The following is a 230,686-nucleotide window of genomic DNA, read 5'->3' as shown; positions in this document are numbered from 1 at the left end:
CTGGTTCTACGAGATCTACGCCGGGTGGGTGCACCTGTCCACGGCCACCCCGTGGGTCCGCCTGCCCGCCCTGGCGCTGGCCGTCGGCAGCTGGCTGCTCATCAGCCGGGGAGTGCTGCCCCGCCTGGGCCCGCAGCTGCGGCGCAGCGCGGCCGCGGGCTGGGCCGCCGCCGCGGTGTTCCTGGCGTTCTGGCTGCCGTACAACAACGGCCTGCGCCCCGAACCGGTCGTGGTGTTCTTCGCCCTCGCCTCCTGGTGCGCGGTGGAACGCGCCGTCGCCTCCCAGCGGATCGCCCCGGCCGCCTGGGGACTGCTGGCTGCGGCGCTGTCCACGACCGCGAACCCGCACGGGCTCGTCGCGGTGCTGCCGTTCCTCGCCGCGGTGCGCCCGCTGACACGCCTGGTGCGCCGCTTCGCAGCAGCGCACGGGTGGTGGTCCGGGATCGCTCCGGTGGCCTGCTCCGGATTCCTCGTGCTCGTGCTGGTGTACCTGGACCAGAGCTGGCGCTCGGTGCTCGACGCGATGGCGCTGAAGACGCGGATCGGGCCGAACAGCCACTGGTACGAGGAGCTGGACCGCTACGCGCTGCTGTTCAGCCCCATCCCGGACGGGTCGCTCACCCGCCGGTTCCCCGTGCTGCTCGTGCTGCTGTGCCTCGTCACCTGCGCGCTCGTGATCGCGCGGCGCACCCGGATCAACGGTGCGGCGGCCGGACCGAGCCGCCGGCTCGTCGCCGTGACCGCGCTGTGCTTCGTGGTGCTGGCGCTGACCCCCACCAAGCACACGCACCACTTCGGCATCCTCGCCGCTTTCGGCGGAGGGTTGGCGGCCCTGACCGCGCTGGCCACGAGCAGCACCGTGCTGCGCTCGCGACGCAACCGGGCGGCGTTCCTCTCCGGGCTGATGCTCGTCGTCGCGCTGGCCTCCACCGGGCCGAACGCCTGGTGGTACGTCTCCAACTGGGGCGTGCCCTGGTTCGACAAGGCGCCCTCGCTGGGCGGCCACGAGGCCAGCACGCTGTTCCTGCTGCTGGCCGGGGTCGCCGCGCTCGTCGCCGTGGTCGAACACGTGCGCATCGACCCGCGCGCCGCGCACGGGGGCGCGCGGCAGGACCACCCGGAGCAGCGCAGCCGCGCCCTGCGGCTGGGCACCGCCCCGCTGTCGCTGGTGTGCGCGCTGCTCGTGCTCGGCGAACTGGCCGCCTTCGGCAAGGCCATCGCCGAGCAGGGCCAGCAGTACAGCCTCGGCGCGGACAACGTGCAGCAGCTCGTCGGCGCCAGCTGCGGGCTGTCCGATTCGGTCATGGTGGAACCGCACCCCCGCGAAGGGGTGCTCACGCCGATCGGGCAGCAGCCCGCGGCGGCAGCGCCGGGGACTCCGGCGGCGGAGCGCGGCCCCGGGTACCTGCGCCCCGCGGAACGCGGCTTCGACCGCTCCCGCCTGCCCCGCGGTGACGAGGCCGCACCGGGCGAACCGAACTGGCGTCCCCCGCACGGGTTCGGCGACGACCGGGCCCCGGTGTGGGGCAGCTACGACCCCGACGGGACCAACACCGGGCAGCTGCGCACCCCCTGGTACGGCCTGCCGGAGCAGGCGAGGCGCGGTGACCGTCCGGTGGCGCTGAGCCTGGCCGGGATGGAAACCGGCGCCAACCGGGTGGTGCTCGAGTACGGGCGGCCCACGCCGGAGGGGTTCGAGGTCCTCGGGCGCAGCCCGGTGCTCGAGGGGCCCCCACCGGGGTGGCGGGACTACCGCGGGGACGTCCCGGAGCGGGCCCGGCAGGCGACGATGGTGCGCGTGGTCGCCACCGACGCGGCGCTCGGCCCGGAGGGCTGGGTGGCCGTCAGCGCCCCGCGCGTGCCGCGCGTGGCCACGCTCACCGAGGTCGTCGGCCGGGACCCGGCCTTCGTGGAGTGGCCCGCCGCGCTGGTGCACCCCTGCCTGCGGCAGCCGCGCCTCGGGCACGGGGTGGCGGAGCTGCCGCGTTACCGCGTCTCGGCCGGCAGGGAGTTCCGCGAGACCGGACAGGGGTGGTCGGCGCCGGACGCCGGCGGCCCGTTCGGCTGGCTCAACGTGGCCACCACCGCGCGGGAACTGCCCACGTACCTGCGGGGCGACTACGAACGCGACTGGGGGACGCTGTACCGCGTGCAGCCGTACGTCCGCGCCGCACCGGCCGAGACCGCGCTGCGCACCCGCTCGGAGACGCACTGGGGGACGTGGTCGCCGGGACCGCTGCCGGAGCCGGTGGAGCTGCCCGGGGACATGCCCTCCTCCGACGCCCGCGGCGACGTGCGCGGGTTCTCCGACGAGGACTGATCACCCGGGGCTCAACGAGCACCCCGGGGGGCGCTGCAGCAGCGGTCGGCGCCGACCGGAGCGGACGCGCGGACCGGCGGCCGTGTGCTCGGCTGCACCGGCCAATCCGCGGAGTCCCCCGGTCGGCGCCGACCTGGGTCAGCTCTCCTGCGGCGGTCCGGACTGGCGCGAGGCCGTGCGGCGGCGCCGCCGCACCGGCTGCACCTCGGGCTCCGGTTCCGCGGCCGGGACGGTGCTCCCGGTGTCGGCCGGTTCGGCCGGCTTGGCCACGACCACGGGTTGCCCGCTGGTGCTGGCGCTGGTGCTGCCGCTCGGCCGGGTGGCCTTCCGGCGTCCCCGCCCGCCGGTCGGAACACCGCTCTCGTCCGCCGACCCGTTCTCGCTCGCCGGCCCGTTCGCGCCTGCCGACGTGGTGGCGGCCTCCGCGGAGGCCTCCTGCGCGCCCGCCGCTGTTCCGGCTGCGGTGCTCGGCACGGCCGGGGCCGCGGAGGTCTCCGCGGCAGCAGCGGAGGTGCGCTCGCCCCGTCCCGCCGGGGCCGCGGAACCGTCCGCCGCGGTTCCGGCGCCCGAGACCGGTGCCGCGGCCGCCTCCGCGGAGGCCGGAGCCGACCGCCCGGCGGGAGCGGGTTCCGCGGCGGACTCGGCCGGGGCTTCCTTCGCCACTTCCCGCGCCTGCGCACCGCGCTTGTCGCGGCGGTTGCGCCGGCGACCCGCGGAGCGGGTGGACTGCTCGGACGCCTCCTGCGCGGCCTCCGCGGGCTTGTCCTCGGTCTTGGCCTCACCGCGCTGCGGCTCGGCCTTGCCCGGCTGCTCCTTGCCGCCGCGGGAGTCAGCTCCCTTGTCGCCCTTGTCGGAGGACCCCTTCTCGGATCCCTTGTCGCCCTTGTCGGTTCCCTTGGGCTCGGCGTGCCGGCCGTCGTCCTGGCCCTTGCCGCGGCGGCGTCCCCGCCCGCCGTTCTCGTTGCCGTGGTGCTGGTGGTTCGCCGAATCCGCGGACACGAGCAGGCCGCGGCCCCGGCAGTGCTCGCAGGTCGAGCTGTAGGCCTCGAGCAGGCCGGTGCCGACGCGCTTGCGGGTCATCTGCACCAGGCCCAGCGACGTGACCTCGGCGACCTGGTGGCGCGTGCGGTCGCGGCCCAGGCACTCGGTCAGGCGACGCAGCACGAGATCGCGGTTGGCCTCCAGCACCATGTCGATGAAGTCGATGACGATGATGCCGCCGACGTCGCGCAGCCGCAGCTGCCGCACGATCTCCTCGGCCGCCTCGAGGTTGTTGCGCGTGACCGTCTCCTCCAGGTTGCCCCCGGACCCGGTGAACTTCCCGGTGTTGACGTCGATGACCGTCATCGCCTCGGTGCGGTCGATGACCAGGTAGCCCCCGGACGGCAGCCACACCTTGCGGTCCAGCGCCTTGGAGATCTGCTCGTTGATGCGCCGCTCTGTGAACACGTCGTTCTTGCCGACGTGCTTGGACAACCGCGAGACCAGGTCCGGCGCCACGTGCTGCACGTAGGCCTCGATCGTCTCCCAGGCCTGGTCGCCCTGCACCGTCAGCGCCGAGAAGTCCTCGGTGAACAGGTCGCGGATGACCTTGATCAGCAGGTCCGGCTCCTCGTAGAGCAGCTGCGGCGCGTGCGTGTTCTTGGCCTCGGACTTCTCCTTGATGACCTCCCACTGCGCCTGCAGCCGCCGCACGTCGCGGTCCAGCGCGTCCTCGCTGGTGCCCTCCGAGGCGGTGCGGATGATCACTCCCGAGTCCTCGGGCACGATCCGCTTGAGGATGTCCTTGAGCCGCTTGCGCTCGTTGTCCGGCAGCTTGCGGCTGATGCCGGTGGCGCTGCCGCCGGGCACGTAGACGAGGAACCGCCCGGGCAGGCTGATCTGCGTGGTCAGCCGCGCGCCCTTGTGCCCCATCGGGTCCTTGGTGACCTGCACCAGGACGTTGTCACCGGTCTGCAGTGCCTGCTCGATGCGGCGCGCCTTGCCCGCCAGGCCGGCGGCGTCCCAGTCCACCTCGCCCGCGTAGAGCACCGCGTTGCGCCCGCGGCCGATGTCGACGAACGCCGCTTCCATGCTGGGCAGGACGTTCTGCACGCGGCCGAGGTAGACGTTGCCGACCAGCGAGCCGCTGCCGGAGGAGGTCACGAAGTTCTCGACGAGGACGTCGTCCTCGAGCACGGCGATCTGGGTCTGCTCGCCCTGCTGGCGCACCACCATCTGGCGGTCCACGGACTCGCGGCGGGCGAGGAACTCGGACTCGGACAGCACGGGTGCGCGGCGGCGTCCCGCATCGCGCCCGTCGCGGCGGCGCTGCCGCTTGGCCTCCAGCCGCGTCGACCCCTTGACCGAGCGGACTTCGTCCTCACTGCTGTCCTGCCGGCCCTCCGGGGCGGATTCGCGCACGTGGACCACCGTGTTCGGCGGGTCGTCCTCGCGCGTGGAACCGCTGCCGCCGGAGCCGCTGTCCTCCTCGCCGGAGCCCTTGCGGCGGCGCCGGCGCCGCCTGCGCCGGTTCCCGGCACCGGACTCGCCGTCCTGCTCGGACTCGGCCTGCTCCTCGGCTGCGGCGCCCTGCTCCGAGGAGGACTCCTCGGTGGTGTCACCGCCGGTGCTCCCGCCCTCGGCGGTCTGCTCCTGCTGAGCCTGGTCGCTCTCCCCGCCGCGTCCGCGACCGCGGCCGCGGCGGCCGCGGCGGCGCCGCCTGCGGGCACCGCTCTGGTCCGAGTCGTCACCGGTCTGGTCGGTGGCCTCGTCCTCGGCCTCGCCCTCTTCCTCGGCGGTCTGCGCCCCCGCACCGCTCACCGCGGTAGCGGCGGAGCCGTCCTCGGCCGTCCGCTGCTCGGACGGCGACTCCGCCTCGGTCGAGTCCTTCTCAGCCGTGCGGTTCTGCTGCGGTTCCGGCGCCAGGAACGTGGCGTCCGGCGCGGCGAAGAGCGGGGTCAGCGGCGCCGCTTCCCTGCCGCCCGAGCCGGCGGCCTCCCCGGCGGTCTCCGAAGTGGTCTTCCCGGCGGTCTCAGCGGTGGTCTTCCCGGGGGTGGCTGCGGCACCCTCCGCGGTGCTTCCGCCCTCCGCAGCGGTCCCCTCGGCGGCCTCGGCCGCGGGCTGCTCCGCGGACTTCGGTGCGGCGGCCGGCGCGGCCCCGTTCGTGGACGCGGCGCCGTGCGCAGCGGTGGACACCTCGGCGGAGCCCGCAGCGCCGTCCGCTCCGCCCGTGTCGGCTGGCATCCGCTCCGGGAACAGCGCGCCGATCACGCGCAGCGCGACCTCCCGGGTGATGTTCGACTGCGCGCTGCGCACCGACTCGTCGAGCTCCTGCAGGGTCCGGATGACTTCCCTGCTGCTCGTGCCGAGCTTCTTCGCCAGCGCGTGCACCCGCATCTTGGCCGGCAGTTCGAACGTGTCCTGCCCGGCCTCCTCGCTGACCGCACCGGCTGCGGCGCTCGCGGCGCCCCCCTGCGAATCCTGTTCCCCTCGTGCGGGTGTGGGCGATGACCCGCTGGGTGTCCCAGCGGGTGTGTCCGTGTTCAACATCCAGCTCCTCCGCCCCCGGGCGCGTCCGGAACGACGCGGGCCGCACAGGGGCATGCGTTCTTGTTCGTTTTCCGCCGTCCGAGGACGGCGGCAATCCTTCTCGGTCTGTTCCGCCCCGGCGAGAAGCCGCGCGGCGGAGTCGACGACGACCGCCCGGCGCTCCTCAGCCGCAGCGCCCCGGGTGCAGTTCCTGCTCGCACCCGGGCACGGCTCCCCGTTACCCGTCCGGGCCAACGAGTCCCCGCAAGCCTCCCGTCGGCGAGCCGGCCGGCGCAGCGGCGAGCGGATCTCCTCCGCCCCCGGTCCCGACTGGCGACGACGCGCAGGGCTGTGGCCTCGTCGTCGAACCGTTCGGCGGTGTGCTCTACCGGACGGCCACCACGAGTATCCCATACCGTCTCGGTTCGGTCCGCCGATCGTCCAACCGGACGGGACGGATCGGTTCCGCTCACGGAGCGCGGCAGGCCCCCACCGTCCACGGACCGGACCGACGCGCACGCCGCGGCGCCGCCGATGCGCACGCACCTGCGACGCCGCGCGAACTCGCTCTCGCGTATCGACTCAGGACGACCTCCCGCTCACGTTCGTCGGCGGCGGTCGCACCGCGCGACCGCTTCGCCGACGATGCTTGCTCGCCGAACCGCGCGCTGACAACACCCGCGCGACCGGAGCGCGGAAGCTGCGGCCGTCCGAGCGATCCCGCGAGCCGCACCCGGCGGTCCGGAACCCGTGGTGGCCCGGACCGGCCGGACGGTTCACACCTCCGGGCGGCTCACACCTCGCGGGTCAACCAGATCCCGTCGCGCTCGTCCTCCGGGGAGGCCCTGAACGCACCGGGCCAGCGCCCGCGCTCGACCCAGCCGTGACCGGTGAAGAAGCGCTCCAACTCGTGACCCGAGCGGACGAACACCTGCAGCCTCGCCAGGCCGCTGGCCTGCGCCTGCACGAGGACCGCGTCGAGCAGCTGCCGGCCCCAGCCCTTGCCCTGGAGCAACGGGTCCACCATCAGCCAGGTCAGCTGCCCGGTGTGCGCGTCCACCGGCAGCCGCCCCGGCACGAGCGCGGCCGCGCCGACGAGCACGTGCGACTGGCCGATCGTGATCAGGCTCGCGCGGCGCTGCTGCGCCTCCTCGACCACCGATTCGGCGACCGCGCGGAGCTCGTCGACCTCGCTGGTCGAGCTGAACCCGACGGCGCCGCCGGCGACCGTGACGCGTCCCCACAGGTCGGTCAGCGCGTCCGCGAGACCGGGGTGCGGGGTGTCCACGCGGTGCGGTCCGGTGACGAACCCCTCCGGATCGATAGCGGTTTCAGTCAACTCGCGTCAGAGCTCCGGGAACCACAGCTTGATCTCGCGCTCGGCCGACTCCGGCGAGTCCGAGCCGTGCACCAGGTTGTACTGCACCTCGAGGCCGTAGTCGCCGCGGATGCTGCCGGCGTCGGCCTTCTCCACCGGGTCGGTGCCGCCGGCGATCTGGCGGAACGCGCCGACCGCCTTCGGGCCCTCCACGACGGCCGCCACGACCGGGGCCGAGGTGATGAACTCGACCAGCGACTCGTAGAACGGCTTGCCGTCGTGCTCGGCGTAGTGCTGCCGGGCGAGCTGCTCGTCCACCTGCCGCTGCTCCAGCGCGACCAGCTTCAGCCCCTTGCGCTCGATGCGTCCGATCACCTCACCGATCAGACCGCGCTGAACCCCGTCCGGCTTGACGAGAACCAGTGTGCGCTCGCTCACGAAAGTACTCCTTCGTCGTCCCTCGGGGCCGCTACCCTGGCGGCCCGGTGCAGCGCGCCCGCGCAGCGCGAAGCGCGCGCACCCCGTCCGGCCGCCAGGGTAGCGGCCCGATGGCGCTGGTCACCGGCGAGGGCCGCGCACCGGCGCGTCCGGCGGGGAGATCACCTCCTCCCGCCGGAGCCGCGGTGCGCTCCGGGACCGGCCCCACCCCGGTAACGCCGGCACCGCTCCCCGAGCTGGGGTACTTCCTCGAGGACGTCCCCACCGCCGACCGGCGCGGAACCGGGCGGTGCGGGTGATCGCCACCGCGCACCTCCGGCCCCTGGTGCCGTCGCGATCCACCCACTAGTGTTCAGCACCGCCTCGAACGACGGCGTCGACGGGAGTTGGGATGCGTGCGGCAGTACACACCGCGGTGCACGAACCGATGCGGATCGAGCAGCTGCAGTTCCCGGAACCGCGCACCGGGGAAGTCGCCATCGACGTGCGCTCCTGCGGCGCCTGCCACTCCGACCTGCACGTGCTCAAGGGGGAACTGCCGTTCCCCGCGCCCGGCGTGCTCGGCCACGAGGTCGCCGGCACGGTCTCCGCGCTCGGCCCGGGCGTGAACGGCCTGTCCGTCGGCGACCCGGTGGTCACGAGCTTCATCATGCCCTGCGGCGACTGCGGCCAGTGCTCCCGCGGCAACGAGGAGATCTGCGAGCGCTTCTTCAGCTGCAACCGGGCCCGGGGCCTGCTCTACGACGACGACACCCGCCTGTTCCGCCCGGACGGCGAGCCGGTGGCCATGTACTCGATGGGCGGGCTCGCGGAACGCTGCGTCACCCCCGCCACCTCGGTCTACCGGGTGCCGGACGGGGTGGAGCTGGGTGACGTCGCCTCGGTGGGCTGTTCCACCATGACCGCCTACGGCGCGCTGCGGCACGCCGCCGACGTGCGGGTCGGGGACGCGATCGCCGTCGTCGGCGCGGGCGGTGTGGGGTCGGCGCTGATCCAGCTGGCCTCCGTGTTCGGCGCCTCCGCGATCGTCGCCGTGGACATCGCCGACGACAAGCTCGACGCCGCGCGGCAGCTCGGCGCGACCCACGCGGTCAACGCCACCACCACCGACGCGCCCGCCGCGATCCGGGAGATCACCGGCGGCCGCGGGGTCGACGTGGCCTTCGAGGCGCTCGGTTCGGTGGCCACGTTCGGCACCGCCCGCGACGCGGTCGTCGAAGGCGGGCACGTCGTGGTCGTCGGCATCGCCCCGCGCGGCACCACCGGCGAGTTCGACCTGGCCACCATCGCGCGCCGCAAGCTGCGCATCAGCGGTTCCTACGGGGCCAAGCCCCGGCGCGACATGCCCGTGCTGCTCGACCTGGTCGCGCGGGGGCTGCTGCGCCCGCAGGACGCCATCACCCGGCGCTACGAGTTCGACCAGGTGCAGCAGGCCTACGACGCGCTCGACAAGCGGGAGATCCTCGGCCGCGCGATCATCGACATCCGGTGAGTCCCCGGCACCGCGGGCGGCACGGACGGCACCGGCACCACCGGCCCACCCGCGAGCGGGAAGCCGCGGGACGCCCCGCGGACCGGGAGCCCGCGCCGCTCGTGGCGCTGAGCGCCTCCGCCTTCACTCGGCCTGCTCGGGGTAGCCGGGCGGGTGCCCGAGCTGGTCGTACAGCCGGCCTTCGCGCATCCGGCGGGCGACGTCGCGGCGCAGGTGCAGCATGTAGCCCCACGCCGCGGCGAACAGCACGCCCATGATCCCGATGGCCGGGTGCACGAACGCGCACAGCACGGCGCAGGCCTGCAGCACCAGCGCCAGGCCGAGCCCCCACGGACGCCTCTGCACGAACCCGGCCAGCAGCATGAGCACGGCCAGCGCGGCGACGAGGCCGAAGCCGACGCTGGACACCCCGCCGCCGAACTGCCACACCACGGGCAGGGCCAGACCGAACACGATGAACTCCAGCACGAGCGTGCCGGCCATCACCCCGCGCAACCCCTTCCACGGGTCGCGCACGCCCTCCGGCGGGACCGGAAGGCCGCGTTCGGTGCCGCCCGCCTCGCTCACGCCGGCTCCTTGCCGAACAGGGCCCGTCCCTCACCGGCGGTGACGACCGAACCGGTGATGAGCACACCACCGCCGGAGACGCTCTCGCTCGGGTCGCTGACCTCCTCGGCGAGCTGGATCGCGTGCTCCACGGCGTTGTCCAGCCGCGGTTCGACCACGATCCGGTCCTGGCCGAAGACGTCCTTGGCCATCGCGGCGAGCTCGTCGGGGTCCAGCGCGCGCGGCGAGGAGTTGCGGGTGATCACCAGCTGCTCGGCGACCGGTTCGAGCTCGTTGAGGATGCCGTAGGCGTCCTTCTCCCCGAGCACGCCGACCACCGCGACGAGCGTGCGGAAGGAGAACTCCGCGCTCACCGCCTGCGCCAGCGCCCGCGTGCCGTGCGGGTTGTGCGCCGCGTCGACCAGCACCGCGGGGGCCGCGCGCACGCGTTCCAACCGCCCCGGGGTGAGCACGCTGGCGAAGCCCTCGCGCACCGCGTCGGCCTCCAGCTGCCGCTCGGCGCCGGCGCCGAAGAAGGCCTCCACCGTGGCCAGGGCCACCGCCGCGTTGCGCGCCTGGTGCTCGCCGTGCACCGGCAGGAACACCTCGTCGTACGCACCGCCGAGGCCCTGCAGCCGCACCATCTGCCCGCCGACGGCGACGGTGCGCTCCAGCACCCCGAACTCGTGCCCCTCGCGGGCGACGGTCGAGTCGACCGAGGCGGCGCGCTCCAGGATCACCCGTTCGGCCTCGGCCTGCTGCCCGGCGAGGATCGTGACGGAGCCGGGCTTGATGATGCCGGCCTTCTCCGCCGCGATCGCGGCGATGTCATCGCCGAGGTACTCCGCGTGGTCCTTGGCGACGGGGCAGATCACGTTGATGAGGCCGTCGGCGACGTTGGTGGCGTCCCAGCTGCCGCCGAGCCCCACCTCGAGCACCGCGGCTTCCACCGGGGCGTCGGCGAAGGCGGCGAAGGCCATGCCGGTGAGCACCTCGAACTTGCTCATCGGCACGGGGCTGCGGTTGTCCACCAACGTCACGTACGGCGCCACGTCGCGGTAGGCCTCGACGTAGCCCTCGGGGCTGATCGGCGCGCCGTCGACCGAGATCCGCTCCGTGGCCAGCTGCAGGTGCGGGCTGGTGTAGCGACCGGTGCGCAGGCCCAACCGGGTCAGCAGCGCGTCGACCATGCGGGAGGTCGACGACTTGCCGTTGGTCCCCGCGATGTGCACCACCGGGTAGGTGCGCTGCGGCTCGGCGAGCAGATCGGTCAGCGCCCGGATGCGCTCCAGGGACGGTTCGATCTTGGTCTCCGGCCAGCGCTCGTTGAGCTCGTCCTCGACCAGCCGCAGCTCGCGGAAGGACTGGGACTCGGTGCCGGGCACGTACTCACCTCTCTGCGAGCAACAACGGATCCGTACGCAGTCTACGTGGGCCGAACGGAGGAACCGGAGACGGCCGCTGCGGCGCGCGCTGATCGGTGCGGACCTCCTCGAGGGGGTCCGCACCGCCGCGCCCGGCGGGCAGGAGCGGTTCAGCCCTCCGGCAGCGCGGCCAGTCGGGCGTTGATCCGCTCGATCTCCGCTTCGGCCGCGGTGCGGCGCGTGCGGATCTTGTCCACCACGTCGGCCGGGGCCTTCTCCACGAACGAGGGGTTGTTCAGCTTCTTGTCGGTGCCGTCGAGCTCCTTGCGCGCGGCGTCGAGGTCCTTGTTCAGGCGCTTGCGCTCGGCGGCCACGTCGACGGCACCGGACAGGTCCAGCTCGACGGTGACGCCGCCACCCGGCAGGCCGACCTCCACCGAGGCCGAGGACGTGAACTGCTCACCCGGTTCAGTGACGCGCACCAGCGCGCGCACCCCGTCCGCGTGCTCGGCCAGACCGGCCCCGCCGATCCCGCCGAGCCGCGCGGCGACCTTCTGCCCCGGCTTGAGGCCCTGGTCCGAGCGGAACCGGCGGATCTCGGTGACGAGCTTCTGCACGGCGGCGATGCGCTCGGCCGCACCTTCGTCGGCGGCCGCGCCGGAGGCGGCCGGCCAGTCGGCGACGACCACCGAATCCCGCCCGGTCAGCGCCGTCCACAGCGCCTCGGTGAGGAACGGCATCGTCGGGTGCAGCAGCCGCAGCAGCACGTCGAGCACCTGGCCGAGCACCTCGCGGGTGCGCTCGGCGCACGCCTCGTCCGCGTCGAGCTGCACCTTGGACAGCTCCACGTACCAGTCGCAGAACTCGTCCCAGGTGAAGTGGTACAGCGCCTCGGTGGCCTTGGCGAACTGGTAGTCGTCCAGCAGGACGTCCACGTCGGACACGAGCTGGTCGAGCCGGTCGAGGATCCACCGGTCGGCATCGGTCAGCTCGGCCCGGTCCGCCGGGGCCTCCGGCACCCGCGCGCCCTTCATCAGGGCGAACTTGGTGGCGTTGAACAGCTTCGTGCCGAAGTTCCGCGCGCCCGAGACCCACTCCTCGCTGATGGGGGCGTCCGCCCCCGGGTTCGCCCCGCGGGCGAGGGTGAACCGCAGCGCGTCGGCGCCGTAGGTGTCCATCCACTCGAGCGGGTCGACCGTGTTGCCCGCGGACTTGGACATCTTCTTGCCGAAGCCGTCGCGGACCATGCCGTGCAGCGCGATGACCTTGAACGGCTCCACCCCGTCCATGGCGTAGAGCCCGAACATCATCATCCGGGCCACCCAGAAGAACAGGATGTCGTAGCCGGTGACGAGCACGCTGGTGGGGTAGAACGTGCGCAGGTCGGCGGTGTCCTCCGGCCAGCCCATCGTGGAGAACGGCCACAGGGCCGAGGAGAACCACGTGTCCAGCACGTCCTCGTCCTGGCGCCAGCCCGGTTCGGACGGGGGCCGCTCGTCCGGGCCGGGGCAGACCATCTCCCCGTTCGGCCCGTGCCACACCGGGATGCGGTGGCCCCACCACAGCTGGCGCGAGATGCACCAGTCGTGCATGTTGTCGACCCAGTCGAAGTAGCGCTTGGCCATCTCCGGCGGGTGCACCGCGACCCGGCCGTCGCGCACCGCGTCGCCGGCGGCCCTGGCCAGCGGGCCGACGCTGACGAACCACTGCTGCGACAGCCGCGGTTCGATCGGCTCCTTGGTGCGGGAGCTGTGCCCGACGCTGTGCACGTAGGGGCGCTTCTCGGCGACGATGCGCCCCTCGGCGCGCAGCGCCTCGCGCACCTGCGCGCGGGCCTCGAAGCGGTCCATGCCGTCGAACCGGGTGCCGGTGCCGTCGATCCGGCCGCTCTCGTCCATGATCGTCGGCATCGGCAGGTCGTGCCGCTGGCCGATCTCGAAGTCGTTCGGGTCGTGCGCCGGGGTGATCTTGACCGCGCCGGTGCCGAACTCGGGGTTGACGTGGTCGTCGGCCACCACCGGGATCTTCCTGCCGGTCAGCGGATGCTCGAGCTCGGTGCCGACCAGCGCCCGGTAGCGCTCGTCCTCCGGGTGCACCGCGACGGCGGTGTCCCCGAGCATCGTCTCCACGCGCGTGGTCGCCACGACCACGGACGCGTCGCCCTCGCCGTAGCGCATGGACACGAGCTCGCCCTCGACGTCCTCGTAGTCCACCTCGATGTCGGACAGCGAGGTCTTCAGCTCCGGCGACCAGTTGACCAGGCGCTCGGCGCGGTAGATGAGGCCGTCGTCGTAGAGCTTCTTGAAGATCGTCCGGACCGCGCGCGAGAGGCCGTCGTCCATGGTGAACCGCTCGCGGGTCCAGTCGACGCTGTCACCCAGGCGGCTCATCTGCGACAGGATGGCGCCGCCGTGCTCGCGCTTCCACTCCCAGGCGCGGTCGACGAAGGCCTCGCGGCCGAGCTCGCGGGCGTCCGTGCCCTCCTCGCGCAGCTGGCGCTCCACCAGCGTCTGCACGGCGATGCTCGCGTGGTCCATGCCCGGCAGCCACAGGGCTTCGTAGCCCTGCATCCGGCGGCGCCGCGTGAGCAGGTCCATCAGCGTGTGCTCGTAGGCGTGGCCGATGTGCAGGCTGCCGGTGACGTTCGGCGGCGGGATGACGATCGAGAACGGCGGACGCCCGCTGTGCGGGTCCGCCGTGAAGTAGCCGGCATCTACCCAGCGCTGGTACAGCTCGGCCTCGGCGTCGGCGGGGTTCCAGCTCGACGGGAGTTCACGGGGCTGCTGCGCGCTGTGGGTCTGAGTCACGCCCGGAATTCTACGAGCCCCGGTGAGCACGCCCGTCGGGGAGTGCTTCCTTCCGCGCGCGTGTCGGGGAGCACGCCCGCCGGGCAGGCGCGCCGCCAGGGAGCGCCGCCTTGAAAACTCCGCGGTTCGGCTGGCGCAGCGGGTCCGGCGTCCCGCGCGGGAGGCACCGGAACGCGGGTGCGCAGGCGAGCCCGCCCCGCGCTCCGCTCAGCCCTCCGCCGGCGAGCTCGGCTCCTCGGCGAAGCCGGGCGCGCCGCAGCACTTCTTGTACTTGCGCTGCGAACCGCACCAGCAGGCCGCGTTGCGCTCGGGCGGCCAGGCGAGCCCGCGCCCGGCCTCGTCCCACACCAGCATGTAGCGCTCCAGCAGCAACAGCACGTCACCCGTGCCCGCGCCGCTGCCGAACGCGCCGAACTCCTCGGTGCTCAGCGGCACCACCCGCGGCGTCTCCCCGCGGCGCTCGCCCGCAGCTCCCGCTCCACGGCGCGGCGGTGCTCGGTGTGCGTGCGGGGCGCGTCTTCGTCCTGCCCGTGCGGCGTCACCGGGCGCAGCGTCTCCGGCCAGCGGCGCAGGGCCTCGTCGAACTCGCCCTCGGGCCAGTACGGCACCAGCGGCGGCGTGTCCTGCTGCGGCCGCGGCGCGAGCGATTCGGCGACGTCGCCGCGGGACGCCTCGACGAGCTCGTCCAGTTCGTCGGCGGGCTGCTCGAGAGCACGGCGCTGCCGCCGACGCCCGTCCAGCAGGGTGAACAGCTCCACGTCCTCGCGGAGGTCGGCGAACCCGGGGTCGAACGGCTGCGGACAGCACCGCGCCACGCCCGCGTTGGACCAGGTCAACGCCTCCTGCAGAAAGCCGAGCTCCTCGTGGATCTCGGCCGCCCGCTGGTAGTCCTGCGGATCGGTGGTGCGCTCGTGCCAGAGCTGGCGCAGCATGCCCCACCCGCGGTCCGGGTCCAGCTCCGCCTCGATGAGGAACTCCGCGTACGGCACCCGCGGATCCGGCATGTGCGGATCGTCCTGCTCGGCCAGCAGGCGCTCGTAGCACTGCTCCGCCCGATCGAGGTCACCGGCGCGCTGCCAGGCGTGGGCGGCCTCGCCGAGGATCTCCGCGTGATCCTCCGGGTAGGCGTCGATCTCCGACTCGAGCTCGCGCGCCGTCTGGCGCCACTCCTCCGGGGTCTGCCTCGCCCGAGCGCTCATCTGCGGCATGCCGCTGCTGCGGTCGCGATCCGCGGCGCCCTCGGCCACGTCTGCATCCGCCATTCCTCCAGCCTAGTGGGGGAGCCACCGGGCGGACCGCGCCGGTCCGGCGCGCCACCGCGCACCCGTCCTCGCGGTCGTGCACGGGTGTCCCGGCGCGGCCGCGGTGCGCGCCCGGGTGCCGCGCGACAGGCGTCCCCAGGGCTTACGTCGCGGGGAGCACATGCGGCATGATTCTCGCTATGGCGCGCGAAGCTCCCCGTGAGGATGTGGACGAATCGGCCCTCGACGTTTCCGAGCCCGGCACGGCCGCCGCCGGTCTCACCGGCGTGTGGGTGTCGCTGCGGCGCGGCTGGGAGCAGATGGGGCTGTCGCGCACGGTCCGCACGCTGCCGCTGCTGAACCAGCGCTCCGGCTACGACTGCCCGGGCTGCGCGTGGCCGGACCCGCGCAAGGCCGACGGCGAGGACCGCTCGCTCGCCGAGTTCTGCGAGAACGGCGCGAAGGCGGTGGCCGAGGAGGCCACGACCCGCCGCGTCGACCGGGAGTTCTTCGCCGCCCACCCCGTCTCCGAGCTCGCGGGCAAGACCGACTACTGGCTCGGCCAGCAGGGCCGGCTCACCGAGCCGGTGGTGCTGCGCGAGGGCGACACGCACTACCGCCCGATCAGCTGGGACGAGGCCTTCGACCTCATCGCCGAGCGGCTGCGCGCGCTGGGCTCGCCGGACGAGGCCGCCTTCTACACCTCCGGCCGCACCAGCAACGAGGCCGCGTTCGCCTACCAGCTGCTGGCCCGCTCGTTCGGCACGAACAACCTGCCGGACTGCTCGAACATGTGCCACGAGTCCTCGGGCGCGGCGCTGACGGAGACGATCGGCATCGGCAAGGGGTCGGTCTCCCTGTCCGATGTGGAGAACGCCGACCTCGTGCTCGTCGTGGGGCAGAACCCGGGCACGAACCACCCCCGCATGCTCTCCTCGCTGGAGAAGGTCAAGAACAACGGCGGGCGCATCGTCGCGGTCAACCCGCTGCCGGAGACCGGACTGATGCGGTTCAAGAACCCGCAGACCCCGCGGGGGCTGTTCGGCAAGGGCACCGCGCTGGCCGACGAGTTCGCGCAGATCCGCATCGGCGGCGACCTGATGCTGTTCAAGGCGCTGAACGCGCTGCTGCTGCAGCGCGGCGCGGTCGACCGCGCCTTCGTCGACGAGCACACCGCCGGTTTCGTCGAGTTCGCCGCCGACGTCGAGCAGGTCGACTGGGACCGCGTGGTCGAGGCGACCGGCCTGGACCGGGCGCAGATCGAGCGCATCGCCGACATGCTCGCCGCTTCCGAGCGGACCGTCACCTGCTGGGCGATGGGGCTGACGCAGCACAAGCACGGCGTGGCCACGATCCGCGAGGTCGTCAACACCATGCTGCTGCGCGGCATGATCGGCAAGCCGGGCGCCGGCCTGTGCCCGGTCCGCGGGCACTCCAACGTGCAGGGGGACCGGACCATGGGCATCTGGGAGAAGATGCCCGAGGGGTTCCTGTCCGCTCTGGACGACGAGTTCGGCATCACCTCGCCGCGCGAGCACGGCCGGGACACCGTGGACACCATCCGCGCGATGCAGTCCGGCGACGTGCGGGTCTTCGTCGGCATGGGCGGCAACTTCGTCTCGGCCACACCGGACACCGAGGCGACCGCGCAGGGGCTGCGCGGCTGCGAGCTCACCGTCCAGGTCTCGACGAAGCTCAACCGCTCGCACGCCGTGCCGGGGCGGACGGCGCTGATCCTGCCCACGCTGGGCCGCACGGAACGCGACGTGCAGGAGACCGGCCAGCAGTTCGTCACCGTCGAGGACTCGATGTCGGTGGTGCACGCCTCGCGCGGCCGCCTGGAGCCGGCCGGGGAGCAGCTGCTGTCCGAGGTGGCGATCATCTCCCGCCTGGCGGGTCGGTTGCTGGGCGCGGACCACCCCGTGGCGTGGTCCGAGTTCGAGCGCGACTACGACGTCCTCCGCGAGCACATCAGCCGCGTAGTGCCCGGCTGCGCCGACTACAACCGGCAGGTGCGCCAGGAGGACGGGTTCGTGCTGCCGCACCCGCCGCGGGACGAGCGCGCGTTCCCCACGGCCACCGGCAAGGCGAACTTCACGGTCAACGCGGCCGACCCGATCCGCATCCCGCACGGGCGGCTGCTGCTGCAGACGCTGCGCAGCCACGACCAGTTCAACACCACGATCTACGGCCTGTCCGACCGCTACCGCGGCATCGAGGACGCCCGCCGGGTGGTGCTCGTCAACGCCGAGGACCTGCAGGGGCTCGACGTGGCCGACGGCGACGTGGTGGACCTCGTCTCCGAGTGGGAGGCCGCCGACGGCACGCTCGAGGAGCGCCGCGCCAAGCGGTTCCGCGTGGTCAGCTACCCCACGGCGCGCGGCTGCGCGGCCGCCTACTACCCGGAGACCAACCCGCTGGTCGCGCTCGACTCCGTCGCGGACGGGTCGAACACCCCCGTGTCGAAGGCGATCATCGTCCGCCTCGAAACGGCGTGATCCCGCTCCGGCGGGCACGACCCGGCCGGTCTCCGGGATGCTGGGGCGCGGCACCGGTCCGCGGGCGCGGGCAGCGCGATCCGCACGGGTCCCCGCGGAGGCCGCGGCCCGAGCGCAACGGCGGACCGGCCCGCCAGCCGGCCGCCGGCTCCGCGGCCGGCCCGACGACGCGACGCAGGGAGGCGTCATGGGACGAGTAACGGTGCGCCGCCCGATCCTGCGGGTCAGCCCCGAGCGCACCGACACGCGCCCGGACACGCTGGCCGCCGAGGAACCCCTGGAGCTGCGCCTGGCCGGTGATCCGCTCACGGTGACCATGCGCACCCCGGGCCACGACGTGGAGCTGGCGCACGGTTTCCTGCTCACCGAGGGCGTGGTCTGCGCGCCGGAGGACGTCAGCGGGGCGCGCTACTGCGACAGCCCCGGACCGGACGGGCGCAACACCTACAACGTGCTCGACGTCCTCCTCTCCCCCGGCGTGGCTCCACCGGACACCTCGGTGCAGCGGAACTTCTACACCACCTCCTCGTGCGGGGTGTGCGGCAAGGCGGCGCTCGACGCGGTCCGCGTGCGCACCCGCTTCTCCCCCGCGGCCGACCCGGTGTCCCTCTCCGCCGACACGCTGGCCACGTTCGGCGACACGCTGCGCGCCTCGCAGCGGGTGTTCGCCAGCACCGGCGGGCTGCACGCCGCCGGGCTGTTCACCCCCGACGGCACGCTGCTGGCCGTGCGGGAGGACGTGGGGCGGCACAACGCGGTGGACAAGGTGCTCGGCTGGGCGCTGCTGTCCCAGCGCGTCCCGCTGCGCAGCTGCGCGCTGATGGTCTCCGGGCGCGCGTCGTTCGAGCTGGTGCAGAAGGCGGCGATGGCCGGGATCCCGGTGCTCGCCGCGGTGTCGGCCCCGTCCTCGCTCGCGGTGGAACTGGCCGCGGAGCAGGGGATGACGCTGGTCGGGTTCCTGCGCGGCGAGACGATGAACGTCTACACCCAGGCCGCGCGCGTGCTCACCGGTTCGGGCACCGAGTGACGGGACGCACTGCGGCGGCCCCGCGGCGCTCGTCGACGGCCGCGCCGCTGCGCTGACACGATCGGAGGTGTGGACGGGGGACGCGTCCCCTCGTCGCGCGGGGCACCGCGGCGGACCGGTGCTTCCGCAGTTCCACCACTCGGTCGAGGGAGAGGTTCGCATGTCGCGAGAGGGCCGCACCGGACTGGTGCTGCCGGTTCCGGAAGCGGATCCGGTGCTGACGACCGTCCGCCAGGGATTTCCCGGTGCGCTGCTGCGGGAGAACCCGGCGCACATCTCGCTGCTCTACCCCTTCCTGGACGCCGCGGCGGTCGACGAGCGGACCGTCGACGCGCTGGACGGCATCGTCCGGGCGCAGGGCACCGCGTCCCTGACGCTGGCCGAGTGCCGCAGGGAGGAGGACGGCTTCGTCTACCTGCCCGCTGACAGCACCGAGGTCGCGGCGCTGGCCGACGCGGTGCGGACCCGGTGGCCCGACGTCGCCCCGTACGAGGGGCGCGGCGGCGTAACCGCGCCGCACGTGACGGTCGCCAGCGGCGTCGCCGAGGAGACCGCGACGCAGATCCAGACCACCGTGACGGGAGTGCTGCCGGTGCTCGCGGTGCTGGAGGAGGTCTGGCTGGTGGTGTTCACCGGCGGGCAATGGCAGGTGCGGGAACGCTTCCTCTTCGCCGACGACGAGGTGACGGGCGCGGCCACCTCCTGACGCGGCCACCGCGCACCGATGGCGCCGCACGCGGCACTCGCCGCGCGGCGGCCGGTGGCCGCCTGGCCGCGCACCCGACCGGTGCCGCCGCGCACCCGCGGTGCACCTCTCCGCCGCGCCGCCCGGTCGCCGTGTCAGACGAGCTCGCCGCGGGCGAGTTCCGCCTCGTAGCGGTCCACCAGCGGGGCGGTGCCGTGCAGCACCCAGCGCAGCATCGCTGGCCACGGGCCGTAGCCGGCCTCGGTGGTGAGGTGCTCCCCGCCGAGGATGACGTCGAGGTCCACGCCCAGGCGGTCGGCCAGCGTGTGCGCCCGCAGCATGGGCAGCTGCTCGTCCCCGGTGCCCACGACCAGGCGCGTCATCCCGGCGGCGCGCCGCGTGGCGCTCACGTCCACGTCGGGCGGGGGGCCTTCGGCGGGCGCGCACAGCAGCACGCGGTCGGCCCGCCGGAGCGCCGGGTCGAAGCGCGCCACGTGCTGCAGCCACAGCGCGGCGCCGCGGGAGTAGCCCACGACGACGAGCTCCTCCGTCTCGGGCACGGCGTCGAGCGCGCCCTGCAGCTCCGCGAGCAGCAGCGGGAGGGCGGGTCTGTCGGTGGCGGGCAGGCGCAGCGCGTTGAGCGCGACACCGTGCTCGGCCAGGCGGTTGGTGAGCCACTGCTGCCAGTGCCACGGTCCAGTGGCGGCGTCGCGGAGCAACAGCACCCGCAATTCGCTCATCGTCTCTCCCCCGAACGTCCGTCACGGTCCCCACACATGATCGACGATGTTCGAGCGTTCCGCAGCGGGAATCGCGATGCCGCGGCCGCGTGCAGATCCGCGCGGGGGTGTCTGTAGATCCGCGCCGGGGGTCGCAGCGCCCGAACACGCGCGCGGGCGCCCCCAGCTGGGGGCGCCCGCGCGATGCGGATGGGCCGAGATCAGGCGGACTTGTCGCGCCGCTCCCGGCGCGCCGCCTGTCGGGCCACGATCGTGGGGTTGACGTTCTCCCGCACCGTCTGCTCGGTGATGACGACCTTGGCGACGTCGGAGCGGCTCGGGATGTCGTACATGACCGGGAGCAGCACCTCTTCGAGGATCGCCCGCAGGCCGCGGGCACCGGTTCCGCGCAGGATCGACTGGTCGGCCACCGCCTCCAGTGCGGCCTTGGTGAACTCGAGCTCGACGTTGTCCAGCTCGAACAGGCGCTTGTACTGCTTGACCAGGGCGTTGCGCGGCTCCGTCAGGATCCGGATGAGCGCTTCCCGGTCCAGGTTCGAAACGCTGGCGACGGTGGGCAGCCGGCCGATGAACTCCGGGATGAGCCCGTACTTGATCAGGTCCTCGGGCATGACGTCGCCGAAGTGGTCGGTCGTGTCGATCTCCGACTTCGCCCGCAGGTCCGCCCCGAACCCGATGCTGTGCTTGCCGACGCGCTCCTCGACGATCTGATCCAGGCCGCCGAAGGCCCCGGCGACGATGAACAGCACGTTCGTCGTGTCGATCTGGATGAACTCCTGGTGCGGGTGCTTGCGCCCGCCCTGCGGCGGCACGCTCGCCTGCGTGCCCTCCAGGATCTTCAGCAGCGCCTGCTGCACGCCCTCACCGGAGACGTCCCGGGTGATCGACGGGTTCTCGCTCTTGCGGGCCACCTTGTCGATCTCGTCGATGTAGATGATGCCCGTCTCGGCGCGCTTGACGTCGTAGTCCGCGGCCTGGATCAGCTTGAGCAGGATGTTCTCGACGTCCTCGCCCACGTAGCCGGCCTCGGTCAACGCCGTGGCGTCGGCGATGGCGAACGGGACGTTGAGCATCTTCGCCAGGGTCTGGGCGAGGTAGGTCTTGCCGCAGCCGGTCGGGCCGAGCATGAGGATGTTCGACTTGGCGAGGTCGACCTGCTCCTCGCTGCGGCTCTCCCGCTTCTCCGCGGCCTGGATGCGCTTGTAGTGGTTGTAGACGGCGACCGAGAGGTTGCGCTTCGCGCCGTCCTGGCCGATGACGTACTGGTCGAGGAAGTCGTGGATCTCGCCCGGCTTGGGGAGCTCGTCGAGCTTCGCCTCGCCCGTCTCGGCGAGCTCTTCCTCGATGATCTCGTTGCAGAGATCGATGCACTCGTCGCAGATATACACGCCGGGGCCGGCGATGAGCTTCTTCACCTGCTTCTGGCTCTTCCCGCAGAAGGAGCACTTCAGCAGGTCGCCGCCGTCACCGATACGTGCCATGACCGCTGACCCCGTCCCCTCCGGCGCGTCCTCCGATGACGCACCTGACCGTGTTCGTGCCTTCGACAGTACCCGGCGTTCCCCGGTTTCGGGGAGACGCTGCGATGCCGCGATCCTGGCATGCGCTTCTGCGGCCGCGGCCACGCACGCGCCACGCGGCGGGACGGCCGGGCGTGTCGTGCCCCGGCCGTGTCGCCCGGCTCCGCTCAGTCACCGGGCGACACCCCAGGAAACCATCCGCGGACGGCGGAACGCCCGCGCATGTCCGGCTCGGTGCCGGTGGCATCACTCACGAACGCGACAACTTGCGGTAGGGCAGCACCTCGTCGACGAGTCCGTAGTCCACGGCGTCGTTCGCCGTGAGGATCTTGTCCCGATCGATGTCCTCGTGGATCTCCTCGGACGTCTTGCCGGTGTGCGTCGCGAGCGTGCCCTCCATGAGCTTCCGCATCCGCTCCACCTCGGCGGCCTGGATCTCCAGGTCGGAGACCTGGCCGTAGAGGCCCTCCACCGAGGGCTGGTGGATGAGCACGCGGGAGTTCGGCAGGGCGAGCCGCTTGCCCTTCGTGCCCGCGGAGAGGATCACCGCGGCCGCCGAGGCGGCCTGGCCCAGGCAGATCGTGCTCACGTCCGGCCGCACGTACTGGATCGTGTCGTAGATCGCCATCAGCGCCGTGAACGAACCGCCCGGCGAGTTGATGTAGATCTTGATCTCCCGGTCCGGGTCGTCGGACTCGAGGAAGAGCAGCTGGGCCATGACGTCGTTGGCCGAGGCGTCATCGATCTGCACCCCGAGGAACACGATGCGTTCCTCGAACAGCTTGTTGTACGGGTTGGATTCCTTGACCCCGTAAGGCGTGCGCTCGACGAAGGACGGCAGCACGTAACGGGACTGCGGTAGCTGGAACGAGCTCACGAGAGGTGACTCCTTGTCGCTGGAGTGGTTCACGAAGAGGCTGCACTGGTTGCACGCCGCCGCTGTCCGCAGCGGTTGCGCACCCGCGACCGCGACCGGACGCGGCACGTCGAGGAGGCTCAGCTCTGCGGCAGGTTCGCCGCCGACGCGATGTGGTCGACGAAGCCGTACTCCTGGGCCTCCCGCGCGGTGAACCAGCGGTCGCGGTCGGAGTCCTGGAGGATCTTCTCCGGCGTCTGGCCCGTCTGCTCCGCGATCAGCTCGGCCATCTCCCGCTTGTGCTTGGAGAACACGTCCGCCTGGATCGCGATGTCCGAGGCCGTGCCGCCCAGCCCGGCCGAGGGCTGGTGCATCATGATCCGCGCGTGCGGCAGCGAGAACCGCTTGCCCTGGGCGCCCGCCGACAGCAGGAACTGTCCCATCGACGCGGCGAAGCCCATCGCCACGGTGGCGACGTCCGGCTTGACCAGCTGCATCGTGTCGTAGATGGCCATGCCCGCGGTCACCGAGCCACCCGGCGAGTTGATGTACAGCGCGATGTCCCGCTCCGGATCCTCCGCGGCCAGCAGCAGCAGCTGCGAGCAGATCTGGTTGGCCATCGTGTCCTCGACCTGCGTGCCGAGGACGATGATGCGCTCCTGCAACAGCCGCTCGTACACCGAGTCGGTCAACGAGAGCCCGTTGGACGTGGTGGTTCGCATCTGCGGCGACCCGTCGGACGCCGGTTGAGTCAGGTGCTGCGTCACGATTCCCTGCCTTACTCCCACAACTGGGCTTTCCCGCCGAGGGCGAGGGTCTACAGTGGACCGCGCAAGACGCCGAGCGGCTTTCGCGGTTGCGGGCTCACCCCCGGTGTGATCCGCTGACGTCGACCCTAACGAACGTGGGCGGCACCAGCTTCCCAGTACCGCCCACGTTCGCTCAGAGCATGTTCCTGTGATGTGCCGGCGCGTCAGCCGTCCTTCTGCTCCGACTCCCGGTCCGCCGAGTCCCGGTCCTGCGACTCGGCGGAGGCCTCGGCGGAATCCTCCGCTGACGCGACCTCGCCCTCGACCTCCGTGATGGACGGCGCGGACTCCTCGTCCTGGTCACCGCCCTCGTTCTCGGTGCCGAACAGCTCGTCCATGTCCAGCTCGTTGCCGGAGGCGTCGGTGATCGTCGCCTGCCGCACGACGTTGAACAGCGCCTTGCTGCGGCGGACGTCGGCGTAGATCGCGCCCAGTTGACCGGACTGCTGCACCTGCTGCACGAACTGGTCGGGGCTCATGCCCGACTGCTGCGCCTGGTACATGATCCGCTCGGTGAGCTCGTTGTCCGAGACGGACACGTCCTCGGCGTCGGCGATGGTGTCCAGGATCAGCTGGGTCCGGACGGCCTTCTCCGCTTCCTGGCGGGTCTCGGCGTCCCAGTCCTCGCGGGTCCGGCCCTGCTGCCGCAGCGACTCGTTGAACTGCTCGTCGTCGTGGTCGAACGGGTGCACCGCGTCGTGGTGCCGCGTCTCGATCTCGGACTCGACCGCCTGCTCCGGCACCGGCACCTCGGTGCTGTCCAGCAGGGCCTGCAGGACCTGGTCCCGGGCCTCCATGCCCTGCTGCATCCGCTTGACGCGCCCCATGCGCTCGCGCAGGTCGGCCATGAGCTCGTCGATCGAGTCGAACTCGCTCGCCATCTGCGCGAACTCGTCGTCGGCCGCGGGCAGGTGCCGCTCCTTGACCGAGCCGACCGTGGCGGTCACCTCCGCCTCGCGCTCGGCGTGCTCGCCCGCGACCAGCGTCGTCGTGAACGTCGTGGTCTCACCCGCGCTCAAACCGGTGATCGCGTCGTCGAGGCCCTCGATCAGGTTGTTCGAGCCGACCTCGTGGGACAGGCCGCTGGTGCTGGCGTCCTCGACCTCCTCGCCGTCGACCGTGGCCGACAGGTCGAGGGTGACGAAATCGCCCTGCTGGGCGGCGCGGTCCACCCCGGTGAGGGTCCCGAAGCGGGCCCGCAGGGTGTCGAGCTGCTCGTTGATCTCCTCGTCCGTGAGCTCGACGTCGTCCACGGTCACCGACAGCTCGCCGAAGGCGGGCAGGGTGACCTCCGGGCGGACGTCGACGTCGGCGGTGAACTCGATCTGCTCGCCGTCGGCGATGTTGGTCACCTCGATGTCCGGGCGGCCGAGGGGGCTCACCTCGGTGCTGTTGACCGCCTCGAGGTACTTCGACGGGACTGCCTCATTGACGACCTCGTCGAGCACTGGGGCACGACCGATGCGGCTTTCCAACACCCGGGCCGGCACCTTCCCCGGCCGGAAACCGGGGATGCGGACCTGCTGGGCGAGTGCCTTGTACGCGCGGTCGAAGTTCGGCTTGAGCTCGTCGAACGGCACCTCGACATTGATCCGGACGCGCGTCGGGCTCAGGTGCTCGACGGTGCTCTTCACGTGGTCTCCTAGTCGAACGTGCTTGCTCCCGGCGCTTTGCCTGTCGGGGTGACCGGACGAACCGCCGTCGGCCGAATCGCCGCTGTCACGCCCGCCGATGCCGGGCTGACCACTGAGTCTATTGCTTCGCGCGGCGGGTGCGCGCTCCGGGGTCAGCTGCTGCGGAGCACATCGGCACCACCCGTGACGGGCGGGCACGAACGCCACAGCGCACACCACCGCCACCGGCGGCGCCCGCTCAGCGACGCGGAGGCGGCACGGCGGTGCCGACCTGCGACGGGCCGACCTGGGCGGGGATGTCCGGCTCGGGGCCGTCGACCCCGAGGGACACGCCGACGAGCACCGCGACCGCGAGCATCAACCCGGCGCACACGAGCACCGCGGACCAGCGGGGCGGCGAGGGGAATCTGTCCACGCCGTGGGGATCGCCCGATTCGCCGTGATCGTTACCCGTTCGGCGGGATCGCTCGCTGCGCTCCGTGACCGGCACCCGCGATGACCCCCGGTGACCGGCGCCCTCCGTTCTCGGCCGGGGCCGCCCGGAGGCGCCGACCCCGCGGGGCACCCGGACCCGCCCCCAAAAAAGCACTAAGCCCGAACCCACATCTGCGGGTTCGGGCTATGCCGATGTCCTGAGACATCACACGGTCGGGGTGGCGGGATTTGAACCCACGGCCCCTCGCACCCAAAGCGAGTGCGCTACCAAACTGCGCCACACCCCGGTCGCGTCCGCCCTGCGGACACCCTGCCGGGAGCCTATCGCGCACGGGCCGGTTCGAACACGCGTGGTCGACTCCGCACGGCCCGCGGACGCGGCGGGGGCGGGTGGGAACGGGACGGGTCGACCTGCAGGCCTGGGCGGGTGGAGTCCAGGACGGGGCGGATGACACCGCTGCCGCGGGCTGGGTTACGATCTCACCAGGCGGTCGCAACGGCCTCCAGTTGGTGGGTCCAGTTGGTGGGTCCAGTTGGTGGGTCCAGTTGGCGGATCCCGCCGGTGGCACCGGCGAACCGCGGAATCCGGTGCGGATTCCGACAACGGAACACGCGGGCGTAGCTCAATGGCAGAGCCCCAGCCTTCCAAGCTGGTTATGCGGGTTCGATTCCCGTCGCCCGCTCTGCACGGGGTGCGTCGGCGCGATGCCGGCGCACCCCTTCCTCGTCGCGGGGTCCTCGTCGCGAGCACGTTGCCCGCGTTCCTCCTCCGTTCCCGGCCGCCCGTCCGCCGGGCCCGCTTGCTGGACCCGCTTGCTGGGGGCGCTTGCTGGGGCCCGGCACCGCTCCCGCCGCGGACCGCCCCTCCACCATCGCGCGCCGCGACCCCTACGCTGGGCGCGCTCGGCGGTGCGCCCCGGGACGGCTTTGACACGACCGGCGTGAGATAGCTCAATCTGACGCCACAGGCGAAAGGAACCGTGCAGTATGTGTGGTGTGATCGACATGCCACACGCCGATCAGGTCCGGAACTACGCCCGCTGGCGCCCCGGGTGGCACGCCGGGCGCACGAGCTACGCCTGGCTGCTGTCACTGGGCGGCCAGCCTGGTCTGCGTGACCTCGTCAACCAGTACCAGTACGCACTGCGCGACCTCCCCGGTTTCGACCCCGTTCCCCTGGAGTGGATGCACATCCTGGTCCAGGAGATCGGCTTCTCCGACGAGGTGGACCGGTCGGAGCTGGACTCGCTCGTCCCGGCGGTGCGCGAACGCATCACCGGCACGGCCCCGCTGTCGCTGGTGTTCCAGCGCGCGGTCGTGCTGCCGGAGTCGCTGGCGCTTCCCGCGGAACCGCAGTCCACCGTGCGGGAGCTGCGCAGCTCGGTGCGCTCCGGGCTCGCCGACGTGCTCGGCGAGGACCGGCTCCCGGGCGAGCCGGAGGACATCGACCAGCACATCAGCCTGGCGCACTCGAGCCAGGACGGTCCCGCGATCTTCGCCGTGGCCACCCTCGGTGCCACCACCGTCGACCCGGCTTCGGTCCGCGTGCCCTCGCTGTCGCTGGTCGAGCTCAACCGCGACCACTCCTGCTCCGAGTGGGAGACGATCGCCGAGCTCCCCTTCGACGGTTCACCCGAGTGACGCGGGCTCCCGGCGGACGCGGCCCCGCGGGTGACGCGGGCACCGGGGGACCGCCCGGCGGGCGGAGCGGGGCGCGGTGCTGCCGCCCTCGCCGCCCGCGCCGCAGCACCGCGGCGTCCCGTCCCGGAGCCGCCCGCCGAAACCGGCCGCTCGGGTTCCGCGCAGGAGTAGGCTCGACGACGAACGGTCGTGTGCGGGAGGCAACGCGTGGAAGCGCTCATCATCATCGTGCTCGCAACGGCGGTCCTCCTGGCCGCCGTCTGGTGGTCGCGCCAGAAGGCCGAGGCCGCGCGCCAGCGGGAACTCGACGACGCCAAGGCGGAGGCGCGCCGCTGGGTCGAGCGGCTCGGCGGCCAGGTGCTGCACCTCGTGGGGACCAACGACGCCGCGAAGCAGGCCCTCGCCGATGCGTCGGAGCGGCACACCGCGGCCACCTCCCAGCTGGAGCAGGCGACGAGCACCCAACAGGCCCGGTTGACCACGGACACCGCTCTGGAAGGGCTGTACTACGCGCGCGCCGCGCGCACCGCCATGGACATGGACCCGGGACCGGAGCTGCCGGACACCTCGGGACGCGCCCGGGCCGGCCGGGTCACCGAGTACCGCGAGGTGGAGGTCGAGGGCCAGCAGCAGGTCGCCTCGCCCTCGCCGACCGAGCAGACCCCGCACTACTACCCCGGCGGCACCGTGGCCGGGCGCCCCGTGCCCGAGGGCTGGTACAGCCAGCCGTGGTGGAAGCCGGCGCTCGTGGCCGGCGCTTGGGGCGCGGGTTCGTTCCTGCTGATGAGCACGCTGTTCACCGGTATGGCCGGGGTACCCGCGGCCGCCATGGCCGCCGACGGCGCCGGCGACATGGGCGGCGACGGCGGTGACATGGGTGGCGACGGCGGTGACGCCGGTGACATGGGCGGTGACATGGGCGGCGACGGCGGCGGGCTCTTCGACGGCTTCGACTTCGACTTCTGACGAGCCGCGGATTCCCCCGAAGCCCTACCGCGGGTCCTTCTGGCAGGCGGGGCACCAGTAGAGGTGCCTGCCGGCCAGCTTCTCGGTGAGCACTTCGCTGCCGCAGACGAGGCAGGGCATGCCGGCGCGGCGGTAGACGTGCACCTCGCCGCCGTGCCGGTCGCGCCGGGGTTCGCGGCCCGTGGCGACGGGATCGTGCTCGGGGCGGACCGTGTCGATGCGCCCGGACCGCACGCCGTCGTGCATGAGGGCGACGAGGTCGGCCCAGACGCCCTCCCACTGCTGCGGCGTGAGGTCGCGCCCGGGGGTGTGCGGCGGGACGCCGCGGCGGAACAGCACTTCGGCGCGGTAGACGTTGCCGACCCCCGCGAGCACCGCCTGGTCCATGAGCAGCGCGGCGATCGTGGTGCGGCTGCGGGAGACGCGGCGCCAGGCGCGCTCCGGGTCGGCGTCCGAGCGCAGCGGGTCCGGGCCGAGCCGTTCGCGGACGGCGGCCGCTTCGCCGGGGGTGAGCAGTTCGCAGGCCGCGGGCCCGCGCAGGTCCGTGCCGTGCGTACCGCCGAGCAGGCGCATGCGCACCTGGCCGCGGGGTTCGGGCGCGGGCAGCTCGAACTCGGTGAACGTGCCGTACAGCCCGAGGTGGACGTGCACGGTCCGATCACCGTCGTAGGTGTGGAACAGGTGCTTGCCGTGGGCTTCCGCGGAGCGCAGCACGGCGCCGTCGATCCCGGCCGCGCCCGCGGCGAACCGCCCCTGCGGGCTGGACGCGCGCACGGGGCTTCCGGCGTAGCGCTGCTCGTGCAACCGCGCGAGCCGGTGCAGGGTGTGACCTTCGGGCATGGCTGATCGCAGACCGCGCAGATCGGTCCCGGCCCGCGGGGCGGGCCGGGACGCGGTGGTCAACGGTGGGGCCGCCGGGGCGGTCAGTTCGGCAGCGCGGGCGGCTGACCGGTCTTCTCGTAGTCGCCCAGCATGTCGATGCGCCGCTGGTGCCGGCCGCCCTCGAACTCGGTGGTCAGGAAGGCGCGGAGGATGCCCTCGATCTCCTCGGTGCTGTGCATCCGCGCACCGATGCCGGCGACGAGCGCGTTGTTGTGCTTGCGGGAGAGCTCGGCGGTCTCCGCGTTCCACGTCAGCGCGGCCCGCACCCCGGGGACCTTGTTCGCGGCGATCTGCTCGCCGTTGCCGGAGCCGCCGATGACGACCCCGAGGCTGCCCTCGTCCGCGGCGACCCGGCGGGCCGCTTCGACGCAGAACGGCGGGTAGTCGTCCTCGGCGTCGTAGACCTCCGGGCCCACGTCGACCGGTTCGTACCCGTTCTCGCGCAGCCACGCGAGCAGGTGCTTCTTCAGTTCGAAACCTGCGTGATCAGAGCCTAGGTAGACGCGCACGCCGCGCAGTCTGCCAAACGCGTCACGCCGCTCGGCAGCCCGGTAGGCTCTCCGCCGGGTGCCCGGTCGGATCCGCGCCGCGGCCGGTCCGCCCGCTCGTCCCGTTCCCCGCGCCCGACCGCACCGGAGGTGGCCGCCGTGCCGTGGCACACGCTCGCCGCCGGGGTGCGCATCCGCACCCACTCCGATCTGGACCTGACGGTCGGGCTCGTCACGGGAACGCGCGCGGCGCTGGTGGTCGACTCCCGGGGTGATGCGGAGCAGGGCGCGGAGCTGGCCCGCGAGGTGCGCGAGCTGACCGCGCTGCCGGTGCAGCTGGTGGTCACGCACGGCCACTTCGACCACTGCTTCGGCGGCGGGGCGCTGCGCGCCGAGAGCGTGTGGGCCCACCGCGACTACACCGCGTTCCTCGCCGCGACCGCCGAGCAGCAGCGGCAGCACTGGGCGGAGCACTTCGCCGAGGGCGGGGACGCGGCGCGGGCCGCCGCGCTGCGCCGCGCGGTTCCCGTGGCCGCGGACCGCACCGTGGCGGAGCGGGCGCACCTCGACCTCGGCGGGCGCACCGCGCGGTTCGTCCACTTCGGACGCGGGCACACCGACCACGACCTGCTCGTGCTCGTCGAGGACGCCGGTGTCGTGTTCACCGGCGACCTCGTCGAGCAGGCCGGACCGCCGGACTTCGAGCACGCCCACCCGGCGCAGTGGCCGTCCGCGCTGGACGCGCTGCTCGCCGACCGCAGCTGGAGCACGGCCGTCCCGGGCCACGGCGAACCCGTGGACCGCGCGTTCGTGCGGCGCCAGCGCGACGACCTCGCCGCGCTGGCCGGGCTGTGCCGCGCCGCCGCGGACGGGGAGATCGGCGAGGGCGAAGCGCTGTCCCGCTCCCCGTTCCCCGCCGAAACCACCGCCGCGGCCCTGCACCGCTGCGGCCTGCGCTGACCCCGGTTCCCACCCCGAAGCGTCGACCGGAGCCCGGGGAGTCCGCGGATGGGCTGTTGAGGGCGGGGGTGGGGGCAGCTGGGAGGAACCTCCGTCAAGACCTCGCTGCGGGATCCCCGACACCGGGTAGCCACCTGCTCCCAGCTGCCCCCGACCACAGCTCGATCACACCTGCGGGTCCTCGGTCCGCGTCCTCTTCAGCTCGAAGAAGTACGGGTACCGCGCCAGCGACACGGCACCGTCGAACATGGCCGCGGCCTCCTCCCCGGTGGGGACCCGCGTGATGACCGGACCGAAGAACGCCACGCCGTCCACGTGCAGCGTCGGCGTGCCGACGTCGTCGCCGACCGGGTCCATCCCGGCGTGGTGGCTGCTGCGCAGCGCCTCGTCGTACTCGGTGCTGTCCGCGGCCGCGGCGAGCTCGGCGGGCAGGCCGGCTTCCTGCAGGGACTCGGCGATGACCCCGTCGAAGTCCGAGCGGCCCTGCCCGTGCAGCCGGTCGCCCATGGCGGTGTACAGCGGTTCGAGGACCTCGTTGCCGTGCTGCTGCTCCGCGGCGATCGCCACGCGCACCGGGCCCCACGCCTTGCTCATGAGCTCTTGGTACTCCGCGGGCAGGTCGCGCCCCTCGTTGAGCACGGCCAGGCTCATCACGCGGAAGCTCAGGTCCACGTCGCGGACCCGGGCCACTTCGAGGATCCAGCGCGAGGAGATCCACGCGAACGGGCAGGCCGGGTCGAAGTAGAAGTCCACCTTCGGGCGGGACGTCGTCATCGCATCTCCTTGCATCCGTCGTGCGGTGCCCGGTCGGCGCACCGCCCCACCGGAACAACCCGCGCGGCCCGCCGCGTCATCCCGCACTCGCATGACACGCGCGTGCGCACCCGCCCGCGATGTCCGGACCCGCCGTCGTGATTGGATGCGGCTGTCGACGCATTCGCGCCGGTGAAAACCGATCCAACGAGCAACGAGGTGATCCGTGGCACCGCCGAACCTCACCCGCGAACAGGCCCAGGAGCGCGCGGCCCTGCTGCGCGTGCAGTCCTACGTCGTCGAACTGGATCTGTCCGACGGCGCGGGCGGCTCCGAGGTCGCGACGTTCTCCTCGACCACCACGGTGCGGTTCACCAGCGACCAGGTCGGCGCGGAGACCTGGATCGACCTGATCGCCACCCGCGTCCACCGCGCCGCGCTCAACGGTGTCGAGCTCGACCTGTCCGACTACGACGAGTCCACGGGGATCCGGCTGCCGGAGCTGGCCGCGGACAACGAGCTCGTCGTCCACGCGGACTGCTACTACACCAACACCGGCGAGGGGCTGCACCGCTTCGTCGACCCCGTGGACGGGGCCGTCTACCTGTACAGCCAGTTCGAGACCGCTGATGCGAAGCGCATGTTCGCCTGCTTCGACCAGCCGGACCTGAAGGCCGCGTACCAGCTGACGGTGCACGCCCCGGAGTCGTGGAAGGTCATCTCGAACGCCGCGGCCGAGGTGGTCGAGGCGAACCCGAACGGCTCGCTGCGGCACGTGTTCGCGACGACGCCGCCCATGTCGACCTACCTGGTCGCGCTCGTCGCCGGCCCCTACGCCGAGTGGCGCGACGTCTTCCGCGGCGAGGAGGGGGACATCCCGCTGGGGCTGTACTGCCGCGCCTCGCTGGCCGAGCACTTCGACCCGGAGCGCCTGTTCACCGAGACCAAGCAGGGTTTCGCGTTCTACCACCGGGCGTTCGGCGTGCCCTACCCGTTCGGCAAGTACGACCAGTGCTTCGTGCCCGAGTTCAACGCCGGGGCGATGGAGAACGCGGGCTGCGTCACCTTCCGCGAGGACTACGTGTTCCGGTCCAAGGTGACCGGTTACTTCTACGAGCGCCGCGCCGAGACCGTGCTGCACGAGATGGCGCACATGTGGTTCGGCGACCTGGTGACGATGCGCTGGTGGGACGACCTGTGGCTCAACGAGTCGTTCGCCACCTGGGCGAGCGTGCTGTGCCAGGTCGACGCCACGCAGTACGAGCACGCCTGGACCACGTTCGCGAATGTGGAGAAGTCCTGGGCCTACCGGCAGGACCAGCTGCCGTCCACGCACCCCATCGCCGCCGACATGACGGATCTGCAGGCGGTCGAGGTCAACTTCGACGGCATCACCTACGCCAAGGGCGCGTCGGTGCTCAAGCAGCTGGTCGCCTACGTCGGCCTGGAGAACTTCCTGGCCGGGCTGCGCGTCTACTTCGACCGGCACGCGTGGGGCAACGCCACGCTGGGCGACCTGCTGCAGGCCCTGGAGGAGTCCTCCGGCCGGGACCTGTCCTGGTGGAGCGCGCAGTGGTTGGAGACCACCGGGCTGAACACGCTGCGGCCCGAGTTCGAGACGGACGCCGCGGGGCGGTTCACCTCGTTCGCCGTGCTGCAGGAGGGGGCGCAGCCGGGCGAGGGCGAGCTGCGCACGCACCGGTTGGCCATCGGCGTCTACGACGACCAGGACGGCCGGCTCGTCCGGCGGCACCGCGCGGAGACCGACGTCTCCGGCGAGCGCACCGAGGTGTCGGACCTCGTCGGCGTGCACCGCGGTCAGCTCGTGCTCGTCAACGACGACGACCTGACCTACTGCTCGCTGCGACTGGATCCGGATTCGCTGCGCACCGTGGTGGAGCGGATCGGTGATCTGGAGGGGTCGCTGCCGCGCGCGCTGTGCTGGTCGACCGCGTGGGAGATGACGCGGAACGCGGAGATGCGCGCCCGCGACTTCGTCGACCTCGTCGTCGGCTCCTCGGCGGCGGCCGGCATCGGCGCGGAGACCGAAGTCGGCGTGGTGCAGCGGGTTCTCATGCAGGCCCAGACCGCGCTGGCGTCCTATGTGGATCCCTCCTGGCAGGACGCGGGCTGGCGGCGGTTCACCGGCAGGTTGTTCGAGCTCGCGCGCCGGGCCGAGCCGGGTTCGGACCACCAGCTGGCCTTCGTCACCGCGCTGGTCGGGTGCGTCCTGGACGACGAGCAGCTCGGGGTGCTGCGCGGCTGGCTGGACGGTTCCGCCCCGCTGGAGGGGCTGCACGTCGACACGGATCTGCGGTGGCAGCTGCTGCAGGCGCTCGTGGCGCACGGCGCCGCCGAGGAGTCCGAGATCGACGCGCAGCTCGAGCAGGACTCCACCGCCACGGGCCAGCGGCGCGCCGAGCGGGCGCGGGCGCTCATCCCCACCGCGGAGAACAAGCGGCGCGCCTGGCAGCGCGCGGTGCACGACGACGAGCTGCCGAACGCGATCAACGAGGCGATCATCGGCGGGTTCAGCCACCCGAACCAGAAGGAGCTGCTCGCCGACTACGTGCACACCTACTTCGCCGAGGTCGACGACGTCTGGCAGCGGCGGTCGAGCGAGCGGGCCCAGCCGACGGTGATCGGCCTGTTCCCCTCGTGGGCCGTTTCCGAGGACACGGTCGCCGCCGCGGACGCGTGGTTGGCCGACGAGCACCCGCCGGCGCTGCGGCGGCTCGTCTCGGAGGGCCGCGCCGGGGTGGTCCGCGCGCTGGCGGCGCGGGCGTTCGACCGCGGCGAGCAGCCCACCGGGTGACCCTGCGGTGGGATGACCACCGGGCGCGGCCGGGGCGGGCAGCGCGCCCGCCCCGGCCGGAGTCCGGGTGCTCCCGGCCGGAGTCCGGGTGCTCCCGGCCGGAGTCCGGGTGCGGTCGGCCGGAGTCCGGGTGCGGTCGCTGCACGCCGACCGCAGGCGCCGCTCGGGCCCTCGCGTTCCCCCGGCCTGCCCGGCGGGGCGTTCGCGGCTGCGTCGTCGACCCGCGGAGCGGTCACCCGCTTCGAGCGGTTCGGCCTGCTCCGGACGCGACCGGGCGGCGCCGCCCGGGTTCGCCCGACCGCAGGCGTCACTCGGGGTGGTCGGACCGCTGACCGGCCGCGTCGGCCAGCATGCGCAGCCCGCTCACCAGCCCTTCGGTGAGCTCGCCCTCCTGGAACGAGGCCATCATGCTCATGGCGGCCAGCTGGCAGCTGCGGTCGGTGATGCGCCGGTGCGCCTCCTCGCCGGTGACGATCTCGAACGTGCGCTGCCCGGGCGAGACGGCGATGAGCACGCCGGGCGAGGCGTACTCGCCGAGACCGGCGTGCAGCTCCTCGGCGCGCGCACGGCTGTCCTCGCCGAGGCCGCCGAGGTAGATGGCGAACTCGAGGCCGGTGCTGCGGCTGGACAGCACGAGGGCCTCGTCGATCCGCTCCAGCTGGGTGGGGCTGAACGGCAAGCGGTACGCGTCCGGCTCGACGCGGCGGGCGATGGACAGCCTGCCGGCGTCCATCACGGCCTCACCGGAGCCCGGTTCAGCATCGGACTGCGCGGGACCTCCCGCGACCTCACCAGTTGCCACGTGCGCCTCCCCGAGCCGTATCGGGACGTGTGCCCCCGGCCGCACCGGTGTCGGTGTCGACGGGCACCGCCCTGCTCACCTCGACCGGGTCCGCGACCCAGAGCACCGGAGAGAAGTTCCAATCCTGACCTGCGCGGTAGCGCGGGCGGGCGAGCCGCGGCCACATCACCATGAGCGTGATCAACGCGTAGATGGCCGCCGGGATCACCGCCAAGACGAGCACAGCCTCAACGACAGTCACGGGTCGTACGGTATCCGATGAGTCCCCTTCGACGCGCCACTGCCGCCTCCCCGATTCGACATCGCCGCGCTGCCGCCGCGGCCGCTCCGGGAGGGGCGCCGCACTGCCCAGCCGGAATCACCCGAAATCACCTGGACGCGCAGAAAACCGTAGCGGAGTGTGACGCAGTTCACCTACTATGGCTCAAACGGAGCACAGCCGGAACCCGTCCGAGCCCATCCAGCGGTATACGCAGCGGGGCAACTTGGAGGCTTGTACCGAGAACGAGGCGGTTCTAAATTTCACCTGTATGGATCTTGCGTGACCGTCCACGCACGTTCCAGGAGCCAGCGAACCGCGGAGGAAGCACCCATGGCAACCACCAGGACCCCGAGTGGATCGCAATCTGTCGCCCGCACGGGTGGGAGGCGAACACGCAACGCGCGCGGCGTGCGGATCAGCGGCCGGCACGCCGGCTCGCGCGGGGCCGCGCGGTGCGGCGTGCGGATCAGCGGCCACCGCGGCGTGCGCATCAGCTGACCGCGCGAGCCGGCGGATCCAGCCACGCTCCGACGCTCCGGGGACGACGGCGGGACGAGGACGCGGGAACGCCCGGGGGCAGGACCACCGGTAGCTCACCGACCGCTCACGCGGTCGGCTCACCGGCCGCTCACGCGGCGACCTCGCCGAGGTACGGCAGCCACGTCGGGTCGGTCTCCACGCCCATCAACCGCCAGTGCCGCCCGTGCGGCGCGCGCGGCGCCACCGACAGCCGCCAGCCCAGCTCGGCCAGCGTCCGGTCGGCCTTGCGGTGGTTGCACTTGCGGCAGGAGGCCACGCAGTTCTCCCAGGTGTGCTGCCCGCCGCGGCTGCGCGGGATCACGTGGTCGACCGTCTCGGCCTTCGCGCCGCAGTAGGCGCACCGGTGGTCGTCCCGCGCCAGCAGCGCCGCGCGGCTGAGCGGCACCCGACCGCGGTAGGGCACGCGCACGAACGTGCGCAGCCGGATGACCGAGGGCACGGCCACCGCGTGGTTGGCCGAGCGCAGCACCACGCCGGCCTCGTCGCCGTGCACGAGCTCGGCCTTGCCGCACACGAGCAGCACCACCGCGCGCCGCAGCGGCAGCGCCGTCAGCGGCTCGAACGTGGCGTTCAGCAGCAGCACCCGCCGCCGCGCGGCTCGCGCGGGATCCCCGCGCGCCGGTGCGCGGCTCCCCGCCACGCAGCGCGCGGAAACCGCCGCCGGCTCGACGGCGGCTCCGCGCGCGGAGCCGCCGTCCGGCGTGTTCGTCGGAGTCCGTTGCAGGTCGGGCACGCGACCACCTCCACGGGCTGTCCGGCAACAGTCGACCACACACGCCGACCCGAACGCACGTGTGATTCGTCACGCCAGCTTCCACCGGACCGCACGACCATTCTCCGCCACTTCCGGAGCTCTCCCCGGGCGCCTTCCCCGACAGCGTGATCACCTGGTCGAGCGAGAGCTCCGCGCTCCGAGGGGATTCCGTATCGTCAGTGCCGTGAGCGAGCCGCCATTCCAGTCCTCCCCGAACTCCCCGACTCCGCTGCCCGCCTACCCCGAGGCGGAGCGCGAAGACCGGGTCGACGTCCTGCACGGCCGCCCCGTCAGCGACCCGTACCGCTGGCTGGAGGACCCGCAGGACCCCCGCACGGTGAAGTGGAGCGAAGCTCAGGACGAGCTCGCCCGCGCGCACCTCGACGCGCTGCCCGACCGCGAGGCGATCACCGAGCGCATGTCCGAACTGCTCGCCGCGGGATCGGTGGGCACGCCGACCTGGCGCGCCGGTCGCGCCTTCTTCACGCGCCGGGCTCCCGGCGAGGAGTTCGCCGTGCTGCACGTGCGCGAACCGGACGGCACCGAGCGCGCGCTGCTGGACGTCATGCAGCTCGACCCGAGCGGCCTGACGACGCTCGACCGGTGGTCGCCGAGCCGCGAGGGCGACCGGCTCGCCTACCAGATCTCGGTCGGCGGCGACGAGGAGTCGCTGCTGCACGTGCTCGACGTGAGCACCGGCGAACTGCTCGAGGGACCCATCGACCGGTGCCGCTACTCCCCCGTGTCCTGGCTGCCCGGCGGCGAGGAGTTCTGCTACGTGCGGCGCCTGCCGCCGGAGGAGGTCCCGGAGGACGAGCGGCAGTTCCACCGCCGCGTGTGGCGGCACCGCGTCGGCAGTTCCCCGGAGGAGGACGTCCTGCTGCACGGGGACGGCCTCGACCCGACCTACTTCTTCGGCACGAGCGTCTCCCGCGACGGGCGCTGGCTGGTGATCAACGGCAGCCCCGGCACCGCGCGCAAGGACTCGGTGTGGCTGGTCGACCTCGACCCCGCGGCCGCGCGGCCGAAGCGGCAGATCGTCGACACCACCGAGGGGTTCCGCGCGCACGCCTGGGTCGAACCGGACGGGCGGCTGCACGTGCTGACCACGCGCGACGCGCCCCGCTGGGAGCTGTTCACGGCGGACCCGCACCGGCCCGAGCAGCAGCACTGGAGCAGGCTGCTCGGCGCGGACCCCGAGGCGGTGCTCGAGGCCGTGCGCTGGTTCGACCCGGGGGACGGGCGACCGCTGCTCGCGGCGCTGCGCACGCGGCACGCCGTCTCCGAGATCACCCTGCACGACCCGGGCAGCGGTGCGGCCGTGCGCGAGCTCCCGCTGCCGGGCACCGGCCAGGTCACCGGGCTCAGCACCGTCGACGAGCACACCGGGGGCGGCGCCGAGCACCTGTGGTTCGGCTGGACCGACTTCGCCACCCCGCCGTGCGTGCACCGCTACACGCACACCACCGGCGAGGTCGTGCTCGACCAGCGGGCCCCCGGGGCGAACCGGTTGCCCGAGGTGCGCACCCACCAGGTGACCTACCGCTCCGCCGACGGCACACCGGTGCGGATGTTCCTGCTCACCCCGACCGAGCGGCCCGACGGGCCGCGTCCGGCGCTGATGACCGGCTACGGCGGTTTCTCGCTGTCCCGCGAACCCGGCTACGCACCGACCGCCCTGGCCTGGGTGGCCGCCGGCGGCGTGTGGGCGCTGCCCTCGCTGCGCGGCGGCGGCGAGGAGGGCGAGCAGTGGCACCGCGCGGGCATGCGGGAGAACAAGCAGAACACCTTCGACGACTTCCACGCCGCGGCGGAGCACCTGATCGCCGAGGGGTGGACCGACGGCGAGCGGCTGGCGATCTCCGGCGGCTCCAACGGCGGGCTGCTCGTCGGCGCGGCGCTGACCCAGCGGCCCGAGCTCTACCGCGCGGTGGTGTGCTCGGCTCCGCTGCTGGACATGGTGCGGTTCGAGCACTTCCTGCTCGGACGCCTGTGGACCGAGGAGTACGGCTCCAGCGAGCACCCCGAGGAGCTGGAGTGGCTGCTGTCGTACTCCCCGTACCACCACGTGCACCCCGGCGCGGCGTACCCGTCGGTGCTGTTCAGCGTGTTCGAGTCGGACACGCGGGTGGATCCGCTGCACGCCCGGAAGATGTGCGCCGCGCTGCAGCGCGCGACCGAGCCCCCGCGCGCGACCGAGCCCCCGCGCGCGGCCCAGTCCCCGAGCGCGGCCCAGTCCCCGAGCGCGGGGGGCGCCGACCGGCCGCGGCCCGTGCTGCTGCGCCGGGAGACGGAGGTGGGGCACGCCGCCCGTTCGGTCTCGCGCACGGTGGGCCTCGTCGCCGACCAGCTCGCGTTCCTGTCCGCGGCCACCGGTCTGCACTGGGTGACGGAATCGCCCGAATCTCCTGATCACACGGCGTGAGACGCTGCACAAAAATCGGCGATCCAGGTAACGAACGAGCATCGTCGTTCGACTACCCGAGTGATGCGCGCCGTCCCGTCCACCCCGGACGGCGGCGACCCCCGACGCCGCGCACGGCGCGCATCCCCCCGTCATCCCCCGATGGAGACCGCCGAGCATGGAACTACCCGATCTCTCGCAGCCGAAGTGCGTGGAGGACGTGGGCAGCTGGTGCCACGGCGTGTTCCGCATGACCGGCAACGAGTGGCTCGCCGCGTCGGCCGACTTCTTCCTGGCCAAGCCGTTCAAGATCCTGCTCATCCTCGTGGTGGCCTACACGGTCCGCTGGGCCGTGCACCGGGTGATCACGCGGATGACCCAGCCGAACGGGCACACCCCGAAGCTGCTGCAGCCGCTCAAGGAGCGCTCGGACGTGCGCACCAGCGCCGCGCTGTCCGAGCGGCGCCTGCAGCGGGCCCGCACCATCGGCTCGGTGATGAAGTCCGTCGCCTCGCTGCTCATCCTCGGCCTGGCGGTGATGTACATCCTGCAGGTGCTGAGCGTGCCGATCGGGCCGCTGCTCACCTCCGCAGGAGTGCTCGGCATCGCCGTGTCCTTCGGCGCGCAGAACCTCGTCCGGGACTTCCTGTCCGGCATGTTCATGCTCGTCGAGGACCAGTACGGCGTGGGCGACTGGGTCGACGTCGGCGAGGCGACCGGCACGGTCGAGGCGGTGGGCCTGCGCGTGACCACGCTGCGCGACGTGGACGGCACGGTCTGGTACGTGCGCAACGGGGAGATCCTGCGCGTCGGCAACTCCAGCCAGGGATGGGCCGTCGCCGTGCTGGACCTGCCGATCTCGCACTCCAGCGACGTGCAGAAGGCCATCGAGGTGGCCGCCGGGGTCGCCGAGGAGGCCACCCAGAGCGATCCGCTCGCCACCGACTGCCTGGAACCGCCGCAGATGCTCGGCGTGAACCAGATCACCGCGGACACGATCACCCTGCGGTTGACGATTAAAGTGCGCCCCGGCAAGCAGTGGACGGTGCAGCGCCAGTTGCACCGCGAGATCAAGCGGGCCTACGACCACGAGGACATCAAGCCGCCGTACCCGAACGGGCTGCCGCTGGGGCCCGGCAACAGGGCGCACCGCGACTCGACGCAGCCGTGACGGTGCCATCGGGGTGCTGACAGGATGGGGACGTGACTTCGCAGACCTTCTACGACCAGGTGGGCGGCGAGGCGACCTTCGACAAGATCGTGGCGCGCTTCTACCAGGAAGTCGCCTCCGACGAGTTGCTGCGGCCGCTCTACCCGGAGGAGGACCTGGGGCCGGCGCAGGAGCGCCTCAAGCTGTTCCTCATGCAGTACTGGGGCGGCCCGCGCACCTACTCGGACCAGCGCGGACACCCGCGCCTGCGGATGCGGCACGCCCCGTTCAAGATCGGGCTCGCGGAGCGCGACGCGTGGCTGCGGTGCATGCGCATCGCCCTGGACGAGGCGGAGCTGAGCTCCGAGCACCGCCAGCAGCTCTGGGAGTACTTCGAGATGGCCGCGCACAGCATGGTGAATTCGTGGTTCTGACTCGGGTGGCGCGGTGATTGGCAACCAGGAGACGACCGGCCGGCCGTGGTGGCGCGACGCGCTGTTCTACCGCGTGGACGTGCGCACGTTCGCCGATGCCGACGGCGACGGCGCGGGGGATCTCGAGGGCCTGCGGGCCCGGCTCGGCTACACGGAGCTGTTCGGCGCGGACGCGCTCGTCCTCACCGGAGTGCCCTCCCCGGACGGTGATTCGTTCACGGCCCTGGTGGACGAGGTGCACCAGAGCGGCATGCGCGTGCTCATCGCGGCCGACTTCGACCCGCACGAGCAGGACGCGCGGGCGGTGCTGGAACCGTGGCTGCGGCACGGCGTCGACGGCGTGCACCTCGCGCCGCGCGACGACCCGGACGGGGTGGTGCGCGGCATCGTCGACGAGTTCCCCGACCGCATCGTGCTCGGCACCGGCACGGGGCCGTGGCACCTGGCGTTCAACCTGGAGCTCGCCGTCACCGGCTTCGACCCGGCGGGGCTGCCGGCGGTGATCGACCGCATCCTCGACGGCCCGAACGGCGCGCCCACGCGGCAGGCCTGGGCGATGGCCAGCCGGGACACCGAGAGCAGCCGCACCGAGGCGGCGCTGCGACCGGTGCGGGCGATGGCGCTGGTGCAGCTGGCGCTGCCGGGCGCGGTGTGCCTGCGGCACGGCGAGGAGCTCGGCCTCCCCGGCACCCGGCCGGTGCCGATGCCCTGGGAGGGCGACGCGGCCCCGTTCGGCTTCTCCCCGCTGCCCGGCGAGTGGGAGCAGATCCCGCAGGCGTGGTCCGAGTTCACCGTGGAACGCCAGCTGGAGGACGCCGAGTCCACGCTGTCGCTGTACCGCAAGGCGGTGCAGCTGCGCAACGAGCACTCGGCGTTCATCGGCGACGGCGTCGAGTGGTTCGGCGCCCCGGAGGGGTGCTTCGCGTTCCGGCGCACCGGTCACGGGATCACGTGCGCGCTGAACGTCTCGGCCGGGCCGGTGCCCGCCCCGCCGGGGGAGCTGCTGCTGTCCAGCAGCCCGCTGCGCGACGGCGAGCTGGAACCGGGCACCGCCGCCTGGATCGCGGGCTGAACGAGCCGCGGACTCCCCTACATGAGCAGCGGCAGCAGCGCGTGCCGCCGCCGCACCACGGCGCCGAACCGCGAGTCGATGCGCACCCAGGAATCGGTCGCGCTGACCCGGACGACCTCCTCCTCGGAGGGCTCGGAGACGAGGAAGCCCATGCCGGACAGGGCGAACAGGCACCGCAGCGGCACCTTCACCTCCATCCCCGCGCCGTGCACGGTGAAGACCTCCTGGTCCATCAGCGACGCGGGCGGGGTGCCCTTCGGACCGACGTTCTCGCGGGCGAGGTGAACCCCCTGGTCGGCGACCTCGCCGACGACCTTCGCGGGAAGGTCGTCGACGCGCCGCCAGCCCTCGGGCGGTGGCAGCTCGGAACGCCACATGAGGTCCCGCTCCGGGCCGGGGTCCATCCGCGGCCCGCTGGCCACGGTCAGCGCGGCGAGCAGCTCGCTGCCCTGCACGCTCACGTCGGCCGGTTCGGCCTCCCCCTGCACCACCCGGGTGCACAGCGCGTCGAAGGGGGTGGCGGTCCACACATCCAGCAGGCCGGTTCCGGTGCGGTTGCGCAGCCGCACGACGGCCTGCTGCTCCAGGCGCACGGCGCGCGCGACGAACGCGCCGAGGTCCTCGCGCTGCGTCGCCTCCGGCATCCGCAGTTCAGGCACTGGAGTGCTCCACCCCCTCCGGTCGCGCCGCCTCCGGGTGGTCCGGCCCCGGGGCCCGCCAGCGGCCGAGGAACGCGCGCTCCTCGGCCGTCAACCGCCGCGGCCGGCCGGACCCGAGGTCGTACGGGACCATGAGCGTTTCCGCGCTGGCCACCGTTTCCTCGGACAGCGCGGTGTAGTCCACGACGAACGAAGCGGCCTTGACCTCCCGCACGGACATGCGCACCCGCAGCACGCGGTCCGCGTAGAACAGCGGGCTGTGGTAGTCGATCACCACGCGTGCCACCACCATGCCCGCGGACATGCCGTGCAGCCCGTGGCGCTCCGCCTCGGCGAAGAGCATCTCGGCCCGCGCCTGCTCCAGCAGCGTGACCATCGTCGCGTGGTTCACGTGGCCGAACGCGTCCACGTCCGCCCAGCGCAGCGGGACTTCGGCCGCAAAGGCGCCCACCGAACGCTCCTTTCCGCAACAACCTCTAACGCACCATGCCGCGCAGTTCGCGGGCCGCCACGGACAGGGTAGCCAAGTCCAGTCTGCCCGAACCCATGATCTGGGTCAGCACCGAGCGGGCCCGCTGCAGCCGGAAGGAGTTGGCCGACTCCCACCGCGCGATCTTGTCCGCCGCGCTCTGCCCGGGCTCGCTCGTGCGCAGCACGTCCACCGCGATGTCCCGCAGCGTGGCGTAGAAGTCGTCGCGCAGCGCCAACCGCGCCAGCGCGTGCCACCGGTTGCCGCGCTCCAACTGGTTGACCGCCTGGAGCATGCGCTCCGCGTCCAGGTGCTCCCAGAGCGCGTAGTACAGCTCCGCGCTCTCGGCCGGACTGCGCTCGGGCGAGACCCCGGCGTCGCGTTCGGCCAGTTCCGCGACCTCGGTGATGTCCAGCAGCGCGAACGAGTCGACCAGAACGGCCACGCGCTCGGCCAGCTGCTCGGGCACGCCCTGCTCGACCCAGGCGCGGATCTTCTCCTCCGCGGCCTCCAGGGCCTGGCCGCTCAGCAAGCTGCGGACGGATCCGGTGAGTTCGCGCACGACCGACTGGAACCGGTTGATCTCGGCGTTGATCGCCAGCGGCTGCGGCCGGTTGGACAGCATCCAGCGCGAGGCGCGGTCGAGCAGCCGGCGGCTCTCCAGCACGAGGTGATCGGTCACCGAGCTGGGCACGCTGCCCGTCAGCCCGTCGATCTCGCGCCACACCTCGTGCAGGTCGTAGATGCCGGTGACCGCGGCGAACGCGCGCACCGCGTCGGTGGCCGTGGCGCTGATCTCCTCGGAGAGCCGGAAGGCGTAGGAGATCCCCGCGTTGTCCACCATCTCGTTGACCAGCAGCGTGGTGATGATCTGCCGCCGCAGCGGGTGGGCGTCGATCGCGTCGGCGTACTGCGAGCGCAGCGGCTCCGGGAAGTACTCGGGCAGGCGCCGGGTGAACGCCTCCTCGTCCGGCAGGTCGCTGGAGAGCACCTCCTCCTTGAGGGAGAGCTTCACGTGCGCCATCAGCGTGGCCAGTTCCGGCGAGGTCAGCCCGTCGCCGGCGCGCTCCCGCCCCTGCACCTCCTCCTGCGAGGGCAGGGCTTCCAGCTCCCGGTCGAGGGAACCGGTGCGCTCCAGCGCGGTGATCTGCCGGGCGTGCACGGAGAGCATCTCCGGCGCGTGCGAGCGCGCCACGCCGAGCAGGCGGTTCTGGCTGCGGTTGTCGGCCAGCACCAGCTCGGCGACCTCCTCGGTCATGTCGCCGAGCAGTTCGTTGCGCTGCTGCCGCGTGAGCTTGCCCGCCGAGACCAGCCGGTCCAGCGCGATCTTGATGTTGACCTCGTGGTCCGAGCAGTCCACGCCGGCCGAGTTGTCCAGCGCGTCGCTGTTGACCTTCCCGCCGGTGCGGGCGAACTCGATGCGGCCGAGCTCGGTCAGGCCGAGGTTGCCGCCTTCGCCGACCACTTTCGCGCGCAGCTGCTCGCCGTCGACGCGCACCGAGTCGTTGGCCTTGTCGCCGACCTCGGCGTGCGTCTCGGTCGACGCCTTGACGTAGGTGCCGATCCCGCCGTTCCACAGCAGGTCGACGGGGGCGTGCAGGATCTCCCTGATCAGCTCCGGCGGGGACAGCCGCTCCACCGACTCGTCGATGCCCAGCGCGGTGCGGATCTGCGGGTTCAACGGGATCGACTTGAGCGAACGCGACCACACACCGCCGCCCTGGCTGATCGCCGAGCGGTCGTAGTCGTCCCACGTGGACCGGGGCGTGGCGAACAGGCGCTGCCGCTCGGCGAACGACGCCGCCGGGTCGGGGTCCGGGTCGATGAAGACGTGCATGTGGTTGAACGCCGCGACGAGCTTGAGGTGCTCGGAGGAGAGCATCCCGTTGCCGAACACGTCGCCGCCCATGTCGCCGATGCCGACGACGGTGAACTCCTCGCGCTGCGTGTCCACGCCGAGCTCGCGGAAGTGCCGCTTGACGCTCTCCCACGCGCCGCGGGCGGTGATGCCCATCTCCTTGTGGTCGTAGCCGACCGATCCGCCGGAGGCGAAGGCGTCGCCGAGCCAGAACCCGTAGGAGCCGGCGACCTCGTTGGCGATGTCGGAGAAGCTCGCGGTGCCCTTGTCCGCTGCGACGACGAGGTAGTGGTCGTCGCCGTCGTGGCGCACCACCCCCCGCGGCGGGGCGATCCTGCCGTCGACGAGGTTGTCGGTGAGGTCGAGCATGCCGGAGATGAACATGCGGTAGCAGGCGATGCCCTCGGCCTGCTGCGCCTCGCGGTCGGCCGCCGCGTCGCCCGTCGCCGCCGGCGGGCGCTTGACCACGAACCCGCCCTTGGCGCCGAGCGGCACGATCACCGCGTTCTTGACCGCCTGGGCCTTGACCAGGCCGAGGACCTCGGTGCGGAAGTCCTGCCTGCGGTCGGACCAGCGCAGTCCGCCGCGCGCGACCGAACCGAACCGCAGGTGCACGCCCTCGGTCCGCGGCGAGTACACGAAGATCTCGTAGCGCGGCCGCGGCTCCGGCAGTCCGGCGATCGCCGTGGGCTCCAGCTTCAGCGCCAGGTAGGATCGCTGTCCGTCCTCATCGGACACGAAGTAGTTCGTGCGCAGCGTGGCGGTGACCAGGTTCAGGTAGCTGCGCAGGATCCGGTCGGTGTCCAGTCCGGACACCTCGTCGAGCAGCGCGCCGATCTCCTCCTGCAGCCGCTCCTGCTGCTCCGCACGCTCCGCTGTGGACAGTGCCGGGTCGAACCGCGCTTCGAAGAGCCGCACGAGCGCGAGCGCGACCTCCCGGTGGTCGAGGACGACGTTCTCGATGTAGTCCTGCGTGTAGGCGGTGCCTACCTGGCGCAGGTACTTGGCGTAGGCGCGCAGCACGACCACCTGCCGCCAGTCGAGCCCGGCGCGCAGCACCAGCGCGTTGAACCGGTCCACTTCGGCGTCGCCCAGCCACGCGGCCCGGAAGGTCTGCTCGAAGCGCTCCTGCAGCGTGTCCAGCGGCTGCGTGCCGTCGTCGACGAGCAGGTCCTTCTCCACGCGCAGGCCGAAGTCGCAGATCCAGTAGCGCTCGCCGTCGAACACGACCTCGTAGGGGCGCTCGTCGACGACCTCCACACCCATGGCCTGCAGCACCGGCAGCACGCGGGAGAGGCTGATCCGCCCGCCGCGCACGAAGATCTTGAACCGCCGCTCGTCCGGCGTCGAGCCCTGCGGGGCGTAGAAGTACATGTCGAGGTCCCGGTGGCCCGACAGCTCCCGCAGCCGGGTGAGGTCGCGCAGCCCTTCCTCCGCCGGGAAGTCCTCCTTGTACGCCTCCGGGAAACCGCTGGCCCACCGCTGGGCGAGCTGGTGGATGGCCTCCGAGCCGGCGGAGGGCCAGTCCGGGTGCGGACGGGTGCGCTGCTCGGCGCGCAGCGCGTCGATCATCGCGTCGTCCCAGCTCCGCACGGCCTCGTTGAGCCGCTGCTGGATGCGGTCGAGGTCCGGCTGCACCTGGCTCCGCGGGTCGGTGTGCACGGTGAAGTGCACCCGCGCCAGCGCCGACTCGCCGACCCGCGTGCTGTACTCCAGCCCGGTGCCGCCGAGCTCGTCGAGCAGCACCTCCTGCATCGCCAGCCGCGAACTCGTCGTGTACCGGTCGCGCGGCAGGTACACCAGGCAGGAGTAGAACCGCCCGTAGGGATCGCGCCGCAGGAACGGTTTGAGCTTGCGGCGGCCGGCCAGCGCGAGCACACCGGTGATGATCTCGCGCAGCGTCGCCTCGTCGGTGGCGAACAGCTCCGTGCGCGGGTAGTCCTGGATCTCCTCCAGCATCTGCTGGCCGGAGTACGACTCGAGCGGGAAGCCGGCGCGGTGGATGACCGTGCGCACGCGGCGTTCGATCACCGGGATGTCGAGCACGTTCTCGTGCAGCGCGGTCGTGGTGAACAGCCCGAGGAACCGGTGCTCACCCGTCACGCGGCCGCTCTCGTCGAAGGTCTTCACACCGACGTAGAACGGGTGCACCGGACGGTGCACAGTGGACGAAGCGCTGGCCTGGGTGAGCACCATCAGCTGCGGGGCCAGCGCTGTGGACAGCGCGTCCGGCCCCGCGGTGAGCCGGCGGGCCTCGACGCTGTCGTGGCGCAGCACGCCGAGCCCGGAGGCCAGCACCGCGCGCAGCGCCGGATTCGCCCCCGCCTCGCCGTCACCGCCGCTGACGGCGGTCCCCTCGCCGGAGTCGGCGTCCTCGAGCGCGTAGTGCCGGTAGCCGAGGAAGGTGAAGTGCCCGTCGGCCAGCCACCGCAGCAGCTGCGCACCGTCGTGCACGTCCTCGGCGGGCAGCGGCGGCGGGTTCTGCTCGAGCTCCTCGGCGAGCGTGCGCGCCGTGGTGTGCATCCGGTCCACGTCCTCGACGACCTCGCGGACGTCGTTGAGGACGTCGAGCAACCGGCCCTCGAGCTCCGCCAACCGCTCGGGGTCGACGATCTTGTCGACCTCCACGCACATCCAGGACTCGGTGATCGCGCTGGAAGGCGGGGCCGCGGGGTCGGCACTCGGCAGCACCTCGCGCAGCTGCCCGGTCACGTCCCTGTCGGCGGCGATGATCGGGTGGATGATGCGCCGCACTTCGGCACCGCTGCGGCCGAGCTCGGCGGTGACCGAGTCCACCAGGTACGGCATGTCGTCGGTGACGATCTGCACGATCGTCGCCGAGCTCTCCCAGCCGTCGGTGTCCGGGTCGGGGTTGAACACCCGCACCACGGCGCGCCCGGACACGCGCTCCGCGGCGAGAGCGCGGTGCGCGCGCACCGTCGCGGCGAGGTAGGCGGGCTCGTCCTGCGCGAACTCCTCGCCGGGCACGTGCCGGTAGTAGGTACCGAGCAGCTCGGCGAGATCAGGAGCCGACTCGGCGGCGCGGCTCAGCAACCGGTTCCTCATCCCGTCGGAGCTCTCGCCCCGTTCGTCCGTCACGTCTCCCCCAGCTCCGCGTGCTGTCGCGTCGACGTCCAGCTGTCCAGCTCTCGAAATCATGCTCAGCTCCTGCTCCAAGGCACCTCGTTGTGCCCGCACCGTCCACCCTAAGCCTGCCAGTCCGCACTGTTGAGAGGCGTCCCACAGCCGACATCCGGCGCGAAATCACACCCGGCGGGCGCGATCCGGTTGCACGGCGCACCGATCAGGGCGCTGCGCGGGCGGCATCGCACGCAGCGTGACGAAAGCGGCGAGAAGCCCCGGTTCGCGGGGGAGCAGCACATCACCCGCCCGCACGACGGCGCCGGGCCGGACCTCGTCCGGCCTCCCCGTCCAGCACGGCATAGCCCGCTTCCCCGCCGCGGCGCAGGTTCTCCGCCGCACGCAAGTCCGAAATGGACACCGGGGCGCCCTGCGCGGGCAGGCCGGCCGGATCGGTGTCGTCGAACCGGTCACCCCGCGTGTTCTCGAAGGCCGCGAGCGCCCCGGCGAGCAGGTCCGCGAGCCCCGCGCTGCTCGGGTCGACCTCCTCGGCTGGTCCGGGGCCGCCGGCCGGGGTCGCGCCCGGCTCGGACTCCTGCTCGGGGGTCTCCGGCGCCGGGGTCTCCTGCTCCGGGAACCCCGGCACCGCGGGGACCTGCGCGGCGGATTCCTGCGCGTGACGGGTTGGAGGAGCGTCCCTCCCGGGGGACGGCGCGACACCTGCCTGATCCGCGAGCGCTTCCGGCGGTGGCGGCTCGGCGGCGGAGCGCGGCTCCCCGCTCGGGCCCGTTCCGGCGGCGGGCGGGGCGGCTCCGGCCTGGTCGGCGAGCGCGGCGAGCTCCTCGGTGGCCGGCCACACGCGCTCCACCGGGGGCTCGGCGGGGGCCGTGCCCGGGTCCACGTCGGTGACGGGGATGACGGTGTCCAGGTCCACGGCCCGCGGCCACCGCGGCGCCTCCTCGGACGGCGAGGCCCGGCCCCGGGCACCGGGCCCCTCCGCCGGCTCGGGCGCCGGGGGTTCCGGTTCGGCGTGGCGGCCCCCGCGCGGCACGTCGGCGGCGCCGCTCTCCGCCGCCCGCGCGGAGAGGATGATGTCGAGCGCCGAGATCCCGGCGGCGGACTCCGCGTGCGCACCGCGCTCGCGGACGCCGGTTGCCGGGTGCTCCGGCACCTCCGCCCGATCAGCGGCCCGATCAGCGGTGGGCGCACCGGCTGCCGCGGTTTCCGCGGGCGCTTCCGGTGCAGCCGCCTTCCAGGCAGCCGCTTCCAGCGCGCTCATCTCCCGGGCAGCCGGCCCCCGCGCGGTGCGGCCCTCGGCCTCGCTGCCGAGCGTCCCGGGCCCGGCGGGGTGGTCGGCGGTCCCGGCGGGTTCCGCGGCCGCAGCAGGGGCGGGCTCGGCAGCGGGGCCGGCTTCGGCAGCGGGGCCGGATTCGGCAGCCGCGGCGGGCTCGGCCGCCCGGTGCCCACCGCCGGTTCCACCGTTCCGCCCCGCGGGGAGGTAGCGGGCCAGCACCTCCGCTGCGGGCGTGCTCGACCGGCGGGAGCCCCGCGCGCCCGCCGGTGCCGGGGCTCCGGCGGGCGCGGAGCGCGGGTGGTGCGCGTGCCCGTCCCGTTCGGCCGCGTGCGCGGCCGCGCGGCGCCCGCGCGGGCGCCGCCCGGTCTCCGGCAGGTCCCCAGCAGGAGGCAGGTCCCCCGCCGCCGGGGACTCCCCCGCAGCGGGGAAGCCCCCAGCCGCGGGGTGGTCACCGGCACCCGGGAGGTCACCGACCGGAGGGAGGTCTGCGGACGGTGCGTCCCCGGTCACCGCGTCGCCTCCGGGGGACTCGGCCCCCGGGGACCGGTGCTGGTCACTCCGGCCGGACCACCTCCCCGGCTCCGCGGCGGAGCGCTCCTGCCCGCGCTGCGCGGGCACCGCCTCCCACCGGGGATCCGCGGATGCGGCCGGAGCGGGCCCCGCCGAAACGGGCTCGTCCGGCACCGGCCCCGCCGGGGCGGCCACCTCCGGGGCAGGCACCTCCGGGGCAGGCACCTCCGGAGCGGGCGCCGCCGGACGCGCCGCGACCGACCCGGCGGCCGCGGTCCCGGTCCGCGCAGCTCGCACTGCCGACGCCGGTGTCGGCAGTGCCGCGGGGACCTCGGTGCACAGCCGCATCCGGGCGACGTGCACGGCGGAGCGCCACCGCCGGTCGACGGCGTAGGCGGTGCGCAGCGCGCGCAGGGCGGCGTGCGGGTGGTCGGCGCGCTCGTGCAGGTGCGACAGGGCCCGCTGCACGTGGACACCGATCGCGTCGAGCCCGTACCGCTCGGCCAGCGCCGCGGCGTCGTGCAGCACGCGGACGGCGGAGTCGAGGTCGCCGCGCGGGGCCTGCACGCGCGTGGCGAGCACGAGCCCGAGCCAGGCCAGGTGGGGGGCGGCCGCGGCGCGGGCGGGCTGGCGCACGGTGTGCGCGGCGATGGCTTCGGCCTGCTCCCGCGCGCCGAGCTCGAGCAGGGCCTGCACCCGTTCCAGGACGAGCAAGCCCCGGGCCGCACCGCTGTCGGCCGCGGGGTCGTCGAGCTGCTCCACCCGCGTCAGACCGCTCTCGGCGGCCTCGGCCGCGGCGCGGAAGTCCCCGCTGCGGCGCCAGTGCACCGCGCGCTCGGCGGCGACGCGCGCCAGTGCGGGCAGCGCGGCCCGCTCGGGCAGGGCGGAGCAGAGCCGCTCGGACTCGTCGAGCGCTGCGACGCGCTCGGCGGGCGGCTGCGGCAGGGCCGCTGCCGCCAGCAGGGCGTGCGCGCGCAGACCGTCGGTGACCTCGGAGTCGAGCACCGAGCGCAGCACGCGCCGGGCGGTGCCGGGCGCGCCGCACGCGCCCGAGCACCAGGCGAGCTCCACGTACAGCTCGCCGAGGATCCGGTCGGCGGCGGGACCGGCGGTGTGGCGGGCGGGCAGTTCCCGCACCACCGGCACCGCGCGTCCCGCCGCGGTGACGGGTCGACCGAGCCGATTGGCGGCGAAGGCGGCGAGCGTCTCGGTTTCGAGGCGGGCGACCCAGTCGCCGTCCTCCGGTGCGCCCGCGCGGGCGCACCACGCCCAGGCCAGTTCGGGGGCCCGCCACCGCACGTCGCGTGCGGCGGCGAGCGCTGCCCGAACCGGACCGCCGGCGTGGGGACCGGGTTCGTCCGCCACAGCGCCTCCCGTGTGCTCCGGACCTCCCGCGTGCTCCGGGCGGTTCAGTCCCGGGTGAGCTTGCGGTGCGTGACCCGGTGCGGCCGGGCCGCTTCCGCGCCCAACCGCTCGACCTTGTTCTTCTCGTAGCCCTCGAAGTTGCCCTCGAACCAGAACCACTTGGCGGGGTTCTCCTCGTCGCCCTCCCAGGCGAGGATGTGGGTGGCGACGCGGTCGAGGAACCAGCGGTCGTGCGAGGTGACCACCGCGCAACCGGGGAACTGCAGCAGGGCGTTCTCCAACGAGCTCAGCGTCTCCACGTCGAGGTCGTTGGTGGGCTCGTCCAGCAGCAGCAGGTTGCCGCCCTTCTTCAGGGTCAGCGCGAGGTTGAGCCGGTTGCGCTCACCGCCGGACAGCACGCCCGCGGGCTTCTGCTGGTCCGGTCCCTTGAACCCGAAGGCGCTCACGTAGGCCCGGGACGGCATCTCGACCTGGCCGACGTGGATGTAGTCCAGACCGTCGGAGACGACCTGCCACACGGTCTTGTCCGGGTCGATGTGCTCCCGGTTCTGGTCCACGTACGACAGCTTCACGGTGTCGCCGACGCGGACCGTGCCCTCGTCCGGCTCCTCCAACCCGACGATGGTCTTGAACAGCGTGGTCTTGCCGACGCCGTTCGGACCGATCACGCCGACGATGCCGTTGCGCGGCAGGTTGAACGAGAGGTCGTCGATGAGCAGGTTGCCGTCGAAGCCCTTCTTCAGGTTCTCCACTTCGACGACCTGGTTGCCCAGGCGCGGACCCGGCGGGATCTGGATCTCCTCGAAGTCCAGCTTGCGGGTCTTCTCCGCCTCGGCGGCCATCTCCTCGTAGCGCTGCAACCGGGCACGCGACTTGTTCTGCCGCGCCTTGGTGTTGGACCGGACCCATTCGAGCTCGTCCTTGAGGCGCTTCTGCAACTTCGCGTCCCGACGCCCCTGCACTTCCAGGCGTTCCTGCTTCTTCTGCAGGTACGTCGAGTAGTTGCCCTCGTAGGGGTAGGTGTTGCCCCGGTCCAGCTCCAGGATCCAACCGGCCACGTTGTCCAGGAAGTAGCGGTCGTGGGTGACGGCCAGCACGGCGCCGTGGTAGTCGGACAGGAACTGCTCGAGCCACAGCACGCTCTCGGCGTCGAGGTGGTTGGTGGGCTCGTCCAGCAACAGCAGGTCGGGCTTGCTCAGCAGCAGTTTGCACAGGGCGACCCGACGCCGCTCACCACCGGAGAGCTGCTGCACGGGAGCTTCCGGCGGCGGGCAGCGCAGCGCGTCCATCGCCTGCTCCAGCTGGGAGTCCAGCTCCCAGGCATCCGCGTGGTCGAGCTCCTCCTGGAGCTTGCCCATCTCGGCCATGAGGTCGTCGGAGTAGTCGGTGGCGAGCTTCTCGGCGATCTCGTTGAAGCGGTCGAGCTTGCCCTTGATCTCACCGACGCCCTCCTGGACGTTGCCCAGGACCGTCTTCTCCTCGTTCAGCGGGGGTTCCTGCTGGAGGATGCCCACGCTGTAGCCGGGCGAGAGGAACGCCTCCCCGTTGTTCGGCTGGTCGAGTCCCGCCATGATGCGCAGCACGGTCGACTTGCCAGCGCCGTTCGGCCCGACGACGCCGATCTTGGCGCCTGGATAGAACTGGATGGTCGCATTCTCGAGGATGACCTTGTCCCCGTGCGTCTTGCGCACGCTCTTCATGGTGTAGATGAACTCGGCCATACCGGGAATCGTAGTGGTGCTTCGCCACCCCGTCCGCATCCGGTGCGGCTATTCACGGCGCAGCGCCCGCACCTCCCGCCCGCGGGGCGGCGTCGCAGGTCACTCGGATCAGCGATGCGGGCGCTCCTGCTCGGCGAGCTGGCGCAGCATCTCGTTGTAGGCGGCGAGCTCGGCGTCGCCGTCGGCGTCAGCCTTGCGGTCGATGCGGCGCGCGCTGCGCAGGTCCGAACGCGACCACTGGATCAGCAGCGCCAGGGCGACCACGATCGTGGGAGCCTCGCCACCGGCCCAGGCGATGGCCCCGGCGACGTTCTGATCGGCCAGCAGGTCGCCCATCCACGGCAGGTCCAGGCTGCGGTAGAAGTTCCCGCCGATCACGTCGTGCGACATCATCAGGATGACGCCGAAGAACGCGTGGAAGGGCATCGACGCGAACACCAGCCCGAGCTTGCCGAGGTGGGGCAGCTCGCGCGGCGCCGGGTCCACCCCGATCGCGGGCCAGTAGTAGACGTAGCCGACGAGCAGGAAGTGCGCGTTCATCGCCAGGTGCGCCCAGTGCTCGGACACGGCCAGGTCGTACAGCGGGGTGAAGTACAGCACCCAGAACGAGCCGACGAACAGCGCCAGCGCCGGCAACGGGTGCGTGAGCGCCCGCGAGACCGGCGAGTGCACCGCGGCCAGCAGCCACTCCCGCGCGCCCGGCGGTTCGCCCTTGCGGGCTGGTTTCAGCGCGCGCAGCGCCAGCGACGCGGGTCCGCCGAGCACGAGGAACGCCGGCGCCAGCATGTTCAGCAGCATGTGCTGACCCATGTGCGCGCTGAACATCGCCATGGCGTACTTGCCGAGTCCGGTGGACGTGGCCAGCAGGATCGTGGCGCAACCCGCCAGCCACGCCACCGTGCGACCGACCGGCCAGTGGTCGCCGCGCCGCCGCAGCCGCCGCACGCCCGCCAGGTACAGCCCGGCCAGCACGAGCGACAGCGTGCCGAAGACGAGGTCGAAGCGGAAGTCCACCAGCAGCGTCCACACCGACGGCGGCTGCGGCAGCGGGAAGCCGATGAGCAGTTCGACCCGCCCGGGCGGCGGTCCCAGCTGCGCGGGCGGCGGGGTGCGTCCGAGCGCGACGGCCACGCCGACCGTGGCCAGCATCACCAGCACCTCCACCGCGCCGAGGCGCAGCAGCTCGCTCCCGCCCGCGCCCTCGTCGAGCCGCCGGACCGAGCGCCGGCGCTGCAGGTGGCCGAACACGCCGAGCACGACCAGCGCGGCGGTCTTGACCAGCAGCAGCGCGCCGTAACCGGTGGTGAGCACCTCGCCCGGCGACGCGCGCACGAGCGCGTTGACCGCTCCGGAGGCGGCCATCGCGACCCAGCACCACAGGGCGATCGCGGAGAACCGGCGCGTCACCAGCGGCAGGTGCGCCCCGCCGCGGGCGGCGTGCGCCAGCAGTGCGACGAGCCCGCCGACCCAGAGCACCGCGCCGAACAGGTGCAGCAGCAGGCTGTTCATGGCCAGGTCGTGCGCCCCGCCGCTGGCCGAGTGGCCGGTGGCGACGACCGGGAGGACGCCCAGCAGCGCCAGCCCGAACAGGCCCGCCGACCAGCCCCAGGACAGCACGAGGCGGCAGCCGACCGCGGTCAGCAGCGCCAGCGCCGCGGTCAGGGTCCAGGCCTTGGCCTCGGCCAGCGCGCCGAACAACCCGAACAGCACCTGCGGGTCCAGCATCCGCGACACGGGCACACCGCTGGCGTCGGCGGCGGTGAACGGCACCACCAGTGCCGCACCGAGGCACCACACCGCTGCTGACCAGCTCGCGGCGCGCACCGCGGCCCAGCCGTCGGCGGTGAGCTCGCCCGAGCGGCGGGCCGGGATGCCGAACACCGCCAGCAGCAGCGAACCGATGGTCACCAGCGCCCCGACCTCGGCGAGCACGCGCACCGCGGGCAGGCCGTAGCGCGTCGCGGCACCGGGGTCGGGCAGCCCGAGCAGCGCGTGGGAACCGCCGGCGAAAGCGGCGGTCAGCGCGGCGGCGACGAGCGCGGCGAGGGCGGTTCCGGTGACCACGAGGATGCCGAGGGTGCGGGACGCGGCGCGGACGTCCCGCCGCGCCCGGGACCGCTCGGTCGGGGGCGCGGCATCGCTTCCGGAGGACACGGGTCGAGCTTAACGAGCTCGTGATCCGCGCTCCCCCGCGGTGCGGTCGACGTTCGTGCGCGCGCGGCCCGGCCGCTACGGTGATCGCCGTGACTCCCGCCCGCCGTCGCCTCCGGTTCGCGCTGCCGTGCGGCGCGGCGGCGCTGCTGCTCGGGTGCGCGGCGCAGGTCCCCGGTGAGCCGATCCCGGCCGCCGGGTTCACCGACCCGCCGCCGCAGGACACGCCGGGTGCGGCGAGGCCGGTGCAGATCCCGCGCCCGCTGCGCACCGCGGGCGATCCGTGCGCGCTGCTGGGCCCGCGCGACCTCGAACCGGTGGGCGGGCTCCGCGGGCGTCCGCACCCGGGGAACCCGTTCCCGGAGACGTGCACGTTCCCGCTGGGCGCGCCGGGGAACGGCGGGGGGCGCGCCGACCGGGCGCGCAACACGGCCGCGGCCGGGTTCCACCGCTCGTACGAGAAGACCGCGCGGCAGCAGCCGGAGGGGGTCAGGACCGCGGTGCGGGGCTACTCCAGCTGGTTGTACTGCGAGGTGGTGCGGGGCTTCCAGACGTGCACGGCGACCACCGCGGTGACCGAGGAGCGCTCGCTGGTGACGATGCTCTCGCTGCGCGGCGCCGCGGCGGCCGACACGACCGCGCGCCTGCACGGGTTGACCGAGGCGGCGCTGAAGCGCCTGCGGCCGCGGTGAGGCGGCGGCAGCCGCGAGCCGGTCCGGTGGGGGGCGACCCGCCCGGGCCGCCCCGGTGCGGTCCGGCTGCGCGCGGAGCCGCTCACCGCACCGCCACGGCGTCCGCACCGAGCAGCAGCCGACCACCGATCACGGTGGCCGTGACGGCGGTGTCCCTGATCCGGGTCGGATCGATGGCGAGCACGTCCTCGGACAGGGCGACGAAGTCCGCGAGCTTGCCCGGCTCGAGGGTGCCGACCTCGTCCTCGCGCCCCGCCGCGTGCGCCGAGCCGTGCGTGTAGGCCCGGAGCGCCTCGGCGATGCCGACTCTCTCCGCCGGGGCGAAATCAGCCCCCGCGGAGGTCCGGCGGTTGACGAGGTCGTGGATCGACACGAGCGGGTTGGCGTCGGAGACCGGGGAGTCGGTCGACCCGGGCACCACCATCCCCGCGTCGAGGAGGGAGCGCATCCGGTAGGTCCCCCGCACCCGATCCGCTCCGATCGCGTCGATGATGCCGTCGCCGAACTCGGAGATGAAAGCGCCCTGGGGCACGGGGGTCACCCCCAGTTCGGCGCAGCGCCGCACCTGGGCGTCCGTGGCGATGGCGAAGTGCTCGATCCGGTGCCTGACCTGCTTCGGCGCGGCTTGCTGGGCTGCGGCGACGGCGTCGAGGGCGTGGTCGATCGCGCGATCGCCGATCGCGTGCGTCGCCACCGCCCACCCGGCCCGGTGGTACGCCGGAACGAGCTCGCGGAGTTCCGCCGGCTCGACGACCATCACCCCGCGGTTGTCCGGCTCACCGCAGAAGCAGTCGTGGACCGCGGCCGACCGCCCGATGAGGGATCCGTCGGAGATGACCTTCACGGGTCCGAACCGCAGGTGCTCGTCGCCGAAGCCCGTCCGCACGCCCAGGTCGAGCGTCCGCATCCCCTCCGCGTTGAGCTCGAGGTCGTGGAGGGTCCGGTGGAAGGGCATGACCGTCATCCGCGGGCGCAACACCCCGGTTTCGACCGCCGTCTGGTAGAGCCCCAGCACCGGGGCGTCGGCCCCGAGGACGCCGCCGAGGAGGACACCCGGTTCGGTGAGGCTGGTGAGCCCGTAGGACAGGGCCTGGTCCGAGGCCAACCGCAGGTACCCGAGCGACTCCTCCTCGGTGACCTTCGCCGCCTCGAGCGCGATGCGGTCTCCCGCGTTCTCCTGCAGCAGGCCTTCGGCGCGCCCCTGCTCGTCGCGGATCACCCGCCCGCCGGGAACGTCCGAGTACCCCGCACGACCGGGGGCACCGACGAGTTCGAAGGCCCGGGTGTTGGCGACGATCATGTGGTGGGACACGTGCTCGACGATCGCCGGGCGACCACCGGTGACCCGGTCGAGCGCCTCGGCGGTGGGGTGCCCGCCGAGGCGGTTCTGGTCGTAGCCGCTGCCGCGCACCCAGGAATCCGGGGGGAGTTGCGCGGCGCGTTCGGCGAGCGCGGCGCAGAGCTCGTCGAGATCGCGCACGGCCGGGTAGCGCAGGTCGACGGTCGCCAGCTGCTCACCCGTCCCCATCGTGTGGTGGTGGGCGTCGTGGAATCCGGGCACCGCGCGGGCGTCGCCGAGGTCGAACTCGCTGTCCGGCTCGAGCCCGGAGACCTCGTCGACGGCGAGGATCCGGCCGCGGTGGACGGCGAGGGTGCGCGCCTCGGGGTGGGAGGGGTTCCCGGTCCAGAACCGCCCGTGCCAGAACGAATCGATCTTCATGCCGTGTGCTCCTCCTCCGTCATCGCGTGTTCGACCTCGGAGGCGCTGCGTCGCGACAGCCCGATCACTCCGAGGACCGAGAGGGCGACGGTGACGACGTAGAACGACATCACCGCCCACGGGCTGCCACCGGTCGAGTTGAGCAGCCACTGGGCGACGATCGGGGTGGTTCCGCCGAAGACCGTCGCGCACAGCTGGTAGGCCAGCGTGACTCCCGTGTAGCGGATCCTGGCGGGGAACGCCTCCGACAGGGCGGTGGCGAGCATCGCGTAGTACGCGGTGGCCCCGATGGTGTTGACCACGAGCATCACGCCGAGGAACACCGCGTCCGCCGACTGGATCGCCAGGAAGAAGGGCGGGGTGGCCACGCCGGTGATGACCAGCCCCCAGATGAGGACGGCGCGCAGACCGATCTTCTCGGCGATCTTCGCGGCCACCGGTTGCCAGAAGAACTGGACGACCGCCGAGAGGAGGATGAGGTTGAGGATCACGGACCGATCCATGCCGAGCAGATCCGTGGTCCAGGAGAGCATGAAGGTGTTGTTGAAGTACGCCGAGGAGATGCCCACCACCGAGGCGAGCACGCCGAGGACGACGAGCAGCGGGACCGTGGTGACCGCTTCCGCGGCGGGGATCCGCGACACCTGGCTGCGCTCCTTGAGCTCGCTGAACTGGGAGGTCTCCTCGACCTTCAGCCGGATGAAGAAGGCGAGGAGGACGAGGACGGCGGAGAGCAGGAAGGGCACGCGCCATCCCCAGCTCATGAAGGCCTCGTCGGGCAGGAGGCCGACGAGCGTGAAGGCGACGATCGAGAGGATCGATCCTGCCGGCGAGCCCTGCTGCACCCACGCCCCGGCGAGCCCGTTCTTGCCGGGAGCGGCGTTCTCCGTGGCGAGCACGACGGCTCCGCCCCATTCGCCGCCGACGGCCAGCCCCTGGGTGGTGCGCAGGACGACGAGGAGGATCGGAGCGAGCACGCCGATCTGCTCGTAGCTCGGCAGCAGACCGATGCCGGTGGTCGACACCCCCATGAGGAGGAGGGTGACGATGACGGTGTTCTTCCTCCCGAACCGATCACCGAAGTGGCTGAAGACCACCCCTCCGATCGGGCACGCGAGGAACCCGACCCAGAAGGTCGCGAACGAGGCGAGCAACCCGGCCCCCGGAGCGAGGTCGGGGTAGAACGCGGTGCCGAAGACGAGCGCGGCGGCCGTGCCGAAGAGGAAGAAGTCGTACCACTCGATGGCGGTACCGACGAAGGCACCCATCATCGATCGGCGCTGCTTCTGCGCAGCTGCCTGAGACGTCGTTGCCATGGTGGGCTCCCGGAGGTCAGCGGGCGGGGGAGGTCCGGCCGGCGAGAAGCGCGAGCGGACCGCTCAGGACCGCCCGGAACGCCGCTGCCGAAACACCTGCGGACCGAGGTGGTTCGAAAAGCGCGCGCAAGCTCTCAGGCAATCTAAGGTCCGGGGAGGTATGCGCACCAATACTGATTCAGGAGGGTTGTGATAACTTCCGCGCATGGAACTCGCGGCCCTCGAGAGCTTCCTCGCCGTGCTCGAGACCGGCACGGTCACCGAGGCCGCGCGCCGTAGGTTCACCTCCCAGCCGGCGCTGTCCCGCCAGATCAGGACGCTCGAGGACACCTGCGGCACGCAGCTGTTCACCCGCGCGAAGACCGGGATGGTCCCGACCCGGGCCGGCCGTCAGCTCGAGCCGGTCGCCCGCGACCTGCTCGCGCGCAGTCGTTCCGCCGAACGCATGATGTCGACGCTCGCCCAGCAGGAAGTCCCGCTCACCGTGGCCTGCCCGACGATGGTCGCCGAACACCTCGTCCTGCCCTTCGTCGCCGAACGCTGCGCCGCGGTCGCCAACGTCCTGGAACGCCCCACCCTCGAGATCTTCGACCTCGTCACCGACCTCTCCGCGGACCTCGGGATCGCTCCGATCACCCCGCCGCCGGGGATCGAATCCCGGTTGATCTGCCACATCCCGTTCTCCGTGCAGGTCACGCCCGATTCACCGCTCGCCGGGCGGGCGGCGGTCGACATCACCGAACTGCCGGGGCTGCCGCTGCTCGTCCCGGACGCGCTCAGCGGGACCCGGCGCGCCTTCGACGCGCACCTCGCCCGCGCGGACGTCACGCTGCACCCGCGCACGGAAGTCACGCGCACGCACATCGCGCAGGCGATGGCGACGGCCGGGCAGGGGGTCGTCGTCGCGATCGATCCACCGCAGTACGACCTCGTCGCCGTCCCCCTGCTGTCCGGAGGGCGGCAGCTCTTCGTCGAGGAGTGGGCCGGGTGGCCGAGCGGCCACTACGCAGCGGGGACGATCCGCACCTTCCTCGACGCGTACGTCGCCTGGCTGAGGCGGTCGCCGCGGGCGGAGTCCCTCGTCCACGCCGAGGACGGAGCTGCCGCCGGAACACCCGGGCGCGGTGAGCGCGCGGGACCCGGGGCGGAGGCATAGGTGGCGCCCGCGGCGGGTACGCGCGTGGCACGCCCGGTGCCGGAGGTTCGGAGGGACCGGCCGCGCAGCACCGGTGCGCAGCAGGCGACGAGGAGGAACTGTGGCCGACGAGCAACTGCCGATCGCGGGATTCGACGAGCTCCCGCTGAACACGCTGCAGCACCGCATCCGCTCGCTGACCTCGGACCAGCTGGAGCTCCTGCTCGCGCACGAGCAGGAGCACGCCGACCGGGTCCAGGTCGTGGAGCTGCTGAACAACCGCCTGGAGGAGCTGGCAGCGGGAGCGGAGCCCACACCCGGCGAGGGGGAGCCGATCGACGTGCCCGGGCGGACGGCGCACGGCTCACCGGTCGGGCCGCAGGGACCGCGCGAGAAGGGGCGTCCGGGCGTGCACGGCACGCGCAGCTCCACCGGCAAGGGCGCCGAGCACAAGTCGAAGTGAGCCCGCACGTCGCACCGGGGTGCAGCACCTCGGCGAGGAGGAGCCGATGACCACCGCCCACCAGCAGCACACCGGGCACGAGCACGTGCACGGCGAGGGGTGCGGCCACGTCGCCGTGCCGCACCAGGACCACGTGGACTACGTGCACGACGGGCACCTGCACGCCGCCCACGACGACCACTACGACGAGTGCGAACCGGCCGAGCACCAGGCGCACGGCGACCACGGCGAGCACGTGCACGGGCCGGACTGCGGGCACGTCGCGGTGCCGCACGGCGACCACGTCGACTACGTGCACGACGGCCACCGGCACGCCGCCCACGGCGACCACTACGACGAGCACTGACGAACACCGGCGGGCGCTGAGGCGGCGCAGCTCCAGGTGCTGATTCGCCCGAACGACCCCTCTCCCCTGGCCGGCCGCTTACGATCTCGGTGTGTCCGAGCGATCACGGGTCGAGCAGGAGCTGGCGAATGCCGCAGCGAGCGGACAGGTGTGGACCTGTCCGAGCGGGAGGAGTGCGAGGTCCGCGCCGCGGCGATCCGGAACCTGCTGTGCGGCAAGGACTCCGCGGAGGTCGACCCGCGCGGCGTGCGGCTGCGCGGCGCGCGGGTGATTGGTGACCTTGACCTGACCGACGTGCGCGCCGAGGCGCCTCTGGTGCTGCACGAGTGCGAGCATGACGAGGAGATCACGCTCGACCGCGCGCACCTGCCGCACCTGGACCTCGGCGGCAGCCGGTTCCTGCGGCTGTCCGCCGACGGGCTGGTCTGCGAGCACGACCTGCTGATGCGCAGCATCCGTGCGGAGGGCCTCGTGCTCGAATCGGCGGACATCACCGGTGTGCTCAGCCTCGGCGGTTCCGAGCTGAGCGCCAGTGATGACCCAGCGCTCCACGCGGACAGGATCACCGTCCACGGCTCCGTCCACTGCCGCGACGGCTTCACCGCCAGCTCCGACAGTCCCGACGGCACGATCCGAGCTCACAACGCCACCATCACCGGAAAGCTCAATCTTGACAGCGCCCAGCTGACCGCCACCAACGGACCCGCACTGATGGCGGACGGAATCTCCCTTGGAGATAGTCTTTTCTGCGACGGTCTCACCGCGACCTCGGACGGCGAGCACGGAACCGTGTGCTTGCGCGATGCCGCCATCACCGGGCAGGTCAGCCTCAACGGTGCAGAACTCGCGGCTACCAACGGAGCTGCGCTCGATGCCGACAGGGCCACGATCGGCCACGGCTTCTTCTGCCGGAAAACGTTCACCGCCAGCTCCGACAGTGAAGACGGCATCATCCGTCTACCCGGGGGCTCCATCACCGGACAACTCGTCCTCAGCGACGCTCGGCTCACCGCCACCAAGGGACCCGCGCTGAACGTCGACGGAGCCACCATCACCGGTGATCTGCTCTGCAACGACGGAGTCACTGCCAGCTCCGGCAGGCCCGACGGCACGATCCGAGCCCACAACGCCACCATCACCGGAAGCCTCGATCTCAACACTGCCCAGCTCACCGCCACCAACGGACCCGCGTTGTCAGCGGATGGCCTCACTGTTCAGGGAAGTTTGAACTGTCGCGATGGTTTCACCGCCAGTTCAGCGGGTGACTGCAACACGCTCCGGCTGAACGGCGCGTTCGTCGGCAAGCGATTCAGCCTCGACGGCGCCCAACTCACCGCCACGGACGGCTCCGCGCTGTGCGCGGACGGCATCACCGTGCAGGGCGATCTGCACTGCACGGCGGGCTTCACCGCCAGCTCGGACAGCGATGACGAGACGATCCGCTTGCTCGGTGCCACCATCGCCGGGCAACTCGGGTTTCGGGACGCCTCGGTGCGCAACACCGGTGCGGGTTCGGCCCTGGACCTCAACGGTGCCCGCCTCGACAGCGACCTCCTCCCGCTGGACACCTTCGCGGACTCCGATTTCCGCGTCGAGGTTGCCGGTCTGCGGTATCCGTTCCTCCCGCGCGACGTGACGTGGCGGGAGTGGCTGGGGCTGCTGGCGCGGCACACACCCTCGTACGCGGCGCAGCCGTACCAGCAGTTGGCGGCGGTGCACCGCGAGGCGGGCCACGAGCGGGAGGCCCGGCAGATTCTCATCGCCCAGCAGCGCGACCTGCGCAGGCGCGGCAATCCGGGCCACCGGGGCCAGCGGTTGCTGCACGCGGCGAGCGGGCTGTTCATCGGCTACGGGCACCGGCCGTGGCGCGCTCTCGGGTTCCTCGCGGGCGTGTGCGCGCTCGCGGTGGGGATGCTGTGCACCGCGCACGTCCTCGGCCTCGCCGTGCGCCCCGGACCGGGGAACGTTCCGTGCGCGCCCGCGGAGACCCTCGGTGCGGCGATCGACACCGCGGTGCCGATCCTGAAGACGGGTGGCGGCGGCCGCTGCGAGATCGCCGCGAACACGGGCATCGTGCAGGTGCTCTACCTCGGCGGTTACGTGCTGCAGGCGATGGGCTGGGCCTTCGCGACCCTGTTCGTCGCCGGATACACCGGCCTCATCCGCCAGAGCACCTGAGCAGCGCGGGGAAGAGCACCGCGGCTCACCTGCCCCCACCGCTCGCGGCCGGGGCTGCACCGCCGTGCACCCGCTTGTCCGGGAGCACGAGCCGGCCGCGAGGCTGCGTGCGGTGCCAGCGCCGGCACCACTGCTCGAAATCGTCCAGCGTGGCGAAGCGACCCGCCGTCACCGTGCGGAACGGGAACGCCTCGCGCGAGACGCTCGGTGCCGTGGAAGAGCAGTGCTCGCGCCATCCCGCACGCGTCCAGCAGTTCACCACCTCTGCCACCGGCCCCGCGACCGTGTACACCACGTCTTCGACAGCTACCGCCCATGCACCGGGTGAGGACATGCTCTTCAGCATATGACGCGGTATAGAGCGGTAAAGAGCTCCACACCGCGATCCACACTTTTGGGGCGCTCACTACCTCCATACGGTGATGGTCATGAACGGCGTACCCGAATTCGATCCGGACGCAGGCGAACCCGACTACGTGTACGCGAAGGTCGCCGACCACATCGCAGCCCGCATCGAGGTCGGCGAACTCGTGTCCGGGCAACGGCTTCCCGGGGAGCGCGAGTTGGCGCAGGACTACCGCATCGCACTCGGAACCGCCCGGCGCGCGCTCGTGGAGCTGCGCGAACGCGGCCTCGTCGTGACGCTGCACGCGAAGGGAACCTTCGTCAGCAAGTCATCGACCGACAGCTGAGGCAGGGGCTCTTCCACGCGGACGCGGCACCCACATCGCCGAGACCACGCAGAACCGCTGATCGGAAGTCCGCTTTCCGTTTTCCGCGTTCTTCCGCGCATTCCCGCCCCGAATCGCAGCGCGCGATCGGGCGTGGATCTGCTGCGAAAACACCGCGCGGTTGCCGCTCCCCAGCGCACCGGGGCAGCGCTGCCGCCACAACAAGGCCGATGACCTGCGGATTCCTCGAGGGGCCGCACCTCCGGGCGCAACCCGACCCGGCGGCACCCGCGAAATGTGGTGCCCCCAGCTGGACTCGAACCAGCGACCTAAGGATTAGAAGTCCTTCGCTCTGTCCTGCTGAGCTATGGGGGCCGAACGGTTTCCCGTCAACCGCAGATAGCAGGGTAGCGCTCCGTGTTTGATCTCGTGACGACGATGCCGGGCTGTTGCCGACTCGGTATCGAACAGCAGCCCGTTCGGCGACAACGAACCCGGCACCCGACCGCGCGGAATCGGGTGGCACCGCCGTCCACTCCGCCGGAAACAGCCCAGCTGCGCTGGGGAGGAGAGGGATCGGCGCACATCCGGTGCACGCCGGGTCACGATACGCGCACCGGCGGCGCGCGGAACCGCCCGGCACTGAACGCCCCCCCGGAAGAGCCAGCGAGCGGGTGCTCAGCGCAGCCGGTCGATCACGTGCGGCGACTGGCGCAGCAGGCGGGTGACCCCGCCGACGGTGAACTCGGTCAGCAGCTCGAGCAGCGCCTCGCGGTCGGGACCGCCGTCGGTGCGGGACAGGCGCACCATGGACTCGGTCATCGCGAAGTACAGGGCCACGAGTGCGTCGTCGGCGCCGCCCGAGCTGACGCCCTCGGCCTCCCAGCGGCGCCGGCTCGCCGCGGCGTAGACGGGCGCGAGCCGGCTGCACAGCTCCGTCAGGCCGGGCCTGCCGGTCTGCTCCGCCACGTGCAGCACGTCGTAGACCTCGGGTTGCCGCTCGACGAACTCGAACATCCGCGCGTAGCTGCGCCGCGCCACGAGCTCGAGCTCCTCGTCCTCGGGTTCGAGCACCTCCGCGGACAGCGCCGCGACCGCGCGGTCCAACGCGCGCTGCGCCGCTGCGTCGAACAGCTCCGCGCGCCCGCCGAACAGCTCGTACACCGACTGCCGGGTGAGCCCCGCCGTGCGGGCGACCTCCTCGATGGTGGCCGACTCGCCGCTGCGCGCGAACGCGCGCACGGCGGCGTCGACGACGAGCTCCCGCTGGCGCTCGACCGGGATCTTGCGCGGACGGCCCCGACCGGACCCGGCCCTGCCCGTTGACACGTAACGCACCTCACAGCATCATTTTCGACAATCTTGTCGGATATTCCCCTCCGGCCCGGTCTCGACCTCGAAGGAGAGGCGATGTCACTGCTCCGCCGATTATCCCGACTCGCGACCCTCACCGCGGCCACGGCGCTCGGCCTCGCCCTCACCACGGCGAGCAGCACCGCCGCACCCTCCTTCTACGACCCGCCCCGACCGCTGCCCGCCGGCGAGAACGGCGACGTGATCAGGCACGAACCGAGCAGCTTCCACCTCGACCCGCTGCGCGGCGTCGAAGCCCCCGCCGACGTCGAGCGGATCATGTACCGCAGCACCGACGCCCGCGGCGAGCCCACCGCCGTCACCGGCACCGTGCTCACCCCGCAGCGCTCCTGGGACGGGCCCGGTCAGCGCCCGCTCATCGCCTTCGCCCCGGGCACCCAGGGCATCGGCGACCAGTGCGCCCCGTCGAAGCGCCTCGCCAGCGGCGAGGAGTACGAAGGCGTCATGCTCGAGGCCCTGCTGAACCAGGGCTACGGCGTCGTCGTCACCGACTACGAGGGGCTCGGCACCCCCGGCGTGCACACCTACGTCACCCGCGAATCCATGGGCCACGCGGTGCTCGACGCGGCGCGCGCCGCGCAGCGGCTGCCCGCGGCCGACCTGCCGGACTCCGGACCGGTGGCGACGTACGGCTACTCGCAGGGAGGCGGTGGATCGGCCGCGGCCGCCGAACTGCAACCGAACTACGCGCCCGAACTCGACCTCCGCGGCTCCTACGCCGGGGCGGTCCCGGCCGACCTGCGGCAGGTGGCCGCAGCGCTCGACGGCAACGTCTCGGCCGGACTGCTTGGGTTCGCCCTCGTCGGCGCCGACTCGGCCTACCCGGAGGCGGGGATCCCGGACATCCTCAACGAGCGCGGGAAGGAGATGGCGCAGCAGATCCGCGAGGACTGCGTCACCGACATCCCGCACTACGCGTTCACGCGCTCCGAGGACCTCACCGCGGACGGCCGCTCAGTACTCGACCACCTCGACGAGGAACCGTTCCGGTCCATCGTGGACGAGCAGACCATCGGCGACCGCGCACCGGAAGTTCCGGTGCTCAGCGTGCACAGCATCGCCGACGACATCGTGCCGTACCAGCAGGGGCGCGAGATGGCGCGGAAGTGGTGCCGGCAGGGCGCCCAGGTGCAGTTCTCCAGCTACGCCGCACCGACCCACGTCGCCCCCGCCGTGCTGGGAATCCCGGAAGCCCTGCACTTCCTCGAGCAGCGCTTCGCCGGGCGGGAAGCGCCGAGCAACTGCGCCGATCTCCTCGGCGAGTCCACGGCGGACGCGGTGGAGCGGCACGCGCAGGAGGAGTCGAACTAGCTGCTCGGACGTCGAGGCCGGGTGGACGGGGCAGCTGGCGGGGAACCCCCAGCTGCCCCGCAATCCCGAGGGACGAGGACGGTCCGGGGAGACTTGAACGCAGCCCCGGAGCCCCACGGCGCCGCGGGCCCCTCCGGGGCCGCTTCCGCCGCACCCGCGGAGCGGCGGCACCTGCTCGTCGCGCGTCCCGCGAGGCTCCCCCGGCTCCAGCGACCCGCCAACGGCCCAGGACGCGTGGCATCCCCGGCGTCGTCACGCGGACCCACCGCTCGTCGCCGGCGCGCTCCCCGTCGGTTCACGGGCATCCCTCCGCCAGCGCGGCGACCACCGACGCCGCCGGCCCGGTCGGCGCGTGCCGGTGGCCGGTGCCCGCCCACAGGTGCACGCGGTCCGCGTCGTGCGCCTTCGCCGCCGCGCCGCGCAGTTCACGGGTGAGGTGGTGGACCGCCGGGTAACCGACCGGCGCGGTGGCGCCGTGGCGGTCGACGAACCCGTTGCGCAGCGCCCGCGCGGGACGACCGGTGAAAGCCCTGGTCACCACCGTCCCGGTGAACGACGGGTCGACCAGCGCGTCGCGGTGCGCCCCGCCGGCCCCGCTCTCCTCCGTGCGCAGCAGCAACGTGCCCACCACGACCGCCTCCGCACCCGCGTCGAGCAGCCGCCGCACGTCCTCCGGCCCCGCGACACCTCCGGCGGCGAGCACGGGCAGGCCGGTGCCGGAACCGACGTCGGCGACGAGCCGCTCCAGCGGCACCTCGGAAGGTTCCCGCGCGGCGGAGTGCACCGCGGAGTGCCCGCCCGCCTGCGGTCCCTGCACGACGATGCCGTCGACGCCGAGTTCCCGCGCCGCCGCGGCCTCCTCGAGGTCGGTGACCGTGACCAGCACGTGCGAACCCGCGCGGCGCAGCGCCGCGACCACGTCCGCACCCGGCAGGCCGAAGGTGAACCCGACGGCGGAAACCGGTTCGCGCAGCAGCAGATCCACCTTCTCCTGCCACCGGTCGTCGTCGTGCACCACGGGCGCACCCGCGAGGTCGAGGCCGTAATCCCGCCCCTCCTCGGCGATCTCCCGCGCGTAACGGCGGAACTCCGCCTCGTCGACGGGTTCCCGCTCGGGCACGAACAAGTTCACGCCGAACGGGAACCCCGCTCGCCGCACACCGTCCATGTCGGACTTCAACGCCGCCGCCGTCTTGTAACCGCCGGCGAGGAAACCGAACCCGCCCGCCGCGGAGACGGCCGACACGAGCGCGGGAGTGCTCGCCCCGCCCGCCATCGGCGCCGCCACCAGGGGGAGACGGCTCGGCACCAGCTGCGAATCCGCGCTGCCCATCACTTCGCCCTTCCCTCGTCTCGTTCCGCAACCGCGTCGCCCCGCTCGCGCCGCCACGACGCGCCGAGCCGCCGAACGGCCTGTTCGCCCAGCGCGCGCACCACCTCGGCGGCCGGGCGCACGCGGTCGACCCGGCCGATCGCCTCGCCGGCGATGATCCCGACCTCGTCGGGATCGTCCCCGTCGACGGCCGCGCGGTACTGCTCCACCACGCGCGGCAGATCGGCCGCGAGCTCGTCCTCCCGGCCGTGCCACCGCTCGACGAAGCCGTTGCGCAGCACGCGGCTGGTGTACTCCCGCGGCCAGGACAGCCGCCGCACGACGTCGTACACACCGGTGCGCACGGTGTCATCACCGCTGCTGCCGAGCACGCGGCGCTGCGCTCCTGCCGGGAGGAGCGCTTCGTCGGTGGCGAGCAGGCGGGTGCCGACGAGGACGCCGTCGGCACCGAGCACCAGGGCGGCCGCCACCGCGCGGCCGTCGACCACGCCTCCGGCCGCGAGCAGCGGTGTGCCCGGAGCCTCCTCGGCGATCAGGTCGGCCACCTCCGGGACGAGGGTGAACGCGGTGCGCTCCGCCCTGCCGTGCCCGCCGGCCTCGGAACCCTGCGCCACGACGACGTCCGCGCCGGCTGCCAGCGCTTCCCGCGCCTGGGCGAGCGTGTGCACCTGGCACAGCACGCGGGCGCCCGCGTCGCGGATCCGGTCCACGAACGGGGCGGGGTCGCCGAAGGACAGCATGACGGCCACCGGTTCGTGCTCCAGGGCCACGTCGAGCAGGGCGGGCCGCTCGGCCAGGCTCCAGGTGATGAAACCGCAGCCCACGCGCGCCCCTTCCGCTCGGGCGAACTCGCGGCGCAACCACTGCTCCTCCCCGTAGCCACCGCCGATGAGGCCGAGGCCGCCGGCGCGGGAGACCTCACCGGCGAGATGCCCGCCCGCCACGACGTCCATCGGCGCCAGCGCGAGCGGGTGCTCCAGGCCGAACATCCCGGTGAAGCTGCTCGTGAGCGGCACGGGTTCCTCCGTTCGGGATCGCGGACGGGACGGCGCGCACCGCCGTGGACGGTAGCCGCGGTGCCTGCAGCACCACCAACGATTCCTCGGGATGGGAGCCATCTCCGCAGCAGAACGCTCACCGCCCGCGGCATGGCGAGCACCACGAGCGATCGCCCGCACCGATCGCGGCTGCGTAGTGTGGGGCGCGACCCGCAAGCCCTCCGCGCGTCCGCGCCGCGGACGCGCTGGCACCGGAGGTGCGCCGTGGAGCTGTACGACCTGCGGATCTTCCGGGCCGCCGCGCGCACCGGCGGCATCACCGCCGCCGCGCGCGAACTGCACACGGTCCAGTCGAACATCAGCAGCCGCATCGCCGCGCTGGAGAAGGAGCTCGGCGCCGACCTGTTCCACCGCCACGCGCGCGGTGTCGTGCTCACCGGTTCCGGGCAGCAGCTGCTCGGCTACGCCGAGCGCATCAGCGAGCTCGCCGAGGAGGCCCGCCGCACCTTGGCCGACCAGGACGACCCCAGCGGCCCGCTGCGGATCGGCGCCCTGGAGACCACCGCCGGACTGCGCCTGCCCGGCGTGATCAGCGCCTTCAGCGCGGACTGCCCGCGCGTCGAGCTGTCGCTGATCACCGGGGCCACCGACGGGCTGATCGCCGACGTGCTCGCGCACCGCCTCGACGGCGCGTTCGTCAGCGGACCGGTGCAGCACGCCGACCTGGAGGCGGCGGAGGTGTTCACCGAGCAGCTCGTGCTCGTCACCGCGCCGACCGTGCCCAGCATCGACGCCGCGCTGCGCGGGGCCGCTCCGAAACTGCTGGTCTTCCGGCGCGGCTGCTCCTACCGCCGCCGGCTGGAAGATCTGCCGCCCCGCCACGACGCACCCGCCCCGCAGGTGCTCGAGTTCGGCACGCTCGAGGGGATCCTGGGCTGCGTGCGCGCGGGCATGGGCTGCACGCTGCTGCCGGAAGCCGTCGTCGACGAGCACGTGCGCCGCGGGCGCGTGCGCACCCACGCCCTCCCTCCCGAGCACGCCCGCACCGACACCGCGTTCGTGCGCCGCCGGGACACCACCGCCGGCCCGGCGCTGCGCCGCTTCGCGGAACTCGCGCAGCAGCACGCCGCCCCCGCGGGCGGCGAACGCGCGCAGGCGTTCCCCGCGTGACGCGTTCGCCCCGCCCGCGCGGCTCACGCCCCGCCGCACTGCCAGCGGTGCCACTCGTGGTCCCAGAACCGGGCCGCGTGCCTGCGTCCCACCACCTGGCACATCCGCGCGGAGAACCAGCAGACCAGCACCGCGAGCACCCACAGCAGCACGCCGGTGAGCGCCGCGACGACCCCTCGCGTGGGGGGTGACATCGGCGGTGTCACCCGGTCACCGGAGCGGTCCACCCACACGCGCACGGTGTCGCCGCGGGAGAGGTCCAGCGGCACGTCCACGGTGCTCGTACTCGTGCTCGCCCCGGTGTGCCACCGCACCGTGGCTTTCGCCGACTGCTGGTAGTAGCCGTTGCCCGCGGGGGACTGCATCCGCGGTTGCGAGGTGAGCACGGCCTGCACCGGCTGCGCGGTGCGCACCGTCGCGGCCGCCTGCCGTTCCAGGTCCCGGTGCACCTCCGCAGCGGCCACCGCGACCGCGGGAGCGGCCAGCAGCGCCGCGGTCGCGAACAGCGCCGTGAGCCAGGCGACGACCCGGTCCACGCGCCGGCACAGGGGGTTGTCGGAACGCAGGGCGTTGCGCAGCCATGCCAGCTCCTCGCGCCACGCGGCAGCCATGCTCACCCCTTTCGCCGAACGCGCACCGAAGAGCGGGCGTGCGACCGGCGGCCACACCGCCCCGCGGCGCACCCGCCTGCGGCCCGTGCCACCAGCCTGCCAGCGGAAAGCCAACCGGGGTGGAAAGCCGACCGCTCGGGTCCGCGCCGTTCCCGCGTGCCGTTCCCACCGGGGCCGTTCCCACCAGCTCGCTCCCGCGGGGTCCGTGCCGAGCACGGCGGCCGAGTGCGACCGCACCGGAGTTCTTGGTAGCACGGAGTGCGCTGCGTCACAGCGAAGGCGGGTTCCTCCGACCCGCCGACCGGGAGCTCCCGCCGGCCCCGGCCTCCGGGGATCACCCGGCGACCGGGGATCAGCCGGCGACCGGGAGTCAGCGGCGGCTGAGGAGGCGGCGGAACCACTCGCGCGGTCGCGGTGCGCGCTGGCTGCGGGGCCTGCGCGACAGCTCGCGCAGCCAGTCCTGCCACGCCCCCGCGGCGTCGCTGTCCACACCGCGCAGCAGGCGGTGGATGCGGATGTAGTCGCCCTGCCGGTGCTCGCTCGCCCACTGCTCCAGGCGCGCGTCCACCGCGCGCCGCACGCCGTCGGGTGCGCTGTCGGACCAGGCCATCGCGAAGGCCAGCGCGATCGCCCGGTCCCGTCGCTGCTCGGGGACGCCGCTGTCCTGCCACACCCCGGGCAGGCGTTCGGCCAGCAGCTGCGCGAACGTCTCCCCGCTGCCGACGGCGATCTGCAGCGCCACCCGCAGCGACACGTCGAGCACGGAGGAGGCGAGCTCGTCGGCCCGGGCCGTCAGGACCGCTTCGGACACCGACTGCGGCGCGTCCGCCCCGGAGGCGGGCAGTTCGCCGGTGCGCTGCAGCGCACCGAGCCAGTGCCGCAGCCGTCCGTCCTCCTCCCACAACTGGCGCAGCTGTTCGTGGTCGGGGCCGGCGTGGTGCACCACCAGCCGCAGCACGTCCAGCAGCCCCGGCGACATGGTCGCCCCGTCGAGCACGCCGAACACGCGCTGCGCCAGCGACTCCTCCACCGCCGAGGACGGCACCACCGCCAGCAGCTCGGCCGTCTCCTCGACGCTCGGCCGCACCTCGTCGAACAGCGCCCGCCACGCCGCTTCCGCGTCGACGTCCGCCTCGGACTTCGCGAGCAGATCGCGGCAGCGGTCGATCGCCTCCCTGCGGGACTCCTCACCGCGGGCCACGGCCGTGCGCAGCACGAGGGCGTCGAGCTCGGAGGCGGGATCGCGCACCAGCGGCAGCAGCAGCGGCCACCAGTGGTTGCGCACCGCCTCGACCGCCCCGTCGCGCTCGGCGGCCCCGGCCGGCTCGGCCGAGTCGCGCCCCACCCGGCGGGCGAGCTCCTGCCGCAGCAGTTCCACCAGCTGCTCGCCGCAGCTCCAGCGCTGCGCGTCGAAGCCGAGCCGGGGCCGTTCGGCCCACCAGCGCGCGAACTGCTCCATGGCCTGCCCGGTGCGCTCCAGGCGCGGCGTCAGGCCGAACCGGGTGGCGGTGCGCAGCACCGCGTCCACGCGTTCCGGGGACGTGCTGTTGACGATCCGCTCGACCAGTTCGGTGGCCTGCTCGGCGTCCCGCTCGGACCAGCCCAGCTCCGCCGGCAGCGGCACCGCGTCCCCGACGCCCTCGGCCGAGTCGCGCGCCGCGGTCAGCTCGGCCCGCAGCACCGCCAGCCACAGCCGCCCGGTGCGGGCGCCCAGGTCCACGTCGACGAGCCGGTGCAGCACGCCGCGGTCGGGGTCCGCGGCCAGCAGGGCGTCGAGCACCGGGGTCCAGGTTTCCGCGTCGAGCACGTAGGCAGCGGTGCGCAGCCAGTCGGCGAGCGCCTCGGTCTCATCGGCCGTCACGGGTTCGTCGAAGGTGAGCACGGCTGCGGCGTACCGGTCGGCGGCCTCCGGGTGGCGCTGCCGCCGCTGCCGCCCGAACTCGTGCGCGCGTTCGACCGCGTCGACCACTCCGAACGGGTCGCCCCCGAGGAACCGCCGCACCCAGAACGCCGCGGCCGAGGTGGGGGTGACGCGGCTGCGGGTGCCCTCCGCCGCGTTGAACACCACCGCCTCGGACACCCCCGAGGGGTCGGCGAACTCGCCCGCGTTGTCCGGCGTCACGGCGACCACCGGGTAGCGGCGGTCGCGCGGGTCGGGGCCGAACACCCGGAAACCCACGCGCAGCGCGCGTTCGCGGGGCAGCAGCAGGGTGGCCGCGGCCAGCCAGCGGACCACGGCGGCGGTGTCCGAGGCGACGAACACCACTCGCGCGGGGCTCGCCCCGTCGAGCTCCTCCAGCGCGGACAGCAGGGCCAGCAGCCAGGACTCGCCCTCCGGTTGCGCGAGCACCCAGTCGCGCACGGTCTGCGCGTCCAGGGGGCCGGCCTCGGCGGCGCCGACCGCCGGGCACTCACCGCCGTCCGCGGGGGTGTCGGCCCAGCAACCCGCGTCCCACAGCTGCGCGGGGCGGGCGGTGCCGTAGGTGGCGGGATCGTCGGCCACGAGCGCGTGGGTGAACCGCCCGGGCTCCTCCCCGTCGCCGTCGCGGCTGACGCAGCGGGCGGTGACGTAGGCGGTGTCGCAGGCGTGCAGCAGCGAGGGCTGCTGCCGCGCCGGGCCGTCCGGATCGGGTTCGGCGGCGACGCACCGCTCGACGAGGGTGCGCGTGTGCGGGTCGGTGTTCGGGGAGGTCGCGTGGAACAGCAGACCGCCCCGGTTCTCGTCCCACACCGGGGTCTCGATGCAGTGCACTGCCTGGAACTCCCGCGCGCTCATGTCCCGTCTCGCTCCGTTCCGCCCGGCGCACCCCGCTGGTGACCGGTTCGCCCGTCGTGTCCACGTGGTCCGGCTGCTCCGGATCAAGTCCACATGATCCGGTTGCTCAGCACCGTAGGACACCGCGAAACAGCGGAACGTGACGTGCCTTCGATCATGCGCGTGTCGGGCACCGACCCTCGATCAGGCGAACTCCCCCGGGGCGACCCCGAGCAACCGACCGACCGGCGGCCCACCTCCCCGGGCCGGGACCACCCCGGCCGGCGACCCCGCCGGTCCGGCGACCCCGCCGGTCCGGCGACCCCACCGGTCCGGGGGATCAGGAGAGCGCGGGCAGGCCGATCGCGGAGTCCACCGCGATGCCCACGAACAGCAGCGCGAGGTACGAGTTCGACAGGTGGAACAGGCGCATCGGGTTGGCCGCGACCCCGCGGCGCACCGCGCCGTGCAGGTGCTGGGCCACGACGAGGAACACCACCCCGGAGGCCACGGCCAGGGCGAGGTAGATCCAGCTGGTCACCGGCACGAGCAGCAGCGTGCACGCCACGGTGGCGTAGCTGTAGGCGAGGATGCGGGCCGAGACCTGGCCGGGCGTCTTCACCACCGGCAGCATCGGCACGCCCGCCCGCGCGTAGTCCTCCCGGTACTTCATCGCCAGCGACCAGAAGTGCGGCGGGGTCCACAGGAACACCACGCCGAACATGACCAGCGCGGGCCACTCGACCCGGCCGGTCACCGCTGCCCAGCCGACCACGACGGGCATGCACCCGGCGGCCCCGCCCCAGACGATGTTCTGCGTGGTGCGCCGCTTGAGCACCAGCGTGTAGATGAAGACGTAGAACAGCAGCGCAGCCGTGGCCAGCACCGCGGCGAGCAGGTTCGCCCCGGCCCACAGCACGGCGAAGGAGGCGGCGCCGAGGACCAGGCCGAACACGAGCGCGTGCCGCCGCGGCACCGTGTAGGTGGCCAGCGGGCGCTTCTTCGTGCGGTCCATGACCTGGTCGATGTCCGAGTCGGCCACGCAGTTCAGCGCGTTCGCGCTGCCCGCGGACATGGCCCCGCCGAGGAAGGTGACCAGCACCAGCCAGAGGTTCGGGACGCCGCGCTCGGCGAGGAACATCGCCGGGATGGTGGTCACCAGCAGCAGTTCGATCACGCGCGGCTTGGTCAGGGCCAGGTAGGCACCGAGCACGCCGCGAACGCCGGGCCCGCGCTCGGGCGGTTCGCCCCCGGAGCGTGCGTTGCCGTCGTGTGCGTGCGCCGAGGTGGTCATGACGTCCGATCTTCCTCCGCGGCCCGTGACTGCTCCTGCGGGGTGATCGGTTCGCCGGCGGCACGCGCGCGGGACCAGTGCGTCACCCTGCGCTCCGCGAAGAACGCTCCGAACGGGATGGTGCCGGCCAGCAGGACCAGCAGCATCCGCCCGAGCGGGATGCGCAGCCGCGTGGTGAGCACGAAGGCCACGAGCAGGTAGACGAAGTACAGCCAGCCGTGCAGGAAACCGATCCGCCCGACCCAGGTGTCGCCGGCCACCTGGGTGGCCGTGCCCTGGTCCCAGCCGTACTTGAACACCATGGCCACGCACAGCGCGATCAGCAGCACTGCGGTGACGTAGGCCATGATCCGGTAGAAGGTCAACAGCCCGGGCTGCACGGCTATCGGCTTCACGACTACCCCTCACATCCCGCGTCGCGCGACACGGTGCCCCGCCGCCGGCCCCTCGCGGGGACGGAACTCGCCGCCGCCGCGGGTCCGCGGAGGGAACACCCGTGTCGACAGACCGTACGGCACGCGCCGATCGCCGGCGTGACCGACCTGACCGCGGAGTGGCCCCGCACACCCTCGGCGGGGTTGCTCACCGGCGGCGGTGCCGACCCGGCGCCTCCCCGCGGCGCGGGCGCTGCCCCGGGGGCCAGGCGGTCTCCGGGGGCCGGGCAGGCCCCGGGCGCTGCCCGGCGGGGACCGGGGCCACCGCGCGGAGGTCCCACCCGATCACGCCGCGCGCGGCGCGGGGGCGCGCGGCTGCGCCTCCTCGCCGGAGGTCTCGGCGCGCTCGTGGTCGGCGCGGCTCAGCGGGCACCCGCACGGGCACGGGCGCGCCCGGTCACCGCCCGGGAGGACAGCAGCGCGTCGCGGATCTCACCGGCGCGCACCGCCCCGTTGGACAGCAACGAGGAGGTGATGCCGTGCGCGTGCTCGGTGCCGCCCTGCAGGTAGATCCCGGCCTCGAGGTCGTCGGTGGTGCGCAGGCGGTAGTCCCGCCCCACAGACGGCCGCCCCAGCTCGTCGCGCAGGCAGTGCGGGCCGACCTCGCCGAGCAGGGCGAAGGGGTCCCGCGGGCTGCAGCCGGTCGCGCAGACGAGGACGTCGCTGTCCAGCACCTGCCGCTCTCCGGTCGGCAGGAACTCGACCTCCGCGCGCACGCCACCGGCGTGCTCCTCCACTCCGCGGAGCTCGCTGGCGTGGTGGACGCGCAGCCGGTGCTCGCCGGTGACCTTCTCCTGGTAGTGGCGGCGGTAGAGCTCCTCGATCAGCCCCAGGTCGACCACGGAGTAGTTCGTGTTGGCGTGGTAGCCGGCCAGCATGCCCTTGACCCCCTCCGGTGCCGCGTAGAAGTCCTGCACGGCCTGCGGGTCGAAGATGCGGTTGGCGAAGGGGCTGTCGTCGGAGGGGCTGTAGCCGTAGCGGCGGAACACCGCGCAGACCTCGGCGCCGGGGAACGCGCGGTGCAGGTACTCCACCGCTTCGGCGGCGCTCTGCCCCGCACCGACGACGGTGAACCGGCGCGGCGAGGGCTCGCCCAGCTGCTCCACCCGCTGCAGCAGGTCGAGGTTGTGCCAGACGCGCCCGCTCTCGACCACTCCCCGCGGCATCGCCGCCTCCAGGCCGAGACCGAGGACGAGGTTGCGGGCCCGGTAGGTGCGGTAGCCGTCGGCGCTGCGGGTGGTGACCGCGAACCGGGTGATGCGCTGCCCGTCGCGGACGGGCGCGACCGAGACGACCTCGCTGCCGTAGCGCACCCGGTGGGCCATCCTGCTCGCCGCCCACTCGAGGTAGTCGTGGTACTCGACTCGGGTGGGGAACAGCGTCTTGTGGTTGATGAAGTCGGCCAACCGCCCCCGCTCGCGCAGGTAGCACAGGAAGGAGAAGTCGCTGGCCGGGTCGCGCGGCGTCACCAGGTCCTTGAGGAAGGAGACCTGCAGCGTGGTGCCGTCGATGAGCATGCCCCGGTGCCAGCCGAAGTCCTCCTGCCGCTCCAGGAAGAGGCCGGACAGCGGCGCTCGCGCGGTCGACCGGTTGTGTTCCTCGATCGCGATGGCCAGGGCCAGGTTGGACGGGCCGAAGCCGACACCGAGCACGTCGTAGTCGCCTTCGCCGGGGTGTTCGCCGTCCCCTCCGCCCATCGGATCCGTCGCCTTCCCCGTCGGGTGCGCTGCGGTGGACACGCGTCCCCCCGTCAATCGCGGTCGTGGTTGTGCTTGTCGTGGTACTCCGGCTCGGGCATGCCGCGCTTCCAGTAGCCGATCGCCAGCACGGAGCCGGCGTCGAGGCCGCGGTCACCGCGCAGGTGCCGGCGCACGTCGCGGACGAGCCCGGACTCGCCGGCCACCCAGGCGGAGACGTCGACGTCGGCGGGGATGTCCGCGGCGCGCACCGCGCCGGGCAGCGCGCGGCTGCACCCGGGGGCGGTGCCGTCGCGGTGCAGCCACGTCCAGGTGACGCCGGGCGGACGCTCGACGGGCTGCTGCTCGGCCTCGCCGGCGATCTCGACGAACACCTGCCCCCGGGCCGTCTCCGGCAGGGATTCGACGAGGGCGGAGATCGCCGGCAGCGCGGTCTCGTCCCCGGCCAGCAGGTACCAGCCGGCGGGGCGGCAGGTCTTGCCGCCGGGGCCCATCACGCCGAGCGCGTCCCCCGGCCGCGCGTCGCGCGCCCAGGTGGCGGCGACGCCGTCGTCGCCGTGCAGCACGAAGTCGATGTCGAGCTCGGCGCGCTCGGCGTCGTAGCGGCGCACGGTGTAGGTGCGCATGGTCGGCCGCTGCGCGGGGTCGGGCCAGACGTAGCGCCCGGTCCCGCTGTCGATCCGCGGCAGCACCGGCCGCTGCTGATCCTCGCGGGGGACGAAGACCTTGACGTTCGGGCCGCTGCGGCCCTCCTGGAACCCGGCCAGCTCCTCGCCGCCGAGGGTCACGCGACGCATCCCGGGGCTGATCTGCGCCGCGCGCAGCACCTCGAGCGCGCGGGCCGGCGGACGGGGGTGCTGCGCCCGGCGCGGGCGGCGGACGTCCGCGGTGCTCATCGGCTGGTCTCCTCCCCGCGAGATCGCCCTGTTCAGGGCGAGATCACCGTACTTAGGCAAGGCTAACCACACACCTTCGTCCTGTCCTGGGCGGAGTGATCCGGATCTCCTTCGTCCGGTTCACCCGCGCTGTCCGCCGAACGACGTCCGGGGCTGCCGCCCCGCCCGGAGCGCCCGGTCCGGAACCGCAGCGCCAGCGCGGCCCCGGCCAGGGCGCAGACGGCGGAGACGCCCATCGCCGCGTGGTAGGCCGCGGGGTGCGCCGGCGCGCCGGCGGAACCGACCCCCGCCACCGCGAGCACGCCCGCCGTGAGGGCCACCCCCACGGCCGAGCCGATCTGCCGCTGCACGGTGAACAGCGTCGACGCCGAGCCCGTGGCGGCACCGGAGATCGTCGCGAACGCCACCACCTGCAGCTCCGTGCTCGCCAGCCCCACGAAGAACCCCGAGGCGAACTGCACCAGCGCCGCGTACCAGAGCCCGGCCGCGCCCACGGTCGACATCGCCGCGAACGACACCGCCGCCCCGGCCATCGACGCGCTGACCAGCACGCGCGGACCGAGCGCGCGATCGGCCCAGGCGAGCACCTGCGAGGCCAGCACCAACCCGAGCGCCTTCGGCGTGGTCACCAGGCCGGTCTCCCAGGCCGAAGCCCCCAGCTCCGACTGGTACAGCAGCGTGAACCCGTACAACGTGCCCAGGAACCCGGCCACGCACGTCACCAGCACCAGGCTCGCCAGCCGGAACGACCGGTCGCGGAACAGCCGCACGTCCAGCAGCGGCGCGGCGCGCCGCACCTGGCCGCGCACCAGCACCGCCAGCAGCACCGCGCCGGCCCCGCCGGCCAACCACGGCACCGGGGAGGACGCGCCGGTCCGCGGCAGCGCCTCCAACGCGTAGATCACCGCGCCCACGCCCGGGACCGCCAGCGCGAAACCGGTCACGTCGAACCGGCGCCCCGCCGACTCCACGTGCTCGACCAGGTACCGCGCGCCGAAGGCCAACCCCAGCAACCCGACCGGCAGGTTCACGAAGAAGCCCCACCGCCAGTCGAGGTGGTCCACGAAGAAGCCGCCGAGCAGCGGCCCCAGCGCCGGCGCCACCGCGGTCGGCAGCACGAGCAGCCGCGAGAGCCCGACCCGCTGCTCGGGCGGGTAGGCCCGGAACAGCATCGTCAGCGCGACCGGGCTGACCACGCCCGCCCCCGCGCCCTGCGCGAGGCGCGCCGCGGTCAGCTCGCCCAGTCCGCCGGCCAACCCGCACCACAGCGACGCGGCCACGAACACGCCGAACGCGCCGAGGAACACCCGCTTGGTGCCGAACCGGTCGCCGAGCCACCCCGAGGCCGGGACGCACATGGCGAGGCTGACCAGGTAGGCCACGTTCACCGGCGCGGTGGCGTGCTCCGGGACCGCGTGCTCCTCGGCGATCGCGGGCAGCGCGACGTTGACGATCGTCGCGTCCATGCCGCTGGTGAACATGGCCACGACGTAGACGACGCACACCGCTGTCCGCGGATCGACGCGCCGCCCCCCTCCCCCGGCCGGCGATGCCGCCATCAGCGGCCCCGCGAGGGATCGTCGGCCACCGACCGCGCCGGGCGGATGTCCGTCCACTGCGCCTCGATGTGCTCCAGGCACGCCTCCCGCCCGGCGGGGCCGAACGCGACCGACCACCCGGCCGGCACCTCCAGGGCGGCCGGCCACAACGAGTACTGGTCCTGCTCGTTGAGCAGCGCGCAGTACTCCGCCTGCGGATCCTCGAACGGGTTCGTCACCGTTGTCTCCTCCTCTCGCGGGGGCTGGTTCCCGCTGCGCCGCTTCCCACCGGGCCGCTCCCCGCCGGGCCGTTGCTCGCTGCACCGGTGCCCGCCGGAGCGGTCACGGCGCGTCGGCCAGGCGCCGGTCCACCACCCGGGCGATCTCGGCGATCGGCCCGGGTTCGGTCATGTCCTTGTGCTCGCAGGCGATGTCGTGGTTCTGCACCCGCCCGCGCACGTACGGCTCCCACATCCGCGGCGTCAGCGAGGGTTTGGCCTGGTTCTCCGCGGCCGTGAAGAACAGCACGTCGCCGTCGAACGGGTCGTGCTCGGAAGTGTTCTCCAGCACCGCGCAGGTGACGAAGTTGTCGATGATCGCGTCGATCGTGTGCTCGGCCAGGTTCGCCAGCGCGCTGCCGTCCGCGGAGAGGATCCCGGCCACCGCTTCCCGGGTGAACTCCGCCTCCGCCATGCCGGAGGTGTCGTGCCCGGCCATGTGCAGCAGCGCCTCGAGCGCGTCGACCTCGCCGGGCAGCTCGTCCCAGACGTCCTTCGGGTAGGCGTCGAGCATGCACAGCAGGTCGACCTCCTCCCCCTGCGCCTGCAGCCGCGTGCTCATCTCGTGCGCCACGACGCCGCCGAAGGACCACCCGAGCAGCTGGTACGGCCCGTGCGGCTGCACCGCGCGCACGTGCTGCAGGTACTCCTCGGCCATCTCGGCCAGCGTCTCCGGCACCGGCCGCGGTTCGGCCAGCCCGCGCGCCTGCAGCCCGTACACCGGGCGTTCGGGGTCGATGTGCTTGAGCAGCCCGGAGAACGGCCAGGACAGCCCGGCCGCCGGGTGCACGCAGAACAGCGGGTTGCGCTCGCCGCGGGTGCGCAGCGGCAGCAGGACCTCCAACGCGTCCCGCCCGGTGTCGCCGTGCAGCCGGTCGGCCAGCTCGGCCACCGTGGGCGCGGAGAACAGCGTGCCGACGTTGATCCGCACGCCCAGCTCGTCGCGCACCAGTCCCATCAGCTTCGCCGCCAGCAGCGAGTGCCCGCCGAGGTCGAAGAAGTCGTCGTGCACCCCCACGCGGGTCACCCCGAGCGCCCGCGCGAACAGGCGGCACAGCGCCTCCTCCGCGGGAGTGCGCGGCGTGGTGATCTCCGCGGGCTCGTCGTCGCGGTCCGGTGCGGGCAGCGCGGCGCGGTCGAGCTTGCCGCTCGGCAGCAGCGGCAGCGTCTCGAGCAGCACCACGCTCGGCACCATGTGGCCCGGCAGCCGCTCGGCCACGTGCCGCCGCAGCTGGGCGGGCGTGACCTCCCCGGCGGCCCCGGTCCGCGGCACCACGTACCCCGCGGGCCGCCGGTCGCCCGACTCGTCGGTGCGCACCGCGACCGCCGTGCCGGCCACGGCCGGGTGCTCGCCGAGGGCGGCCTCGATCTCGCCGAGCTCGATGCGGAACCCGCGGATCTTGACCTGCTCGTCGACCCGCTCGACGAACTCGAGCACGCCGTCGCGGCGCCACCGCACCACGTCGCCGGTGCGGTACATGCGCGAACCGGGCGGGCCGCAGGGGTCGGCGACGAACCGCTCCGCCGTGCGCCCCGGCCGCCCCAGGTAGCCGTGCGCCAGCCCGGTCCCGGCGATGTGCAGCTCGCCCTCGACCCCGGGCGGCACCGGCCGCAGCGCCGCGTCCAGCACGTACAGCCGCACTCCCGGGTCGGGCGAACCGATCGGCACCGAGCTGCCCAGCTCCTCGGCGGTGCACTCCCACAGCGTGGCGTTCACCGTGGCCTCGGTCGGGCCGTAGCAGTTGAACATGCGGCGGCCCCGCCCGAAGCGGCGCACCACCTCCGGCGGCACCTTCTCCGCACCGCACAGCAGTGTCGCCCCCTCCGGGAGCTCGGCCTCGGCGTCGAACGTGCTCAGCACCGACGGCCCCAGCGCCAGGTGGGTGACCGCGTGTCGGCGGGCGTAGGCGGCCAGCGGTTCGGCCGGCACGCGCAGCTCGCTCGGCACGACGACGAGCGCCGCCCCGCTCAGCAGGCCCATGCAGATTTCCCAGAACGCCACGTCGAAGCTCGGGGAGGCGAACTGCAGCACCCTGCTGGCGGCGGTGACGCCGATGCGCTCGCGCTGCGTGGCCAGCAGCTTCCCGATCCCCCGGTGCGGCACGAGCACGCCCTTCGGCTTGCCCGTCGACCCTGAGGTGTAGATCAGGTAGGCCGGGTCGTCCAGTCGCGGCGCCCGCGGCTCGACCTCCCCCCGCGGTCGCGCGTGCGGAGCCACCACCGGCAGGTCGAAGTCCGCATCGGACGCCTCGGGCGTGCTGATCACGCACCGCGGCCGGGCGTCGCCGACCATCGTGCGCAGGCGCTCGTCCGGGTACTCCGGGTCCAGCGCCAGGTACGCGGCCCCCGTGGACATGGCCGCGAGCAGGCCGATGAACAGCTCCGGCGACCGCGGCAGCAGCACGCCCACGACGTCGCCGCGGCCCACGCCCCGCTCGGCGAGCGCGCGGGCGAGGCCGTCGACCCGCTCGTGCAGCTCGCGGTAGGTCAGCTCCTCCTCGCCGAAGACGAGCGCGGTCGCCTCCGGGGTGCGGGCGGCCTGCGCGGCGAACAGCTCCGGGAACGTGCCGCGGTCGGACTCGCGCACCTCGCCCTCGGCGCTGCCCCAGGTGGACAACTGCTCCCGCTCGTCCGCCGAGAGCAGCTCCAGCCGCCGCAGCGGCGTCGCAGGATCGGCCGCGGCCGCCCGCAGCAGCCCGCAGAACCGGTCCGCGAGCCGCTGCACGGTGGGCTCGTCGAACAGGTCGCGGCTGAACTGGACGATCCCGTCCGCGCCGCCCGCGGCGTTGTCGGTGAGGTTGACCGCGAGGTCGAACTTGGCCGTCCCGAGGTCCACTTCGGACAGGTCGTCCAGCCGCACGCGCAGCCCGGGCAGCTGCGGCGGTTCGCGCTCCGGCTCGCCCCAGTAGGTGAGCATGACCTGGAACAGCGGGTTGCGCGCTGGCGAGCGGTGCGGACGCAGCAGCTCCGCGAGCCGCTCGAACGGCATGTCCGCGTGCTCGTAGGCCGCCAGCGCCCGGTCGCGGGTGCGTTCGACGAGCTCGGCGAACGTGGGATCGCCGGCGGTGTCCACCCGCACCACGAGGGTGTTCACGAAGAACCCGACGAGGTCGTCGAGCGCGGTGTCGTCCCGCCCGGCCACCGGCGTGCCCAGCGGGACGTCCGCGCCCGCACCGAGCCGGGTGAGCAGCGCGGCGAAACCGGCCTGCAGCACCATCAGCGGACTGGCCCGGTGCGCCGCGGCGAGTTCGCCGATCCGCGCCCGCAGCTCATCGTCCACGGTGAACCGCACTGTCCCGCCCCGCCGGCTCGGCTCGGCCGGACGCGGCCGGTCCGCCGGCAGGTCGAGCTCCTCGGGAACGCCGTCGAGCTCGCGCATCCAGAACGCGCGGGAACCGTCCTCGGTGGACTCGGCCTCCTCGACCGCGGCGCGCTGGCACAACGCGTGGTCGATGTACTGCACCGGCAACTCCGCCCACCGCGGGGGCCGCCCGGCCCACCGCGCGCGGTAGGCGGTGGCCAAGTCCGCCAGCAGCGGCCGCAGCGACCACTCGTCCACGGCGATGTGGTGCAGCAGCAGCAACAGCACGTGCGCCTGCGGGCCGGTGCGCAGCAACACCGCGCGCAGCGGCAGCTCGCGGGCGAGGTCGAAGCCGGTGCGGGCGTGCTTGGCGAGCTCCGCGCGCAGGTGCTGCTCGTCGGTGTCGACCACGCGCAGCTCGGGCACCTCGTCGAGGACCCGCTGCTCCGGTTCCCCCTCGGTCTCCGGGAACGCGGTCCGCAAGCTCTCGTGCCGGACGGCCACGTCCGCGACGGCACGGCGCAGGGCGTCCTCGTCGAGGTCGCCGTCCAGGCGCAGCGTCAGCGGCATGTTGTACGTCGGGTCCGGTCCCCACAACCGGTTGAGGAACCACAAGCGCTGCTGGGCGTAGGACAGGGGAACGCGCGCGGGGCGCTGCACGCGCCGCACGCCCGCGGCGCGGGTGTCCACATCGGTCAGCGCAGCCAGACCGGCCACCGTGGGGTTGTCGAACAGGGCGCGCACGGGCACGTCGCGGCCCAGCCGCGCCCGCATCAGCGAGAGCAGCCGCGTGGCCAGCAGCGAATGGCCGCCGAGCTCGAAGAAGTCGGCGTCGATGTGCACCTCGGGCACACCCAGCACCTCGGCGAACAGCTCGCACAGCGCGCGTTCCCGCTCGTCCCGCGGGGCGCGCCCCCGCCCGGCCGCGCCGAACTGCGGCTGCGGCAGCGCGCGCACGTCGCGCTTGCCGTTGGCGGTGACCGGGATCCGCTCCACCGGTGCGACCACGGCGGGCACCATGTGCTCGGGCACGCGCGCGAGCAGGTGCTCGCGCAGCTCATCGGGGTCGGCGGTGCCGGCCGCGTAGCCGACGAGGCGTCGCTCGCCGGCGCCGTCGGTGGTCACGACCACCGCGGCGTCGCGCACCGCGGGGTGCTCGAGCAGGCGCGCCTCGACCTCGCCCGGTTCGATGCGGAACCCGCGCACCTTGATCTGCTCGTCGGCCCGGCCGCGGTACTCGAGCTCGTCGAAGGCCCCGGTGCGCCAGCGGGCCAGGTCGCCGGTGCGGTACATCCTGCTGCCCGGAGGTCCGAACGGGTCGGCGACGAACCGCTCCGCCGTCAGCGCGCGCTTGCCCAGGTAGCCGAGCGCCAGGCCGGCACCGGCGACGTAGAGCTCACCGGTCACCCCGGGCGGCACGGGGCGCAGCCACTCGTCGAGCACGTACGCCCGCAGGTCGGGGATCGGGCGGCCGATGGCGCTTCCCCGCTCGGTGGACGCCCGCTCGGCGTCGAGCGGGTGGTGGGTGACGTGCACCGTGGTCTCGGTGATGCCGTACATGTTCACCAGCCCCGGCCCGCGCGGGTGCCGGGAGAACCAGTCGCCGAGCCGCGCCGGTTCCAGCGCCTCACCGCCGAAGACCACCCACCGCAGGGCGAGTTCGCCCGCTTCGCCCGCGGCGGCGAGTTCGGCGTCGGCCCGGTCGAGCTCGTGGAACGCCGACGGGGTCTGGTTGAGCACGGTGACCCGTTCCCGCTGCAGCAGCCGGTGGAACTCCACCGCCGAGCGCGCCGTGTCGCGGTCGACGACGACGATCCGCCCCCCGTGCAGCAGCGCGCCCCACAGCTCCCAGACGGAGAAGTCGAACGCGTACGAGTGGAACAGCGTCCACACGTCGTCGGCTCCGAAGTGGAACCGGGGCGCGGTGGCGGTGAACAACCGGACCACGGTGGCGTGCGGCACGACCACGCCCTTGGGCTCGCCGGTCGAACCGGAGGTGTGGATGACGTAGGCGCTGTGCTCCGGCCGCAGGCGGCCCCGCGCACCGGGACGGGGGTCGCGCTCCGGCAGCTGCGCGAGCGCGCGCCGCGCCTGCGGGCCGTCGAGGACGACGCGGACCGGCCCGCCGGCTGCGTCCTCATCGGACTCCGCGGCGCCGGTCCGCTCCACCGAAGCGGTGTCGGTGAGCACCAGCGCCGGACGCGCGTCGGCGAGGACGTGCTCGCGGCGGCGCCGCGGCTGCTCCGGGTCCAGCGGGAGGTAGGCGGCACCGGACTTCAACGTGCCCAGCACCGCCACGACGAGTTCCGCCGAGCGCTGGAACGTCAGCGCGACCAGCTGGTCCGGCCCCACCCCGCGGTCGATGAGGTACTGGGCGAGGCGGTTGGCGCGCGCGTTCAGCTCGCCGTAGGTGATGCTGTCCGCTCCGTCGCGCACGGCGACGGCCTCGGGGGTGAGCTGCACCTGCTGCTCGAACAGCTCCGGCAGGGTGCGCCCCTCCGGCGCCGCTTCCGCTGCGGTGCGCTGCACCGGTGCCGCGTCGAGCCCGAGCGCCCGCCGCCGCTCCGCCCCGTCGAGCAGCGGCAGCTCCCGCAGCCGCGCCGAACCGTCCGCGGCGGCGAAGGTGCGCAGGAAGCGCAGGAAGCGCTGCCGGTGCCCGGTGAGCTCCTCCTCGGAGTAGCGCGCGGGGTCCGCGTCGAACTCCACGCGCCCGTCCTGGGTGAACAGCGCAACGGTGAGGTCGTCGACGGGTCCGGCGACGACGTTGTGCACCTCGGCGGGGCTGCCGGCGAAGCTCAGCTCGCAGTCGAACGGCTTGATGTTCACCTGCGGGCCGAACAGCCGGCGCTGTCCGCTGAGCAGCCCGAGGTCGCGGCGCAGGTCCTCGGCGCGGTAGCGCTGGTGCCGGCGCAGCCGGCCGCCCTCGGCGGCGACGCGGCGCACCAGCTCGTCGCGGGTGTCCGCGCCGTCGAGCGCCAACCGCAGCGGCAGCACGTTGACCGCCGGGGCGGGCACGCGCGCGGCTCCCGAACCGAGCCGCGCCGTCACCGGCGCGCCGAGCACCACCTCGGGGTTTCCGGTTAGCGCGCGGACGTAGGCGGCGAAGGCCGCCTGGAACGCGTCGGGCCAGAGGGTTCCGGCCGATTCGGCCACGGTGGACAGTTGCGCGCGCAGGTCCGCGGGAATCCGGTCGGTCTGGCGCCGGAACTCGGCGGCCGCGGAGCTCGGCCCCTCGCCGAGGGAGGCGATCTCGGGCCAGTCCGCGCACCGCCGCGCCCAGTGCGCGGCATCGGTGCCGAACCGCTCGAAGGCCCGGTACTCCCGCTCCGCCCCGACCAGGGTGGACAGCGGGCGGAAGGGGGACGCGCCGGGGTCGCGCTGCTCGGACAGCGCGGTGTAGATCTCGGCGGTGCGGCGCAGCAGCAGGGAGAATCCGTACCCGTCGACGGCCACGTGGTGGATGCGCTGGTACCACCACCAGCGCTCGGTGCCCAGGCGCAGCAGCGCCCCCGTGGTCAGCCCGTTGACGGGCCGGCCGGCGCCGGCGCGGCCGGTGAGGTCGACCGGCGTGCGCAGGTCCGCCCGGATCCACTCCGCGGCGCGGGACTCCGGCTCGTCCGCGGCGGCGAGGTCGACGACCGCGAGCTCGGCTGTACCGGCGGGGTCGACGTTCTGCCGCGGGACATCGCCCTCGGTGCGCACCCGGATGCGCAGGCTGTCGGTCTCGGCGACGACCCGCCGCCAGGCCGCGCGGAACCGTTCGGGGTCGATCGGCCCGCGGATCTCCACCCGCTCGGCGGTGTTGTAGTGCGAACCGCACGTCCGCCCGGTGTCCCCGGAGATCTGGTCGGCGACGAGCACACCGGCCTGCGCGCTGGTCAGCGGCATGCACGCGGTCCCGTCATCCGGGAGGTCCCGGTCCGGTCCCGGTTGTTCGCCGATGTGCGCTTCCCGGAGCTCCCGCGCGGACCGGTCGGCAGACTCCCGCGGCATGACCTCCCCCTCCCAGAACGAAGTTAGCCTTACCTTAGTTCATCGCGAAGAAGGGCGAACAGATCGAGTGGGGCGACTCACCTGCGCCGCACCGATCGGTCAGGCGCGCTCGAACACCATCAGCGCCGAGTTCTTCGTCGGCAGCCCCACCTCGCGCAGCTGCACGTAGCCCGCCTTGCCGAACGCCGCCACCGAGGCCGCGTTGCGCACGTCCGGTTCGGCCACGACCCGGCGCACCCGCGGATCCGCCGCCAGCACGCCTTCGGCGACCTGGCGCAGCAGCGCCGCGCCGATCCCGCGGCCGGTGCTGGCGGGATCACCGATGGCGATGTGCACCCCGACGTCGTGGTCGTCGAAGGAGTAGCAGGCGGCGAGCCGGTCCCGCACCACGCGGTAGACCTCGACGTAGGCGAACTCCCGCCCGTCGCGACCCACGAGGCACGGAACGGAGTGCCGCCCGGACAGCTGGGTGGACAGCTCCGCGCGCCACTCCTGCCAGCTCCAGGCCTGCTCCCAGTTCACCGCGACGTGCTCGGTGTTCATCCACCGGTGCACAGCGGTGACGTCCGGGTCGCCGTCGCCCGCGCCCAGGCGCACCGGGCGGAGCGCGAAGTCGGGCAGCTCGGGCAGCACGACCCCCGGGACCGCGGCGACGTCGCGGTGCGGTTCCGCGTGGGCGCGCAGCGGGTTCGGCACCCGGTGCGGCACCCCCAGCACCCCGTCCTCGCCGAGGCCCGAACCGTTGAGCACGGCCAGATCGGCCAGGGTCGCCTCCCGCGCCCACGAGCGGAGCAGCGCACCGGTCGCCTCGTCGGTCTCCGCCCCGGCCGCGGCGGAGATGCGCCCGGCGAGTTCGGCGAGCAGGTCGTGCTCGGCGGCCACACCGCGCCGCCCGAGGTCCCCGATCGCGGGCAGGATCCCCCGCGTGAGCAGCTCGACCGTCGCCCGCTCCGGGTTCGCGGCGCCGCGCGCAGCCGGCAGCACGCGCCGGTCGACGTGCTCGGCCAGGGCGGAGCGCGCCTGCTGCGCATCGGTCACCTGCGCGGACCAGGGGGGCGCGGCGGCGCCGAGATCCGGCGGCCCGGCCACGGCCGCGCGCACGACGCCCTCCAGCAGCCGGCTCCCGCCGAGCGCGTTGATCGGCGCGTCGGCGAGGGCGCGGCGGCGGGCCTCGATCGAGCAGGCCGTCGCCAGCAGCGCCGGTTCGGCCGCGGCGACCGGTTCTTCCGCTTCGTCCAGCACGTGGATCGGACCGAACCCGTGCTGCCCCGTCGGCGAGCAGTGGACGACGTCGGTGCCGATGCGCAGGGGACCGGCGGAGAGCCGCAGCGCCCCCTCCGCCACCGGGGTGTGCGTCTCCGCCAACCAGCACCGCAGCAGGGACGCCGCCCGCTCGTGCGCGGCGCCGGCGAGCTCCGCATCGTTGATCACAGCAACCTCCTCGAGAAGGAAGGCTAACCTAACTCCCCCGATTTGTTAACTCCGCGGCCCCGGGCCCCGCGAAACCGCCCCGATCATGCACAGTGCGTACACAGTGGACGAAACCGGAGTCGATCACTACCTGATCAGGTGGCGGTCAGCGTTTCTCGATGGGCGAAGCTGCGCGAACGCTCCTACCCTCCACCCAGCGAGGTTGTGCACACGTCCGGAGGGAGTTTCCACCATGGAAGACGCCGCCGATGCCGTCGTCCCGCTCCGTCCGGGTTTCGACATCCAGATCCGCGGGTTCAACCGCAACCAGGTCATCGAACACATCGAGCACCTGGAAGACCAGCTCAAGCTCATCACGCTGGACCGCAACGAGGCCGTCCGCCTCAACGGCGACCTGCGCAAGCTCTGCGACGAAACCCGCAGCGCCCTCGACGAGACGGAACGGCGCCTGAAGACCCTCGAGGCCTCCGACACGGGATTGCCCGCCGCCTCCCAGCGCGTGCACAACATGCTCGCCAACGCCGAGGAGGAAGTGCAGACCCTCCGCTCCGACGCGCAGCGGCAGGCCGAGATTATCCGCGGCACCGCGGAGAACGAAGCGCGCGAGCTGATCACGCAGGCCGAGGAGAACGCCCGGCAGCTGCGCGACGAGTGCAGCTCGCTGATCGCCGAGGTCGAGGCCCGGCGCGACCTGCAGCGCCGCGAGCACGACCAGAACCTCAGCGAGCTCCGCACCCGCGAACAGCGCCTGCGCCAGGAGGTCCGCAACGAGTACAAGCGGATCATCGACGCCGCGCAGGAAGAGGCCGATGCCGCGCTCGGCGAGGCGCGGCGCCGCTGCGGCGAGTGGGACGCCGAAACCGAGCGCATGCGCCTGGAAGCGCTCGAGGAGATCCACGCCAAGCACGCGCAGCTGGAGCAGCTGCGCCACGGCGTTCTGGCCACAATGGAGAACGCGCGCAGCCTGCTGGACAACTCGGCGGACACGCTGCGCTACCACGACTGGCAGACGTTGAGCACACCGGTGCAGGTCACCGCCACCGACTCCACCGCCGGGAGCACCACCGACGGGGAGGACCTGGCGGAGACCGCGGTGAACCTGCCGGAGCAGCGGGAAATCCAGCAGCAGGACTTCTCCCCGGCGCTCAACGACGTGGCGCACCGGTCCAACGGCTCCGACTCCCACGACACCGGCGCACTGCAGAACTGACGCGAACGGAGCGGAGAGGCGCAGTGGACATCCTGCTCGTGACCTTCATCGGCGGTTTCATCCTGGCCACGCTGATCTTCTGGCCGCTGCTGCGCCGCTCGCAGCGGCGCAGCAGAGCCGTGCAGCGGCGCAACCGCGCGCTGCTCGTGCAGCAGTCCGCGGCCGGCGACTCCACCGCAGCACGCGGCCGGCACGCCGCCTCGGAACCGGACTCGTCCGGGAACGACGGCACCGCACCGGAACCGGCTACCGCGCCGGCGGCGGAATCGCACGCGGCGGCCACCGAAGCGGCCGCACCACCGCAGGTCCGCGGCAAGCACGAAGCGCACACCCCGGACTCCCCGGAACCGCGGGGCGGAACCGCAGCCACCGGGGCGCAGCTGGCGGGCAAGCGCACCAGCCCGGAGTACGCGGGGTCGGTCAGCCTCGGCGGCGACCTGGGCGGTGCCCTCGGCAACGAGTCCGCCCCGGAGGCGGCCGCCGGCACGGCTCCCGAGCCGCGGCACGGCGCACGCGCGGACACCTCGGTCGTGCCCACCGATCTCTACGAGCGGAAGTACGCCTGGCGCTTCGCGCGCTCGCGCAAGCGGCTGGAACGCCTCCGCACCGAACTCGGCGAGACGAGGAAAACCGCATAGCGCGCACGACACGGGCGGACCGGGCGCCTCACCACCAGGTGGCGTCCGGTCCGTCGCGTTCGGCCCGCCGCGTCCCCCTCCGCGGCGGGCAAACCGGACCGCCGCACCCGTCGAGAACACCCGGTGCTCGCGGGGTTGCTAGTTTCAGAGCCTGTTCCTTGACCTCCCCGACTTCGTGAACCCCGACACGTTGGAGCAGCCGTGAACAGCAGTGGCGCAGCACCCCCGGAAACCGTCTACCTGGTCGCCACCACGGGGAACCCGAACTACGGCGACGAGCTGATCGCCGCGACCTGGCTCCGCCACCTCGCGCGCATCGCCCCGGACAGCGACGTGTGGGTGGACTGCCCCAACCCGGGCCCCAGCGCGACCCTGCTCGACGGGCTGCACCCGCGCGTGCGCTTCACCGACACCTTCTGGCGGCTCTGTTGGGAAGCCCCCTCCGACGAACCGTGGGAGGTGTCCGCGTTCGTGCAGAGCGCCATCAACGACCCGGGCATCGCTCCCCGCTGGATCTCCGGGATCGAGCTCGCCGCGCGCGCCGACATCGTCCACGTCATCGGCGGCGGTTACATCAACGAGATCTGGCCGCGCCACTACGGCCTGCTGGCCGCCTCCGTCGCCGCCACCCGGCGCTCCGGCGGGCGCGCCGTGCTCACCGGCCAAGGGCTGTGGCCCGCTCCCGAGGAGAGCCGCCCGCTGCTGCGCAACCTCGCCGGCCAGTTCTCCCTCGTCGACGTGCGCGACACCCCCTCCGCCGAGATGCTCGGCGAGGGGGTGCTCACCTCCGACAGCGGCGACGACATGTTCTTCGGCGTCCAGCCGGACCGCTACCGCGACGACGACCTGTGCGAGTTCATGCTCTGCCTGCAGTCGGACCTGCTGACGACCTCGCTGCCGAACCTCGCCGGGTTCGTGCTCGACACGCTGCGCTCCTGGGGCGTGCACCCGAGCCAGGTCGGCGTGGTCGAGGGCATCCCCCGCGTGGACCGCGAGCTCTACCGCCTCGTCGAGCACGACCTGACGGGAGCGCGGTTCTACCCGTTCTCCGAGGTCATGGACCGGGGACTGCCCGCGGCCGAGGGGCAGTACTGGTTGTCCACCCGCTTCCACACGCACCTCATGGCCGCGGCCGTCGGTGCCAACGGCGTCGCCGTGTCGGTCAACCCGGAGTACTACGCCAACAAGCACCGCTCGCTGATCGAACGCGGGTCCAGCTGGACCCTCAGCGAAGCCACCGACATCCCGGACCTGCCCCGCGGCGGCGGGTTCCCGCCCGACCGCTTGCGGGCGCTGCAGGAGGACAAGGCCAAGCTCGCCTGGTCCATCTACGGCGGCTGAACACCGGCGCGAGCCGATCGGCGCGACGGCCGCCGCGACCCCGAGCGCGCCCCGCGGCCGCTCGAAGGACCCCCTCCGCCGCGCCGCGGAGCCCGGGCGGACCGGGCACCGGGAGTTGCCCCGCGAGCTCACGTCCCCGACGGGGCCGCACGACTCCAGCGCGACCTCACGACTCCGCCGTGGCGGGGTCCGGACGCCACTGGGCGGTGGGCCACTGCTCCCGCTCCCAGGCGCTGTTCCAGAACAGCCACTCGTACTCGGTGGCGCGGGTGAACGCGTCGAACATGCGGCGCCGCGTGTCCGCGTCGGCCCGCTCGGCCAGGCGGTCGGTCAGCTCCCGCGCGGTGAGGACGGCATCGGCGAACGCCTCGTCGGCGTAGGTCTCGATCCACGCCCGGTACGGGTGCGCGGAGACGTCGCCCACGGAGTCGAGGATCGTGCTGCCCACGTGCTGGTACACCCAGAAGCACGGGAGGATCGCCGCCACCAGGACCGGGTAGGGCTCGCTTCCCGCGCACGCCCGCAGGTACGAGGTGTAGGCGTCGCAGGACGGCGACGTCCGCACCGCCTCGACGTCCTCATCGGACAGTCCGAGCTCGTTGATGTAGCCGGCGTGCAACCGGCGCTCCTCCACGACCGCTTCCCGCGCGGCCCCGGCGAGGAACGCCGCGTCGCCCGACTCGTCCGCGCGGCTGGCGGCCGCCGCCAGCGCCTGGGCGAAGGCGACGAGGTAGCGCCCGTCCTGGACGATGTAGAACGCGAACCGGTCCCGCGGCAGGCTCCCGTCGGCGAGCGCCGCGTTGAACGGGTGCTGCACGATCGCGTCCTGCAGCGCGGCGGTGCGGTCCCAGGCGCGGGCGCAGAACCCGCCCGGCGTCGGAGGGGGCAGGTTGCTCATGAGTGGGTCCTCCTCGCATCGGTGGTGAAACGATCCGGCGCGCGGCCGGTGGCGATCCGGTGCGCCGCGAGCGGCGGTGGGCTCACCACCACTGGTGGAAGTGGTGCACCGGCCCGTGCCCGTGACCGACGTCGAGGCGCTCGGAGTGCCGGAGCGCCTCGGTGAGGTAGTGCTTCGCGTCGCGCACCGCGCCCGCCCAGTCCGCGCGCTGGGGGCGCAGCGCCGCGATCGCCGAGGACAGGGTGCAGCCGGTGCCGTGATCGTTCTCCGTGCGCACGCGTTCGCTGCGGACGGTCCGCACATCACCGCCCGCGAGCAGCACGTCCACACTGGACTCCCCGCTGAGGTGCCCGCCCTTGAGCAGCACGTTCTTCGCCCCCAACCCGGCCAGGCGCTGCGCCTGCGCGGGCATGCCCGCCTCGGCGCCGAGCTCCGGCTCGGCGAGCAGGTCGGCGGCCTCCGGCAGGTTCGGCGTGATCAGGTCCACCCGCGGGACCAGGTCGTCGCGCAGCCCGCGGACCGCCTCCGGGGCCAGCAGCCGGTCGCCGCTCTTGGCGACCATGACGGGGTCGAGCACCACGTGCGGCGGGTGGTAGCGGTCCAGCACGTCCACCACCGCGCGGATCACCTCGGCGTTGGCGAGCATGCCGATCTTGACCGCGTCCACGCGCACGTCGTCGAACAACGTCACGAGCTGCGCGGTGACGAACTCCGGCGGGATCTCCTGCACTTCGGCGACCCCCGTGGTCGTCTGCGCGACCAGGGCGGTGACCACCGACATGCCGTAGGTGCCCTGCGCGGAGAACGCCTTGAGATCGGCCTGGATCCCCGCTCCCCCGCTGGGGTCGGTTCCGGCGATGCTGACGACATTGGCGACCATGACGTCCCTCCGCTAGTGCGAGCTAGGTCAGGTTCGACGGGTCTGCTCTCAGCCCGGGCCACCGGGCACCCCGCGTCACTGGGCTCCAACCTAGCAACTGCCCGCCGGCGGGAACACAGCCGAGCCGCTCACGGCGGTCGCGGACCGGGCCGCCCCGCGCGAGCGCGCAGCGCTGCTGCAGCGGAAGGGTTTGAGCAACGTCACAGCGATGTGGATCACACTGCGCCGGGAACGCGGTGAAACACCGGGTGTAGGCCCACTACAGTGGGAAAGATGGAGACGACAACCGATGCCGTGAGCTCCACGCGCGTGCGCTCGGACAAGCCGGCGGAGGACCCCGCCCCGGTCTGGGAGCCGCTGCCCAGGCTGACCGAGGCCGCCGCCGCGGTCGCCGGTTCGACGGCGAGCGTGGCCATCACGCGCGGCTTCGACCGCACCAACCGCGAACGCGCCAAGGCGCTGCGCTCGCTGCTGCAGGAGCGGAACGTCCCCGCCATCGAGATCACACCGGCACCCGGCAGCGAGCGGCTGCTCGCCGACGCCGACATCGCCGCCGTGGTCAACCTGATCGGCGCCGGGAGCTGGCAGCCCTACCGGATCGCCGCCGAGCTGGGAGCGCCGGTGCTGACCCCGAACCCGACGGAGCAGTCGGCCGAGGAGGTCCAGCGGCACGTGATCGCGCTGGAAGCCGACGACGGCAAGCGCGACATCGCGCTGTCGCACGTCGCGATCCGCGCGGACAGCGCCGACGGCAAGCTGACCGTCGCGCACGACACCGACGAGGTGTCCACCAGCGGCGGCTGGCTCAGCGTCACCGCGCAGGACGGTGCGCTGCAGCTGGAACTCGGCGGCCAGGACGTGTCCGCCCAGCAGCTGTCCACCACGAGCCTGCGCGTGCAGGTCGAGGACACCCCGCACCGGCTGGTGCGGGACGAGCTGCCGATCGCCGACTACGAGGGCACGCTGACCCTCACCGCCGAGGCGAACGGGCTCACCGTCCGCCCGGTCTGATACCGGTCGCACCGCGAAGCGCACGATGGCCCGGCCGCGCGCCGGGCCTTTTCGCGTACCGGCCCCCTTCGCTCCTCGGGCAGCGGCCCCGGTGTCGCCGCACTACCCCTCGAACCGGGTATTTCCGACTTTCGCCTCCTTCCGGAGACAACCCTTCCGCTCTCCTCGGCGTCTCTGTGGCGTGGACCATTCGCGCACCTGCGTGCGGTCCACAGCACGAACCACGGCGCGCGGCTGCCTCCCGCCGCTGCGGCGCGCCGAACTACCGACCGAGGAGGTTCGATGTCACCCGCGAAGCCCCGCACGGGACGTCCGCTCCGAGCCGCGGCCGCGACCACCGGCGCCACCGCCCTGGCGATGGGCGCGATCTTCGCCGGCCAGGCCGCCGCCCAGGAGAACCAGGACGACTTCGAGCGCATGGAACGGGCGTGCCAAGAGGGGTACCTGTGCATCTGGGAAGGCGCCAACGGCGGCGGTAACCGCATGGACCTGTACTACTGCGGCGAGCGCGTCAACGTCCGTGAGGACTACGGGCAGCAGCCCGGCATCGCGGGCGTCGGTTCCTTCGTGAACAACCAGTACGACGGCACGACCGCCAGCTTCTACGGACCGCTGCCGGACGACCCGGACGGCCCGCCGCAGCACCAGTACGACTCGGTCGCCTTCGAGATCCGCGGCGACACGACGGACCTCAACACCTTCCTGGTCGAGGCCTGCCCTGCGGGCATGAACAAGCCGGCCCCCTGAGGGCGCACCGGCGCGGCGAGCTCCTGAGGAGCAGTACCGGAGCCCCCGCGCTGCACCCTTGGTGCACCGCGGGTCCGCCGCGGATGATGCACCGCCCCTCGGACGAATCGGTGAGCGGTGCGTTTTTCCACCCGCCCGTGTGGGGACTATTTGCAATTTTCATGAAAATTGCGAGCTGTCCCCACACGATTGCGGGAGGAGTGATCAACACGTGATCGCGGGTCGCTCGAGGGGAGGGCGAGGGCCGGTGCTCGGCGGGGCGGTCGTCGACCGCCTGTTCGCCACCCGTGGCCACCGCGCCCCCGGCGCCACCCGTGGCCACCGCGTGCCCCGTCGTCAGTCCCCGGGACCGCGGAGCGGGAGGCGGCACCTGCTCCGCGCCCGATCTCCTGCTCCGAATGATGTGCACACCTTTTCGCGACTCCACTGCCACGGCATCATCTACTCCGAGTAGACAGCCGGCGAAAGGTGGAACGTGCACTCGCGAGCGACCTCGGCCCTGCTGCGCCACCTGGTCAACGGAGCGGCCCGCGCCGCCCCGGGACTGCGCACCGCGTACGTCCTCGCGCGGCAGGGAGTGCTGCGCCCCCTGCGCCCGGACAAGCTCACCCGCATCGCCGCCGCGTACCGCCGCTGGGGCGTCACCCCGCCGCTGGGCTTCGCCATCGGCGCCGTGCGCCACCCCGACCGGCCCGCGGTGATCGACGAACGCGGCGTGCTCAGCTACTCCGAAGTGGAGCACCGCACCACCCGGCTGGCGCACGGGCTGCGGGACCGGCTGCACCCGGGCGAACGCATCGGGGTGTTGTGCCGCAACCACCACGGAACCGCCGAGACGATCATCGCCGCCGGCAAGCTCGGCGTCGACGTGGTGCTGCTCAACACCGGCCTGAGCAGCACGCAGGTCGCCGACGTCGTCGAGCAGCAGCGGGTCGGCGTGCTCGTCCTCGACGAGGAGTTCGCCGGGCACCGCGACGAGCTCCCCAGCGGGCTGGAGACCGTGCTGGCCTGGACCGACGGGACGACGCGGCGCGCCACCCTCGAGCACCTCATCGCCCGCGGCCCCAACCGCGCGCTGCCGCGGCCGACGCGGCACTCCCGGATGGTCGTGCTCACCTCCGGCACCACGGGCTCGCCGAAGGGAGCCCGACGCCCGGACCCGCCGAGCCTGGAGCCCGCCGCGACGATCTTCTCCCGCATGCCGCTGCGCCACGGCGAGCGCCTCCTCATCAGCGCACCGCTGTTCCACACCTGGGGCGTGGCCGGGTTCCAGCTGGGGGCCGTGCTCGGGGCGACGCTGGTGCTGCAGCGCAAGTTCGACCCCGAACGGGCCCTGGACGTGCTGCGGCGGCAACGCTGCACCGCGCTGTTCGCCGTGCCCGTCATGCTGCAGCGCATCCTCGACCTGCCGGAGGGCGTGCTGGCGCGCTCGGCTCCGTCCGCGCTGCGCACGGTCGCCAGCAGCGGCTCGGCCCTGCCGGCGGACCTCGCCGCGCGCTTCCAGCGGCGGTTCGGCCGCGTGCTGTACAACTTCTACGGCTCGACGGAGGTCTCGTGGGTGAGCATCGCGACGCCGAACGAGCTGCACTCCGCGCCCGGCACGGCGGGGCGCCCTCCCCGGGGGACGACGGTCCGCCTCCTCGACGACGCGGGGAAGCCGGTGAGCACGGGCTCGGTCGGACGCATCTTCGTGCGCAACGACATGCTCTTCGAGGGCTACACCGGCGGCGGTGACCGGGATCGGCACGACGGGATGATGGCCACCGGGGACCTCGGCAAGTTCGACGGCAAGGGCCGCCTGTTCGTCGTCGGCCGGGAGGACGACATGATCGTCTCCGGCGGGGAGAACGTGTACCCGAAGGAGACCGAGGACGCCGTGGCCGCCCTGGAGGAGGTCGCGGAAGCCGCCGTCATCGGAGTGCCGGACGCGGAGTTCGGCCAGCGGCTCGCGGCCTTCGTGGTGCTGCGCGAGGCGGGGGCGCTCACCTCCGACGGGATCCGCGAGCACGTCCGCGCACGCCTGTCCCGCCAGGCCGTGCCGCGTGACGTGGTCTTCCTCGACGAGCTGCCGCGCAACGCCACCGGCAAGGTCGTCCCCGCGGAACTGCAGGCGCACCTGCGGGCCTGACCACCGGCACTGATCCGCCCCCGCCGCGTTAGGCTCAGCTGCGTGAACGACCGTCTGGTGTGGATCGACTGCGAAATGACCGGACTCGATCTCCGCTCGGATGCGCTGGTGGAGATCGCGGTGCTGGTGACCGATGCCGAGCTCAACATCCTCGGCGAGGGCGTGGACCTCGTGGTGCACGCCGACGACGACACGTTGGCGCGGATGCAACCGGTGGTGCGGGACATGCACGAGCGCTCCGGGCTCACCGAGGAGATCCGCCGGTCGGCGGTGACGCTCGCGGAGGCCGAGCAGCGCGTTCTGGAGTACGTGCGCGAGCACGTCCCGGACGGTCGCTCGGCGCCGCTGGCCGGCAACTCCATCGCGACCGACCGCGGGTTCATCGCCCGGGACATGCCCGAGCTGGACGCGCACCTGCACTACCGCATGGTCGACGTCTCCTCCGTCAAGGAGCTCGTCCGGCGCTGGTACCCGCGGGTGTACTACGCCCAGCCCGAGAAGGGCCTCGCGCACCGCGCCCTCAACGACATCCGGGAGTCCATCCGCGAGCTGGTCTACTACCGGCAAACCGTGTTCGTCCCCCAGCCGGGTCCGAGCACCGAGCAGGCCCAGCGGTCCGCTGCGGCGCTGCTCGACGGGGAGCAAGCAGAATGACCTGCACGAACAGCGGATCGGCAACCCGTTTCACGGGCGCGGACGAAGGCACGCTAGGATAGACGTGCCGCTGCGGCGGCCGCGGACGGCGCGGCCGGGATTCCGCGGGTGACCACGGTGGGTGTAGCTCAGGCGGTAGAGCACTGGGTTGTGGTCCCAGGTGTCGCGGGTTCGAATCCCGTCACTCACCCCACGCGAAAGGGCCCCGTTCTCCGGAACGGGGCCCTTTCGCTGCGCCGGAGCCTTTTCACCTCACCGCGCCGGGTCAGCGGTTGCCGCTGACCCACTCGTCCCAGGGCACCTGCCAGTCGCCGAAGCCGTCCCACGACTCCAGCTGCGGCCCGCCCGAGTTGGTGATCTCGACGACGTCGCCCTTCTTCAGCAGGTCGTACACCCACTTCGCGTCCGCCTCGCTGAGGTTGATGCACCCGTGACTGGTGTTGGTGTTGCCCTGCTGCGGCACCGACCACGGGGCCGCGTGGAGGAACTCGCCCCCGTTGGAGATCCGCACTGCCCAGTCGACCTCGGTCTCGTAGCCACCCGGTGCGTCCACCGGCACGCCGAACGTCGCCGAGTTCATGACGTACGAGTCGTGCTTCTGCGTGACCACGTGCGTGCCGTTGCTGGAGGGGAACTCCGGCTTGCCGAGCGACACCGGCAGGGTGCGCAGGAGTTCGCCGTTGCGCTTGACGGTCATCTGGTGGCTGCTGCCGTCGGCGTGCAGCTCGACCCTGTCCCCGATGGTGATCTGCGCGCTCCGGTCCTCGTCGCCCCAGACACCGTCGCCGAGCTGCCGGCCGTAGACGTCGATGCCGATGTCGATGCGGGTTCCCGGCTTCCAGTACTCCTTCGGCCGCCAGTGCACCTCGCGGTCGTCGAACCAGTAGAAGGCGCCCTCCACCTCCGGTTCGGTCCGGATCTTGATCGCTTCTTCAGCGCGCTCCTTGTCCGGCGCCGGGGCGTCTTCGCTGAAGTAGAACGCCAGCGGCTGCCCGACGCCCACGGTCTGCCCGTCGAGCGGGTTCATCGAGACGTACGTCCGGGCCTTCGGGTTCGCCGTGTGGAACGTCGAGCGGTGCTGCACCGGATCGCCGGAACCGCGAACGGTGACGGTCAGCGTGTAGTCCCGGTCGTAGCCGAGCTTGCCGTCGGCGGACCAGCGCGTTCCTCCCCCGCTGATCGTGCCCGGGATCTTCTCGCCCTCCCCGTTGGTGAGCTCCGCGCGCACGATCTCGCCACCACTGGCCTCAGCGGTCACCGGATCGGCCGGGCTCACGTCTTCGGCCCCGTCCTGCGGCGCGAACCGCACCTTCGGCGGGGACGCGGCCGTGTCACCGATCTGCCCCGTGCTGGTTCCCGCGCAGCCGGAGACGAGCGCGACGAGCACCCCGAAGAGCACGACGAGCATCGGCCGACGTCCCGCCGCGGGAACACGTGACACCTGCATTCGTGACAGTCCGTTCTCCGTTGTGGTCTCCCCGCCCGCTCTGGCAGCGGTGCACACCCGAGTGAGCGACTGCACCCGCGCGAGCGGGCGGACGTTGTTTCCCCCCTGAAGACACAACGCCCCCCGTTCAGGTTGCGTTCCCGGGGAAACGAAATTGAGACCAGGAGCTCACCAGGGGTTCGGGCAGCACAACGCCCGCGAGCGCTCCCCTCCTCCCTCCGGAGGACCCCCCGGTGAACACCCCCTCCGGAGGGGTGCTAAAGTATTTCTCGTCAGGCAGCGAGGGAACGCCACCTCGGAGAAACACCGAGACACCGGAAACCTCGCTGAAGACGAGCGCCAATAGCTCAACAGGCAGAGCAGCAGACTCTTAATCTGCGGGTTCGGGGTTCGAGTCCCTGTTGGCGCACCGAAAGCCCAGGCCGAGCGGTCTGGGCTTTTTCTCGTGCGGGATCCACCTCAGCGCACCCCGCATTCCCGCGCGAAACCAGCGCGAATCAGTGGCGGAGACCACGCACCGCGAATCACCGAGATCTCCGCACCGCTCCCGCCGCTTTCCGCCCGCGGACCCCGGCGCTCGGACCCGGCGAACCGGAACACCCCCTTGCGGAGCCGCCCAGGCGCCCACCCGAGGGGCCGCCCCGCACATCTCCGCAACACCGCGTTCACCCACCGGAACGTGATCTCCCCCTCTTGGCCGCGCTGCTCCGATGAGGTTAGGTTTACCTCTGCTACCGACAGCGGCAGCGGCGAGGCTCCACCCGCAACTGCTCGTTCCCTCCAGCGAGCACCATCCCCCAACACTCCGGGCGTCCTCCCCTGCCGAACAACCCCGAACCGGAAACGGCCGACGAACATGCACAGACATTTCCGCCTTGCCAGCACGATCGTCATCGCCCTGGTCCTCGCTCTCGTGGCGGGCTGCGGCTCCTCCGGCAACACCGAGCAGCAGGCCAGCGCGGACGGTCCCGCCGTCAAGCACGCGATGGGCGAGACGCAGGTCCCGAAGGACCCGAAGCGCGTCGTCGTCCTCGACACCGGTGAACTCGACACCGCGCTCGCGCTGGGCGTGCAGCCGGTCGGCACCGTCCTCGCCGACACGCAGGAAGGCCTCCCCTCCTACTTGGACAAGGCCAGCAAGGGCAACATCCAAACCGTGGGCACGATCGGTTCCCCGAACCTGGAAAAGATCGCCTCGTTGAACCCCGATCTGATCCTGTCCAGCAAGGTCCGCGACGAGGAGCGCTACGGCGCGCTCAGCAAGATCGCACCCACCGTGTTCAGCGAAACCACGGGAAAGCCGTGGAAGGAGAACCTCCGCCTGTACGCGAAGGCGCTGGGCAAGGAGCAGAAGGCCGACCAGCTCATGCGCGACTACGAGAAGCGGACCCAGCAGATCCGCAAGCTCGTGGGCGGTGAGCAGAACGCTCCGACGGTCAGCGCGCTGCGCGCCACCGGCGAGCAGCTCCGCCTGTACGGCACCGGGTCGTTCATCGGCACGATCCTGGAGGACTCGGGGCTCAAGCGCCCGAAGCACCAGCAGAGCGACGAGACCTTCACCGAGATCAGCCGCGAGCAGATCGGCGCTGCCGACGCCGACTACCTGTTCCACTCGGCCTACGGCGATCAGGGGCGCCAGCAGCTCGACGACATCCGCGGCTCGGCGCAGTGGACCGCGCTGAAGGCGGTGCAGAACAAGCACGCCGAATCGGTCCCGGACGACACGTGGTTCCTCGGCATCGGACCGCTCGCGGCCAACCGCGTGCTCGACGACCTGCACCGCGTGTTCAGCAAGTAACAGCGGGCACGCCCCGGGAGTCCGCTCGGTGCGGCGGAGTCCCGGGGCGCAGCTTCGCCCGCAACCGGGCCAGCGCTCCCCAGCCCCGCGGAGCCCCTCACCAGCGCCGTTCGCGCGCCGTCGGACTGCCGCTGCGGCTGCTTCAGCGGACGGTCAACCGCAGATCGCCCACGGACCGGCCCGCGGCCAGGCCGTGCTCGCCCTCGTCCAGCTCGTCCAGTTCCACCAGCACCTCGACCTCGGCACCCCGCTCCACGTGCACCTTGGCGAACCCCACCAGGCGAGGTGGTCGGTCCTCGGCCGTGGCGTAGAGCTGCACGACCTCGCTGCCCGCGCGCGGACCGACGTTGCGGATCCGCACCCGGACGCTGTCGCCGTCGTCGACGGCCTCCTCGTAGTCCCACTCGGTGTAACCGAGCCCTTCCCCGAAGTGGAAAGCCGGCATCGTTCCGGAACGGGCGTAGGCGCGATAGCCGAACGCGTCGCCCTCCTCGTAGCGGAGATGACCGTCCTGCGGTTGGATCGCCGGCAGCGGGACCGGCACGTCGGCGAGCTCCGCCGGCACGGTGGTGGGCATGCGCCCGCTCGGCTCCCGCTTCCCGGCCAGCACGTCGGCCAGCGCACCGCCGAACTCCTGGCTGCCGAACCACGTCCACAGCACGGCCGGCACCGAGCCTGCCCAGGGCAGCAGCACCGGCGCCCCGGCGTTGACCACCGCGACCGTGCGCGGGTTGACCTCGGCGACCCGGCGGACCAGCTCGTCCTGCCCACCCGGCAGGCTCAGGTCGGACCGGTCGGAGCCCTCGGTCTCCACCTCGGAGCTCGTCCCGACCACCACCACCGCCGCGTCCGCGTCCCGCGCTGCCTCCACCGCGGCGGTGAGCTCGCGCTGCTCGTCCCACTGCTGCGGACGCCAGCCGACCCCCACCGAGGCGATGCCGTCGAGATCCGCGGGTTCGAAGTCCACGGCGAGCGGCACGGTGCCGTCAGCGGCGAAGTCGGTGTCCAACAGCACCGCGGCCACGCGCCGCTCCGGTGGGGCGACGAGCTCCACCGCTGGATCGGCGGTGTCGCCCTCCCGGGCCACGTGCTCGTCGAAGAGCTCGCGCCCAGCGATGCGCAGCGCCGCTCGGCCGGTCCCGCTCACGCCGAACAGGTTCTCGCCCGCCTCCGCCCGCACGTTCGTGCTCAGGCGCAGGCGGCTGGTTCCCGCCGGCATGCCTTCGCGCCCCGTCCACAGCAGGCGCTGCACCCCGCGGATCTCACTGCTCAGCACGTTCTCCCGCGCGTCGAGGTACTCCACCAGCACCCCGCGGGAACGCTCACCGCCCTCGCCCGCGTCCGGAGGGGCCAGCACGGCCTCGGGAGCCAGCGGCTCCAGAAGACGCTGGTGCCGCACTCCGCGCTGCGCCACCACGGTCGCGTCCGGGAAAGCCTCCCGCAGCCCGTCCACCGGGCCGACCACGTGCGCCGGCACCACCTGGGACGAGCCACCGCCCTGGACGACCGGGGCGAACGCGTTCTCCCCGAGCACCGCGATCGTGCGCGTCCCCCGGGGCAGCGGCAGGAGCGGCGAGCCGTCGTCGACGGGGTCGTTGCGCAGCAGCACGAACGTCCGCGCCGCCATGTCCCGGATCGTCTCCGCAGTCTCGGCCGGTTCGGGGCCCGCGGCCGCCGCGGGCGGCGCGGCCTTGGCCGTGACGTCCAGCGCACCGGTGCGCCACGCCAGCCGGAGCAGGCGCAGCACCTTGTCGTCGAGGACGTCCTCCGGAACTCTCCCCTTCTTGACCGCCTGCGCCAGCTCACCTCCCGCCCACGGGCTGCCGGTGCCGGGCATCGTCAGGTCGAGCCCGGCCAGGGCGGAGGCGTCGACCGAGGAGGTGGCGAACCAGTCCGACACGAGCACGCCGTCCCAGTCCCACTCGCTCTTGAGCACGTCGCTGATCAGCGTGCGGTTCTCGGTCATCGTGCGCCCGTTGACGCTGTTGTACGCGGCCATGAGCATCCAGGGGCCCGCCCGGCGCACGATCCTGCGGAACGGCTTGAGGTGCACGTCCCGCAGCGTATCCGCATCGACGACCACGTCGTAGCTGTTCCGACCGCTCTCGGTGTCGTTGGCCGCGAAGTGCTTCGGCGCCGCCGCCACCCCGTGCCCCTGGAGGCCCGCGGCGATTTCGGCGCCGAGCTCGGCGACGAGCAGCGGATCCTCCGCGAGGTTCTCGAAGTTCCGACCGCCGTACGGGCTCCGGTGCAGATTGACCGTGGGCGCGAGCACCGCGTGCACACCGCGGCGCCGTGCCTCCGCTCCGAGCACCGAGCCCGCGGTCCGGGCGACGTCCCGGTCCCAACTCGCGCCGATCGCCGCCCCCACCGGTATCAGCGCCGAGGGGTCGCGCTCGTCCCAGCGCAGTCCGCGCACCCCGTTCGGGCCGTCCGACAGGACGAGCTCGGAGAGTCCGATCTTCGGCAGGGGCGCGGTCGTCCAGAAACCGCCGCCGGCAACGAGCGCTGCCTTCTCCACGACGGAGAGTTCCGAGAGCAGCGCGTGCAGCGACGCGTCGTCCGGCGCGTCCCGCTGAGCCGTGGTCGTCATCCAGACACCCCTCTCCAGCAGCGACCGTTGTGGGCGCCGAGGGTGCGCGGCCTCGCACCGCGCACAGCCCCTGGTCACAATCCAGTCTCGAACGGCGGGGAGGGGATGTCGAGGAGGCCGGAGGCCCGGTCGCTCGACGAGCGAGCAAGAAGACGGGTGTGCTGCGACAACGGTTCAGGGACCGACGTGTTCCGGCGTGTCGGGAATGGTGGTGCTCGTCGTGGGTGGGCGCCGCAAACGCGGGGACCGGCACACGCGGCAAGGGGCCCGCCAGGCACGTGGGGGGCACCCCACCCCGCACGGCCGGCACCCCCACCACACACAAAAGGGGGTGCGGGCGCGACCCCGACCCGGAGTCACACCCACACCCCACACGGCCCCACACGACGCGGACACAAAGACACAACACGGCGGGAAAGGGTCCCGCCATGCACGTGTGGAGGTGGCCGAGCCACCCCGCACGGCCCCACACAGGCCCCCACACACAAAAAAAGGGGGTGGGGTCGGGGAGCCCGCCCGCAGGAGAAAACCACCCCCTGCAGGGGCTCACCACAACCCCACCCCCCTTTTTCTTTTCGTGTTGTGTCGGCGGCGCCTTACTCTCCCACACCCCACCGAGTGCAGTACCATCAGCGCAGGGAGACTTCGCTACCGGGTTCGGAATGGGACCGGGCCTACCCCTCCCGCCATAGCCACCGACAACCCCACACCCCACCACCACCGTGGTGGGGACGATGCTTGAGAAGCCGATCAGCAGGTGTGAACACCCCACGCACCACCCAACCCAACAGAGGAGTTGGTAAGTCACTCGGCTGATTAGTACTCGTCCACTCACAAACACATTACTGCGCTTCCATGCCAAGCCTATCCACCCAGTCATCTCCTGGGAGCCTTAACCCACATGGGGAGGGAGACCTCATCTTGAAACAGGCTTCCCGCTTAGATGCTTTCAGCGGTTATCCCTTCCGAACATAGCCAACCAGCCCTGCCCCTGGCGGGACAACTGGCACACCAGAGGTCCGTCCGTCCCGGTCCTCTCGTACTAGGGACAGCCTTCCGCAAGTCTCCTCCGCGCGCGGCGGATAGGGACCGAACTGTCTCACGACGTTCTAAACCCAGCTCGCGTGCCGCTTTAATGGGCGAACAGCCCAACCCTTGGGACCAACTCCAGCCCCAGGACGCGACGAGCCGACATCGAGGTGCCAAACCCTGCCGTCGATACGGACTCTCGGGCAAGATCAGCCTGTTATCCCCGGGGTACCTTTTATCCGTTGAGCGACACCCCACCCACACAGAAGTGCCGGATCACTAGTCCCTGCTTTCGCACCTGCTCGACCCGTCAGTCTCACAGTCAAGCCCCCTTCTGCACTTACACGCACCGCCTGATTCCCAACCAAGCTGAGGGGACCTTTGGACGCCTCCGTTACCCTTTAGGAGGCAACCGCCCCAGTTAAACTACCCACCAAGCACTGTCCCCAATCCGGATCACGGACCAAGGTTAGATGCCCAGAACGACCAGAGTGGTATTTCACCAACAACTCCACGAACACTGGCGTGCCCGCATCACAGTCTCCCACCTATCCTACACAAGCCGCACCAAACACCAATACCAAGCTGTAGTAAAGGTCCCGGGGTCTTTCCGTCCTGCCGCGCGAAACGAGCATCTTAACTCGTCATGCAATTTCACCGGGCCTGTGGTCGAGACAGCGGAGAAGTCGTTACGCCATTCGTGCAGGTCGGAACTTACCCGACAAGGAATTTCGCTACCTTAGGATGGTTATAGTTACCACCGCCGTTTACTGGCGCTTCAATTCAACGCCTCACCCCCACCGGGGGTTCACGTCTCCTCTTAACGTTCCAGCACCGGGCAGGCGTCAGTCCACATACCTCGCAACAACGCTTCGCGTGGACCTGTGTTTTTAGTAAACAGTCGCTTCTCCCCAGCCTCTGCGACCACCACCAGCTCCCACCGCACGGGCGTTCACCAGCAGTGGCCCCCCTTCTCCCAAAGTTACGGGGGCAATTTGCCGAATTCCTTAACCACAGTTCACCCGACCGCCTCGGTATCCTCTACCTGACCACCAGTGTCGGTTTCGGGTACGGGCCGTGCACACACATCGCTAGAGGCTTTTCTCGACAGTCCAGGCACACCCACTACACCACACAGGCTCCGCATCACCCCTCACCCACAACATGGCTCGGATTTCCCTGAACCACGGGCTACAGGCTTGCCCCGGGACAACCACCGCCCGGGCTGGGCTACCTCCCTGCGTCACCCCCTCGCTTGCCTACTCCCCCCTCAGGCCCCACGCACCCCACACCCACACTGTTCCAAGAACACTGCAAGGCAGGGCGGGTGGTTAGTCTCAGAGGTTTCACCACGGGCGCGCATACACGGGTACGGGAATATCAACCCGTTCTCCATCGACTACGCCTGACGGCCTCGCCTTAGGCCCCGACTCACCCTGGGCGGACGAACCTTCCCCAGGAACCCTTAGTCAATCGGCGGCAGAGATTCTCACTCTGCACTCGCTACTCATGCCTGCATTCTCACTCCCACACCCTCCACAGCCCCTTCCGAGACTGCTTCACCGGCATGCAGGACGCTCCCCTACCCAACCAAGCCCCACAGGACTCAATTGGCATGGCTTCGGCGGTGTGCTTACAAGCCCCGCTACATTATCGGCGCAGAACAACTCGACCAGTGAGCTATTACGCACTCTTTCAAGGATGGCTGCTTCTAAGCCAACCTCCTGGCTGTCACAGCCGTCCCACATCCTTACCCACTCAGCACACACTTCGGGACCTTAGCCGATGCTCAGGGCTGTTTCCCTCTCGACGACGGAGCTTCTCCCCCGCCGACTCACTGCCACGCTGCCACCCAGGCGTATTCACCGTTTAGCTGATCTCAGTACCCCACAGGGCCATCGACCAACCAGCGCACTACCCCACCCAGGAACCACGCGACGCTGCACCTAAATGCATTTCGGGGAGAACCAGCTATCACAGGGTTTGATTGGCCTTTCACCCCTACCCACAACTCATCCCCCCGGTTTTCAACCCAGGTGGGTTCGGGCCTCCACACGGTCTTACCCGCGCTTCACCCTGGCCATGGGTAGCTCACCCCGCTTCGGGCCTACACCACGCGACTCTCCGCCCACTTTCAGACTCGCTTTCGCTCCGGCTCCCCCACACACGGGTTAACCTCGCCACGCAGCGTAACTCGCAGGCTCATTCTTCAAAAGGCACGCCATCACACCCCACAGGTGCTCTGACGGATTATAGGCACACGGTTTCAGGAACTCTTTCACTCCCCTCCCGGGGTACTTTTCACCATTCCCTCACGGTACTGATCCACTATCGGTCACCGAGCGTCGTTCAGGCTTAGCGAGTGGTCCCGCCAGATTCACACGGAGCTCCACGAACACCGCACTACTCGGGGCAACCATCCAAACCCACCATGGCGCCTTCACCTACGGGACTCTCACCCACTCCGGTCGACCCTCCCAGGCCGTTCAGCTAACACCACACCAGGCTCGACAGGCCGGCAGACCCATCCAACAGCACCCCACAACCCCGCACACGCAACCCCTACCGAGTCTCCCACGCATGCGGTTTAGCCAACCTCCGCTTTCGCTCGCCACTACTCACGGAATCACACCAGTGTTTTCTCCGCTACGGGTACTAAGATGTTTCACTTCCCCGCACAACCCCAATCACCCTATACATTCAGATGATGGTGACCCGCCATCACGCGAGCCAGGTTACCCCATTCGGACACCCTCGGATCACAGTTCGGTCGACAACTCCCCGAGGCTTATCGCAGTCACCCACGTCCTTCCTCGCACACTCAGTGCCCAGGCATCCACCGTGCGCCCTTCACAACTTACCAACACCACAACCGTGGTCACATCAGGCCAGGCAACACAACAAGATGCTCACACCCACTATCCACTTCTCAAACACCCACAGAAACACCCAGCCACACCAGCGTGTTCCCTCACAACCCGACAGCGAATGCCTGCCCGCCACCCCCACACAGGAGGCCACGCACGCGTATGCCCAGCTCACACGAAACAACGAAACCCACAACAACCAGCCACAACACCCTGCCGTGGCCCTATTCTCGGGTTTCTCCTTAGAAAGGAGGTGATCCAGCCGCACCTTCCGGTACGGCTACCTTGTTACGACTTCGTCCCAATCGCCAGTCCCACCTTCGACCACTCCCCCCGGACAAACCGGTTGGGCCATGGGCTTCGGGTGTTACCGACTTTCATGACGTGACGGGCGGTGTGTACAAGGCCCGGGAACGTATTCACCGCAGCACTGCTGATCTGCGATTACTAGCGACTCCGCCTTCACGAGGTCGAGTTGCAGACCCCGATCCGAACTACGACCAACTTTCGGGATTCGCTCACCCTCACAGGCTCGCCACCCTCTGTACCGGCCATTGTAGCATGTGTGAAGCCCTGGGCATGAGGGGCATGATGACTTGACGTCGTCCCCACCTTCCTCCGAGTTCACCCCGGCAGTCTCCCGTGAGTCCCCACCCACAGTGCTGGTAACACGGGACAAGGGTTCCGCTCGTTGCGGGACTTAACCCAACATCTCACGACACGAGCTGACGACAGCCATGCACCACCTGTCCACCAACCACAAAGGGAAACCCCATCTCTGAGGCAATCTGATGGATGTCAAACCCAGGTAAGGTTCTTCGCGTTGCATCGAATTAATCCACATGCTCCGCCGCTTGTGCGGGCCCCCGTCAATTCCTTTGAGTTTTAGCCTTGCGGCCGTACTCCCCAGGCGGGGCGCTTAATGCGTTAGCTACGGCACGGACACCACGACAGTCCCCACACCTAGCGCCCAACGTTTACAGCGTGGACTACCAGGGTATCTAATCCTGTTCGCTCCCCACGCTTTCGCTCCTCAGCGTCAGTATCGGCCCAGAGACCCGCCTTCGCCACCGGTGTTCCTCCTGATATCTGCGCATTTCACCGCTACACCAGGAATTCCAGTCTCCCCTACCGAACTCAAGTGTGCCCGTATCGACCGCACGCCCACCGTTAAGCGGCAGGATTTCACGGCCGACGCGACACACCGCCTACGAGCCCTTTACGCCCAATAAATCCGGACAACGCTCGCACCCTACGTATTACCGCGGCTGCTGGCACGTAGTTAGCCGGTGCTTCTTCTGCCCCTACCGTCACCCCACGAACACGCAGAGCTTCGTCAAGGCCGAAAGAGGTTTACAACCCGAAGGCCGTCCTCCCCCACGCGGCGTTGCTGCGTCAGGCTTCCGCCCATTGCGCAAAATTCCCCACTGCTGCCTCCCGTAGGAGTCTGGGCCGTGTCTCAGTCCCAGTGTGGCCGATCACCCTCTCAGGCCGGCTACCCGTCGTCGCCTTGGCAGGCCCTTACCCCACCAACAAGCTGATAGGCCGCGGACTCACCCTGCACCACCGTAAACGCTTTCCACACACCCCCATGCGGAGGCCGTGTGCCCATCCGGTATTAGCCCCGGTTTCCCAAGGTTATCCCCGAGTGCAGGACAGATTACCCACGTGTTACTCACCCGTACGCCACTCATCCACCCGACCGAAGCCCGGCTTCAGCGTTCGACTTGCATGTGTTAAGCACGCCGCCAGCGTTCGTCCTGAGCCAGGATCAAACTCTCCAACAACAAATCCCAGCAAACAAAAAACAAGAACCACGCACACGCGTCATTCAACAAGCATCCGCTGTCGAGTTCTCAAAGAACACACCACCGAACCGGCGGCATCTCCCGAGCAAAAACCCTAGCACCCGCCAACCACCCCCCACACCCGGGGGGTCGCCCGCACCAGCAGACCCCACAACCCCACCAGCACCAGCACCACACGCACTACCACCAGCAGAACCACGGGCCCACCACACACGACGGCCACGCCACGATTTTCGCCCATCTCAAAGACCACCCGACAACCCCGGACCAACCCCACAAGCCCCCCTCGAAAACCGAAGGAAACTCCCGAAATCAGCCCGCTCCGTCGCCGGCACAAAACAATTTACACCTCCACCGCGCCCCCACCGACACCCACCCCCCACCAAAAAAGAAACCCCAGGTCACCCCCGGTGCGCGCGACCTGCCCCGGGAACGGGCCGACCTCCGCACGCGAACCACGGTCGGGTGATCTGCACGTCTCGTCCTACAGTTGCGGTCGCTCAGTGCCGATACCCTGCCCGAGAGTCTCGCCGGAGTTCGCTTCCGGCGATGGGCGATGCAGGAGCACGAGGCCCGCGTCAGGACGGGGGACGATGAACGCGACGCCGATCTACGCCGAACTGCAGCAGACGGTCATGGACCCGGAGGCGACCGACTGGGACGTGAGCTCGCCTCCCGCCTTCGCCGCGGAGCTCACCGAAGCGGCCAAACGGCACGTCGCTGCGGAGACTCCCGCCGAGGAGGCCGACTCGGCGGCCCGCGCGGCGCGCACCGGCAGCAAGCGGAGCGGGAACTCGGCGAACGGGCGTGCGCGCGGCGAGGACCAGCAGGGCGGCCCCACCTCCGCGCAGGGCCCCACCTCCGCGCAGGGCCCCACCTCCGCGCAGGGCACCGCCTCGTCCGGGTCCCGCGGCCGCAGCAACCGGCGGCACCGCGCCGGCGAATGACCGAATGACCAGTGCGCCCCGCGCGATTCCGGCGCGTCGGGGAGTCCGCGGATCGGCTGGTGCAGCGGGTCGGGCGGGGGAACCTCCGGCGAGGCCGCGCCGCGGGCTCCCCGACATCGGGTAGCCACCCACCGCGGCACCTGGGCCTCAGCCCACCGGCACTCGCCGCGCCCGCTGCTCGTCCGGGTCCGCGACCGGGGCCGCCGCCAGCAGTTCCCGCGTGTAGGCGTGCGCGGGCCGCCCGAGCACCTGCTCCCTCCCGGCGCACTCCACGACTTCACCCGCCTGCAGGACCGCCACGCGATCGGCCAACCGGTTGATCACGGCCAGGTCATGGCTGATGAACAGGCACCCGAACCCCTGCTCCCGCTGCAGCCGCTGGAGCAGGTCCAGCACCGCGTCCTGCACGGAGACGTCCAGCGCGCTGGTGGGTTCGTCGGCGATCAGCAGTTCCGGTTCCAGCGCCAGCGCACGGGCGATGCTCACGCGCTGCCGCTGCCCGCCGGAAAGTTCGCGCGGATACCGCTGCCCGGTGCTCCCGCCGAGCTCGACCGCGTCCAACAGCTCGGCCACGCGCCGCGCCCGTGCTCCGCGATCGCCGCTGCGGTGCAGTCGCAGCGGTTCCGCGATGCTGTCGTCGACGGTGCGCGCGGGGTCCAGCGAGGAACCGGGGTCCTGAAACACCACACCGATGTGCCGCCGCCACCGCCGCAACGCGCGCTGCGACAGACGAGTGATGTCCTGCCCGAGCAGCTCCACCGCTCCCTCCGACGGACGCATCAACCGCGCCGCGCACCGCCCGATCGTGGACTTGCCCGAACCGGACTCGCCCACGAGCCCGAGCACCTCCCCGCGGTCGATGCGCAGCGACACCCGGTCGACGGCGCGGCGGGCACCGTAGTCGACGCTCAGCTCGGCGATCCGCAGCAACGGACGGGCCCGCCCCTCGCCGTCCGCGCCGGTGCCGTCCACTCGCAGGCTGGGCACGGCAGCGAGCAGTCGGGCGGTGTACTCGTGCCGCGGCTCGCGGAACAGCTCGTGCACGGGGGCACGTTCCACGATCTCCCCCTCCCGCATCACGAGGACCCGGTCGGCCAGGTCCGCGACCACGCCCATGTCGTGCGTGATGAGCAGCACCGACATGCCGAACCGGTCGCGCAGGTCCCGCAGCAGCGCCAGGATCTCGGCCTGCGCGGTCACGTCCAGCGCGGTGGTGGGCTCGTCGGCGATGAGCACCTGCGGTCTGCACGCGAGCGCCAGCGCGATCAGGACGCGCTGCCGCTGCCCGCCGGAGAGCTGGTGCGGGTAGTACCGCAACCTCGTCCGCGGCTCCGGAACGCCGACGAGGTCCAGCAGCTCCGCGGCGCGCTCGCGCGCCCGCCCGGCACCGTCCTCGTCATGCAGCCGCACGGTCTCGGCGAGCTGCCAGCCGATGGTGAAAACCGGATTCAGCGATGTCATCGGCTCCTGGAAGACCATCGCGATCCGGCATCCGCGGATGCGGCGCAGTTCGACCTCGCCCTGCCCGACCAGCTCGGTGCCGGCCACGGTGAGACTGCCGCGCACGTCCGCGTTCTGCGGGAGAAGACCGAGAGCGGACAGGGCCGTGACGCTCTTGCCCGAGCCGGACTCACCGACGACCGCGAGGACCTCGCCCTCGTCCAGCCGGAACCCGATTCCGCTGACCGCCTCCACGTCGCCATCGCCGGTGCGGAAACGCACGCGGAGGTCCGCGCACTGCAGCAACGGGCTGTCGCTCATCGACGTTCCTGCCGCGCGATCATTCGGCCGAGGAGAACTGCGGCATCACCACGGCCGGAACACGCGAGTCCGATTCGGATTCGTCCGGTTCCGCGTCGGTGCCCGCGTCGTCCGCAACGGCCGCTTCCTCCGCCGAGGAGTCCTCGGCCTGCGCGGAGGACGCGGAGGGCGCGGAGCTCCCGCTGAGGTTCAGCAAGCCCTCCACCGCGGTCTCGCCCTGCTCGGGGGAGTCGGCTCCAGCGGCGTCGTCGCCGGGCTCGGCTTCCTGGCTGAGGCGCTCCTTCGTGCGCCGGGCAGCACCGCGGATCTGCTCGGTGAGGTCGCGGTTGACCTTGCGGGAGCGGCGATCTTCCTGCTCTTTCTGCCGCGACTTCGCGGTCTGCGGAATTCGCGCCCGCCGGACGTAGTGATCGAGCAGCGCTCTCAGCTCGCGGGCATGGCGTTCGTTCAGGTCAATTTCGTAAGTGACACCGTCCAGCGCGAACGTGACGGTGTACTGCGCTGGCGAGCCGTCGAGGTCGTCGACGAGTTCGACCTGAATGCGTTCGGCCATGATCACCTGTCTTGTGCACGGAGCCCGCCGACGCTCGCGTCGAGGCGGGACTGCTGCGAACCCTCGCCACGTTGTAGCACGCGGCCGATACCGTTGTCTCTTTCCTCCGCGGAGATTCCGCGCACCGGGGCCGTGCCCTCCGAAGCCGGGCCCTTCGAGGTCGGGGACGCGACGACGCCGCCCCAGCACTCCGAAAACGCCCCACCGGACCGACCGGCGACCATCACCACACCAGTTTCCAGAACAGACCCACGTCACAATGTGCGCTCGTCGCCCTCAGCATACACAATACCGGTGTGGCCGACGACAGGAGTTTCCCGCGGCCGGCGGCGCGGAAACTCACGTGAGGCGCGCGCCCTCTCCTGCGCGGAGAGGCGCCCGAAAACGGCCCGCCGCGCGGGCCGCCACCCACCACTGCGGCGGGCACCGCGGAAACGCCCCCGGTGAAACGGCGGCATTGTGCGCCGCCGCCGAATTCGGCGAATGTGCGCGAATCCACGAAATCCCGGCGTGCCACCTCCCCATTCTGCTGCAGCGGGCCGGGCGAATCCGCGGGAGTGCCCCGCGGCACCACCCCGACACCCGGCAACCTACCGCGCCAGCACCGGCGACGGAAGCGCCGCGCTCCGCGATGCGGCCCGCACCCGCCCGGCGGGCGGCAATCACCCACGGACGGAGCAGCGCCCGCCTACTCGCCGAGGAACTCGATGATCTCCTCCCGGTCGGGCATGGAACTGCTCGCCCCGCGCCGCCCGACCGACACGGCAGCACCGGCGGAAGCCCAGCGCAGCGACTCCTCCACCGAGCGGCCCTCGCCCAGCGCCGAGCACAGCACGCCGAGGAACGTGTCCCCGGCGGCGGTGGTGTCCACCGCCTCGACCGGGAAGCTCGGGACGTGCACCTGCTCACCGGTGCGGCTGCCGTACAGCGCGCCTTCCGACCCCAGGGTGATGACGACCTCCGGCACCTGCTCCAGCAGGGCGGACAGGGCCTCCCGCGGCTCCTCGCGCCCGGTGAGCACGGCCGCCTCGTGCTCGTTCGGCACGAGCAGGTCGACGTCCGCGAGGAGCTCGGCGGGCAGCTCCGCCGCGGGCGCCGGCGTGAGCACCACGCGCACCCCGTTGCGCCGCCCCGCGCGCGCCGCCGCCACCACCCCGGCCAGCGGGATCTCCAGCTGCAGCAGCAGGCTGTCGGAAGCGGCGATGCGCTCCTCGTCCCCCGCGGCGAGGCCGTCGACCGAGTCGTTGGCGCCGCCGATGACGACGATGGAGTTGCCGCCCTCGTCGTCGACGACGATGTGCGCGGTGCCGCTGCGCCCGGGGACGGTGCGCAGCCCGTCCGCGTCCACCCCGGAGGTGCGCAGCGTCCGGCGCAGTTCCTCGCCGAACTCGTCCCGGCCGACCGCGCCGATCATCCGCGCCCGCGCCCCCGCCTTGGCCGCGGCGAGGGCCTGGTTGGCTCCCTTGCCGCCGGGAACTGTGGTGAACTCGTACCCGTGTACCGTCTCGCCCCGGTGCGGGGCCCGCGGCACGGAGGCCACCAGGTCCATGTTGCAACTGCCGAAGACCACGAGATCCGTCACGGGCCTCATCATCGCGGACGGCGCCGCGGCCGCGCCGCCCGGGCCGGGACCCCGGCTCGGGCACCCCGCGCGCACGTGCCCGCGGACGTGCGCGGATGATCGGCACGACGCGCCGGTCGGCCCGGAGCGGTCCGGCCCGTCGGCGCCAGGAGACGTACCATTCCCGCAACCCGTACGGAGAGGCGTGACACGGTGGATTACGCGGTGACCGCGGAGCTCAAGTCCCCTGCGGAGGCCGAGCTCGACGCGCTGCAGCAGGAAGGCGTCGCGGCGGTGCTGGACCGCCAGCTGGCGCTGATCGAGGGCATCGCCGGCGAGGACGAGGGCGAGATCGATGTGCTGGACTATCGCATCGCCGTGCACGCGAGCGGGGCGAGCGTGGTCCTGGCCCTGGACGCGCCGTCGCTGACGGACGCCGAGCAGGCCGCCGCCGCTGTGCTGGACCAGTTGCTGCAGGAGAGCGAACTGCTCACGGCGTGGACCGTGGACCACTCCGAAGTGCAGATCACCGAGGACGAGTTCAACCTCAGCCTGGCGGCCGCCGACGGCGCCGAGGGCGAGGACGGCGCGCTGGAGGTCTCCGACGAGCAGGCCGACGAGCAGCTGCTCGCCGCGCTCGAGCAGGCGCTCTCCGGGGCGGAGGACGAGACCGAGCTGGACAGCGAGGAGTGGCGCGAGGTGCTCGGCGCCCAGGCGGACCAGCTGCGCGCCTTCGACCTGACCGCGTTCGTGGCCGCGCCGGAGGACGACGAGGCCGAGCAGCGCGCGCGCCTCGCGGCCGGGGCGCTGGTGCACGCGGCCACGTTCGTCACCGAGGCGCTGTACCAGGACGAGCTGACCCTGGCGCTGCAGGGCGCGACGGTCGCGGACGTGGACGACCTGCTCATCCTGACCGACCTGCCGCCGTGCTACGACTTCCGCTACACGACGACGTTCGCCCGTGCGCTGCTGCTGTCCACCGCCGCGGTGGCCTCGCGGCTGACCACGCGCGAGTGGGTCCCGCCGCGCACCGTGGCCGAGTGCTGGGGGATGCGGCTGATGGTCAACGCCGCGCGGGAGACCCTCGAGGCCGCCGAACTGCTCACCGCGGAGACCACGGCACAGCTGTTCGACACGTTCCTGGGGCAGGCGCTGCCGGACCGCTCGTTCGAGGAGCTCTACGAGATCGACCGCTCGCTCGACTCCGCCGAGGACACCGGTGCGCCGGGCGAACGCCCGGCCGAGGAGATCGAGGACGAGCTGCGCGGTCGCGGACTGGCCATCGACCAGTGGTTCGTGCCGGACGACACCGAGGGGCTGCACCCGTACCTGCTGCTGGCCTGAGCCGGCACCGGCGCAGCTGCACGCGGGGCCGGGCGGTCACGGATGACCGCCCGGCCCCGCTGCGTCCGGCGTGCTGCGCGCTCCCGAGGTCCGCGCGGTCACTCCTGCTGGTTGCGCACCGAGTACGGCGGCACGGTGCACCCGATGAGGCTGGCGTCGTCGACCGTGCGCGGGCGGTAAGCGGACGTCGGGAAGTTGTCCAGCATCAGGTTGGTCGGGTCGTCCACCTGCTCGCCGCGGCCGAACAGGAACGACCACTCGTGCTCGTCGGAGCCGAAGTACACGGTGGTGTCGAACACGGACTGGAAGCGGTTGTAGGCCCGGATGAGCGTGGTGTTGCGCCACACGGTCGGCGAGCCGGCCTGGAACGCGGCGACGCCCCCGGGCGACAGGACCGCGTGGCACCGCCGCACGAAGTCCTCCCCGTACAGCCGGTTGTGCTGCTGCTCGCCGGCGTCGGCGCGCTCGTCCGGCAGGTCCAGCACGACGACGTCGTAGCCCTCCGGGGGAGCCTGCTCCAGGAAGCTCTCGCCGTCCTGGTAGTGCACGGCGATCGGGCCGTCACCGCTCTCCGCGCCGGAGAGCTCCGCAGGGGAGTAGCCGTACGGCAGCGTCTCGGCGCACAGCCGCACGCACTCCTGGTCGATGTCGACGTGGTCGACCTGCGAGGCCCCGGCCTGCACCGCCATCCGGCTCGCCACGCCCTCGCTGGATCCGATGATGAGCACGCGTTCGATCTTCTCGGCGAGCAAGAACGCCGGCACCATCATCGCCTCGTGGTAGACGAGCTGCGAGAACTCCGTGCTCTGCCGATCGTCGTCGCAGAACAGCGAGATCCCTTGCCCCGTGCGCGCGATCACGACGTTCTGGTACGCCGTGTCCCGTTCGGCCAGCACCTCGTCGACCCGCCAGAGGCGCCGCATGTCGGCGCCCATCGGTTCCTGGATCCACCGGTGCCCGTCGAGTTCGATCAACGGTGCTCCTCCTAGCACTCTGCGCCCGGCAGGGCGGCTCACGACAGATCGGCGAAGTCTCGGCCGCGGCGTATGGTTTGCGTGTTCGTCGAGGCGGGGCGCAACGCATCCGCGAGCAGCTGCACGGCACGCTCAGGCTGCGCGGTGTTTCCGCAGGTGAAGACGTCGATGAAAATCGACCCGTCCTCGGGGTACGTGTGCAGCGAAGCGTGCGATTCCGACAGCAGCGCCAGGATGGTGACGCCCTGCGGATCGAACTTCTTGGCGATCACCTGGCACACCGTGGCGTCCGAGCGATCGAGCGCGGACTCCAAGGTGTCCCGCAGGAACTGTTCGTCGTCGAGCAGTTCCGGCGTGACGCCTTCCAGTTCAGCGAGAACGTGCTGGCCGGCGAAGAGGCCGACCGGCGGCGTGGCGGTGTCCACGGACATTGAAGACCTCCCGACGAAGCGGCGGTTTTCCCTCCCCACTGGAGGCGATATCGCGTGCGGATTTCTCCTGGTTACTTCCCCGGGCCGCGGGTGCGGACACGTGGGGAAGACTCATCGGGCGAGACTGTCGAAGCAGTGCGTGGGCAGCGGCGCGAAGCCGTTGAAGCCCACGGACGAGTAGCTCGCCGTATAAGCACCGGCGCTGAGCAGGTCCACCCAGTCACCGGAACGCAGCGTCACCGGCAGTTCGTACCGCGTGCGCTGGTACAGCACATCGTCCCCGTCGCAGGTGGGCCCCGCCAGCACGACGGGCCCGCGCGGGTCGTCGTCGCGCGCGGTGCGGAGCCGGTAGGTGATGGCTTCCCCCTCTGCTTCGGCCAGCCCGTTGTACCGGCCGATGTCCAGGTACAGCCATCGCGCGGGGTCCGTTCCCGAGCGTTCGCCCTCGTCGGCGACGAGGACGACTTCCGAGCGCAGCACGCCCGCGTCGCCCACGAGGAACCGGCCGGGCTCCACGAGCAGCTCCGGGCGCGCCGCGCCGAAGGCCTGGTCGAGCGCGTGCTCGATCCGCGTCACGTAGTCGGAGACCTCGGGTGCCGACTCGGTGTAGGTGGCGGGCAGGCCGCCACCGAGGTTGACCGTCCGCAGCGCCAGGCCGTTGTCCGCGCAGTTCCGGAAGACCCGCTGTGCGGCCGCAATTCCCTGCTCGAAGGCAGCGGGGTCGTGCTGCTGCGATCCACTGTGGAATGAAACGCCGCAGGGGTCGAGGCCGAGCTCGGCCGCGCGCAGCAGCAGCGTCGCGGCGTGCTCCGGTGGGCAGCCGAACTTCGTGCCGAACGGGGTGCGCGAGCCGCTGTCGTCCACCAGCACCCGGCAGAACACGCTGGCACCGGGCGCCGACTCGGCGATCGCGGCGAGGTCGGCGGCGCTGTCGGTGGCGAACAGCCGTACGCCGCGCCGGTGGGCGGCGGCGATGTCCGCGGGCTTCTTGATGGTGTTGCCGTAGGAGAGCGACTCGACCGCGGCGCCCGCGGTCAGGCACAGGTCGATCTCGCCGATGCTGGCGACGTCGAAGGCGCTGCCGAGCCGGACGAGTTCCGCGACGACCTCGCGGGCGGGATTGGCCTTGACCGCATAGCAGATGCGCGCGTCCGGCAGCGCGGCGCGCAGTTGCTCGAAGCGACTGCGCACCTGCGCCAAATCGACGACGAGGCACGGCGTTTCGGGAGAATACTGGTCGAAGTACTCCCGGATCGCTTCCGGCGCGGGAGCGTCAGCTGCTTGTGCGGTGCCGCTGGGGCGGTCCGTCACACCGAAGGTGGCGGACAGGTTGGTCAATCCCGGTACCTCCGTCTCGCATGAAGGTGGAATGACGGGATGGCGAGCGCCCCCCGCTGAACACGACGCGACCCGACACGATACCGCGCCGGGATGTGGATTTCGAACCGCCCACCGACGTACCGCGCGCCGGTCAGCGGGCCTGTGACCGCCCCCACCCGGACCCTGCGGCGGGGACGTTCCCATCGTACAAATCCCGTTCCGCGCTGTGGCAACCGGCCTGCGATCTCACCCCCTCAGGACGCCGTCCGCTCCAGCCGCAGCGCCAGGTAGAAGTCCACGCGCGTGGCGAACGCGCCGAGGTCGCGGCCGGTGAGCTGCTCGATGCGCCGCAGGCGATAACGCAGCGTGTTGACGTGCACGTGCAGCCGTTGCGCGCAGCGCGCCCACGAACCGGAGCACGCCAGGAACTCGTCCAGCGTGCGCACGAGCTCGGAGTGGTGCGCGGCGTCGTAGTCGTGCAGCTGGCCGAGCAGCCGCGCGCGGTACGAGCGGCGCAGGTCCTCCGGCACGGAGGCCAGCAGCACGTCGTGGGTGCGCAGCTCCTCGGCCGTGGCCACTCGCGTGTCCGCACCGCTCGCCGCCGCCTCGCGGCTCTCGACGAGGCGGCGCGCGTGCGCGGCCTCCTCCACCGCGGCCCGCAGCTCGGTGGCGGCCTGCACCCCGCTGATCCCGACGGCGATGTCCGCGTGCCACCGCGCCGCCGCGGCGTCGACGAGCCCGCGCAGCCGCACGTCCAAGTCGGACAGATCGCCCCCGTCCGCGGAGAACAGCGTCACGGCCGCCTCGTCGAGCGGCGCGGTCACGGACAGCGTGCCCGCGGCCGCGGCCAGCTCGCGCAGCAGTGCCGCGCTGCGCGCGGAGTCGCCCGCGGTGAGCGAGACCGCCCGCACCGGATCGCCTGCGGACATGCCGATGCTCTCCAGCCGCGCGGTCGCCTCGGCCGCCCCGGCCGTGCCGTCGAGCAGCCCGGGCAGCACCGCCTGCACGGCGCGCCCGGCGATGCGCCGCGCCTGGTCGACGCGGCTGCGCACGAGGGCCACGACCGTGGCCACGTCGGCCGCGACGGCTTCCCGCCCCTCCGCGTCGTCACCGCGGCGCACCACGACCCACCAGCGGGCCGCCTCCACCGCGTCGCCGGTGTCCACCGGCCACAGCAGGAACGCCTCGCCGGAGGGCCCACCGCCGCGGGGGCTGCCCGCAGCCGCGGGCACGCGCACCGTGCACGGCACGGGGTGCCGCCGCGGGAGCTCCGCCGCCAGCCGCGCGCACACCTCCTCGGACAGCGCGGCGCTGCCCGCCACCTGCGCGCCGACCGCCGAGAGCACCCAGCAGTCCGTGCCCGTGTCACCGCCGGCCAGGGCGAGCACGTGGTTGAGGTCGGCCCCGGCGGCGACCGCGGCCATCAGCTCCCGGCGCGGCGCCGCGTGCGGCTGGACCCGCTCGGCGAGGGTGTTGAAGCTGACCGACAGCGGCACCTGCACCGCCGGAACGCCGTGCCGCTCGCAGGCGGTGACCAGATCCGGCGGAGTATCACCCAACCGGGCGGTTCCGCAGGCGACCGCGGCGACGCCCGCCTCGGCCAGCGCGGAGACGAACCGCTCGGAGGACTCCTCGCCGGTCCACCACATGAGCCCGCTGAGCACGAGCTCCCCGCCGTGCAGGTAGCGGCGCGGGTCCAGCAGGTCGGTGACGTACACACCCCGGATCGGGCGGTCTTCCCCCGGAGGGGTGAGCCAGCGCAGCCCCAGGTCGGCGTCCGCCACCAGGTCGCCCAGCAGCATCTCGCACCTCCTCGCCCGGTCACCGCGCTCGCCGCGGGGGTTCCGCGGTGATTGGAGAAACATACAAACCACCCCGCATCACCGGGAAGGCTTTTCGGTGGATCCACCGCTAGTCACCAGGCGGACACGGGCGGTGTACTCATCGGCAAGTCGAACGTCGTTGGGAGGACACCGTGGAATTCCTGCAGCCGACTTCGTGGGAGCAGGCCCTCGAAGTCAAGGCCGAGCACCCCGATGCGGTGCCCCTGTGCGGCGGCACGGACGTCATGGTGGAGCTCAACTTCGACCGCGCCCGCCCCCAGGCACTGCTGGACCTCACCCACGTGCCCGGGATGAACACGTGGTCGGAACACGACGGCGTGCTGCGCCTCGGCGCGGGGCTGACCTACGCGCGGCTGGTCACCGAGCTCGCCGACCGGCTGCCCGCCCTGGCCATGGCCGCGCGCACCGTGGGCTCCCCGCAGATCCGCAACCGCGGCACGCTCGGCGGCAACCTCGGATCGGCCTCCCCCGCCGGGGACTCGCACCCGCCGCTGCTGGCCGGCGCCGCGGAGGTGGAACTCGCCTCCACCCGCGGGACGCGGCGCGTCCCCGCCGCGGAGTTCTACACCGGTCCGAAGCGCTCCGCGCTGGCCGCCGACGAGCTCATCGCCGCCGTGCACGCCCCCGCCGCCCGCGGCCCGCAGCAGTTCAGCAAGATCGGCCCGCGCAACGCCATGGTCATCGCGGTGTGCGCCTTCTCCGTCGCGCTCGAACCGGAGACCGGCCGCGTCGGCACCGGCATCGGCTCGGCGGGCCCGACCCCGCTGCGCGCCCCGGAGGCGGAGGAGTTCCTCGCCTCCGCGCTGACCGAGCGCTGGGGGAGCACCAGCCCCCTGCCGGAGGAGCTCACCCGCGCCTTCGGCGAGCGGGTGGCCGCCGCGGCGCAACCGATCGACGACGTGCGCGGCACCGCCGACTACCGCCAACACGCCCTGTCCGTGCTGGCCCGCCGAACGCTCACGTGGGCCTGGGACGAATTCCGCACCGGGAGGCAACGATGCGCCTGAACCTCACCCTCAACGGCCGGTCCGCGCAGGTCGACAACGTCGCCGCGGACGAGAGCCTGCTGCGCACGCTGCGCGAGCGGCTCGGCCTCGCCGGGTCGAAGAACGCCTGCGAGCAGGGCGAGTGCGGCTCGTGCACCGTCTACCTCGACGAGGTGCCCGTGTGCTCCTGCATGGTCGCCGCCGGGCAGGCGCAGGGGCGGACCGTGCGCACCGTCGAAGGGCTCGCCTCCGGCGAGCGGCTGGACCGCGTGCAGGAGGCCTTCGTCGAGACGGGGGCGGTGCAGTGCGGCTTCTGCACCCCCGGGCTGGTCGTGCAGGCCCACGACCTGCTCGACCGCGTGCCCGAGCCCTCCGATGCGGAGATCCGGGAGGCCCTGGCGGGCAACCTGTGCCGCTGCACCGGCTACGAGAAGATCATGAGCGCCGTCCGGCTGGCCGCGCACCGCGAGGCGGAGGAGGCGGGATGACCCGCACCGTGCTCGAAGGCGGCGCCGTCGTCACCGTGGACGACGCGGGTGCGGAGCACCGCGAGGGCCACGTGGTCGTCGACGGCGGGCGCATCACCGCGGTCGGGCCCGGCCCGGCTCCCCCGCAGGACGTGCCCGCCACGCGGGTCGACCTGCGCGGGTGCCTGGTCACCCCCGGCCTGGTGAACACGCACCACCACCTCTACCAGTGGGCCACGCGCGGGCTGGCAGCCGACGAGGGCCTGTACGAGTGGCTCACCGCGCTGTACCCGGCCTGGGCGCGCATGGACGAGTGGTCGGTGCACGCCGCCGCGAGCGCGGGACTGGCGCGGCTGGCCCGCAGCGGCTGCACGACGGTGGCCGACCACCACTACCTGTTCCCCCGTTCGGGCGGCGACGTGTTCGGCGCGGTGGTGCGGGCCGCCGAGCGGATCGGGCTGCGGCTGCACGCGGTGCGCGGCTCGATGGACCGGGGGCGGCGGCACGGCGGTCTCCCGCCGGACGAGGTGGTGGAGGACCACGACGAGGCGCTGGCGGCCACGGCCGAGGCGATCGACCGGTGGCACGACCCGTCCGCGGACTCCGCGGTGCGCGTGGCGGTCGGACCGTGCTCCCCGTTCACCGTCACCTCCGGGCTCATGCGGCAGGCCGCGGAGCTGGCGCGGCAGCGCGGGGTGCGGCTGCACACGCACCTGGCCGAGACCGTGGACGAGCACCGCCAGTGCGCCCGCGAACACGGCTGCACCCCCGCGGAGTACGCCGCCGGGCTCGGCTGGCTCGGCCCGGACACGTGGGTGGCGCACGGGGTGCACCTGGCCTCCGGCGGGGTGGAGAAGCTCGCCGGCGCGGGCACGGGCGTGGCGCACTGCCCCTCGTCGAACGCCCGGCTGGGCGCGGGCAGCGCACCCGTGCGCGAGCTGCTGCGGGCGGGTGCGCCCGTGGGGCTGGGCGTGGACGGGGCGGCGTCCAACGAGGACGGCGGCCTGGTCCGCGAACTCCCGCAGGCCCTGTTCACCGCACGCGCGCGCGCAGGACCCCGTGCTCTGGGGGTGCGCGAGGTGCTGCGGATGGCCACGCGCGGTGGTGCGCGCTGCCTCGGGCGGGAGGCGGAGCTGGGCGCGCTGGCCCCGGGGATGCTCGCCGATCTCGCGGTGTGGCGGCTGGACGGGCTCGAGCACGCCGGGATCTCCGACCCGGTCGCGGCGCTCGTCCTCGGCCCGCCACCTGCGGTGGAGCTGCTGCTGCGCGGCGGCGAGACCGTCGTGCAGCGCGGTACGACCAGCGCGGTGGGCGAACACGAACTGGCACATGACCTCACCCGGGCGTGCGCCCGGACGACGGACTGAGAGGTGGGACATGACCGGCAGGGCTCCCGCTGACGCGACGGGCACGCTCGTGTCCGAAGTCGCCGGCGGCATCGGTGAATCGGCGGCGCGTTCGGACGGTCCGGCGAAGGTGCGCGGCGACTTCGCCTACGCCTCCGACCTGTGGGTGGAGAACATGGTGTGGGGCGCGACCCTGCGCAGCCCGCACCCCTACGCGCGGATCCGCGGCATCGACATCGGACCGGCGCTGCGGATGCGCGGGGTGCACGCGGTGCTCACCGCCGAGGACGTGCCGGGGGTGAACCGCTACGGCCTGAAGCACGCCGACCAGCCCGCGCTGGCCGAGGACGTGGTGCGCTTCCGGGGCGAGGCGGTGGCGCTGGTCGCCGCCGAGGACCAGGACACCGCGCGGCGGGCGACGGAGAGCATCGTCGTCGACTACGAGGTGCTCGAACCGGTGACCGACCCGCAGCGGGCGGCGCACGACGCCGAGCTGCCCGCGCTGCACCCGGACGGCAACGTGGTGCGGCACCAGGTGATCCAGCACGGCGACCCCGCCGCGCATGCCGACGTGGTGGTGTCCGAGGTGTACACCGTGGGCATGCAGGACCAGGCGTTCCTCGGTCCGGAGGCGGGGCTGGCACTGCCCGCCGAGGACGGCGGCGTGGACCTGTTCCTGGCCACGCAGGACCTGCACACCGACCGCGCGCAGACGGCGCGGTGCCTGGGGCTCGATCCGGAGCAGGTGCGCATGACCCTGTCCGGGGTCGGCGGCGCGTTCGGCGGCCGCGAGGACCTGTCCATCCAGGTGCACGCGTCGATGCTGGCGCTGCGCACCGGGCGGCCGGTGAAGATGGTCTACGACCGGGAGGAGTCGTTCTTCGGCCACGTGCACCGGCACCCGGCAACGCTGCGCTACGAGCACGGCGCCACCCGCGACGGCGAGCTGGTCTACGTCAGGGCGGTGCAGTACTTCGACGGCGGCGCGTACGCGTCGAAGACCCCGGTGGTCGTGGGGAACGGCTCCACGCTCGGCGCCGGTCCCTACCGGGTGCCGAACGTGCACATCGACAGCTGGGGCGTGTACACGAACAACCCGCCGTGCGGGGCGATGCGCGGGCTGGGCGCGGTGCAGCCGACGTTCGCCTACGAGTCCCAGATGGACAAGCTCGCGGCCGCCCTGGGGATGGACCCGGTGGAGCTGCGGCGGAAGAACGCCATCGACAAGGGCGACGTGACACCGACCGGGCAGGTGCTCGACTACCCCACGTCGGTCGACGAGATGCTCCGCCGCGTGCGCGAGATGCCCATGCCCGCCGCGTCGCCCTCCGGGGCCGGGGCGGACATCCGCGACCTGCCGGGCGGCGCGGCGAACACCACGCACGGCGAGGGGGTGGTGCGCGGCGTCGGGTACGGCACGACGATCAAGAACGTCTGCTACGCCGAGGGCGCGGACGACTTCTCCACCGCCCGCGTGCGGCTGGAGCTGCTGGGCGGGCAGCCGGCGGCGGTCGTGCACACCGCAGCCGCCGAGGTCGGCCAGGGCCTGCTGACGGTGCAGCAGCAGATCGTGCGCACCGAGCTCGGCGTCTCGCGGGTGACGGTGCACCCCAACGACACCGATGTCGGCCCGTCCGGGTCCAGTTCGGCCTCCCGCCAGACCTACGTCACCGGTGGCGCGGTGCGCGAGGCCGCCACCGCGGTGCGCGAGGAGCTGCTGCAGCGCGCCGGGCAGGAACACGGCGTGGACGCGCACCGGTTGTCGCTGATGGACGGCGCGATCATCGACGCGGACTCCGGGGAGATCGCGGATCTGTCCACCGTGCTCGGTGCGGGCCCCGTCGAGTCCACCCGCGAGTTCCACCACCGGGAAACCTTCCCGATGGACGAGAACGGCACGAGCGAGCGCGTCCACGTGCAGCACGCCTTCTCCGCGCACCGGGCGGTCGTGGACGTCGACGTGGAGCTCGGTCTGGTCAAAGTGGTGCAGCTGGCCTGCTCCCAGGACGTGGGCAAGGCGATGAACCCGGATGCGGTGCGCGGCCAGATCCAGGGCGGTTCGGCCCAGGGCCTGGGACTGGCCGTCATGGAGGAGATCCACGTCTCCGACGGGGCGATCCGCAACCCGTCGTTCACCGACTACCTCATCCCGACGATCGCGGACATGCCGCCGATGGAGATCGACGTGCTGGAAAGCGCCGACCCCAACGCCCCGTACGGGGTGCGCGGCGTGGGCGAGCCGCCGACGATCTCGACGACACCGGCGGTCGTGGCGGCGATCCGCGACGCCACCGGCAAGGCGCTCGCGCACACCCCCGTCACCGCCGAGCACATCACCGTAGACGAGAGCACCGCAGAGGAGTGAGCATGCGATCGAGGAACACCGCCGTCGCCGGCACCGAGCACCGGTGGATGAACCGGGCGGTCGAGCTGGCCACCGAGAACGTCGGCGACGGCGGCGGGCCGTTCGGGGCGCTCGTCGTGCGCGGCGAGGAACTGGTGGCCACCGGGACGAACCGGGTCACCGCGGAGCTCGACCCGACCGCGCACGCCGAGGTCAGCGCGATCCGCACGGCCTGCCGCACGCTGGGCGCGTTCAGCCTGAGCGGCTGCGTGCTCGTCAGCTCCTGCGAGCCGTGCCCGATGTGCCTGGCCAGCGCGCTGTGGGCGCGCCTGGACGCGGTGCTCTACGCCGCGGACCGCCAGGACGCGGCCGAAGCGGGCTTCGACGACCGCGCTTTCTACCGCCTGTTCGAGGACTCCGACGCGGTGTGGCCGACGGAGGTCCGCCGCCTGGACGTGGAGGACCGCAACGCGGCGTTCGACGCCTGGCGCGCCAAACCCGACCGCGTCGACTACTGACGCGGGCTGACACCCCGCTTCCGGCAGGAACAGCGGCCGGAAAACGGTGACCGGACCGAATCCGCGCGCGGAACCGCGGTTCCGCGCGCTCTTCCGAATTCCTCTGCGGAGCGTGCCACCGGCATTCGCCCCGGCAATCCGCGTGTGCTCCGCACGTTTCGCCCAGCCGCCGCACGGCGGCGAAAGAGCAGAGGACCCACCGGCAAGGGAGAAGACATGGGCGAACGCACCGCGACCAGAGAATCGACGGCGAGACCGGGAATCCTCGACACCTATTTCCGGATATCGCCGCGCGGGTCCACAGTGGGCCGCGAATTGCGCGGGGGCGTGACGACGTTCGTCGCGATGGCCTACATCGTCATGCTCAACCCGCTGATCCTCGGCTCCTCCAGCGACGCGACGGGAGCCGTGCTCACCACCGAACAGCTCACCACCGCCACCGCCGCCACGGCGGGCGTGGTCACGATCCTCATGGGGCTGGTCGGCAACGCACCGCTGGCGCTCGCCTCGGGGCTCGGGGTGAACGCGGTGGTGGCGTTCACCATCGCGCCGGCCATGACGTGGGCGGAGGCCTTCGGCCTGGTCGTGCTCGAGGGGTTCGTCATCATCGCGATGGCGCTCAGCGGGGTGCGCGAGCGGATCATCAACGCCATCCCCGGACCGCTGAAAACCGCCCTGGCGGTGGGCATCGGCCTGTACATCGCGCTGATCGGGTTCGTCAGCGCCGGTTTCGTCACCCGCAAACCGGACTCGGCCGACACGGACGTGCCCGTCCAGCTCGGGCAGGGACCGGAAGGGCACCTCGTCGGCGTGCCGATCGCGATCTTCTGCTTCAGCCTGCTGCTCATGCTCGTGCTCGTGGTGCGCCGCGTGCCGGGGGCGATGCTCATCGGCATCGCGGTGAGCACGGCCGCGGCCGTCGGCGCCAACGCGCTGCTGGACATCTCCGGGCAGGAGTGGGGCACGGTGACGCCGCAGCTGCCGGAGCAGGTGGTCGGCCACCCGGACTTCAGCCTGTTCGGCACCGTCGACCTGTTCGGCGGGTTCAGCTCCGCGGGCGCGCTGGCCGCGACCGTGTTCCTGTTCACCCTGGTGCTGTCCGGCTTCTTCGACGCCATGGGCACGATCACCAGCGTCGGCAACGAGGCCGGGCTCGTGCGCGACGGACGCGTCGAGGGCATGGGGCGCATCCTCGCCGTCGACGGCCTGGCCGCCACCGCCGGCGGGTTGAGCGGTTCCTCGCCGAACACGGTGTTCCTGGAGTCCGCCACGGGCGTGGCCGAGGGCGCGCGCACGGGGCTGGCCAGCGTCATCACCGGCGGGCTGTTCTGCCTGACGCTGCTGTTCACCCCGCTGGCGGCGATCGTGCCCGCGCAGGCCGCGGCGCCGGCCCTGGTGCTCGTCGGCGGCATGATGATGTCCCAGGTCCGGCACATCCCGTGGGACGATCCGGACTACGTGGTGCCGTCGTTCCTGACGATCGCCGTCATCCCGTTCACCTACATGATCACCAACGGCATCGGCGCGGGCATCATCGCCTTCACCGCGATCAAGCTCGCGCGCGGCAAGGCGCGCGAGATCGGCTGGCTGGTGGGCGCCCTCGCCGTCGTGTTCGCGCTGTACTTCGGCGTGGAGGCCATCGAGGCGCTGTTCGGCTAGCCGGCGGGAGCTGACCTCGCGGGAGCCGGACGGCTGCGCCGGTGCCGCACCGCGAACGGAGGAACCGCATGCCCGCGGGAGTCGTGCTGGCTGCCGGGGCGGGACGCCGCTTCGGCCGCCCCAAGGCCCTCGTCGAGCACGACGGGGAGCTGCTGGTGGAACGCGCCTGCCGAGTGCTGCGGGAGGGCGGCTGCTCGCCCGTGTTCGCGGTGCTCGGCGCCGCCGCGGAGCAGGTGCGCGCGACGGCTCGGCTGCCGCGGGTGCGGCCGGTGGACAACCCCGGCTGGGACACCGGCATGGGGTCCTCGCTGCGCGCGGGCCTGGCGGCGGCGGAGGCCTCGTCCGCGGAGGCGGTGGTCGTGCTCCCGGTGGACATGCCGGGCATCACCGCCGAAGCGGTCCGCCGGGTGGCCGCGCACTCCGCCCCGGAGGCGCTCGCAGCGGCCTCGTTCGCCGGTGCCCGGGGGCACCCGGTGCTGCTCGGCCGGCAGCACTGGTGCGGGATCCGCGAGGCGGCCGCCGGGGACGCGGGGGCGCGGGAGTACCTGCGGACCCGCCACGTCACCCTCGTCGACTGCGCGGACTGCTCCGACGGCCGTGACGTGGATCGCCCCGAGGACCTCCCGGAGGCGCCGCGTCGTAGGCTCGACGGTGCCCCGCGAGGCTGCCGCGACTCCGGGTGAACCGCTGCTCACCCGCGCGGCACGGGCCGTCGGGACGCGGTCGCCCCGTGCACTGCGATCCCCCGCCCGTGTCGGTCGGACGGCCTCGTACAGTCGAGTGCCACGCGGGTCGCTCCCGTCCGCGTCCGTTCCGGGACGCGCTTCCCGCGCGCCGACGAACTGGGCGTGACCAGGCCGACGACGAGCAGGCCGGAGGCTTCGACAACAGCATGGCTAGCGGACACATCACAGCCGACTACACCCTGGACGGCGCGGACTGGTTGGTCACCGTCACCGCGGGATCCGATCAGCAGACCGTCCGCGCGCCCGGGCTGGTCGCCGCGCGCGACAAGGCGGAGCAGCTCATCGAGCAGCTCGCCGGCAGCCCGAGCGGACGCGTGGTCATCCACCTGCTCGACGGGGACGGCTTCGCGTTCACCACCGCTTACCTGCAGGCCCGCACCGGACTGTCCGACGAGGCGACGCAGCAGGCCGCGGCCGCGGCGAACGCGGGCACCGCGCAGCACCCGCTCGCCCAGTGATCCCCCGCGGGGCCCGCGCCCCGCGTCCCGTGCGCGAACCCCCGCGAGCGCGGCGCGACCGCTGGTGCGCACCGCCCGGCGCCGCACCACCGCGGGGCGGGCCCGCGCGTGCGCGCGCTCCGACGGCCCGCTCCGCTTAGGATGTTCCCAGCGCCCACTGCCCGGAATGCGAGGAGGAACCAGCCGTGACCAGCGTCGAACCCACGCGGCCCGGCACGGGGCGGGGACGCCCCCGGGACTCCAGCCGGGACGCGGCGCTGCGCGAAGCGGCGATGGAGGTCCTCGCCAACGTCGGCTACCGCGCGCTGACCATGGACGCGGTCGCCGCGCAGGCCCGCGCGGGCAAGGCCACGATCTACCGCCGCTGGGAGTCGAAGCTCGACCTGGTCATCGACACCTGCAACCAGCTGGTGCGGCGGAACATCCCGGAGCCCGACTCGGGCTCGGTCGAGGCGGACCTGCGCGAGTTCCTCCGCGCCTTCGGCAGCTTCCTCACCGGCCCTGTCGGCAAAGCCGCCCAAGCCCTGGTGGGCGAGCTGCCCCACGAGCCCGAGCTGGCCGCCGCGTTCCGCCAGTCGTTCCTGCACCCGCAGCGCGGCATCCTGTGGCGCATCATCCAGCGCGGCATCGAACGCGGCGAGATCCGCGAGGACGTGCCGGTGGACACCGTGGTCGAGCTCGCGGGGGCGGCGCTGCTGTACCGCTTGATGCTCACCGACGAGCCGCTGGACGCCGATTTCGTCGACCGGCTCATCGACGAAGGCCTGCTGCGGCTGCTGCAGTGACCGCCGGTGCGCTCCGCTGACGCGCGGGCTCGCTGCTGGACCCCCGCCGGCGGGGTGAGCGTGAGCGCGGGACGGCGCGGACGGCCCCGCGGCGAGCAGGGACGACGCCGGCGGGATCGACGTCGGGTGCTGCGCAGCCCCCGCGCGCGGTACGCGGGTGTCGGGGGGCGGGACCTAAGGTCGCGCTCGGTGAATCAGCGACCCGAGGGAGGATCGGTGGAGCAGAACCAGGCGCAGGACGTCCCCGCGGGAGCTGCCGGTTCGGTGGCGCAGCTGCACCGCTGGCCGGTGAAGTCCCTGCGCGGCGAGGCCGTCGACGCCGCCCGGTTCGACGGCACGGGCATGACCGGCGACCGCGCCTACGCGCTGCTCGACGGTCGGGAGAAGCGCTCGGGCAAGGTGCTCACCGTGCGGCAGAACGCGGCGATGCTGCGGTGGGGGGCCGGGTACGGCGACCCGGTGGCACCCGCCGAACCGCCCGTGCTCGTCTCCCCCGCCGGTGAGCGGTGGTCCTGGTCCGATCCGGGGCTCGGCGAGGAGCTGAGCACCGCCCTGGGCGTCCCGGCGCGCCCGCACGCGGCCCCCGGCCAGCAGGACCGCGGGCCGTCGGTGCTGGTGACGTTCGCGGCGTCGCTGGCGGCGCTGGCCGAGGAGCTCGGCACCGAGGTGGACCTGCTGCGGTTCCGGCCGAACCTGCACGTCGACGCGGACCTGCCGGCGTTCGCCGAGGCCGCGTGGCAGCCGGGGACGACCCTGACCACCGGGGAGGTCGTGCTGCGCACCAGCACCGAGCACACCGGGCCGTGCGTGCGCTGCGCGGTGCCCAGCTGGGACCGCACGGGCGGCGAGCGGTGGCCGCAGCTGCAGAGCCACCTGATCGCGCGGCACGACAACCTGTTCGGCGTGATCATGGACGTGGTGGAGCACGGCGTGGTGCGCCGCGGCGATGCCGTGCACGTGGCCGAACCGGCGGCCAGCGACGCGGTGCGGGCCTGAGCGCCCGCGCACCTGCTGCCCGCGGTACCGCCGCAGCGCTCCCGTCCGCCGGCGCGGCCGCGCAGCGCTGCCCGCCGAGTGCGGTGGCCCGCCAGCTCTCGCCGCGCCCCGCGATCCCGCCAGGTCTCGCCGCGCGAGGAGTCGCGCCGGACCTCGATCACGGCGGGGCGGCACCGGGCTCCGCGGGTGCGGGCGGACCCGGGTGACGCTGGTCAGCCGGGTCCGCCGCGCGGTCAGCGCAGGATCTTGCGCACGACGACGAGCGCCGCCAGCGCCCCCACGCCGATGAGGGCGTAGCGCACCCGGGGATCGTTGAGCTTGTCCTGGGCCACGGACTTGCCGTAGTCCACCGCCCGCTTCGGGTGCGCGCGCTCACTGAGCTGGTTCAGCGAATCGGCAAGCGCGTCCCGCGCCTGCTCGATGTCGCGCTCGATAGCATCGGGGTCACGAGCCACGTGTCTTCCTCCTGTTCACCCGCCTGCGCCCACGGTAGATCACCCGGCCTCCGCGGAGGCACCGGTGGTTGGCCGTGTCGCGGTCGCGACCGCACGGACAGGTGATCCGGCGGCCGCCTGCGGACGCGCGTCGCCGGGCTCTGCGGCCGGTGCGCTGCTCGCCCGCCGCTCCGGGCGGTGCGCCGGCTCGAGGTCCGGTGCGCTGCTCGCGGTGGTGGTCGCGCCGCCTCCGCAGCGGCCTCCGCCCGCCTGCCGCGTCGATCACGCCCCGGATAGGCTGGGGACCGCGGGGCCGTAGCCCAACAGGCAGAGGCACTAGGTTTAGGTCCTAGGCAGTGTGAGTTCGAATCTCATCGGCCCCACCGAGCGGGGACAACGGGGAGCGGCAAGTGCCCTGCGGGCGCCGCCCGGGACGAACGCAGGGCAAACGCAGGGCACGGGAACACTCCAAGAACAAGCTGGCAGGCATGACCGCCCCCGCTCCCGCCACGGGACGGGCACTGCTGCGCACTCTGACGAACGACCGACCACGTCCGCGCCGGTGCTACCGGCGGAAGCGGCTGCGCCCACCGCACGAGGAGATCGCGCCAGCGACCGATACCGGCTGACCACGCTCGGTGCCGTGTACACGTGCGCGCCGAGCGACACGTGATCGTCCCGGTAGGTCGACACGAGCACGCGCTCGTCGTCGACGAGCCAGCAGTCCCAATCGGGCAGTCCGAGCACGAGGGCGGTGCCCTCGCCCACAGCAGCGACCGTCAGCTCCACAAGGACGCTGCGCTCCTCGCGACCGAAAGAGCAGCACTTGGTGAGGTGGTGGATGTACGCACTGCCGGCGTGGCCACCCCAGCCACTGGGTGCCGTGCTCAGGGGGCGGCCCGCCACCCGATGGTCAGCGAGATCGCGTGGTACCCGGGATCTCCCGAGCGCAGCCGCTCCTCGGCTGCCCGCCGTTCGGCTGCTTCCCCGTCGGTGCAGACGGCGACGCCGATCGGGTCCCGCTCGGGATCGTCCGGTTCGTTCCCCCCGCCGAGCAGCACCACGTGGACGATCTCGCCGTCGGCCAGCGGTGTCGTCCTGCCCGCTGCTCCTCGCAGGGGATGCGTCTCCCAGGACGCGTACCGGTCGCGCGCGGCGCTTTCCGCCTTGATCCGCTCGGCCTCCTCCTCGGTGGCGCACACCGCGATCAACGGTTCGACTCCGGCGTCCACTCCCGGCGGAGCGGTGCGTTCGTAGACCAGGCGCACGATGGGTTCAGTCACCGCAGGGCTTCTCCACAGCATCCTGGTACGCGCGAGCGCAGAAGGTGTCGCCACCGTACTCGATGGTGCCGAGCGTCGTTCCGGCCCAAGTGGTCTCGTCCGAACTGGTGCAATTCCGCTGGACGTTCTTCTGCTCCAGCTCGCTCTGGCCATCGTTGCCGGCGGTGTGGGTATCCGCCAGCCACCACCACGCGATCCACCGAGATCGCAGGTCGGTCTCGTGGTCGATCGATGTCACGGATACCGGCTGATCGGAGGCGTCCTGGCACCTGGTTACCGGCTTCGCTCCCGATCCACCGGATGTACGCGTGCAGATGCGGGTCGGGGAGAGCTTGCACGGGCCGTATTCGACTGCGGCCGCTGCCGCTCGGGCAGAGGGGTTTGCTGTCCCCGGCGACTGCAAGGCGTCGAGCGGAGCACGCGACCAGGCACGTCTGACGACCGCCGGGTCCGCCCTCCTCAGCGCCTCAGGTCGGCGAGGACCTCCTCGGCGGCCCGCTTCCCCGAGCTCGCGGCCCCGTTCATGAACCCCTGGTGCTCGACCGAGGTGTGCTCACCGGCGAAGTGGATGTCGCCCTGCCGCACGGCTTCATATCCGGCGTAGCGGTGGCAGTAGTCGAGCGGCCAGTACGAGTAGGCACCGCGGGAGAGCGGGTTGACGTGCCACGCCGCCAGCGCGGACTTGCCGATCCACGCGTCCCGCACCCCGGGGAGGACCTCGTCGATCGAGCCGAGCGTGCTCTCCGTCGCGACGCGCACGTACGGGTCGGATTCGGTCAGGAACGGGGCCGGCGGCCGCAGCCGCTCCGCCCGCTCGCCGCTCCCGTACTGGATCAGGATGTCGGGGTCGCCGCCCTGCCCGCGGGTGGCGTCCCACACCTGCTGGAAACCGGTGTCGCTGAAGCACTCTCCGCTGGAAACACCGGGCCAGGGGCCCTCTCCCAGGTACACGCGCGCGGAGAGCTGCATGTTCAGCTTGGTGCACACCCCCATCCCCATGGCGGCGATCGACCCGCGCTTGCGCCGGTCGAATCCCGCCGCCGACAGGTCGAGGCGCTGCAGCACGCCGAGCGGCACGGCCAGGACCGTGTGGGCGGCGCGCACGTCCTGCGTCCTCCCGCCGACGTCGAAGGTCAGCCTCTGCGTCCCGTCGTGGTCGCGGGCCACGGCGAGCAGGTCCCACCCGCGCCGGAGCGTGCCGCTCGGCAGCGTTCCGGCGATGGCCTCCGGCAGCTGCTCGTTGCCGCCCGCGATGTGGTAGCGCTCGTCGGACTGCCCCCACACGTTGAAGTGCCCCGGGTTCTGCTGGTACCCCATGAGGTAGACGAGGTTCAGCGCCGTTTGCTCCGCGGTTTCGGCTCCGTACTCGACGGTGTAGGCCACGTCGATGAACTTCCCCATCCTGGAGCGGTGACCACCGGGAACGCGCGTCTCGATCCACTCGTGGATGCTCATCCGGCTCAGCTCGACGCCGGCAGGGGTGGACCTCTGCCAGTCGGTCCTGCGCCCGGCCGCCGCGAGATCCGCCTGCAGCGCCTCGTGCACCGGCTTGAAGTCCTCGTCGGCCTCCGATCGCGGGTAGTACTCGCCGAAGAAGTGGAACACCTCGTCGCTCCCCTTCGGCTCCGCCTTGCGGACGTCGACGACGTCCAGGCCGAACCTGCGGCACAGCTGGTGCATCGCGTGGTGCTCGCGGTCGATCAGCTCACCGCCCCACTCCGCGGTCTGCCCCCCGTCCCAGTGCGCGCGTTCGCTGAAAACCCTTCCGCCGACGCGGTTCCCGGCCTCGTAAACCGTGCAGGCAACACCGGCGTCGTGCAGCACCAGGGCGGTGTTGAGTCCCGCGAGCCCGGCACCGACCACGGCGATGCGCGGAGCCGGGTCGGTGGCGGCGACCGAGCGCGCCGGCCCCGCCGCGCTCGGTGCTCCTGCGGCCAGCGCCACGCCACCGGCCGCTCCGAACCGGAGCAGGTCCCGGCGGGAGACCTCGCCGCGCTGCGCGGCGGCCCGGGCGTCCCGGAAGGCGTCGACGGGAACTCCGGCCCGCTCGGCGGCGGTGTGCTCGGCGGCCAATCGCGTCAACGCGCGCAGCGGCGCGAACCGTGCCATCGGAAACGTCCTCTCGGAGGGGAAGTGCGGACACCCGTTCACCGGTGCGGGCTCAGGGGCCGTGGCGGAGATCACGCATGAGGGCTCATTGAAGGCGCCGCGCCCCGAAGCGTCAAGAGGTGATCAACGAAAAGCGAAAGTTTGACTGCTTTCCGCCATCGAAACAGTTGAACCTGGATGCATGGACAACCGTTTCCTGCTCCCACCTCGAACGCGGTGACGCACCGGACGGCGGAGCGCTCGCCCGCGGCCTCCGCCGGGTCCACCCTGGGACGCACGAGCGACCCGACACGCGCGCGGCACCGCCGGGCGGCAGGGCGGTGCGGTGCGCCGGAGGCAGCGATGACGAATCCGATCCTGGTGACGGGCGCCACGGGCACCCTCGGCAGCGCCCTGGTGGACCGGCTCCTCGCCGCCGGGCACGTGGTCCGCGTGCTGAGTCGCACCCCCGTGTCGGCCGGGAGCAGGCAGTACGAGTGGGCCCAGGGCGACCTGCGCACCGACACCGGACTGGACGCTGCGGTCGGGGGCACCGGCGTGATCGTGCACTGCGCGACCGCCAACGGGCGCGGGGACGTGCTGGCGACGCGCAATCTCATCCGCGCGGCCCGCGGTGGCGGTCTGCCGCACTTCGTGTACGTGTCGATCGTCGGGTGCGACCGGATCCCGCTGCCCTACTACCGGGCGAAGGTCGAATGCGAACAGCTGGTGGAGAGCTCCGAGTTGCCGTTCACGATCCTGCGCGCCACCCAGTTCCACGACCTGCTCGCCACGTTCTTCGCGGCGCAGCGACACCTCCCGTGCGTGCTGGTGCCGGCGGGCATGGACTTCCAACCGGTCGACGTGCGCGACGTGGCCGAGCACCTCACCGGGATCGCCGAGCGCCCGCCCGCCGGCCGGGTGCCCGACATCGGCGGTCCGGAGGTGCGTGCGCTGGCCGAGCTCGCCCGCGCGTACCGCGCGGCGACCGGGCGCCGCCGCATCGTGCTCCGGATCCCGCTGCCCGGCAAGATCGCCCGCGGTTACCGGCGGGGTGAGCACCTCGCCCCCGAACGGGCACCGGGGAGCACCACGTTCGACGAGTTCCTCGCCGACCCGCCGGGCGGCCGCAGCTTGCGCTGAGGCGCGGGCGGCGGGGCGTCTCGCCGGGCCGCGGCGGTCCTGGCCGCACCGGCCCGGGCCGGGCCGTCCGTCCTCCCGGGAATCCCTCCGCCGACCCCGGGACCCGCGGTCACTGGCGCTGGCCGACGCCGGTGCAGAGCTCGCCCCACCGTCCACCCGGCACGCGCGGGCGCAGCGGCGGCGTGGGGACGCCCTGGCCGCGCCGCAGCCCCTCCAGGAACGCGAGCACCGCGTCCCGGGCGGTGTGCCGGGGCGACCACCCGAGTTCCTCGTGCGCCCGGGTGATGTCCATGAGCGGGAGCCGCAGCACCGCGTCGAACAGGTGCGGCGAGGCCGGCACGAGCCGCGCCGACCACGCAAGGGCCAGCGCCGAACGCGCCACCTCCGCGGGCACCGGCACGGTGCGCGCGCCGAACGTCCCGGCCAGGGCGGCGGCGTCGAGGACCGGCTCGGCGGCGATGTTGAACGCCCCGCCGACCCGCTGGTGCACCGCGAGGCGGTAGGCCTCGGCCAGGTCCTCGCTGTGCACGGTCTGCACCCGCAGCCCGGGCAGGTCGGGCAGCACCGGCAGCGCTTCGGGACGCGCGAGCGAGCCGGGCAGCAGCGGCCCGGCGAAGAGCCTGCGCTGCTGCGCGGCCGAGCCGGCTTGGAACGCGAAGCCGGGGCGCAGCCGCACGACGCGGGTGCGCTCGTGGCGCCGCTCGAACGCGTCGAGGCACCGCTCCAGGTAGGCCTTCTCCCGGGAGTAAGCAGCACCGGGCCAGCCGTGCGTGGGCCAGGACTCGTCCACCCTCCTGTCCTTCGGCCCGGGGGAGTACGCGCCGACCGAGGAGGCGTAGATCAGCGCGGGCACGCCGGCCTCGGCCACGGCGTCGAAGACCCGCAGAGTCCCCAGGACGTTGTTGCGCCACGTGGTCGCGGGGTCGCGCGTGGGCTGGAAGATCCAGGCCAGCTGGATCACCGCGTCCGCTCCCCGCAGGTGCTCGCCGAGATCGGCGCGCGCCACGTCCGCGGCCAGGAACACGGTCTTGCTGCCGAAACCGGCCGCCTCGCCCGGTGCGCGCCGGGCGATCGCGGTGATCCCGGCGACGTCGGGGTCGGCCTCCAGCGCGTGCAGCACGCTCGTGCCCACGTTGCCCGTGGCGCCGACAACGACGACGTGCTTGCCCGTCGGCGTGGTCATCTCCCCTCCCGGTGCCCGCGGCTGTGGTTCGCTCGGCGGTGGAGCCCGCACGGGAGTACCCGCACCGGCGGTCGCGAACGCGTCCGCGCCGGAGCGGACCGCACCGGACGCCCGACCGGGGGCACACGGGTAGGTGAGTCAGCGGCGTGCGACGCGGTGCTCCGGTCCGTCCTCGAGGGACGCGCGCTCCCAGCCCGCGTTGTCCGCGGCGGCCTCGTAGGTGGTCTGCAGGAACTCCAGCAGCGCCCCGTCCGGGTCCTCGGCGGTGCGCACGTCCGGAGAACCGGGTGACGGCGAGGTCCACGGCACCCCAGAAGAAGCGCACCGGGCTGGTCTTGCCGAGGAACCGCGAGCGGAACCGGCCCATCACCCGGGGCGCGGCGAGCAGCCGGCCCCAGAACCGGCGGACGTGGTCGGGGTCGTAGCTGGCGTGCTCGGTGCCCTCGGCGAACGGGATCGCCTGCGCGACCTCACGCCCTCTCGGCGGCCACGGCGGTCTCCTCGCCGGCGCGGTGCGCCCACCAGCGCAGCGCCGCGACCGCGAGGGCCAGCAGCACGAGCACCGCCAGCAGCCCCGCCACCCCGCTGCCGGTCATGCCCAGCACGAGGTAGCCGACCGCGGCGACGGCCGCGATGAGCAGCGCGTACGGCAGCTGCGTGACGACGTGGTCGATGTGGTTCACCTGCGCGCCCGCCGAGGACATGATCGTGGTGTCCGAGATCGGCGAGCAGTGGTCGCCGAAGATCGCCCCGGCCAGCACAGCACCGAGCAGCGGGAACAGCAGCGCGGGATCGACGGTCACGGCGATCTGCCCGGCGATCGGCAACATGATGCCGAACGTGCCCCACGAGGTGCCCGTGGACACGGCCATGAACCCGCAGACGAGGAACGTCAGCACCGGCATCAGCGCCAGGCTCAGCTGACCGCTGACCAGCCCGGCCAGGTACTCGCCCGTGCCCAGGTCGTCGATGACCTCGATGATCGTCCAGGCGAACAGCAGGATCCAGATCGCCGGCATCATCGATCGCACACCGGTTCCCAGCCCGCGCAGGAACAGCGGGCGGGACACGGAGCGCCGCGCGGCGAACACCACCGACACCAGCCAGCCGAGGACGCTGCCGATGAGCAGCGAGGTCGGCACGTCGGTGTTCTCGAAGACCACCAGGGGATCGGCGCTGCCGCCGGCCCGCGCACCGGTGGCGACCATGGCCGCGACCGTGCCGACCACGAGCACGGCGATCGGCAGCACCAGGTCGCGGATCTTGCCGTCCGGGGCCGCGCCGTCCTCCAGCGCGCTCGCGTCGCGTTCGAGCTCGCCGAGCCCCTCGCCGCGGACGGCGCGCCGCTCGTGCCGGCGCATCGGCCCGAAGTCGATGCGGAACGCCACGGCGCACAGCACCATCACGAGCGCGCCCACGGCGTAGTAGTTCAGCGGGACCGTGCGCACGAACCCCTCGAGGGCGCCCACGTTGAGCTCGTGCGCGGCGAACACGCCCGCCAGCACGGACACGATGTAGGCGCCCCAGCTGGACACGGGCATGCTCACGCACACCGGCGCCGAGGTGGAGTCGACCGCGTAGGCCAGCTTCGCGCGCGAAACGCGGAACCGGTCGGTGACCGGGCGGCTGACGTTGCCCACCACCAGCGCGTTGAAGTAGTCGTCGATGAACACGACGACGCCCGCCACCGCGGGCAGGAACAGCGCGCCGCGGCGGGTGCGGATGCGGCGCCGCGCCCACTCGCCGAAGGCGCGGCTGCCGCCGCACACCGAGACCAGCGCGGCCATCATCCCGAGGAACAGCAGGAACGCCAGGTTGAACACCTTCTCGGTGTTCACCCCGCCGTCGGCGACGAAGATCCCCGCGACGATCCCGAACAGCCGCTGCCCGCCGGCGACGGGGTCGAAGTCGTGCACCAGCGCGATGCCCGCGAGGATCCCGACCCCCAACGACAGCAGCACCTTCCGCGTGAGGACGACGAGCGCGATCGCCAGCACGGGCGGGACGAGGGACAAGAACGAGTCGGCCATCAGCACGCTCCCCGGGGGTCTGCAGCACGCGGCTCGGAATCGCGCGGAACCGCCGCACGGGCGGCCCGGAATCGACGGCGAGCAACCGTACCGGTCGCCCGCGCGCCGCCGTCACACCGCCGGGGCATGGCGGCGGCCTGCACGCTCCGCCCCTCCCGCGCGCCCAGCGCGCACCCCGCCGCTCACCGGAAGGGGACCCGCCGGCCGCCGGCGGGGCGCGGGAATCACCTCCCCCGGTGGGAGCGGAACTCGACCACCTGCTGGTACGTCGGCCTGTTCTGCCAGCTGATCGGTTCGTGGCCGATGCCCCCGAGCTCGGAGTGCACCAGCGCGTCCGCGCACCACTGGTCGCCGGCCTCGCAGGTGTCGTCGCCCGGGTAGGTCTGCTCGGGCGGGGTTCGCTCGGCCCGGCGCAGCGCGTCGAGCAGCACCGCGCGGCACTGCTCCAGTTCACCGCCGCCGCACTTCGCCCGGGCAGGTCCGCCCGGCACGTCCTCGCCGAGGACGGTGCGCAGGTCGTCGAACACCTGGCCGTACCAGCCGCTCTGGAAGGCGGACCCCTGGTGGCCCTGCCCCACCTGCCGGTCCGGGTCGGCGTTCTGCCACCCGGAGGGCGACTGGTTGACCCCCGTGGTGGCGGTGAGCGCGGTGAACGCTTCCTCGCCCACGGCCGGCTGGAACACGCCGCGCACGAGCCGCGGCCACCAGGCGTCCATGAGCCGGATCGCCTCGGCGTGCGCGTACTCGCGGCCGCCCGGTTCGCTCTCCGCCCGCTTTCCGCCGGATTCCCGCCAGTCCCGCAGCTCCTCGACGAGCGCGGCGGTGCGCGGATCGTCGACCGGGGCGCTGTCGATGATCCGCAGCAGCGCGGGCAGCAGGCGCTCGGCCCGCAGGTCGGTCAGCCCGGCGTCCATCATCGCCCCGACCACGTCGGCCCGGTCGACGCCGCCGCGTTCGACGAGCGCGCGCACCCGGCGGTCCAGCAGGTCCACGCGCTGCACCGAGCCCTTGTTCGGCTGCGCGGCCGCGGTGCCCGCGGCCTGCTTGTTGTTCCAGTCGACGAAGTAGTCCTGGTTGCGCGCCTGCGGGTGCTGCTCGGCGGGGGTGCGCTCGGCGGTGTTGTCCGCCGGGTTCCACCCGCGCCACTCGTTGGCCGGGGCGGAGGCGATCGGCAGGCTCGGATCGACGTGCGGCGGGCGGACCACGTTGGCACCCGAGTTGTAGTGGGCCGTGTCCCGGTCGTCGGCGTAGAACCAGTTGAAGGTGAAGTTCACGTCCGCGGCCGCGCGCTGGAAGTCCGCGGCGGAGCGGATCGCCGAGGGGTCGTTGAACTTCTGGAACCCGGTGATCGAGTCCACCTCGTGCAGGAAGGTCGACCGCGCGGCCGCGTAGGCCACCGGATGTCCGTCTACTGTGGCCCTGTGCGTCACCGGACCGTGGGCGGTGCGGTAGGAGCGCAGCGTGTAGGAGCCCGGTCCGGTGCTGTCCCCGAGCGTGGGCTCCCACGAGTTCTCGCGCTCCACGGTGCGCATCGGCACGCACTCGCCGCGGAACTCGTAGTGGTCGGAGGACCGGCTGGGCGCGCTGCCGTCCGGCTCGCACAGCCGCACCGCGTAGGTGTCCACGATGTCCTGCTGCGCGCTCGTCGCGCTCCAGGCGTAGTCCTGGCCGCGCCCCAGCAGGGTGTAGAAGCTCAGCCCGGCGAACGACGCACCGCGCGAGGAGATCCCCGGGCCGCGCAGTTCCTGCAGCGTCAGCAGCTGCGGGGCGAAGTACCCGGTCTGCGGCCCGAACACGGCGATCGGGTGCCCGCTTTCGGTGTGCTCGCCGGAGACGACGAGCGCGTTCGACATCCCGCGCTGGCGCGCCAACCCCTCCGGCACGACACCGTCGGAGAACATGCCGCGCAGCGCCTCGCGCGGGTGTTCGCGGGGATCGCCGCGCGGCTGCGGCGGGGCCGTGGAGCCCTCCCCGGACTCGGCGGCGGTTCCCCGCTCGTCGACGGTGATGTCCTGCTCGACGACCGAGCCCGGATCGGGCAGCGCCATCCCCTCCGGGTCCTCCGGGGACTGCCCGTACGGGAAGCGCGCACCGCGCACCGTCGTGGTCGCGCCGGGGTGCTCCTGCGCCTGGAAGGTGCGCCAGGCGCGGTCACCGCGCTCCGGACCGAAGCGCTCCTGCAGCTCCATCCGGGCGACGGCGTTCTCCACCTCCCCGCCGCCACCGCTGCCGAACTGGGCGCCGACGAGCGCGGCGAGCACGACCAGGTCGGTCAGGCGGAACGGTTCGATCTCGCCCTCGTCGGTGATCGGGTCGACGTGCCCGGTCGCCGCGTACTCCCCCGGGAAGTCGCGGTTCTCCCGCGCGTGCTCGACGTAGGCGTTGATTCCCTCCACGTAGGACTTCGCGTCGCGCAGCGCCTGCTCGCCGCGCTCGCCCTGCTCGGCCACGCGCGCGATCTGCGCGCGCAGCTCGTGCTCGGTGTACGGGGCGGTGGCGAAGAACCGCTGCTCCAGCTCGCGGTTCTGCTCCGCTCCCCCGGCGAACGAGCTGACCTGGCCGCGCCCGGCGTGCCGCAGCACGTCCATGAGGAACAGCTTGTCCTCCGCCGTGGCGTAGCCAGCGCCGAAGGACGTGCCCGCCCGGGTCTCGCCGTAGATGTGCGGAACCCCCAGCTGCTCGTCGCGGACCACGGTGACGTCCTGCCGCGGCTGGTACTCCCGGGCGACGTCCTGCTCCTCAACGCCGAAGGAGTTGTCCCGGAAGAACCGGTCGATGGTCGCGGTGTCCAGCTCCCGGTACCCGTCGGCCAGCCGCGCGTACGGTTCGAGCTGGTCGTCGCTGTGCGGTGGTTTCGCGCCGAGCAGGATGTGGCCGACCAGGTCGCCGAACGTGGCGTTGCCGTTCTGCCCGGGCGGCAGGATGTGGTCGCACCGGTCCCCGCAGTAGTCGGTGGGCCCGTCCGGCGGCGCGCCGGCGCCCTCCTGCGCCCCCGCGGCGGGGGCGGCGAGCCCCCCGGTCAGCACCGCCGCGAGCGCCAGGGCCGTCGCCCTGCCCCAGCGGCCGGCGCCGCTCCGGCTGCCCGCACCGCCCCAGCGCCCCCAGCGGAGCCGTGCAGGCCGGACCCGTGCGGCCAGCTCGCGCCCCGTCCTGCGCGCGCTCCGACGTCGTGCCATGCGCATCGGCCCTCCCGTCGTTCACCCCCACGCGCAACGATCTCGACGAGCCCGGCGAAACGAACACGGCGCTGAAATGATCCGAACGGAGTAGCTCCGCGCGCTCTGCGCGAGAATGGGCGCGAGCGCACCGACCGCAGCGGAGGACGTCGTGTCCACACCGGAAGACCTGCCGCCACCGCCGAGCGGTGCCGCGGCTCCCCCGCCCCGCGCACCGCGGCACCGCGTGCACCGGAGGGCGATCACGTGGTGGGCGGTGCGATCCGCCGCCGGATTCGTCGTCCTGCTCGCAGCCCTGGCCGTGCCGGCGCTGCTCCTGCCCGCCGCGCGCGGGTGGCTCGTGGCGGCCCTGGTGGTGGTCGCCGTCGCGGGCCTGGTCCACGCCGCGGTCATGCCGCAGTGGCGCTACCGCGTGCACCGGTGGGAGGTCGCCGCCGAAGCCGTCTACACCCGCTCCGGCTGGATCAACCAGGAGTGGCGCATCGCGCCGATGTCGCGGATCCAGACCGTGGACATGGCCCGCGGACCGCTGCAGCGGGCGCTGCGGCTGGCCAGCGTCACGGTCACGACGGCCTCCGCTGCCGGGCCGATCACCGTCGAAGGGCTCGACCAGGAGGTCGCCGAGCGGCTCGTCGCGCAGCTGACCGAAACCACGCAGGCCACACCCGGGGACGCGACGTGAGCGCACCGCACGAGTCCAGCGGCCCGCACGAGTCCAGCAGCGCGGGAACCCCCGCCCCCTGGCGGCGGTTGGACGCGCGCGTGCTGCTGGCCACCGCCGCTCTCGTCCTCGCCCCGCTCGTGCCGACCGCGCTGGTGATGTTGCTCGGCTCGGCCCGGGCCAGCACCGTGGCCCTCACCGCGGCGGCCTGGATCGCCTTCGCCGTCCTGGCCACCGCCTCCAACGCGGTCGAGTGGTCCGTCACCCGCTACCGCGTCACGTCCGAGCGGTTCGAACTGCGCCGCGGCGTGCTCACGCGCAGCCACCGGTCGATCCCGCGGGACCGCATCCGCAGCGTCGACCTCACCGCCAACCCGGCGCAGCGCCTCCTCGGGATCGCCGCGGTCAGCATCGGCACCGCCGAGCAGGGCGAGCAGGAAGCGCAGCTCAAGCTCGACGCGCTCGCCCGCTCCGAGGCCGAGGCGCTGCGCGGTGCGCTGCTCGACCACCTCCAGGACGCCGAGCGGCCCGCCGACACCGGCGTCGCGCTCGCCCGCATGCGGGTGCGGTGGTTCGGCTACGCCGCGCTGACCGCGTCGCTGATCCTGACCGTGTGGGGCGCGGTGCTCTCGGCGCTCAGTTCGCTGCGCGACCTGCTCGTGGCCTGGGGCGCGGCCGAGGAGGCCGAGCGGGTCGCCGGCAGCCTCCCGCTGTGGCTGGCCGTCGGGGCCGCGGTCGCCTTCGGACTGCTCCTCGGCGCCGCCGGTTCGCTGGCCATCTCGGTGGAGCAGTGGTGGCGGTTCCGCCTCAGCAGGAGCTCGGACGGCACGCTGCTGGTCCGCCGCGGACTGCTCACCACGCGCGCGGTGTCGCTGGAGGAACGCCGCCTGCGCGGCGCGGAGCTCGCCGAACCGGTGCTGCTGCGGCTGTTCCGGGGTGCCCGGCTCGCCGCGGTGACGACGGGGCTCGGCGGGGAAGCGGGACGCGGCGGCGCGGAGAAATCGGCCCTGCTGCCGCCGGCGCCGCGGTCCGCGGCCGAACGCGTCGCCGCGGCCGTGCTGCGGCGCCCGTGGCCCGCCGGCCCGCTCGCGGCCCATCCGCGCGCCGCGCTGCGCCGGCGCCTGCTGCGCGCGGGGGTGGCGGTGGTGCCGCTGCTCGCCGCGCTCGCCGCGGTCGCGTGGTGGGGGTGGCTGCCCGTGCCGGTGGTCGCGGCGCTCGGTGCGGCCCTCCTCGCGGTGGCAGCGGCGTTCGCCGTCGACGCCTACCGCAACTTGGGGCACCTGCTGGACGCGGAAGTGCTGCTGGCGCGCTCGGGCACCGCGGTGCGCCGCACCGCGGTGCTCCACCGCAGCGGGATCATCGGCTGGCGGGTGCGGCAGACGTGGTTCCAGCGGCGCGCCGGGGTGCTCACGCTCGGAGCCACGACCGCCGCCGGCAGCGGTCACTACGCCGTGCGGGACGTCGGGGCCGAGGAGGGGTGGGCGCTGGCCGACCGGGCGGTGCCGGGGCTTCTCGCGCCGTTCCGCGGGGAGGGCGCTCCCGCGGGGACCGAGGAGTAGTCGGCCGCAGCAGTTTCCGAGCGCGGCCGGGCGTCGAGGAGCGCGGGAGCGGCCGTGGTCACCGCCCGGTGCGGTCGAGCCGCTCCCCGCGTCGGGGGCGGCGGTCAGGCGTCGAAGCCGCCCCGCTTGATCTGCTCGGTGAACAGCTGCCACTGCCGCTGGGTGCACGTGACGTGCCCGGCAGCGCGGTTTTTCGAATCGCGTACGCCGATGCGGTCCGATCCGAAGCCGACTTCGACGCACTGCCCCTGCCCCTGCGTGCGAGTGCTCGTGCGCCAGTCGGTGATGTATCCCATCACAACTCCTCTATGCGTTCGTGAATCAATTGCACGGAGCCCTGCGGACTCATCGCGTGCGCACGTAAATGCTCCATCATCATCATGTAGTTCGACAGCTCAGCTTCCCGCTCCAGGTACAAACCGCCCACCTGGGTTTCCAGGTAGACCACGTCCGGGTCAATGTGGTTGGAGTACCGCAGGATCACGAACGGTCCCGCCTGCGCCGGGTGCGCACCCGCCTCCAGCGGCATGACCTGAACGGTGACGTTCGGCAGTTCCCCCAGCTTGAGCACGTACTCCAACTGGCGGCGCAGCACGGTGGATCCGCCGACCGACCGGCGCAGGGCCGTTTCCCCGATCACCGTCCACAGTTCCAGCGGGTTGTCGCCGTGGACGCGCGCCTGCCGCTGCATCCGCAGCTCCACGCGGCGCGCGATCTCCGCCTCGTCGGCGCGGATGAGCGTGGCCTGCGTGATCGCGTGCGCGTACTCGCGGGTCTGCAGCAGGCCGGGGATCGCCTCGGCCTCGTAGGTGTGGATCGACGAGGCCTCGGCCTCCAGCCCGACGTACGTCTCGTACCACTCCGGCAGGACATCGTTGTAGGAGTGCCACCACCCGCGTTTGCGCGCGTCCCGCGCCAGGTTGACCAGCTGCTCGCGCTCGTCCCCGCGCACCCCGTAGAAGTCGAGCAGACCGGAGACGTCACCCACGGAGGGCGAGCGCTTCGCCGTCTCGAACCGGCCGATCTTGGCCTGGGTGCACCCGAGGTGCGCAGCGGCCTGGTTCTGGGTGACCTCCGCCCGGCCGCGGAGCCTGCGCAGCTCCGCGGCCAGTCTGCGGCGGCGCACGGTGGGGCTGACTGTCATGATCTCCAGTCTCCACGCGCGCGCACCGCGCGTCACGCTCTCGTCACCCGGACGGCAGCCCTCCCCCTCACGGGCGGGGGACGTTGCGGAGGTTGGACCTCGCCAACTGCACCATCTTCCCCACCCCTCCGGAGAGGACGGTGCGGCTGACGGCGAGCGCGAAACCCTTGACCTGCTCACCGGTGATCTTCGGCGGCAGCGACAGCGCGTTCGGATCGGTGACGACGTCCACCAGGGCGGGCCCCGGGCGGTTGAGCGCCTCCTGCAGCGCGCCGTCCACCTCACCGGGCTTCTCCACGCGCACCGCGGGGATTCCCGCGGCCGTGGCGATGGCGGCGAAGTCCGCACCGGCGTCGTCGGTGCCGAAGTCCGGCAGGCCGTCCACGAGCATCTCCAGCTTCACCATGCCCAGGGACGCGTTGTTGAACAGCACGACCTTGACCGGCAGCTGGTGCATCCGCAGCGTCAGCAGGTCACCGAGCAGCATGGACAGACCTCCGTCGCCGGACATGGCGATCACCTGCCGGTCCGGGGCGGCCTGCTGCGCGCCGATGGCCTGCGGCAGCGCGTTGGCCATCGAGCCGTGCACGAAGGAGCCGAGCACGCGCCGCCGCCCGTTGGGGGTGACGTAGCGCGCCGCCCACACGTTGCACATCCCGGTGTCCACTGTGAACACCGCGTCGCCGGCCGCGGCCGTGTCGAGCTTGTCGGCGACGTACTCGGGGTGGATCGGCACGTGGCTTTCCACGTTGCGCGTGTACGCGTCCACCACGCGCTCCAGCGTCTGCGCGTGCTCGGACAGCATCCGGTCCAGGAACGAGCGGTCCCGCTTCTGCTCCAGCTGCGGCAGCACGGCGCGGATCGTCTCGGCCACGTCCCCCTGGACGGCCACGTCGAGCACGGTGCGGCGGCCGAGGTGCGCCGGTTCGATGTCCACCTGCACCGTGTTGGCCTGCGGCAGGAAGTTGTCGTACGGGAAGTCGGTGCCCAGCAGCACCACCAGGTCGGCGCGGTGCATCGCCTCGTGGCACGCGCCGTAGCCGAGCAGTCCGCTCATCCCGACGTCGTACGGGTTGTCGTACTGGATCCACTCCTTGCCGCGAAGCGCGTGGCCGACCGGCGCGTTGACGCGCTCGGCCAGCTGCATGACCTCGCCGTGCGCGCCGCGGGCGCCCATGCCGCAGAAGAGCATCACCCGCTCCGCCTCGTTGATCTCGGTGGCGAGCTCGCGCACCTGCTCCGCGGAGGGGACCACGGTGGGCGGTTCGCTGTGCACCAGGGCGTGGTCCGCGGAGTTCACCGCGCTGCGCTCCGCGACATCACCCGGAAGCACCAGCACGGACACCCCGCGGCGTCCGATCGCGTTCTGGATGGCCGTGCGCAGCAACCGCGGCATCTGCTCGGGCTGGGACAGCAGCTCGCAGAACTGGCTGCACTCGGCGAACACCGACTGGGGGTGGGTCTCCTGGAAGAACCCGGTCCCGATCTGCTCGGACGGGATGTGCGAGGCCAGCGCCAACACCGGCGCCCCGCTGCGGTGCGCGTCGTAGAGGCCGTTGATCAGGTGCAGGTTGCCGGGGCCGCAGCTGCCGGCGCACACCGCGAGCTTGCCCGTGACCTGGGCTTCCGCACCCGCCGCGAACGCCGCCGTCTCCTCGTGCCGCACGGGCGCCCACTCGATGCCCTCCGTGCGCCGGACCGCGTCCACCACGGGGTTGAGGCTGTCGCCGACGATGCCGTAGATCCGCTCGACCCCAACCTGCTTCAGCACCTCGATGAACTGATCGGCGATCGTGGCCATCGTCCCCGCCTTTCGGAATCGGTCCACCGCCCGCCGGAGCAGTCCTCGCGCGCCCGCGCAGGTGCTCCGGTGCACCCGCGCGGGCCCGTCCCGCGGGCCCGTCCCCGGCCTACGCGTGCGCGCGGGCACGTGCAACTCGGGCGCGTCCGGCAGCCCTGCCTGTTCGGATCTCCCGGCGGCGGATAACGTCACGAGCATGAGTGAACAGAAGCAGTTGCAGGTGGGTGATCCCGCCCCCGATTTCACGCTGACCGACGCGGACGGCAACAAGGTCTCGCTGGCCGACTACCGGGGCCGTTCCGTCGTGGTGTACTTCTACCCGGCCGCGAGCACCCCCGGGTGCACGCGCGAGGCCTGCGATTTCCGCGACAACCTCGGCGAGCTGAACGACGCCGGTTTCACCGTGCTCGGCGTCTCGCCGGACGAGCCGGCCAAGCTCGCGGAGTTCCGCGACGGCGAGGGGCTGACGTTCCCGCTGCTGTCCGACCCGGACAAGGACGTCATGTCCACCTGGGGCGCGTTCGGTGAGAAGCAGAACTACGGCCGCACCGTGCAGGGCGTGATCCGCTCGACGTTCGTGGTCGGACCGGACGGCACGATCGCGCAGGCGATGTACAACGTGCAGGCCACCGGCCACGTCGACCGGCTGCGCCGCGCGATCGGGGTCTGAAGCTCCCGGAGACCCCTCCACTGCCTTCCCGGCGGGCAGTGGGGGGACACCACGACCGCGGCCCGCCGCGCCCCGTCCGCTGCGCCCGCAGTCCGCTACACCCGGTCGAGGAACAGCCAGACCGCCACGACGACCGTGATGCCGACGACGACGTAGCGCAGCAGCGTGCCCGGAAGCCGCTGGGCGAGCTTGCCCCCCAGGAACCCGCCGACGAGCGTGGTCGGCACCAGCGTCGCCACCGCGATCCAGTCGACCGGGGCGACGAGCGAGTACACCGCGAGCGTGACCGCGCTGCCGAGCAGGCCCAGCCAGCTCTTCAGCGCGTTGAGGCCGCGCATCGCGCCCGAGGCGCCGAGCATGAGCAGCGCGATCAGCACGACGCTGCGGGCCCCGCCGAAGTACCCGCCGTACACCGAGGCCAGCAGGATCCCCACGAACAGCAGCACCGTCCGGTCGCCCTGCGCACTGCCCGGGTCGGACGTGCCGAGCCACCGGCGGAGCTGCTTCTGGAACGCCATGAGCACGGCCGACAGCGCCACCAGCACCGGCACCACCGCGTCGAAGACCGAGCTCGGCAGCACCAGCAGCAGGGCGCACCCGCCTGCGGAACCGACCACGGCCGCGATCGACGTGAGCGCGAGGCGCCGCGGGGCTCCTCCCAGGTCGGCGCGCTGGCCGTAGGCCGCGCCGACGAAGCCGGGTCCCTGCGCCACGGAGTTCGTCACGTTCGCGACCAGCGGCGGCATGCCGGTGGCCAGCAGCGCGGGGAACACCAGCAGTGATCCGCCCCCGGCGACCGCGTTGATCGCGCCGGAGAAAAACCCGACGAGCGCCAGCAGGGCGGGTTCCAACCAGTCGGTGAGCACGGGCGTCGAAACTAGTCCCTCCGCCGCGCGCGGTCAGAGCTGGGCGAGATCGATCACATCCGCGCGCCGGGCGGCGCGGTGACCGCCCGGCGCGGACTCCCCTATCCGGCGAGTTCCCGCAGGCTCGGCAGCAGCGCCCGCAGCGCCCGCCCGCGGTGCGACTCGGCGTCCTTCTCCTCCGGCGAGAGCTCCGCGCTGGTGCGGGTCTCCCCGTCCGGCACGAACACCGGGTCGTATCCGAAGCCGTTCTCCCCGCGGGGTTCCCGGATGATGCGCCCGCGCCACTCGCCGCGCACGACGGTGTGCGAACCGTCGGGGCGGGCCAGCGCCGCCGCGGCGACGAACGCGCCCCCGCGCCGCTCGTCCGGGACGTCGCGCATCTGACCCAGCAGCAGCTCCAGGTTCGCCCGGTCGTCGCCGTGCCCGCCGGACCAGCGCGCGGAGAGCACACCGGGCATCCCGCCCAGGGCGTCCACGGCGATGCCGGAGTCGTCGGCCACCGCCGGGCAGCCGGTCGCGCGCATCGCGTCGACCGCCTTGGCCACCGCGTTGTCCTCGAACGTCGCACCGGTCTCCGGGGCTTCCGGGAACGCGGCCACGTCGTCGAGCCCGATGACCTCGAGCCCGGTCACGCCCGCCTCGTCGAGGATGCGGCGGAGCTCGGCGAGCTTGGCCGCGTTGCGCGTGGCCAGCAGCAGGCGACTCATGCCGCGCCCCCCGGCAGGGTGCCCGGGTACGGCGCGGCCAGCGCCTCCGCCTGGAGCTCGGCCAGCCGGGAGCAGCCGGCCTGGGCGGAGTCCAGCATCTGGTCCATCGTGGACCGCGGGAACGTGGCGCCCTCGCCCGTGCCCTGCACCTCCACGAGGGTCCCGTGGTCGGTCGCGACGACGTTCATGTCCACCTCCGCGCGGGAGTCCTCCTCGTAGGGCAGGTCCAGCCGCACGCGGCCGTCCACCACGCCGACGCTGATCGCCGACACGGCGCAGGACAGCGGCTTCGGATCGGACAGCCTGCCCGCTGCTCCCAGGTAGGTCACCGCGTCCGCCAGCGCCACGTACGCCCCGGTGATCGCGGCGGTGCGCGTGCCCCCGTCGGCCTGGATCACGTCGCAGTCGAGGGTGATGGTGTTCTCGCCGAGGGCGGACATGTCGATGCACGCCCGCAGCGACCGCCCCACCAGCCTGCTGATCTCGTGCGTGCGCCCGCCGATGCGTCCCTTCACGGACTCGCGCACGCCCCGCGTGTTCGTCGCCGAGGGCAGCATCGCGTACTCCGCCGTGACCCAGCCGAGGCCGGACCCGGCGCGCCACCGCGGCACTCCCTCCTGCACGCTCGCCGCGCACAACACGCGCGTCCGGCCGAATTCCACGAGTACCGACCCGGCCGGCCAGTCCTGGTACCCGCGCGTCAACCGCACCTCTCGGAGCTCGCCATCGCTCCGTCCGTCAGCTCGTGCCACACCTCCACCTTAGGAACCCGCTCGGCACCGCCACGCGCCGCCTCTCCTCAACAGGACGTCGTCAGGTCGTTTGCTCGCAGACCGCGGACTCCCCGACCCGCGGCCTCAGAACTCGTACCGCTCGCCCGCGGCGACGAGATCCACCGGTCCCGCGTACTCGGCGGCGGCCTCGCGCCGGACCTGCTCGGCGTCCGTCCACGGCTGCACGTGCGTGAGCAGCAACCGGCCGACCCCGGCGGCCTCGGCCAACCGCCCGGCCTGCGTGCCGGAGAGGTGCAGGCCGTCCGGCACGTCCGGGGAGTGCGGCCAGGACGCCTCCGCCAGCAGCGCGCTGCCGTCCGCGGCGAGGGCGGTCAGCCCCGGGAACGCTCCGGTGTCCCCCGTGTAGGCCAGCAGGCCGCGTCCGTCCGAGATGCGGAACCCCCACGTCGGGCAGACGTGGTGCACCGGCACCGGCTGCACCTCGAACGCGCCGATGCGCAGCGGCGCCTCGGACAGCGGGCGGAAGTCGAACACGTCGCCGAGGTCGGTCTCGGCCCACTCGGACGGGCTCGTGGCGTACAGCGCGGCCAGCCGCTGCGCAGCGCCTTCCGGTGCGTGCACCGGCAGGCGCCGGCCGCGCGGGTCGTGCGGTGGCCGCGGGTGGTACCGGCGCAGCACCGTCATCATCGCCACGTCCGCGCAGTGGTCGGCGTGCAGGTGGCTCAGCAGCAGCGCGTCCAGGTCGAACGGGTCGACGTGCCGCTGCAGCGGGCCGAGCGTGCCGCTGCCGAGCTCGACCGCGATCCGCGTGCCCGCGGATTCGAGCAGGTACCCCGAGCAGGGCGAGTCCGGCGCGGCGATGCTCCCGGAACACCCCAGAACCGTCAGTTTCACGCGCTCGAGCGTGACACGTCGTGCGGCTGGACGGCATCGGCCACCAGGCCGGGACCGACGAACCGCGTGGCCAGCCGGCTGAACCGCTCGGGCGAACCGGTGCACCGGAACTCGTGGTGGGCCACGCGATCGGGCTCGGCCAGGAGGTCCTGCTCGGTGAGCACGCGGAGCACGTCCTTGGCGGTCTCCTCGGCGCTGGACACCAGCGTCACGTGCTCGCCCATCGCCAGCTGCACCACCCCGGTCAGCAGCGGGTAGTGCGTGCAGCCGAGGACGAGCGTGTCCACGCCGGCCTGCTGCAGGGGGTCGAGGTAGCTCTGCGCGAGGCCGAGGATCTGCCGGCCGCTGGTGTTGCCGCGCTCGACGAACTCGGCGAACCGCGGGCAGGCGCTCGTGCTCAGCGCGATGTCCGGCGCCGCGGTGAACGCGTCCTCGTAGGCCCGGGACGAGATCGTGGCGCGGGTGCCGATCACGCCGACGCGCCGGTTGCGCGTCGTGGACGCGGCGCGGCGCACCGCGGGCAGCACCACTTCGACCACGGGGATGTCGTAGCGCTCCCGGGCGTCGCGCAGGCAGGCCGACGAAGCGGTGTTGCAGGCGATGACCAGCGCCTTGACGCCCTCGTCGACGAGCGCGTCGGTCTGCGCCAGGGTCCGCGCCCGGATGTCGGAGAGCGCCCGCGGCCCGTACGGCGCGTTCGCGGTGTCCCCCACGTAGCGCAGGGATTCCGCGGGCAGCTGGTCCATGATCGCGCGGGCGACGGTCAGGCCGCCCACGCCCGAGTCGAAGATGCCGATCGGCGCGTTGCTCACCTCCTCAGTGTGCCACCGGGCGCGGGGCCGGACGGGCGGCGCGTGCTGCGCGCCACCAGCCACGCGGCCAGCGCACCGCCGAGCGCACCGAACAGGTGCCCCTCCCAGGACACGCCCGGCTGCCCGGGCAGCACGCCCCACAGCATCGAGCCCCAGAAGAAGAACAGCACGATCGCCACCGCGATCTGCCCCGTGTTGCGCTGCAGGAACCCGCGCAGCAGCAGGAACACCATCCAACCGAACACGAGGCTCGAGGCGCCGATGTGCGGCGCGGGCGCGCCGATCAGCCAGGTGCCCACGCCGGCGGTGATCCACACGGTCGCGGTGACCGCGAGGAACTGCCGCACGCCTCCGGACAGGGCGAGCCAGCCGAGCACGAAGAACGGCACCGTGTTCGAGATGAGGTGCGGCCAGCCGCCGTGCAGCAGCGGGGCCCAGAGGATCCCGTCGAGGCCGTCCACCTCCCGCGGGACGATGCCGTACTCGCGGATCAGGCGCACCCCGTTGACCGCGCCCATGGCGAGGTAGCCCTGCACGGCGTACAGCACGACGAGGAACAGCAGCATGCCCACCGCCGACCGGGCCGGGTTGGCCGGGAGCACGCGCGCGTTGGGGCGTTGCGGCAGCCTGTTCACACTCCCGAGGCTACTGGTCGAAACGTCCGTTGACGTCGGGGCTGCGCGGAATTCACGCGCCCACCGGTACGCTGATCGGCGTTCGCCCTCGTCGGACCCCGCAACGCACCCGGAGAGGTCTGGATTGGCCGAGTTCGACGTCGCCGTGCGCACCCCGGTGCGGCACGGCCGGTCACCCGTGTGGGACTCCCGGACCGACACCGTGCTGTGGGTCGACCGCCCGGCCGCGAGCGCGCACCGCTACTCCCCCGGCCGCGGGACCGACGCGGCCATGCCGACGCCGCAGCCGGTGGGCGCGGCGCTGCCGCGGGCGCGCGGCGGGCTGCTGCTGCACCTCGACGAGGGGCTCGCGCTGTTCGAGGCGGACGGCGCCACGCGCACGTGGCTGGCGTACTGGGCGCGGGACGGGTTCTGCGCCGTCACCACCGCCGTCGACCTGCACGGACGCGCCTGGGCGGCGAGCGCGCCGCTGGCCGCGCCCGCGCGGTTCCGCGGCGGTCTCCCCGCCGCGGAGGGGAGGGACTCCGAGGAGGCCCGGTCCGGCGGGCACGAGCAGCTCGGCGGGCACCGGCAAGCAGCCGGGCACGGGCAGGCCGCGGGCGGTGGCGGGTGGCTGGTGCGCGTGGCGGCGTCCGGCCCGGTGCGCACCGGCCCGCGGGCGTTGCCGGATCCGCGGGGGCTGGCCTTCGCACCGGACGGCGCGCGGCTGTACCTGGCCGACGGCTCCACCGGCCGCCTCGAGGTGCTCGCGCTCGACCCGGAGGGCGGCGAGCTCGGCGAGCGCCGACCGCTGGTCGAACCCGGCGCGCCGGTGGGCGGTCTCTGCGTGGACGCGGCCGGATGCCCGTGGGTGGCGCTGCCCGGTGCGGGCGCGGTGCACCGCTACACCCCGGAGGGGGTGCTCGACCGCGAGGTCGTGCTCGCCGGTCACCGGCCGACGGACTGCTGCTTCGGCGGGACGCGGCTGACCGACCTGTACGTCACCACCGGCGGCGGCGATGCGGGCGCCGAGGATCCGGCGGCGCTGCTCGTCGTCCCGGAGGCCGGCGAGGGCGTGCGCACCCCCGCCTTCGCCGGTTGAGCGCCGTCCGCTCCGAGCACCGGCCTGCCCGGGTGCACATGTCGCGAGGGATGCGCACCCCCGCGGAGACCTCCGGGGTGGAGCCCGCGCATCAGGCCCAGAGCTGGCCGTCCAGCCGCTCCGCCGCTTCGTCGAGCGTGCCGCTGTAGGCGCCGGTGGACAGGTACTTCCACCCCGCGTCGGCGACGGGGAACACGATGTCGGCGGACTCCCCGGCGGCGGCCGAGCGCTCCGCCATGGTCATGGCCGCGTGCAGCACGCCACCGGTGGAGATCCCGGCGAAGATGCCCTCGGTCTCCAGCAGTTGGCGGGTGCGCCGCAGCGCGTCGTAGGAGCCGACGGAGAACCGCCGGCTGAGCACGTCCTCGTCGTAGAGCTCGGGCACGAAGCCCTCGTCCAGGTTCCGCAGCCCGTACACGAGCTCGCCGTAGCGCGGCTCGGCGGCGATGATCTGCACACCGGGCCGCTGCTCCCGCAGGTACCGGCCCACGCCGACGAGGGTCCCGGTGGTGCCCAGCCCGGCCACGAAGTGCGTGACGCCGGGCAGGTCGCGCAGGATTTCCGGTCCGGTGCCGCGGTAGTGCGCGTCCGCGTTGGCCTGGTTGCCGTACTGGTACAGCATGACCCAGTCGGGGTTCTGCTCGGCCAGCTGCTTGGCCACCGCGACGGCCTGGTTCGAGCCCCCGGCTGCGGGCGAGGAGACGATCCGGGCGCCGAACGCCTGCAGCAGCTGGCGGCGCTCCTCCGAAGTGTTCTCGGGCATCACGCACACCAGGCCGTAGCCCTTGAGCTTGGCGGCCATGGCCAGCGAGATGCCGGTGTTGCCGGACGTGGGTTCCAGGATGGTGCACCCGGGGGTGAGGCGGCCTTCCTTCTCGGCCGCCTCGATCATGCCCAGCGCGGGGCGGTCCTTGATCGAGCCGGTGGGGTTGCGGTCCTCGAGCTTCGCCCACAACCGGACGTCCGGGGAGGGGGACAACCCCGGAAGTCCCACCATCGGAGTGTCGCCGAGGGCGTCCAGCAGCGAGTCGTAGCGGGCCACGTTCTGCCTCCAAGATCAGGGCTGTGCGATCGAAGGACCGCCCGCGCGCGGCCGTCACACCGCTGCTCGTACCGGCGGGAACGGCCCTGGCAGCGGTGCGTCAGCGCATACCGCCGGCGACGGCGGGCAGGATCGTGACGCTGTCCCCGTCCGACACCGGGGCTTCCAGACCACCGGTGAAGCGCACGTCCTCGTCGTTGACGTACACGTTCACGAACCGGTGCAGGCCGTCCTCCCGGACGAGCCGGTCCTTGAGCCCGTTGTAGTTGCCGTCGAGGTCGTTGATGACCTCGCCCAGCGTGCTACCGGCGGCCTCGACCGACTTCTCGCCGCTGGTGTACGAGCGCAGGATCGTCGGGATGGACACCTTGACTGCCATGGATATACCTCCTGATCAGGAATACGCGGGACGGGACAGCGGCGCGAGGCCGCGCCGGCGACCGGCGCGGCATCGTGCTGCGCGGACTCAGCCCTGGTCGGGCACCTCGTCGGCACCGGTGTGCGCGAACATGTAGGACTCCACGACCTCGACCGGCTCCTCGGTGACGGCTCCGTCCACGATGCGGTAGGAGCGCAGCTCGTAGGTCTCCGGGTCCCGAGTGGACACGAGCACGTAGTGCGCGTTCGGCTCCGAGGCGTACGAGACGTCCGTGCGGGAGGGGTACGCCTCCGTCGAGGTGTGCGAGTGGTAGACCACCACCGGCTCCTCGTCGTTGGCGTCCATCTCCTTCCACACCCGCAACTGCTCCTGCGAGTCGAAGCGGTAGAAGGTGGGCGAACGCTCGGCGTTGATCATCTCGATGAAGCGCTCCGGGCGCTCCGACCCCTCCGGGCCGGCGATGACACCGCAGGCTTCGTCCGGGTGGTCCCGTCGGGCATGCGCGACCACCGCGTCGACGAGGTCGCGTCGGATCACCAGCACAGACACCATCCTAATGAATGCGGCACCGGCCTCCCACCATGTGGAAGCACGCTTTCCTCCGGTGCGGTTTCCCGGTCCAACGTCACCTCCACCATGATTCATTCCCGCGTCGACGGGTACCGAGCCGTGTAGCAGCTCACCTCGCCGACCGGGTCCGCGGCGAGCACACCGCGCACGATCGCCCGCGCGGTCACCTCGGCCGCGGCGGCGCACAGCGCGTCCAGCGCCGCCGCCCACCCCGCCGAGCCGACCTCCGGCCACCCGGAGCTCCGCCCCGTGGCCAGGGCGAAGGCCGTGTCCCCGTCGGTGAGCCCGTGCGCCGGGCGCACCGCCCGGGCGATGCCGTCGTGCGCGGCCACGGCCAGGCGCCGCGCCTGCGCCTTGTCGAGGGCGGCGTCCGTGGCCACCGCGCCGATGGTCGTGTTCAGCGGTCGACCTGCGGGGCCGTGCCGTCCCGGGCGCGCGCCCGCGCGCCCGCGCGCGGCGGCCACCTCGGCCGGGTCGGGCGCGCGCAGCTCGGGCGGGCGGTGCCAGGGCAGCCCCGTGGTGGCGTCGACGACCGGGCCGGCGGAGTTCACCGCCCACAGCGCGCCCACGGTGGTGCCCGCGGCGGCCGTGTCCCCGCCCACGGTGGTCGCGGCGGTGCCGAGCCCGCCCTTGAGGTCGCCCGCCACCGCGCCGGTTCCCGCGCCGACGTTGCCCTGGGCCGGTTCCTCGTCCGCGGCCGCGGCGCAGGCCCGGTGGCCGAACTCGGCGTCCGGGTGGTGGCGGTACTCGTTCAGCGGCAGGTCGAACAGCACGGCGGCGGGCACGACGGGCACGACGTGCGCCGGGTCCGGGCCCACCGGCACGCCGCGGCCGCGCTCGGCCAGCCAGCGCATCACCCCGTCCGCGGCGGCCAGGCCGAACGCGCTGCCGCCGGCGAGCAGCACCGCGTGCACGCGCTGGACGAGGTGGTCCGGGGCGAGCACGTCGGTCTCCCGCGTCCCCGGCCCGCCGCCGCGCACGTCGACGGCCGCGGCGGCGCCGTCCGGGGCGAGGAGCACGCTGGCGCCGGTGGCCCGCTCGTCGTCGAGCCGCTGGTCGTGCCCCACCTGCAGGCCGGGCACGTCGGTGATCGCGTCGCGCGCCGCCACGACCGCGGATCACTCCACCAGCGCGGTCACGAGGCTGTCCTGCACCCAGGTCAACCAGTGGTAGACGCCGAGGTGCTCGCGGCGGAGCTCGTCGGTCTCCGCGTCGTCGACGAGGTCGTCCTCGCCGTCCTCACCGATCTCGAGGGCGGTGCCCAGGGCCAGCCGCACGTCGTTGAGGGCGGTCAGCCACTGGTCGGCCTGCTCGCCGGTCAGCTGCACGTTCCCGCCGTCGACGGGGCACGTGTTCAGCACGAGGTCGGCCACTTCGGTCTTGGCCTCCACGACCTCCGGTTCGTGCAGCGAGCGCAGCGCGGCGGCCGCGTTCTCGTCGGCCTCGCCGGGCCCGGCGGCCGCGTCGGCGACGTCGGTGCGGAAGAAGTCCGGCAGCAGCCGCTCCAGCACCTTGTCCTCGGGGGGTTCGGCGGGACCGGTGCGGATCCCGGTCAACTCGGCCAGCTCGTCCTGCGGCACCTCCGCCGCCCGCGCGGTGAGCATGTCCTTGATCTGCCCCACGAGGCCGCGGATGACGGCGGCCTCCTGCTGGGACAGCCGGGTCACCACGTGACCGTTCCGCCGGGTCCAGCCTTCCACGTGACGTCCTCACTCCTCGTCTCGGCGTGCGGCCCCGCCGCCGTCGCGGTGCGGGCGGTCAGGAGTCCTTCTGCATCGTCGCCCACAGGCCCGCGGCGTGGAGCTTGGCCACGTCGCCCTCCACCTTCTCCTTGGAACCGGAGGACACCGCCGCGCGGCCCTTGTGGTGGACGTCCAGCATCAGCTTCGTCGCATGGTCCTTGCTGTAGCCGAAGACCTTCTGGAAGACGTACGTCACGTACGACATGAGGTTGACCGGGTCGTTCCACACCACGGTCACCCACGGCCGGTCTTCGGTGCCGAGCTCGGCCGACTCGAGCTGCGCACGCTCAGCTTCAGCGGGCGAGGTCATGGCCCCAGTCTCGCACGGGCCTCCGGGCGCGGGTCGGCCGCGGGCTCGCCGGAACGGCCCGTGCTCCGCCCGGCGGGCACCCGGTTTCACCCGACCGGCGGAAGGTCGCCGGTCGTGGCGGAGCGGACGCGGACACCGGGTCCTGGCGCGGGCGGCGCAGCCCGGACCCGTAGCCTCTGCGGCATGACCGCTGCGAGCACTCCGACCACAGCGCTGCGCACCGACCACTACGAACTGACCATGCTCGCCAGCTCGCTGCGCGACGGGACGGCGCAGCGGGAGTGCGTGTTCGAGGTGTTCACCCGGCGCCTGCCGAACGGTCGCCGCTACGGCGTGTTCGCGGGCATGCCCCGGGTCCTCGAGGCGATCGAGAACTTCCGCTTCGACGAGGAGACCCTGCGGCACCTCAGCGAGAACGGGGTCGTGGACGAGCGGACCCGGCAGTGGCTGGCCGAGTACCGCTTCCGCGGCGACGTCGACGGCTACTCCGAGGGCGAGCTGTACTTCCCGGGTTCGCCGGTGCTGACGGTGCGCGGCACGTTCGCCGAGTGCGTGCTGCTGGAGACCCTGGTGCTGTCGATCACCAACCACGACAGCGCGATCGCCGCGGCTGCGGCGCGCATGGCCTCGGCCGCGAACGGGCGGCGCATCATGGAGATGGGATCGCGCCGCACGCACGAGCACTCGGCGGTGGCCGCCGCCCGCGCGGCCTACCTGGCCGGGTTCACCGCGACGTCCAACCTCCAGGCCGGGGTGGACTACGGCATCCCCACGGCGGGCACGGCGGCGCACGCCTTCACCCTGCTGCACGACTCGGAGCGCTCCGCGTTCGAGGCGCAGGTGGCCGAGCTCGGCCCGAGCACGACGCTGCTCGTGGACACCTACGACATCACCCGGGGCATCGAACTGGCCGTGGACGTGGCCGGCACCGACCTGGGAGCCGTGCGCATCGACTCCGGCGACGTCGGCGTGCTGGCGCGGCAGGCGCGGCAGCAGCTGGACGAGCTGGGGGCGACGGCCACGCGGGTGGTCGTCTCCGGCGACCTCGACGAGTACGCGATCGCCTCGCTGCGGGCCGAGCCCGTCGACGCCTACGGCGTGGGCACCTCGCTGGTGACCGGGTCCGGGGCGCCGACCGCCGGGATGGTCTACAAGCTCGCCGAGGTGGAGGGCCGGCCGGTGGCCAAGCGCAGCTCGCACAAGGAGTCGCGCGGCGGGCGCAAGGCGGCGATCCGGCGGCACAAGGACACCGGCACGGCCGTGGAGGAGGTCGTCTACCGCGTGGCCCCGGACGTGGCGGAGCCGCCGGTGGGTCCGCACGACCGGCACCTGCAGCGCCCGCTGATGCGCGGCGGGCAGCGGGTGGGCGATCTGCCCGCGTTGGACGAGGACCGCGAACGGCTGCGGCACGCGCTGGTGAGCCTGCCGTGGGAGGGTCTGAAGCTCTCGCACGGCGAGCCGGCCGTCCCGACGGTCTTCCCCCGCCCCTGACCAGGTGCCGGGGCCCCGGCGGTCGTCGCGGGGCCCGCGGACCTGTTCACCGCCGCCGGGGCACCGGCGCATACTGGGAGCGCGGCTCCCGCGCATCGGGAGCGAACCCTCCGCCGCACGCGCGCGGCAGGAAGACAGGTCGCAATGCCCAGGGCACTGATCATCGTGGACGTGCAGAACGACTTCTGCGAGGGCGGGGCGCTGGCCGTGGCCGGAGGCGCGCGGGTGGCCTCCGCGATCACCGCGCAGCTCGGCGCGGACGACCACGACGTCGTCGTGGCCACCCGCGACTACCACGTCGACCCGGGGGCGCACTTCAGCGACGAGCCGGACTTCGCGCGGTCGTGGCCGCGCCACTGCGTCGCCGGCACCCCGGGGGCGGCGTTCCACCCGGAACTGGACGTCGGCCCGATCACCGCGGTGTTCGACAAGGGCCAGTACGACGACGGCTACTCCGGGTTCACCGGCGTCGATCCGCAGGGGTGGAGGCTGCCGGACTGGCTGGCCCGGCGCGGCGTGGACCACGTCGACCTCGTCGGGCTGGCCACCGACCACTGCGTGCGGGCCACGGCGCTGGACGCCGCGCGCTCCGGGTTGAGCACCGCGGTGCGGCTCGACCTGACCGCGGGCGTGGCGGCCGCGACGGTGGACGCGGCGATGCGCGAGATGGACGAGGCCGGTGTGGGGCTCACCGGCGATCCCGTCGTGGCCTGATGGAGGACTTCGTGAGCGGGTCCGCGGATCGGCTGACGCGCCGAAGCGAGGGAGCTCGCGGCAGCCCCTGAAACGACCGGCCTGCAGCGGGCGAACAGAGCACTGCTGAACGAACCGGAGAAGGTTCTGCGGAGGTTCTGCCGAGCAACCACGCACGCACCGCGCAGCGCGGTTCCGATAGCGTCGGAGCGTGGCCCGTTCCGTTCCCCGCTGGTCGAACCCCGATGCGTTCGCCCACGATGACGACGACACGCCGCCTCCGGAGATCGCCGCGGCGCTGCCCTCCCCCGGGAGTTCCGGACCGGTGGCGGACCTGCCGACGCTGCTGAGCACCGCCGTCGAAGCCGTCGGCGGCGCGGAGCGCACCGGTCAGACGCGCATGGCCGAGGCGGTGGAGCACGCCGTCGACACCGGCGAGCACCTGGCCGTGCAGGCGGGCACCGGCACGGGCAAGTCGCTGGCCTACCTGGTCCCGGCGCTGCGGCACGCGGTGCGGAACGGCAGGACGGTGGTCGTGTCGACCTCGACGATCGCGCTGCAGCGGCAGCTCGTCGACCGCGACCTGCCCCGCCTGGCCGAGGCGCTGACCGGCGCGCTGGGCCGCCGCCCCACCTTCGCGATCCTCAAGGGACGGCGGAACTACCTGTGCCTCAACCGGGTCCACGGCAACGCCCCGGCCGACCCGGAGGAGGGGCTGTTCGACCCGTTCGCCGCCTCCTCCCTGGAGCGCCAGGTCAGCCGCCTGCAGGAGTGGGCGCAGGAGACGGAGACCGGGGACCGCGACGAGCTCGTCCCGGGCGTGAGCGACCGCGCGTGGCGCCAGGTCTCGGTGACGGCGAAGGAGTGCCTCGGCGCGCACCGCTGCCCCGCGGGCGACGAGTGCTTCGCCGAACTGGCCCGCGCGGCCACCGCGCAGGTCGACGTGGTGGTGACGAACCACTCGCTGCTGGCCATCGACGCGCTCGACGACCGGTCGATCCTGCCGGAGGCCGACGTGGTCGTCGTCGACGAGGCGCACGACCTCGTCGACCGCGTCACCTCCGCCTCCACGGGCGAGCTGACCGCGCCGCTGGTGACCAACGCGGCGCGGCGCTGCGGCCGCGCGGTGGACGAGCGCCTCGCCGATGCGCTCGCCGAGGCCGCCGACGGGGTGGAGACCGTCCTCGCCGACGCGCCGGTCGGCCGGGTGGACGAGCTGCCGGAGGACCTGGCGGTGCTGCTGCGCTCGGTGCGCGACGCGGCCTGGGCCTGCGTCACCGCGCTGCGGCCGGAGCGCGGCGAGGACGCGGGCAGCGACAGCGTCCGCGCGCTCGCGCACGCGGCGACCGAGGAGGTGCACGACACCGCCGTGCGCCTGCTGGACGCGTTCGACTCCGGCGAGACGCGCGACGTCGTGTGGGTCGCGGAGGAGCCGAACCGGCCGCGGGCGCTGCGCGTGGCGCCGCTCGGCGTGGGCGGGCTGCTGCGCGAGCGGCTGTTCGGCAAGCGCACCACCGTGCTCACCTCCGCGACGCTGGCGCTGGGCGGGTCGTTCGACACGCTGGCCCGGCAGTGGGGGCTGCCGCCGCGCGAGTCGGCGCGGCTGGCGGCGGAGGCGGCCACCGACCGCGACGTCCCCGCGGACGATTCGGGTCCGAAGTGGACGGGGCTGGACGTCGGCTCGCCGTTCGACTACCCGCGCAGCGGCATCCTCTACATCGCGCGGAAGCTCCCGTCACCCGGGCGGGACGGCCTGCCGGACGAGTACCTGGACGAGCTCAGCGAGCTGGTCACCGCCGCGGGCGGGCGCACCCTGGGGCTGTTCTCCTCGATGCGCGCCGCGCGGCAGGCCGCCGAGGAGCTGCGCGACCGGCTGGACCTGCCGGTGCTGTGCCAGGGCGAGGAGTCCACGTCCCAGCTGGTCTCCCGGTTCGCCGAGGACGAGTCGGCCTCGCTGTTCGGCACGCTCTCGCTCTGGCAGGGCGTGGACGTGCCCGGGGCCTCGCTGAGCCTGGTGGTCATGGACCGTATCCCGTTCCCGCGGCCGGACGACCCGCTGGCCTCGGCGCGGCAGAAGGCGTTGAACGAGCGCGGTGGCAACGGGTTCCTCGCGATCGCGGGCACGCACGCGGCGCTGCTGCTCGCCCAGGGCGCCGGCCGGTTGCTGCGCACGGCCGCCGACCGCGGCGTCGTCGCCGTGCTGGACCCGCGGTTGGCGACGGCGCGCTACGGCGGTTTCCTGCGCGCCTCGCTGCCGCCGTTCTGGACGACGCACGACCCGCAGGTGGTGCGCGGCGCGCTGCACCGGCTCACCGCGGCGGTGTGAGAGCCCGCCCCGACCCGGCGTGATCCTGCGCACGCCCGCCGTTGTGGACCGTCCACAACGCGGACCGCTTCTTTCTGTACCGCCGGGGACGCCGGGTACGTTGTGCGCGTTCGCCCCGCGGATCACCCGGAACGGCGAACATCAGGACCGTTGCTCAGGCTCCGCGGAGCACGACCGAGGGGAGACCGTTGTCCGCAGGACGCGACGCACTGCCCGCAACCGACCTCGCGCGCACCGTCGTCTTCGCGGCGTTCATCGCCGTGCTGGGGCTGTTCCCCGGGCTGCAGTTCGCCGCCGTGCCGATCGTGCTGCAGAACATGGGGCCGCTGCTGGCCGGCAGCGTGCTGGGAGCGCGGCGCGGCGGTGCCGCGGTGCTGCTGTTCCTCGTGCTCGTGGCGATCGGCCTGCCGCTGCTGTCCGGCGGCCGCGGCGGGCTGGCCCAGCTGTTCTCGCCGAGCGGCGGCTTCATCCTCGGCTGGGTCCTCTCGGCGGTGGTGACCGGTTGGATCGCCACCCGCTCGTCCGGACCGCCGCGGATCCCGCTGCTGCTGGTCGCCAACCTCGCCGGGGTCGCGGTGGACTACCTCGTCGGCATCCCCTACTGGGGCGCGGTCGTCGGCGACCTCCCCGCGGCCGCCGTGCAGTCGGTGATCTTCCTGCCCGGGGACGCGGCGAAGATCGTGCTCGTGTCGCTGGTGGCGGCGGCCGTGCACCGCGCCGCCCCGGCGACCCCGGCCGCCGCGGCGACCCGGCGGGGGTGAGCCGTGCGCCTGCCGATCCTGGACCGCGTCCCGGCCTCCCGGATCACGCACCTGCCCGCCGACGGCGGGCGGGCGACCGAGCACGCCCCCGCCGACTGGTCCGCCCGCGTGCGCACCGGGGCGACGCGCCTGCCGGCGGGCGTGCGGGTGGGGCTCACCGGCACCGACGCGCACGCGCGGCTGTGCTGGTTCCTCGCGGCCGACCTCGCCGGCTGCGCCACGCTGGTCACCGACGCGTCGTGGAGCCGCGGCGAGCTCGACGCGGTGTGCGCCGACGCGCGCCCGGCGGTGTTCGTGCCCGGCGACTCCCCGCCGCCCGCGGAGCAGGACGCGCCGCCGCGCGGGCCGGTCGGTGACGCGGACACGCCGTTCTACCTGCCCACGACCTCGGGCAGCAGCGGTCGGCCCCGGGTGCTGGCGCGCACCCGGGAGTCCTGGCTGCGCAGCTACGACGCCTTCGACGTGGGGATCGGCGGCGAGGACCGCGTGCTCGTGCCCGGGCCGCTGAGCTCCTCGCTGTTCCTGTTCGCCGCCCTGCACGCGCTGCACGCGGGCGCCGACCTGTGGCTGCTGGACCGGTGGAGCGCCGCCGAGGCCGCGGCCGCCTGCCGCCACGTCACCGCGGCGCACCTGGTGCCGGCGATGCTCGCGGCGCTGCTGGACCGCTGGGAACGGGACCCCGAGGAGGCCGCGGCGCTGCCCCTGCGCCGCGTGGTGCTCGGCGGCGCCCACGTGGACGAGCGGCTCGCGCAGCGGTTGCACCGGGTGCTGCCCGGCTGCGAGCTCGTCGAGTACTACGGGGCCGCGGAGACCTCGGTGATCGCGGTGGGCCGCCGCGGCGTCCTGCACCCGGTGGTGGACGTGCACGTCGACGAGGGCTCCGGCGCGCTGCGGACGCGCTCACCGCTGCTGTGCGCCGGCCGCCTGCGGGCTGGGGAGCTCGAACCGCTGACAACCGAGCGGGGGTGGTTCGACGTGGGCGACCGGGCGGCCCGGCGCGCCGACGGCTCGCTGCGGATCCTGGGCCGGCAGGGCTCCACGATCAACACCGGCGGCGCGCTCGTCTCGGCCGAGGAGGTCGAGGCCGTCCTCCGCGCGGTGCCCGGCGTGCGCGACGCGGTCGTCGCGGGCACGCCGCACCCCCGGTTCGGCGAGCTCGTCACCGCGGTGGTGGAGGGCGCGGGCGAGGCCGAGCTGGCCGCGGCGCGGCAGCGCGCGCAGCAGGAGCTGAAACCCGACAAGCGACCGCGCCGCTGGCTGCCGGTCCGGAAGTTGCCGCGCACCGCCTCGGGGAAACCGGCCCGCGCCCGGGTGGCCGAACTCCTCGGCCGCGACCTGCCGCCGGAGGCCGACGGCGCCCCCGGCAGCACCGGGGCCGAGGCCGACACCGCCCCCAGCAGCACCGGCGCCGGCAGCACCGGGAGCGGCGATGGCTGACCGCACCCCGGTGGTCGTCGCCGCCCGCCGCTCCCCCGTCACCACGGCCGGGCACGGCCTGCGCGACGTGCCCGTCGACCAGCTGGCAGCGCCCGTGCTGCGCGCCGCGCTCGCCGACGGCGGGCGCGACGCGGTCGACGAGGTGGTGCTCGGCAACGTGCTCGGCCCCGGCGGCAACCCGGCGCGCGTGGCGGCGCTGCGCGCCGGGCTCGGCTGCGACGTGCCGGGGATGACGGTGGACCGGCAGTGCGCCAGCGGGCTCAGCGCCATCACCACGGCCGCGGCGCTGGTGCGCTCCGGGCAGGCCGAGTGGGTGCTGGCCGGCGGGGCGGAGAGCCCGTCGACCATGCCGTGGCGGGCGTGGCGCTCGTCCTCGGCGACCGAACCGCCCCGCTTCTACTCGCGCGCCCCGTTCGCACCCGCCGAGGTCGGCGACCCGGAGATGGGCCCCGCGGCGGACCTCGTCGCCGCCGAGGCCGGCATCGACCGGGCGCGGCAGGACGCCTTCGCCGCGCGCAGCCACGCCCGCGCCGTGGCGGCCCGGCGCGCCGGACGTCTGGACGCGGAGCTGGTGGAGATCGCCGGGGTCGGGGCCGACGACCGGCCGCGCGCCGGGTTCACCGCGCAGCGGCTCGCCCGGTTCCGCCCCGCGTTCACCGCCGGGGGCACGGCGACCGCGGCGAACTCCTGCGGGCTGAGCGACGGCGCCGCCGCGGTGCTGCTGACCACCGAGGAGAATCGGGAGCGCCGCGGGCTCGCGGGGATGCGCCTGCTCCGCGCCGAGCACTCGGGGGTCGACCCGAACCGGCTGGGGCTCGGCGCGGTCGGTGCGATGCGCGCCGCCCGGCGGGCGTGCGAGCCGGAGGTCGTCGAGTTCAACGAGGCGTTCGCAGGCCAGGCGCTGGCGTGCCTGGACGCGTGCGGGCTCAACGAGCGGCGCGTCAGCCCGGACGGGGGCGCGATCGCCTTCGGCCACCCGTGGGGCGCCTCCGGCGCGGTGCTCGCGGTGCGGTTGTTCAGCCGCCTCGTGCGGCAGGAGGCGGAGCGCACCGGGATGGCGGCGCTGTCCTCCGGCGGCGGTCTCGGCGCGGCGACGGTCTGGGAGCGAGTGTGATCGAGTTCGACGACGTGGGCCACTCCTACGACGCGCGGACGGTGCTGACGGGTGTGCAACTGCGCCTGGCCGAGCAGCGCGTCGCGTTCGTCGGGGCCAACGGCTCCGGCAAGTCCACGCTGGCCCGCATGATCAACGGCCTGGTCAACCCGTCGCGGGGCCGCGTGCTCGTCGACGGCGCCGATCCGGCGCGCGACGGCCGCCGGGTGCGGCGCCGGGTCGGGTTCCTGTTCACCCACCCGGACGGCCAGATCGTCATGCCCACCGCCGCCGAGGACGTGTCCTTCTCGCTGCGCCGCACGGGTCTGGCGAAGTCCGAGCGCCGGGAGCGGGCGGTGGAGATCCTCGCCCGCCACGGCCTGGGCGAGCACGTGGACCACCCGGCGCACCAGCTCTCCGGTGGCCAGAAGCAGCTGCTCGCGCTGTGCGCGGTGCTCGCCGTCGAACCGGACGTGCTCGTCTGCGACGAGCCGACGACCCTGCTGGACCTGCGCAACAAGCGCCACTTCCGGGACGTGCTCGCCGGCCTGCCGCAGCAGGTCGTGCTCGTCACCCACGACCTGGAACTGGTGGAGGACTTCGACCGCGTCGTCGTGCTCGACGAGGGCCGCGTGGTCGCCGACGACGAGCCGCGTCCGGCGCTGGCGCAGTACCGGGAGCTGATCGGGTGACTCCGCTCGGCTTGTACGAACCGGGCAACAGCCCCCTGCACCGGGCGCCGGCCGGGCCGAAGTTCCTCGGGTTGCTCGCGCTCGCGGTGGTCGTGCTCGTCTTCGACGGGACGGCGGCGCTCGCGGTGTGCGCGGCGCTCGCGGCCGCGGCCTACGCGCTCGCGCGCGTCCCGCTGCGGCGGTGCCTGCGGATGCTGCGGCTGATCGTTCCGCTGCTCGTCGTCGTGTTCCTCGTGCAGTGGTGGTTGATCGGCTGGGACGCGGCCTGGACGGTGGGCCTGCGGCTGGCCGCCGCGCTCGGTGCGGCCAACCTGCTGACGATCACCACCCGGGTCGAGGACGTGGTCACCGCGGTGGAGCGCGGCCTCGGCCCGCTGCGCCGGTTCGGGGTGCGGCCGGAGCGGTTCGGACTGCTCGTCGGGCTGACGATGCAGGCGGTGGCGGCGGTGTCCGCGATCGCCACGCAGACCCGCGAGGCCCAGTGGGCGCGGCACGCGGAAGGTTCCGTGCTCGCCTTCGCCGTGCCGTTCCTGGTCCGCACCCTGCGGCACGCCGACCAGCTCGGCGAGGCGCTGGCCGCCCGCGGCGTCGGCGACGAGGAGTGACCGGGCCTCGCGCGGGCGCGCGCGGCGCGGGCGTGCGCGGCCGTCGCCCGTGGCCGGGGCGTGCGGGGTGCGAGGCGTGCGGCGCCCCTGCCGTCCCGTCCACCCCCGGAACCGCGAATCCTCGCCCGTTCAGGACTTTCGTCCCTGTTGTGCGTTCCGCCGCGTTTTGGCATCGTGTGAGTTACCGGGGTAATGCCCGGGGATCGACCCGAGGAGCGCAGTGGCCTGGACGACCAGGGCCGCCCGACCTAGTGGCCTGGACGACCAAGGGCCGCCCGAGACCTAGCGATCGCGAGATCGCGAAACGCTTCTCGGGTCCGATCTGTGCCTGGGGGCCGGCAGCGGTTCGGCCGGGCCGGCGGTGCGCGGTTGCTGAGCGCCCGCGGACTGCTCCGCTGCGGCCCGACCTCCCCCTCCTGCGCGCACGGGCCGACGAACGCCCGGCGCCGGGCGGGCCGTGCGTCGGGGCGGTGGTGAACCGGGCCTCCGCACGGGGAAGCCCGGCCCGTCGCACGGGCCGGACCCCTCAAGCGGGGGCGCGCGGTTCACGCCCTCCGGTGCGCGATGCGCGCCGCGTTCGACGCGGAGGTGGCCTCCCGGCCGGGTCGCCATCCCGGTCAGGTCCTGGCGGACTCCGTCCGCTCCTCCGAGGATCGAGGTGCGGGCACCGCTCCGAGCTGGTTCAGCACGCTGGCGTTGTCGAAGAAGTCGTACTCGCGGCGGATCTTGCCGTCCTCGACTTCGAGGATGTTGCACATGTGAACGTGGACCTCGCGTCCGGTCGCCGCGATCCCCTCCAGCTCGTTCTGATGGGTTCCGCTGACTTCGAGCACGCGAACGGACGCGGTGTCGCCGCACTCGTACGCCGCTGCCACCTCGAACGCGCTGTCGGGGAAGGCCGTCATGTACTTCTCGGCGACGGCCACACCGGCTTCCGCTCCCGCGGAGCGTTCCCCGTCAGGGCTGATGTATTCGTAGTCCGGGTGGCACAGTTCCCTGATCCCGTCGAAGTCGTGCTGCCGCACGCACTCGAACATCCGCTGCTGGATTTCACCGGCCTGGTTCATGATCGCTCCCCCCTTCGAGGACACGCCGAGCGTGCTCCGCCCGGAGGGGACGCACCAGGGTCTTTCGTCGATGCTCCACGCGAACGGCCCGGTTCCCCTGCTGGCCGCGGCCGGCCCGCCGGGACGGAGCACCTGCGGACGGGGCGGACCGCCGCACCCGACGGCGCCGGTTCCACGCGGCGCCGGCCTCACGCGGCGCCGGGGCGCCACTGGGCGGCGACGGTGACGGTGCCGGGGTCGATCTCGGTGAACCCCGCGTCGCGGACGAGGGCCACCCCGTGCTCGAACCACGCCTCGCGGGCGCTGCCGGCGGCGAACCGCCGCCAGATGGCCGCGTCGGCGACCCGCACCGAGCACGGCAGCCCGGCGTCGAGCCACGCCTGCAGCTCGTCGTGCCTGTCCGCACCGCGCAGCAGCGCGGCCAGGAACATCGTGGCGTGCCCCACTTGCGCTGCGATTTTGCCGGCGCTCATGGGCACGTCCGGGTTGAGCTGCAGCACGGGCGCGTCCGGGCGGGGCGGCCCGGGGTCGTCGGCGTCGAGCTCGCTGCCGGAGATCTGCAGCCGGGTGAGCTCCTTCGGCATGTCCGCGACGCGGCCGGGCGGGAAGGCGCGCACCTGCGCCTGGCCGACCCGCACCGTGCGCCCGGGCAGCTCCTCGACCGCCCGCCAGTGCGAGCCGCGAGCGCGCCGCGCCACCTTGCGGATGCGCCCGGAGGTCCAGCCGAGGACCGCGTCGTGCCACGTCCCGCCGGGTTCGGCGCGTTCGTCGAGGCACACCGCCAGGGCGGCCGCGGCCGCCGCCTCCAGCAGCTCCGAGCGCGCCGGCGGGGCGTCGCGCTCCAGGCGCAGCACGAGCGGCATGAGCACCACGGCGTCCGGATCCTCGTCGGAGGTGTCGGCCGTGGCCTCGCTCGGCAGCTGCATCCAGGTGGCGTAGCGGGCGAGCAGGGGGTCGAGAACGGCGGCTGCGTCCGGCACGCCGCCCATTGTCCGCACCCCGCCCGGCGCGCGGCCGCCGCACCCGCGCCGGGGTGGCACCGCTCACTCCGCCACCCGCCCCGCACCCGCCCGGGTTTGCACGAACCCCAGCGCGCGGGGCTGCTGCAGGTGGCGGTCAGGCCAGCGTCTCCTCCAGCGGCACGCGGCGCAGCACGCCGTCCTCGGCGTCGGCGGCCTCGATCTCGGCGCGCGTGACGCCCAGCACGAACAGCACCGTGTCCAGGAACGGGTAGGACAGCGAGGTGTCGGCGATCTCGCGCAGCGCGGGCTTGGCGTTGAACGCCACGCCGAGGCCGGCGGTGGAGAGCATGTCCATGTCGTTGGCCCCGTCGCCGACGGCGACGGACTGCTCCAGCGGCACGGAGAACGACTCGGCGAAGCGGCGCAGCGCCTTGGCCTTGCCCGGGCGGTCGACGATCTCGCCGATCACGCGGCCGGTGAGCTTGCCGTCGACGACCTCCAGGTCGTTGGCGGCGCTGAAGTCGAGGCCGAGGTCGTCGACCAGCGAGTCGATGATCTGCGTGAATCCGCCGGACACGACGCCGGTGTGGAAGCCGAGGCGGCGCAGCGTGCGGATCGTGGTGCGCGCGCCCGGCGTGAGCTCGAGGTCCGCGGCCACCTCGTCGAGCACCGAGGCGGGCAGCCCCTCCAGCACGGCCACGCGCTCCCGCAGCGACTGGGCGAAGTCGAGCTCGCCCCGCATGGCCCGTTCGGTGACCGCGCGCACTTCCTGCTCGCGGCCGGCCTTGGCGGCGAGCATCTCGATGACCTCGCCCTGGATGAGCGTGGAGTCGACGTCGAAGACGACGAGCCGCTTGGCGCGCCGCGCCAGGCCGATGCGCTCCACCGCGATGTCCAGCTTGGAGCGGGCGGCCAGGTCCGCCATCGTCGAGGTGAGCTGGTCCTCGGGCTCGCCCTCCTGCTCGGGGGCGCTCACCTGCAGCTCCAGGCCGGTCACCGGGTAGTCGGCCACGCGGTTGATCGAGTCGATGTTCACGTCGACGTCGGCCAGGGCCCGGGCCACGTCGCTGAAGCTGCGCGCGGTGACCGGCTGGCCCATGACGACGACCGCGTGCGTGGAGCGCAGCGTGTCCGCGTCACCGTCCTCGACGCCGATCTCGACCTCCACGGACATGCCGACGGTGGCCATGGCCTGCTCCACCGCTTCCTGGAGGGTTTCGGGGTCGTCGGGCGTGGACACCAGGACGCCGAGCGTCAGCCGGTCGCGGATCACCACCTGCTCCACGTCCACGATGTCGACGCCGTGCGCGGTCAGCGCGGCGAACAGCACCGAGGTGACGCCTGGTTTGTCCTTCCCGGTGACGGTGATGAGGACCGTGCTGGGGTTGGTTGTGCTCACGGCTGACGACGTCCTTTCTCTCGAAACACCGCGAGCCCCGGCAAGGCGTGCTTGCCGGGGCTCGTCGTCGAGCTGGACGTCCAGCCTGGCACACCGCGGTGCGCCGGTACTAGCGCTCAGATCACTCCTCGCGCTCCTTGACCGCGGTACCACCACCGTGCGAATTGCCCGATCCGTGCTGGCCGCCCAGGCTCTTGCCGGTCAGGCCCACGTGCGATTCGAGGTGCATGCGCTCGGCCACGTGGGGGTAGTGCAGCTCGAACGCCGGGCGCTCGGAGCGGATCCGCGGCAGCTCGGTGAAGTTGTGCCGCGGCGGCGGGCAGGAGGTGGCCCACTCCAGCGAGTTGCCGTAGCCCCACGGGTCGTCGACCGTGGCCACCTCGCCGTAGCGGTAGCTCTTGAACACGTTGTACAGGAACGGGAGCATCGAGGCGCCCAGGATGAACGCGCCGATCGTCGAGATCATGTTCAGCGTGGTGAACCCGTCCGAGGGCAGGTAGTCGGCGTAGCGCCGCGGCATGCCCTCGTTGCCCAGCCAGTGCTGCACCAGGAACGTGGCGTGGAAGCCGAGGAAGGTCAGCCAGAAGTGCAGCTTGGCCAACCGCTCGTCCATCATCCGGCCGGTCATCTTCGGGAACCAGAAGTAGATGCCGGCGAAGGTGGCGAACACGATCGTGCCGTAGAGCACGTAGTGGAAGTGCGCCACGACGAAGTACGTGTCCGAGACGTGGAAGTCCACCGGCGGCATCGCCAGCAGCACGCCGGTCAGACCGCCGAAGAGGAAGGTCACCAGGAAGCCGACGGAGAACAGCATCGGCGACTCGAACGTCAGCTGCCCCTTCCACATCGTGCCGATCCAGTTGAAGAACTTGATGCCCGTGGGGATGGCGATGAGGAACGTGGTGAACGCGAAGAACGGCAGCAGCACCGCGCCGGTGGCGTACATGTGGTGCGCCCACACGACCACCGACAGGATCGCGATGCCCAGGGTCGCGTAGACGAGGCCGGTGTAGCCGAACAGCGGCTTGCGGCTGAACACCGGGAAGATCTCGGAGACGATGCCGAAGAACGGCAGCGCGACGATGTAGACCTCGGGGTGGCCGAAGAACCAGAACAGGTGCTGCCACAGGATCACGCCGCCGTTGGCCGGGTCGAACACGTGCGAACCCAGGTGCCGGTCCGCGGCCAGGCCGACCAGCGCGGCGGTGAGGATCGGGAACGCCATGAGCACCAGCACGCTGGTGATCAGGATGTTCCACGTGAAGATCGGCATGCGCCACATGGTCATGCCCGGCGCGCGCAGGCAGACCACGGTCGTGATCATGTTGACCGCACCGAGGATGGTGCCGAGACCGGAGACGAGCAGGCCGGCGACCCACATGTCCGGGCCGGTCCCCGGGGAGTGGATCGCGTCCGACAGCGGCGTGTAGGCGAACCAGCCGAAGTCCGCGGCACCGCCCGGCATGAGGAAGCCGGCGATGACGATCATGCCGCCGAAGGAGAACAGCCAGTAGGAGAAGGCGTTCAACCGCGGGAACGCCACGTCCGGCGAGCCGATCTGCAGCGGCATGATGTAGTTCGCGAAGCCGAACAGGATCGGCGTCGCGTACAGCAGCAGCATGATCGTGCCGTGCATGGTGAACAGCTGGTTGTACTGCTCCTGCGACAGGAACTGCATCCCCGGCGCGGCGAGCTCACCGCGGATCAGCATGGCCAGCAGCCCGCCGATCAGGAAGAACGCCATCGACGTGGTGAGGTAGAGGATGCCGATCTGCTTGTGGTCGGTGGTGCTGAACATCCGCAGCAAGAACGAGCCCTTGCTGGGCCTGTGCCCCTGTTGGGGCCGCGTGGCGATCGGCTGTGGCGCGACGGCCGTCACGATGCCTCCTGCACTGATCCCTCGATGCGTCGGGGAACTCGCCCGAGTTCCCCCCGACCCCGGTGGGCCGACGGTTCGGCAGCGCGCGTGCACTCCGGTGCCGGACGCCCGCGGCGCTGCCTGTCTCCCGCGGAATACTAGTCGCCGCCCATGCGCACACGAGCAGCGGGCTGTAGCCAACCTAGTCATGAGGCCACCGCTGATCACCCCCGGTGAGACGGAGGCGACACGGCGGATCCCGCTGTGATCCGCATCGCGCAACACCGCGGTGGATCTCGCCGGCGCGCCCCCGCTCCGGTGACCTCGCCCGGACGGACCGATCCGGCGCCGGTTAACCTACGGCCGAGAGGTTCCGGCAGCCCACGCACCGGCGAGCCGCGATCGCGGACCGCGGGAGCACCGAGGGACCGGGTGATCCGCCGGGCGGGTCTCGCCGGCTCGTCGGACCGGAGCGCACCGGTCGGGCCGCGCTGGGACGACCAACGCACACTTGGAGGGGAAGCACGTGCGGAGGAGCACGATCATCGGCGCCGTGCTGGCCGGCGGGCTCGCACTCGCGGGTTGCTCGCCGTCGGAGGAACCGAGCGATATGCCCCCGGCGCCGGGCACGCCGCCGCCTCACGCCCAGGAGAGCGCCCAGGGCGCCGGCAACGCCGAGGGCGGCGAGGGCGAGCAGGCTTCCGGGCGCGAGTTCCAGCAGCAGTTGGTCGCCAGCCAGCAGCGCGTCGTGGAACTCGCCGAGATCGGCCGGCAGAGCCAGGACCAGCAGATCAGCGAGCTGGCCGACCGCCTCGGGCAGCAGGCGCAGTCCCGCCTGGACGCGCTGCCGCAGGAGGTGCGCAGCAACGTCGAGGACGCCGTGCTCGAGGAGACCGAGGGGCTGCCGACCAGCGCGGAGCTCGACGAGCTCTCCTCGCTCAGCGGCGAGCAGTTCCGCGAGAGGTGGACGTCGACGACGCTCGAGCTCGAGCAGTTCGTGCTGCAGCTGGCCGACAACGCGGTCTCCCGGGGTCAGCAGCCCCCGGAGGTCCAGCAGCTGGCCGAGCAGGTCTCCTCCCAGGCGGAGAGCGAGATCGCGGACCTGCGGGCGCTGAACTGATCCCGCGGGCGCGGTGCCGGCACCGCGCCCGCGCAGCCGGCGTCCCGCACACCCGGGCCGACGCGAAACGGTGCGCCGTTCGCGTCGGCCCGTTTTCGTGGTGCCGGGCCTCGCGGTGCCCGTTCTCGTGGCGCCGGGCTTCGTGCCGACGGGCCGCGCCGGGCCGCTCTCCGCCGCGCCGGGCGCTGCCGCAGCCGACTCGCCGCAGCCCCTTCCGCCGCCGGGCGAGAAAACCTACTATCAGTAACCTACTGATCGGTAAGAGCCTGTCCCGGCTCCCTCCGCGGGGACGCAGGGGCGCGGAACGGGCTCCAGGTCGCACTCAGCAGGGAGGCCCTCATGGCGAAGTCGTCCGGTCCCGTCCTTTCCGGCAAAGTCGTGCTGATCACCGGCGCCGCCCGGGGCATCGGCGCGGAGACCGCGCGGCAGCTCGCCCGCCGCGGCGCGCGCCTGGCCCTGGTGGGCCTCGAACCCGAGGAGCTGGCCCGCGTGGCCGACGAGCTCGGGCCCGACCACTTCTGGACCGAAGCGGACGTCACCGACGGCGAGTCGATCGGCAACGCGGTGAGCGCCGCGGTCGAGCACTTCGGCGGGCTCGACGCGGTGATCGCCAACGCCGGCCTGGCGCCCCTGTCCACGGTCCGCACGAGCTCCCCGGAAGCGTTCCGCAAGACCGTCGACGTCAACCTCAACGGCGTCTTCGAGACGGTGCACGCCGCCCTGCCGCACATCATCGAGCGCCGCGGCTACGTCCTCGTCGTCTCCTCCCTGTCCGCGTTCGCCCCCGTCGCGGGCATGGCCGCCTACACCGCGAGCAAGGCGGGCGCCGAGGCGCTGGCGAGCGCGCTGCACTCCGAGGTCTCCTACCTCGGCGTGTCGGTCGGCTCGGCGCACCCGTCGTGGGTCGACACCGACCTGGTGCGCGACGCCTCGCAGGACCTGCCGACGTTCCGCGAGATGCGCTCCAAGCTGCCGTGGCCGATGCGGACGACGACCACGGTGGAGGACTGCGCGCGGGCGATGGCCGACGGCGTGGAGCGCCGCGCGCGGCGGATCTACGTCCCGCGGGCGATCATGCTCATGCACTGGCTGCGCAACCTGCCCGCCTCGAAGCTCGTGAGCCGCTTCATGCTCGCCACCGAGCGCCGGCTCGTGCCGAAGATGGAGCGCGAGGTCACCGAGCTCGGCCGGCAGCTCAGCGCGCGCAACACCCGCATCCAGCGCTGAGGGCCCGCAGCGTCCCCGCGGCCCGGCGCCCGCGGGGAGACCGGCGGGCGCCCGGGTGCAGCTGACCTGCTCCGCGCACCCGGGCGCCCGCCCTCCGCGCGGGAGGTGCAGCACCGCGCGTCCGCCCGGTCAGGCGCGCGCGGACTGCGCGGCCAACTCCTTGGCCATCTCCTCCAGCTGGGACACGAGCTTGCGGTTGTCCGCCGGTGCGATGGTGCACCACTCGCGCCCGTCACCACCGGTCTTGCGGCGGAGGAAGTAGGTCCCCTCGGTGGTGGTGAAGAACTGCAGGTTGCTGCCGAGCTTGCGGACCCGCCGCAACGTCCGGTCGTAGGCCCGCGCGGTGAACACGCCGTCCATGGTGCGCTCACCGGTCAGCGCCTTGACGAGCACCTGCGCATCGCTGCCCGAGATCCCGGCCGAGCGCAGCGCGGGCAGGAGCCCGCCGCTGCCGCGCCCGCTGCCGACCCGGTCGAGCTGTTCGGTGGGCAGCGACACCGAGCCGCCGCTGGCCGCGCCGACCCCGCCGAGCAGGTCGACCGCGTTGCGCGCGGGCCCGCCGAACTCGTGCCGGCTGAGCCGGATCTCCCGCACCTGCTCGGCGTTCTCCCCGTCGGGCTGGTAGGCCTGGATCGTGTCCCGCCCGTGCTCGACGAGGACCGCGTTGAAGTCCTCGCCGCCGGGCACGCGCGCGGCCAGCGCGACCGCCAGCGGCGGTTTGGCCAGCAGGTGCAGGGCGTCGTCGACGAACGGGTGCGGATCGCCCTCGTCGAGCAGACCCTGCCGGGCGAGCTCGTCGTGCCCGCGCCGGGCCAGTTCGCGCTGGTCGTCCTCCGTGGCCCCCACCGGGAGCCACCCCACGCGCAGCATGGGGTGCAGGCGCAGGTCGAACCGCTCGCACAGGTAGTGCACGGCTTCCGGGGACAAGCTGAGCTGCCGTTGCGCCCGGGTGCTCATCAGCGCCCTTCGCCCGAGTCGCCGAGCACCGGCGGCGCGACCCGCTGCATGTCGTTGGTGAACACGTCCTCGTTCTCCACCAGCCAGCTGGGACGCTCGTGCTCGTCCTCCTCGCCCTGGCCGCCCCCTTGGGCACCGCGCCCGCCCATCGGGCCGCCGCGCGCGTTCTGCGAGCCGTTCGACGCGGCGTTGGCGCCCGCGTTCGGACCGCCGGAGGAGGCGGGATTGCCGACGCCCGAGCGCCCGCCCGGACCGACCTGGCTGCCCTGCGCACCGGGTGTCCCTGCACGCGCACCGGGAGCGCCGGCCGAACGGGGGGCTCCCGCGGCTCGCGGGCCACCTCCGGTTCCGGGGCCGCCGGGGCCGTAGGGCGCCGCCGCCCACCGGCCGTTGTGCGGGTTCTGCCGCTCCCACGCGCCGGTCTGCGGGTTCTGCCGGTACAGCATGCCGCCGTGCCCGGGAACGCCCGCGGAGTTCGCCCAGGACGAGCTCGTCGGCGCGGGTCCGGACGGCGAAGGGGTCGTGGTGGACGCCGCGCTCGGCGCGGCGGCCGGGGCCGCCGAGGCGGAGGAGGTCGCGGTCGGGGTCGCCGTTCCCACGCCGGTGCCGGAGAAGTCCGCGCTCGCGCTGCGGGTGCTGCTCGGCGGCGGGGAGGCCGGTTCGTCCTGCTGCGGCTGGTCGAACCGCGGTGTGCCGTCGACGACGCCCTCGGTCTCCGAGCGGTACCGCCGCATCGCGCTCTCGGCCTTCTCGCTGGTGGCGGCGAAGTCCTCCTGCCGCTCCTCGTAGTCGCTCATCCAGCCGGTGATCACGTTGTCGTCGAGCCCCGCGTTCTCGACCCAGCCCTTCTCCGGCGGGTCGAGCTGCACCGGCCGGCCGTTCTCCAGCTTCTGCCCCGGGGCGGGCAGGTCGTTGAACGCCGTGTGCTGGTACTGCACCTGCTGCTCGAGCGAGCCCTTCACCCCGCGGGCGGTGCCCGCCGCCTGCTCCGCGAGCGGCTTGATCTCGGCGATCGAGGCGTTCGCCGCGTCGGCGGCGCGGCCCTGGTGCGCCGCCTCGGCCTTCCGCAGCGCATCGGCGACGTCCTCCATGATGCCGTCGAATTCCTCGCCGACCCGCTCCCAGGCCCGGATGCCCTCCTGCGTGGGGCTCGGCAGGCTCGTCGCCTCCACCGAGCCGCCCATCTGCTTGCGGTACTCCTTCGCCGGGCTCTGGTAGCAGAGCGACACGATTTCCGTACTCACGAAACCCCCACCATCACGCTGTTTCCGACCGAGTCACTTCGCCGGGATGTTCGACACGGCTTCCTCCGCACCCTGGCGAGAAATTTGGCACGGATCATCGACGCCTGGATTCGTCGCCGTGGCTTGCGAGGCCAACACCTGGTTCTCGTTGAGCGCCACGAAGAAGTCGCAGAACCGGCCGCCCTCCTGCGGCGGAGTCCCCTTGTTCGCCCGCACCGCGGGATGCCCCGCGATCTCCACCTGCTCGAAGTCCGCGTACTGGTCGCGGTTGTCGAGGTAGCTCTGCAGGGAGCGGTCGCCGATCGCCGAGAAGTTCAATCCGCCACCCTCGTCGAAATTGCTCCAACTGCACTCGTCTTCACCGGTTGTGATCGAGCTATCTGGCTTACCTTCAGGAGCAAAGCCGAACTCCTTTGCCGACTGCGGCGAGAGCAGACCGCACAGATCCACCTGCGACGCGTCCTTCGGGGTGTCGATCTGCACCCCCGACTGCTGCTCCGGCGAGGGCTCCCCCTGCGCCTCATCCGAGGTCCCCTTGCCCTCATCACCACCGCCGCTCGCGCAACCAGCCAGCGCACCGGCGCACACGAGCGCCACCGCGGCCATCGCTCCACGCCTCAACGAACTACCTCCGAACACCTTCCTGCGCACCAGCCGCGCCCGCTCACACCCGACCGGAAAGGGCGTCGCGATCCCGCTGCTCGTACTCCCGCATGGTTTCTTCGTACGCCTGGATCTTCGCGTCGAGCTTCTCGACCAAACTTTCCACGTGGGAGGACAGAGAGCCCTCCTGGCCCACCGCCCGCTTTTTCATCGCGTCGTAGGCGACCTGCGTGGCGTTGTCCTTCGCGGTCAACTCCCCAGGCTCCAGCTGTTGAGACTCCTCTCGAAGCGACCTCAGGCGCTCCCGCGTCTGCTTCAGCTTGTTGATGGCGCCGCGCAGCGCCTCCGGGTCCACGCCGTAACCCGTCACCTCTACGCCTCCTCCCCTGGGACGCACTCGCCTGCAGCGAGCCATCTTCTCGAACGCCCCTCACCGGACGCAGCGGAATCGCACAACGAGACGTGTGGTGATGATCACTCCACCGCTGGGTCCATCCGCACGCAGACCCCCCGAAAAGAGCAGTCGCGAAGACGCGCGCAGCCGCACAGCGCCGAAGACCGGCCTCACCCCTCGAAGCGCCCCGCGCGCACCGCGGCGAGAAAACGCGCCCAACCGGACGAATCCTGCCACAACCGCGGCCCCGCGCGATCCTTCGAATCACGGATCGCCACGTGCCTCTCGCGCACGCACACCTCGATGCAGTTGTCGCTGTTGTTGGAGCTGTAGCTGCTCTTGAACCAGTTCCGCACCGGTAACGCATCCTTCAACGCGCCCACTCCTTGCGTTTCTCGGCGATCGCGTCAGCAGTATCGCGCACGTCCAGGGCCAGGTGCTCGAGTCGTTGCAGGGTTCGGAACATCGCCTCGGTGTCCTCCGCGGTGTCGAAGTACGCGGAGGGCCCGTGCACAACCGAGGCGAACCCGACTCGCGGCACGGCGTCACCGAACTCCAACAGCGTGAGCCCGCCGCCCAGCGCCGGGTTGTTCGGCACCGAACACGGCAACACCTGCACCGTCACCCCCTCGGCAGCACCGGTGGCGAGCAGCCGGTCCATCTGGGCGGTCATCACCGAGCGGTCCCCGACGAGTTCGTCCAGCGCGGCTTCACCGAGCACGAAGTGCACGCTCTGCACAGTCCCGCTGTCCCACATGGCCTCCTGCCGCCGTGCCCGGAACCGGGCGCGCGACTGCCGGTTGCTGCCCGCAGGCTGCCACCACACCCCTTCGGCCGCCTGGAACAGCGCATCCATGTAATCCGGCGTCTGCAACAGCCCCGGCACGACGCCGGCCTCGTACGCGAAGAGGCCCGTCGCGGCCGCCTCCAAATCGGAAAGCCGCTGGTAAGCACCCGGCAACGAGTCGACGTACGGTCGGCGCGGCTGCCGCTGGCGCGACTGCACGCCGAGGGTCTGCACGGCCTCGCGATCAGCGCCCCCGACCCCGTAGAGATCCAGCAGCGCGGTCAGTTCCCCGGGACCCAGTGTGGCCAGGCCCTCTTCGACGCGGCTGACCCTGGCGTCGCTGCGCCCGATCCGCTGGGCCGCCTCGAGCTGCGAGCAGCCGACCTCCTCGCGGAAACGGCGCAGCGCGAGGCCGAGCTGCCGACGTTCGACAGTGGGGCGCGCGTTGACCACGACAAACCCTCCGACGTTGTCCACTCGTTCGAGTTAGTGATCATGGGCAAGTCGCCCTTTAACCTAGGGGTAAGTTGCCCCTTGTTCCGGTCATCATGCGGAGTCTAGAACGTCCGCGATCTCGCCAGGGGTAGCGGTGAACCCGCACGCCAACGAAGAGAGCTCCCATGAGCGGGCTGGAAGTCACGGCGGCCGCGTACGTGGACCGGTGCAGCATCGACTACGCGATCTGCACCGACGAGGTCGAATTTCGCCTCGCCGACCGGCACGAGATCTTCCACCTGACCGCCACCGAAACCGGCCTGGAAGCGCTCGCCCGGTCGAGCAACGCCGCGCTGCTGGAGCTGCGGCTGCGCGCACGGCAGGAGCAGGAACCGCACGAACCGCGGAGTCCGCGCGAACGGCAGGAGAGCTGCCGCGCCGACTGCGGCGGGCACGACCGGTGCGCGCCCCGCGCTCCGAGGTGAGCCGCGCACCGACTCCCCGGCGAAGCAGCACGGGAACGCGCACCGCTGGGGCCTTCCCGCACGGCAGCCCCCGCACCGCGGAGCGCTTCCCCCGGCGGGCAGCCGCGGCCGGCGCCGACCCGGGCATCCGCCCGCGAGCGCTCACGGGACGCGGGGCCAGGCGCGCCCGTGCGCGCGCTCCCGCGCGGCGCCGGCCCGGCCACCGCGCACCGGAGGGGCGCGGACGTCGAGCCGCACCGGAACCGCCGCCCCGGCTCACCCTCCGTGGACCTGGCCGCCCAGCCCCTCGTCGTCGACGTGCTGCCACAGGGACGGGTCGTGGGCGGCCTCCGGGATGAACACCGTCCTCTCCTCCCGGGCTCCACCGCCCGGGGCAGCCCCGCCCGGACCGGCGACGCCGGGCCGGGCGCCCGCCCCCGCTGAGGGCCGCTGCTGCGGCAGCTGCCCGAGGAGACCGCCCAGCGCGGCGATATCGGCCTCCAGCCGCTCCACGTCCTCGTCCACGCTGCTCAGCTGCGGGTGCTCGCCGTGCCGCACCCGCAGGGTGTTGACCGTGCTCCGCAGCTGGCCGACGAGCCGCCGCAGATCGGCCAGCTCCCCCGTCACCGCCATCGCGCCACCTCGCTGCACACCGGGACCCTCACCTCCAGGATGCCCGCAACGGGCGGGTGTGACACGCATCGCGCCCGGAAAGCGTGGCGGCGCCGCCGCGCGGGACCCCTCCCCGCATCGCCGAGCACCGCCGGCCGAAGCGGGAGCCCGCCGCTCCGCGTTCGATCCACCGGACATCGAGCGGTGTATTGCACGCCACAACCGCCCTGGCTTAGGGTCGCGGCAGCGAGGCAGCGCCGATCACGTGCGCACCGCGCTCGCCGTTCACGACAGGAGGCGCTGGATGACCTTCGCGCCCGCGCACGCCGACGCCCTCGGCGCGCGGTGTCCACCCCTCCCCGCGCGAATCCGCGCGACGCGCCGCGCGCACGCACCGCCCCCAGGAAGTCCACAGTGGACTCGCGAAGGCGCGCGGCCGCAGCACCGGACGACTCCCCGCTCCCGCTGACCTCCCGCGGCACGCCCCGGCTCCGGTCAGCCGCGGGAAGCTCCGGGCAGCCGAGGGAAGCCGCGGGCAGCAGCGGGAAACCGGCAGCTCCGCGCGGTCGGGAGCAGCTCCGCAAGATCCGCTACACCCGCGGGCCAGTTCCCGCGCAGCAGAGGAGGATCCGTGGCCAGGATCGCGTGTCTCGCCCCGTTCTCCGCCGAACACGTGCGAGGCCTCGCCGGTGACAACGACATCGACGTCCACGTGGCGGACGGGGCGGATCCGGCGGAGACGGCGGCGGCGCTGGCCGAGGCGGACGTCGTCATCGGCGACAACCGCCAGCACCACCGGCTCGACCGCGCGCAGCTGGCGAGCATGCGGCGCTGCCGGCTCGTCCAGCAGCCGGCCGTCGGCCACAACGTCATCGACCACCGCGCCGCCGCCGAACTCGGCATCCCCGTCGCCAACGTGACCTCCTACAACCGGGAGGGCGTGGCCGACCTCGTCGTGCTCGGGCTGCTCAACCTGCTGCGGCAGGTGCCGGTGTGCGACCGCGAGATGCACGCCGGCCGGTGGCAGCGCCGCACCGGGCGCGAGCTCGGTTCGCTGACCGTCGGCATCCTCGGCATGGGCAACACGGGCACGGCCGTGCTCACGCGCCTGCGCGCCTTCGGCTGCCGGGTGCTCTACCACGACATCGCCGTGCGCGGCGTGTCCGGCGCCGAGGCCGTGCCGCTGGAGGAGCTGCTGGCGCGCTCCGACGCGGTGACCGCGCACGTGCCCCTGGACGAGGACACGCACCACCTGCTCGGCGCGCCCGAACTGGCCCGCATGCCCGAGCACGCGCTGCTGGTCAACACCAGCCGCGGCTGCGTCGTCGACGAGGCCGCGCTCGCCGCGGCGCTGCGCGCCGGACGCCTGGGCGGGGCGGCGATCGACGTGTTCGAGCAGGAGCCGCCCGGGGAGGGCTCACCGCTGCGCGGACTGGACAACGTCCTGCTCACGCCGCACATCGGCGGGGTCACGGTGGAGGCCCGCGAACGCCTGCAGCAGGGCGTGGCCACCAACGTCCGGCGGGTGCTCGCCGGGCGGCCGCCGCTCAACGTCGTCAACCACGTCAGCACCGGTGTTCTCGCATGATCCGGCCGACCAACGGAGGAGCACGATGACCGCGCTGCGCGAAACCCTGCGGACGGAACCGGCGAGCGTCGGCGGGTGGTGCTCCATCCCCAGCCCGTTCGCCGCCGAGCTCGTGGGCAGGTGCGGCTTCGACTGGGTGTGCGTGGACACCCAGCACGGGCTGATCGGCTACGACGCGCTGGTACCGATGCTGCAGGCGCTGCACGCCACCGGAACCCCGACCCTGGTGCGCGTGCCGTGGAACGAACCCGAGCACGTCATGAAAGCCCTCGACTCCGGCGCGCAGGGCGTCATCGTGCCCATGGTGGACAACGCCGAGCAGGCGCGCGCGGCCGTGGCCGCGGCGAAGTACCCGCCGCTGGGCACGCGCAGCTGGGGTCCGATCCGCGCCTCGTTCGACGTGCCCGACTACTCGCCGGAGACAGCGAACCACCGCACCGTCGTGGCCGCGATGATCGAAACCCCCGACGGGGTGCGCAACATGGACGACATCCTGTCCACGCCCGGTGTGGACGCGGCCTACGTCGGCCCGTCCGACCTCGCGCTGGGGCACGGGATCGCACCGCGCCTCGACGTGGTCGAGCCCGAGCACGAGCAGCTCGTCCGGTCCGTCCTGGCCAGCTGCGAGCGCAACGACGCCGTCGCCGGGATCCACTGCGCCGACGCGCCCACCGCCCAGCGGTGGCAGGACATGGGGTTCCGGATGCTGACCCTCGCCACCGACGCCACCCTCATGCGCCGGGCGGCCACCGAGGGGATCCGGCACATCCGCGGAACGGAAGGGCAGGTGACGCCCCGCTCCACGACGTACGCCTGAGAGTCGATGACCCGCCGCGGAGCGGTGCCCCGGCGCGCCCGGCCCGGTCGGCGTTCCCGAACCGACCGCCACCGCTCCCTTCCCACCACGAAGCTTGCGAGGAAGCATTGAGCATTCTCGGCACCCGGGTCGAACGCCGCGAAGACCCGCGTTTGCTCACCGAGGGCGGCACCTACGTGGACGACCTCGACGAACCCGAACTGGCCGGCGCCGTCCACGTGACGTTCGTCCGCAGCCCCGTGGCGCACGCCCGGATCACGGCGATCGACACCGCCGAAGCGCTCGCCCGGCCCGGCGTGGTCGCGGTGTTCACCGGCGCGGACCTGGACCTCCCGCCGCTCGGGCCGGGCGGGCAGCTCGGCGGCCCCGCCCCGGAGGCCATGAGCAGACCCCACCTGGCCCGCGGCACGGTGCGCTACGCCGGCGAACCCGTCGCCGCCGTGCTCACCGAGACCCGCGCGCAGGGCAAGGACGCGGCCGAACTCGTCGAAGTGGACTACGACCCGCTCGACGCGGTCATCGACGCCCGCGAGGCCGCCCGCGACGAGCTGGTGCTGTTCGACGAGGCGGGCACGAACACCGTCGGGACCGCCGGCGAGGCCGACGAGGACATCTTCGCCGACTGCGAGGTCGTCGTCACCCGCGAGATCGAGAACCAGCGCGTCGCCGCCGTGCCGCTGGAGGGCCGCGCCGCGGCCTGCGCCTGGGACGGCGACAAGGTCACGCTGTGGCTGTCCAACCAGAACGCGCAGTCCTGCCGCGACGTGGTGCAGGAGAACCTGGGGCTGTCGGCCGAGCAGATCCGCGTTGTCACGCCCGACGTGGGCGGCGGTTTCGGCGCGAAGATCGGCATCGACCAGGAATCCGTGCTGCTGCCGTGGCTGGCCCGGCGCAGCGGCCGGGCGGTGCGGTGGGGCGAGGACCGCGGCGACAACATGCTCGGCATGACGCACGGCCGCGGGCAGTGGCACACGATCACGATCGGCGGCCGCCGCGACGGCACCATCGAGGCCTACCGGCTGGACATCACGCAGGACACCGGCGCCTACCCGCGGTTGGGCGCGTTCCTGCCCACGTTCACCCGCATGATGGTCTCCGGCGTGTACGACATCCCGCGGGTGCGGTCCACCGCGCGTGCGGTGGTCACCAACACCACGCCGGTCGGCGCCTACCGCGGCGCGGGGCGCCCGGAGGCCACCGCCGCGGTCGAACGCGCCGTGGACCTGTTCGCCGCCGAGATCGGCGCCGACCCGGCCGAGGTGCGGCGCAGGAACTTCATCCGTCCCGAGCAGTTCCCGTACACCACGTCGGGCGGCCCGGTCTACGACACCGGCGAGTACGAGAAGGCGCTGGACGCGGTCCTCGCCGCCGCGGACTACGGCGGGCTGCGCGAGCAGCAGCGGCGCCGGCGCGAGCGCGGCGACGTGCACCAGCTCGGCATCGGCGTGTCGGCCTACGTGGAGATCACCGCGCCCGACGCGACCGCGGGCGAGACCGGCCACGTCGAGATCCGGCCCGACGGCAGCGCGCTGGTGCTCACCGGCAGCTCCCCGCACGGGCAGGGCCACTGGACCTCCTACGCCATGCTCGTGTCCGACCAGCTGGGCATCGACCTCGACCGCATCGAGGTCGTGCACGGCGACACCGACCGCATCCCGCGGGGCGTGGGCACCATGGGGTCGCGGTCGCTGCAGCTCGGCGGCACCGCGGTGCACCGGGCGACCGAGCAGGTGCTGGAGAAGGGCCGGGCGCTGGCGGCCGAACTCGTCGAGATCGACGAGCAGGACCTGGAGCTGGACCTGCGGAGCGGGTCCTGGCGGGTCCGCGGCTCGCCGAACGTGTCGGTGTCCTGGGCGGAACTGGCCTCGCGCAGCGAGGGGCAGCTGGCCGCCGACGAGCACTTCACCGAGGACCGGCCCACGTTCCCGTTCGGCGCGCACGTGGCCGTGGTCGAGGTGGACACCGAGACCGGCAAGGTGGAGCACCGGCGGCACATCACGGTCGACGACGCGGGCACGGTGCTCAACCCGGTGCTCACCGAGGGGCAGCGGCACGGCGGCATCGCCCAGGGCGCGGCGCAGGCGCTGCTGGAGCACATGTCCTACGACGAGGAGGGCAACCCGCAGACCGGCACCCTCGCCGACTACGCCGTCGTCACCGCGCCCGACCTGCCGAGCTTCGAGCTGCTCGAGCAGGAGACCCCGACGACGCTGAACCCGCTGGGAGCCAAGGGCATCGGGGAGGCCGGCACGATCGGCTCGACCCCCGCGGTGCACAGCGCGGTCATCGACGCCGTGGCGCACCTGGGGGTGCGGCACTTCGACATGCCCGCCACGCCGGAGCGGGTCTGGCGGGCGATCCGGCAGGCGAACGACCGGCGCTGAACGACCTTCGAGGAGCTTTCGTGCACGTTTCCATCAACGTCAACGGCGAGCCGCGCGAGCACGACGTGGAGGACCGGACCCTGCTGGTCCACCACCTCCGCGAGGCCTGCGGGCTCACCGGCACCAACACCGGGTGCGAGACCACCTCCTGCGGCGCGTGCACCGTGCTGCTGGACGGCGAGTCCGTCAAGTCCTGCACGGTGCTCGCCGCGCAGGCCGACGGCCGGGAGGTGACCACCATCGAGGGCCTCGCCGACGGCGACCAGCTGCACCCGGTGCAGCGGGCCTTCCAGGAGGAGCACGGCCTGCAGTGCGGCTTCTGCACCCCCGGCATGGTCATGGCCGGGGTCTCGCTGCTGCGGGAGAACGGCGAGCCCACCGAGCAGGACGTGCGCTCGGGGCTGGAGGGCAACCTGTGCCGCTGCACCGGCTACCACAACATCGTGCGGGCCCTGCTCAGCGCGGCCCGGGACGGCGCCGCCACCAGCGCGGGCCCGCACGGCTCCGCCGAGCGCACGGGAGGTGGCGCATGATCCCCGCCGGATTCACCTACCGCCGGGCGAGCTCGGTGGACGAGGCGCTGAACCTGCTGTCCGAGCACGGCGAGGACGCGAAGCTGCTCGCGGGCGGGCATTCGCTGCTGCCGCTGATGAAGCTGCGGCTGGCCGCGCCCGAGGTGCTCGTCGACGTCGGCGGCCTCCGCGAGCTGTCCTACGTCCGCGGCGAGAGCGGCCTGATCCGCATCGGGGCGCTCACCCGCCACCACGACCTGGCCACGTCGGACGTGCTGCGCGCCGAGGCGCCGCTGCTGGCGCACGCCGCGGGCACGATCGGCGATCCGCAGGTGCGCCACCGCGGCACGATCGGCGGCGCGGTGGTGCACGGCGACCCCGCCTCGGACCTGCCCGCGGTGCTGCTGGCGCTGGAGGCCGTGTTCGTCGCGCAGGGGCCGAGCGGCACCCGCGAGGTCCCCGCGGCCGAGTTCTTCGCCGACTTCTTCGAAACGGCCGTCGGCGAGGACGAGGTGCTCACCGAGGTGCGGGTGCCGAGCACCGCGGGCCTGGGCTGGGACTTCCAGAAGTTCACCCGCCGCGCGATCGACTGGGCCGTGGTCGGGGTGGCCGTGTGCGGCCACCGCGTCGGGCTGGTGAACATGGGCCCGACCCCGCTGCGCGCCGCGGGCGTGGAGCAGGCCCTGGAGTCGGGGGCGGGCCGCGCGGACGCGGCCGAGCGCGCCGCCGAGGGCACCTCCCCCGCGGACGAGGCCGGTGCCAGCTCCGAGTACCGCGAGCACCTGGCGCGCGTGCTGGTGCGGCGCGCGTTGGACAACGCCGCGCGCTGACCACCGGAGGCCGCCCGGGCCGGGGTGTCCCGGTCCGGGCGGTCCGGGTGCCCTCCGGTCGGGCGCTGGACGTGTCGGGGTGGGCCTGGCTCGCTACGGTGGGGGCGTTATGGCCTCCGCGAAGCATCCGATCCGCATCGGCACGTCCGGCTGGGTCTACGACGCCTGGCGCGGGCCGTTCTACCCGCACGACCTGAAGCGCGGCGGGGAACTGGCCCACCTGTCGCAGCGTCTCGGCTCGGCGGAGATCAACGCGTCGTTCTACTCGCTGCAGAAGCCCGAGACCTACCGCAAGTGGGCCGAGCAGACCCCGGACGACTTCGTGTTCTCGGTCAAGGGCAGCCGGTTCCTCACGCACATGAAGAAGCTGCGCAACGCCGAGACGCCGCTGGCGAACTTCCTCGCTTCCGGCGTGCTGGCGCTGGGCGGCAAGCTCGGCCCTGTCCTGTGGCAGCTGCCGCCGTCGCTGCCGTTCGAGGCCGAGCGGCTGGCCGGGTTCTTCGCCCTGCTGCCGCGGACGATGGGCGAGGCCGCCGAACTGGCCGCCCGCCACGACGAGCGGCTGCAGGACCGCGCGCTGACCGAGGTCGACGACGCCGAGCAGCCGCTGCGGCACGCCGTGGAGGTGCGGCACAGCAGCTTCGCCGCTGCCGAGGCGGTGCAGCTGCTGCGGGAGCACGACATCGGCCTGGTCATCGCCGACGCCGCCGGGGAGTGGCCCTACCTGGAGGACGTCACCAGCGACTTCGTCTACGTGCGGCTGCACGGGGCGCAGGAGCGCTACGCCAGCGACTACGGGGCGGAGGAACTGGACGCGTGGGCGCGGCGCATCCGCGGCTGGCGCGCCGGGGACAACGGCGGCACCGAGCACGCGCTGGCGCCGGCGATGAAGCGCACGGCCCGCGACGTGTACGTCTACTTCGACAACGACATGCACGCGCACGCCCCGCTCAACGCGGTCGACCTGGTCGAGCGCTGCGGTGCCGTCCGCAGCTGAGGCCGAGACCCCCGTCCCGCGCGGGAGCGGGTAGACTCGCTTTCAGTCAATTGACTGAAGGGCTTCGCGGATCGGCCGGGGTCGTGGACCCTGGAAGGCGGCGGAGCGAGCTCCCGTGGAAAGGACGTGCGTTGGACGGCGACGTGACCGTGATCATCGGAGCGGGCGGGATGGGGCTCGCCATCGCGCGCCGCTGCGGAAGCGGACGCACCATCCTGCTCGCCGACGCGAGCGAGGCGGTCCTCGACGCGAACTCGGCAGCTCTGCGGAACGAGGGCCACCAGGTGCGGAGCCAACCGGTCGACGTCTCCGCGCGCGACTCGGTGGCCGCGCTGGCCGAGGCGGCAGCGGCACTGGGACCGGTGGCGCAAGTCGTGCACACCGCGGGCCTGTCCCCCGCGCAGGCTCCGGTGCGGACCGTCCTCGACGTGAACCTGCTCGGCACGGCCCTGGTCCTGGAGGAGTTCGCCGCGGTCATCGCTGCCGGTGGCGCGGGAGTGGCGATCGCCAGCATGGCAGCGCACGGCCGTCCGCCCTTCTCCCCGGAGGTCTCGCGGCAGTTGGCCACCGCCCCGGCCGACCAGCTGCTGTCCCTGCCGGTCGCCGACGCGGCCGGCTTCACCGACCCGGGCAGCGCCTACGCCTTCGCGAAGCGGGCCAACGTCCTGCGCGTGCAGGCCGCCAGCACCCCCTGGGGCGCCCGGGGAGCGAGGATCAACTCGATCAGCCCCGGCGTCATCGCCACCCCCATGAGCCGGTCCGAACTCGACGGCGAACGCGGCGCAGTCGTGCAGCGGATGATCGAGTCCTCCAACGCCGGGCGCGCGGGCACGTCCGCCGACATCGCCGAAGCCGCCGCTTTCCTGCTCGGCCCGGGTGCGAGCTTCGTCTCCGGCGCCGACCTGCTCGTCGACGGCGGCACCACCGCGGCGGGGCACCACCAGCAGCCCGGCTGAGCGGCGCGGGCGAACGGCGACGCCGCACGGCCCCGGCCCGCGAGGTGCCGGCCGCAGCACACCGGTAGCCCGGCGGCGCTCGCCCCGCCGGGCGGTCGCGCGCGTTGCGCGGTCCGATACGTTCGACCCGTGATCGCAGCGACGGAGTCGTCGGGACGGGCTGGGTCGTGGGTGCAGGGCAGCCTGCTGGCGCTCGACTTCGAGACCACCGGCACGGACACGGCCACCGACCGGATCGTCACCGGCACGGTCGTCTCCATCGTTCCCGGCCAGGAGCCCGAGATCCGCACGTGGCTGGCCGCGCCCGGGGTGGACATCCCGGAGGAGGCCGCGGCGGTGCACGGCATCAGCACCGAGCACGCCGCCGAGCACGGCCGGGATCCCGCCGCGGTGCTGACCGAGGTCGCCGGGGCGCTGGCGCCGTGGTCGGAATCGGTGCCGCTGCTGGTGTTCAACGCGCCGTTCGACCTGTCGCTGCTGCACGCGGAGCTGCGGCGGCACCACGACCGCGGCCTGGAGCAGGCGGGCCCGGTCGTCGACCCGCTGTGCCTGGGGCGGGCGATGCTGGGGCCGAAGGGCAAGCGCACGCTCACCGCGCTGTGCGAGCACTACGGCGTCAAGCAGGAGGAGGCGCACAGCTCCGCCGGCGATGCGCTGTCCACGGCGCGGCTGGCGTGGCGGATGGCCAAGGCGCACCCGGACGAGATCGGCTACGCCGCGCTGTCCACCCTGCACGAGCAGCAGGCGGCGTGGTACCGCGAGCAGCAGCGCGGTTTCGCGGACTTCCTCCAGCGCAAGGCCACACCCGGCAATCCCGAGGCGGAGCAGCTGCGCCAGCGCGCCGCGCAGGTGCGCGCCGAAGCGGACGGGTGGCCGCTGCTGACCGAGAAGCCGGCCGTGCCGGTGGAGACCGAGCAGCCGCAGCACGTGTGGCTGGACGTGCCGTTCGCGGAGAAGGACGAGGCCAAGGCCGCGGGCGCGCGGTGGGACCGGCACGAGAAGCGCTGGTACGCGCCGCGACCGGGCATGGCGGAACTGTCCAGGTGGGAGGCGCTCGAGGACGTTCCCGACCTGCTGCCCGGCGAGGACCGCTCGTTCGGCTCCGGGCTGTTCGTCGACCTCGTGCCGTCGACCTGCTGGTTCACCAACGTGCGCTCCTGCGTCAGCGGCAAGGACTGGGAGCGGCTGCGGCGGATGATCACCCGCCGCACCGGGCACAGCTGCGAGGTGTGCGGTCGCGGTCAGGACCGCGACAGCGGGCGGTGGCTGGAGGCGCACGAGCGCTGGGCCTACGACGAGGAGGCGCGCACGCAGGCGCTGCGGCGGCTGATCTGCCTGTGCACCGACTGCCACGCGGTCACGCACTTCGGCTACGCGCAGGTGCGCGGGCGCGACGAGGAGGCGCTGCGGCACCTGTGCTCGGTGACGGGCCTGTCCGAGCAGGACGCGACCGAGCACGTGGAGGCCGCGTTCGAGCTGTGGAGCAAGCGCTCGGCGGTCACCTGGGAGCTGGACCTGAGCATCCTCACCGACGTCGGCGTGACCATCACACCGCCGCCGGAGGCCGAGGACCGCGCCGGGATCGCCCACGAGGAGCTCGACCGGCGGAGCTGACCCGGTCGCCCACCCCGGTACGTCGACCCCGCACGCCGAGCCTGGGTGGACATTTCTCGCGACATGTTCACCCCGGGACGCGTCGTGCGGCGCGCCGAACCCCCTGCGGTCCTACGATCGGCACGGCGGCCACCGGTGCTGCGGGTGCTGCGGGTGCTGCGGTGCTGGAGCACTGGGGTGCCGCGGCGTGCGGTGCTGGGGTGGACGAGACCACCGCGTCCCCGGGAGCCGAGGCGGAGAGGACGGCGAGCAGACGATGACGCGACTGCAGGGCAGGACAGCGCTGGTCACGGGCGCGGCCAGCGGGATCGGACGGGCCACCGCGCTGCGGTTGGCCGACGAGGGCGCCGCGGTGGCGGTCTCCGACATCGCCGAGGTCGCCGGAACCCGGACGGTCGAGGAGATCCGCGAGCGCGGGGGCCGGGCCGAGCTCGTGCAGCACGACGTGCGCGACGAACGCCAGTGGCAGGCCGCGGTGGCGGCGGCCGCGGACGAGTCCGGCGCGCTGGACGTCCTCGTCAACAACGCGGGCCTCGCCGACCAGGGCGGGGTCGAGGACGTCTCGCTGGAGGAGTACAACCGGGTCGTCGCCGTCCTGCAGACGGGCATGTACCTGGGCATGCGCACCGCGGCGCGGGCCCTGCACGCCTCGCGGCACGCGGCGGTGATCAACGTCAGCTCGATCTTCGGCACCAGCGGCGGGTTCGGGACCAACCCCGCCTACCACTCGGCCAAGGGCGCGGTGCGCACGCTCACCAAGAACATCGCCCTGGAGTGGGCCCCCTCCGGGATCCGGGTGAACTCGATCCACCCGGGATTCGTCGAAACCCCGCTCCTGTCCGGGGAGAACGGCGACAAGCGGGCCATGGTGGACAGCACGCCGATGGGTCGTCTCGGCCGCCCCGAGGAGATCGCCGCGGGGGTCGCGTTCCTCGCCAGCGACGACGCCTCGTTCATGACCGGGTCCGAGCTCTACGTCGACGGCGGGTTCATCGCCCGCTGACGCGCAGCTGCTCGGTGATCTCGTCGACGGCCCCGCGCGCGTGCCGACCGGCGCCGATGAGCGTCGCCGAGGCAGGGCCGGTCCAGTCGCCGTAGCCGAGCAGGTGCAGCCGCGGGTCGTCGACCGAGCGGGTCCCCTCGGTCTTGACGACGCCGTCCTGCCAGGTCAGGCCCAACGGCTCCAGGTGGTCCAGGTTCGGGGAGAACCCGGTGCACCACAGCACCGCATCGGCCGGCCACTCGGTGCCGTCGTCCCAGGCGAGGCCGTCGCGGGTGAGCCGGTCGAACATGCCGTGCGCCCGCAGCGCACCGCGGTCCCGGGCGGCGCGCACGCTCGGCACCATCACGATGTCGCCGAGGTCGCCCACTGCCGGCGGGTCGGACTGCCCGGCCCCCCGGGCGCGCTGCCGCCGGGTGGCCACGTCGAACAGCACGCGGCCGTCCACGTCGTCCGGCATGAACCGGGGCGGACGCCGCGTGAGCCACAGCGCCTCGGCTACCTCGGAGAGCTCGGCGAGGATCTGCGCGGCCGAGTTGCCGCCGCCGACGACGGCGACCCGCAGGCCGCGGAACTCCTCCGGGGAGCGGTAGTCCGCGGTGTGCAGCTCGCGCCCGGTGAAGAGCTCCCGCCCGGGGCAGGCGGGCACGCGCGGCCGGTCCCACGTGCCGGTGGCGCTGAGCACGAACCGCGCGTGCCACGCGCCGCGGTCGGTGTCGACGCGCAGCGGACCGCCCGCGTCCCGCACGGACGCGGCCCGCACCGGCCGGTGCACCGGGAGCTCGTAGCGCTGCTCGTAGCGCTCGAGGTAGCGCACCACGTGGGCCGCATCGGGGTACTCCCGACCGTCCTGCCGCGGCATCCACCACCCGGGCAGCGGGCTGTGCTCGGCCGGTGAGAACAGGTGCAGCGAGTCCCACATGTCGCGCCAGGCGCCGCCGGGGGCGGAGCGCGCGTCGAGGACCGCGAAGTCCAGCCCCGCCCGGCGCAGGAAGTACCCCGCGGCCAGGCCGGCCTGCCCGCCACCGATGACGACGGCGTCGCGCGTGCGCGGCGCCCCCGCCCGGGGCTGCTGCTCGTCCGTCACGTCGACGTCCTCCCGCTCGATCGTCCGGAGGCCGGGGCCGCCGCCTCCCCGGCGGCCCCGGCCCGGGGGACACCGGACCGGGGCCGCCGGCCTGCGCGGCGGCGCGGTGCCGCGCCTCGGAATGCTTAGACGAACGTCTATTTTGACATTCGTCGACGAACGACCGCGAGCCGTGCGCGCGTTGCTCCGCTCACTGCGGGACCCCGAGCCCCCGGCTCCGGGCCCCGCAGCGCCGGCTCCCGCGCCGCGGCGATCACGCACCGGTGCCCGCGAATGCCATGATGCGTGCGGATCACGTTCACCGGAGCGGGCGCCCGGTCCGGTGGACGCATCCGGTCGGAGCGGACGCGAGGAGTGATCATGCTCAGCGAGGACCAGAAGACCAGACTGCGCGTGCTGTCCACCGGCGCCGCGCTCGTGTGGATCGTCTTAGGCCTGATCAGCGGCTGGCCCACGTGGGTGTGGATCGTGCTCGCGGTGGTCAGCGTGCTCGCGCCGACGATCCTCGCCTACGTGCAGGCCGAACGCGTGCTGCGCCGCAGCGGGCGCGGCGCGCGCCGCACCCGGCGCGGCGGTGCGCGGCGGCCCGGCGCGACCGACGACTCCGACGACTCCGGTGACGATTCCGGCGGCACGCTCAACGCGCGCGAGTCCGCCCCGACCACTGGGTCCGCTCCCCGCCGGGACACCACCGCGAGCGACCACGCGCTCGCGCTCGTCGCCTCCCTCCCCCCGTCCCAGCGGCACCGCTTCGCCCGCGACCTCGCCAGCCTGCTCGACGACAACGAGCTGCGCACCGCGGCCCGCGCCGTGCGCCAGGAGCGCGCCGAAGCCGTCTCCCACGAGGACACGCGTCCCCTGCGCAGCGGAACTTCCCGGGCGCGCAGCACCGCCGTCGGCCGCAACAGCGGCAGCTCCCCCGGAACCGGGGCCCGCAGCAGCGAAGTCAGCGGGGCCGGCAGCGGCGGGTCGAGCATCGCCGACAACGCCGATCCGGACGACGTCGTGATCGCGGGGAGTTCACCGGAGAACCGTTCGGGGATGGAGAGCTTCCTCGACTCGCGCCCGCGCATCCACATGCCCGAGCCCCCGGCCGAGCGCGTGCCCGCCCGGGGCGCGCACGACGAGGACGAGGACGACGAGGAGGACGACGGCGACGGCGGCTGAGCGCGGCGAGGCGATCAGCGTGACGCGGAGCGGGCAGCGGGTGGTCACGACCAGCCCCGCGCCCCGGGCCAGCGGGACCGCCCGCCCCCAGCAGCCGATCCGGCGAAGTCCCCCTACCGCGCAGCGGCGGTTTCGCTCCTCACCTGCGCGTTCACGTTCAACCGCGAGGCCACGAGGCAGCCGACGGCCAGCAGCGCCGCGGAGACGACGAACGGCACGACCCAGCTGCCCGTCCGGTCGACCAGCAGCCCGAAGATCGCCGGCGAGAGCATGCCCGCCAGGCCGAAGCCGGTGTTCATCAGGCCGCCGGCGGTTCCGGCGTGCTCCGGGGCCATGTCCATGGCCGTGGCCCACAGCACGGGGTTGCAGATCTCCAGGAAGAAGAACGCCACCGCCAGGCACAGCGTGACCAGCACGAGGTCGTGCACGAGCAGCGTCGGGATGACGAACACGAACGAGCCGGCCAGCCCGCCGACGAGGATGCGGCGCCGGGCGATGCGCGCGTCGCCGGTGCGGGCCAGCAACCAGTCGGACAGCAGCCCGCCGACGGTGTCGCCGATGACGCCCGCCACCAGCACCAGCGAGGTGAACAGGGTGAACTTCTCGAGTTCGAGGTCGAAGCTGCCGGAGAAGAACGACGGGATCCACGTCAGGTAGATCCACAGCATCCAGCCGTAGCAGAAGTCCACGAACGTCAGCGGCAGCACGGTCGGCAGCAGGCGCCGCCACGGGGTCTTCGGCTTGTCGCCGCGCTCCCGCTCGGCGGGCAGTTCGGCCAGTTCCTCCTGCGTGACATCGGGGTGCGCAGCGGGGCTGTCCCGGTAGAACCACCACCAGACGGCGACCCAGACGAGGCTGGCCGCGCCGAGGATCCAGAACGCGGCGCGCCAGTCCCACATGGCGATGATCGCACCGACCATCACCGGGGTGATGGCGTTGCCGATGCGGGAGAACGCGTGCGTGATGCCCTGCCCCCAGGAGCGGCGCTCGGGCGGCAGCCAGCGGGCCATGGCCTGCGTGGCCGAGGGGAACGAGGCGCCCTCGCCGAAGCCCAGCGCCAGCCGGGCGGCGAACAGGCTGATGATGCCGCCGGCGAACCCGGTGAGCACCGTGGACAGCGCCCAGATGAGCCCGAAGAGCCCGAGGATGCGGCGCGGCCCGAACTTGTCGGCCAGGATGCCGCCGAACGCCTGGAAGAAGGCGTACGGCACGGCGAACGCGGACAGCGCCAGCCCGAACTCGGTGTTGTTCAGGCCGAGGTCCTCGCGGATCGCCGGGCCCGCGGCGGAGATGTTCACCCGGTCCACGTAGGTGATGAAGTACATGGCGCACAGCAGCACGAGCAGCCTGCTGCGCACCTTCACCCGCGGTAACAGCGACCGCCGGGCACCGTTGGCTTGCGAAGGTGATCCCATGGCGCTTCTTCGTCCTCGATCGTTGGAATGGCCGTCCGCGTCACCGCAGGAAGCGTCCCCAGGGGACGCGGGGACGTCCGGTCAGGACCTTGCTTCCGGGCAGACGCCGCAGCACGTCCGCGAGCACCACGGTTCCGAGGACCGTGGCCAGGTACAGCAGCGCGGTTGCGGGGACCACGCCGATGACGCCCGCCAGCGCGCGCGCCGGGAAGACCAGGACGACCAGCACGAGCGGGTGCGCGAGGAAGATCCCGAAGGAGCGGTCGGAGGCGTAGTCGACCACGCGCGAGGCGGCACCGCCGGGCCTGCGCCGCGCCGCCCACCACGCGCCGACCGCGTACAGCGCGGCGATGACCGCCACGAAGTACGGGATCGCGAAGGGCTGGAACACGTTGCTGGCCAGCACCGGTGACTCGCCCCGCGCGACGACGGCGGAGTACGAGCCGATCGCCCAGGCCAGCGCCGCGAGGAACGCCACGCCGAACCAGAGGCCGTGGCGGCGCACCCACGCGTGCCACGCGTCGAAGTGCATCGCGGCGACCGCGCCGAGCACGGTGTAGAACTGGTAGCCGAGGACCGTGACGTCCACGTTCTCCCACAACCAGCGGGCGAACGGCGCGGCGATGACGCACCACGCCACGCCGACCTGCGCGGCGAGGCTGATCAGCAGCACCCACCTGTGCCCGCCGGCGGTCGCGCGCAGCAGGCCCACCAGCGCGGGGAACACGAGGTACACCTGCAGGGTGACCAGCAGGAAGTACAGGTGGTACCAACCGCTGCCGGTGACCACGCCGGGCAGCAGCCCGCCGAAAACGGCCTCGCCGAAGGTCACCTCGTCGCGCACGGGCCAGGTGGCGACGAACCAGTACACCACTGTCCACACCACGTACGGCCCGGCGACCAGCGGGAACCGCTTGCGCCAGAACGCCGCTGCCGGCAGCGGGCGCCGCAGCGCCTGGTAGGTGAGCACGAACCCGGTGAGCGCGAAGAACGCCTCGCGGGTGAAGTGCAGCAGCGTCTGCGCCAGCTGCCCCGGCCACAGCGGCAGCATCGCCACGGCGCTGAGCGTGTGCACCAGGATCACGGCGGCGAAGGTCAGCAGCCGGAACAGGTCGATCTGGTACAGGTACCCGTGCCCGCCCGACTTGCCGGATCCCGCGCTCGCGGCCCCCGCGGAACCGGATCCGGTGGAAGCGGAGTCCGCGGGGCCGCCCCCAGCGGGATCGGCCCCCGCACCCGCGGAGGTCGCTGCGCCGGAACCGGCCGCGGCGGGGGGCTCCGCGGCCGCTGCGGTCTGCTCGGTGCTGCGCGCGGTCATACCGGAACGGAGCTCTGCTCGTGCAGGCGGTGGCGCTGCACCTTGCCGGTGGAGGCGCGGGGGAAGTCCGAGACGATCCGGATCTCCTCCGGTTGCTTGAAGCGGCTCAACCGCTCGGCGCACCGCGCGCTCAGCTGCTCCGCGAGCGCATCGCACCCGGCTCGCCCCTCGGGCATCTCGGTCGGGATGACGTGGGCGACCGGCACGGACCCCAGCACCTCGTGGCCCCTGCCGACCACGGCGACCTCGTGCACCTGCGGGTCGGCCAGCACGACCTCCTCGATCTCGCGCGGGTAGATGTTCTCCCCGCCGCGGTTGATCACGTCGTCGGCGCGGCCGACGAGGTAGACGAAGCCGTCGGTGTCGGTGTAGCCCACGTCGCGGGTGTCGAGCCAGCCGTCGGCGTCGAAGCGCTCGGCGGCGCGCCCGCCGACGTAGCCGGTGATCACGCCGGCGCCGCGGATCCACACCTCGCCGACCTCACCGGCGGGCAGGGCCTCGCGCTCGGCTCCGCGGACCTCCAGCTCGACGCCCACCGGCCGACCGCAGGAGCCCTCGGGGGCGCTGCCGTCCAGCGGGGTGGCGGTGATCTGGCTGGCCGCTTCGGTCATCCCGTAGCTCTCCACCACGGGGGCCTCGATGCGCTGGCTGATCCGGTGGCGCACGGCGGTCGGCAGCGGCGCCGAGGCGGAGCGGACGAACCGCAGGCGCGGCGGCCGCGCGGGCACGGGCTCCTCGGACAGGATCGTCAGGATCGCGGGGACCGCGTTGATCCAGGTGACGTCCAGCTCGGTCATCCGCTCCCAGAAGCCGTGCCGCTGGAACCGCTCGTCGAGCACGAGGCAGGCCCCGGCGTGCAGGCTGGCCAGCAGGGCGACGACCTCGGCGTTGATGTGGAACAGCGGCAGCGAGTTGTACCCGCGGTCGGCTTCGGTCAGCCCGTTGTGCGCGGCGATGGACGCGGCCACGTGCAGCAGCCGGTGCTCGGACAGCTCCACCGCCTTCGGCGCGCTCGTGGAGCCGGAGGTCACCAGCAGCGCCGAGCCGTCGGCCCGGCCCGCCCCGGCGGAGCCGGCGGGTTCGAGGTGCTCGGCGGAGCCGGCGTCGTCGTGCCCGCCCGCGGGCCCGTCGACGTCCACGACCAGCGCGGGCAGGCCGTACTCCTCGAAGCGCTCCTGGCGGTCGGTGATCGCCAGGCACGGCTCGGCGGCCGCGGTGTCGCGGTGCACCTCGGCGATGGGGCCCTTCGGGTTGACCGGCACGGCGCAGCGGCCGGAGGCGATCAGCCCGAGGTAGGCACCGGCGAAGGCGACCGGGTTCACCACGTCCACGAGGACGCGGCCGCCACCGGGCACACCGGCGCCGGCCAGCGCGCGGTCGTAGCGCCGCACCACCTCGTCGATATCGGTGTAGCTCAACCGACGTCCGCTGCGCGCGTCCTGCAGGAACGCCGCGTCCGCGCGTGTGCGCGCCCGTTCGGTGAGGAGTCGGGCGAGCGGGCGGCGGAGGTCCTCGTCGCCGCTCTCCACTGGATGCTGGTCAGTCACTGTGTCGATCCTGTTTCGTCACTCGGTCAGCACGGACGAACGGGAGCACGTCCCGAAACGAGCACACGCCAACCTCGATTTCGCACACTTGGTAACCGGCACGACCACGAATCGCGTGACAGCACTGCACCGTTCGAAGGACGAGCCGACCTCGACGCCCGCAAAACGTTAACAGGCCACCCCGCGACCGCGGACAACCCTTCCGGATGCGGCGCCTTTCCGCCGAACGGAACGACCTCCCCGATTTCCGCCGCGTTCCCGCCTTTCGGCACCGGAAGGACATTCCGCCCGCCCGGAATGCGTGATTCCTCCTTCGGCGTGCGAACCGCCAGAATTCCCGCGAACACCACCGGGAACGACTCGCGCGATTTCCCGATTTCGCCGAGCGTATCGAAGCGATCACAGGGCGCGGCACCACCATCGGTGCCCCACGCCCACCACTACCCGAAGATCCGCCGGAACGCATCGGCGCGGGAGCGCGCCCGCGGGGCAGCGGGAGCGCGGTCGGGGTCGCGAGAACGCGGCAGCGCGGCCGCGGGACCGCGCGGTTGCGGGACCGCGGGGTCGCGGCCGCCACACACCGGTGGTCATCTCGGAATGCGGGCGCGTAGTCTCACCCAGTCGGACGAGATGGGTATCGGGAGGGCCGCTGTGCAACAGCTCAGAGCAGTGAGCGACTTCGTGGGCCGCTGGTTCGCGCCGATCGTGCTCGTGGCCGGGGCGATCGCACTCGCCGCGCCCGGGGTGTTCGACTTCCTCGAGCCCGCCGTCCCCTGGCTGCTCGCGCTGATCATGTTCGGCATGGGCATGACGCTGCGCGCCGCCGACTTCGGCTACGTCGCCCGCAGGCCCGGCGCCTTCCTCATCGGGCTGACCGCGCAGTTCCTCGTCATGCCCGCCATCGGGTGGGTCGTCGTCACCGCCCTGCAGCTGGGGCCGGAACTGGCCACCGGCGTGCTGCTCGTCGCCTGCGCCCCCGGCGGCACGGCGTCGAACGTCATGGTCTACCTCTCCCGCGGCGACACCGCCCTGTCCGTCGCGATGACCTCGGTGTCCACGATCGCCGCGCCGCTGGTCACCCCGCTGCTGGTGCTCGGGCTGGCGGGGCGCTACCTCGAGGTCGGTTTCACCGACCTGTTCGTCTCGATCCTGCAGGTGGTGCTGCTGCCGGTGCTGCTCGGCGTGCTCGTGCGCCGTTTCGCGACCCCCGCCGTCGACCGGGCGCAGCCGGCCCTGCCGCTGGTCAGCGTCCTCGGCATCACGCTCGTGGTGATGGCCGTGGTCGCCGGCAGCGCCGCGGACCTCGTCTCGGTGGGGCTCGCCGCGCTCATCGCCGTGGTGCTGCACAACTGCCTCGGCCTCGTCGTCGGCTACGCCGCCGCTCGGATGTGCGGGCTGGACGAACCGGCCCGCCGCGCGGTGAGCATCGAGGTCGGCATGCAGAACTCGGGGCTGGCGGCGAGCCTGGCGACCACGCACTTCAACCCGGTCGCCGCACTGCCCGCCGCGATCTTCTCGGTGTGGCACAACGTCTCGGGCTCGCTCGTGGCCGGGCACTGGGCGCGCCGCGCGAAGGAGGCCGAGCAGCAGCCCGCGAGCTGAGCACGGGGCAACTGCAACGCCACGAGTCCAGGTCATGGCCGCTGGTCGTTTCGCCGGCGGTGTCCGCGAGGGGTTCCCTTGCGTGCACGTGTCGGCGGGTTCCAGCTATGTGTTCGCGCTCTGTGCCGTGAAGTTACGGTGCCACCGGCATATGACCGCGCGACCTGGCCACGAGCAAGATCATCGGCTGGTGCCCTCGTGCCGACGGGACAGAACACCCGCGATCGGTGATCGGGTAATCTGGCGGGCTCCGCCCCGCAGGACAACAGGACCCAGGAGTGCACCAGCGATGACCGACGCCCTGTCTCTGACGCAGCTTCGCGATGCGGTCGACCGGACAGTCGCTGCTGGTGCGGCACGCGTCACCCTGCATCTGGACTTCGCGCAGAACCGGGCGAAATTCGACGCCGCAGTACCGCGACGCCGCGGGATCCTGCCCGCCCTCACCAGGGCGATCATCCGTCGTCTGCCCAAGGGCCTGGATGCCGAAGGATTCCTCGATCTCGCAGGACGCCGCGCCATGTTCGACGAGGGCCGCCTCGCGCTGCTGCAACTCGAAGACCGGGTGTGGACTGGTCGCCCTGGACGCACGCTCGATTCCCTCGACGCCGAAGCACCGCCGCAGTTCGTCACCCCGCTGTGGCTGTTCGACACGCTCACCGATGTCACGGCGCTGGAGGACCACGGGGTCGATGACGACCCGACGCGGCCATGGCGACACATCACCGCCCGGACAACCGCGCAGGGCAACGACGAAACGGTCGAGGTGTGGCTCGACGACACGCACATCCGACGGCTCCGGCTCGGAAGGGACACGACGACCATGACGCTGGACGAGTTCGGCGTCGATGCCGACGAGCTGGATTGGACGCGTCTGCCGAGCTACCAAGCAAACGCCGGCACGTCCTGATCTGACACGACCACCCCGCAGGTGTTCTCGCCGAATCCGGGCAGGGCCGCTCAGCGCAGCCGGGCGAGCATCACGAGCTCGGGACCCGAGCGCCCGTGCACCCGCTGGCCGGTCGGCTCGAAACCGCACTTGCCGTAGGCCCGCTGCCCCGCCGCGTTGTCGATGTGCACCGTCAGCACGAGCGCGGCCGCGGTGGGGAACCGCGAGCGCGCCAGCTCGACCGCCGCCCGGGTCGCCGCCGTGCCGACTCCCCGCCCCTGCCACCGCGCGTCGACGACGAAGCCCCGCAGCAGCACGTGCGGCTCCCGGCAGACCGCGGGGCTGGCGGCTCCCGGGTGCAGCGCTCCGATGCCCACCACGACGGCTTCCGCGCAGGCCCGCTGCTCGACGAGGATCGCGAAGGTGTGCCGCGCCGGGTTGTCCTCGCCCTTGCGCAGGACGAGGTCCGGGGGCAGGCAGAACCGCTCCTGCTCCGGCGCCAGCTGCAGCGCCCCGAGCGCGTCGACCAGCCGCGGCCGCTGCGCGGGCCCGACCTCGTCGAGCAGCACCGTCTTGACCTCGTCAGTGCGCATCGGACGAAGATAGCGCCGAACCGGCCCGCTCCCCACCCCGGGACCTCACCGCCCGCCCCGGGACCTCACGGGGGAGCCGCGCCACCTCCGCACCGGCCCGGGCGCTGCTCGTCCACCTCGGCCGGCTCCTCCGCGGTGGAGTCCTGCTCCGGCGGGCGCAGCGGGCGCCGCCCGAGCCAGAGCAGGAACAGCGCACCGACGACGAGCATCGACGCCCCGGTCCACAGGTTGATGTTGATGCCCTGGGCCTTGGCCAGGTCGGCGGGACCGGCGAAGACCCCGGCGCCGCCGATGAGCACGCCGTAGACCAGGAACAGCCCGCCGACGACCATGCGCACGTCGAACAGCTGCTGCGCCGAACCGGAACGCCGCTTCAGCTCGGCCACGTCGGTCGTGTCGGGTCCTTGCGCGGTCGTGGGATCGGACATGGGGATTCCTTTCCGTCGCGGTGGGGCGCCGGAGCGGCGGACCCGGCTCCGGCACCCCGGCGGTCGATGCGGCTAGAAGGAGAACGGGACATAGCACAGCGCTGCCAGCGCGATCGCGCCCCAGCCGAGCAGCGCGGGCCTGCGGTACCAGGCGTCGTCGCCGAGCTGGTGCTCGCCGCGGTCGCGCAGCGCCTCCGGGCGGTAGACGAGGCCGACGAGCTCGGCGGCGGGTTTCGGCCGGGTCGCCAGGGCCACCGGAACGCTGACCGCGACGTCGACGACGAAGGCGATGATCGCCGAGGTCATGTTGGCCGCCTGGTCGCTGCCCATCGGCACGAGGCCGGCCTGGTAGCTCATGTAGAAGCAGACCGGGGCGACCGTGCCGAGCAGCATGCCCCAGAACCCGGCGGCCGCGGTCATCCGCTTCCAGAACAGCGCGAGGATGAACGTGGCGAACAGCGGCACGTTGAAGAACGAGAACAGCGTCTGCAGGTAGTTCATGAGGTTGCTGAACGTCGAGGCGATGAACGCCGTTCCGATCCCCATGATCACGCCGATCACGGTGATCACGCGCCCCACCGTCACGTAGTGCCCGTCGGGCATGCGCGGCTTGATGTAGGCCTGCCAGATGTCGGTGGTGAACACCGTGTTGAAGCTGGACACGTTGGCGGCCATGCCGGCCATGAACGAGGCCATCAGACCGGTCACGGCCAGGCCCAGCACGCCGTTGGGCAGCAGGTCGCGCATGAGCAGCGGGATCGCGTCGTTGTACGTGTACGGGCTGCCGGGCTGCCCGAGTCCCGGTTCCACGATGAGCGCGATGATGCCGGGCAGCACCACGATCAGCGGGATGAGCATCTTGGGGAACGCGGCGATCAGCGGCGTGCGGCGGGCCGCGGAGAGGTTCTTCGCCGAGAGGCTGCGCTGCACCTCGGCGAAGTTCGTCGTCCAGTAGCCGAACGAGATCGCGAAGCCCAGCCCCAGGGTGATGGTCAGCCAGTTCGCGCCGAGCGGGTTGTCCTGGCCGAACCCGGTGCCGCCCCAGGCGGTGAGGAACTGGGCGCCCTGCCCCGCGGTGACCTTCTCGACGAGGCCGTCGACGCCGCCCACGCGGGCGAGGCCGAGCGCGGTCAGCGGCACGAGCGCGGCGACGATGACGAAGAACTGCACGACCTCGTTGTAGATCGCCGAGGTCAGCCCGCCGATGACGATGTAGGCGAGCACGAACAGCCCGGCCAGCACGATCGACGCGGTCAGCGGCCAGCCCAGCAGTGCCCGCAGCACGATGCCCAGGGCGAACAGGTTGACCCCGGCGATGAGCACCGAGGCGATGCTGAACAGCACGGCGCTGAGCAGGTGCGAGGCAGGACCGAAGCGGCGCAGCAGGAACTCGGGGACGCTGCGCACCTTCGAGTTGTAGTAGAACGGCATCATCACCAGGCCGAGGAACACCATGGCCGGGATGGCGCCGATGAGGTACCAGTGCACGGTGTAGGCCCCGTACTGCGCGCCGTTGGCGGCCATGCCCAGGATCTCGATCGCGCCGAGGTTCGCGGACACGAACGCCAGACCGGTCACCCACGCCGGCAGCGAGCGCCCGGACAGGAAGAAGTCGAGGCTGTTGCGGACGCTGCGCTTGGCGGCCAGCGCCACCCCCAGCACCACTGCGAAGTAGATGAGCAGGATGAGGTTGTCCATCCAGTTCATGGACAACCTCAGTTGCTCGGCGGCTAACACCATGTCGGAATGTCCCCGTTCTCGCCGCGGTTTTCGGTTCCGGCACCGCGGGGTCGCTTGCGCTTTCGGTTCGGCGGGACCGGCCGGGGCGCGTCGGGCGCCCCGGCTGCACCCGCTCAGCGTTCGTAGATCCGGAGGAATGTCACCGAGTGCGGTTCGAAGGTGTGCTCGAACGATGCACCCACTCCGTCCACTGTGAACTTATCCGGTCGGACCGGACGATCGGTTTCGGTGTTCTCGGCCTCGGGCGCGGCCTGCAGGACCGTGCCGCGGGCCACCGGATCGACCTCCGCACCGCCGAGGTCGATCCGCGTTCGGGCGGCGGAGTCCTGGGCGTTGACCACCTTGACGATCAGGTCCCCGCTGCGGGTGTCGCGCGTGACCACCTGCCGGAACGGTTCGGCCGCGGGTTCCCCGGGCGAGCGGTCGGCGGTGCTGGGCACCACGTGGTCGCCGATGTTGTTCATGAACAACCGCTGCACCTCGTAGTTCGCCGAACCCCACCAGTCGCGGTCGTTGAACCAGATCATGTCCGGTTCCCACTGCGCGGCGCCCTGCTTGGCCAGCAGGGGTGCGTAGGAGGCCATGCGGACCACGTCGCCGTTGCGTTCCAGGCCGGTCATGTACGCCGCTTCGGCCAGGGCGTTGCGGAAGGCGTTGCCCTGCGAGGCGTACTCGCCGAGGAAGACGTCGGGGCCCGAGCGGTCGTAGGAGTCGTAGCGGTCGTTGTTGCGCAGGAACCAGTCCGGCTCGTTGTAGTAGTGCTCGTCGACGACGTCCACATCGGCCTGCCGGTTGCGCTCCCACGCGCGGTCGAAGACGGGACCGCTGTCGTCCGGCCCCGAGTTGCTGATCACGGTGATCTCCGGGTGGCGCTGTTCGATCGCCTCGCGGAACTGCGCGAAGTGCTCGAAGAATCCGTCCACCTGGGTTTCCTCGTTGCCGACGGCGATGCGTTCCATCCCGAACGGTTCGGGGTGCCCCATGGCGGCGCGCTTGGCGCCCCACTCGGAGTCCACCGGGCCGTTGGCGAACTCGATGAGGTCGAGGGTGTCCTGGACGTGCCTGCGCAGCAGGGCGGGGTCGTCGGTGGCGGAGTCCTCGCCGCAGCCGTTGACGAGCGCGGGCACCACGGGGATCGGTTCGGCGCCGATGTCCTCGGCGAACTGGAAGTACTCGTAGTAACCGAGCCCGTAGGACTGGTTGTACCCCCAGAAGTTGGCGTTGGTGGCGCGCTGCTCGACCGGCCCGATGGTGTCCTTCCACTGGTACGAGCGCTTCCGCGCCTGGTCCGGCCCCTCGTGGCTGCCGGTGTTGACCAGGCATCCGCCGGGGAACCGCAGGAACGACGGGTTCAGCTGGGCGATCGCGCCCGCCAGGTCGGGGCGCAGGCCGTTGGGCCGGTCGCGGAACGTCTCCTGCGGGAACAGCGAGACCACGTCCAGGGCCACGGATCCTTCGCCGGCGGTGACGGTCAGCTGCCCGTTGCCGGTGGTCCGGCGCGCGGTGATGGTGGCTGTGTACTTGCTCCAGCCGTCCCCGCGCACCGCCAGCCGCACCGGTTCGGCCACCGCTGTCCCGTCCGGGGTGTGCACCCGCGCCGTGAGCGGCGTGTCCCCCGCACCGCCGGTGCGCGCCCAGACGGAGACGTCGTAGCGCTCGCCCCGTTCGAGCCGCATGCCGGAGTGGTAGCCGGCGTTGGTGACGCCGTACTCGCCGCCACCGGCGTTGTCGATGCGCAGGTACTGGCGGTTGCGCTCGTTGAGGCGCCCGTCGTCGTCGACCACCTCGGCCCTCCCGTCGCCGCCGCGGGACACCGCGGTCCAGCCGGTCATGGGATCGAAGTCCGCGTTGTCGGCGGGCCCGTACTCGAAGGAGCGGTTGCGGACGCGTTCGGGGTAGAGCCCGCCGTCGGCCGCGTGGTTGATGTCCTCGAAGAACACCCCGTACATGTTCTCGGAGAGCGCGGCTCCGCTTTCACCGCCGCGCACCTGGATCGCGTAGTCGGTCGTTTCCGCCGCGGTGGCGGACGGGATCGCCAACGTGGGCAGGAGGGCAGCCGCTGCGGCCGCCCCGAGCGCCCCGCGGCCGGGACGTCCGGACCGTCGGTGCACCACGAACACCTCCATGTTCGATATACCGGACATCGAACGAGATTCCGGTAAAGGAAGCTACTGAAGGCGCGGAGTGCGGTCAATCACTTCCGAGGTTGCGAATCGGTCACCGACGCATCGACCCGGCACCGGCGCCCGACCCCCGCGGCTCGGCGAGCGCGTCCACGATCTCGTCCGCCGCCGGCGGCGCGTCCCGGCGCAGAACGCCCACCAGGACGAACACCGCGAAGGAAACGAGCACCGGTGAGACGACGGTGACCGCTTCCGGCGCGCCCCAGCCGTACTTCGCCACCCCGAACGTGAGCAGCCCCGCCGCCCAGGAGGCGATCGCCGCGGTCGGCCCGATCCGGCGGAACGGGCGCAGCATGCCGAGCATGAGCGGGATCGAGATCGGCCCGATCAGCGCGCCCACCCAGGCCAGGATGATCCCGAGAACACCGCCGAGCCGCTCCGCGTTGAGCGCGATGAGCACGCTCAACGCGACGAAGGAAACTGTCAGCACGCGCCCGAGGCCGAGCTCGCGTCGCGCGTCGAGTGCGCGCACGCGCGCGGACAGCTTCGGCAGCACGTCGCGCGTGAGCACAGCGGAGATCGCGTTGGCGTCCGAGGCGACCATGGACATGGTGTGCGAGAAGAACCCGACGAGGATGAGCCCGACCAGGCCCGCGGGCAGGAACTGCAACGCCATCGCGGCGTAGGCGTCCTCCGGGTCGGCCACGTCGACCAGCAGCGGCGCGGCGAACATCGGCAGCATGAGCACCAGCGGCCACAGCAGGTACAGCGCGCTGGACAGCAGGGCGGTGCGCCGCGCCTCGGCCGTGCTGCGCGTGGCGATGTAGCGCTGCGCGAGGTTCCACATCCCGCCGTTGTACTCGAAGGTCTTGACCAGCATGTAGACCGCGACGAAGTACCCCGGGTAAGTGCTCGTGGTGAGATCGGTGTGCCCCTGCGGCAGGGCGCCCCAGAAGGTCACGTAGTCGAGCCCCCGGTCGGACAGCGCCATGCCGACCACCACGATCATCGCCACCGCGCCGGCCGCCTGGATGGTGAACTGGCCGAGTTCGGTCAGCGCGTCCGCCCAGATGCCGCCCGCGGTGCAGTACACCAGCGTCACCGCGGCCGTGCCGAGGATGCCCCAGGTCAGCGACACCCCGGCGAAGGTGTTCAGCAGCAGCGCGATCGCCGACCACTTGGCCGCCACGTCGAAGACCTTCAGCAGCGTCCCGCTCCACGCCAGCACCTGCTGGGTGGGGACGTCGAACCTGCGGGCGAGGTACTCCAGCGGCGAGGCGATCGCGTACTCACGCCGCAACCTGTTCCACTTCGGGGCGAACAGGAACGCACCGATGCCCGTGGCCACCGACAAGGGGAACAGGAACACCACGTACGACACGACGCCCTCGTCGTAGGCCACGCCCGCGTAGGCGACGAAGATGACCGCGCTGTAGCCGGACATGTGGTGCGAGATCCCGGCCAGCCACCACGGCATGCGCCCGCCAGCGGCGAAGAAGTCGCCGGCGTCGGACACCTGTCGCCGCGCCCACGTTCCGATGAGGACGATGAGGACGAGATAACCCGCTATGACGATCCAGTCGAGCGCGTGCATGCTCCACTCCTCACAGGCGGAAAGCCTCTCGCGGTTGCCGGTGGACCTGATCGCGCAGCACCGCGGCGGCCTCGTCCTCGTCGAGGACGTGCTCGGCCACCAGACCCGCCAGGTGCGCCGCGTCGACGCGGCGCGCGGTGTCGTGGCGCGCGGGGATCGAGCAGAACGCGCGGGTGTCGTCGATGAATCCGGCCGTGCGGGTGAATCCGGCGGTTTCGGTGACGGCGTCGCGGAACCGGCGCATCGCCCGCGGCGCGTCGAGGAACCACCACGGCGCCCCGAGGTAGACCGACGGGTAGAAGCCGGCCAGCGGAGCGAGCTCGCGCGAGAACACCGCCTCGTCCAACGTGCACACGACGGTGCGGAAGTTCGGGTGCGTGCCGAACCGGTCCAGCACGCTGCGCAGCGATTCGGTGTACTCGGCCCGAAGCGGGATGTCGTGGCCCGTGTCGGGACCGAAGCGGCGGCGGGTCTCGGTGTGGTGACCGCGGAAGCTGCCGGTGTGCAGCGTCATCACCATTCCGTCCTCACTGGACATCCGGGCCATCTCGCCGAGCAGCTGCCGGGACAGCGCGCGCCGCTCGGCTTCGCCGGCGGTGCCGTCCCTGGCCGCGGCGAACAGCCGCTGGGCCTGCCCCGCGTCGAGGAACTCCATCCGGGCGTCCGGTGCGCCGTGGTCGGTCGCGGTGGCCCCGTGGGCCCGGAAGCGCTCCCGCCGGTCCTCCAGGGCCCGGATGAGCGAGCGGTAGTCACCGATCTCGAAACCCGCGGCCGCGCCGAGCTCGTCGAGCGCCTCGAGCCAGCCTGGAGCGGTGGCGTCGAGGTGGCGGTCGGGGCGGAACGTCGGCACGACGCGCCCCGACCACGTCGGGTCCTCCGCCAGCGCGCGGTGGTGCCGCAGGTCGTCGGCCGGATCGTCCGTCGTCGCCAGCACCTCGATGCGGAACCGGTCGAACAGGGCGCGCGGCCGCATCTCCGGTCGGGCCAGCGCTGCGCCGATCTCGTCGAAGAGGGCGTCGGCCGTCTCCGGCGAGGGGTGCGCGCGGACGCCGAGCACGTCGTGCAGCTCGCACTCCAGCCACTGCCGCGTCGCCGTGCCGGCGAAGGCGTACCACTCGGAGCAGAACCTGCGCCACACCTGTCGGGGCGGGGCCGGTTCGGTCTCCGCGCTCCGGTCCGGCAACCCGAGCTGCGACAGCTCCGCGCCGCGGGAGTGCAGCAGCCGGGTGACGTAGTGGTCAGGCGTCACCAGCAGCGACGCGGCGTCCCCGAACGGCCGGTCCGTCGCCAGCAGCTCCGGGTCGACGTGCCCGTGCGGGCTGATGATCGGCGCGTCGCGCACGTGCTCGTACAGCCGGCGGGCGATCGCGCGCTGCGCCGTATCGCTCGGCAGGAGCCGGTCCGGGTGGGGGCGCAGCGGCTTCGCGCCGCCGCGTCGCGCGCTCGCCGCGCGCTCGGCCCCCTCCGGGGGCGTGCCGGTCGGTTCGTTCGCCGCGGTGTTCGTCGATTCGTCGTCCCGTTGGAACATGGCAGCATGCTCGTGCGCGACCCCCGCGCGGCCAATGAGTTGCCATCAGTTGCCGTGATCCGGGGCGGGACCGGTCGAGGCGCGCACGACGAGCTCGGCGGTGAAGGTCGTGCAGCGCGGTTGCGCTGCGCGCGAGGCGGCCCACGCGTGCAGCACGTCCACGGCGGCGGCGCCCATCTCCGCCGCCGGGCCGTGCAACGTGGTCAGCCCGGGCTCCACGAGATCGGCACCGAAGATGTCGTCGCAGCCGACGACGCTCATCTCCTCGGGCACGCGCACCCCCGCTGCGAGCAGGCGGCGCACCGCGCCGATGGCGATGAGGTCGTTGTAGGCGAGCACGGCCGTGACCGCGGCGCGTTCCAGCCGCGCGGCGGCCTCGTAACCCGCGCGGCGCGTGGGCGCGCACGGTCCGAGCGGGGAGGCCCGCAGTCCCAGACGCGCGGACTCCTCCCGCACGGCCCGCCACCGCTCGCTGTTCATCCAGGAGTTGCGCGGTCCGGCGAGGTAGGCGACGTCGCGGTGGCCGAGTTCGGCCAGGTGCTGCACCGCCCGGCGCATGCCGCCGGCCGTGTCCCAGACGAGCGTGGGCACGCGCGCGGACGCCCGGTTGAGCATGACCAGGGGGACGGTGCGCGCGAGCCCGTCGACGACGTCGTCGGACAACCGCGAGGTCGCGAGGATCGCCCCGCCGGAGGCGGCGAGCAGGCTCTTGGCGTTGCTCGCCTCGACGCGCGGGGATTCGTCGCTGTCCGCCAGCGCGAGGGTGTAGCCGCGTTCGAGCGCGCGCCGCTGGACCGCCTTGACCAGCGGTCCGTAGTACGGGTTGGCGATGTCGGAGACGACGAGCGTCACGGTCCGCCCGCGGGCACCCGCGTCCACCCAGGTGCGTTCGGACGGCACGTAGCCGAGCGCGTGCGCTGCGGCGCGAACGCGTTCGCGCGTGCCAGCGCTGACCCGCGCGGGCCGCGCGAAGGCGCGGGAGACCGTCGAGGCCGCCACGCCGCAGTGCCGGGCCACGTCGTAGATGGTCACCCGGTTCCGCGCCCCGGTGCCACCGCTGCCCTCCGCCGCGCGGGTCGGGCGGCCGTGGCGGGTGCGCCCCTCCTCACCGGCCACGTCGCACATGGCACCACCTCTCCGCGGTAGGGGTCGGGGGAACGACCGTCCTCGGGACCGGCGGGGCCGGCCCCGAGGACGGATGCGGGTACGCCGAGTGCGGGCGGGGCGGTTCGGCGGTGGGCTCACGCCCCGTTGCCGACGTGCACGGCGAAGGACGTCCGCTGCGTCTGACCGCGGTGTTCGACGGTCGCGGTCACCGTGGCCACCCCGGCCGAGCGGGCGCGCACACCGTTGTCGTCGACCTGCACCACGTCGGGGCGGTTGGACTCGTAGCTGATGCGCATCCCCGGAGGCAGCTGCGCGGCGGTGCCTTCGGCGTCGTAGCCGCGGCGGGTGCCGTCCGACATCGCCACCGTCGGGCGCGGGTCGATGTCGGTGCCCGGCGCGTACATCACGCGGGAGGCGTTGCTGCCCTCCGGGTCACCGGCGGCCTGCGGTGTCACCGACACCGACTCCGGCTGCGGCGCGAGCTCGCCGGTGACGTCCACGCGCTGCTGGTCGGCCACGTCCGCGCTGGAGCGGCCGAGCTGCAGCTCGTAGGCGTCGTCGACGGTGTAGCGGTTCTGCTGCTCGTCGAAGAAGGCCAGCTCGCGCACGGGCACGCGGAAGGCGACCTCGGTGCTCTCGCCCGGTTTCAGCCGCACCTTCTGGAAATCGGCCAGGCGCTTGTCCGGCCGCGGGTCGTCCCCGCCCCGCTGCTGCGAGCTCCCGCCCCGCTGCTGCGAGCTCGAGTACAGCTGCACGACGTCGGAGCCGGCGGTGTCCGAGCGGTTGGTGATCGTGGTCCGCGCGGTCACGGCCCCGTTGGCGTCGACGCTGCCGCGGTCGACGCGCAGCTCGCCGTAGTCGAAGTCGCCGTAGCTCAGGCCGTGGCCGAAGGAGTAGGAGGGCTCGCCCTGGAAGTACCGGTAGGTGCGCCCGGGATCGCCCTCGTGCGGCCGGATGTCGTAGTCGCCGAGTTCGCCCAGCTGCTCGTCGCCGCGGTACCAGGTGAACGGCAGGTGCCCGCTCGGGTTGTGCTCACCGGTGAGCACGTCGGCGAGGGCCTGGCCCTTGCGCTGCCCGTTGTAGGAGCTCCACAGGATGGCGGGCACGTCGTCGGCGAAGCGCGTCACGTCGACCGCGCCGACGGTTTCCAGGTACACCGCGGTGTTCGGGTTGCTGTGCGCGACGCCTTCGATCAGGTCGGTCTGCGGTTCGGGCAGTTGCAGCGTCCCGCGGTCCTTCTCCTCCTCGGCGTGGTCGTCGTCGGTGCCCGCGTAGACCAGGGCCGTGTCGTAGTTCGCGGCCTTGCGGATCGATTCGGCGTTGGCCTTGGTGGGATCCTGCGGATCCGTACCGGGCAGGTAGTCCACGGTGGCCTGCGGGTTGATCCGCTTGATCGCCCGCTTGACCCCTTCGAAGCCGTTGACGTTGTTGGCCCGGCCCGACGGCCCCTGCTCACTGGAGTAACCGCCCAGGTACATCTGCTCCGGGTTGGCGTAGTCGCCGACGACCGCGACGCGGAAGGGGCCGCTGCGCGGCACGTCGAGCGGCAGGACCTTCTCGCCGTCGGCCGCGGGGTCGTTCTGCAGCAGCACGAGGGATTCGCTGCCGGCGCGCCGGGCGAGGTCGAGCCGCTCGTCGGTCTGCGTGACGGCCTCGTTCGCCTCGGAGTTCTCCCAGCTGCCGCGCGGGACGCGTTCCCGCGCCCGCTGCACCCACGGGTTGTTCGCGTCGGAGTCGAACTCGCCCAGCCGGATGCGGGTGGTGAACATCCGCACGAGCGAGGCGTCCAGGAAGTGCTCGGTGTAGGCACCGTTCGAGGTTCGCGTGCCCCGCTCCGCGGCAGTGGGCAGCGTGTTGCCGTAGTGGTGCTCGTCGTGCAGGCCCTGGTTGCAGTTCAGGTCCACCCCGGCCGCGTTGGCGTAGGCGTTGCGCTCCACCGGCCCGACGGGCTCGTCACGACCCGGCGGCTGCCAGTGGTGCCCGTGCTGCATCTCGCGGGCCGAGTCGCAGTCGGTCGTGAAGAACCCGCGGAACCCGAACGTCTTGCGCGCGAGCGTGTCGACCAGGTGCGTGCTGGCCGTGGCCGGCACGCCGTTGACCCGGTTGTAGGCGGTCATGATCGACCCCGGTTGGGTGCGGTCGAGGACCTCCTCGAAGGGCTTGGCGTAGTACTGCCGCAGCGTGCTCTCGTCCATGTCGGACGATCCGGTGGTGCGGTTGTACTCGCTGTTGTTCGCGGCGAAGTGCTTGATGGTGGTGCTGGTCTTGAGGTACCCGCCGCTGTCCGGCCGCAGCTCGCCGTTGCGGTCCTTGCCCTCCATCCCGTTGACGTACTGCGCGGCCAGTTCCGCGGTGAGTTTCGGGTCCTCGCCGTAGGTCTCGTCGTTGCGACCCCACCGCGGGTCGCGGCCGAGGTTGACCGTCGGCGAGTAGAAGTTGAGGTCGAGGCGGTTGTCCCGCACCACTTCCCGGGCCTCGCTGGAGACCTGGTCGGCCACCTCGTGCACGAGCTCCGGGTCCCAGGTCGCGCCCATGGACAGGCTCGTCGGGTAGGACGTGGTGTTGACCAGGTCCGGCGGGTCGTCGCCGTCGTTGGTCTGCTCCCGCGAGACCCCGTGGATGGCCTCGTTCCACCACCCGTAGGCCTTGACGCCCAGGCGCGGGATCGCCGGGGCCTGGCTGGAGGTGAGCTGCTGGGCCTTCTCCTCGACGGTCATGCGGGAGACGAGGTCGGCCGCGCGTTCGGCCGGGGCGTAGGACGAGTCGCGGTAGACGGGTGGTTCGGCCGCCGCGGTCGAGGCGGTCGTTCCGAGGCAGGCAGCGGACAGGCTCAGCGCCGTGGCGAGCAGGAACGGTCGTTTCCGAGTCATCGCATCGACCTCCGTCAAATATGATTTTAAAGAGGAAAAAACAAAATGCCCGCTCCGTCAACCCCGCTCCATCGGCGATACTGGTCGGGGATCCTGCCGAAACGAGGAACCAGTGACTGCTTCGACCACGCCCGGTCGCGCCCCGGCCGGCCTGCGCCGCCACAACCTGCGCACGATCCTGCAGCAGCTCCACCTGCACGGGCCCACGAGCCGCGCGGACCTGTGCGAGGTCACCGGACTGACCCGCAGCGCCGTGGCCGACCTCGTCGCCGAACTCGCCGAGCGCGGCCTGGCCGCAGAAGGCGAAGCGGCGGGTCCGCAGGGCGGCCGCGGCCGCCCGCCGCGGATCGTCTCCCCGCGCGACGACAGCGCCCAGGTGCTGGCCGTGGCGATCGAGGTGGACACGATCCGCATCAGCCGCGTCGGATTCGGCGGCGCGCTGCTCGACGAGGAGCACGTGCCGCACGATCGGGACCCCGGCGCGCCCGCGCGCAGCCTCACCCAGATCACCGAGCTCATCGCCGACCGCACGCGCCGGGCCGACGATGAGCCGATCGCACTCGGCGTCGCCGTGCCCGGACTCGTGCGCAGTGCCGACGGTCAGGTCATGCACGCGCCCAACCTGGACTGGCACGACCTGAGCCTCGGCGCGGAGCTGCGCCGGTCCGCCGCGCTGCCACTGCCGATCGTCATCGGCAACGAAGCCCGGTTGGCCGCGCTGGCCGAACAGCGCCGCGGCGCGGGGCGCGACTGCGGCGAACTCGTCTACGTCTCCGCCGAAGTCGGCGTCGGCGGCGGCATCATCACCCGCGACCGGGTGTTGACCGGGCACACCGGCTACGCCGGCGAGATCGGGCACATGATCACCGACCCCGGCGGGCGGCGGTGCCGCTGCGGCGGGCGCGGGTGCTGGGAAACCGAGATCGGCGCGGACGCGCTGCTGCGCCACGCCGGCGTGCACGACCCGCAGGACCGGCACGCGGCGCTGAACGACCTGCTCGCCCGCGCCGCCACCGACACCGACGCCGTCGAGGCGCTGCGCGCGCTGTGCACGCCCACCGCCAAGGGACTGGCCAACCTGGCCAACATCCTCAACCCGGAGCGCGTCATCCTCGGCGGACTGCTCTCCCCGCTGCTGCAGCACGCCCGCGCGGACCTGGAAACCGCACTGGCCGAGTTCCGCGGCCCGGACGTGCCGCTGCAGCTGTGCCCGGCAGAATTGGGCGAGCACGGCGGCCTGCTGGGCGCGGCCGAAGCTGCCGTCAACCAGTACCTGACCCAGTTCGACTGATCACCGCGCGGATGGCCGCACCGCGCCCTAGCCCGGCAGAATGACCCCGCCGCTCGACCCGGGACGCGCCGCGGCATGCGCGCGCGGCGCACAACCGGTGTACTCGCCCGGAACGGCACGTCTCGTCGACACGACCGAAGGTGAGCTGATGGGTTCCCCCTCGAACGCGGAGCAGGCGCAGATCGGCGTGACCGGTCTCGCGGTGATGGGCCGCAACCTCGCCCGCAACTTCGCCCGCAACGGCTACGCGGTGGCCCTGCACAACCGCACCTCCGCGCGCACCCGCGCGCTGGTGGACGAATTCGGCCACGAGGGGCGGTTCGTGCCCAGCGAATCCCCCGAGGAGTGCGTGGCCGCGCTGCAGCGCCCGCGGCGGCTCGTCACCATGGTCCAGGCAGGCCCCGCCACGGACGCGGTGATCACCGAGTTCGCCTCGCACATGGACGAAGGCGACATCATCATCGACGCGGGCAACGCGCACTTCGCCGACACGATCCGCCGCGAACGGGCGCTGCGGGAGCGCGGCATCCACTTCGTCGGCACCGGGGTGTCCGGCGGTGAGGAGGGGGCGCTGCACGGCCCGAGCATCATGCCGGGCGGCTCCGCCGAGGCCTGGCAGGCGCTCGGCCCGATGCTGGAGGCGATCGCCGCGCGCGCACCCGACGGCAGCCCGTGCGTCACGCACGTCGGCCCGGACGCGGCGGGGCACTTCGCCAAGATGGTGCACAACGGCATCGAGTACGCCGACATGCAGCTCATCGCCGAGGCCTACGACCTGCTGCGCCGCGGCGCGGGGATGTCCTGCGAGCAGATCGCCGAGGTCTTCCGCGGGTGGAACCGGGGCCGGTTGGACTCGTTCCTCGTCGACATCACCGCCGAGGTGCTCGCCCACCGCGATCCCGGCACCGGGGCGCCGTTCGTGGACGTGGTGCTCGACCAGGCCGAGCAGAAGGGCACCGGCCGCTGGACGGTGCGCCAGGCCCTCGACCTCGGCGTGCCGGTGAACAGCATCGCCGAGGCCGTGTTCGCCCGTTCCCTGTCCGGGCACGCGGAGCAGCGCGATGCGGCCCGCGACCTCCCGGGCCCGCAGGCCGCGATGGACGCGGAGACGGCGCGGAACATGGCCGAGGACGTCGAAAAGGCGCTGTACGCGTCGAAGATCGTCGCCTACGCGCAGGGCTTCCACCAGATCGCGGCCGGCAGCACCGAGAACGACTGGAACATCGACCGCGGCCGCATCGCGGCGATCTGGCGCGCCGGCTGCATCATCCGCGCCCGGTTCCTCGACGACATCCGGGCCGCCTTCGACGCCCGGCCGGACCTGCCGAGCCTGCTGGCCGACCCCTCCTTCGCCGCCGCGCTGTCCGACGCGCAGCAGGCCTGGCGCCGCGTGGTGTCCACAGCGGTCACGATCGGCGTTCCCACGCCGGGATTCTCGGCCGCGCTGTCCTACTTCGACAGTCTCCGCTCGAGTGCGCTGCCGGCGGCGCTCACCCAGGCGCAGCGCGACTTCTTCGGTGCGCACACCTACCGCCGCACCGACCGCGACGGCGTCTTCCACACCCGCTGGGCCGAGCAGGGCCGCCCCGAGGAGCGCGTGGACTGAGGCGACCGCACCCGGTGCTCGGACGTCACAGCGGGACCGGCCCGTCGGGCACCGGCACGCCGAAGTCCGGCGTTCCGTCCGCGTGGTAGCGCAGCTGCTGCACCCGGGTGTGCCGGTTCGGGTCGTACAGCGGGTCGCCGTCGATGTGCTCGTACGGCCGCGCGTGGTAGACGAGGACGTCGGTGGTGCCGTCCTCGCTGACGGTGAACGAGTTGTGCCCGGGGCCGTACTGGCTGTTCTCCGGGCTGCTGCGCAGCACCGGTTCCGGGTCCTTGCGCCACGCCCCCGGATCGAGCAGGTCCGCCCCGCCATCGGCGGTCAGCAGCCCGACGCAGTAGTTCGCGTCGGTGGCGCTGGCCGAGTACGACAGGAACACCCGACCGTTCCGGGACAGCGCCGCGGGCCCCTCGTTCACGCTGAAACCGCGCCGCTCCCAGTCGTGCTCGGGCGCGGAGATGCGCACCGGATCCGTGGCCAGCGCCACCGGGGAGGCCATCTCGGCGAGGAAGAGGTCGCTCTTGGTGCCGGCGTCCGGATCGGTCTGCGCCCAGCACAGGTACCGCTTCCCGCGGTGCTCGAACGTGGTGGCGTCGAGGGCGAACGTGTCCAGCGGCGTGGTGATGCGCCCGAGCACCCGCCACCGGTCGGCCCGCGGGTCGGCCGCCGCGCACTCCAGCACGTACATCCGCATGCGGAACGGGTCCGCGGAATCCCCGGCGGCGACGTAGACGTACCAGCGGCCGTCGACGAAGTGCAGCTCGGGGGCCCAGATGTTGCCCGCCATCGCCCCTTCCGCCGGACGGCGCCACACCACGACCTCCCGGGCCTCGGCCAGGCCGGCCAGCGTCGGCGCGGCGCGCACGACGACCCGGTCGTACTCCGGCACGGACGCGGTGAAGTAGTACATCCCGTCGTCGTGCCGCACGACGAACGGGTCGGCGCGCTGGTGGATGAGCGGGTTGGTGGCACCCCGCCGGCCGCGCGCGTGCGCCACCGGAAGCCCACCCAGGGCCAACCCGGCGCCCACCGCGGTACCGGCGCCGAGCCACTGCCGGCGGGTCCAGAGCGGTCCTCGCGACATGACACCTCCGTGTGCGAAATATCGGCCTTAGTTCGGCATTACGTCCAGTGTGTCGCGGAGCGCGCGCGGCGCACATCCGCTGAACGCGGGAACCGCCCTGCGGCGATCAGCTGGCCAACACCTCCTCCTCGGCCGTGCGCAGCACGTCGTCCACCGCCACGCGGGTCTGCTCCACGGCCGAGGCGATGGCCGCGTGCACCATGGCCAAGCTGCGCAGGTTGTCGTGGCACTCGCCCATCGGCGGCCGTCCGGTGCGCAGCGCGCGCACGAACAACGCCAACGAGCCCGCGATCCCGTCGCCCGGGTACTCCTCACCCGCACCGATGTCGGCGAGCTGCTCACCGAACTCGGCCAGCTCCGCCCGCGGCAGGCCGTCACCGTCCCACCGCGCCGCGCCGTGCTCGGCGCTGACCCGCCACCGGCTGTTCCACGACGTCTCCAACCCGGGGCTGCACCACGATCCCGTGTAGACGAACCGCGCGCCCGAGGACATCTCGAAGACCGCCGTGGTCGCGGCGTCCCCGCGGTACCAGCTCCACGACGGGTTGTACTCCTCGCAGTAGACCGCCACCGCGTCGGCGTCCAGCAGGAACCGCGCCGCGTCGCTCGGGGTGTCCACCGTGGTCGGCTTCACGGGTTCGTCGATCTGGCACACCGTGGCGATGTTCCCGCCGGTGCCGCCGGAGATGGTCGAACGCGGCTACGCCGACTTCGCCGCCCGCTGGAACCCGATCCTCGACGTCTTCGACGAGGTCGGCGTGCGGTTCGCCCACGAGGTGCACCCCAGCGAGATCGCCTACGACTACTGGACGACCCGGCGCGCCCTCGAGGCCGTGGGGCACCGCGAGGCCTTCCGGCTGAACTTCGACCCCAGCCACTTCGTCTGGCAGGACCTCGACCCGCTGATGTTCCTGTGGGACTTCCGGGACCGGATCCAGCACGTGGACTGCAAGGAGGCGGTCAAGCAGCTCAACGGGCGCAACGGGCGGCTGGGCTCGCACCTGCCGTGGGCCGATCCGCGGCGCGGGTGGGACTTCGTCTCCACCGGCCACGGTGATGTGCCGTGGGAGGGCATCTTCCGGATGCTCAACTCCATCGGCTACGACGGACCCGTCTCGGTCGAGTGGGAGGACGCCGGCATGGACCGCATGCTCGGCGCGCCGGAAGCGTTGCAGCTGGTCCGCAGGCTCGCGGCGATCGACCCGCCGGCCGCCGCGTTCGACGCCGCGTTCTCGTCGTCCGACTAGCCGGCGGACCAGCGAGGGTGGATCAAGCGCGGGTGGCTCCCGCCGGTCGCGCGTGCGCGGCGGGAGCAGGACATCACCGGCGGCAGCGGGGCGCAGGTGGCGGGCGAACCGGTCGTTCACACCGGCACCGCGCGCCTGGGCGCGCGGGTGGTTCCGGGCATGTTCGCGCAAACGCACGAACACCCGGAGTTCCGCGGGACGGAGCTGTTGGAGCTGCTCATCGGCGGTGGTCCGCACCGGTCCGGGATGGCGCGAGAGGAAGCCCATCGGGTGCTGGCCCGCTACGACCTCGTGCAGGCGGCGCGGCGACCGTTCGACGCGCTCTCCGGCGGTCAGCAGGCTCGCCTGCAGATCCTGCTGCTCGAGTTGGAAGGGGCCAACCTGCTGCTGCTCGACGAACCCACCGACAACCTCGACCTGCTCTCGGCCGAGGCGCTGCAGGCGGATCTCGAGCAGTTCGCGGGCACGGTGCTCGCCGTGACGCACGACCGCTGGTTCGCCCGGTCGTTCGACCGGTTCCTCGTATTCCACGGCAACGGACGGGTGCGCGAGAGCCCCCAGCCCGTCTGGCGCGATCCGACCGGCTGAACCGGGGCGGGTCACGATCCGGACGCGGTGCGCGGCGACGGGGTTTCCGCCCGAAAGGCGCAATGCCATGCTGCGTGCCCGCCAGGAGAAGTTGATGGTTCAACGAGGACGCTGGAGGCACGCATGGCCGTCGGCTTTCTGGAGCGCAGCCGGATCGTGGCGCCCCTGGACTGGAACCGATGGCTCATCCCGCCCGCCGCGCTGTCGGTGCACCTGGCGATCGGCCAGGTCTACGCGTGGAGCGTGTTCAAACCTCCGCTGGAAGGATCGCTCGGGCTGAGCGGTACGCAGAGCGCGCTGCCGTTCCAGCTCGCCATCGTCATGCTCGGGCTGTCGGCCGCCTTCGGCGGGACCGTGGTGGAGCGCAGGGGCCCGCGCTGGGCGATGTTCGTGTCCCTGGTGTGCTTCTCCAGCGGCTTCCTCGTCTCCGCCCTCGGCGCGCTGACCGGGCAGTACTGGCTCGTGGTGCTCGGCTACGGCGCGATCGGCGGCATCGGGCTCGGCATCGGCTACATCTCCCCGGTGTCCACGCTGATGAAGTGGTTCCCGGACCGGCCGGGCATGGCCACCGGCATCGCCATCATGGGCTTCGGCGGCGGCGCGCTGATCGCCTCCCCGTGGTCCAACCAGATGCTGTCGTCCTTCGGCGAGTCCGCGGGCGGGATCGCCGCGAGCTTCGCGGTGCACGGCGTGGTCTACGCGGTGTTCATGGGACTCGGCGTGCTGCTCGTCCGCCTGCCCGCGGAGGGCTGGCGGCCCCGCGGGTGGCACCCGGAGAACTCCGCCGGCGGGGTGCTCGGGAACGCCAGCGTCGCGGCGAACACCGCCCTGCGCACACCGCAGTTCTGGCTCGTGTGGGTGGTGCTGTGCTTCAACGTCACCGCGGGCATCGGCATCCTGGAGAAGGCCTCGCCGATGATCACGGACTTCTTCGCGAACACCTCGGCGCCGGTCTCGGCGGCGGCCGCCTCCGGGTTCGTCGCGATGCTGTCGCTGACGAACATGCTCGGCCGGTTCGCCTGGTCGTCCGCCTCCGACGTCGTGGGCCGCAAGAACATCTACCGCCTCTACCTCGGCGGTGGTGCGCTGCTCTACCTGGCGATCGTGCTCAGCGGGGACAGCTCGAAGGCCGTGTTCGTCCTCGCCGCGCTGGTGATCCTGTCCTTCTACGGAGCGGGTTTCTCCACGGTCCCCGCGTACCTGAAGGACCTGTTCGGCACCTACCAGGTCGGCGCGATCCACGGCCGCCTGCTCACCGCGTGGTCGGCGGCCGGGGTGCTCGGGCCGCTGATCGTCAACGCGGTGGCCGACAGCCAGGCAGCGGCCGGCAAGTCCGGTCCGGCGCTGTACGGCACGTCGCTGTCCATCATGATCGGCCTGCTCGTGGTGGGCTTCCTCGCCAACGAGCTGATCCGCCCGGTCCACCCGAAGCACCACCTGCCCGGCGACGAGCGCGCGGAGACCGCGCAGGAGGCCCGCCATGGCTGAGCAGCCCCCGACGAAACCCCGCCCCGCCCTGCTGGCGCTCACCTGGCTGTGGGTCGGCCTGCCCTTCGCCTACGGTTTCGCCGAACTCGTGCGCCAGATCGCGCAGCTGTTCACCGGGTGAGGCCGAGGGCGACCGCGTGGCCGCGCACGACGGTGCCGCGGTGACCACTTCTCGGGAAAAGCCCCCGCGGCCGGGGTGCGGCGCGCTCAGCGGTCGTCGGTGCCCGGCTCACCGCCGAAGTCGCCGTCGAGGTCGCCGCTGCGGGTCCCGCCGACTTCGCCGTCGCGGGGGCGCCGCCACACCGGGACCACGGCGTCGCGGACCTCGGCGAGCAGTTCCCGCATCGCGTTCTCGGCGTCGTCGGAGCGCGCGTCGGCGACCGCCTCCGCCACCTGCTCGTGCAGCGCCAGCGCCTGCGACACCGGTTGGTGCGGCATCAGCCCGAGCTGCGTGCGCCCCCGCAGCACCACGGCGACCACGTCGGCCAGCGCCTCGAACATCTCGTTGCCGCTGGCCCGCAACAGCGCGGTGTGGAACTCGACGTCGACCTCGAGGAACTCGTCGAGCTCGCCGGCTTCGCCCCGGGCGCGCATCGCCGCCGACAGCTCCACCACCCGCGACCGCACCTCGCCGGAGGCGTTGCGCGCGGCGGAGGCCGCGGCCAGCGGCTCCACCGCGATGCGCAGCTCGGTCAGCGAACGCAGCTGGGCGTCGCGCCCCTCGCCCGCGAGCCGCCACCAGATCACGCGCGGGTCGAACACGTTCCAGGACTCCCGGGGCTGCACGGTGATCCCGACCCGCCGCCGCGACGTGACCAGCCCCATCGACTGCAGGATCCGCATGCTCTCCCGCGCCACCGTGCGCGAGACCCCGAAGCGCTCCTCGAGCACGTCGAGCGTCAGCACGTGCCCGGTGGGCAACTGGCCGCCGGTGATCTCCCGGCCGATCGTGTCCAGCACGTCGCTGTGCAGCGCCCCGGGCTTCGCCTCCCCCGCGCCGTTGCCGGCCCCGGCGCTCCGCGGTCCGGCGCTGCTCGCCGATCCGGCCCGCTGCCCGCTCTCCCCGCGTCCGGACCTCGTCACGCTGCTCCCCCGCTCGACGCCTGCTGGTGTCACCTACGCAGATTACCCAGTCCCGCGTGTCTTCCCCGTCACACACTTTGGTGATACCTTTCACCGCCAAAGGTAATACTTTTAACGGCGCGGGTGCTCGGCACGACGAGCGGGGCAGCGCGGAGGAGGCGGTATGACATCCACGTGCCTGGTGGTGATGGGCGTTTCGGGGTCGGGGAAGAGCACCGTCGCCCAGCTGCTCGCCCACCGCCTCGGATGGCCCCTGGCCGAGGCCGACGAGTTCCACCCCGAGGCCAACATCGACAAGATGGCGGCGGGCCTCCCGCTCACCGACGAGGACCGGATGCCGTGGCTGCGGAGCCTCCGCGACTGGATCGCGCGGCACTCGGCCGAGGCGGTGAGCACGATCGTGACCTGCTCCGCGCTGAAGCGGAGCTACCGCGACGTCCTGCGGCGATCCCGGGCCGACGTCCGGTTCGTGCACCTCGCCGGCTCCGCCGAAACCGTCGGGCGGCGACTCGCGGACCGCTCCGGGCACTTCATGCCCTCCTCGCTGCTGCGCTCGCAGTTCGGCGATCTCGAACCGCTGCACCCGGACGAGGAGGGGGTGACCGTCGACACCGCCCGCACCCCGGAGGACGTCGTGCGCCGGACCCTCGCGGCGACCGAGCTCGACCTCCGCCCCGCCGCGCGCTGAGCGGCGCACCGGAACCCCCGCCGCCCCGGAAACCCGCCAGCACGGAACACAGCAACGGAGCTCGTGAATGAACATCGATGGCTGGACCCAGACCATGGGGCCGGGACCGCTGCTCGGCATCGCCGCGGCCGCGGTCGCCGTGCTCCTGGTCCTGATCATCAAGCTGCGCGTGCACGCCTTCCTCGCGCTCGTCGCGGTCAGCCTCGGCACCGCGTTCGCCGCCGGGATCCCGGCCGGGCAGATCATCGACACCCTCACCGAGAGCTTCGGGTCCACCCTGGCCAGCGTGGCGCTGCTGGTCGGCCTCGGCGCGATGTTCGGCCGGCTGCTCGAAGTCAGCGGAGGTGCGCAGTCGCTGACCGACGCGCTGCTGAGCAGGTTCGGCGAGCGGCGCGCTCCCCTGGCGCTGGGGATCGCATCGCTGATCTTCGGGTTCCCGATCTTCTTCGACGCGGGCCTGGTCGTGATGCTGCCGATCGTGTTCGCGGTGGCACGCCGGCTCGGCGGCGGCGTGCTGCGCTACGCCCTGCCCACCGCGGGCGCGTTCTCCGTGATGCACGTCTTCGTCCCCCCGCACCCCGGACCGGTCGCCGCCAGCGGCCTGCTGGGCGCCGACGTCGGACTGGTCCTCGCCCTCGCCCTCGTGGTCGTGCTGCCCACCTGGTACGTGACCAGCTACCTCTACGGCGTCTGGGCGGGCAGGCGCATCGTGCTGCCGGTTCCGGAACTGCTCAGCGGCGGCAGCCCGGTGCAGCGCGACGAGACCCCTCCCCCGGCGCGGACCGTGGTCTCGCTGCTGCTGCTCCCGCTGCTGCTGATCTTCGCCAACACGGGGCTGAACACCGCCGGCGAAGCGGGCTGGCTCAACTCCGACGCCGGTTGGTTCCAGGTCGCCCGCGCCCTGGGCGACACCTCGGTCGCGCTGCTGATCACCGTCTTCGTCGCGACCTACGTGCTGGGCACCCGCCGGGGACGCAGCCAGGAGATCGTCGAGAAGCTGCTGGACTCCGCGCTCGGACCGGTCTGCGCGATCATCCTGATCACCGGGGCCGGCGGCATGTTCGGCGGTGTGCTGCAGGCCAGCGGCATCGGCGACGCGCTCTCGGACGTCATGTCGAACATCGGCATGCCGGTGATCGTCGCCGCCTACGCGATCGCCGCCGTGCTCCGGATCGCGCAGGGCTCGGCCACCGTGGCGCTGACAACGGCCGCGGGTCTGGTCCAGCCGGTGGTGCTCGCGCACGAGTTCAGCTCGGTGCAGCAGGCCGCGCTGGTGCTGGCGCTGGCGGCCGGGTCGGTCACCGCGGGCCACGTCAACGACTCCGGATTCTGGCTGGTGGGCCGCTTCTTCGAGATGGACGTGAAGACGACGCTGAAGACCTGGACCGTCATGCAGACCACCATCGGTCTGCTGGGCTTCGGCCTCTCCTCCCTGCTGTTCGTCCTCGCCTGACGGGAACCGGACCCGAGCCGTCCCAGCCAGTTCCACGCCGCGAGAACGTCCGCTCGCTGCGCCGCACCGCTCGCGAGCGGTGCGGCGCACCGGAGGGACCGCTCCCCCGACCACGGTTGATGCCACCCGTCGACGTCAAAACGGGCCGCCGGAGCACTCCGGCGGCCCGTTTTCGCTGGTGGAGGTTGTGGGAGCTTACTCGAACACAAAGGCCCAGGTCAGCGTCCTGGAAACACTGCGGACGAAGCTGCCTAACCTGGCTACACCGCCCCAACCGTCACCGAAGCGGGCAAAGCCCGGCCGCACCCGGCGCCTCCCCGACGACCGAGTGCAGCAACTGATCGAGGGCTACCAGTCCGGCGCCACAGTCTACGAGCTGGGCGACCAGTTCGGCATCGAGCGCCGCACCGTGTCCACGATCCTGCACCGCCACGGTGTCCCGATGCGCCGCCGCGGCCTGTCCGCCGAGCAGATCGACGACGCCGTCCGGCTCTACAACCAGAGGTGGTCGCTGGCCCGGATCGCCGCACGCATGGATGTCGCCGCGGGCACCGTGCGCTAGCGCCTGCACGAGCGCGGCGTCCCGACCCGCGATAAGGGTCACCCCCGGGCAGGTGACACCTGATGTCCACGCGGTGGCGGCGCCTGGAGGCGGGCCAGCAAGCGTTGCTGGTGGTGGCCTACCTGCGCAAAGGCGAGACCTACACCGACCTCGCGATCGGCTTCGACATTGGCGTGACCACGGTCCTCCGCGACATCCACGAAGCCCTGCAGGTCCTGGCCGCCCGCTCCCGGCTGGACCAGGCGATCGCGATCGCGGTTCGGAAGGCGTTTGTCCTCCTTGACGGCACCCTGTTGCAGATCGACCGGGTCGGCCTGGCTACGGGCCGGGATCGCCTCTTACAAGAGCCACGGAATGAATGTCCAGTTCATCGCGGACCCGGCCGGACGCCTGATCTAAACCTCGCCCGCGCTACCGAGTCCTCGGTACGACATGGGCGAGGCACGTGAACACGCCGCATCGACGCCCTGGGCCGCCAGGATCCGGTCGTGGCCAACAGCGCCTACCGCGGCGCCGGAGTGAACGTCGAAGTCCCTCAACGCCGCCGAGCACGCAACGACGATCTCGACGAGCGTCCTCGCCTGTCGGCGAATCAGAAGGCCGTCAAAGCCCCGCACGCACGGCTACGCGGACCCGGCGAGCGCCAACGCCAAGCTCACAAGCCGGAGAATCCTGCACCGGATCCGAGCATCCCCGCAGCACGCGACCCAGCTCATCAACGCAGTCCGCAGCGCCATCCACGCAGGCGACCCGGACGCAAAAAGAACAACTGTACGTATCCGGTTGCAGCCCTCGCCGCAACCGTTAGTAACTCTAACGGACTAATTATTTCATCGAATTATTACCCTGTGTAACAATCACTCTGGAGATCGGGTGAAGTATTAACCGATCTGGTTTACTAACCTCCGGTTGCCTTATAACCTGAGCTTACTCATCTGATCGGTATGTCAACTGGGGAGCTCGATACTGGGGGATTCCTTAGAGCTCCTAACGCATTGGTTGTGGGAGTCGGCGCCAGCAGATGAGGCTGGTGGCCAGGGTGAGGAAGCCGTTGTGGATGTCGGTGCGGCGCTCCCAGCGGGTGGCCAGGCGTCGGAACTGGTGCAGTAGTGCGAGGGTTTGTTCGATCACCCAGCGCACGGGTTGGTTGTTGTCCCGGGTACCACGGCGGCTGATCAGCGGTCGGATTCCCCGCTGTCGCAACAGAATCCGGTGATGATCATAGTCGTAGCCACGGTCAGCGACCAGAACGTCGGGCTTGCGTCGCGGTCGGCCAGGTCGGCCGCGCACGGGCGGGATGGCTTCGACCAGTGGGAGGAGTTGGGTGATGTCGTTGCGGTTGCCGCCGGTGAGGATGGCCGCGAGCGGCAGCCCGCGGCCCTCGGTGATGAGGTGGTGCTTGGAGCCGGTCTTGCCGCGGTCTACCGGGCTGGGGCCGGTCGCTGACCCCCTTTTTTCGCCTGCACATGGGACGAATCCACGATCGCTCGTGACCAGTCGATCTGACCGGCTGCGTGTAGCTCGGCGAGCAGCACTTCGTGGAGTTCAGCGAAGACGCCCGCCTCGTGCCAGTCCCGTAACCGGCGCCAGCAGGTCATCCCCGAACCGAACCCCAGCTCCTGGGGAAGGTCTTCCCACCCAATGCCCGTGATGAGCACGAACAAGATGCCTTGGAGCACCTGCCGGTCCGGCAACGGCTTCGGACCGGTCTTACCGGCCGGGCGTACCGGCAGCAACGGCTCGATGCGCTCCCACAACGCGTCCGAGACGATCCATGGCGCAGTCACACCAAGATCATCTCACATCAAGATCATCAATGTGTTAGGGCCTCTTAATCCTCTTCTTTGATGATGCGCACGGGACATCCGTGGTCGGGACACATGGAGAGGGCCCCGTTCTCGACAGAATGGATTCCATTAACGACCGCACTGTGGTGGTCACGTCGTTAAACAAAGGATTCGGCGCGTCCGGCGGAGCAATCTTGTTCGGGCCGCGGGGCAAGACGAAAATGCGACACCACCTGCTTCGGAGCGGCGGCCCCTTCATGTGGTCGCAGCGTTTGAACACCGCAGCTCTCGGTGCCATCGAAGCCTCCATCGACATCCACCGATCACCTGAATTGCCCATTTTGCAGGAGCGTCTGGTCAAGAACGTGCAGGAGTTCGATGCCTCCGGATTGGTCGAGGGCTCGGATAACACCTGGCCCGTCAGGTTTATCCCGCTCGGTGACGAGAAGAGGACCATCGACGCCTCGAAAAAGTTGCTAGAACGGGGATTCTACGTCGAACCGGACTTCTTTCCCGTGGTTGCGCGAGGTCATGGGGGTCTGCGAGTGCGAATCAGGGCGAACATGGAAACGGAGGACATCGTACGATTCACCGAAGTGGTGCGTGAGGTATTGGAGGATCCGGCTCTGTAGTGCCGGAGAGCCCAATTAAGAAGGGAAGAACGAAGTGATCGACAAGCCGCTGGATTGGTTAGACGGTGCGTGTCACTGCGAGAATGTCCGGTTCCAAGTAGCTCTGACGAAGCGGTTGACGGTGACAGTCTGCAACTGTGGCATCTGCCACAAGTCCGGTCACCAAGAGCTGCTAGTTCCCGATTCGAGATTCGAGCTAGTAGCGGGTTCGGAGCACCTCAAGGAATACCGATTCGGTGATCGCATTGCGGACCATACTTTCTGCGTCGTCTGTGGCGTGATGCCGTTCTACCGGCCGAAGTCTCGTCCGGTCGGGTACCGGAGCGTCAATGCTCGATGCATCAGTCTGGACTTTGCCGACTACATAGAGTGGGTTGAATTCGACGGCGAAAACTGGCAAACCAGCATGGATGCTGGAACGTACCAAGTCACCGAATAGTGCGGAATTCTTGGGGTGTCATGACTCGTGAAGCGGAAGTACACGTGGGCAAACCTCGGATGAGCACGGTGGCGCTGCTCGTTCTCTGCCTGTGCGTGCTCGTCGTTAACATGGACATTACGATCATCAACGTCGCTATCGGCACGATGACAGAAGCTCTGCACGCAACCACGTCAGACATGCAGTGGGTGACGGCGATCTACACACTCGCGGGCGCTGCGGCGATCACGGTTACGGGGAGCCTGGCGGACAAGTTCGGCACGCGAAACGTCCTGGCAAGTGGGATCGCGCTATTCGGCGCGGCATCCGCTCTGGGAGCGTGGTCACCCTCAGTCGGCTGGGTCATCCTGGCCAGAACGATGATGGGGTTCGGAAGTGCGGCGATTCTGACCGCCAGTCTCGCGTGCATCACGAAGCTTGGGTCGGAAAGCGAGGCGAAACGGGCGCTCGGCTACTGGTCGGCCGCTGCGGCTCTGGGGCTCCCCCTCGGGCCGATTGTCGGCGGGATCCTGCTCGACCGGTACTGGTGGGGATCGATCTTCCTCGTCAACCTCATCGTTTGCGCTGTCGGTTTTGCAGTGGTGATGCTGGCATTGCCCAATGTCCGCGCAACCGCGGTGCGGGTCATCGACTGGATCAGCGTCGTCTTGCTGGCAAGCGGTGTGGCTCTGCTCATTTTCGGTCTGATCTACGTCGGGGTGCCCGGCAGCACGATGTATGCGATTATCGGGATCTGCGGCAGCTTGGTGCTTGGTGTTGCGTTCGGTGTTCGCCAGAAGACGAGCGGCGCACCGTTGGTCATGACGGAGAGGATCAAGAACTGGTCGTTCGCCGGATCAATCGTCACGCTGACGATCCTGTTCCTCGTCATGGCCGTGGTTCTGTTTACGGTGCCCATTTTCCTGCAGTTCGGTCGAGGCCTGAGTGTGCTGGGCACGGGCGTCAGGATCTTGCCGCTCGCGGCCTGCCTCGCGTTGGCAGCGAGCAGTGTGGGGCGCATCTCCAAATGGTTCAAGGCGGAGACGATCACTGCGTGTGGCTTGGGGTTCGTCCTGCTGGGAGTATGCGGCCTGGTCGTCTTTCGGGTGGATATGCCGCAGTATGGCTTGCTGGCCGCTTTGGCGGCTATCGGAGTGGGCGTCGGGTTGGCCCAACCGACGACGCTGAACGGCGCGATGCACGCTTTCCCGGAGGACGAGAGGGGGGGTGGCTGCTGGGGTCATCAATGCCGCTCGACTCTCCTTCAACGCGATCGGTGTCGCGTTGGTCGGTGTCCTCACCGCAGTCGGGATGTCGTGGAATCCCGCTGGGAGATCGGTAACCGTCGGCGACGGTGCTACCCAGAACTCCTGGGTGGAGCACGGAAGTCGTGCCTGTGGTTCAGTCGGCAACGTTGACCTGTGTTCGGCGTACACGGGTAGTTTGTCCCTGTTGTACGGGGTTTGCGGAGTCCTTTTGTTGCTGGCGCTCGGAACTCTGGCCATATCGATGCGTTCGGGACACTCCCAGACGGGATGAGGCAGTAAGAGCTGTGCCTGCCCCCTGTGGGTAAAGGGGGCAGGCATCTCAAGCGCTCTGGTGCATAACAGGGAAGAGACTCACCGCCGCAACGGCCGTTGTGACGCAGTGGTCAGTCGACTCGGTACCCCATGATCGCGCCGTGCGGTCGGACTCCGGGATCAACGCGGGTGTCGCGGACCGTAACGGCGAAACCGGCCTCCTCGATCGTGCGGCTGAGGCGGTCGATCGGCCAGAAGTACGCGGTGGTGATTGCATGGTCGAAGGGTTCGATCTCTGGCCCTTCGAAGAAACCGACGAGGAGTCCGCCACCGGGTTTGATGGTCCGGGCAAACTCGGCAAACGCGCCGGTTATGCGGTCCGGCTGCATGTGGATCAGTGAGTACCAGGCGAGGATACCAGCCAGACTCGAATCGGCGACATCGAGTTGTTCAGCGATGCCTTCCCGAAACCGGATGTCCGGGAAGCGTTTCTGGGCATCGCCGACGAATTCCGGTGTCGGATCGACGCCCTCGATGTCTACCCCCCGTTCGCGCAGCCAGTTCGTCCAGTGTCCCGGCCCGCATCCTACGTCGAGGATCGGTCCCTCGGGTTGCTTACGCGCCCAGGTGCCGATCAGATCGCGATCAGGAGGTGCGGTCGCGTTGATATTGCCGAGGAGGCTGATGTAATCTTCAGCCCGCTGTCCGTAGGCCTGGCTCGTGCGTTCGTTGGTCACCCAGCGTATCTTCGCAGATACCATTGAATGGTCGTGATTCGGGTCGCGCAACGGAGAGTGCTACGACTTCGGATCCAGCCATCTGGCCGCGGCACTCAGACTATTCGGCTACGAGGCCCTAACACATTGATGATCTTGATGTGAGATGATCTTGGTGTGACTGCGCCATGGATCGTCTCGGACGCGTTGTGGGAGCGCATCGAGCCGTTGCTGCCGGTACGCCCGGCCGGTAAGACCGGTCCGAAGCCGTTGCCGGACCGGCAGGTGCTCCAAGGCATCTTGTTCGTGCTCATCACGGGCATTGGGTGGGAAGACCTTCCCCAGGAGCTGGGGTTCGGTTCGGGGATGACCTGCTGGCGCCGGTTACGGGACTGGCACGAGGCGGGCGTCTTCGCTGAACTCCACGAAGTGCTGCTCGCCGAGCTACACGCAGCCGGTCAGATCGACTGGTCACGAGCGATCGTGGATTCGTCCCATGTGCAGGCGAAAAAAGGGGGTCAGCGACCGGCCCCAGCCCGGTAGACCGCGGCAAGACCGGCTCCAAGCACCACCTCATCACCGAGGGCCGCGGGCTGCCGCTCGCGGCCATCCTCACCGGCGGCAACCGCAACGACATCACCCAACTCCTCCCACTGGTCGAAGCCATCCCGCCCGTGCGCGGCCGACCTGGCCGACCGCGACGCAAGCCCGACGTTCTGGTCGCTGACCGTGGCTACGACTATGATCATCACCGGATTCTGTTGCGACAGCGGGGAATCCGACCGCTGATCAGCCGCCGTGGTACCCGGGACAACAACCAACCCGTGCGCTGGGTGATCGAACAAACCCTCGCACTACTGCACCAGTTCCGACGCCTGGCCACCCGCTGGGAGCGCCGCACCGACATCCACAACGGCTTCCTCACCCTGGCCACCAGCCTCATCTGCTGGCGCCGACTCCCACAACCAATGCGTTAGGAGCTCTACGGGCGTAGTTGCACGCTCATGGTGGCCGTGCGCGCAACATACGTCTCCTAGTAGGGCTTTGTTAGGTGTTGATCTTCTGTGTGATGATCTTGGGGTGACTCCGGAGGAGATGCGGTCGGTGGCCCCGCGTGTGGAGGCGTTCGCGGCCCAGATGCTGGGCGGTCTGTCGCGGCGGGATCAGCGGGCCAAGGGCCAGTTGTATCTGCGTGGGCTGTTGTTGGATGGCAAGCGCAAGTCGATGCAGCCGATGGCGCAGCGGCTTGAGGTGGATCATCAGCAGTTGCAGCAGTTCGTGTCCTCGTCGACGTGGGATTACGCCGGGGTGCGCCAGCGTCTGGCGGGCTGGGCCCAACGGTTTCTGCAACCGCGGGCGTGGGTGTTGGATGACACCGGCTTTCCCAAGGACGGTCTCGATTCGCCCGGGGTGGCGCGGATGTACTGCGGGGCGCTGGGCAAGACCGGTAACTGCCAGGTCGGGGTCAGCCTGCACGCGGCCACCGACTGGGCCTCGGCCGCGCTGGATTGGCGCCTGTTCCTGCCCGTCAGTTGGGACGATCACACCACCGAGGATGCCGAGGCCGCAGAGCGCATCCAGCGTCGCCGGGCTCGTGCCAAGATCGACGACGAGGTGCGGTATCGGGAGAAGTGGCGCTTGGCGCTGGACATGCTCGACGAGGCGATCAGTGACTGGGGCCTGTCGGCACGGCCGGTGGTGGCCGACGCCGGCTACGGCGGTATCACCGAGTTCCGCCGCGAGCTCGCTGCACGCGGCCTGAGCTACGTCGTGGCGGTCAAGGCCAGCACCAGTGTTCAGCCCGGCGACGCCGAGATCACCACACCACCCTGGCCCGGCACCGGGCGCCCGCCGAAACCCGGCTATCCGCACCAGCCCACTGACCTCCGCACGCTGGCGCTATCCGCCGGGAGGACAGCACTGCGGCAGGTGACCTGGCGCCACGGCACGAAGAAAACCGCCAGCAACCGCACCGGCGCGATGCGCTCGCGCTTTGTGACCCTGCGGGTACGCCCGGCCAACCGCAACAACGCCCGAGACACCAACGGAAACCTGCCCGCCTGCTGGATGATCGCCGAATGGCCCCCAGGCGAGCCCGAACCCACCGACTACTGGCTGTCCAACCTGCCCACCGACACACCGGCGCGTGAGCTGGTGCAACTCGCCAAAATGCGCTGGCGCATCGAACACGACTACCGCGAACTCAAAGACGGCCTCGGCCTTGAGTCGCCCCGGTGTGTCCGGAGGCTTTGGTGTGCCCCGGGTTGCCCGGAGTTGCGTTGTTGGATTTCATGCCACTTGATCTTGAACGGAGAGTGGTATGGGACGACGTGGGTATCCGCCGGAGTTCCGGCGCAAGGTCCTGGACCTGGTCGAGGCCGGGAGGCCGGTCGCGGAGATCGCTCATGACCTGGGGATCAGCGATCAATCGATCTACACCTGGCGACGCCAAGACCGTATCGATCGCGGTCTCGAGCTGGGCCTGACCAGCGGTGAGAAGGCTGAACTCGCGCAAGCCAAGCGCAGGATTGCGGAGCTGGAGACCGAGCTGCGCGCGACCCAGCGGGCGATCGAGCTCACGCGAGAGGTGGTGTCCCCAAAAGGAAGTACGAGGCCGTCAAAGTGATGGCCGCCGAAAACATCCCCGTTGAGGTGTCCTGCCGGGTTCTCGACGTCTCCGTGTCGGGCTATGACGAGTGGCTTGTTCGAACACCGTCGGCCCGATCCGTGCGGCATGCCTGGCTGACTGACCTGATCACCGAGATACACCAGCACTCCCACGGCACCTACGGGTCTCGTCGTGTGCATGCCGAGCTGCGCCTGGGCCGTGGAATCCAGGTTGGGCACGGGGCGGTAGAAATGCTCATGCGACGGGCCGGACTGGCCGGTGTGTCCGGCCGGCGAGGATGGCGCCGGCCCAAGCCTGATCAGATCGCCACCGATTTGGTCGATCGCGAGTTCACCCGCGCTGGACCCGATCAGCTGTGGCTGACCGACATCACCGAGCATCGCACCCGCGAAGGCAAGGTGTACTGCGCGGTCGTGCTCGACGCTTATTCACGCCGTGTTGTGGGGTGGTCGATCGACTCCTCGCCTACCTCTGCACTGGTCACGAACGCGCTGGGCATGGACATCGACAACCGGCAGCCCACCGGCGGGGGCATCATTCATTCCGACCAGGGAGTTCAGTTCGCTTCCTGGGCTTTCACCCAGCGTGCCAAGGACTCCAGGCTCGTTCCCTCGATAGGCAGCATCGGGGACTACTACGACAACGCGATGATGGAGTCCTTCTGGTCACGCATGCAGGTCGAGCTGCTCGACCGGCAACGCTGGCGCACGCGTCTGGAGCTGGCCAACGCCATCTTCGAGTACCTCGAGATCTGGCACAACCGCCAGCGGCGCCACAGCCGACTCGACATGCACACGCCGGTCGAGTACGAACGCAGCAGGCTCACCGTGGCATGAAATCCAGAAACCCGGCTCCGCCAAACCCGAGGTACACCACTTCAGTCCTTGGGAAGGATGAGGTCTCATGTCAGGGAACACGTCGCGGAGGTACCCGCCGGAGCTGCGTGAACGTGCGGTTCGCATGTTCGGCGAGGTGCGGGGTCAGCACGAGTCGGAGTGGGCGGCGATGGCCGCGGTGGCCGAGCTGCTGGGAGTGGGCACGCCGGAGACGGTCCGTAAGTGGGTGCGCCAGGCTGAGATCGACGATGGTGCTCGGCCGGGTGTGAGCACCGAGGAGTCGACTGAGCTCAAGCGGCTGCGGCGCGAGAACGCCGAGCTCAAGCGCGCCAACGGGATCTTGAAGGCGGCCTCGGCTTTCTTTGCGGCCGAACTCGACCGGCCGTCTCGGTGATCGTGGCGTTCATCCGCGAGCATCAGGGTCATCGCGACGGTGATGGCCTGCGATGGGGTGCCCGTGTCGATCTGCGCCGTGCTGTCCGAGCACGGGTGTGCGATCGCCGGCTCGACCTACTATGACCACCTGACCCGTACGCCCTCGGCTCGGGATCGCCGTGACGAGGCGCTCAAAACCGAGATCACCCGAGTGCACGAGGCCCACTTCGGCGTCTACGGGGCCAGAAAGGTGTGGCTGCAACTCAACCGGGAGGGCATCACGGTGGCCCGTTGCACGGTGGAGCGGCTCATGCGCGAGCTCGGCCTACACGGTGTGGTGCGCGGGAAGGTCAAGCGCACCACGATCAGCGACCCCGCTGCCGAGCGGGCGGCTGACCTGGTGCAGCGCCGGTTCAACCCGCCCGCACCCAACGTGTTGTGGGTAGCCGACTTCACCTACGTCTCGACCTGGTCGGGGTGGGTCTACGTCGCGTTCGTCATCGACGCCTACGCT

187 protein-coding genes, 6 tRNA genes, 3 rRNA genes, 5 pseudogenes and 1 riboswitch (2 of these 202 only partly in view) are annotated in these 230,686 nt (G+C 72.3%); of the genes and pseudogenes, 90 read left to right on the top strand and 111 right to left on the bottom strand.

Annotation, left to right across the window (positions count from 1 at the left end):
- Nucleotides 1–2,320: the 3' portion of an arabinosyltransferase domain-containing protein gene (locus ACVGV0_RS05125; protein WP_459158699.1), read on the top strand. Its footprint begins 866 nt before the window's first position; only the last 2,320 of its 3,186 coding nucleotides appear in the window; its start codon lies beyond the left edge, outside the window; the stop codon is at nucleotides 2,318–2,320.
- A 138-nt stretch (nucleotides 2,321–2,458) separates the two neighbouring features.
- Here the strand turns inward: ACVGV0_RS05125 and ACVGV0_RS05120 are convergent, their stop codons facing one another.
- From ACVGV0_RS05120 to ndk, 3 genes are all read right to left on the bottom strand, one after another.
- Nucleotides 2,459–5,851 carry a translation initiation factor IF-2 N-terminal domain-containing protein gene (locus tag ACVGV0_RS05120; protein WP_459158698.1) on the bottom strand — a complete coding sequence of 1,131 codons (3,393 nt, stop codon included), beginning with the start codon at nucleotides 5,849–5,851 and terminating at the stop codon, nucleotides 2,459–2,461.
- 772 nt (nucleotides 5,852–6,623) lie between these two features.
- Nucleotides 6,624–7,169: a GNAT family N-acetyltransferase gene (locus ACVGV0_RS05115; RefSeq protein ID WP_459158697.1), complete on the bottom strand. Its 546-nt coding sequence runs from the start codon at nucleotides 7,167–7,169 to the stop codon at nucleotides 6,624–6,626.
- 6 nt (nucleotides 7,170–7,175) lie between these two features.
- Nucleotides 7,176–7,586 carry a nucleoside-diphosphate kinase gene (ndk, locus tag ACVGV0_RS05110; protein ID WP_459158696.1) on the bottom strand — a complete coding sequence of 137 codons (411 nt, stop codon included), beginning with the start codon at nucleotides 7,584–7,586 and terminating at the stop codon, nucleotides 7,176–7,178.
- 391 nt (nucleotides 7,587–7,977) lie between these two features.
- On the opposite strand from ndk, the gene ACVGV0_RS05105 reads away from it, so the two are divergent.
- Nucleotides 7,978–9,078, top strand: a complete 1,101-nt coding sequence (locus tag ACVGV0_RS05105; RefSeq protein ID WP_459158695.1) for a zinc-binding dehydrogenase — start codon at nucleotides 7,978–7,980, stop codon at nucleotides 9,076–9,078.
- Between the two features lie 123 nt (nucleotides 9,079–9,201).
- On the opposite strand, the gene ACVGV0_RS05100 is transcribed toward ACVGV0_RS05105, so the two are convergent.
- The 5 genes from ACVGV0_RS05100 to ACVGV0_RS05080 form a co-directional block, all read right to left on the bottom strand.
- A complete protein-coding gene (locus tag ACVGV0_RS05100) occupies nucleotides 9,202–9,645 on the bottom strand; it encodes a DUF4233 domain-containing protein (protein WP_459158694.1) in 444 nt (147 codons plus the stop codon).
- The gene (gene folC, locus ACVGV0_RS05095) at nucleotides 9,642–11,009 is read right to left on the bottom strand and encodes a bifunctional tetrahydrofolate synthase/dihydrofolate synthase (protein ID WP_459158693.1); all 1,368 of its coding nucleotides are present in this window, start codon (nucleotides 11,007–11,009) and stop codon (nucleotides 9,642–9,644) included. Before folC ends, ACVGV0_RS05100 begins: the two co-directional genes overlap by 4 nt.
- 149 nt (nucleotides 11,010–11,158) lie before the next feature.
- Nucleotides 11,159–13,795 (bottom strand): valine--tRNA ligase, encoded by a 2,637-nt coding sequence (locus ACVGV0_RS05090; protein WP_459158692.1) that lies wholly within the window; start codon nucleotides 13,793–13,795, stop codon nucleotides 11,159–11,161.
- Nucleotides 13,796–14,002: 207 nt separating this feature from the next.
- A complete protein-coding gene (locus ACVGV0_RS05085) occupies nucleotides 14,003–14,233 on the bottom strand; it encodes an SEC-C metal-binding domain-containing protein (protein WP_459158691.1) in 231 nt (76 codons plus the stop codon).
- The gene (locus ACVGV0_RS05080; RefSeq protein WP_459158690.1) at nucleotides 14,221–15,057 is read right to left on the bottom strand and encodes a tetratricopeptide repeat protein; all 837 of its coding nucleotides are present in this window, start codon (nucleotides 15,055–15,057) and stop codon (nucleotides 14,221–14,223) included. Before ACVGV0_RS05080 ends, ACVGV0_RS05085 begins: the two co-directional genes overlap by 13 nt.
- Before the next feature lie 179 nt (nucleotides 15,058–15,236).
- Between ACVGV0_RS05080 and ACVGV0_RS05075 the strand changes: the two genes are divergently transcribed.
- From ACVGV0_RS05075 to ACVGV0_RS05065, 3 genes are all read left to right on the top strand, one after another.
- Complete coding sequence (locus ACVGV0_RS05075) at nucleotides 15,237–17,534, top strand: FdhF/YdeP family oxidoreductase (protein ID WP_459158689.1); 2,298 nt, start codon at nucleotides 15,237–15,239, stop codon at nucleotides 17,532–17,534.
- Between the two features lie 187 nt (nucleotides 17,535–17,721).
- Nucleotides 17,722–18,561 (top strand): formate dehydrogenase accessory sulfurtransferase FdhD, encoded by an 840-nt coding sequence (fdhD, locus tag ACVGV0_RS05070; RefSeq protein WP_459158688.1) that lies wholly within the window; start codon nucleotides 17,722–17,724, stop codon nucleotides 18,559–18,561.
- A 160-nt stretch (nucleotides 18,562–18,721) separates the two neighbouring features.
- Entirely contained in the window at nucleotides 18,722–19,267 is a 546-nt protein-coding gene (locus tag ACVGV0_RS05065; RefSeq protein WP_459158687.1) for a 2'-5' RNA ligase family protein, read from the top strand.
- A gap of 134 nt (nucleotides 19,268–19,401) precedes the next feature.
- Here the strand turns inward: ACVGV0_RS05065 and ACVGV0_RS05060 are convergent, their stop codons facing one another.
- The 7 genes from ACVGV0_RS05060 to ACVGV0_RS05030 form a co-directional block, all read right to left on the bottom strand.
- Nucleotides 19,402–19,986: an alpha/beta hydrolase gene (locus tag ACVGV0_RS05060; RefSeq protein WP_459158686.1), complete on the bottom strand. Its 585-nt coding sequence runs from the start codon at nucleotides 19,984–19,986 to the stop codon at nucleotides 19,402–19,404.
- A gap of 200 nt (nucleotides 19,987–20,186) precedes the next feature.
- On the bottom strand, nucleotides 20,187–21,467 hold the full coding sequence (clpX, locus tag ACVGV0_RS05055; RefSeq protein WP_459158685.1) for an ATP-dependent Clp protease ATP-binding subunit ClpX: 1,281 nt from the start codon (nucleotides 21,465–21,467) through the stop codon (nucleotides 20,187–20,189).
- Between the two features lie 289 nt (nucleotides 21,468–21,756).
- On the bottom strand, nucleotides 21,757–22,383 hold the full coding sequence (locus ACVGV0_RS05050; protein ID WP_459158684.1) for an ATP-dependent Clp protease proteolytic subunit: 627 nt from the start codon (nucleotides 22,381–22,383) through the stop codon (nucleotides 21,757–21,759).
- 119 nt (nucleotides 22,384–22,502) lie between these two features.
- Entirely contained in the window at nucleotides 22,503–23,084 is a 582-nt protein-coding gene (locus ACVGV0_RS05045) for a ClpP family protease (RefSeq protein ID WP_459158683.1), read from the bottom strand.
- A gap of 251 nt (nucleotides 23,085–23,335) precedes the next feature.
- On the bottom strand, nucleotides 23,336–24,805 hold the full coding sequence (gene tig, locus ACVGV0_RS05040; RefSeq protein ID WP_459158682.1) for a trigger factor: 1,470 nt from the start codon (nucleotides 24,803–24,805) through the stop codon (nucleotides 23,336–23,338).
- 238 nt (nucleotides 24,806–25,043) lie between these two features.
- Nucleotides 25,044–25,220, bottom strand: a complete 177-nt coding sequence (locus ACVGV0_RS05035; RefSeq protein WP_459158681.1) for a hypothetical protein — start codon at nucleotides 25,218–25,220, stop codon at nucleotides 25,044–25,046.
- A gap of 233 nt (nucleotides 25,221–25,453) precedes the next feature.
- Nucleotides 25,454–25,527, bottom strand: a tRNA-Pro gene (locus ACVGV0_RS05030).
- A gap of 325 nt (nucleotides 25,528–25,852) precedes the next feature.
- Here ACVGV0_RS05030 and ACVGV0_RS05025 point away from each other — a divergent pair.
- From ACVGV0_RS05025 to ACVGV0_RS05015, 3 genes are all read left to right on the top strand, one after another.
- Nucleotides 25,853–25,923: transfer RNA gene (locus tag ACVGV0_RS05025), tRNA-Gly, on the top strand.
- Between the two features lie 322 nt (nucleotides 25,924–26,245).
- The gene (locus ACVGV0_RS05020) at nucleotides 26,246–26,881 is read left to right on the top strand and encodes a 2'-5' RNA ligase family protein (RefSeq protein ID WP_459159927.1); all 636 of its coding nucleotides are present in this window, start codon (nucleotides 26,246–26,248) and stop codon (nucleotides 26,879–26,881) included.
- Between the two features lie 207 nt (nucleotides 26,882–27,088).
- Complete coding sequence (locus tag ACVGV0_RS05015) at nucleotides 27,089–27,847, top strand: hypothetical protein (protein ID WP_459158680.1); 759 nt, start codon at nucleotides 27,089–27,091, stop codon at nucleotides 27,845–27,847.
- A 24-nt stretch (nucleotides 27,848–27,871) separates the two neighbouring features.
- Here ACVGV0_RS05015 and ACVGV0_RS05010 read toward each other — a convergent pair whose 3' ends face one another.
- Nucleotides 27,872–28,687, bottom strand: a complete 816-nt coding sequence (locus tag ACVGV0_RS05010; RefSeq protein ID WP_459158679.1) for an Fpg/Nei family DNA glycosylase — start codon at nucleotides 28,685–28,687, stop codon at nucleotides 27,872–27,874.
- Nucleotides 28,688–28,770: 83 nt separating this feature from the next.
- The gene (locus tag ACVGV0_RS05005; RefSeq protein WP_459158678.1) at nucleotides 28,771–29,238 is read right to left on the bottom strand and encodes a ribose-5-phosphate isomerase; all 468 of its coding nucleotides are present in this window, start codon (nucleotides 29,236–29,238) and stop codon (nucleotides 28,771–28,773) included.
- Nucleotides 29,239–29,376: 138 nt separating this feature from the next.
- Between ACVGV0_RS05005 and ACVGV0_RS05000 the strand changes: the two genes are divergently transcribed.
- Nucleotides 29,377–30,177, top strand: coding sequence for an MBL fold metallo-hydrolase (locus ACVGV0_RS05000; protein WP_459158677.1), 801 nt, complete (start codon nucleotides 29,377–29,379; stop codon nucleotides 30,175–30,177).
- A gap of 165 nt (nucleotides 30,178–30,342) precedes the next feature.
- Here ACVGV0_RS05000 and ACVGV0_RS04995 read toward each other — a convergent pair whose 3' ends face one another.
- On the bottom strand, nucleotides 30,343–30,951 hold the full coding sequence (locus ACVGV0_RS04995; protein ID WP_459158676.1) for a mycothiol-dependent nitroreductase Rv2466c family protein: 609 nt from the start codon (nucleotides 30,949–30,951) through the stop codon (nucleotides 30,343–30,345).
- A gap of 205 nt (nucleotides 30,952–31,156) precedes the next feature.
- On the opposite strand from ACVGV0_RS04995, the gene pepN reads away from it, so the two are divergent.
- A complete protein-coding gene (gene pepN / locus ACVGV0_RS04990) occupies nucleotides 31,157–33,745 on the top strand; it encodes an aminopeptidase N (protein WP_459158675.1) in 2,589 nt (862 codons plus the stop codon).
- Between the two features lie 307 nt (nucleotides 33,746–34,052).
- Here pepN and ACVGV0_RS04985 read toward each other — a convergent pair whose 3' ends face one another.
- The 3 genes from ACVGV0_RS04985 to ACVGV0_RS04975 all read right to left on the bottom strand — a co-directional run bounded on the left by ACVGV0_RS04985 (nucleotide 34,053) and on the right by ACVGV0_RS04975 (nucleotide 36,082).
- Complete coding sequence (locus tag ACVGV0_RS04985) at nucleotides 34,053–34,547, bottom strand: DUF5130 family protein (protein ID WP_459158674.1); 495 nt, start codon at nucleotides 34,545–34,547, stop codon at nucleotides 34,053–34,055.
- A complete protein-coding gene (ctaJ, locus tag ACVGV0_RS04980) occupies nucleotides 34,534–34,788 on the bottom strand; it encodes an aa3-type cytochrome oxidase subunit CtaJ (protein ID WP_459158673.1) in 255 nt (84 codons plus the stop codon). The genes ACVGV0_RS04985 and ctaJ overlap by 14 nt, the downstream gene beginning before the upstream one ends.
- A gap of 649 nt (nucleotides 34,789–35,437) precedes the next feature.
- Nucleotides 35,438–36,082 (bottom strand): HNH endonuclease, encoded by a 645-nt coding sequence (locus ACVGV0_RS04975; RefSeq protein ID WP_459158672.1) that lies wholly within the window; start codon nucleotides 36,080–36,082, stop codon nucleotides 35,438–35,440.
- 205 nt (nucleotides 36,083–36,287) lie between these two features.
- Here ACVGV0_RS04975 and ACVGV0_RS04970 point away from each other — a divergent pair, with 205 nt between their 5' ends.
- The 4 genes from ACVGV0_RS04970 to ACVGV0_RS04955 all read left to right on the top strand — a co-directional run bounded on the left by ACVGV0_RS04970 (nucleotide 36,288) and on the right by ACVGV0_RS04955 (nucleotide 41,163).
- Nucleotides 36,288–38,528, top strand: coding sequence for a prolyl oligopeptidase family serine peptidase (locus ACVGV0_RS04970; RefSeq protein ID WP_459158671.1), 2,241 nt, complete (start codon nucleotides 36,288–36,290; stop codon nucleotides 38,526–38,528).
- A 157-nt stretch (nucleotides 38,529–38,685) separates the two neighbouring features.
- Nucleotides 38,686–39,678: a mechanosensitive ion channel family protein gene (locus ACVGV0_RS04965; protein WP_459158670.1), complete on the top strand. Its 993-nt coding sequence runs from the start codon at nucleotides 38,686–38,688 to the stop codon at nucleotides 39,676–39,678.
- Nucleotides 39,679–39,710: 32 nt separating this feature from the next.
- Nucleotides 39,711–40,091 (top strand): globin, encoded by a 381-nt coding sequence (locus tag ACVGV0_RS04960; protein WP_459158669.1) that lies wholly within the window; start codon nucleotides 39,711–39,713, stop codon nucleotides 40,089–40,091.
- Nucleotides 40,092–40,104: 13 nt separating this feature from the next.
- Nucleotides 40,105–41,163 carry an alpha-amylase family glycosyl hydrolase gene (locus ACVGV0_RS04955; protein ID WP_459158668.1) on the top strand — a complete coding sequence of 353 codons (1,059 nt, stop codon included), beginning with the start codon at nucleotides 40,105–40,107 and terminating at the stop codon, nucleotides 41,161–41,163.
- Between the two features lie 17 nt (nucleotides 41,164–41,180).
- Here the strand turns inward: ACVGV0_RS04955 and ACVGV0_RS04950 are convergent, their stop codons facing one another.
- The 6 genes from ACVGV0_RS04950 to ACVGV0_RS04925 form a co-directional block, all read right to left on the bottom strand.
- On the bottom strand, nucleotides 41,181–41,822 hold the full coding sequence (locus ACVGV0_RS04950) for a hypothetical protein (protein ID WP_459158667.1): 642 nt from the start codon (nucleotides 41,820–41,822) through the stop codon (nucleotides 41,181–41,183).
- Nucleotides 41,815–42,273 carry an acyl-CoA thioesterase gene (locus ACVGV0_RS04945; protein WP_459158666.1) on the bottom strand — a complete coding sequence of 153 codons (459 nt, stop codon included), beginning with the start codon at nucleotides 42,271–42,273 and terminating at the stop codon, nucleotides 41,815–41,817. The genes ACVGV0_RS04950 and ACVGV0_RS04945 overlap by 8 nt, the downstream gene beginning before the upstream one ends.
- Nucleotides 42,274–42,298: 25 nt before the next feature.
- Nucleotides 42,299–47,308 carry an NAD-glutamate dehydrogenase gene (locus tag ACVGV0_RS04940; protein ID WP_459158665.1) on the bottom strand — a complete coding sequence of 1,670 codons (5,010 nt, stop codon included), beginning with the start codon at nucleotides 47,306–47,308 and terminating at the stop codon, nucleotides 42,299–42,301.
- A gap of 223 nt (nucleotides 47,309–47,531) precedes the next feature.
- Nucleotides 47,532–50,399 (bottom strand): hypothetical protein, encoded by a 2,868-nt coding sequence (locus tag ACVGV0_RS04935; RefSeq protein ID WP_459158664.1) that lies wholly within the window; start codon nucleotides 50,397–50,399, stop codon nucleotides 47,532–47,534.
- Nucleotides 50,400–50,443: 44 nt separating this feature from the next.
- Nucleotides 50,444–52,120 (bottom strand): energy-dependent translational throttle protein EttA, encoded by a 1,677-nt coding sequence (ettA, locus tag ACVGV0_RS04930; RefSeq protein WP_459158663.1) that lies wholly within the window; start codon nucleotides 52,118–52,120, stop codon nucleotides 50,444–50,446.
- A 108-nt stretch (nucleotides 52,121–52,228) separates the two neighbouring features.
- Nucleotides 52,229–54,190: a cytochrome c oxidase assembly protein gene (locus ACVGV0_RS04925; protein WP_459159926.1), complete on the bottom strand. Its 1,962-nt coding sequence runs from the start codon at nucleotides 54,188–54,190 to the stop codon at nucleotides 52,229–52,231.
- 173 nt (nucleotides 54,191–54,363) lie between these two features.
- Between ACVGV0_RS04925 and ACVGV0_RS04920 the strand changes: the two genes are divergently transcribed.
- Complete coding sequence (locus tag ACVGV0_RS04920; RefSeq protein WP_459158662.1) at nucleotides 54,364–54,963, top strand: DUF3558 family protein; 600 nt, start codon at nucleotides 54,364–54,366, stop codon at nucleotides 54,961–54,963.
- A gap of 82 nt (nucleotides 54,964–55,045) precedes the next feature.
- On the opposite strand, the gene ACVGV0_RS04915 is transcribed toward ACVGV0_RS04920, so the two are convergent.
- Both ACVGV0_RS04915 and ACVGV0_RS04910 read right to left on the bottom strand, forming a co-directional pair.
- Nucleotides 55,046–56,683: an amidohydrolase gene (locus tag ACVGV0_RS04915; protein WP_459158661.1), complete on the bottom strand. Its 1,638-nt coding sequence runs from the start codon at nucleotides 56,681–56,683 to the stop codon at nucleotides 55,046–55,048.
- Nucleotides 56,680–57,999: an MFS transporter gene (locus ACVGV0_RS04910; RefSeq protein WP_459158660.1), complete on the bottom strand. Its 1,320-nt coding sequence runs from the start codon at nucleotides 57,997–57,999 to the stop codon at nucleotides 56,680–56,682. Before ACVGV0_RS04910 ends, ACVGV0_RS04915 begins: the two co-directional genes overlap by 4 nt.
- Nucleotides 58,000–58,204: 205 nt before the next feature.
- Here ACVGV0_RS04910 and ACVGV0_RS04905 point away from each other — a divergent pair, with 205 nt between their 5' ends.
- From ACVGV0_RS04905 to ACVGV0_RS04890, 4 genes are all read left to right on the top strand, one after another.
- Nucleotides 58,205–59,155 carry a LysR family transcriptional regulator gene (locus ACVGV0_RS04905; protein WP_459158659.1) on the top strand — a complete coding sequence of 317 codons (951 nt, stop codon included), beginning with the start codon at nucleotides 58,205–58,207 and terminating at the stop codon, nucleotides 59,153–59,155.
- A 100-nt stretch (nucleotides 59,156–59,255) separates the two neighbouring features.
- Nucleotides 59,256–59,597: a hypothetical protein gene (locus ACVGV0_RS04900; RefSeq protein ID WP_459158658.1), complete on the top strand. Its 342-nt coding sequence runs from the start codon at nucleotides 59,256–59,258 to the stop codon at nucleotides 59,595–59,597.
- Nucleotides 59,598–59,643: 46 nt separating this feature from the next.
- Nucleotides 59,644–59,943, top strand: a complete 300-nt coding sequence (locus tag ACVGV0_RS04895; RefSeq protein WP_459158657.1) for a hypothetical protein — start codon at nucleotides 59,644–59,646, stop codon at nucleotides 59,941–59,943.
- A 36-nt stretch (nucleotides 59,944–59,979) separates the two neighbouring features.
- Nucleotides 59,980–62,121, top strand: a complete 2,142-nt coding sequence (locus ACVGV0_RS04890; protein WP_459158656.1) for a hypothetical protein — start codon at nucleotides 59,980–59,982, stop codon at nucleotides 62,119–62,121.
- 25 nt (nucleotides 62,122–62,146) lie between these two features.
- On the opposite strand, the gene ACVGV0_RS04885 is transcribed toward ACVGV0_RS04890, so the two are convergent.
- A complete protein-coding gene (locus ACVGV0_RS04885; protein ID WP_459158655.1) occupies nucleotides 62,147–62,455 on the bottom strand; it encodes a hypothetical protein in 309 nt (102 codons plus the stop codon).
- A 94-nt stretch (nucleotides 62,456–62,549) separates the two neighbouring features.
- Here ACVGV0_RS04885 and ACVGV0_RS04880 point away from each other — a divergent pair, with 94 nt between their 5' ends.
- A complete protein-coding gene (locus tag ACVGV0_RS04880) occupies nucleotides 62,550–62,813 on the top strand; it encodes a winged helix-turn-helix domain-containing protein (protein WP_459158654.1) in 264 nt (87 codons plus the stop codon).
- A 277-nt stretch (nucleotides 62,814–63,090) separates the two neighbouring features.
- Here the strand turns inward: ACVGV0_RS04880 and ACVGV0_RS04875 are convergent.
- Together ACVGV0_RS04875 and ACVGV0_RS04870 are read right to left on the bottom strand one after the other, a co-directional pair.
- Nucleotides 63,091–63,167, bottom strand: a tRNA-Arg gene (locus ACVGV0_RS04875).
- A gap of 303 nt (nucleotides 63,168–63,470) precedes the next feature.
- The gene (locus tag ACVGV0_RS04870; protein WP_459158653.1) at nucleotides 63,471–64,121 is read right to left on the bottom strand and encodes a TetR/AcrR family transcriptional regulator; all 651 of its coding nucleotides are present in this window, start codon (nucleotides 64,119–64,121) and stop codon (nucleotides 63,471–63,473) included.
- An 81-nt stretch (nucleotides 64,122–64,202) separates the two neighbouring features.
- Here ACVGV0_RS04870 and ACVGV0_RS04865 point away from each other — a divergent pair, with 81 nt between their 5' ends.
- Nucleotides 64,203–65,477, top strand: coding sequence for a lipase family protein (locus ACVGV0_RS04865; protein WP_459158652.1), 1,275 nt, complete (start codon nucleotides 64,203–64,205; stop codon nucleotides 65,475–65,477).
- A 295-nt stretch (nucleotides 65,478–65,772) separates the two neighbouring features.
- Here the strand turns inward: ACVGV0_RS04865 and ACVGV0_RS04860 are convergent, their stop codons facing one another.
- Both ACVGV0_RS04860 and ACVGV0_RS04855 read right to left on the bottom strand, forming a co-directional pair.
- Entirely contained in the window at nucleotides 65,773–66,810 is a 1,038-nt protein-coding gene (locus tag ACVGV0_RS04860) for a nitronate monooxygenase (RefSeq protein WP_459158651.1), read from the bottom strand.
- A complete protein-coding gene (locus ACVGV0_RS04855; protein WP_459158650.1) occupies nucleotides 66,810–67,826 on the bottom strand; it encodes an NAD(P)H-dependent flavin oxidoreductase in 1,017 nt (338 codons plus the stop codon). The genes ACVGV0_RS04860 and ACVGV0_RS04855 overlap by 1 nt, the downstream gene beginning before the upstream one ends.
- A gap of 246 nt (nucleotides 67,827–68,072) precedes the next feature.
- On the opposite strand from ACVGV0_RS04855, the gene ACVGV0_RS04850 reads away from it, so the two are divergent.
- A complete protein-coding gene (locus ACVGV0_RS04850; protein WP_459158649.1) occupies nucleotides 68,073–68,978 on the top strand; it encodes a LysR family transcriptional regulator in 906 nt (301 codons plus the stop codon).
- Nucleotides 68,979–69,001: 23 nt separating this feature from the next.
- On the opposite strand, the gene ACVGV0_RS04845 is transcribed toward ACVGV0_RS04850, so the two are convergent.
- From ACVGV0_RS04845 to ACVGV0_RS04800, 10 genes are all read right to left on the bottom strand, one after another.
- On the bottom strand, nucleotides 69,002–69,589 hold the full coding sequence (locus ACVGV0_RS04845) for an Rv1733c family protein (protein ID WP_459158648.1): 588 nt from the start codon (nucleotides 69,587–69,589) through the stop codon (nucleotides 69,002–69,004).
- A 370-nt stretch (nucleotides 69,590–69,959) separates the two neighbouring features.
- On the bottom strand, nucleotides 69,960–72,365 hold the full coding sequence (locus ACVGV0_RS04840) for a GTPase-associated protein 1-related protein (RefSeq protein ID WP_459158647.1): 2,406 nt from the start codon (nucleotides 72,363–72,365) through the stop codon (nucleotides 69,960–69,962).
- Nucleotides 72,366–72,684: 319 nt separating this feature from the next.
- On the bottom strand, nucleotides 72,685–73,638 hold the full coding sequence (locus tag ACVGV0_RS04835; protein ID WP_459158646.1) for a heme o synthase: 954 nt from the start codon (nucleotides 73,636–73,638) through the stop codon (nucleotides 72,685–72,687).
- A complete protein-coding gene (locus ACVGV0_RS04830; protein WP_459158645.1) occupies nucleotides 73,635–74,033 on the bottom strand; it encodes a DUF3817 domain-containing protein in 399 nt (132 codons plus the stop codon). Before ACVGV0_RS04830 ends, ACVGV0_RS04835 begins: the two co-directional genes overlap by 4 nt.
- A gap of 401 nt (nucleotides 74,034–74,434) precedes the next feature.
- The gene (locus tag ACVGV0_RS04825; RefSeq protein ID WP_459158644.1) at nucleotides 74,435–75,769 is read right to left on the bottom strand and encodes a lysine N(6)-hydroxylase/L-ornithine N(5)-oxygenase family protein; all 1,335 of its coding nucleotides are present in this window, start codon (nucleotides 75,767–75,769) and stop codon (nucleotides 74,435–74,437) included.
- Nucleotides 75,770–75,822: 53 nt separating this feature from the next.
- Nucleotides 75,823–76,665 (bottom strand): siderophore-interacting protein, encoded by an 843-nt coding sequence (locus ACVGV0_RS04820; RefSeq protein ID WP_459158643.1) that lies wholly within the window; start codon nucleotides 76,663–76,665, stop codon nucleotides 75,823–75,825.
- 62 nt (nucleotides 76,666–76,727) lie between these two features.
- Nucleotides 76,728–78,224: a DHA2 family efflux MFS transporter permease subunit gene (locus tag ACVGV0_RS04815; RefSeq protein ID WP_459158642.1), complete on the bottom strand. Its 1,497-nt coding sequence runs from the start codon at nucleotides 78,222–78,224 to the stop codon at nucleotides 76,728–76,730.
- On the bottom strand, nucleotides 78,224–78,442 hold the full coding sequence (locus ACVGV0_RS04810) for an MbtH family protein (RefSeq protein ID WP_459158641.1): 219 nt from the start codon (nucleotides 78,440–78,442) through the stop codon (nucleotides 78,224–78,226). The genes ACVGV0_RS04815 and ACVGV0_RS04810 overlap by 1 nt, the downstream gene beginning before the upstream one ends.
- Before the next feature lie 103 nt (nucleotides 78,443–78,545).
- Nucleotides 78,546–85,775 carry an amino acid adenylation domain-containing protein gene (locus ACVGV0_RS04805; protein WP_459158640.1) on the bottom strand — a complete coding sequence of 2,410 codons (7,230 nt, stop codon included), beginning with the start codon at nucleotides 85,773–85,775 and terminating at the stop codon, nucleotides 78,546–78,548.
- Between the two features lie 99 nt (nucleotides 85,776–85,874).
- Nucleotides 85,875–87,206 (bottom strand): GNAT family N-acetyltransferase, encoded by a 1,332-nt coding sequence (locus ACVGV0_RS04800; protein ID WP_459158639.1) that lies wholly within the window; start codon nucleotides 87,204–87,206, stop codon nucleotides 85,875–85,877.
- Nucleotides 87,207–87,438: 232 nt separating this feature from the next.
- Here ACVGV0_RS04800 and ACVGV0_RS04795 point away from each other — a divergent pair, with 232 nt between their 5' ends.
- The 3 genes from ACVGV0_RS04795 to ACVGV0_RS04785 all read left to right on the top strand — a co-directional run bounded on the left by ACVGV0_RS04795 (nucleotide 87,439) and on the right by ACVGV0_RS04785 (nucleotide 90,395).
- Nucleotides 87,439–88,416 (top strand): hypothetical protein, encoded by a 978-nt coding sequence (locus ACVGV0_RS04795; RefSeq protein ID WP_459158638.1) that lies wholly within the window; start codon nucleotides 87,439–87,441, stop codon nucleotides 88,414–88,416.
- Nucleotides 88,417–88,439: 23 nt separating this feature from the next.
- Nucleotides 88,440–89,054: a hypothetical protein gene (locus ACVGV0_RS04790; protein WP_459158637.1), complete on the top strand. Its 615-nt coding sequence runs from the start codon at nucleotides 88,440–88,442 to the stop codon at nucleotides 89,052–89,054.
- Nucleotides 89,055–89,255: 201 nt separating this feature from the next.
- Nucleotides 89,256–90,395: a polysaccharide pyruvyl transferase family protein gene (locus ACVGV0_RS04785; RefSeq protein ID WP_459158636.1), complete on the top strand. Its 1,140-nt coding sequence runs from the start codon at nucleotides 89,256–89,258 to the stop codon at nucleotides 90,393–90,395.
- Nucleotides 90,396–90,561: 166 nt separating this feature from the next.
- Here the strand turns inward: ACVGV0_RS04785 and tenA are convergent, their stop codons facing one another.
- A complete protein-coding gene (gene tenA, locus ACVGV0_RS04780) occupies nucleotides 90,562–91,293 on the bottom strand; it encodes a thiaminase II (RefSeq protein ID WP_459158635.1) in 732 nt (243 codons plus the stop codon).
- A gap of 82 nt (nucleotides 91,294–91,375) precedes the next feature.
- On the bottom strand, nucleotides 91,376–92,173 hold the full coding sequence (thiD, locus tag ACVGV0_RS04775) for a bifunctional hydroxymethylpyrimidine kinase/phosphomethylpyrimidine kinase (protein WP_459158634.1): 798 nt from the start codon (nucleotides 92,171–92,173) through the stop codon (nucleotides 91,376–91,378).
- Nucleotides 92,161–92,256: riboswitch (TPP riboswitch) on the bottom strand. (Overlaps the previous gene by 13 nt.)
- A 190-nt stretch (nucleotides 92,257–92,446) precedes the next feature.
- Between thiD and ACVGV0_RS04770 the strand changes: the two genes are divergently transcribed.
- The 5 genes from ACVGV0_RS04770 (at nucleotide 92,447) to ACVGV0_RS04750 (ending at nucleotide 96,906) form a co-directional block, all read left to right on the top strand.
- Entirely contained in the window at nucleotides 92,447–93,184 is a 738-nt protein-coding gene (locus ACVGV0_RS04770) for a hypothetical protein (protein ID WP_459158633.1), read from the top strand.
- Between the two features lie 282 nt (nucleotides 93,185–93,466).
- On the top strand, nucleotides 93,467–93,931 hold the full coding sequence (locus ACVGV0_RS04765) for a peptidase inhibitor family I36 protein (RefSeq protein ID WP_459158632.1): 465 nt from the start codon (nucleotides 93,467–93,469) through the stop codon (nucleotides 93,929–93,931).
- 475 nt (nucleotides 93,932–94,406) lie between these two features.
- Entirely contained in the window at nucleotides 94,407–96,059 is a 1,653-nt protein-coding gene (locus ACVGV0_RS04760) for an AMP-binding protein (protein WP_459158631.1), read from the top strand.
- 42 nt (nucleotides 96,060–96,101) lie between these two features.
- Complete coding sequence (gene orn / locus ACVGV0_RS04755; RefSeq protein WP_459158630.1) at nucleotides 96,102–96,713, top strand: oligoribonuclease; 612 nt, start codon at nucleotides 96,102–96,104, stop codon at nucleotides 96,711–96,713.
- A 117-nt stretch (nucleotides 96,714–96,830) separates the two neighbouring features.
- A tRNA-His gene (locus tag ACVGV0_RS04750) sits at nucleotides 96,831–96,906 on the top strand.
- 72 nt (nucleotides 96,907–96,978) lie between these two features.
- Here ACVGV0_RS04750 and ACVGV0_RS04745 read toward each other — a convergent pair.
- Nucleotides 96,979–98,160: a L,D-transpeptidase gene (locus tag ACVGV0_RS04745; RefSeq protein ID WP_459158629.1), complete on the bottom strand. Its 1,182-nt coding sequence runs from the start codon at nucleotides 98,158–98,160 to the stop codon at nucleotides 96,979–96,981.
- A gap of 336 nt (nucleotides 98,161–98,496) precedes the next feature.
- Here ACVGV0_RS04745 and ACVGV0_RS04740 point away from each other — a divergent pair.
- Nucleotides 98,497–98,569 (top strand) — tRNA-Lys (locus ACVGV0_RS04740).
- Nucleotides 98,570–99,016: 447 nt separating this feature from the next.
- Nucleotides 99,017–99,958, top strand: a complete 942-nt coding sequence (locus ACVGV0_RS04735; RefSeq protein WP_459158628.1) for an ABC transporter substrate-binding protein — start codon at nucleotides 99,017–99,019, stop codon at nucleotides 99,956–99,958.
- A gap of 142 nt (nucleotides 99,959–100,100) precedes the next feature.
- Here ACVGV0_RS04735 and ACVGV0_RS04730 read toward each other — a convergent pair whose 3' ends face one another.
- From ACVGV0_RS04730 to ACVGV0_RS04715, 4 genes are all read right to left on the bottom strand, one after another.
- Complete coding sequence (locus ACVGV0_RS04730; RefSeq protein WP_459158627.1) at nucleotides 100,101–102,551, bottom strand: glycoside hydrolase family 3 protein; 2,451 nt, start codon at nucleotides 102,549–102,551, stop codon at nucleotides 100,101–100,103.
- Between the two features lie 583 nt (nucleotides 102,552–103,134).
- Nucleotides 103,135–103,251: ribosomal RNA gene (gene rrf, locus ACVGV0_RS04725) — 5S ribosomal RNA — on the bottom strand.
- A 95-nt stretch (nucleotides 103,252–103,346) separates the two neighbouring features.
- Nucleotides 103,347–106,443 (bottom strand): 23S ribosomal RNA (locus ACVGV0_RS04720).
- Nucleotides 106,444–106,693: 250 nt separating this feature from the next.
- A 16S ribosomal RNA gene (locus ACVGV0_RS04715) occupies nucleotides 106,694–108,234 on the bottom strand.
- The 16S, 23S and 5S rRNA genes sit together here, the layout of an rRNA operon.
- A 614-nt stretch (nucleotides 108,235–108,848) precedes the next feature.
- Between ACVGV0_RS04715 and ACVGV0_RS04710 the strand changes: the two genes are divergently transcribed.
- The gene (locus ACVGV0_RS04710) at nucleotides 108,849–109,202 is read left to right on the top strand and encodes a hypothetical protein (RefSeq protein ID WP_459158626.1); all 354 of its coding nucleotides are present in this window, start codon (nucleotides 108,849–108,851) and stop codon (nucleotides 109,200–109,202) included.
- Between the two features lie 147 nt (nucleotides 109,203–109,349).
- Here ACVGV0_RS04710 and ACVGV0_RS04705 read toward each other — a convergent pair whose 3' ends face one another.
- From ACVGV0_RS04705 to rbsK, 3 genes are all read right to left on the bottom strand, one after another.
- Complete coding sequence (locus ACVGV0_RS04705; RefSeq protein ID WP_459158625.1) at nucleotides 109,350–110,963, bottom strand: ABC transporter ATP-binding protein; 1,614 nt, start codon at nucleotides 110,961–110,963, stop codon at nucleotides 109,350–109,352.
- Nucleotides 110,964–110,982: 19 nt separating this feature from the next.
- On the bottom strand, nucleotides 110,983–111,516 hold the full coding sequence (locus tag ACVGV0_RS04700) for a histone-like nucleoid-structuring protein Lsr2 (protein WP_459158624.1): 534 nt from the start codon (nucleotides 111,514–111,516) through the stop codon (nucleotides 110,983–110,985).
- A gap of 688 nt (nucleotides 111,517–112,204) precedes the next feature.
- Nucleotides 112,205–113,098, bottom strand: coding sequence for a ribokinase (gene rbsK, locus ACVGV0_RS04695; RefSeq protein ID WP_459158623.1), 894 nt, complete (start codon nucleotides 113,096–113,098; stop codon nucleotides 112,205–112,207).
- 192 nt (nucleotides 113,099–113,290) lie between these two features.
- Here rbsK and ACVGV0_RS04690 point away from each other — a divergent pair, with 192 nt between their 5' ends.
- Nucleotides 113,291–114,421 carry a hypothetical protein gene (locus ACVGV0_RS04690; RefSeq protein ID WP_459158622.1) on the top strand — a complete coding sequence of 377 codons (1,131 nt, stop codon included), beginning with the start codon at nucleotides 113,291–113,293 and terminating at the stop codon, nucleotides 114,419–114,421.
- A 98-nt stretch (nucleotides 114,422–114,519) separates the two neighbouring features.
- Here ACVGV0_RS04690 and ACVGV0_RS04685 read toward each other — a convergent pair whose 3' ends face one another.
- The 4 genes from ACVGV0_RS04685 to ACVGV0_RS04670 form a co-directional block, all read right to left on the bottom strand.
- Nucleotides 114,520–115,395 (bottom strand): spermidine synthase, encoded by an 876-nt coding sequence (locus ACVGV0_RS04685; RefSeq protein ID WP_459158621.1) that lies wholly within the window; start codon nucleotides 115,393–115,395, stop codon nucleotides 114,520–114,522.
- A 38-nt stretch (nucleotides 115,396–115,433) separates the two neighbouring features.
- On the bottom strand, nucleotides 115,434–115,826 hold the full coding sequence (gene speD, locus ACVGV0_RS04680; RefSeq protein WP_459158620.1) for an adenosylmethionine decarboxylase: 393 nt from the start codon (nucleotides 115,824–115,826) through the stop codon (nucleotides 115,434–115,436).
- A gap of 111 nt (nucleotides 115,827–115,937) precedes the next feature.
- Entirely contained in the window at nucleotides 115,938–117,164 is a 1,227-nt protein-coding gene (locus ACVGV0_RS04675) for a type III PLP-dependent enzyme (protein WP_459158619.1), read from the bottom strand.
- 236 nt (nucleotides 117,165–117,400) lie between these two features.
- Complete coding sequence (locus ACVGV0_RS04670; RefSeq protein ID WP_459158618.1) at nucleotides 117,401–118,948, bottom strand: helix-turn-helix domain-containing protein; 1,548 nt, start codon at nucleotides 118,946–118,948, stop codon at nucleotides 117,401–117,403.
- Between the two features lie 173 nt (nucleotides 118,949–119,121).
- Here ACVGV0_RS04670 and ACVGV0_RS04665 point away from each other — a divergent pair, with 173 nt between their 5' ends.
- The 10 genes from ACVGV0_RS04665 to ACVGV0_RS04620 all read left to right on the top strand — a co-directional run bounded on the left by ACVGV0_RS04665 (nucleotide 119,122) and on the right by ACVGV0_RS04620 (nucleotide 129,295).
- The gene (locus ACVGV0_RS04665) at nucleotides 119,122–119,997 is read left to right on the top strand and encodes an FAD binding domain-containing protein (protein WP_459158617.1); all 876 of its coding nucleotides are present in this window, start codon (nucleotides 119,122–119,124) and stop codon (nucleotides 119,995–119,997) included.
- Nucleotides 119,988–120,464: a (2Fe-2S)-binding protein gene (locus ACVGV0_RS04660; RefSeq protein WP_459158616.1), complete on the top strand. Its 477-nt coding sequence runs from the start codon at nucleotides 119,988–119,990 to the stop codon at nucleotides 120,462–120,464. Before ACVGV0_RS04665 ends, ACVGV0_RS04660 begins: the two co-directional genes overlap by 10 nt.
- The gene (locus tag ACVGV0_RS04655) at nucleotides 120,461–121,810 is read left to right on the top strand and encodes an 8-oxoguanine deaminase (RefSeq protein WP_459158615.1); all 1,350 of its coding nucleotides are present in this window, start codon (nucleotides 120,461–120,463) and stop codon (nucleotides 121,808–121,810) included. Before ACVGV0_RS04660 ends, ACVGV0_RS04655 begins: the two co-directional genes overlap by 4 nt.
- 10 nt (nucleotides 121,811–121,820) lie before the next feature.
- The gene (gene pucD / locus ACVGV0_RS04650; protein WP_459158614.1) at nucleotides 121,821–124,154 is read left to right on the top strand and encodes a xanthine dehydrogenase subunit D; all 2,334 of its coding nucleotides are present in this window, start codon (nucleotides 121,821–121,823) and stop codon (nucleotides 124,152–124,154) included.
- A gap of 2 nt (nucleotides 124,155–124,156) precedes the next feature.
- Nucleotides 124,157–124,651: a nucleoside deaminase gene (locus ACVGV0_RS04645; RefSeq protein WP_459158613.1), complete on the top strand. Its 495-nt coding sequence runs from the start codon at nucleotides 124,157–124,159 to the stop codon at nucleotides 124,649–124,651.
- A gap of 216 nt (nucleotides 124,652–124,867) precedes the next feature.
- Nucleotides 124,868–126,310 (top strand): NCS2 family permease, encoded by a 1,443-nt coding sequence (locus tag ACVGV0_RS04640; protein WP_459158612.1) that lies wholly within the window; start codon nucleotides 124,868–124,870, stop codon nucleotides 126,308–126,310.
- 68 nt (nucleotides 126,311–126,378) lie between these two features.
- Nucleotides 126,379–126,993, top strand: a complete 615-nt coding sequence (locus ACVGV0_RS04635; protein ID WP_459158611.1) for a nucleotidyltransferase family protein — start codon at nucleotides 126,379–126,381, stop codon at nucleotides 126,991–126,993.
- Nucleotides 126,994–127,202: 209 nt separating this feature from the next.
- Nucleotides 127,203–127,514, top strand: coding sequence for a hypothetical protein (locus ACVGV0_RS04630; RefSeq protein WP_459158610.1), 312 nt, complete (start codon nucleotides 127,203–127,205; stop codon nucleotides 127,512–127,514).
- A gap of 185 nt (nucleotides 127,515–127,699) precedes the next feature.
- Nucleotides 127,700–128,299, top strand: coding sequence for a TetR/AcrR family transcriptional regulator (locus tag ACVGV0_RS04625; protein WP_459158609.1), 600 nt, complete (start codon nucleotides 127,700–127,702; stop codon nucleotides 128,297–128,299).
- 189 nt (nucleotides 128,300–128,488) lie between these two features.
- A complete protein-coding gene (locus ACVGV0_RS04620) occupies nucleotides 128,489–129,295 on the top strand; it encodes an MOSC domain-containing protein (protein WP_459158608.1) in 807 nt (268 codons plus the stop codon).
- Between the two features lie 233 nt (nucleotides 129,296–129,528).
- Here ACVGV0_RS04620 and ACVGV0_RS04615 read toward each other — a convergent pair whose 3' ends face one another.
- Nucleotides 129,529–129,750, bottom strand: coding sequence for a DUF3618 domain-containing protein (locus tag ACVGV0_RS04615; protein WP_459158607.1), 222 nt, complete (start codon nucleotides 129,748–129,750; stop codon nucleotides 129,529–129,531).
- A 288-nt stretch (nucleotides 129,751–130,038) separates the two neighbouring features.
- On the opposite strand from ACVGV0_RS04615, the gene ACVGV0_RS04610 reads away from it, so the two are divergent.
- A tRNA-Leu gene (locus ACVGV0_RS04610) sits at nucleotides 130,039–130,112 on the top strand.
- Here ACVGV0_RS04610 and ACVGV0_RS04605 read toward each other — a convergent pair.
- From ACVGV0_RS04605 to ACVGV0_RS04590, 4 genes are all read right to left on the bottom strand, one after another.
- On the bottom strand, nucleotides 130,072–130,476 hold the full coding sequence (locus ACVGV0_RS04605; protein WP_459159925.1) for a DUF6879 family protein: 405 nt from the start codon (nucleotides 130,474–130,476) through the stop codon (nucleotides 130,072–130,074). The two genes, ACVGV0_RS04610 and ACVGV0_RS04605, sit on opposite strands and share 41 nt — an antisense overlap.
- Nucleotides 130,477–130,616: 140 nt before the next feature.
- Nucleotides 130,617–131,012 (bottom strand): hypothetical protein, encoded by a 396-nt coding sequence (locus tag ACVGV0_RS04600; protein WP_459158606.1) that lies wholly within the window; start codon nucleotides 131,010–131,012, stop codon nucleotides 130,617–130,619.
- Nucleotides 131,005–131,250, bottom strand: a complete 246-nt coding sequence (locus ACVGV0_RS04595; RefSeq protein WP_459158605.1) for a hypothetical protein — start codon at nucleotides 131,248–131,250, stop codon at nucleotides 131,005–131,007. Before ACVGV0_RS04595 ends, ACVGV0_RS04600 begins: the two co-directional genes overlap by 8 nt.
- Before the next feature lie 221 nt (nucleotides 131,251–131,471).
- Nucleotides 131,472–133,121: a flavin monoamine oxidase family protein gene (locus tag ACVGV0_RS04590; protein WP_459158604.1), complete on the bottom strand. Its 1,650-nt coding sequence runs from the start codon at nucleotides 133,119–133,121 to the stop codon at nucleotides 131,472–131,474.
- A 342-nt stretch (nucleotides 133,122–133,463) separates the two neighbouring features.
- Here ACVGV0_RS04590 and ACVGV0_RS04585 point away from each other — a divergent pair, with 342 nt between their 5' ends.
- Entirely contained in the window at nucleotides 133,464–134,243 is a 780-nt protein-coding gene (locus ACVGV0_RS04585; protein WP_459158603.1) for an SDR family oxidoreductase, read from the top strand.
- 109 nt (nucleotides 134,244–134,352) lie between these two features.
- Here the strand turns inward: ACVGV0_RS04585 and ACVGV0_RS04580 are convergent, their stop codons facing one another.
- The 5 genes and pseudogenes from ACVGV0_RS04580 to ACVGV0_RS04560 all read right to left on the bottom strand — a co-directional run bounded on the left by ACVGV0_RS04580 (nucleotide 134,353) and on the right by ACVGV0_RS04560 (nucleotide 140,632).
- Nucleotides 134,353–135,426, bottom strand: coding sequence for an NAD-dependent epimerase/dehydratase family protein (locus ACVGV0_RS04580; protein ID WP_459158602.1), 1,074 nt, complete (start codon nucleotides 135,424–135,426; stop codon nucleotides 134,353–134,355).
- A gap of 138 nt (nucleotides 135,427–135,564) precedes the next feature.
- Entirely contained in the window at nucleotides 135,565–135,699 is a 135-nt protein-coding gene (locus ACVGV0_RS04575; protein ID WP_459158601.1) for a DUF5996 family protein, read from the bottom strand.
- Between the two features lie 63 nt (nucleotides 135,700–135,762).
- Nucleotides 135,763–135,883 (bottom strand): annotated as a pseudogene (locus ACVGV0_RS04570) (DUF5996 family protein); the annotation flags it as partial.
- 13 nt (nucleotides 135,884–135,896) lie between these two features.
- Nucleotides 135,897–137,456, bottom strand: a complete 1,560-nt coding sequence (locus tag ACVGV0_RS04565; RefSeq protein WP_459158600.1) for a Na+/H+ antiporter NhaC family protein — start codon at nucleotides 137,454–137,456, stop codon at nucleotides 135,897–135,899.
- A gap of 224 nt (nucleotides 137,457–137,680) precedes the next feature.
- On the bottom strand, nucleotides 137,681–140,632 hold the full coding sequence (locus ACVGV0_RS04560) for a penicillin acylase family protein (protein ID WP_459158599.1): 2,952 nt from the start codon (nucleotides 140,630–140,632) through the stop codon (nucleotides 137,681–137,683).
- A gap of 151 nt (nucleotides 140,633–140,783) precedes the next feature.
- Here ACVGV0_RS04560 and ACVGV0_RS04555 point away from each other — a divergent pair, with 151 nt between their 5' ends.
- Nucleotides 140,784–141,314 carry a PH domain-containing protein gene (locus ACVGV0_RS04555; protein WP_459158598.1) on the top strand — a complete coding sequence of 177 codons (531 nt, stop codon included), beginning with the start codon at nucleotides 140,784–140,786 and terminating at the stop codon, nucleotides 141,312–141,314.
- On the top strand, nucleotides 141,311–142,852 hold the full coding sequence (locus ACVGV0_RS04550) for a PH domain-containing protein (RefSeq protein ID WP_459158597.1): 1,542 nt from the start codon (nucleotides 141,311–141,313) through the stop codon (nucleotides 142,850–142,852). Before ACVGV0_RS04555 ends, ACVGV0_RS04550 begins: the two co-directional genes overlap by 4 nt.
- A gap of 104 nt (nucleotides 142,853–142,956) precedes the next feature.
- Here ACVGV0_RS04550 and ACVGV0_RS04545 read toward each other — a convergent pair whose 3' ends face one another.
- The 3 genes from ACVGV0_RS04545 to ACVGV0_RS04535 all read right to left on the bottom strand — a co-directional run bounded on the left by ACVGV0_RS04545 (nucleotide 142,957) and on the right by ACVGV0_RS04535 (nucleotide 145,797).
- Entirely contained in the window at nucleotides 142,957–143,148 is a 192-nt protein-coding gene (locus tag ACVGV0_RS04545) for a DUF397 domain-containing protein (protein WP_459158596.1), read from the bottom strand.
- The gene (locus ACVGV0_RS04540) at nucleotides 143,148–143,996 is read right to left on the bottom strand and encodes a helix-turn-helix domain-containing protein (protein WP_459158595.1); all 849 of its coding nucleotides are present in this window, start codon (nucleotides 143,994–143,996) and stop codon (nucleotides 143,148–143,150) included. Before ACVGV0_RS04540 ends, ACVGV0_RS04545 begins: the two co-directional genes overlap by 1 nt.
- A gap of 67 nt (nucleotides 143,997–144,063) precedes the next feature.
- Complete coding sequence (locus tag ACVGV0_RS04535) at nucleotides 144,064–145,797, bottom strand: pyruvate dehydrogenase (RefSeq protein WP_459158594.1); 1,734 nt, start codon at nucleotides 145,795–145,797, stop codon at nucleotides 144,064–144,066.
- A 196-nt stretch (nucleotides 145,798–145,993) separates the two neighbouring features.
- Between ACVGV0_RS04535 and bcp the strand changes: the two genes are divergently transcribed.
- A complete protein-coding gene (bcp, locus tag ACVGV0_RS04530) occupies nucleotides 145,994–146,467 on the top strand; it encodes a thioredoxin-dependent thiol peroxidase (RefSeq protein WP_459158593.1) in 474 nt (157 codons plus the stop codon).
- A gap of 95 nt (nucleotides 146,468–146,562) precedes the next feature.
- Here the strand turns inward: bcp and ACVGV0_RS04525 are convergent, their stop codons facing one another.
- The 6 genes from ACVGV0_RS04525 to ACVGV0_RS04500 all read right to left on the bottom strand — a co-directional run bounded on the left by ACVGV0_RS04525 (nucleotide 146,563) and on the right by ACVGV0_RS04500 (nucleotide 151,115).
- Complete coding sequence (locus ACVGV0_RS04525; RefSeq protein ID WP_459158592.1) at nucleotides 146,563–147,333, bottom strand: sulfite exporter TauE/SafE family protein; 771 nt, start codon at nucleotides 147,331–147,333, stop codon at nucleotides 146,563–146,565.
- Between the two features lie 101 nt (nucleotides 147,334–147,434).
- Nucleotides 147,435–148,040 (bottom strand): RdgB/HAM1 family non-canonical purine NTP pyrophosphatase, encoded by a 606-nt coding sequence (gene rdgB, locus ACVGV0_RS04520; RefSeq protein ID WP_459158591.1) that lies wholly within the window; start codon nucleotides 148,038–148,040, stop codon nucleotides 147,435–147,437.
- Complete coding sequence (rph, locus tag ACVGV0_RS04515) at nucleotides 148,037–148,792, bottom strand: ribonuclease PH (protein WP_459158590.1); 756 nt, start codon at nucleotides 148,790–148,792, stop codon at nucleotides 148,037–148,039. Before rph ends, rdgB begins: the two co-directional genes overlap by 4 nt.
- A 105-nt stretch (nucleotides 148,793–148,897) precedes the next feature.
- Nucleotides 148,898–149,668, bottom strand: a complete 771-nt coding sequence (locus tag ACVGV0_RS04510; protein ID WP_459158589.1) for an MBL fold metallo-hydrolase — start codon at nucleotides 149,666–149,668, stop codon at nucleotides 148,898–148,900.
- Nucleotides 149,665–150,480 (bottom strand): glutamate racemase, encoded by an 816-nt coding sequence (gene murI, locus ACVGV0_RS04505; protein WP_459158588.1) that lies wholly within the window; start codon nucleotides 150,478–150,480, stop codon nucleotides 149,665–149,667. The genes ACVGV0_RS04510 and murI overlap by 4 nt, the downstream gene beginning before the upstream one ends.
- The gene (locus tag ACVGV0_RS04500) at nucleotides 150,477–151,115 is read right to left on the bottom strand and encodes a rhomboid family intramembrane serine protease (RefSeq protein ID WP_459158587.1); all 639 of its coding nucleotides are present in this window, start codon (nucleotides 151,113–151,115) and stop codon (nucleotides 150,477–150,479) included. The genes murI and ACVGV0_RS04500 overlap by 4 nt, the downstream gene beginning before the upstream one ends.
- A 124-nt stretch (nucleotides 151,116–151,239) precedes the next feature.
- Between ACVGV0_RS04500 and ACVGV0_RS04495 the strand changes: the two genes are divergently transcribed.
- A complete protein-coding gene (locus ACVGV0_RS04495) occupies nucleotides 151,240–152,196 on the top strand; it encodes an SMP-30/gluconolactonase/LRE family protein (protein WP_459158586.1) in 957 nt (318 codons plus the stop codon).
- A gap of 91 nt (nucleotides 152,197–152,287) precedes the next feature.
- Here the strand turns inward: ACVGV0_RS04495 and ACVGV0_RS04490 are convergent, their stop codons facing one another.
- The 6 genes from ACVGV0_RS04490 to clpS all read right to left on the bottom strand — a co-directional run bounded on the left by ACVGV0_RS04490 (nucleotide 152,288) and on the right by clpS (nucleotide 156,239).
- Nucleotides 152,288–153,238 carry a PLP-dependent cysteine synthase family protein gene (locus ACVGV0_RS04490; protein ID WP_459158585.1) on the bottom strand — a complete coding sequence of 317 codons (951 nt, stop codon included), beginning with the start codon at nucleotides 153,236–153,238 and terminating at the stop codon, nucleotides 152,288–152,290.
- A gap of 100 nt (nucleotides 153,239–153,338) precedes the next feature.
- Nucleotides 153,339–153,617 carry a MoaD/ThiS family protein gene (locus ACVGV0_RS04485; RefSeq protein WP_459158584.1) on the bottom strand — a complete coding sequence of 93 codons (279 nt, stop codon included), beginning with the start codon at nucleotides 153,615–153,617 and terminating at the stop codon, nucleotides 153,339–153,341.
- Nucleotides 153,618–153,704: 87 nt separating this feature from the next.
- Nucleotides 153,705–154,160, bottom strand: coding sequence for a M67 family metallopeptidase (locus tag ACVGV0_RS04480; protein WP_459158583.1), 456 nt, complete (start codon nucleotides 154,158–154,160; stop codon nucleotides 153,705–153,707).
- A 98-nt stretch (nucleotides 154,161–154,258) separates the two neighbouring features.
- On the bottom strand, nucleotides 154,259–155,296 hold the full coding sequence (locus tag ACVGV0_RS04475; protein ID WP_459158582.1) for a P1 family peptidase: 1,038 nt from the start codon (nucleotides 155,294–155,296) through the stop codon (nucleotides 154,259–154,261).
- 9 nt (nucleotides 155,297–155,305) lie between these two features.
- On the bottom strand, nucleotides 155,306–155,887 hold the full coding sequence (locus tag ACVGV0_RS04470; protein WP_459158581.1) for a DUF2017 domain-containing protein: 582 nt from the start codon (nucleotides 155,885–155,887) through the stop codon (nucleotides 155,306–155,308).
- A gap of 58 nt (nucleotides 155,888–155,945) precedes the next feature.
- The gene (clpS, locus tag ACVGV0_RS04465) at nucleotides 155,946–156,239 is read right to left on the bottom strand and encodes an ATP-dependent Clp protease adapter ClpS (protein ID WP_459158580.1); all 294 of its coding nucleotides are present in this window, start codon (nucleotides 156,237–156,239) and stop codon (nucleotides 155,946–155,948) included.
- Nucleotides 156,240–156,422: 183 nt separating this feature from the next.
- On the opposite strand from clpS, the gene ACVGV0_RS04460 reads away from it, so the two are divergent.
- The 8 genes from ACVGV0_RS04460 to ACVGV0_RS04425 all read left to right on the top strand — a co-directional run bounded on the left by ACVGV0_RS04460 (nucleotide 156,423) and on the right by ACVGV0_RS04425 (nucleotide 165,337).
- Nucleotides 156,423–157,730, top strand: a complete 1,308-nt coding sequence (locus tag ACVGV0_RS04460) for a nicotinate phosphoribosyltransferase (RefSeq protein ID WP_459158579.1) — start codon at nucleotides 156,423–156,425, stop codon at nucleotides 157,728–157,730.
- A 144-nt stretch (nucleotides 157,731–157,874) separates the two neighbouring features.
- Complete coding sequence (locus ACVGV0_RS04455) at nucleotides 157,875–158,444, top strand: isochorismatase family protein (RefSeq protein WP_459158578.1); 570 nt, start codon at nucleotides 157,875–157,877, stop codon at nucleotides 158,442–158,444.
- Nucleotides 158,445–158,823: 379 nt separating this feature from the next.
- Complete coding sequence (locus tag ACVGV0_RS04450) at nucleotides 158,824–160,749, top strand: ATP-dependent DNA helicase (protein ID WP_459159924.1); 1,926 nt, start codon at nucleotides 158,824–158,826, stop codon at nucleotides 160,747–160,749.
- 188 nt (nucleotides 160,750–160,937) lie between these two features.
- Nucleotides 160,938–161,510 (top strand): biotin transporter BioY, encoded by a 573-nt coding sequence (locus ACVGV0_RS04445; RefSeq protein ID WP_459158577.1) that lies wholly within the window; start codon nucleotides 160,938–160,940, stop codon nucleotides 161,508–161,510.
- Between the two features lie 3 nt (nucleotides 161,511–161,513).
- Nucleotides 161,514–162,947 carry an AMP-binding protein gene (locus ACVGV0_RS04440; protein WP_459158576.1) on the top strand — a complete coding sequence of 478 codons (1,434 nt, stop codon included), beginning with the start codon at nucleotides 161,514–161,516 and terminating at the stop codon, nucleotides 162,945–162,947.
- Nucleotides 162,940–164,061 carry a thiolase family protein gene (locus ACVGV0_RS04435; RefSeq protein WP_459158575.1) on the top strand — a complete coding sequence of 374 codons (1,122 nt, stop codon included), beginning with the start codon at nucleotides 162,940–162,942 and terminating at the stop codon, nucleotides 164,059–164,061. Before ACVGV0_RS04440 ends, ACVGV0_RS04435 begins: the two co-directional genes overlap by 8 nt.
- Complete coding sequence (locus ACVGV0_RS04430; protein WP_459158574.1) at nucleotides 164,058–164,732, top strand: energy-coupling factor ABC transporter ATP-binding protein; 675 nt, start codon at nucleotides 164,058–164,060, stop codon at nucleotides 164,730–164,732. The genes ACVGV0_RS04435 and ACVGV0_RS04430 overlap by 4 nt, the downstream gene beginning before the upstream one ends.
- A complete protein-coding gene (locus tag ACVGV0_RS04425) occupies nucleotides 164,729–165,337 on the top strand; it encodes a CbiQ family ECF transporter T component (RefSeq protein ID WP_459158573.1) in 609 nt (202 codons plus the stop codon). Before ACVGV0_RS04430 ends, ACVGV0_RS04425 begins: the two co-directional genes overlap by 4 nt.
- Nucleotides 165,338–165,954: 617 nt before the next feature.
- Here ACVGV0_RS04425 and ACVGV0_RS04420 read toward each other — a convergent pair.
- The 4 genes from ACVGV0_RS04420 to ctaD form a co-directional block, all read right to left on the bottom strand.
- Nucleotides 165,955–166,404 carry an ester cyclase gene (locus tag ACVGV0_RS04420; protein ID WP_459158572.1) on the bottom strand — a complete coding sequence of 150 codons (450 nt, stop codon included), beginning with the start codon at nucleotides 166,402–166,404 and terminating at the stop codon, nucleotides 165,955–165,957.
- A 188-nt stretch (nucleotides 166,405–166,592) separates the two neighbouring features.
- Nucleotides 166,593–167,330, bottom strand: a complete 738-nt coding sequence (locus tag ACVGV0_RS04415; protein ID WP_459159923.1) for a peptidyl-tRNA hydrolase — start codon at nucleotides 167,328–167,330, stop codon at nucleotides 166,593–166,595.
- A 190-nt stretch (nucleotides 167,331–167,520) separates the two neighbouring features.
- Nucleotides 167,521–168,765, bottom strand: coding sequence for a phosphoserine phosphatase SerB (gene serB / locus ACVGV0_RS04410; protein ID WP_459158571.1), 1,245 nt, complete (start codon nucleotides 168,763–168,765; stop codon nucleotides 167,521–167,523).
- A gap of 121 nt (nucleotides 168,766–168,886) precedes the next feature.
- Complete coding sequence (gene ctaD / locus ACVGV0_RS04405; RefSeq protein WP_459158570.1) at nucleotides 168,887–170,644, bottom strand: aa3-type cytochrome oxidase subunit I; 1,758 nt, start codon at nucleotides 170,642–170,644, stop codon at nucleotides 168,887–168,889.
- 589 nt (nucleotides 170,645–171,233) lie between these two features.
- On the opposite strand from ctaD, the gene ACVGV0_RS04400 reads away from it, so the two are divergent.
- Together ACVGV0_RS04400 and ACVGV0_RS04395 are read left to right on the top strand one after the other, a co-directional pair.
- A complete protein-coding gene (locus ACVGV0_RS04400; protein ID WP_459158569.1) occupies nucleotides 171,234–171,743 on the top strand; it encodes a DUF305 domain-containing protein in 510 nt (169 codons plus the stop codon).
- A gap of 339 nt (nucleotides 171,744–172,082) precedes the next feature.
- The gene (locus tag ACVGV0_RS04395) at nucleotides 172,083–172,970 is read left to right on the top strand and encodes an SDR family oxidoreductase (protein WP_459158568.1); all 888 of its coding nucleotides are present in this window, start codon (nucleotides 172,083–172,085) and stop codon (nucleotides 172,968–172,970) included.
- Nucleotides 172,971–173,099: 129 nt separating this feature from the next.
- On the opposite strand, the gene ACVGV0_RS04390 is transcribed toward ACVGV0_RS04395, so the two are convergent.
- From ACVGV0_RS04390 to ACVGV0_RS04365, 6 genes are all read right to left on the bottom strand, one after another.
- Entirely contained in the window at nucleotides 173,100–173,927 is an 828-nt protein-coding gene (locus ACVGV0_RS04390; RefSeq protein ID WP_459158567.1) for an ESX secretion-associated protein EspG, read from the bottom strand.
- On the bottom strand, nucleotides 173,927–175,171 hold the full coding sequence (locus ACVGV0_RS04385) for a hypothetical protein (protein WP_459158566.1): 1,245 nt from the start codon (nucleotides 175,169–175,171) through the stop codon (nucleotides 173,927–173,929). Before ACVGV0_RS04385 ends, ACVGV0_RS04390 begins: the two co-directional genes overlap by 1 nt.
- 33 nt (nucleotides 175,172–175,204) lie before the next feature.
- The gene (locus ACVGV0_RS04380; protein ID WP_459158565.1) at nucleotides 175,205–175,777 is read right to left on the bottom strand and encodes a DUF3558 domain-containing protein; all 573 of its coding nucleotides are present in this window, start codon (nucleotides 175,775–175,777) and stop codon (nucleotides 175,205–175,207) included.
- 58 nt (nucleotides 175,778–175,835) lie between these two features.
- On the bottom strand, nucleotides 175,836–176,144 hold the full coding sequence (locus tag ACVGV0_RS04375; protein WP_459158564.1) for a hypothetical protein: 309 nt from the start codon (nucleotides 176,142–176,144) through the stop codon (nucleotides 175,836–175,838).
- A gap of 194 nt (nucleotides 176,145–176,338) precedes the next feature.
- The gene (locus tag ACVGV0_RS04370; protein WP_459158563.1) at nucleotides 176,339–176,524 is read right to left on the bottom strand and encodes a DUF397 domain-containing protein; all 186 of its coding nucleotides are present in this window, start codon (nucleotides 176,522–176,524) and stop codon (nucleotides 176,339–176,341) included.
- Between the two features lie 14 nt (nucleotides 176,525–176,538).
- A complete protein-coding gene (locus ACVGV0_RS04365; protein ID WP_459158562.1) occupies nucleotides 176,539–177,432 on the bottom strand; it encodes a helix-turn-helix domain-containing protein in 894 nt (297 codons plus the stop codon).
- 143 nt (nucleotides 177,433–177,575) lie between these two features.
- On the opposite strand from ACVGV0_RS04365, the gene ACVGV0_RS04360 reads away from it, so the two are divergent.
- Nucleotides 177,576–177,875: a hypothetical protein gene (locus ACVGV0_RS04360; protein WP_459158561.1), complete on the top strand. Its 300-nt coding sequence runs from the start codon at nucleotides 177,576–177,578 to the stop codon at nucleotides 177,873–177,875.
- A 255-nt stretch (nucleotides 177,876–178,130) separates the two neighbouring features.
- Here the strand turns inward: ACVGV0_RS04360 and ACVGV0_RS04355 are convergent, their stop codons facing one another.
- The gene (locus tag ACVGV0_RS04355; RefSeq protein WP_459158560.1) at nucleotides 178,131–178,487 is read right to left on the bottom strand and encodes a hypothetical protein; all 357 of its coding nucleotides are present in this window, start codon (nucleotides 178,485–178,487) and stop codon (nucleotides 178,131–178,133) included.
- A gap of 610 nt (nucleotides 178,488–179,097) precedes the next feature.
- Here ACVGV0_RS04355 and ACVGV0_RS04350 point away from each other — a divergent pair.
- From ACVGV0_RS04350 to ACVGV0_RS04310, 9 genes are all read left to right on the top strand, one after another.
- Nucleotides 179,098–180,054, top strand: a complete 957-nt coding sequence (locus ACVGV0_RS04350; protein ID WP_459158559.1) for an NAD(P)-dependent oxidoreductase — start codon at nucleotides 179,098–179,100, stop codon at nucleotides 180,052–180,054.
- A 25-nt stretch (nucleotides 180,055–180,079) separates the two neighbouring features.
- Nucleotides 180,080–180,871 carry an HpcH/HpaI aldolase family protein gene (locus ACVGV0_RS04345; RefSeq protein WP_459158558.1) on the top strand — a complete coding sequence of 264 codons (792 nt, stop codon included), beginning with the start codon at nucleotides 180,080–180,082 and terminating at the stop codon, nucleotides 180,869–180,871.
- 107 nt (nucleotides 180,872–180,978) lie between these two features.
- Nucleotides 180,979–183,255: a xanthine dehydrogenase family protein molybdopterin-binding subunit gene (locus tag ACVGV0_RS04340; RefSeq protein WP_459158557.1), complete on the top strand. Its 2,277-nt coding sequence runs from the start codon at nucleotides 180,979–180,981 to the stop codon at nucleotides 183,253–183,255.
- A gap of 20 nt (nucleotides 183,256–183,275) precedes the next feature.
- Nucleotides 183,276–183,788, top strand: a complete 513-nt coding sequence (locus ACVGV0_RS04335; RefSeq protein ID WP_459158556.1) for a (2Fe-2S)-binding protein — start codon at nucleotides 183,276–183,278, stop codon at nucleotides 183,786–183,788.
- Complete coding sequence (locus tag ACVGV0_RS04330; RefSeq protein ID WP_459158555.1) at nucleotides 183,785–184,597, top strand: FAD binding domain-containing protein; 813 nt, start codon at nucleotides 183,785–183,787, stop codon at nucleotides 184,595–184,597. Before ACVGV0_RS04335 ends, ACVGV0_RS04330 begins: the two co-directional genes overlap by 4 nt.
- Before the next feature lie 109 nt (nucleotides 184,598–184,706).
- Nucleotides 184,707–185,594 (top strand): DUF72 domain-containing protein, encoded by an 888-nt coding sequence (locus ACVGV0_RS04325; protein ID WP_459158554.1) that lies wholly within the window; start codon nucleotides 184,707–184,709, stop codon nucleotides 185,592–185,594.
- Between the two features lie 131 nt (nucleotides 185,595–185,725).
- Entirely contained in the window at nucleotides 185,726–186,550 is an 825-nt protein-coding gene (locus tag ACVGV0_RS04320) for an SDR family oxidoreductase (protein ID WP_459158553.1), read from the top strand.
- Between the two features lie 129 nt (nucleotides 186,551–186,679).
- Nucleotides 186,680–188,164 carry a DUF5710 domain-containing protein gene (locus ACVGV0_RS04315; RefSeq protein WP_459158552.1) on the top strand — a complete coding sequence of 495 codons (1,485 nt, stop codon included), beginning with the start codon at nucleotides 186,680–186,682 and terminating at the stop codon, nucleotides 188,162–188,164.
- Between the two features lie 256 nt (nucleotides 188,165–188,420).
- Nucleotides 188,421–189,167, top strand: coding sequence for an SDR family NAD(P)-dependent oxidoreductase (locus ACVGV0_RS04310; RefSeq protein ID WP_459158551.1), 747 nt, complete (start codon nucleotides 188,421–188,423; stop codon nucleotides 189,165–189,167).
- On the opposite strand, the gene ACVGV0_RS04305 is transcribed toward ACVGV0_RS04310, so the two are convergent.
- Entirely contained in the window at nucleotides 189,154–190,251 is a 1,098-nt protein-coding gene (locus ACVGV0_RS04305; protein WP_459158550.1) for an ArsO family NAD(P)H-dependent flavin-containing monooxygenase, read from the bottom strand. The two genes, ACVGV0_RS04310 and ACVGV0_RS04305, sit on opposite strands and share 14 nt — an antisense overlap.
- Before the next feature lie 360 nt (nucleotides 190,252–190,611).
- On the opposite strand from ACVGV0_RS04305, the gene ACVGV0_RS04300 reads away from it, so the two are divergent.
- Nucleotides 190,612–191,418: a hypothetical protein gene (locus ACVGV0_RS04300; protein ID WP_459158549.1), complete on the top strand. Its 807-nt coding sequence runs from the start codon at nucleotides 190,612–190,614 to the stop codon at nucleotides 191,416–191,418.
- A 113-nt stretch (nucleotides 191,419–191,531) separates the two neighbouring features.
- On the opposite strand, the gene ACVGV0_RS04295 is transcribed toward ACVGV0_RS04300, so the two are convergent.
- The 3 genes from ACVGV0_RS04295 to ACVGV0_RS04285 are packed head-to-tail and all read right to left on the bottom strand — an operon-like array spanning nucleotide 191,532 to nucleotide 195,698.
- On the bottom strand, nucleotides 191,532–192,833 hold the full coding sequence (locus tag ACVGV0_RS04295; protein ID WP_459158548.1) for an MFS transporter: 1,302 nt from the start codon (nucleotides 192,831–192,833) through the stop codon (nucleotides 191,532–191,534).
- Nucleotides 192,834–192,873: 40 nt separating this feature from the next.
- Nucleotides 192,874–194,151, bottom strand: coding sequence for an acyltransferase (locus ACVGV0_RS04290; protein ID WP_459158547.1), 1,278 nt, complete (start codon nucleotides 194,149–194,151; stop codon nucleotides 192,874–192,876).
- Nucleotides 194,148–195,698: a class I adenylate-forming enzyme family protein gene (locus ACVGV0_RS04285; RefSeq protein WP_459158546.1), complete on the bottom strand. Its 1,551-nt coding sequence runs from the start codon at nucleotides 195,696–195,698 to the stop codon at nucleotides 194,148–194,150. Before ACVGV0_RS04285 ends, ACVGV0_RS04290 begins: the two co-directional genes overlap by 4 nt.
- A 669-nt stretch (nucleotides 195,699–196,367) precedes the next feature.
- Between ACVGV0_RS04285 and ACVGV0_RS04280 the strand changes: the two genes are divergently transcribed.
- Entirely contained in the window at nucleotides 196,368–197,300 is a 933-nt protein-coding gene (locus ACVGV0_RS04280) for a bile acid:sodium symporter family protein (RefSeq protein ID WP_459158545.1), read from the top strand.
- A gap of 289 nt (nucleotides 197,301–197,589) precedes the next feature.
- The gene (locus tag ACVGV0_RS04275; RefSeq protein ID WP_459158544.1) at nucleotides 197,590–198,210 is read left to right on the top strand and encodes a hypothetical protein; all 621 of its coding nucleotides are present in this window, start codon (nucleotides 197,590–197,592) and stop codon (nucleotides 198,208–198,210) included.
- Between the two features lie 50 nt (nucleotides 198,211–198,260).
- Here the strand turns inward: ACVGV0_RS04275 and ACVGV0_RS04270 are convergent, their stop codons facing one another.
- From ACVGV0_RS04270 to ACVGV0_RS04235, 8 genes are all read right to left on the bottom strand, one after another.
- The gene (locus ACVGV0_RS04270; RefSeq protein ID WP_459158543.1) at nucleotides 198,261–198,782 is read right to left on the bottom strand and encodes a GNAT family N-acetyltransferase; all 522 of its coding nucleotides are present in this window, start codon (nucleotides 198,780–198,782) and stop codon (nucleotides 198,261–198,263) included.
- 65 nt (nucleotides 198,783–198,847) lie between these two features.
- Nucleotides 198,848–199,210 carry a hypothetical protein gene (locus tag ACVGV0_RS04265; protein ID WP_459158542.1) on the bottom strand — a complete coding sequence of 121 codons (363 nt, stop codon included), beginning with the start codon at nucleotides 199,208–199,210 and terminating at the stop codon, nucleotides 198,848–198,850.
- Between the two features lie 72 nt (nucleotides 199,211–199,282).
- Nucleotides 199,283–200,917 carry a sodium:solute symporter family protein gene (locus ACVGV0_RS04260; protein ID WP_459158541.1) on the bottom strand — a complete coding sequence of 545 codons (1,635 nt, stop codon included), beginning with the start codon at nucleotides 200,915–200,917 and terminating at the stop codon, nucleotides 199,283–199,285.
- Between the two features lie 146 nt (nucleotides 200,918–201,063).
- Nucleotides 201,064–203,094: an alpha-L-arabinofuranosidase C-terminal domain-containing protein gene (locus ACVGV0_RS04255; RefSeq protein WP_459158540.1), complete on the bottom strand. Its 2,031-nt coding sequence runs from the start codon at nucleotides 203,092–203,094 to the stop codon at nucleotides 201,064–201,066.
- Nucleotides 203,095–203,167: 73 nt separating this feature from the next.
- Nucleotides 203,168–204,667 (bottom strand): sodium:solute symporter family protein, encoded by a 1,500-nt coding sequence (locus ACVGV0_RS04250; protein ID WP_459158539.1) that lies wholly within the window; start codon nucleotides 204,665–204,667, stop codon nucleotides 203,168–203,170.
- Between the two features lie 10 nt (nucleotides 204,668–204,677).
- Nucleotides 204,678–206,195 (bottom strand): glucuronate isomerase, encoded by a 1,518-nt coding sequence (gene uxaC, locus ACVGV0_RS04245; protein ID WP_459158538.1) that lies wholly within the window; start codon nucleotides 206,193–206,195, stop codon nucleotides 204,678–204,680.
- A 45-nt stretch (nucleotides 206,196–206,240) separates the two neighbouring features.
- On the bottom strand, nucleotides 206,241–207,320 hold the full coding sequence (locus ACVGV0_RS04240; RefSeq protein ID WP_459158537.1) for a LacI family DNA-binding transcriptional regulator: 1,080 nt from the start codon (nucleotides 207,318–207,320) through the stop codon (nucleotides 206,241–206,243).
- A gap of 116 nt (nucleotides 207,321–207,436) precedes the next feature.
- Nucleotides 207,437–210,172 (bottom strand): glycoside hydrolase family 3 C-terminal domain-containing protein, encoded by a 2,736-nt coding sequence (locus ACVGV0_RS04235; RefSeq protein ID WP_459158536.1) that lies wholly within the window; start codon nucleotides 210,170–210,172, stop codon nucleotides 207,437–207,439.
- 112 nt (nucleotides 210,173–210,284) lie between these two features.
- Between ACVGV0_RS04235 and ACVGV0_RS04230 the strand changes: the two genes are divergently transcribed.
- Nucleotides 210,285–211,463, top strand: coding sequence for an ROK family protein (locus tag ACVGV0_RS04230; protein WP_459158535.1), 1,179 nt, complete (start codon nucleotides 210,285–210,287; stop codon nucleotides 211,461–211,463).
- Nucleotides 211,464–211,611: 148 nt separating this feature from the next.
- Nucleotides 211,612–213,069, top strand: a complete 1,458-nt coding sequence (gndA, locus tag ACVGV0_RS04225) for an NADP-dependent phosphogluconate dehydrogenase (protein ID WP_459158534.1) — start codon at nucleotides 211,612–211,614, stop codon at nucleotides 213,067–213,069.
- A 25-nt stretch (nucleotides 213,070–213,094) separates the two neighbouring features.
- Here gndA and ACVGV0_RS04220 read toward each other — a convergent pair whose 3' ends face one another.
- Complete coding sequence (locus ACVGV0_RS04220; protein ID WP_459158533.1) at nucleotides 213,095–214,150, bottom strand: glycoside hydrolase family 43 protein; 1,056 nt, start codon at nucleotides 214,148–214,150, stop codon at nucleotides 213,095–213,097.
- A 106-nt stretch (nucleotides 214,151–214,256) separates the two neighbouring features.
- Entirely contained in the window at nucleotides 214,257–214,784 is a 528-nt protein-coding gene (locus tag ACVGV0_RS04215) for a Gfo/Idh/MocA family oxidoreductase (protein WP_459158532.1), read from the bottom strand.
- Between ACVGV0_RS04215 and ACVGV0_RS04210 the strand changes: the two are divergent.
- The 4 genes and pseudogenes from ACVGV0_RS04210 to ACVGV0_RS04195 all read left to right on the top strand — a co-directional run.
- A pseudogene (locus tag ACVGV0_RS04210) lies at nucleotides 214,747–215,397 on the top strand (sugar phosphate isomerase/epimerase family protein); the annotation flags it as partial. The gene ACVGV0_RS04215 and the pseudogene ACVGV0_RS04210 sit on opposite strands and share 38 nt — an antisense overlap.
- Before the next feature lie 96 nt (nucleotides 215,398–215,493).
- A pseudogene (locus ACVGV0_RS04205) lies at nucleotides 215,494–215,985 on the top strand (ATP-binding cassette domain-containing protein); the annotation flags it as partial.
- Between the two features lie 123 nt (nucleotides 215,986–216,108).
- The gene (locus ACVGV0_RS04200) at nucleotides 216,109–217,473 is read left to right on the top strand and encodes an OFA family MFS transporter (RefSeq protein ID WP_459158531.1); all 1,365 of its coding nucleotides are present in this window, start codon (nucleotides 216,109–216,111) and stop codon (nucleotides 217,471–217,473) included.
- Nucleotides 217,466–217,594, top strand: a complete 129-nt coding sequence (locus tag ACVGV0_RS04195) for an MFS transporter small subunit (protein ID WP_459158530.1) — start codon at nucleotides 217,466–217,468, stop codon at nucleotides 217,592–217,594. Before ACVGV0_RS04200 ends, ACVGV0_RS04195 begins: the two co-directional genes overlap by 8 nt.
- An 86-nt stretch (nucleotides 217,595–217,680) precedes the next feature.
- Here ACVGV0_RS04195 and ACVGV0_RS04190 read toward each other — a convergent pair whose 3' ends face one another.
- Nucleotides 217,681–218,445, bottom strand: coding sequence for a FadR/GntR family transcriptional regulator (locus ACVGV0_RS04190; protein WP_459159922.1), 765 nt, complete (start codon nucleotides 218,443–218,445; stop codon nucleotides 217,681–217,683).
- A 274-nt stretch (nucleotides 218,446–218,719) separates the two neighbouring features.
- Here ACVGV0_RS04190 and ACVGV0_RS04185 point away from each other — a divergent pair, with 274 nt between their 5' ends.
- The 4 genes from ACVGV0_RS04185 (at nucleotide 218,720) to ACVGV0_RS04170 (ending at nucleotide 221,708) form a co-directional block, all read left to right on the top strand.
- On the top strand, nucleotides 218,720–219,244 hold the full coding sequence (locus ACVGV0_RS04185; protein ID WP_459158529.1) for a gluconokinase: 525 nt from the start codon (nucleotides 218,720–218,722) through the stop codon (nucleotides 219,242–219,244).
- 67 nt (nucleotides 219,245–219,311) lie between these two features.
- Nucleotides 219,312–220,697: a GntP family permease gene (locus ACVGV0_RS04180; protein ID WP_459158528.1), complete on the top strand. Its 1,386-nt coding sequence runs from the start codon at nucleotides 219,312–219,314 to the stop codon at nucleotides 220,695–220,697.
- Between the two features lie 226 nt (nucleotides 220,698–220,923).
- Nucleotides 220,924–221,259 (top strand): helix-turn-helix domain containing protein, encoded by a 336-nt coding sequence (locus ACVGV0_RS04175; RefSeq protein WP_459159921.1) that lies wholly within the window; start codon nucleotides 220,924–220,926, stop codon nucleotides 221,257–221,259.
- 62 nt (nucleotides 221,260–221,321) lie between these two features.
- Nucleotides 221,322–221,708: a helix-turn-helix domain-containing protein gene (locus tag ACVGV0_RS04170; RefSeq protein WP_459158527.1), complete on the top strand. Its 387-nt coding sequence runs from the start codon at nucleotides 221,322–221,324 to the stop codon at nucleotides 221,706–221,708.
- Between the two features lie 538 nt (nucleotides 221,709–222,246).
- On the opposite strand, the gene ACVGV0_RS04165 is transcribed toward ACVGV0_RS04170, so the two are convergent.
- Nucleotides 222,247–223,046 (bottom strand): IS5 family transposase gene (locus ACVGV0_RS04165; RefSeq protein ID WP_459156287.1). Its coding sequence is split into 2 segments (ribosomal slippage): nucleotides 222,247–222,701 and nucleotides 222,701–223,046, totalling 801 coding nucleotides; the frame shifts between segments, so codons are not numbered across the junction.
- A gap of 47 nt (nucleotides 223,047–223,093) precedes the next feature.
- Here ACVGV0_RS04165 and ACVGV0_RS04160 point away from each other — a divergent pair.
- The 3 genes from ACVGV0_RS04160 (at nucleotide 223,094) to ACVGV0_RS04150 (ending at nucleotide 225,514) form a co-directional block, all read left to right on the top strand.
- Nucleotides 223,094–223,678, top strand: a complete 585-nt coding sequence (locus ACVGV0_RS04160) for an aminotransferase class I/II-fold pyridoxal phosphate-dependent enzyme (protein WP_459159920.1) — start codon at nucleotides 223,094–223,096, stop codon at nucleotides 223,676–223,678.
- A gap of 34 nt (nucleotides 223,679–223,712) precedes the next feature.
- The gene (locus tag ACVGV0_RS04155) at nucleotides 223,713–224,117 is read left to right on the top strand and encodes a GFA family protein (RefSeq protein ID WP_459158526.1); all 405 of its coding nucleotides are present in this window, start codon (nucleotides 223,713–223,715) and stop codon (nucleotides 224,115–224,117) included.
- Nucleotides 224,118–224,185: 68 nt separating this feature from the next.
- Nucleotides 224,186–225,514 carry an MFS transporter gene (locus tag ACVGV0_RS04150; protein WP_459158525.1) on the top strand — a complete coding sequence of 443 codons (1,329 nt, stop codon included), beginning with the start codon at nucleotides 224,186–224,188 and terminating at the stop codon, nucleotides 225,512–225,514.
- Nucleotides 225,515–225,747: 233 nt separating this feature from the next.
- On the opposite strand, the gene ACVGV0_RS04145 is transcribed toward ACVGV0_RS04150, so the two are convergent.
- The gene (locus tag ACVGV0_RS04145) at nucleotides 225,748–226,353 is read right to left on the bottom strand and encodes a class I SAM-dependent methyltransferase (RefSeq protein WP_459158524.1); all 606 of its coding nucleotides are present in this window, start codon (nucleotides 226,351–226,353) and stop codon (nucleotides 225,748–225,750) included.
- 156 nt (nucleotides 226,354–226,509) lie between these two features.
- Here ACVGV0_RS04145 and ACVGV0_RS04140 point away from each other — a divergent pair.
- The 4 genes and pseudogenes from ACVGV0_RS04140 to ACVGV0_RS04125 all read left to right on the top strand — a co-directional run.
- Nucleotides 226,510–227,309 (top strand): IS5 family transposase gene (locus ACVGV0_RS04140; protein WP_459156287.1). Its coding sequence is split into 2 segments (ribosomal slippage): nucleotides 226,510–226,855 and nucleotides 226,855–227,309, totalling 801 coding nucleotides; the frame shifts between segments, so codons are not numbered across the junction.
- A 118-nt stretch (nucleotides 227,310–227,427) separates the two neighbouring features.
- Nucleotides 227,428–228,741 (top strand): IS701 family transposase, encoded by a 1,314-nt coding sequence (locus tag ACVGV0_RS04135; protein WP_459159919.1) that lies wholly within the window; start codon nucleotides 227,428–227,430, stop codon nucleotides 228,739–228,741.
- Nucleotides 228,653–229,797: pseudogene (locus tag ACVGV0_RS04130) on the top strand (IS3 family transposase). The gene ACVGV0_RS04135 and the pseudogene ACVGV0_RS04130 overlap by 89 nt, the downstream one beginning before the upstream one ends.
- A gap of 67 nt (nucleotides 229,798–229,864) precedes the next feature.
- A pseudogene (locus ACVGV0_RS04125) lies at nucleotides 229,865–230,686 on the top strand (IS3 family transposase) (it continues 453 nt past the right edge of the window).

The organism is Salinifilum ghardaiensis (genome assembly GCF_054491345.1).
The sequence above is the reverse complement of the archived record's forward strand: the minus strand, read 5'-3'. Positions and strand labels throughout refer to the sequence as shown.

Coding starts and splice junctions, on each gene's coding strand:
- ACVGV0_RS04840 (WP_459158647.1), bottom strand. CDS start 72,365: ATGAGCGCGCGGGAGTTCCAGGCAGTGCACTGCATCGAGACCCCGGTG.
- ACVGV0_RS05045 (WP_459158683.1), bottom strand. CDS start 23,084: ATGCGAACCACCACGTCCAACGGGCTCTCGTTGACCGACTCGGTGTAC.
- ACVGV0_RS05010 (WP_459158679.1), bottom strand. CDS start 28,687: ATGCCCGAAGGTCACACCCTGCACCGGCTCGCGCGGTTGCACGAGCAG.
- ACVGV0_RS04275 (WP_459158544.1), top strand. CDS start 197,590: ATGACCGACGCCCTGTCTCTGACGCAGCTTCGCGATGCGGTCGACCGG.
- ACVGV0_RS04180 (WP_459158528.1), top strand. CDS start 219,312: ATGAACATCGATGGCTGGACCCAGACCATGGGGCCGGGACCGCTGCTC.
- fdhD (WP_459158688.1), top strand. CDS start 17,722: ATGGGACGAGTAACGGTGCGCCGCCCGATCCTGCGGGTCAGCCCCGAG.
- ACVGV0_RS04265 (WP_459158542.1), bottom strand. CDS start 199,210: ATGTCCGATCCCACGACCGCGCAAGGACCCGACACGACCGACGTGGCC.
- ACVGV0_RS04915 (WP_459158661.1), bottom strand. CDS start 56,683: ATGAAGATCGATTCGTTCTGGCACGGGCGGTTCTGGACCGGGAACCCC.
- ACVGV0_RS04220 (WP_459158533.1), bottom strand. CDS start 214,150: ATGTCGCGAGGACCGCTCTGGACCCGCCGGCAGTGGCTCGGCGCCGGT.
- ACVGV0_RS05120 (WP_459158698.1), bottom strand. CDS start 5,851: ATGTTGAACACGGACACACCCGCTGGGACACCCAGCGGGTCATCGCCC.
- ACVGV0_RS05075 (WP_459158689.1), top strand. CDS start 15,237: ATGGCGCGCGAAGCTCCCCGTGAGGATGTGGACGAATCGGCCCTCGAC.
- ACVGV0_RS04565 (WP_459158600.1), bottom strand. CDS start 137,456: ATGGCCGACTCGTTCTTGTCCCTCGTCCCGCCCGTGCTGGCGATCGCG.
- ACVGV0_RS04660 (WP_459158616.1), top strand. CDS start 119,988: ATGCGCCTGAACCTCACCCTCAACGGCCGGTCCGCGCAGGTCGACAAC.
- ACVGV0_RS04860 (WP_459158651.1), bottom strand. CDS start 66,810: ATGGGCAGCGCGGATTCGCAGCTGGTGCCGAGCCGTCTCCCCCTGGTG.
- ACVGV0_RS04820 (WP_459158643.1), bottom strand. CDS start 76,665: ATGAGCACCGCGGACGTCCGCCGCCCGCGCCGGGCGCAGCACCCCCGT.
- ACVGV0_RS04345 (WP_459158558.1), top strand. CDS start 180,080: ATGACCGCGCTGCGCGAAACCCTGCGGACGGAACCGGCGAGCGTCGGC.
- ACVGV0_RS04770 (WP_459158633.1), top strand. CDS start 92,447: ATGGAGACGACAACCGATGCCGTGAGCTCCACGCGCGTGCGCTCGGAC.
- ACVGV0_RS04135 (WP_459159919.1), top strand. CDS start 227,428: ATGCGGTCGGTGGCCCCGCGTGTGGAGGCGTTCGCGGCCCAGATGCTG.
- ACVGV0_RS04355 (WP_459158560.1), bottom strand. CDS start 178,487: ATGGCGGTGACGGGGGAGCTGGCCGATCTGCGGCGGCTCGTCGGCCAG.
- ACVGV0_RS04400 (WP_459158569.1), top strand. CDS start 171,234: ATGCCCCCGGCGCCGGGCACGCCGCCGCCTCACGCCCAGGAGAGCGCC.
- ACVGV0_RS04460 (WP_459158579.1), top strand. CDS start 156,423: ATGACCGCTGCGAGCACTCCGACCACAGCGCTGCGCACCGACCACTAC.
- ACVGV0_RS04590 (WP_459158604.1), bottom strand. CDS start 133,121: ATGGCACGGTTCGCGCCGCTGCGCGCGTTGACGCGATTGGCCGCCGAG.
- ACVGV0_RS04730 (WP_459158627.1), bottom strand. CDS start 102,551: ATGACGACCACGGCTCAGCGGGACGCGCCGGACGACGCGTCGCTGCAC.
- ACVGV0_RS04170 (WP_459158527.1), top strand. CDS start 221,322: ATGTCCACGCGGTGGCGGCGCCTGGAGGCGGGCCAGCAAGCGTTGCTG.
- ACVGV0_RS04380 (WP_459158565.1), bottom strand. CDS start 175,777: ATGGCCGCGGTGGCGCTCGTGTGCGCCGGTGCGCTGGCTGGTTGCGCG.
- ACVGV0_RS04765 (WP_459158632.1), top strand. CDS start 93,467: ATGTCACCCGCGAAGCCCCGCACGGGACGTCCGCTCCGAGCCGCGGCC.
- ACVGV0_RS04645 (WP_459158613.1), top strand. CDS start 124,157: ATGCGATCGAGGAACACCGCCGTCGCCGGCACCGAGCACCGGTGGATG.
- ACVGV0_RS04270 (WP_459158543.1), bottom strand. CDS start 198,782: ATGCGCACTGACGAGGTCAAGACGGTGCTGCTCGACGAGGTCGGGCCC.
- ACVGV0_RS04835 (WP_459158646.1), bottom strand. CDS start 73,638: ATGACCACCTCGGCGCACGCACACGACGGCAACGCACGCTCCGGGGGC.
- ACVGV0_RS04435 (WP_459158575.1), top strand. CDS start 162,940: ATGGCTGACCGCACCCCGGTGGTCGTCGCCGCCCGCCGCTCCCCCGTC.
- ACVGV0_RS04255 (WP_459158540.1), bottom strand. CDS start 203,094: ATGTCCGGTATATCGAACATGGAGGTGTTCGTGGTGCACCGACGGTCC.
- ACVGV0_RS04585 (WP_459158603.1), top strand. CDS start 133,464: ATGACGAATCCGATCCTGGTGACGGGCGCCACGGGCACCCTCGGCAGC.
- ACVGV0_RS05065 (WP_459158687.1), top strand. CDS start 18,722: ATGTCGCGAGAGGGCCGCACCGGACTGGTGCTGCCGGTTCCGGAAGCG.
- ACVGV0_RS04705 (WP_459158625.1), bottom strand. CDS start 110,963: ATGAGCGACAGCCCGTTGCTGCAGTGCGCGGACCTCCGCGTGCGTTTC.
- ACVGV0_RS04735 (WP_459158628.1), top strand. CDS start 99,017: ATGCACAGACATTTCCGCCTTGCCAGCACGATCGTCATCGCCCTGGTC.
- ACVGV0_RS04310 (WP_459158551.1), top strand. CDS start 188,421: ATGACGCGACTGCAGGGCAGGACAGCGCTGGTCACGGGCGCGGCCAGC.
- ACVGV0_RS04250 (WP_459158539.1), bottom strand. CDS start 204,667: ATGCACGCGCTCGACTGGATCGTCATAGCGGGTTATCTCGTCCTCATC.
- ACVGV0_RS04390 (WP_459158567.1), bottom strand. CDS start 173,927: ATGAGCACCCGGGCGCAACGGCAGCTCAGCTTGTCCCCGGAAGCCGTG.
- ACVGV0_RS04805 (WP_459158640.1), bottom strand. CDS start 85,775: ATGCCGCGGGAGTCTGCCGACCGGTCCGCGCGGGAGCTCCGGGAAGCG.
- ACVGV0_RS04420 (WP_459158572.1), bottom strand. CDS start 166,404: ATGAACCAGGCCGGTGAAATCCAGCAGCGGATGTTCGAGTGCGTGCGG.
- ACVGV0_RS04865 (WP_459158652.1), top strand. CDS start 64,203: ATGTCACTGCTCCGCCGATTATCCCGACTCGCGACCCTCACCGCGGCC.
- ACVGV0_RS04745 (WP_459158629.1), bottom strand. CDS start 98,160: ATGCAGGTGTCACGTGTTCCCGCGGCGGGACGTCGGCCGATGCTCGTC.
- bcp (WP_459158593.1), top strand. CDS start 145,994: ATGAGTGAACAGAAGCAGTTGCAGGTGGGTGATCCCGCCCCCGATTTC.
- ACVGV0_RS04395 (WP_459158568.1), top strand. CDS start 172,083: ATGGCGAAGTCGTCCGGTCCCGTCCTTTCCGGCAAAGTCGTGCTGATC.
- ACVGV0_RS04240 (WP_459158537.1), bottom strand. CDS start 207,320: ATGTGCGACGTGGCCGGTGAGGAGGGGCGCACCCGCCACGGCCGCCCG.
- thiD (WP_459158634.1), bottom strand. CDS start 92,173: ATGGTCGCCAATGTCGTCAGCATCGCCGGAACCGACCCCAGCGGGGGA.
- ACVGV0_RS04710 (WP_459158626.1), top strand. CDS start 108,849: ATGAACGCGACGCCGATCTACGCCGAACTGCAGCAGACGGTCATGGAC.
- clpS (WP_459158580.1), bottom strand. CDS start 156,239: ATGACCTCGCCCGCTGAAGCTGAGCGTGCGCAGCTCGAGTCGGCCGAG.
- speD (WP_459158620.1), bottom strand. CDS start 115,826: ATGTCCGTGGACACCGCCACGCCGCCGGTCGGCCTCTTCGCCGGCCAG.
- ACVGV0_RS04325 (WP_459158554.1), top strand. CDS start 184,707: ATGGCCTCCGCGAAGCATCCGATCCGCATCGGCACGTCCGGCTGGGTC.
- ettA (WP_459158663.1), bottom strand. CDS start 52,120: ATGGCCGAGTTCATCTACACCATGAAGAGCGTGCGCAAGACGCACGGG.
- ACVGV0_RS04910 (WP_459158660.1), bottom strand. CDS start 57,999: ATGGCAACGACGTCTCAGGCAGCTGCGCAGAAGCAGCGCCGATCGATG.
- ACVGV0_RS04995 (WP_459158676.1), bottom strand. CDS start 30,951: ATGACGACGTCCCGCCCGAAGGTGGACTTCTACTTCGACCCGGCCTGC.
- ACVGV0_RS04815 (WP_459158642.1), bottom strand. CDS start 78,224: ATGGCGGCATCGCCGGCCGGGGGAGGGGGGCGGCGCGTCGATCCGCGG.
- ACVGV0_RS04580 (WP_459158602.1), bottom strand. CDS start 135,426: ATGACCACGCCGACGGGCAAGCACGTCGTCGTTGTCGGCGCCACGGGC.
- clpX (WP_459158685.1), bottom strand. CDS start 21,467: ATGGCACGTATCGGTGACGGCGGCGACCTGCTGAAGTGCTCCTTCTGC.
- ACVGV0_RS04940 (WP_459158665.1), bottom strand. CDS start 47,308: ATGATTTCGAGAGCTGGACAGCTGGACGTCGACGCGACAGCACGCGGA.
- ACVGV0_RS04825 (WP_459158644.1), bottom strand. CDS start 75,769: ATGGGCGGAGGGGACGGCGAACACCCCGGCGAAGGCGACTACGACGTG.
- ACVGV0_RS04330 (WP_459158555.1), top strand. CDS start 183,785: ATGATCCCCGCCGGATTCACCTACCGCCGGGCGAGCTCGGTGGACGAG.
- ACVGV0_RS04905 (WP_459158659.1), top strand. CDS start 58,205: ATGGAACTCGCGGCCCTCGAGAGCTTCCTCGCCGTGCTCGAGACCGGC.
- ACVGV0_RS04200 (WP_459158531.1), top strand. CDS start 216,109: ATGGCCGTCGGCTTTCTGGAGCGCAGCCGGATCGTGGCGCCCCTGGAC.
- ACVGV0_RS04455 (WP_459158578.1), top strand. CDS start 157,875: ATGCCCAGGGCACTGATCATCGTGGACGTGCAGAACGACTTCTGCGAG.
- gndA (WP_459158534.1), top strand. CDS start 211,612: ATGGGTTCCCCCTCGAACGCGGAGCAGGCGCAGATCGGCGTGACCGGT.
- ACVGV0_RS04290 (WP_459158547.1), bottom strand. CDS start 194,151: ATGACCGCGCGCAGCACCGAGCAGACCGCAGCGGCCGCGGAGCCCCCC.
- ACVGV0_RS04450 (WP_459159924.1), top strand. CDS start 158,824: ATGGCCGAGGCGGTGGAGCACGCCGTCGACACCGGCGAGCACCTGGCC.
- ACVGV0_RS05105 (WP_459158695.1), top strand. CDS start 7,978: ATGCGTGCGGCAGTACACACCGCGGTGCACGAACCGATGCGGATCGAG.
- ACVGV0_RS05080 (WP_459158690.1), bottom strand. CDS start 15,057: ATGGCGGATGCAGACGTGGCCGAGGGCGCCGCGGATCGCGACCGCAGC.
- ACVGV0_RS04640 (WP_459158612.1), top strand. CDS start 124,868: ATGGGCGAACGCACCGCGACCAGAGAATCGACGGCGAGACCGGGAATC.
- ACVGV0_RS05020 (WP_459159927.1), top strand. CDS start 26,246: ATGCCACACGCCGATCAGGTCCGGAACTACGCCCGCTGGCGCCCCGGG.
- ACVGV0_RS04845 (WP_459158648.1), bottom strand. CDS start 69,589: ATGGCTGCCGCGTGGCGCGAGGAGCTGGCATGGCTGCGCAACGCCCTG.
- ACVGV0_RS04885 (WP_459158655.1), bottom strand. CDS start 62,455: ATGTCCTCACCCGGTGCATGGGCGGTAGCTGTCGAAGACGTGGTGTAC.
- ACVGV0_RS04795 (WP_459158638.1), top strand. CDS start 87,439: ATGGAAGACGCCGCCGATGCCGTCGTCCCGCTCCGTCCGGGTTTCGAC.
- ACVGV0_RS05060 (WP_459158686.1), bottom strand. CDS start 19,986: ATGAGCGAATTGCGGGTGCTGTTGCTCCGCGACGCCGCCACTGGACCG.
- ACVGV0_RS04545 (WP_459158596.1), bottom strand. CDS start 143,148: ATGGGATACATCACCGACTGGCGCACGAGCACTCGCACGCAGGGGCAG.
- ACVGV0_RS04295 (WP_459158548.1), bottom strand. CDS start 192,833: ATGGGATCACCTTCGCAAGCCAACGGTGCCCGGCGGTCGCTGTTACCG.
- ACVGV0_RS04560 (WP_459158599.1), bottom strand. CDS start 140,632: ATGGCACGACGTCGGAGCGCGCGCAGGACGGGGCGCGAGCTGGCCGCA.
- ACVGV0_RS04630 (WP_459158610.1), top strand. CDS start 127,203: ATGGCTAGCGGACACATCACAGCCGACTACACCCTGGACGGCGCGGAC.
- ACVGV0_RS04300 (WP_459158549.1), top strand. CDS start 190,612: ATGCTCAGCGAGGACCAGAAGACCAGACTGCGCGTGCTGTCCACCGGC.
- ACVGV0_RS04415 (WP_459159923.1), bottom strand. CDS start 167,330: ATGCAGCTGCCGAGCGAGGCCACGGCCGACACCTCCGACGAGGATCCG.
- ACVGV0_RS04635 (WP_459158611.1), top strand. CDS start 126,379: ATGCCCGCGGGAGTCGTGCTGGCTGCCGGGGCGGGACGCCGCTTCGGC.
- uxaC (WP_459158538.1), bottom strand. CDS start 206,195: ATGTTCCAACGGGACGACGAATCGACGAACACCGCGGCGAACGAACCG.
- ACVGV0_RS04895 (WP_459158657.1), top strand. CDS start 59,644: ATGACCACCGCCCACCAGCAGCACACCGGGCACGAGCACGTGCACGGC.
- ACVGV0_RS04535 (WP_459158594.1), bottom strand. CDS start 145,797: ATGGCCACGATCGCCGATCAGTTCATCGAGGTGCTGAAGCAGGTTGGG.
- ACVGV0_RS04360 (WP_459158561.1), top strand. CDS start 177,576: ATGAGCGGGCTGGAAGTCACGGCGGCCGCGTACGTGGACCGGTGCAGC.
- ACVGV0_RS04655 (WP_459158615.1), top strand. CDS start 120,461: ATGACCCGCACCGTGCTCGAAGGCGGCGCCGTCGTCACCGTGGACGAC.
- rdgB (WP_459158591.1), bottom strand. CDS start 148,040: ATGAGTCGCCTGCTGCTGGCCACGCGCAACGCGGCCAAGCTCGCCGAG.
- ACVGV0_RS04700 (WP_459158624.1), bottom strand. CDS start 111,516: ATGGCCGAACGCATTCAGGTCGAACTCGTCGACGACCTCGACGGCTCG.
- ACVGV0_RS04965 (WP_459158670.1), top strand. CDS start 38,686: ATGGAACTACCCGATCTCTCGCAGCCGAAGTGCGTGGAGGACGTGGGC.
- ACVGV0_RS04670 (WP_459158618.1), bottom strand. CDS start 118,948: ATGCTGCTGGGCGACCTGGTGGCGGACGCCGACCTGGGGCTGCGCTGG.
- pucD (WP_459158614.1), top strand. CDS start 121,821: ATGACCGGCAGGGCTCCCGCTGACGCGACGGGCACGCTCGTGTCCGAA.
- tenA (WP_459158635.1), bottom strand. CDS start 91,293: ATGAGCAACCTGCCCCCTCCGACGCCGGGCGGGTTCTGCGCCCGCGCC.
- ACVGV0_RS04880 (WP_459158654.1), top strand. CDS start 62,550: ATGAACGGCGTACCCGAATTCGATCCGGACGCAGGCGAACCCGACTAC.
- ACVGV0_RS04485 (WP_459158584.1), bottom strand. CDS start 153,617: ATGGCAGTCAAGGTGTCCATCCCGACGATCCTGCGCTCGTACACCAGC.
- ACVGV0_RS04195 (WP_459158530.1), top strand. CDS start 217,466: ATGGCTGAGCAGCCCCCGACGAAACCCCGCCCCGCCCTGCTGGCGCTC.
- ACVGV0_RS04260 (WP_459158541.1), bottom strand. CDS start 200,917: ATGAACTGGATGGACAACCTCATCCTGCTCATCTACTTCGCAGTGGTG.
- ACVGV0_RS04540 (WP_459158595.1), bottom strand. CDS start 143,996: ATGACAGTCAGCCCCACCGTGCGCCGCCGCAGACTGGCCGCGGAGCTG.
- ACVGV0_RS04185 (WP_459158529.1), top strand. CDS start 218,720: ATGACATCCACGTGCCTGGTGGTGATGGGCGTTTCGGGGTCGGGGAAG.
- ACVGV0_RS04235 (WP_459158536.1), bottom strand. CDS start 210,172: ATGACTCGGAAACGACCGTTCCTGCTCGCCACGGCGCTGAGCCTGTCC.